209 protein-coding genes and 4 pseudogenes (2 of these 213 only partly in view) are annotated in these 230,686 nt (G+C 31.4%); 70 read left to right on the forward strand and 143 right to left on the reverse strand.

Going from position 1 to position 230,686, the window contains the following annotated elements; genetic code table 11:
- The 5 genes from GVY01_RS08940 to GVY01_RS08960 all read right to left on the reverse strand — a co-directional run.
- A protein-coding gene (locus tag GVY01_RS08940) for a nitrate reductase subunit alpha (protein ID WP_017637735.1) crosses the window boundary here: on the reverse strand, positions 1-1,229 show its start. 2,455 nt of this gene lie to the left of the window's left edge; the window shows 1,229 of its 3,684 coding nt (coding positions 1-1,229); its start codon is at positions 1,227-1,229; its stop codon lies beyond the left edge, outside the window.
- 294 nt (positions 1,230-1,523) lie between these two features.
- Positions 1,524-2,456 carry a uroporphyrinogen-III C-methyltransferase gene (gene cobA / locus GVY01_RS08945; RefSeq protein ID WP_017637734.1) on the reverse strand — a complete coding sequence of 311 codons (933 nt, stop codon included), beginning with the start codon at positions 2,454-2,456 and terminating at the stop codon, positions 1,524-1,526.
- Entirely contained in the window at positions 2,447-2,761 is a 315-nt protein-coding gene (nirD, locus tag GVY01_RS08950; protein ID WP_017637733.1) for a nitrite reductase small subunit NirD, read from the reverse strand. The genes cobA and nirD overlap by 10 nt, the downstream gene beginning before the upstream one ends.
- A gap of 2 nt (positions 2,762-2,763) precedes the next feature.
- Positions 2,764-5,169 carry a nitrite reductase large subunit NirB gene (gene nirB, locus GVY01_RS08955; protein ID WP_017637732.1) on the reverse strand — a complete coding sequence of 802 codons (2,406 nt, stop codon included), beginning with the start codon at positions 5,167-5,169 and terminating at the stop codon, positions 2,764-2,766.
- A 70-nt stretch (positions 5,170-5,239) separates the two neighbouring features.
- Positions 5,240-5,959: a sirohydrochlorin chelatase gene (locus GVY01_RS08960; protein WP_017637731.1), complete on the reverse strand. Its 720-nt coding sequence runs from the start codon at positions 5,957-5,959 to the stop codon at positions 5,240-5,242.
- A gap of 309 nt (positions 5,960-6,268) precedes the next feature.
- Between GVY01_RS08960 and nikA the strand changes: the two genes are divergently transcribed.
- Both nikA and GVY01_RS08970 read left to right on the forward strand, forming a co-directional pair.
- Positions 6,269-7,741, forward strand: coding sequence for a nickel ABC transporter substrate-binding protein (nikA, locus tag GVY01_RS08965; RefSeq protein ID WP_017637730.1), 1,473 nt, complete (start codon positions 6,269-6,271; stop codon positions 7,739-7,741).
- Positions 7,742-8,023: 282 nt separating this feature from the next.
- A pseudogene (locus GVY01_RS08970) lies at positions 8,024-8,401 on the forward strand (transposase); the annotation flags it as partial.
- Positions 8,402-8,433: 32 nt separating this feature from the next.
- Here GVY01_RS08970 and GVY01_RS08975 read toward each other — a convergent pair.
- From GVY01_RS08975 to GVY01_RS09005, 7 genes and pseudogenes are all read right to left on the reverse strand, one after another.
- Complete coding sequence (locus tag GVY01_RS08975; RefSeq protein ID WP_159333728.1) at positions 8,434-8,970, reverse strand: GNAT family N-acetyltransferase; 537 nt, start codon at positions 8,968-8,970, stop codon at positions 8,434-8,436.
- Between the two features lie 152 nt (positions 8,971-9,122).
- Entirely contained in the window at positions 9,123-9,941 is an 819-nt protein-coding gene (locus tag GVY01_RS08980; RefSeq protein WP_017637727.1) for a formate/nitrite transporter family protein, read from the reverse strand.
- Positions 9,942-10,148: 207 nt separating this feature from the next.
- Positions 10,149-10,334 (reverse strand): hypothetical protein, encoded by a 186-nt coding sequence (locus GVY01_RS08985; protein ID WP_017637726.1) that lies wholly within the window; start codon positions 10,332-10,334, stop codon positions 10,149-10,151.
- A gap of 83 nt (positions 10,335-10,417) precedes the next feature.
- A complete protein-coding gene (locus GVY01_RS08990) occupies positions 10,418-10,888 on the reverse strand; it encodes an SRPBCC family protein (protein WP_017637725.1) in 471 nt (156 codons plus the stop codon).
- 157 nt (positions 10,889-11,045) lie between these two features.
- Positions 11,046-12,035, reverse strand: a pseudogene (locus GVY01_RS08995) (metal ABC transporter solute-binding protein, Zn/Mn family); the annotation flags it as partial.
- Between the two features lie 196 nt (positions 12,036-12,231).
- Positions 12,232-12,831: a DsbA family protein gene (locus GVY01_RS09000; RefSeq protein WP_017637723.1), complete on the reverse strand. Its 600-nt coding sequence runs from the start codon at positions 12,829-12,831 to the stop codon at positions 12,232-12,234.
- Positions 12,832-12,853: 22 nt separating this feature from the next.
- On the reverse strand, positions 12,854-13,213 hold the full coding sequence (locus tag GVY01_RS09005) for a DUF4467 domain-containing protein (protein WP_017637722.1): 360 nt from the start codon (positions 13,211-13,213) through the stop codon (positions 12,854-12,856).
- Positions 13,214-13,503: 290 nt separating this feature from the next.
- On the opposite strand from GVY01_RS09005, the gene GVY01_RS09010 reads away from it, so the two are divergent.
- Complete coding sequence (locus tag GVY01_RS09010; RefSeq protein WP_017637721.1) at positions 13,504-14,751, forward strand: aminoacyltransferase; 1,248 nt, start codon at positions 13,504-13,506, stop codon at positions 14,749-14,751.
- Between the two features lie 73 nt (positions 14,752-14,824).
- On the opposite strand, the gene GVY01_RS09015 is transcribed toward GVY01_RS09010, so the two are convergent.
- From GVY01_RS09015 to GVY01_RS09030, 4 genes are all read right to left on the reverse strand, one after another.
- Positions 14,825-15,550, reverse strand: coding sequence for an amino acid ABC transporter ATP-binding protein (locus tag GVY01_RS09015; RefSeq protein ID WP_017637720.1), 726 nt, complete (start codon positions 15,548-15,550; stop codon positions 14,825-14,827).
- Complete coding sequence (locus GVY01_RS09020) at positions 15,547-16,266, reverse strand: amino acid ABC transporter permease (RefSeq protein WP_017637719.1); 720 nt, start codon at positions 16,264-16,266, stop codon at positions 15,547-15,549. The genes GVY01_RS09015 and GVY01_RS09020 overlap by 4 nt, the downstream gene beginning before the upstream one ends.
- The gene (locus GVY01_RS09025) at positions 16,247-17,029 is read right to left on the reverse strand and encodes a transporter substrate-binding domain-containing protein (protein ID WP_017637718.1); all 783 of its coding nucleotides are present in this window, start codon (positions 17,027-17,029) and stop codon (positions 16,247-16,249) included. The genes GVY01_RS09020 and GVY01_RS09025 overlap by 20 nt, the downstream gene beginning before the upstream one ends.
- Before the next feature lie 118 nt (positions 17,030-17,147).
- Positions 17,148-18,584: an MDR family MFS transporter gene (locus tag GVY01_RS09030; RefSeq protein ID WP_017637717.1), complete on the reverse strand. Its 1,437-nt coding sequence runs from the start codon at positions 18,582-18,584 to the stop codon at positions 17,148-17,150.
- A 169-nt stretch (positions 18,585-18,753) separates the two neighbouring features.
- On the opposite strand from GVY01_RS09030, the gene GVY01_RS09035 reads away from it, so the two are divergent.
- Positions 18,754-18,858 carry a putative metal homeostasis protein gene (locus GVY01_RS09035; protein ID WP_017637716.1) on the forward strand — a complete coding sequence of 35 codons (105 nt, stop codon included), beginning with the start codon at positions 18,754-18,756 and terminating at the stop codon, positions 18,856-18,858.
- 160 nt (positions 18,859-19,018) lie between these two features.
- Here the strand turns inward: GVY01_RS09035 and GVY01_RS09040 are convergent, their stop codons facing one another.
- Positions 19,019-19,705, reverse strand: a complete 687-nt coding sequence (locus GVY01_RS09040) for a 2,3-diphosphoglycerate-dependent phosphoglycerate mutase (RefSeq protein WP_017637715.1) — start codon at positions 19,703-19,705, stop codon at positions 19,019-19,021.
- Between the two features lie 407 nt (positions 19,706-20,112).
- On the opposite strand from GVY01_RS09040, the gene GVY01_RS09045 reads away from it, so the two are divergent.
- Complete coding sequence (locus GVY01_RS09045; RefSeq protein WP_017637714.1) at positions 20,113-20,622, forward strand: hypothetical protein; 510 nt, start codon at positions 20,113-20,115, stop codon at positions 20,620-20,622.
- Positions 20,623-20,708: 86 nt separating this feature from the next.
- On the opposite strand, the gene GVY01_RS09050 is transcribed toward GVY01_RS09045, so the two are convergent.
- The 3 genes from GVY01_RS09050 to GVY01_RS09060 all read right to left on the reverse strand — a co-directional run bounded on the left by GVY01_RS09050 (position 20,709) and on the right by GVY01_RS09060 (position 24,097).
- Positions 20,709-21,602 carry a cation diffusion facilitator family transporter gene (locus GVY01_RS09050; RefSeq protein WP_017637713.1) on the reverse strand — a complete coding sequence of 298 codons (894 nt, stop codon included), beginning with the start codon at positions 21,600-21,602 and terminating at the stop codon, positions 20,709-20,711.
- 597 nt (positions 21,603-22,199) lie between these two features.
- A complete protein-coding gene (locus GVY01_RS09055) occupies positions 22,200-22,580 on the reverse strand; it encodes a GtrA family protein (RefSeq protein ID WP_017637712.1) in 381 nt (126 codons plus the stop codon).
- A gap of 2 nt (positions 22,581-22,582) precedes the next feature.
- Positions 22,583-24,097 carry a hypothetical protein gene (locus GVY01_RS09060; RefSeq protein ID WP_108017157.1) on the reverse strand — a complete coding sequence of 505 codons (1,515 nt, stop codon included), beginning with the start codon at positions 24,095-24,097 and terminating at the stop codon, positions 22,583-22,585.
- Positions 24,098-24,287: 190 nt separating this feature from the next.
- Here GVY01_RS09060 and GVY01_RS09065 point away from each other — a divergent pair, with 190 nt between their 5' ends.
- From GVY01_RS09065 to GVY01_RS09075, 3 genes are all read left to right on the forward strand, one after another.
- Positions 24,288-25,433 carry a glycerate kinase gene (locus GVY01_RS09065; RefSeq protein ID WP_017637588.1) on the forward strand — a complete coding sequence of 382 codons (1,146 nt, stop codon included), beginning with the start codon at positions 24,288-24,290 and terminating at the stop codon, positions 25,431-25,433.
- Positions 25,434-25,469: 36 nt separating this feature from the next.
- The gene (locus GVY01_RS09070) at positions 25,470-26,153 is read left to right on the forward strand and encodes a hypothetical protein (RefSeq protein ID WP_017637587.1); all 684 of its coding nucleotides are present in this window, start codon (positions 25,470-25,472) and stop codon (positions 26,151-26,153) included.
- Positions 26,154-26,376: 223 nt separating this feature from the next.
- Positions 26,377-27,582 (forward strand): multidrug effflux MFS transporter, encoded by a 1,206-nt coding sequence (locus tag GVY01_RS09075; RefSeq protein WP_017637586.1) that lies wholly within the window; start codon positions 26,377-26,379, stop codon positions 27,580-27,582.
- A 70-nt stretch (positions 27,583-27,652) separates the two neighbouring features.
- Here GVY01_RS09075 and GVY01_RS09080 read toward each other — a convergent pair whose 3' ends face one another.
- On the reverse strand, positions 27,653-28,129 hold the full coding sequence (locus GVY01_RS09080; RefSeq protein WP_017637585.1) for a GyrI-like domain-containing protein: 477 nt from the start codon (positions 28,127-28,129) through the stop codon (positions 27,653-27,655).
- A 165-nt stretch (positions 28,130-28,294) separates the two neighbouring features.
- On the opposite strand from GVY01_RS09080, the gene GVY01_RS09085 reads away from it, so the two are divergent.
- Complete coding sequence (locus tag GVY01_RS09085; protein ID WP_017637584.1) at positions 28,295-28,912, forward strand: C39 family peptidase; 618 nt, start codon at positions 28,295-28,297, stop codon at positions 28,910-28,912.
- Positions 28,913-28,966: 54 nt separating this feature from the next.
- Here GVY01_RS09085 and GVY01_RS09090 read toward each other — a convergent pair whose 3' ends face one another.
- Entirely contained in the window at positions 28,967-29,776 is an 810-nt protein-coding gene (locus GVY01_RS09090) for a metallophosphoesterase (RefSeq protein WP_026083501.1), read from the reverse strand.
- 349 nt (positions 29,777-30,125) lie between these two features.
- Here GVY01_RS09090 and GVY01_RS09095 point away from each other — a divergent pair, with 349 nt between their 5' ends.
- Positions 30,126-31,529: an amino acid permease gene (locus GVY01_RS09095; protein ID WP_017637582.1), complete on the forward strand. Its 1,404-nt coding sequence runs from the start codon at positions 30,126-30,128 to the stop codon at positions 31,527-31,529.
- A gap of 133 nt (positions 31,530-31,662) precedes the next feature.
- A complete protein-coding gene (locus tag GVY01_RS09100; RefSeq protein ID WP_017637581.1) occupies positions 31,663-33,861 on the forward strand; it encodes a cation:proton antiporter in 2,199 nt (732 codons plus the stop codon).
- Between the two features lie 61 nt (positions 33,862-33,922).
- Here GVY01_RS09100 and GVY01_RS09105 read toward each other — a convergent pair whose 3' ends face one another.
- Positions 33,923-35,752: an APC family permease gene (locus GVY01_RS09105; protein WP_017637580.1), complete on the reverse strand. Its 1,830-nt coding sequence runs from the start codon at positions 35,750-35,752 to the stop codon at positions 33,923-33,925.
- 253 nt (positions 35,753-36,005) lie between these two features.
- Here GVY01_RS09105 and GVY01_RS09110 point away from each other — a divergent pair, with 253 nt between their 5' ends.
- A complete protein-coding gene (locus GVY01_RS09110) occupies positions 36,006-37,505 on the forward strand; it encodes a serine hydrolase domain-containing protein (RefSeq protein WP_017637579.1) in 1,500 nt (499 codons plus the stop codon).
- A gap of 151 nt (positions 37,506-37,656) precedes the next feature.
- Complete coding sequence (gene yidC / locus GVY01_RS09115) at positions 37,657-38,469, forward strand: membrane protein insertase YidC (RefSeq protein ID WP_017637578.1); 813 nt, start codon at positions 37,657-37,659, stop codon at positions 38,467-38,469.
- 75 nt (positions 38,470-38,544) lie between these two features.
- Here the strand turns inward: yidC and GVY01_RS09120 are convergent, their stop codons facing one another.
- The 4 genes from GVY01_RS09120 to GVY01_RS09135 all read right to left on the reverse strand — a co-directional run bounded on the left by GVY01_RS09120 (position 38,545) and on the right by GVY01_RS09135 (position 42,582).
- The gene (locus GVY01_RS09120) at positions 38,545-39,396 is read right to left on the reverse strand and encodes an NAD-dependent epimerase/dehydratase family protein (RefSeq protein WP_159333730.1); all 852 of its coding nucleotides are present in this window, start codon (positions 39,394-39,396) and stop codon (positions 38,545-38,547) included.
- Positions 39,397-39,437: 41 nt separating this feature from the next.
- Positions 39,438-39,911, reverse strand: a complete 474-nt coding sequence (locus GVY01_RS09125; RefSeq protein ID WP_017637577.1) for a DUF1440 domain-containing protein — start codon at positions 39,909-39,911, stop codon at positions 39,438-39,440.
- Positions 39,912-40,082: 171 nt separating this feature from the next.
- The gene (locus GVY01_RS09130) at positions 40,083-41,015 is read right to left on the reverse strand and encodes a 2-dehydropantoate 2-reductase (protein ID WP_017637576.1); all 933 of its coding nucleotides are present in this window, start codon (positions 41,013-41,015) and stop codon (positions 40,083-40,085) included.
- A gap of 163 nt (positions 41,016-41,178) precedes the next feature.
- Positions 41,179-42,582, reverse strand: a complete 1,404-nt coding sequence (locus GVY01_RS09135) for an MFS transporter (RefSeq protein ID WP_108017218.1) — start codon at positions 42,580-42,582, stop codon at positions 41,179-41,181.
- 590 nt (positions 42,583-43,172) lie between these two features.
- Between GVY01_RS09135 and lrgA the strand changes: the two genes are divergently transcribed.
- Both lrgA and lrgB read left to right on the forward strand, forming a co-directional pair.
- On the forward strand, positions 43,173-43,619 hold the full coding sequence (gene lrgA, locus GVY01_RS09140; protein ID WP_017637574.1) for an antiholin-like murein hydrolase modulator LrgA: 447 nt from the start codon (positions 43,173-43,175) through the stop codon (positions 43,617-43,619).
- 2 nt (positions 43,620-43,621) lie between these two features.
- Positions 43,622-44,323, forward strand: a complete 702-nt coding sequence (gene lrgB / locus GVY01_RS09145) for an antiholin-like protein LrgB (RefSeq protein ID WP_017637573.1) — start codon at positions 43,622-43,624, stop codon at positions 44,321-44,323.
- A 75-nt stretch (positions 44,324-44,398) separates the two neighbouring features.
- Here the strand turns inward: lrgB and GVY01_RS09150 are convergent, their stop codons facing one another.
- Genes GVY01_RS09150 through GVY01_RS09165 form a run of 4 tightly spaced genes read right to left on the reverse strand, consistent with a single transcriptional unit; the run spans position 44,399 to position 47,975 of the window.
- Positions 44,399-45,088 (reverse strand): ABC transporter permease, encoded by a 690-nt coding sequence (locus GVY01_RS09150; protein ID WP_017637572.1) that lies wholly within the window; start codon positions 45,086-45,088, stop codon positions 44,399-44,401.
- A gap of 2 nt (positions 45,089-45,090) precedes the next feature.
- Positions 45,091-46,044, reverse strand: a complete 954-nt coding sequence (locus tag GVY01_RS09155; protein ID WP_017637571.1) for an osmoprotectant ABC transporter substrate-binding protein — start codon at positions 46,042-46,044, stop codon at positions 45,091-45,093.
- Between the two features lie 21 nt (positions 46,045-46,065).
- Positions 46,066-46,701, reverse strand: a complete 636-nt coding sequence (locus GVY01_RS09160; protein ID WP_017637570.1) for an ABC transporter permease — start codon at positions 46,699-46,701, stop codon at positions 46,066-46,068.
- Positions 46,701-47,975 carry a betaine/proline/choline family ABC transporter ATP-binding protein gene (locus GVY01_RS09165; protein WP_017637569.1) on the reverse strand — a complete coding sequence of 425 codons (1,275 nt, stop codon included), beginning with the start codon at positions 47,973-47,975 and terminating at the stop codon, positions 46,701-46,703. Before GVY01_RS09165 ends, GVY01_RS09160 begins: the two co-directional genes overlap by 1 nt.
- Positions 47,976-48,469: 494 nt before the next feature.
- On the opposite strand from GVY01_RS09165, the gene GVY01_RS09170 reads away from it, so the two are divergent.
- Positions 48,470-49,249, forward strand: coding sequence for a (S)-acetoin forming diacetyl reductase (locus GVY01_RS09170; protein WP_017637568.1), 780 nt, complete (start codon positions 48,470-48,472; stop codon positions 49,247-49,249).
- A gap of 87 nt (positions 49,250-49,336) precedes the next feature.
- On the opposite strand, the gene GVY01_RS09175 is transcribed toward GVY01_RS09170, so the two are convergent.
- Positions 49,337-49,939, reverse strand: a complete 603-nt coding sequence (locus GVY01_RS09175; RefSeq protein WP_017637567.1) for a YdeI/OmpD-associated family protein — start codon at positions 49,937-49,939, stop codon at positions 49,337-49,339.
- A gap of 178 nt (positions 49,940-50,117) precedes the next feature.
- Here GVY01_RS09175 and GVY01_RS09180 point away from each other — a divergent pair, with 178 nt between their 5' ends.
- Together GVY01_RS09180 and GVY01_RS09185 are read left to right on the forward strand one after the other, a co-directional pair.
- On the forward strand, positions 50,118-51,818 hold the full coding sequence (locus GVY01_RS09180) for an APC family permease (protein WP_017637566.1): 1,701 nt from the start codon (positions 50,118-50,120) through the stop codon (positions 51,816-51,818).
- 122 nt (positions 51,819-51,940) lie between these two features.
- Complete coding sequence (locus tag GVY01_RS09185; protein WP_017637565.1) at positions 51,941-53,296, forward strand: carboxylesterase family protein; 1,356 nt, start codon at positions 51,941-51,943, stop codon at positions 53,294-53,296.
- Positions 53,297-53,339: 43 nt separating this feature from the next.
- Here GVY01_RS09185 and GVY01_RS09190 read toward each other — a convergent pair whose 3' ends face one another.
- Together GVY01_RS09190 and GVY01_RS09195 are read right to left on the reverse strand one after the other, a co-directional pair.
- Positions 53,340-54,509, reverse strand: a complete 1,170-nt coding sequence (locus GVY01_RS09190; RefSeq protein ID WP_017637564.1) for an MFS transporter — start codon at positions 54,507-54,509, stop codon at positions 53,340-53,342.
- A gap of 135 nt (positions 54,510-54,644) precedes the next feature.
- Positions 54,645-54,869: a hypothetical protein gene (locus GVY01_RS09195; protein WP_046467039.1), complete on the reverse strand. Its 225-nt coding sequence runs from the start codon at positions 54,867-54,869 to the stop codon at positions 54,645-54,647.
- A 369-nt stretch (positions 54,870-55,238) separates the two neighbouring features.
- Here GVY01_RS09195 and GVY01_RS09200 point away from each other — a divergent pair, with 369 nt between their 5' ends.
- Both GVY01_RS09200 and GVY01_RS09205 read left to right on the forward strand, forming a co-directional pair.
- Complete coding sequence (locus GVY01_RS09200; RefSeq protein ID WP_046467038.1) at positions 55,239-55,916, forward strand: response regulator transcription factor; 678 nt, start codon at positions 55,239-55,241, stop codon at positions 55,914-55,916.
- A gap of 97 nt (positions 55,917-56,013) precedes the next feature.
- Positions 56,014-57,378, forward strand: coding sequence for a HAMP domain-containing sensor histidine kinase (locus GVY01_RS09205; protein WP_236549870.1), 1,365 nt, complete (start codon positions 56,014-56,016; stop codon positions 57,376-57,378).
- Positions 57,379-57,466: 88 nt separating this feature from the next.
- On the opposite strand, the gene GVY01_RS09210 is transcribed toward GVY01_RS09205, so the two are convergent.
- Together GVY01_RS09210 and lnsB are read right to left on the reverse strand one after the other, a co-directional pair.
- Positions 57,467-58,255: a CPBP family intramembrane glutamic endopeptidase gene (locus GVY01_RS09210; protein ID WP_037555644.1), complete on the reverse strand. Its 789-nt coding sequence runs from the start codon at positions 58,253-58,255 to the stop codon at positions 57,467-57,469.
- Positions 58,256-58,289: 34 nt separating this feature from the next.
- Positions 58,290-59,045: a CPBP family lipoprotein N-acylation protein LnsB gene (lnsB, locus tag GVY01_RS09215; RefSeq protein ID WP_108017105.1), complete on the reverse strand. Its 756-nt coding sequence runs from the start codon at positions 59,043-59,045 to the stop codon at positions 58,290-58,292.
- 207 nt (positions 59,046-59,252) lie between these two features.
- Between lnsB and GVY01_RS09220 the strand changes: the two genes are divergently transcribed.
- From GVY01_RS09220 to arsB, 3 genes are all read left to right on the forward strand, one after another.
- Positions 59,253-60,830: an FMN-binding glutamate synthase family protein gene (locus tag GVY01_RS09220; RefSeq protein WP_017636422.1), complete on the forward strand. Its 1,578-nt coding sequence runs from the start codon at positions 59,253-59,255 to the stop codon at positions 60,828-60,830.
- A gap of 121 nt (positions 60,831-60,951) precedes the next feature.
- On the forward strand, positions 60,952-61,269 hold the full coding sequence (locus GVY01_RS09225; RefSeq protein WP_017636423.1) for an ArsR/SmtB family transcription factor: 318 nt from the start codon (positions 60,952-60,954) through the stop codon (positions 61,267-61,269).
- Positions 61,269-62,558, forward strand: coding sequence for an arsenite efflux transporter membrane subunit ArsB (arsB, locus tag GVY01_RS09230; protein ID WP_026083433.1), 1,290 nt, complete (start codon positions 61,269-61,271; stop codon positions 62,556-62,558). Before GVY01_RS09225 ends, arsB begins: the two co-directional genes overlap by 1 nt.
- Positions 62,559-62,607: 49 nt before the next feature.
- Here the strand turns inward: arsB and GVY01_RS09235 are convergent, their stop codons facing one another.
- A complete protein-coding gene (locus GVY01_RS09235) occupies positions 62,608-63,075 on the reverse strand; it encodes a YehR family lipoprotein (protein WP_108017103.1) in 468 nt (155 codons plus the stop codon).
- 159 nt (positions 63,076-63,234) lie between these two features.
- Here GVY01_RS09235 and GVY01_RS09240 point away from each other — a divergent pair, with 159 nt between their 5' ends.
- Both GVY01_RS09240 and GVY01_RS12550 read left to right on the forward strand, forming a co-directional pair.
- The gene (locus GVY01_RS09240; RefSeq protein ID WP_108017102.1) at positions 63,235-64,311 is read left to right on the forward strand and encodes a M42 family metallopeptidase; all 1,077 of its coding nucleotides are present in this window, start codon (positions 63,235-63,237) and stop codon (positions 64,309-64,311) included.
- Between the two features lie 24 nt (positions 64,312-64,335).
- Positions 64,336-64,506: a hypothetical protein gene (locus GVY01_RS12550; RefSeq protein WP_017636427.1), complete on the forward strand. Its 171-nt coding sequence runs from the start codon at positions 64,336-64,338 to the stop codon at positions 64,504-64,506.
- A 72-nt stretch (positions 64,507-64,578) separates the two neighbouring features.
- Here the strand turns inward: GVY01_RS12550 and GVY01_RS09245 are convergent, their stop codons facing one another.
- Complete coding sequence (locus GVY01_RS09245) at positions 64,579-65,397, reverse strand: SDR family oxidoreductase (protein WP_108017101.1); 819 nt, start codon at positions 65,395-65,397, stop codon at positions 64,579-64,581.
- A 247-nt stretch (positions 65,398-65,644) separates the two neighbouring features.
- Between GVY01_RS09245 and GVY01_RS09250 the strand changes: the two genes are divergently transcribed.
- The 3 genes from GVY01_RS09250 (at position 65,645) to GVY01_RS09260 (ending at position 71,183) form a co-directional block, all read left to right on the forward strand.
- Positions 65,645-67,183, forward strand: coding sequence for an AbgT family transporter (locus GVY01_RS09250; protein WP_017636429.1), 1,539 nt, complete (start codon positions 65,645-65,647; stop codon positions 67,181-67,183).
- A gap of 243 nt (positions 67,184-67,426) precedes the next feature.
- Complete coding sequence (ppx, locus tag GVY01_RS09255; protein WP_017636430.1) at positions 67,427-68,959, forward strand: exopolyphosphatase; 1,533 nt, start codon at positions 67,427-67,429, stop codon at positions 68,957-68,959.
- A 58-nt stretch (positions 68,960-69,017) separates the two neighbouring features.
- The gene (locus tag GVY01_RS09260; protein WP_017636431.1) at positions 69,018-71,183 is read left to right on the forward strand and encodes an RNA degradosome polyphosphate kinase; all 2,166 of its coding nucleotides are present in this window, start codon (positions 69,018-69,020) and stop codon (positions 71,181-71,183) included.
- Between the two features lie 83 nt (positions 71,184-71,266).
- On the opposite strand, the gene GVY01_RS09265 is transcribed toward GVY01_RS09260, so the two are convergent.
- The gene (locus tag GVY01_RS09265; protein WP_017636432.1) at positions 71,267-71,962 is read right to left on the reverse strand and encodes an SDR family oxidoreductase; all 696 of its coding nucleotides are present in this window, start codon (positions 71,960-71,962) and stop codon (positions 71,267-71,269) included.
- 193 nt (positions 71,963-72,155) lie between these two features.
- On the opposite strand from GVY01_RS09265, the gene GVY01_RS09270 reads away from it, so the two are divergent.
- Positions 72,156-72,443 carry a DUF1413 domain-containing protein gene (locus GVY01_RS09270; RefSeq protein ID WP_017636433.1) on the forward strand — a complete coding sequence of 96 codons (288 nt, stop codon included), beginning with the start codon at positions 72,156-72,158 and terminating at the stop codon, positions 72,441-72,443.
- 152 nt (positions 72,444-72,595) lie between these two features.
- Here GVY01_RS09270 and GVY01_RS09275 read toward each other — a convergent pair whose 3' ends face one another.
- The 11 genes and pseudogenes from GVY01_RS09275 to GVY01_RS09325 all read right to left on the reverse strand — a co-directional run bounded on the left by GVY01_RS09275 (position 72,596) and on the right by GVY01_RS09325 (position 84,812).
- Positions 72,596-72,787, reverse strand: coding sequence for a hypothetical protein (locus GVY01_RS09275; protein WP_002450408.1), 192 nt, complete (start codon positions 72,785-72,787; stop codon positions 72,596-72,598).
- A 204-nt stretch (positions 72,788-72,991) separates the two neighbouring features.
- Positions 72,992-74,074, reverse strand: a complete 1,083-nt coding sequence (locus tag GVY01_RS09280; RefSeq protein WP_017636434.1) for an FAD-dependent oxidoreductase — start codon at positions 74,072-74,074, stop codon at positions 72,992-72,994.
- 300 nt (positions 74,075-74,374) lie between these two features.
- A complete protein-coding gene (locus GVY01_RS09285; protein ID WP_159333732.1) occupies positions 74,375-75,232 on the reverse strand; it encodes a patatin-like phospholipase family protein in 858 nt (285 codons plus the stop codon).
- A 93-nt stretch (positions 75,233-75,325) separates the two neighbouring features.
- Entirely contained in the window at positions 75,326-76,261 is a 936-nt protein-coding gene (locus GVY01_RS09290) for an alpha/beta hydrolase family protein (RefSeq protein ID WP_017636436.1), read from the reverse strand.
- Between the two features lie 208 nt (positions 76,262-76,469).
- A pseudogene (locus GVY01_RS09295) lies at positions 76,470-76,742 on the reverse strand (2-oxo acid dehydrogenase subunit E2); the annotation flags it as partial.
- A gap of 62 nt (positions 76,743-76,804) precedes the next feature.
- Positions 76,805-78,025: an LlaJI family restriction endonuclease gene (locus GVY01_RS09300; protein WP_108017098.1), complete on the reverse strand. Its 1,221-nt coding sequence runs from the start codon at positions 78,023-78,025 to the stop codon at positions 76,805-76,807.
- A complete protein-coding gene (locus tag GVY01_RS09305) occupies positions 78,018-79,259 on the reverse strand; it encodes an AAA family ATPase (RefSeq protein ID WP_159333733.1) in 1,242 nt (413 codons plus the stop codon). Before GVY01_RS09305 ends, GVY01_RS09300 begins: the two co-directional genes overlap by 8 nt.
- Positions 79,252-80,097 (reverse strand): hypothetical protein, encoded by an 846-nt coding sequence (locus GVY01_RS09310; RefSeq protein ID WP_119483350.1) that lies wholly within the window; start codon positions 80,095-80,097, stop codon positions 79,252-79,254. The genes GVY01_RS09305 and GVY01_RS09310 overlap by 8 nt, the downstream gene beginning before the upstream one ends.
- Before the next feature lie 2 nt (positions 80,098-80,099).
- Positions 80,100-81,260: a DNA cytosine methyltransferase gene (locus GVY01_RS09315; protein WP_108168426.1), complete on the reverse strand. Its 1,161-nt coding sequence runs from the start codon at positions 81,258-81,260 to the stop codon at positions 80,100-80,102.
- Positions 81,261-83,147 carry an Eco57I restriction-modification methylase domain-containing protein gene (locus GVY01_RS09320; protein ID WP_159333734.1) on the reverse strand — a complete coding sequence of 629 codons (1,887 nt, stop codon included), beginning with the start codon at positions 83,145-83,147 and terminating at the stop codon, positions 81,261-81,263.
- A 174-nt stretch (positions 83,148-83,321) separates the two neighbouring features.
- Positions 83,322-84,812 (reverse strand): glycosyltransferase, encoded by a 1,491-nt coding sequence (locus GVY01_RS09325; protein WP_029056110.1) that lies wholly within the window; start codon positions 84,810-84,812, stop codon positions 83,322-83,324.
- Between the two features lie 304 nt (positions 84,813-85,116).
- Between GVY01_RS09325 and GVY01_RS09330 the strand changes: the two genes are divergently transcribed.
- Both GVY01_RS09330 and GVY01_RS09335 read left to right on the forward strand, forming a co-directional pair.
- On the forward strand, positions 85,117-86,757 hold the full coding sequence (locus GVY01_RS09330; protein WP_017636530.1) for a phospho-sugar mutase: 1,641 nt from the start codon (positions 85,117-85,119) through the stop codon (positions 86,755-86,757).
- 186 nt (positions 86,758-86,943) lie between these two features.
- Complete coding sequence (locus tag GVY01_RS09335; RefSeq protein WP_108017001.1) at positions 86,944-88,800, forward strand: glycosyltransferase family 2 protein; 1,857 nt, start codon at positions 86,944-86,946, stop codon at positions 88,798-88,800.
- A 49-nt stretch (positions 88,801-88,849) separates the two neighbouring features.
- On the opposite strand, the gene galU is transcribed toward GVY01_RS09335, so the two are convergent.
- The 9 genes from galU to GVY01_RS09380 form a co-directional block, all read right to left on the reverse strand.
- The gene (gene galU / locus GVY01_RS09340; protein WP_017636531.1) at positions 88,850-89,716 is read right to left on the reverse strand and encodes a UTP--glucose-1-phosphate uridylyltransferase GalU; all 867 of its coding nucleotides are present in this window, start codon (positions 89,714-89,716) and stop codon (positions 88,850-88,852) included.
- Positions 89,717-90,442: 726 nt separating this feature from the next.
- Positions 90,443-91,801 carry a gluconate:H+ symporter gene (locus GVY01_RS09345; RefSeq protein ID WP_017636532.1) on the reverse strand — a complete coding sequence of 453 codons (1,359 nt, stop codon included), beginning with the start codon at positions 91,799-91,801 and terminating at the stop codon, positions 90,443-90,445.
- 116 nt (positions 91,802-91,917) lie between these two features.
- Positions 91,918-93,456: a gluconokinase gene (gene gntK, locus GVY01_RS09350; protein ID WP_017636533.1), complete on the reverse strand. Its 1,539-nt coding sequence runs from the start codon at positions 93,454-93,456 to the stop codon at positions 91,918-91,920.
- A 25-nt stretch (positions 93,457-93,481) separates the two neighbouring features.
- The gene (locus GVY01_RS09355) at positions 93,482-94,162 is read right to left on the reverse strand and encodes a GntR family transcriptional regulator (protein ID WP_017636534.1); all 681 of its coding nucleotides are present in this window, start codon (positions 94,160-94,162) and stop codon (positions 93,482-93,484) included.
- Between the two features lie 251 nt (positions 94,163-94,413).
- The gene (locus GVY01_RS09360; RefSeq protein ID WP_017636535.1) at positions 94,414-95,109 is read right to left on the reverse strand and encodes a GTP pyrophosphokinase; all 696 of its coding nucleotides are present in this window, start codon (positions 95,107-95,109) and stop codon (positions 94,414-94,416) included.
- Positions 95,110-95,249: 140 nt separating this feature from the next.
- Positions 95,250-95,663: a DUF2188 domain-containing protein gene (locus GVY01_RS09365; protein ID WP_017636536.1), complete on the reverse strand. Its 414-nt coding sequence runs from the start codon at positions 95,661-95,663 to the stop codon at positions 95,250-95,252.
- A gap of 105 nt (positions 95,664-95,768) precedes the next feature.
- Positions 95,769-97,670: an FUSC family protein gene (locus tag GVY01_RS09370; protein WP_017636537.1), complete on the reverse strand. Its 1,902-nt coding sequence runs from the start codon at positions 97,668-97,670 to the stop codon at positions 95,769-95,771.
- A 232-nt stretch (positions 97,671-97,902) separates the two neighbouring features.
- On the reverse strand, positions 97,903-98,190 hold the full coding sequence (locus GVY01_RS09375) for a putative quinol monooxygenase (RefSeq protein WP_017636538.1): 288 nt from the start codon (positions 98,188-98,190) through the stop codon (positions 97,903-97,905).
- 124 nt (positions 98,191-98,314) lie between these two features.
- Positions 98,315-99,589: an MFS transporter gene (locus tag GVY01_RS09380; RefSeq protein WP_017636539.1), complete on the reverse strand. Its 1,275-nt coding sequence runs from the start codon at positions 99,587-99,589 to the stop codon at positions 98,315-98,317.
- 432 nt (positions 99,590-100,021) lie between these two features.
- Between GVY01_RS09380 and GVY01_RS09385 the strand changes: the two genes are divergently transcribed.
- The 3 genes from GVY01_RS09385 to GVY01_RS09395 all read left to right on the forward strand — a co-directional run bounded on the left by GVY01_RS09385 (position 100,022) and on the right by GVY01_RS09395 (position 103,125).
- Positions 100,022-100,633, forward strand: a complete 612-nt coding sequence (locus GVY01_RS09385) for a DedA family protein (RefSeq protein WP_017636540.1) — start codon at positions 100,022-100,024, stop codon at positions 100,631-100,633.
- 262 nt (positions 100,634-100,895) lie between these two features.
- On the forward strand, positions 100,896-102,860 hold the full coding sequence (locus GVY01_RS09390) for a fructose-bisphosphatase class III (protein ID WP_017636541.1): 1,965 nt from the start codon (positions 100,896-100,898) through the stop codon (positions 102,858-102,860).
- 154 nt (positions 102,861-103,014) lie between these two features.
- Positions 103,015-103,125 carry a type I toxin-antitoxin system Fst family toxin gene (locus GVY01_RS09395; RefSeq protein WP_108016997.1) on the forward strand — a complete coding sequence of 37 codons (111 nt, stop codon included), beginning with the start codon at positions 103,015-103,017 and terminating at the stop codon, positions 103,123-103,125.
- 108 nt (positions 103,126-103,233) lie between these two features.
- Here GVY01_RS09395 and GVY01_RS09400 read toward each other — a convergent pair whose 3' ends face one another.
- On the reverse strand, positions 103,234-105,021 hold the full coding sequence (locus GVY01_RS09400) for a cation:proton antiporter (RefSeq protein WP_017636542.1): 1,788 nt from the start codon (positions 105,019-105,021) through the stop codon (positions 103,234-103,236).
- A 312-nt stretch (positions 105,022-105,333) separates the two neighbouring features.
- Between GVY01_RS09400 and GVY01_RS09405 the strand changes: the two genes are divergently transcribed.
- The 4 genes from GVY01_RS09405 to GVY01_RS09420 all read left to right on the forward strand — a co-directional run bounded on the left by GVY01_RS09405 (position 105,334) and on the right by GVY01_RS09420 (position 109,256).
- Entirely contained in the window at positions 105,334-106,383 is a 1,050-nt protein-coding gene (locus GVY01_RS09405) for a YkvI family membrane protein (protein ID WP_026083443.1), read from the forward strand.
- 92 nt (positions 106,384-106,475) lie between these two features.
- Positions 106,476-107,903 carry an aldehyde dehydrogenase gene (gene aldA / locus GVY01_RS09410; RefSeq protein ID WP_017636544.1) on the forward strand — a complete coding sequence of 476 codons (1,428 nt, stop codon included), beginning with the start codon at positions 106,476-106,478 and terminating at the stop codon, positions 107,901-107,903.
- Between the two features lie 127 nt (positions 107,904-108,030).
- A complete protein-coding gene (locus GVY01_RS09415) occupies positions 108,031-108,312 on the forward strand; it encodes a GNAT family N-acetyltransferase (protein ID WP_017636545.1) in 282 nt (93 codons plus the stop codon).
- 137 nt (positions 108,313-108,449) lie between these two features.
- Positions 108,450-109,256 (forward strand): VOC family protein, encoded by an 807-nt coding sequence (locus tag GVY01_RS09420; protein WP_017636546.1) that lies wholly within the window; start codon positions 108,450-108,452, stop codon positions 109,254-109,256.
- A gap of 95 nt (positions 109,257-109,351) precedes the next feature.
- On the opposite strand, the gene GVY01_RS09425 is transcribed toward GVY01_RS09420, so the two are convergent.
- Positions 109,352-110,845 (reverse strand): aldehyde dehydrogenase family protein, encoded by a 1,494-nt coding sequence (locus GVY01_RS09425; protein ID WP_017636547.1) that lies wholly within the window; start codon positions 110,843-110,845, stop codon positions 109,352-109,354.
- A 274-nt stretch (positions 110,846-111,119) separates the two neighbouring features.
- A complete protein-coding gene (locus GVY01_RS09430) occupies positions 111,120-111,782 on the reverse strand; it encodes an NAD(P)H-dependent oxidoreductase (RefSeq protein ID WP_017636548.1) in 663 nt (220 codons plus the stop codon).
- A gap of 276 nt (positions 111,783-112,058) precedes the next feature.
- Between GVY01_RS09430 and GVY01_RS09435 the strand changes: the two genes are divergently transcribed.
- Positions 112,059-113,051: a D-lactate dehydrogenase gene (locus GVY01_RS09435; protein ID WP_017636549.1), complete on the forward strand. Its 993-nt coding sequence runs from the start codon at positions 112,059-112,061 to the stop codon at positions 113,049-113,051.
- A 57-nt stretch (positions 113,052-113,108) separates the two neighbouring features.
- Here the strand turns inward: GVY01_RS09435 and GVY01_RS09440 are convergent, their stop codons facing one another.
- Both GVY01_RS09440 and srtA read right to left on the reverse strand, forming a co-directional pair.
- Positions 113,109-113,915, reverse strand: coding sequence for a Cof-type HAD-IIB family hydrolase (locus GVY01_RS09440; protein ID WP_017636550.1), 807 nt, complete (start codon positions 113,913-113,915; stop codon positions 113,109-113,111).
- A 182-nt stretch (positions 113,916-114,097) separates the two neighbouring features.
- Positions 114,098-114,712, reverse strand: a complete 615-nt coding sequence (srtA, locus tag GVY01_RS09445; RefSeq protein ID WP_017636551.1) for a class A sortase SrtA — start codon at positions 114,710-114,712, stop codon at positions 114,098-114,100.
- 204 nt (positions 114,713-114,916) lie between these two features.
- Between srtA and GVY01_RS09450 the strand changes: the two genes are divergently transcribed.
- Positions 114,917-115,414, forward strand: a complete 498-nt coding sequence (locus tag GVY01_RS09450; protein WP_017636552.1) for a GNAT family N-acetyltransferase — start codon at positions 114,917-114,919, stop codon at positions 115,412-115,414.
- Positions 115,415-115,450: 36 nt separating this feature from the next.
- Here GVY01_RS09450 and GVY01_RS09455 read toward each other — a convergent pair whose 3' ends face one another.
- The 5 genes from GVY01_RS09455 to xylB form a co-directional block, all read right to left on the reverse strand.
- Positions 115,451-115,624 carry a hypothetical protein gene (locus tag GVY01_RS09455; protein WP_096807728.1) on the reverse strand — a complete coding sequence of 58 codons (174 nt, stop codon included), beginning with the start codon at positions 115,622-115,624 and terminating at the stop codon, positions 115,451-115,453.
- A 173-nt stretch (positions 115,625-115,797) separates the two neighbouring features.
- Positions 115,798-116,697 (reverse strand): L-serine ammonia-lyase, iron-sulfur-dependent, subunit alpha, encoded by a 900-nt coding sequence (gene sdaAA, locus GVY01_RS09460; protein WP_017636553.1) that lies wholly within the window; start codon positions 116,695-116,697, stop codon positions 115,798-115,800.
- A gap of 12 nt (positions 116,698-116,709) precedes the next feature.
- Positions 116,710-117,390, reverse strand: coding sequence for an L-serine ammonia-lyase, iron-sulfur-dependent subunit beta (gene sdaAB, locus GVY01_RS09465; RefSeq protein WP_017636554.1), 681 nt, complete (start codon positions 117,388-117,390; stop codon positions 116,710-116,712).
- A 2-nt stretch (positions 117,391-117,392) separates the two neighbouring features.
- Positions 117,393-118,436 carry a PTS sugar transporter subunit IIC gene (locus GVY01_RS09470; protein ID WP_017636555.1) on the reverse strand — a complete coding sequence of 348 codons (1,044 nt, stop codon included), beginning with the start codon at positions 118,434-118,436 and terminating at the stop codon, positions 117,393-117,395.
- 488 nt (positions 118,437-118,924) lie between these two features.
- Positions 118,925-120,403 carry a xylulokinase gene (gene xylB / locus GVY01_RS09475; RefSeq protein ID WP_017636556.1) on the reverse strand — a complete coding sequence of 493 codons (1,479 nt, stop codon included), beginning with the start codon at positions 120,401-120,403 and terminating at the stop codon, positions 118,925-118,927.
- A 233-nt stretch (positions 120,404-120,636) separates the two neighbouring features.
- On the opposite strand from xylB, the gene GVY01_RS09480 reads away from it, so the two are divergent.
- Positions 120,637-121,302, forward strand: a complete 666-nt coding sequence (locus GVY01_RS09480; RefSeq protein ID WP_017636557.1) for an MBL fold metallo-hydrolase — start codon at positions 120,637-120,639, stop codon at positions 121,300-121,302.
- A gap of 7 nt (positions 121,303-121,309) precedes the next feature.
- Here GVY01_RS09480 and GVY01_RS09485 read toward each other — a convergent pair.
- From GVY01_RS09485 to pgsB, 6 genes and pseudogenes are all read right to left on the reverse strand, one after another.
- Positions 121,310-121,486: pseudogene (locus tag GVY01_RS09485) on the reverse strand (IS5/IS1182 family transposase); the annotation flags it as partial.
- Between the two features lie 378 nt (positions 121,487-121,864).
- Positions 121,865-123,466: a gamma-glutamyltransferase gene (locus GVY01_RS09490; RefSeq protein ID WP_017636559.1), complete on the reverse strand. Its 1,602-nt coding sequence runs from the start codon at positions 123,464-123,466 to the stop codon at positions 121,865-121,867.
- A 2-nt stretch (positions 123,467-123,468) separates the two neighbouring features.
- Complete coding sequence (locus tag GVY01_RS09495; RefSeq protein ID WP_017636560.1) at positions 123,469-123,630, reverse strand: hypothetical protein; 162 nt, start codon at positions 123,628-123,630, stop codon at positions 123,469-123,471.
- Complete coding sequence (locus GVY01_RS09500) at positions 123,620-124,693, reverse strand: CapA family protein (protein WP_017636561.1); 1,074 nt, start codon at positions 124,691-124,693, stop codon at positions 123,620-123,622. The genes GVY01_RS09495 and GVY01_RS09500 overlap by 11 nt, the downstream gene beginning before the upstream one ends.
- A gap of 26 nt (positions 124,694-124,719) precedes the next feature.
- The gene (gene pgsC / locus GVY01_RS09505; RefSeq protein WP_002450119.1) at positions 124,720-125,172 is read right to left on the reverse strand and encodes a poly-gamma-glutamate biosynthesis protein PgsC; all 453 of its coding nucleotides are present in this window, start codon (positions 125,170-125,172) and stop codon (positions 124,720-124,722) included.
- A 1-nt stretch (position 125,173) separates the two neighbouring features.
- On the reverse strand, positions 125,174-126,331 hold the full coding sequence (gene pgsB, locus GVY01_RS09510) for a poly-gamma-glutamate synthase PgsB (RefSeq protein WP_026083444.1): 1,158 nt from the start codon (positions 126,329-126,331) through the stop codon (positions 125,174-125,176).
- A 453-nt stretch (positions 126,332-126,784) separates the two neighbouring features.
- On the opposite strand from pgsB, the gene GVY01_RS09515 reads away from it, so the two are divergent.
- On the forward strand, positions 126,785-127,114 hold the full coding sequence (locus tag GVY01_RS09515; protein ID WP_017636563.1) for a hypothetical protein: 330 nt from the start codon (positions 126,785-126,787) through the stop codon (positions 127,112-127,114).
- A gap of 56 nt (positions 127,115-127,170) precedes the next feature.
- Here GVY01_RS09515 and GVY01_RS09520 read toward each other — a convergent pair whose 3' ends face one another.
- The 4 genes from GVY01_RS09520 to GVY01_RS09535 form a co-directional block, all read right to left on the reverse strand.
- Positions 127,171-128,145, reverse strand: coding sequence for an alpha/beta hydrolase fold domain-containing protein (locus tag GVY01_RS09520; RefSeq protein ID WP_017636564.1), 975 nt, complete (start codon positions 128,143-128,145; stop codon positions 127,171-127,173).
- Positions 128,146-128,223: 78 nt separating this feature from the next.
- Positions 128,224-129,072 (reverse strand): YitT family protein, encoded by an 849-nt coding sequence (locus GVY01_RS09525; protein WP_017636565.1) that lies wholly within the window; start codon positions 129,070-129,072, stop codon positions 128,224-128,226.
- 190 nt (positions 129,073-129,262) lie between these two features.
- Positions 129,263-129,604, reverse strand: coding sequence for a thioredoxin family protein (locus tag GVY01_RS09530; protein ID WP_017636566.1), 342 nt, complete (start codon positions 129,602-129,604; stop codon positions 129,263-129,265).
- Positions 129,605-129,670: 66 nt separating this feature from the next.
- Positions 129,671-130,078 carry an acyl-CoA thioesterase gene (locus tag GVY01_RS09535; protein ID WP_017636567.1) on the reverse strand — a complete coding sequence of 136 codons (408 nt, stop codon included), beginning with the start codon at positions 130,076-130,078 and terminating at the stop codon, positions 129,671-129,673.
- Between the two features lie 214 nt (positions 130,079-130,292).
- Here GVY01_RS09535 and GVY01_RS09540 point away from each other — a divergent pair, with 214 nt between their 5' ends.
- Positions 130,293-131,348 carry a zinc-dependent alcohol dehydrogenase family protein gene (locus tag GVY01_RS09540; protein ID WP_159333735.1) on the forward strand — a complete coding sequence of 352 codons (1,056 nt, stop codon included), beginning with the start codon at positions 130,293-130,295 and terminating at the stop codon, positions 131,346-131,348.
- 358 nt (positions 131,349-131,706) lie between these two features.
- Here the strand turns inward: GVY01_RS09540 and ptsG are convergent, their stop codons facing one another.
- From ptsG to cidR (GVY01_RS09565), 5 genes are all read right to left on the reverse strand, one after another.
- Entirely contained in the window at positions 131,707-133,773 is a 2,067-nt protein-coding gene (gene ptsG, locus GVY01_RS09545) for a glucose-specific PTS transporter subunit IIBC (RefSeq protein ID WP_029055995.1), read from the reverse strand.
- Positions 133,774-134,002: 229 nt separating this feature from the next.
- Entirely contained in the window at positions 134,003-135,742 is a 1,740-nt protein-coding gene (locus tag GVY01_RS09550) for a pyruvate oxidase (protein WP_029055994.1), read from the reverse strand.
- Positions 135,743-135,786: 44 nt separating this feature from the next.
- Positions 135,787-136,476: an LrgB family protein gene (locus GVY01_RS09555; protein ID WP_017636570.1), complete on the reverse strand. Its 690-nt coding sequence runs from the start codon at positions 136,474-136,476 to the stop codon at positions 135,787-135,789.
- Positions 136,473-136,865 carry a CidA/LrgA family protein gene (locus GVY01_RS09560; RefSeq protein ID WP_017636571.1) on the reverse strand — a complete coding sequence of 131 codons (393 nt, stop codon included), beginning with the start codon at positions 136,863-136,865 and terminating at the stop codon, positions 136,473-136,475. The genes GVY01_RS09555 and GVY01_RS09560 overlap by 4 nt, the downstream gene beginning before the upstream one ends.
- 214 nt (positions 136,866-137,079) lie before the next feature.
- Entirely contained in the window at positions 137,080-137,958 is an 879-nt protein-coding gene (cidR, locus tag GVY01_RS09565; RefSeq protein WP_017636572.1) for a cidABC operon transcriptional activator CidR, read from the reverse strand.
- 189 nt (positions 137,959-138,147) lie between these two features.
- Here cidR (GVY01_RS09565) and GVY01_RS09570 point away from each other — a divergent pair, with 189 nt between their 5' ends.
- Both GVY01_RS09570 and GVY01_RS09575 read left to right on the forward strand, forming a co-directional pair.
- On the forward strand, positions 138,148-138,363 hold the full coding sequence (locus GVY01_RS09570) for a sterile alpha motif-like domain-containing protein (RefSeq protein ID WP_002450133.1): 216 nt from the start codon (positions 138,148-138,150) through the stop codon (positions 138,361-138,363).
- Between the two features lie 452 nt (positions 138,364-138,815).
- A complete protein-coding gene (locus GVY01_RS09575) occupies positions 138,816-139,253 on the forward strand; it encodes a CHAP domain-containing protein (protein ID WP_017636574.1) in 438 nt (145 codons plus the stop codon).
- 56 nt (positions 139,254-139,309) lie between these two features.
- On the opposite strand, the gene GVY01_RS09580 is transcribed toward GVY01_RS09575, so the two are convergent.
- Positions 139,310-140,617 carry a hydroxymethylglutaryl-CoA reductase, degradative gene (locus tag GVY01_RS09580; RefSeq protein ID WP_258221329.1) on the reverse strand — a complete coding sequence of 436 codons (1,308 nt, stop codon included), beginning with the start codon at positions 140,615-140,617 and terminating at the stop codon, positions 139,310-139,312.
- 250 nt (positions 140,618-140,867) lie between these two features.
- On the opposite strand from GVY01_RS09580, the gene GVY01_RS09585 reads away from it, so the two are divergent.
- Positions 140,868-142,034 carry a hydroxymethylglutaryl-CoA synthase gene (locus GVY01_RS09585; RefSeq protein ID WP_108016993.1) on the forward strand — a complete coding sequence of 389 codons (1,167 nt, stop codon included), beginning with the start codon at positions 140,868-140,870 and terminating at the stop codon, positions 142,032-142,034.
- 112 nt (positions 142,035-142,146) lie between these two features.
- On the opposite strand, the gene GVY01_RS09590 is transcribed toward GVY01_RS09585, so the two are convergent.
- Positions 142,147-142,668: a methylated-DNA--[protein]-cysteine S-methyltransferase gene (locus tag GVY01_RS09590; RefSeq protein ID WP_017636577.1), complete on the reverse strand. Its 522-nt coding sequence runs from the start codon at positions 142,666-142,668 to the stop codon at positions 142,147-142,149.
- An 89-nt stretch (positions 142,669-142,757) separates the two neighbouring features.
- Here GVY01_RS09590 and GVY01_RS09595 point away from each other — a divergent pair, with 89 nt between their 5' ends.
- A complete protein-coding gene (locus GVY01_RS09595) occupies positions 142,758-143,090 on the forward strand; it encodes a YrhK family protein (RefSeq protein ID WP_159333736.1) in 333 nt (110 codons plus the stop codon).
- A gap of 57 nt (positions 143,091-143,147) precedes the next feature.
- Here the strand turns inward: GVY01_RS09595 and GVY01_RS09600 are convergent, their stop codons facing one another.
- From GVY01_RS09600 to GVY01_RS09615, 4 genes are all read right to left on the reverse strand, one after another.
- Positions 143,148-143,612, reverse strand: coding sequence for a hypothetical protein (locus GVY01_RS09600; RefSeq protein ID WP_017636579.1), 465 nt, complete (start codon positions 143,610-143,612; stop codon positions 143,148-143,150).
- Positions 143,613-143,823: 211 nt separating this feature from the next.
- A complete protein-coding gene (pruA, locus tag GVY01_RS09605; protein ID WP_017636580.1) occupies positions 143,824-145,368 on the reverse strand; it encodes an L-glutamate gamma-semialdehyde dehydrogenase in 1,545 nt (514 codons plus the stop codon).
- Between the two features lie 334 nt (positions 145,369-145,702).
- Positions 145,703-146,266: a sugar O-acetyltransferase gene (locus GVY01_RS09610; RefSeq protein ID WP_017636581.1), complete on the reverse strand. Its 564-nt coding sequence runs from the start codon at positions 146,264-146,266 to the stop codon at positions 145,703-145,705.
- Between the two features lie 42 nt (positions 146,267-146,308).
- Positions 146,309-147,178 (reverse strand): SDR family oxidoreductase, encoded by an 870-nt coding sequence (locus GVY01_RS09615; protein ID WP_017636582.1) that lies wholly within the window; start codon positions 147,176-147,178, stop codon positions 146,309-146,311.
- A gap of 192 nt (positions 147,179-147,370) precedes the next feature.
- Between GVY01_RS09615 and GVY01_RS09620 the strand changes: the two genes are divergently transcribed.
- The 3 genes from GVY01_RS09620 to copZ all read left to right on the forward strand — a co-directional run bounded on the left by GVY01_RS09620 (position 147,371) and on the right by copZ (position 150,475).
- Positions 147,371-147,577: a hypothetical protein gene (locus GVY01_RS09620; protein WP_017636583.1), complete on the forward strand. Its 207-nt coding sequence runs from the start codon at positions 147,371-147,373 to the stop codon at positions 147,575-147,577.
- A 215-nt stretch (positions 147,578-147,792) separates the two neighbouring features.
- Complete coding sequence (locus GVY01_RS09625) at positions 147,793-150,177, forward strand: heavy metal translocating P-type ATPase (protein WP_108016820.1); 2,385 nt, start codon at positions 147,793-147,795, stop codon at positions 150,175-150,177.
- 91 nt (positions 150,178-150,268) lie between these two features.
- Complete coding sequence (copZ, locus tag GVY01_RS09630) at positions 150,269-150,475, forward strand: copper chaperone CopZ (protein ID WP_017636585.1); 207 nt, start codon at positions 150,269-150,271, stop codon at positions 150,473-150,475.
- Positions 150,476-150,574: 99 nt separating this feature from the next.
- On the opposite strand, the gene GVY01_RS09635 is transcribed toward copZ, so the two are convergent.
- The 10 genes from GVY01_RS09635 to GVY01_RS09680 all read right to left on the reverse strand — a co-directional run bounded on the left by GVY01_RS09635 (position 150,575) and on the right by GVY01_RS09680 (position 162,503).
- Positions 150,575-151,573, reverse strand: a complete 999-nt coding sequence (locus GVY01_RS09635; RefSeq protein ID WP_017636586.1) for a D-lactate dehydrogenase — start codon at positions 151,571-151,573, stop codon at positions 150,575-150,577.
- An 18-nt stretch (positions 151,574-151,591) separates the two neighbouring features.
- The gene (locus tag GVY01_RS09640) at positions 151,592-152,746 is read right to left on the reverse strand and encodes an aminotransferase class I/II-fold pyridoxal phosphate-dependent enzyme (protein WP_181299850.1); all 1,155 of its coding nucleotides are present in this window, start codon (positions 152,744-152,746) and stop codon (positions 151,592-151,594) included.
- 163 nt (positions 152,747-152,909) lie between these two features.
- Positions 152,910-154,415 (reverse strand): phytoene desaturase family protein, encoded by a 1,506-nt coding sequence (locus tag GVY01_RS09645; protein ID WP_017636588.1) that lies wholly within the window; start codon positions 154,413-154,415, stop codon positions 152,910-152,912.
- Between the two features lie 12 nt (positions 154,416-154,427).
- Entirely contained in the window at positions 154,428-155,291 is an 864-nt protein-coding gene (locus GVY01_RS09650) for a phytoene/squalene synthase family protein (protein ID WP_017636589.1), read from the reverse strand.
- A gap of 34 nt (positions 155,292-155,325) precedes the next feature.
- Positions 155,326-156,471: a glycosyltransferase family 2 protein gene (locus GVY01_RS09655; protein WP_017636590.1), complete on the reverse strand. Its 1,146-nt coding sequence runs from the start codon at positions 156,469-156,471 to the stop codon at positions 155,326-155,328.
- Entirely contained in the window at positions 156,471-157,973 is a 1,503-nt protein-coding gene (locus GVY01_RS09660) for a phytoene desaturase family protein (RefSeq protein ID WP_017636591.1), read from the reverse strand. Before GVY01_RS09660 ends, GVY01_RS09655 begins: the two co-directional genes overlap by 1 nt.
- A 4-nt stretch (positions 157,974-157,977) precedes the next feature.
- On the reverse strand, positions 157,978-158,463 hold the full coding sequence (locus tag GVY01_RS09665) for a hypothetical protein (RefSeq protein WP_017636592.1): 486 nt from the start codon (positions 158,461-158,463) through the stop codon (positions 157,978-157,980).
- 226 nt (positions 158,464-158,689) lie between these two features.
- Positions 158,690-159,466, reverse strand: a complete 777-nt coding sequence (locus GVY01_RS09670; RefSeq protein WP_159333737.1) for a transglycosylase — start codon at positions 159,464-159,466, stop codon at positions 158,690-158,692.
- A 459-nt stretch (positions 159,467-159,925) separates the two neighbouring features.
- Positions 159,926-161,350 carry a polyphosphate--AMP phosphotransferase gene (locus tag GVY01_RS09675; RefSeq protein WP_017636594.1) on the reverse strand — a complete coding sequence of 475 codons (1,425 nt, stop codon included), beginning with the start codon at positions 161,348-161,350 and terminating at the stop codon, positions 159,926-159,928.
- A gap of 97 nt (positions 161,351-161,447) precedes the next feature.
- Positions 161,448-162,503, reverse strand: coding sequence for a PTS transporter subunit IIC (locus tag GVY01_RS09680; RefSeq protein ID WP_017636595.1), 1,056 nt, complete (start codon positions 162,501-162,503; stop codon positions 161,448-161,450).
- Positions 162,504-162,772: 269 nt separating this feature from the next.
- On the opposite strand from GVY01_RS09680, the gene GVY01_RS09685 reads away from it, so the two are divergent.
- Positions 162,773-163,132 (forward strand): DUF488 domain-containing protein, encoded by a 360-nt coding sequence (locus tag GVY01_RS09685; RefSeq protein ID WP_017636596.1) that lies wholly within the window; start codon positions 162,773-162,775, stop codon positions 163,130-163,132.
- 61 nt (positions 163,133-163,193) lie between these two features.
- On the opposite strand, the gene GVY01_RS09690 is transcribed toward GVY01_RS09685, so the two are convergent.
- Positions 163,194-164,567 carry an amino acid permease gene (locus GVY01_RS09690; protein WP_017636597.1) on the reverse strand — a complete coding sequence of 458 codons (1,374 nt, stop codon included), beginning with the start codon at positions 164,565-164,567 and terminating at the stop codon, positions 163,194-163,196.
- Positions 164,568-164,769: 202 nt separating this feature from the next.
- Between GVY01_RS09690 and GVY01_RS09695 the strand changes: the two genes are divergently transcribed.
- The 3 genes from GVY01_RS09695 (at position 164,770) to GVY01_RS09705 (ending at position 166,761) form a co-directional block, all read left to right on the forward strand.
- A complete protein-coding gene (locus GVY01_RS09695) occupies positions 164,770-165,336 on the forward strand; it encodes a TetR/AcrR family transcriptional regulator (protein WP_017636598.1) in 567 nt (188 codons plus the stop codon).
- Positions 165,337-165,567: 231 nt separating this feature from the next.
- Positions 165,568-166,512, forward strand: a complete 945-nt coding sequence (locus GVY01_RS09700; RefSeq protein ID WP_017636599.1) for an LLM class oxidoreductase — start codon at positions 165,568-165,570, stop codon at positions 166,510-166,512.
- Between the two features lie 12 nt (positions 166,513-166,524).
- Complete coding sequence (locus tag GVY01_RS09705; protein WP_017636600.1) at positions 166,525-166,761, forward strand: DUF896 domain-containing protein; 237 nt, start codon at positions 166,525-166,527, stop codon at positions 166,759-166,761.
- 53 nt (positions 166,762-166,814) lie between these two features.
- Here GVY01_RS09705 and GVY01_RS09710 read toward each other — a convergent pair whose 3' ends face one another.
- The 3 genes from GVY01_RS09710 to GVY01_RS09720 are packed head-to-tail and all read right to left on the reverse strand — an operon-like array spanning position 166,815 to position 168,377.
- Entirely contained in the window at positions 166,815-167,192 is a 378-nt protein-coding gene (locus GVY01_RS09710; RefSeq protein ID WP_017636601.1) for a VOC family protein, read from the reverse strand.
- A gap of 49 nt (positions 167,193-167,241) precedes the next feature.
- Positions 167,242-168,057 carry an NmrA/HSCARG family protein gene (locus tag GVY01_RS09715; protein ID WP_017636602.1) on the reverse strand — a complete coding sequence of 272 codons (816 nt, stop codon included), beginning with the start codon at positions 168,055-168,057 and terminating at the stop codon, positions 167,242-167,244.
- Positions 168,058-168,074: 17 nt separating this feature from the next.
- Complete coding sequence (locus GVY01_RS09720) at positions 168,075-168,377, reverse strand: DUF2316 family protein (protein WP_017636603.1); 303 nt, start codon at positions 168,375-168,377, stop codon at positions 168,075-168,077.
- Between the two features lie 126 nt (positions 168,378-168,503).
- Between GVY01_RS09720 and GVY01_RS09725 the strand changes: the two genes are divergently transcribed.
- The 4 genes from GVY01_RS09725 to GVY01_RS09740 all read left to right on the forward strand — a co-directional run bounded on the left by GVY01_RS09725 (position 168,504) and on the right by GVY01_RS09740 (position 171,716).
- The gene (locus tag GVY01_RS09725) at positions 168,504-169,067 is read left to right on the forward strand and encodes a TetR/AcrR family transcriptional regulator (protein WP_017636604.1); all 564 of its coding nucleotides are present in this window, start codon (positions 168,504-168,506) and stop codon (positions 169,065-169,067) included.
- On the forward strand, positions 169,060-169,764 hold the full coding sequence (locus GVY01_RS09730; protein WP_017636605.1) for an SDR family NAD(P)-dependent oxidoreductase: 705 nt from the start codon (positions 169,060-169,062) through the stop codon (positions 169,762-169,764). Before GVY01_RS09725 ends, GVY01_RS09730 begins: the two co-directional genes overlap by 8 nt.
- A 74-nt stretch (positions 169,765-169,838) precedes the next feature.
- Positions 169,839-170,840 carry an amidohydrolase family protein gene (locus tag GVY01_RS09735; RefSeq protein ID WP_017636606.1) on the forward strand — a complete coding sequence of 334 codons (1,002 nt, stop codon included), beginning with the start codon at positions 169,839-169,841 and terminating at the stop codon, positions 170,838-170,840.
- A 42-nt stretch (positions 170,841-170,882) separates the two neighbouring features.
- Positions 170,883-171,716: an alpha/beta hydrolase gene (locus GVY01_RS09740; RefSeq protein ID WP_017636607.1), complete on the forward strand. Its 834-nt coding sequence runs from the start codon at positions 170,883-170,885 to the stop codon at positions 171,714-171,716.
- A 116-nt stretch (positions 171,717-171,832) separates the two neighbouring features.
- Here GVY01_RS09740 and GVY01_RS09745 read toward each other — a convergent pair whose 3' ends face one another.
- On the reverse strand, positions 171,833-172,690 hold the full coding sequence (locus GVY01_RS09745; RefSeq protein WP_017636608.1) for a fructosamine kinase family protein: 858 nt from the start codon (positions 172,688-172,690) through the stop codon (positions 171,833-171,835).
- 237 nt (positions 172,691-172,927) lie between these two features.
- Here GVY01_RS09745 and GVY01_RS09750 point away from each other — a divergent pair, with 237 nt between their 5' ends.
- The gene (locus GVY01_RS09750) at positions 172,928-173,995 is read left to right on the forward strand and encodes a quinone-dependent dihydroorotate dehydrogenase (RefSeq protein ID WP_017636609.1); all 1,068 of its coding nucleotides are present in this window, start codon (positions 172,928-172,930) and stop codon (positions 173,993-173,995) included.
- 143 nt (positions 173,996-174,138) lie between these two features.
- Positions 174,139-174,423: a hypothetical protein gene (locus tag GVY01_RS09755; RefSeq protein ID WP_017636610.1), complete on the forward strand. Its 285-nt coding sequence runs from the start codon at positions 174,139-174,141 to the stop codon at positions 174,421-174,423.
- A 52-nt stretch (positions 174,424-174,475) separates the two neighbouring features.
- Here GVY01_RS09755 and GVY01_RS09760 read toward each other — a convergent pair whose 3' ends face one another.
- Together GVY01_RS09760 and GVY01_RS09765 are read right to left on the reverse strand one after the other, a co-directional pair.
- A complete protein-coding gene (locus tag GVY01_RS09760; protein WP_414075558.1) occupies positions 174,476-175,162 on the reverse strand; it encodes an epoxyqueuosine reductase QueH in 687 nt (228 codons plus the stop codon).
- Positions 175,163-175,308: 146 nt separating this feature from the next.
- Positions 175,309-175,809 (reverse strand): DUF3278 domain-containing protein, encoded by a 501-nt coding sequence (locus tag GVY01_RS09765; protein WP_017636612.1) that lies wholly within the window; start codon positions 175,807-175,809, stop codon positions 175,309-175,311.
- Between the two features lie 163 nt (positions 175,810-175,972).
- Here GVY01_RS09765 and GVY01_RS09770 point away from each other — a divergent pair, with 163 nt between their 5' ends.
- Complete coding sequence (locus GVY01_RS09770; protein WP_017636613.1) at positions 175,973-176,422, forward strand: VOC family protein; 450 nt, start codon at positions 175,973-175,975, stop codon at positions 176,420-176,422.
- 503 nt (positions 176,423-176,925) lie between these two features.
- Here GVY01_RS09770 and GVY01_RS09780 read toward each other — a convergent pair.
- Positions 176,926-177,513 carry a TetR/AcrR family transcriptional regulator gene (locus GVY01_RS09780; protein WP_017636614.1) on the reverse strand — a complete coding sequence of 196 codons (588 nt, stop codon included), beginning with the start codon at positions 177,511-177,513 and terminating at the stop codon, positions 176,926-176,928.
- A 146-nt stretch (positions 177,514-177,659) separates the two neighbouring features.
- On the opposite strand from GVY01_RS09780, the gene GVY01_RS09785 reads away from it, so the two are divergent.
- Positions 177,660-179,342 (forward strand): CocE/NonD family hydrolase, encoded by a 1,683-nt coding sequence (locus tag GVY01_RS09785; RefSeq protein WP_017636615.1) that lies wholly within the window; start codon positions 177,660-177,662, stop codon positions 179,340-179,342.
- A 74-nt stretch (positions 179,343-179,416) separates the two neighbouring features.
- Here GVY01_RS09785 and GVY01_RS09790 read toward each other — a convergent pair whose 3' ends face one another.
- The 7 genes from GVY01_RS09790 to panB form a co-directional block, all read right to left on the reverse strand.
- Positions 179,417-180,772 (reverse strand): zinc ribbon domain-containing protein, encoded by a 1,356-nt coding sequence (locus tag GVY01_RS09790; protein WP_159333738.1) that lies wholly within the window; start codon positions 180,770-180,772, stop codon positions 179,417-179,419.
- Positions 180,772-181,875 (reverse strand): zinc-ribbon domain-containing protein, encoded by a 1,104-nt coding sequence (locus tag GVY01_RS09795; RefSeq protein WP_017636617.1) that lies wholly within the window; start codon positions 181,873-181,875, stop codon positions 180,772-180,774. The genes GVY01_RS09790 and GVY01_RS09795 overlap by 1 nt, the downstream gene beginning before the upstream one ends.
- Before the next feature lie 345 nt (positions 181,876-182,220).
- Positions 182,221-183,108, reverse strand: a complete 888-nt coding sequence (locus GVY01_RS09800) for a TcaA second domain-containing protein (RefSeq protein ID WP_017636618.1) — start codon at positions 183,106-183,108, stop codon at positions 182,221-182,223.
- Positions 183,109-183,292: 184 nt separating this feature from the next.
- On the reverse strand, positions 183,293-184,234 hold the full coding sequence (locus tag GVY01_RS09805; RefSeq protein WP_017636619.1) for a zinc ribbon domain-containing protein: 942 nt from the start codon (positions 184,232-184,234) through the stop codon (positions 183,293-183,295).
- 160 nt (positions 184,235-184,394) lie between these two features.
- Positions 184,395-184,778, reverse strand: a complete 384-nt coding sequence (gene panD / locus GVY01_RS09810) for an aspartate 1-decarboxylase (protein WP_017636620.1) — start codon at positions 184,776-184,778, stop codon at positions 184,395-184,397.
- A gap of 1 nt (position 184,779) precedes the next feature.
- Positions 184,780-185,631 (reverse strand): pantoate--beta-alanine ligase, encoded by an 852-nt coding sequence (gene panC, locus GVY01_RS09815; RefSeq protein WP_017636621.1) that lies wholly within the window; start codon positions 185,629-185,631, stop codon positions 184,780-184,782.
- Positions 185,624-186,442, reverse strand: a complete 819-nt coding sequence (panB, locus tag GVY01_RS09820; protein ID WP_017636622.1) for a 3-methyl-2-oxobutanoate hydroxymethyltransferase — start codon at positions 186,440-186,442, stop codon at positions 185,624-185,626. Before panB ends, panC begins: the two co-directional genes overlap by 8 nt.
- Positions 186,443-186,518: 76 nt before the next feature.
- Here panB and GVY01_RS09825 point away from each other — a divergent pair, with 76 nt between their 5' ends.
- Complete coding sequence (locus GVY01_RS09825; protein ID WP_017636623.1) at positions 186,519-187,397, forward strand: oxidoreductase; 879 nt, start codon at positions 186,519-186,521, stop codon at positions 187,395-187,397.
- Positions 187,398-187,460: 63 nt separating this feature from the next.
- Here GVY01_RS09825 and budA read toward each other — a convergent pair whose 3' ends face one another.
- The 5 genes from budA to GVY01_RS09850 form a co-directional block, all read right to left on the reverse strand.
- Positions 187,461-188,165 carry an acetolactate decarboxylase gene (gene budA, locus GVY01_RS09830; RefSeq protein WP_017636624.1) on the reverse strand — a complete coding sequence of 235 codons (705 nt, stop codon included), beginning with the start codon at positions 188,163-188,165 and terminating at the stop codon, positions 187,461-187,463.
- Positions 188,166-188,199: 34 nt separating this feature from the next.
- Positions 188,200-189,864, reverse strand: coding sequence for an acetolactate synthase AlsS (gene alsS, locus GVY01_RS09835; RefSeq protein WP_017636625.1), 1,665 nt, complete (start codon positions 189,862-189,864; stop codon positions 188,200-188,202).
- Positions 189,865-189,974: 110 nt separating this feature from the next.
- Positions 189,975-190,928 carry an L-lactate dehydrogenase gene (locus GVY01_RS09840; RefSeq protein ID WP_017636626.1) on the reverse strand — a complete coding sequence of 318 codons (954 nt, stop codon included), beginning with the start codon at positions 190,926-190,928 and terminating at the stop codon, positions 189,975-189,977.
- Between the two features lie 346 nt (positions 190,929-191,274).
- Positions 191,275-192,156 (reverse strand): cidABC operon transcriptional activator CidR, encoded by an 882-nt coding sequence (gene cidR, locus GVY01_RS09845; protein WP_017636627.1) that lies wholly within the window; start codon positions 192,154-192,156, stop codon positions 191,275-191,277.
- 31 nt (positions 192,157-192,187) lie between these two features.
- Positions 192,188-192,874, reverse strand: coding sequence for a YoaK family protein (locus GVY01_RS09850; RefSeq protein ID WP_017636628.1), 687 nt, complete (start codon positions 192,872-192,874; stop codon positions 192,188-192,190).
- 331 nt (positions 192,875-193,205) lie between these two features.
- Between GVY01_RS09850 and GVY01_RS09855 the strand changes: the two genes are divergently transcribed.
- Positions 193,206-194,660 (forward strand): APC family permease, encoded by a 1,455-nt coding sequence (locus tag GVY01_RS09855; protein ID WP_159333739.1) that lies wholly within the window; start codon positions 193,206-193,208, stop codon positions 194,658-194,660.
- Between the two features lie 74 nt (positions 194,661-194,734).
- Here GVY01_RS09855 and GVY01_RS09860 read toward each other — a convergent pair whose 3' ends face one another.
- Positions 194,735-196,072 carry an aspartate aminotransferase family protein gene (locus tag GVY01_RS09860; RefSeq protein WP_017636630.1) on the reverse strand — a complete coding sequence of 446 codons (1,338 nt, stop codon included), beginning with the start codon at positions 196,070-196,072 and terminating at the stop codon, positions 194,735-194,737.
- A gap of 263 nt (positions 196,073-196,335) precedes the next feature.
- Between GVY01_RS09860 and GVY01_RS12640 the strand changes: the two genes are divergently transcribed.
- Positions 196,336-196,767 (forward strand): hypothetical protein, encoded by a 432-nt coding sequence (locus GVY01_RS12640; RefSeq protein WP_072291833.1) that lies wholly within the window; start codon positions 196,336-196,338, stop codon positions 196,765-196,767.
- A 57-nt stretch (positions 196,768-196,824) separates the two neighbouring features.
- Here the strand turns inward: GVY01_RS12640 and GVY01_RS09865 are convergent, their stop codons facing one another.
- Positions 196,825-197,757, reverse strand: a complete 933-nt coding sequence (locus GVY01_RS09865) for a hypothetical protein (protein WP_017636631.1) — start codon at positions 197,755-197,757, stop codon at positions 196,825-196,827.
- 304 nt (positions 197,758-198,061) lie between these two features.
- Here GVY01_RS09865 and GVY01_RS09870 point away from each other — a divergent pair, with 304 nt between their 5' ends.
- A complete protein-coding gene (locus GVY01_RS09870) occupies positions 198,062-198,619 on the forward strand; it encodes a hypothetical protein (protein WP_017636632.1) in 558 nt (185 codons plus the stop codon).
- Positions 198,620-198,833: 214 nt separating this feature from the next.
- On the forward strand, positions 198,834-200,195 hold the full coding sequence (locus tag GVY01_RS09875) for an FAD-dependent oxidoreductase (protein ID WP_017636633.1): 1,362 nt from the start codon (positions 198,834-198,836) through the stop codon (positions 200,193-200,195).
- 64 nt (positions 200,196-200,259) lie between these two features.
- Here GVY01_RS09875 and GVY01_RS09880 read toward each other — a convergent pair whose 3' ends face one another.
- Both GVY01_RS09880 and GVY01_RS09885 read right to left on the reverse strand, forming a co-directional pair.
- Entirely contained in the window at positions 200,260-201,477 is a 1,218-nt protein-coding gene (locus tag GVY01_RS09880; RefSeq protein WP_017636634.1) for a putative glycoside hydrolase, read from the reverse strand.
- A 157-nt stretch (positions 201,478-201,634) separates the two neighbouring features.
- A complete protein-coding gene (locus GVY01_RS09885) occupies positions 201,635-202,093 on the reverse strand; it encodes a hypothetical protein (RefSeq protein ID WP_017636635.1) in 459 nt (152 codons plus the stop codon).
- A gap of 155 nt (positions 202,094-202,248) precedes the next feature.
- On the opposite strand from GVY01_RS09885, the gene GVY01_RS09890 reads away from it, so the two are divergent.
- A complete protein-coding gene (locus GVY01_RS09890; RefSeq protein WP_017636636.1) occupies positions 202,249-203,139 on the forward strand; it encodes a fructose bisphosphate aldolase in 891 nt (296 codons plus the stop codon).
- Between the two features lie 58 nt (positions 203,140-203,197).
- Here the strand turns inward: GVY01_RS09890 and GVY01_RS09895 are convergent, their stop codons facing one another.
- The 6 genes from GVY01_RS09895 to GVY01_RS09920 all read right to left on the reverse strand — a co-directional run bounded on the left by GVY01_RS09895 (position 203,198) and on the right by GVY01_RS09920 (position 210,639).
- Positions 203,198-203,776, reverse strand: a complete 579-nt coding sequence (locus GVY01_RS09895) for a PadR family transcriptional regulator (RefSeq protein ID WP_017636637.1) — start codon at positions 203,774-203,776, stop codon at positions 203,198-203,200.
- Between the two features lie 135 nt (positions 203,777-203,911).
- Positions 203,912-205,756: a subtype A tannase gene (locus GVY01_RS09900; RefSeq protein WP_159333740.1), complete on the reverse strand. Its 1,845-nt coding sequence runs from the start codon at positions 205,754-205,756 to the stop codon at positions 203,912-203,914.
- 133 nt (positions 205,757-205,889) lie between these two features.
- Positions 205,890-206,771: a LysR family transcriptional regulator gene (locus GVY01_RS09905; RefSeq protein WP_017636639.1), complete on the reverse strand. Its 882-nt coding sequence runs from the start codon at positions 206,769-206,771 to the stop codon at positions 205,890-205,892.
- A 163-nt stretch (positions 206,772-206,934) separates the two neighbouring features.
- Complete coding sequence (locus GVY01_RS09910; RefSeq protein ID WP_017636640.1) at positions 206,935-207,258, reverse strand: YciI family protein; 324 nt, start codon at positions 207,256-207,258, stop codon at positions 206,935-206,937.
- Between the two features lie 31 nt (positions 207,259-207,289).
- Positions 207,290-208,729: a 6-phospho-beta-glucosidase gene (locus GVY01_RS09915; RefSeq protein ID WP_108016814.1), complete on the reverse strand. Its 1,440-nt coding sequence runs from the start codon at positions 208,727-208,729 to the stop codon at positions 207,290-207,292.
- Positions 208,730-208,743: 14 nt separating this feature from the next.
- Entirely contained in the window at positions 208,744-210,639 is a 1,896-nt protein-coding gene (locus GVY01_RS09920; protein ID WP_017636642.1) for a beta-glucoside-specific PTS transporter subunit IIABC, read from the reverse strand.
- Between the two features lie 156 nt (positions 210,640-210,795).
- Here GVY01_RS09920 and GVY01_RS09925 point away from each other — a divergent pair, with 156 nt between their 5' ends.
- Positions 210,796-211,497: a GntR family transcriptional regulator gene (locus GVY01_RS09925; protein WP_017636643.1), complete on the forward strand. Its 702-nt coding sequence runs from the start codon at positions 210,796-210,798 to the stop codon at positions 211,495-211,497.
- A gap of 78 nt (positions 211,498-211,575) precedes the next feature.
- Here the strand turns inward: GVY01_RS09925 and lqo are convergent, their stop codons facing one another.
- The 9 genes from lqo to betB form a co-directional block, all read right to left on the reverse strand.
- Positions 211,576-213,069: an L-lactate dehydrogenase (quinone) gene (gene lqo / locus GVY01_RS09930; RefSeq protein WP_159333741.1), complete on the reverse strand. Its 1,494-nt coding sequence runs from the start codon at positions 213,067-213,069 to the stop codon at positions 211,576-211,578.
- A gap of 256 nt (positions 213,070-213,325) precedes the next feature.
- On the reverse strand, positions 213,326-214,150 hold the full coding sequence (locus GVY01_RS09935; protein WP_108000426.1) for a pyruvate, water dikinase regulatory protein: 825 nt from the start codon (positions 214,148-214,150) through the stop codon (positions 213,326-213,328).
- 1 nt (position 214,151) lies between these two features.
- Positions 214,152-216,782, reverse strand: a complete 2,631-nt coding sequence (ppdK, locus tag GVY01_RS09940) for a pyruvate, phosphate dikinase (protein ID WP_159333742.1) — start codon at positions 216,780-216,782, stop codon at positions 214,152-214,154.
- Positions 216,783-217,022: 240 nt separating this feature from the next.
- Complete coding sequence (mbcS, locus tag GVY01_RS09945; protein ID WP_017636647.1) at positions 217,023-218,612, reverse strand: acyl-CoA synthetase MbcS; 1,590 nt, start codon at positions 218,610-218,612, stop codon at positions 217,023-217,025.
- Between the two features lie 173 nt (positions 218,613-218,785).
- A complete protein-coding gene (locus GVY01_RS09950; protein ID WP_017636648.1) occupies positions 218,786-219,259 on the reverse strand; it encodes an antibiotic biosynthesis monooxygenase family protein in 474 nt (157 codons plus the stop codon).
- 31 nt (positions 219,260-219,290) lie between these two features.
- Positions 219,291-219,500 carry a YozE family protein gene (locus GVY01_RS09955; RefSeq protein ID WP_017636649.1) on the reverse strand — a complete coding sequence of 70 codons (210 nt, stop codon included), beginning with the start codon at positions 219,498-219,500 and terminating at the stop codon, positions 219,291-219,293.
- 388 nt (positions 219,501-219,888) lie between these two features.
- Positions 219,889-221,064 carry an amidohydrolase gene (locus GVY01_RS09960; RefSeq protein WP_017636650.1) on the reverse strand — a complete coding sequence of 392 codons (1,176 nt, stop codon included), beginning with the start codon at positions 221,062-221,064 and terminating at the stop codon, positions 219,889-219,891.
- Between the two features lie 156 nt (positions 221,065-221,220).
- The gene (gene betA / locus GVY01_RS09965; RefSeq protein ID WP_017636651.1) at positions 221,221-222,930 is read right to left on the reverse strand and encodes a choline dehydrogenase; all 1,710 of its coding nucleotides are present in this window, start codon (positions 222,928-222,930) and stop codon (positions 221,221-221,223) included.
- 144 nt (positions 222,931-223,074) lie between these two features.
- Positions 223,075-224,565: a betaine-aldehyde dehydrogenase gene (gene betB / locus GVY01_RS09970; protein WP_017636652.1), complete on the reverse strand. Its 1,491-nt coding sequence runs from the start codon at positions 224,563-224,565 to the stop codon at positions 223,075-223,077.
- 383 nt (positions 224,566-224,948) lie between these two features.
- Between betB and cudC the strand changes: the two genes are divergently transcribed.
- Positions 224,949-225,506 (forward strand): choline uptake/conversion transcriptional regulator CudC, encoded by a 558-nt coding sequence (gene cudC, locus GVY01_RS09975; RefSeq protein WP_017636653.1) that lies wholly within the window; start codon positions 224,949-224,951, stop codon positions 225,504-225,506.
- 401 nt (positions 225,507-225,907) lie between these two features.
- Here the strand turns inward: cudC and GVY01_RS09980 are convergent, their stop codons facing one another.
- The 4 genes from GVY01_RS09980 to nrdD form a co-directional block, all read right to left on the reverse strand.
- The gene (locus GVY01_RS09980; protein WP_017636654.1) at positions 225,908-227,530 is read right to left on the reverse strand and encodes a BCCT family transporter; all 1,623 of its coding nucleotides are present in this window, start codon (positions 227,528-227,530) and stop codon (positions 225,908-225,910) included.
- A 349-nt stretch (positions 227,531-227,879) separates the two neighbouring features.
- Positions 227,880-229,172, reverse strand: a complete 1,293-nt coding sequence (locus tag GVY01_RS09985; protein ID WP_017636655.1) for an anaerobic C4-dicarboxylate transporter family protein — start codon at positions 229,170-229,172, stop codon at positions 227,880-227,882.
- A 736-nt stretch (positions 229,173-229,908) separates the two neighbouring features.
- Positions 229,909-230,472: an anaerobic ribonucleoside-triphosphate reductase activating protein gene (gene nrdG / locus GVY01_RS09990; RefSeq protein WP_046466954.1), complete on the reverse strand. Its 564-nt coding sequence runs from the start codon at positions 230,470-230,472 to the stop codon at positions 229,909-229,911.
- On the reverse strand, positions 230,469-230,686 hold the end of the coding sequence (gene nrdD / locus GVY01_RS09995) for an anaerobic ribonucleoside-triphosphate reductase (RefSeq protein ID WP_017636658.1). 1,633 nt of this gene lie beyond the right edge of the window; 218 of the gene's 1,851 nt are visible here — the last part of the coding sequence; its start codon lies off the right edge, out of view — the gene reads right to left on this strand; it ends in the stop codon at positions 230,469-230,471. The genes nrdG and nrdD overlap by 4 nt, the downstream gene beginning before the upstream one ends.

Here is a 230,686-nt window from a genome sequence, read left to right on the forward strand (position 1 = left end):
TCTATTTTGTTTCCTTCATCATCTTCTAATTTAAGATTCCATTGTTTGCCTTCTTCCCATCTTTGTCCCATTGTGCCGTTAGGTACTGTTAACTCATTTGAAATTTCATCAAAAATTAATGGTTTCCATTCCCCATTTTCAGTTTGTTGACCTAAATCAGTAGCTCTTAAAAATCTGCCTGCTTTAAATCCATTTTCATCTTTATCTAACATCAATACGAAAGGCATATCAGTGTATTGTTTAGCGTAATCGATGAAACGTTGGTTTGGTTTGTTTATATAATATTCTTGTAAAATGACGTGTGTCATTGCTTGCGCCACTGCTGCATCTGTACCAGGATTAGGCGCTAACCAATTGTCCGCAAATTTAACGTTCTCTGCATAATCTGGTGCTACAGAAATAACTTTAGTACCTTTATATCTAACTTCTGTCATAAAGTGAGCGTCCGGTGTACGTGTTAAAGGTACATTTGAGCCCCACATAATAATATATGATGCGTTATACCAATCACTTGATTCAGGTACATCAGTTTGTTCTCCCCAAATCTGTGGAGAGGCAGGTGGTAAATCTGCATACCAATCATAAAAGCTAAGCATTTCGCCGCCGAGTAAATTAATAAAACGTGCACCTGCAGCGTAACTCACCATTGACATTGCAGGTATAGGCGTAAATCCTGCAATTCTGTCAGGTCCATCTTTTTTTATTGTGTATAATAATTGAGCTGCTATGATATCAGTAACATCTTTCCAATTAGATCTTACATGGCCACCCATACCTCTTGCAGATTTATACTGTTTAGCTTTTTCTTCATCTTCAACAATAGATGCCCATGCCGCAATTTTATTACCTTGATTTTCTTCTAATGCTTCTTGCCAGAGTTCTAATAATTTTCCTCTTATATATGGATACTTAACTCTTAAAGGACTATATTCGTACCATGAGAATGATGCTCCTCTTGGGCAACCTCTAGGTTCGTATTCTGGCATATCAGGACCACAGCTTGGATAGTCTGTTTGTTGGTTTTCCCATGTAATAACACCATTTTTAACAAATACTTTCCATGAACATGATCCAGTACAGTTAACACCATGTGTAGTTCTAACTTCTTTATCATGACTCCAACGTTCTCGATACATTTTCTCCCATTCTCTGCTTTTACTTTCTAATACTGACCAGTTCCCGTTAAATTTTTCTGTTGGTTTAAAAAAATTCAATCCAAATTTCCCCATATATATCCTCCTACACTAGCAAAGTGATTATCTATGTCCGTTAATTAATTTCGCTACTTTTTCTTATATTCAAATTGTATATTTTTTCACAAACTTTTTATATTAGGGAAAGTCCTAATTGAAGGTATAAATCCCCTATGATTTTTTATAATCTTTCAATATTCTTTTTAATAAAAAAAAGACCACCTCTTATAGGTGGCCATACTGAAGTCTAAGACAAAGATATAATGTACTCTCTTTTTATTATTGAGTTAGTCATATTTAGGGCTAGCTCCCAAAGGAACAATATAGAATCTAGACTTTAATAAATTGATGATAATATTGATTTTTGATTTTTTCATATAATTGTTGTTGTGAAATATGGTATTTGTCTTTATTTTTTACTTCAATTATGCAACCATATCCTTCATCACTTAATATTTCGCATTTTTCCATTGCTCTTCCTTTTTCCCCTTGGACAATGTAAAAAGGTTGGTCTGGTTTACTATCAATTTTAGATTCCACATAGTTAACGATATCTCCAATAATACAAACGCCTGGCATACCTTCAAGTTGATGAGATTTTATCTTTTGTTGAATATCGCTTAATGTTCCAATAATTACTTTTTCATCAAATAAGGAAGCTCGGAAAATAATAGCGATTGGAAAATTGATATCACTGAATTGTTGTATCTGATTTATTATTTTTGGAAGTCGTTTCACTCCCATATATATTGCTAATGTACCTTTATTAAGGAGCGGAGTAATATCCAACTGATTTTCTTGATTATCTTTAAAATGACCAGTTGAAAAAGTTACGTTTTTAGCTATACTTCTCATCGTCAACCCAATATTCATGGATTGTGCAGCAGCACTTGCAGAAGTTACTCCTGGAACTATTTCAAAATTGATATCTAAATCACTTAGTGTCTCAACTTCTTCATGTAAACGTCCAAATATCGCTGGATCTCCGCCCTTAAGTCTCACAACATGGTTGTGTTCTGAAGCTGCTTTAACCATGAGTTGATTAATATTATCTTGTTGAATATGTTTGGTATAAGGTTTCTTTCCTACATCTACAATTTCTATTTCAGGTTTAGCATACTGTAAAATTAATGGATTTACTAATCTGTCATATAGAATAATATCTGCATTTTCTATAAGACGCTGCGCTTTCTTAGTTAGAAAATTAGGATTACCTGGTCCAGCACCTACTAAATATACTTGACCATAGTTACTTACAGACATATGAATATATCTCCATCGATAATTTCCACAGGATAAGTTTCTACACAACCGGTATCTGGTTCTTGCACATTACCAGTAGTTAAGTCTATTTTTTGGTCATGTAATGGACAATAAACAAAGTCTCCACTTACTGTGCCTTCTGATAATGGTCCTTGTTTATGTGGACATACATTATTCACTGCAAAAATTTTGCCTTCATTCGTTAAAAATAAACCAATTTCTTTATCTTTTACAATTACTTTTTTTCCAATGAGTGGTGTTAATTCATTCAAATTAGAAACTTTAATCTTTTCCATACTTTTCATAACTATACCCTCTCAACTTCAAAGATTTTTTGTGATGCTTTGTCATTGGCTATTGCTTGCCATGGTTCTTCTTTAATTGCTTGTTTAGCATCCATCACTCTATCGAATAAAGCTTGTTGGCGTTCAGGGTCCAATAAAACTTCTTTTACATTTTCAAATCCAAGACGTTCTAACCAAGGCGCTGTTCTTTCAGCATATATACCAGTTTCACGATAATATTGCATTAACGCACCGCACATACGTATTACGTCATCTTCGGTTTCTACCGTAGTTAAGAACTGTCCTTTTGTTACTTCAGTTCCTCCATTGCCACCAATATATAATTGGTATCCATTTTCAACAGAAATGACACCAAAGTCTTTCACACCAGATTCTACACAACTTCTAGGACATCCTGATACGCCCATTTTAAATTTATGAGGTGTATCAATATATTCAAAGGTTTTCTCTAATCTGATACCTAATCGTGTTGTATATTGCGTTCCAAAGCGACAAAATTCTTTACCAACACAACTTTTAACGGATCTTGTTTTTTTACCATATGCTGAAGCAGAACGCATACCTAAATCTTTCCATACTTGTGGGAGTTCATCTTTTTTCAATCCATATAACCCAACACGTTGTGATCCTGTTACTTTTACAAGAGGTACATCATATTTTTTAGCAACTTCACCAAGTCTAATTAATTGATCTGCGTCTGTCACACCGCCACGCATTTGAGGTATTACAGAGAAAGTACCATCATTTTGAATATTTGCATGATATCTTTCATTTGCAAAACGTGATTCTTTTTCATCTTTATGTTCATATGGATATACCATATTCAAATAGTAATTAATAGCTGGACGACATTTAGGACATCCATTTTTATCTTTGAAATCAAGGACATGTCTAACTTCTTTTGATGTTTTTAAACCTTTTGCTCTAATTTGAGTTACAATTTGATCACGTGTTAAATCTGTACATGCACATATTCCTGAAGGTTTAGCGGCAACAAAATCATCACCTAAAGCATATTGTAAGATTTCACCTATTTGACCTTTACATTTACCACATGAATTACCTGCTTTTGTTGCTTTAGTTACTTCATCTACAGAAGTTAGTCCGTTCTCTTTAATAGCTTTGACAATAGTGCCTTTGTCTACACCATTACATCCACATATTGTTTCATCATCAGCCATATCTTCTATAGAGTTACTAGCTTCCTCTCCACCTTTAGTTAGTAATGAAACTAATGTATAATCTTCAATTGATTCATGTTTTTTCATCATATTGTAAAATCGTGAACCATCATCTGTATTTCCATATAGTACTGCACCAACGACTTCGCCATCTTTTAGAAATACTTTTTTATAGTTATTATCTACACTATTAAAAATTTCAATGCCTTTAATTTCAGGTGATTCAACTATTTGACCGGCGCTGTATAAATCACAACCAGATACTTTTAATGACGTAAATGTTGTTGAACCTTTGTAACCTTCTGTGTCATTATCAGTTAAATAGTCAGCAAGTACTTTACCTTGTTCATATAATGGTGCAACTAATCCATAAACTTTACCTTGGTGTTCAGCACATTCTCCTACAGCATATATATTAGGGTCGCTCGTTTGCATCATATCATTAACTACAATACCTCTATTTACTTCTAAATCACTTTGTTTAGCTAATTCAGTATATGGTCTTATTCCAACAGCCATAACGACTAAATCCGCTTCTAAAACACGTCCATCAGCTAAACGTACAGCTTCAACATCTTCTTCACCTAAAATTTCTTTTGTATTAGCTTGTAGTTCAAAATTCATTCCTTGCTTTTCTAAGTCAGCTTTTAACATTTGTCCAGCTTTCGCGTCTAGTTGCATTTCCATAAGCCATTCAGCTAAATGAATTACCGTTACTTCCATACCTTGGTCCAGTAAACCTCTCGCACATTCTAAACCTAAAAGGCCCCCACCAATAACAATTGCATGTTTTTTAGATTTAGCAATTTCCATCATGCGTTTAGTATCATCAATCGTTCTCCATCCAATGACACTTGGAAAATCAGAACCTTGGATTGGTAAAACAAATGCTTTAGATCCAGTTGCAAATATACATTGATCATAATCAACTTCGATGCCACTCTCTGTCATAACTTTTTGATTATTACGATCTATTTTAATAGCTGGGTCATTATTAATAAGTTGGATATTATGCTCATCATACCAATCATATGAATTCATTATCGTCTCTTCTACTGACATTTTATTTTGTAAAATATTGGATAACATTATTCGGTTGTAATTTGGATATGGTTCCTTACCGATAATAGTAATATCAAAACGTTCATCGTCTCTTTCAAGAATCTCTTCAATCGTTCTCAAACCTGCCATACCATTTCCTATCATCACTAATTTCTTTTTAGCCATAAATATGCCCCTTTATCACTTGTGAATAGTTTTTATTAAAGGATTGGATAATTAGGCACATAGATTTTTCTTATACATATAATGCTTCGAATCGTTCTCTAATAATTAATTTAAGTGAATCATCAAAGTTAATTGAAGGTGTGATGTGTAGATTGCAGTGAATAGGCATCTCATCAATCACTCCTTTCACTTTGTTGACTAATCTGCCATCAAAAAAGAACAAAGGCACTATAATAAGTTCATCATATTGTTTTGATATTTCTTCTAAGTCATTTCTAAATGTTAATGCACCGTACAATGTGCGTGCATACACAGGTTGTTTCGAATCAACTGCTTTTACAAAGTCTTTAAGTTCGTCATGAGCCTTTGTAAATCGACCGCTACCATTACCATGTGCGATAATAACAACCGCTGCGTTGGAAACATCGGATAATTTCACATCATCAATTCTTCTTTCAACTAATGCTTTCATATATGGATGTGTTCCTAACGGTTCACTAATATGACTAGAGATATTCGGATACTTATTTTGCATTTTCATTAAAATATCTGGAATATCACTCATATAGTGCATTGCACTAAAAATAAGTAATGGTACAATTCTAAATTCTTTAATACCTTGATGAATCATTCTTTCCATCGTTAATTCTAAACTTTGTGTATCACTCTCTAAAAATGCTAATTCATAATGGTAGTCTTCGTCTTTCAATAAAGTTGCAATAAATTCTGCTAAGGCCTTATTCTGTTTTCCTTTTCTCATACCATGTGCCACTAAAATATTGCCTACCATAAAAACCAATCCTTTCACCTTGAATTGTAAACTAATTCTATGTATTTTTGTGATTATTTTCACATTTTAAGGAAAAATCAGGGAATCCCCTTATATAACAAGTATTATTTATATAGGTTTTTTGGTCTTATAAAAAGCTATGAATAAAGATTTATTTTACATGAAATAAGATATATAATTGAATAGTTGGTTGTTAATATATTACACAAGTAATCACTATTCTAAATGAATAGTCATATACATAATGATTCGCACCTAATTATTAATTAACAACTTAATCTATTTTCATATTAGAGAGGAGATATGTTCATGAAAAGATTTACCTTTTTAATTATTATTGTATCTTTTATTTTAGCGAGCTGTAGTAATAATAACGCTTCTAAAAAGGATACTTTAAATGTTGAGATACCCTTAAAAACAACATCTATTGCGCCTTATGAAACTGACGTACCTGTCAAAGTTGGAGCATTAGAATCTTTATTTAAAATGTCTAAAGACGGTAAAGTGAAACCTTTGTTAGTGAAATCATACAAACAAAAATCTAATGACACATTAACACTTACACTTAAAGACAACATCAAATTCCAAAATGGTCATAAATTAACTGGTGATGCAGTGAAACGAAGTCTTGAACAAGGTATAGAAAAGAGTGATTTATTAAGAGGTTCATTACCAATAGATAACATTACTGCTAAAGGTCAAAAAGTGACTATCAAAACAAAAGAACCTTATCCTGAATTAAAATCAGAACTTGCTAGTCCATTTGCTGCTATTTATGATACGAAAGCAAAAGAAAAAGTCGCTGATCAACCTGTTGGTACAGGTCCTTATAAAATTGACAATTATAAACGTTCACAAAAAATTGAACTATCAAAATTCAAAGATTATTGGCAAGGTAACCCTAGATTAAGTAAAATTAACGTCACTTATCATGAAGATGGTAACACTCGTGTTAGTCACTTACTATCTGGCAAATCTGACTTAACAACAGACGTACCAATCGATCAAGTCAATGATGTAAAGAAATCTAATAAAGCAAATATCCAAAGTACTTCAGGTTTCCGAACTCATTTATTACTTTATAACCATGACAGTAAAAAAATGAATAAAAATGTTCGTGAGGCCTTTGATTCAGTCATCAATCGTAAAGAAATAGCGAAAACTATTTCAAAAAATTATGCTAAACCGGCATCTGGACCTTTCAATAGTAGATTGAAAAATATTGATGAAGGTAAAGTTCAACCTCAAGATATTAACAAAGCTAAAAAATTATTGGCTAAAGAAGGATACTCTAAATCTCATCCATTAAAAATAAATATGGTAACTTATGATGGTCGACCAGAATTACCTAAAATTGGACAAGTCATTCAGTCTGAAGCTAAAAAAGCTAATATTGATGTAAAACTTCGAAATGTGGATGATATTGAAGGTTACTTGAAAGATAAAAATGCTTGGGATGCATCGATGTATAGTTATTTAACTGTCCCTAGAGGCGATACTGGTTACTTCTTTAACACTGCATATTTACCAAAAGGTGCTAATAATAAAGGAAACTATGATAATAAAGAAGTCACTCAACAAATCAAACAACTTAATCAAACATTTGGTCAATCTCAACGTGAACAAATGACTAATAACATTTTGAGAACATCTAACAAAGATATTCCAAATAGTTATATTACTTATAATGATCAAATTGATGGCGTAAGTAAAAATGTTAAAAACTTTAATGTTACACCAGAATCAATCTATTTAATTGATTATAAAGTAGATAAGAAATAAATATTAAAAGAAACTAGGACATAAATCCTAGAAAAATAGCCAGTAAATGAGTTTATCCAAAAAACTCATTTACTGGCTTCTTTATTTATAATACTTCGTATTATCGGCTCGCTTTCTTAGGGGACAGCTTCAGCCTGTAGTCTTCAGCTTGTCCTGTTCCCTCAAGAGTCTCGCCAAAATACATCGTATTTATATGTAATTTTACATCAAAACAATTTTAAAAAATAAGGCCCCTTCGTACAATTTAATAAACATCACTAAACAAACTTAACGAGATACCTTATGTATAAAAATCATAACATGACTCAACTTACACTACTAATGGAAACTTCAGTTCTTATCCCCACAAATTATATGTCACGACATGTTAATAAAATCGTTGAAACTATTCCACATAATGAATTCGATGAATTCAAACATCATCGTGAAATCATATCATATCATCCTAAAATAATGTTGAAAGTCATTTTATATGACTATACACAATTTGTATTTTCTGGTAGTAAAATAGAAAAATTACTTAACGATAGTATACGAATGATGTGGCTTTCACAAAATCAAACGTCTTATACATTTGTATGGAAAAAGAGTTTTCAAAATTATGAATCCAAAATGAATAAAGATTCTAAAGCACTTTATCATGAACTAGTGACAAATCAGTTCGGAACTTATTAGTTCCGAGCTTTTGAATTTTAAAATGGCGGTTGTCCTAATATTTTTTCTTCAAAGCGTTCTGGAATTAAAATTTTTCTCATGATAACACCTAAATCGCCATCGTCATTTTCATGCTTTGCATAAATTTCATAGCCTCTTTTTTCATAAATGCTTAATAGCCACGGATGCAAACGTGCTGACGTACCTAACGTCACCGCTGCTGCTTTTAATGTATCTCTTAAAAAATCTTCTTCTACATATTTCAACAACTGACTTCCATAGCCTAGTCCATCAAATTCTGGTTTAGTTGCAAACCACCATACAAATGGATAACCAGAAATACTTCTAACACTTCCCCACGGATAACGAACCGTAATTGTTGAAATAATTGTATTATCTAATTCTAATACGAAAGTTGTATTATTCTTGATATTATCTTTGACCATTTCAATGCTAGCATTGACTGATGGCCAATCTATACCTAATTCTCTTAAAGGTGTAAAAGACTCATACATTAATTGGTGAATTTCTTTAGTGTCTTTCTCGTTTGCAATTCTTATAATGACATTACTCATCTTATTCACGTCCCCATTTTTCTCATTTCATGATTTTAAGCGTAAAAAGAAATGAGTATATAGTCAATTAACTTGATTCAGCTTACATTAATTTCTAAAAAAAGCATAAGTCGTTCAATGTTTATTATGAACGCTTACGCTTTATTATCAATTTATTTTAATTGATTTCTTTGGCCATTTAGATACGCATAGACTAATCCTACAAAAATACCGCCACCAATGTAGTTACCAATTAAAGCAAATACGATATTTTTCAAAACACCTAAACCTGATAAGGCATCTATATTAAAAAATAACATCCCTGAAAATAGTCCTGCATTGAAAACAACGTGTTCATATCCCATGAATACAAAAACAACAACGCCACATGCAATAAAGAACGCTTTAGCCAATCCTTCTTTAAATTGCATAGAAACAAATATTCCAATATTAATGAAGAAATTACAGAAAATACCTTTAACTAGAATAGTTAACCATGTGGACGCTTCTGTTTTCTTATGTACTGTTTCAGTTAATGCACTTGTCATTTCTGGAGTCATAATATGTGCATATTTCATTAAGAAAAATAAAATGATGCCCCCAATTATGTTGCCAATAAAACAAAATGTAAATATCCAAATCATCTTATTTAAGCGAATCGCTTTATAATACCAACCTACAGTTAAATACATAAAGTTACTAGTAAGTAATTCTGAATTGGTCAATACGATTAATACTAAGGCTAAACTAAATGCAATAGCACCTAATAAATTAATCAACCCATCAATATGTGTAGATGCAAATTGTGTTTTAATGGCAAGCATAAACACAGTAACAATGGCTAACAAAAAACCAGCCATCATTGATTTTAAAGCATATCTCATAGGTGTTTTATCAGCCATCACTTCTTTCATTTGTGTTTGGCCGACAATTGTTTCTATAATCTCTTTCGTCACATATGTATCCTTAGTGCTTTTACGATTTTCTATCATTTCTATCCTCCATAAATATCTCACTCTTTATTCTAACCACACTTATTATATGTGGAATTAAAGATAAAAAATAGAGGCAAATCTACTAAAAATTAAAGTTTCACTATTATTAAACTACTTTTCACTTTAATAAATATCAAAAAATACTACCTACATCAACAACTATGACGTAGGTAGCTAATATTCTTATATTTAGTAATTAATACATTATTTTGCTTTTCTTTTTAATTTAGCAAAGTAATGTAATCCTGTAGCAAAAATACCATATCCTAATAATGTTCTTAATACAAAGCGTAAATAACGATTAGATATACATTTTGAACTAACAGTTATAGCTGAGACTAAATGTGTTAATGAGTATAATACTAATACAATAAGATATCTTTTCTTCATTTAAAATCTACCTCTTCTTTGATTTGTTTATACCTATATTATACATCACTCATCCAACACTAAATGGTACAATTCGTTAACAATTATGATTCTAATAATTTTTCTAGTTGATCTAATGTTGAATTCATACCTTGTTCAACACCCATATCAAGCGCTTGTTGAGCAGCATCTTCTGTTGGGAAGACTGACGTCGATGTTACTGTTGTTTGATTGGGTTTTTCTTCGTTAAATTCGATAACAATATGCATACCTGGCATACTTGTATCCTTTTCCCCATCAGGTGTAGCAAAGAAGTCTAAATACTCTATATAATTCGGTTTCTCAACTTTTTTATACTCTGACAAAGTGTAACTTGTTACGCTAGGTGTATGAATTGCGAAAAACGCGTGCCCACCTTCTTCGACATTAAATTCAAATACTTCAGTTGAAGCGCCTGCAGGGTGAAACCATTGCTTAAATAAATCCTCTTGAGTATAGGCATTGAACACTTCATGTATTGTACCTTTAAATGTTCTTGAAAAAATGATTTTATTTTTATCAATGTTAATAGTCATAGTCCATCTCCTAATTCATTATGTTTTAACCAGTTTAATCATAGCAAAATATAGAAATAGTTACTAAAGAATTTATTTATTAAAAAAGCACTTCAAAAGTTAAATGCTTGGCTAACTTTTAAAGTGCTTAATATAGGTTTAGGGGGTAAATCTATTAGTGATGATGCTCGTGCTCATCTTCTTTGACTTTAATCTTACTATCTAATGCTTTTTTAATATTTTTAATATTTTCTTTCATTAGGGATTGATAAGATAGTCCTTTTTCATTTTGTTGTTCTTTTGTTACTGATTCCATATTATTAAATTTCAATGGTTTAGCATCAGTTTCTTTTCGAATCGTTTCAGTGATTTTATTTGATACATTTTCTTCATATAAAATATATTCCACTTTATTCTTTTTAATTTCTTTTACTATGTTAGTTAAATCTTTTTGAGATGGATCTTCAGCACTCATATTTTGTACACCTACTTGTTTAAATCCATATCTATTAGATAAGTAACCTAAAGATTCATGTGATATAAATACTGCATTACCTTTTTTACCTTTAGTAGCATTTTTCATATTTTTATCAATATTCTCTAAATCTTTATTTAATTTATTATAGTTCTTTTCATAATATTCTTTATGATCTGGATCTTTTTTCACAAGTTGGTCTTTAATTTCTTTAGCAAATGTTTGGTCCATTTTTGGATCTAACCAAATATGTGGATCATATTTACCATGATGGTGTTCTTCTTCTCCATGATGTTCCTCTTCACCCTCGTGATGATGGTGATCTGCTAATAAATCGTTCTTGCTAATTTTATCTTGTAAAGATAATTTTTTATTATCATTTTTGATTGTTGAAGCTACTTTTTTTGCGACTGGATCTAAATCATCGCCTGTATAGATGAATAAATCTGATTTAGCTGCATTCAACATGTCTTTTTGTGTTGGTTCATAACTATGTAAATCAGTACCTGCTGGATAAATTGATTTTACATCAACATGCTTTCCACCAATTTGTTCTGTAAACGACTTAAGTGGATATACCGTCGTGCTAACTTTGAGCTTATCTCCTTTGTTGTTAACACTATCGTTGCTGCAGGCTGCTAGTGCAAATATCATTAGAGGAATAAGAATTAATAAACTTAGATTTTTTTTCATATCGCTTCTCCTAAATAGTAATTATTACGATTAATGATTATATACCTTCTTTCTTTAAAAAACAAGTCCCTGAAAATACTTTTATATACTTATTATGTCTTTATGTATATTTAAATTTATTTATTCGAATACTCAATTTATTTTTGATATATAAAAAACTGCTAGCAAAGCAGGACGCTTTGTTAGCAGTTCAATATTAATTCTCTTTTAAGACTTTATCATATTCTTTGAAATGATATGGATCTTCAATTTTCTTTCCTTTTATAAATACTGTAGGTGCTGTAGAAATATGATGTTCTTTGGTATCTTTTTTATCTTTTAAAGCTGCTTTCCATGATTGACTATTCTTGGTTTTATATTCCTCTTTGATTTTCTCTTTTTGATCTGAGGTAATATTAAGATGATTAATTTGTTGGTCAACCACCTTTTCAGTAATCCACTGTTTCTTTTCATCTTTTTGGTGTTCGAACATTAATTTTTGAAATTCTAAATAAGATTTAGGGGCAATTTGTTGGACAGCATGCCCTGCTCGGGATCCTATAATTGAGTCTTTACCTAAAAATGCCATATTTACATATTTAATTTTAGCTTTATTTTTGTCTAAATAATGGTCTTTAAGTTTAGGCATGACATTTTTCTCTACTTTTTTACAGTAAGGGCATTTAAAGTCACCATAAATGACGATAAGTGGTTTGCCATCTTTTGTTGCCTCGGGTGCTTTTTCTTGTTCTTTACCGCAACCACTAATTAACACAACAATTAAACATGCGCTTATTATTCCTATTAACTTTTTCATTGTTGCTCCTTATAACTAATAGCTAATGCATATTTTCTTCTTTGTAATCAGGATCATGTTGTTGATAATAACCTTTTGAATTGAAATTTTCTTTATATTTAGCTTTCTTGCCTTTAAATTCATAAGTGTAGTAATGTACTTCTTCATCATCGTTTAAAGGTTTATAAGCCAAAATGACATATTTTCCTTTATCGTACACATAAATGTTAGCATCCTTTTTATCAAAGTGTTTAACTTCGTCGCCAGCATCTCTTTTAGCTATTTTTGATTGTTTCTTTTCTTGTAATTTAACTGCTTTATCAATTTTGTCAGTGTACTTACCGCTACTACATCCAACTAATACAAGCGTCAAAACAGCAATAACTGCCACTATCTTCTTCAATATATTCACTCCCGATAATATGAATCACTTTATATGAAATCTTGTTTTAAATCCGTGTCATCTTTCACTTTAAATTTTATCACAGAATTCATAGCATCACAGTAATAATTAACGTAAAAATAACGTTTTTAAAGGATTTTTTTAATTTAATTAAATACTTAGTATTTGTTATATCATACAAAAGTATGACGCTATTTTTTATGTTATGATGTGTAATGATTGCAGGAATTTGATAATATGAATATTAACGATTCATTTAATAGTTCTATTTCTAGAGGGGAAGATATATATTGAAATTTGTTAACTTAACATCAGAGGAGTTCGGTAAATTTACAGCCGAACATTTCTCACATTATACACAATCAAGTATCCATTACGATAATCGTAGTGAGATGAAAGGAGACGTCCATCTTGTCGGCGTAAAAGACGATCGAGATGAAGTTATCGCTGCTTGTCTTTTAACAGAAGCACGTACGTTAAAATTCTTTAAATATTTTTATACACACCGAGGACCAGTGATGGACTTCAAAAATTTATCACTTGTTCGTTTCTTCTTTAAATCTTTAACATCATATTTAAAAAAACACAATTGTTTATATGTACTTGTTGACCCATATATTCTTGAAAATGTTAGAAATGCTGACGGTGAAATTTTAACATCTTACGATAACCGTGCATTTGTTAAAACAATGGAAGACCTAGGTTATAAACATCAAGGTTATACTGTTGGATATGATTCAATGAGTCAAATCCGTTGGCTTTCTGTATTAGATTTAAAAGATAAAACTGAAGATCAATTGATGAAAGAAATGGATTATCAAACACGTCGTAATATTAAAAAGACTTACGAAATGGGTGTTAAAGTCAGAACGTTACCTATTGAAGAAACAGATACGTTCTTTGATTTGTTCAGAATGGCAGAAGAAAAACACGGTTTCAAATTCCGTGAAAAACCTTATTTCGAAGACCTACAAAAGACATATGAAGATCAAGCTATGTTGAAACTTGCTTATATTGATTTGCAAGAATATCTGACTACTCTAGAAGATAAACATAAAGAATTATCAAAACAACTTCAAGAAGTAGAATCAGCATTACAAGAAAATCCTAATTCTAAGAAAAACAAAACGAAACATACTCAAGTTAAACAACAACATGATAGTAATGAAAGAAAAATCAATCAAACAAAAGATGAAATTGCTCAAGAAGGCCAAGTATTGAATTTAGCTGCTGCAATATATATTTATAATGACCATGAAGTGTATTATTTATCAAGTGGTTCTAATCCAAAATATAACCCTTATATGGGTGCATATCGTTTACAATGGGAAATGATTAAATTCGCTAAAGAACATAACATTGATCGCTATAATTTCTATGGTATCACTGGCGACTTTAGTGAAAATGCTGAAGATTTTGGTGTGCAACGCTTTAAAGAAGGCTTCAATGCTGATGTCTATGAATATATTGGTGACTTCATCAAACCTATTAAACCAGTATTCTATCAAGTAAAAGAACTTCTTGAAAAAAGAAAATAGCACGTTTATTTCCAACTTAATAACATATAAAAACCCAGTGAAATTAAATTCACTGGGTTTTCTATATCGTCATTTATTGTATTACATTTAAAAAGCGTTTAAGTTCGTCCGTTTTCGGATGATTGAAGATATCTTCTGGGGAACCTTGTTCACCAATTTTACCTTCATGAATAAACACTATTTGATTTGAAACTTCTTTCGCAAATCGCATTTCGTGAGTGACAATAACCATTGTCATACCTTCTTGTGCTAAATCTTTAATAACTTTCAACACGTCATTAACAAGTTCAGGGTCTAATGCTGATGTTGGTTCGTCAAACAACATCACTTTAGGATTCATAGCTAATGCTCTTGCTATCGCTACACGTTGTTGTTGTCCACCAGACAATGCATGTGGTCGTTGATCTTTAACGTGGGTTAAACCAACTTTTTCAAGTAAATCTAACGCTTTATTTTTAGCTTCTGATTTACTTTGCTTTTTAACTGTGACTAAACCTTCCATCACATTTTCTAATGCTGTTTTGTGCGGAAATAGATTATAACTTTGAAATACCATTCCAGATTGTTTTCTAACTTCTATTTGTGACTTTTTATCCTTTTCAGTGTATGTCTTGCCATTTACATAAACTGTTCCTTCAGTAGGAATTTCAAGTGCATTCATCATACGTAAAAGAGTCGTTTTACCTGAACCGGAACGTCCAACTAATGTCACAACTTCGCCCTGATCTACTTTTAAATCAATACCTTTAATCACTTCTGTTTGATTAAATGATTTATGAATATTCGATAATTCAATCATGAGCGATACCCTCTTTCAATGTATGATTCATAAAAACTTTGGATTACAGATATAATGAAACAAATTACCCAATACATTAATGCAACAAGAATATAAATTGTTAAATATTCATAAGTTGTTGAAGCTACTTCTTGAGCTTTACGGAACATTTCAGCCACTAAGATAAATCCTAATAGAGATGTATCTTTAATTAGGCTTAAGAACGTATTACCTAGTGCAGGGATGGAAACTCTTATCGCTTGCGGTAAAATAATACGTTGCACAGTTTGGCGGTAATTCATTCCGATTGAATATGCCGCTTCTGTTTGACCTTTTGGTATAGAAATAATTCCGCCACGAATGATTTCTGATGCATATGCACCTACATTGAGTGACAAACCAATAATTGCTGCTACAACAGGAGCTAATGTCCATTGATTATCAGCATCATTGGTTATTAATCTGCCTAATTCTGGAATACCATAAAATATAATAAATAATTGAACAATCATCGGTGTACCACGAATAATCGATACATAAACTCTTGCTACACCTTTTAAAAATTTACTTGTAGAGATACGCATTAATGCTGTAAATAAGGCAATTATTAAACCTAATACGAATGTAACAAGTGTAATCGGGATAGAATATTTAACTAACCCTTCTAACATTGGTCCAAATGCTTGCTTTGCAGCGTCTAATGCATGAAGTTGCTCACTATTCAGGTTTAGAGACATCTTGACCAAACCATTTCTTACCTATTTTTTTAAGTTCGCCACTCTCTTCGATTTTTTTCAATCCATCGTTGAATTTTTGAACTGTTTTATCATCAACTTTTTTAGAGAAGGCAAATGCTGATTTATTTTTCTCTGCGTCACCTTTGATTGCTTTGATTTTAGCATTAGACTTTTGTTTTTTATAATCTAAATAAGATAGGCTATCATTAAATGTAGCATCTACACGTTTAGATAATAATAAATCCATAGATTGGTTAAAACCATCTACTTTAGTAATTTTAGCACCTTTATCTTTTGCTAATTGACCGTAATTAGAAGTAAATGTTTGTGCTAATTTTTTACCTTTAACATCATTAAAAGATTTAATATTCTTTTCGTTATCACGAACTACTAACACTGCGCTTGAATAAGTATATGGATTAGAGAATTTATATTTTTTCTCTCTATCTTTATTAATACCTACTTGGTTAGCTATAACATCAAAACGACCTGCGTCTAATCCAGCAAACATAGAATCCCATGATGTTTCATTAAATTTTAATTTAAGTCCTTCTTCTTTAGCTACTGCTTTAATAACGTCGATATCATAACCAGTTAATTTGTCTTGTTTATTGTGGAACGAGAATGGTGCATATGTACCTTCTGTACCCACTTTAATCGTATTATCATCTTTACTGCTTGATTTACTGTCTTTACTAGAATTATTACCACATGCTGCTAGTACGAATACTAATGCAACGACACAAAATAATAGTCTTTTCATTAAACATTTCTCCCTTATCCTTATTATTCTAATCGGAATAAAAATATTTTAATCCTTAATGGGTGTGAAGTCAATAACTTGTTTCGTGATTCTTACTGTCATTTCAACTTTCAACCACTTATTTATCATTTGGAGTTTGAGCATTTCTTTTTAACATAAACGAACATAAGAAACTTACTATTGTAATAATAACTGCAAATAAGAATCCAGCATGATAACCATGTAACATTGTATCTATTTTAATTTGACCTAACATTTCACTGCGTTTCATACCATCATAATCACTCATATTAGGCGTATAGTTTTTACTAGCTTGGCTTAAGATTGTAATTAAGACTGCTGTCCCTATTGAGCCGGCAATTTGTTGAGCTGTATTCGTCATAGATGAACCATGTGCATTCATTTCATATGGCAATTGATTCATTGTATGTGTCATGACAGGCATTAAACCAAGCGCAATACCAATCATGCGTATACCATATACCGTTGCCAACATTGTCGAACTTGTATTTTCATCCATCACAACAAAGTAAGTAGTTGTGATGACTACAATTAACATACCTATTAATGCTAAAGGTTTAGCACCAAATTTTTCGTAAAGTGATCCTGAAGCAAATGACATAATTGCCATTACAATTGCACCAGGTAATAAAATTAAACCAGAATCTAGAGGCGTACGATTTAGTAAGTTTTGGACAAACATAGGTAAAACAGTTTCTGAACCAATCATTGAAATCATCGTTACTGCCATAATTAAAATACCAATTGCGAATTGTGAATTTTTGAAAACATCAAAGTTTAACAATGGGACCTCGAGTTTTGATTGTCTCCAAATAAATAACACAACTAAAATAACGCCACCAATAATAGTGGTTAATACAATTGGATCGTTCCAGCCATCGTGTGATATAGAACTAGTACCATACAGTAAGCCTCCAAATCCTAAGACAGACAATATGATAGACAATACATCAATTGGGGCCTTAACAATTTGTCCTACATTTTTAACTGTAAATATTGCGATAATAAATACGAGTGCCGCGATAGGCGCAACAACATGGAATAATGATCTCCAGTTAAAATATTCAACTAAATATCCTGATAAAGTGGGACCAATTGCCGGTGCCAAACCAATCACTAAACCAAACATCCCCATATACTTACCGCGTTCATGTGGTTCAAATATATTTAAAATACTAGTCATCATGAGGGGCATCATGATACCTGAACCTAACGCTTGAATAATTCTTGCAATTAATAAAATAGTGAAATTAGGACTAAATCCACCTAATATTGTTCCAATAAAGAATACTAAAATAGCTATTAAGAAGACCTGTCTAGTGGTATATCTTTGAATAAATAAAGCTGATAGTGGAATGACTATGCCGTTCGTTAATAAAAAGGCGGTTGTTAGCCATTGCACTTGTGAATATTGGATATCAAAATCTTTCATAATACTAGGTAGAGCTGTTGTTAATAATGTTTCATTTAGTAAACCAAAAAAGCCACCTAGTAACATCGTAATAATCATTACCAATTTTGCTTTAAGTGTCACGTTAATTCCTCCTTACTTTCCTTTTCAATTATCACAACATTATACATAAGTTATATGCAATATGCATTTTATTAGTTTAGAATTAATATTTTCTTACAAATCGTAATAATTACTATTTACATTTTCGAAACTTTAATTCATAATATTACTACATAAAGGAGGTCATTTTATGAAAACTGATTTACAAACTGCACGCCGTAATTTGAACAGCCCAAATATTAAAACGAGAAAACGTGCTTTAAAAATTATTAAACAACATAAAAAAATAAAATAATTAGACATATCTGTTTTTGCAATGCTCATATATTTAATTTCTAATCATACTAAGCATAAATTTAGATAATAAAATGCTTAAATTCTTATTTAAATTACTCCACAAAAAAGGTCACTTATTGATGCTTTTCAACATCAGTAAGTGACCTAATTTTTTTATTTTATAAATAATATTTATCTTTAACTTCTAAATCATCAGTCAATTCATAAACAAGTGGTGCACCTGTTTTAATTTCATAACCAATAATATCCTCATCAGAAACATTTTCTAAATATTTGATTAATGCTCTAATGGAATTACCATGAGCTGAGACAAGTACAGTATTACCATCTAATAAATGTTGAGATATTTGATCTGTCCAAATAGGCACCACACGTTCTAAAGTATCTTTTAAACTTTCAGAATATGGCATCATACGATGATCTAAATGACGATATCTTCTATTTTTTAGGTATTCATTACGTTGTTCTTCACTTTCTGCTGGTGGCTGTACATCATAAGAACGTCTCCATTGATGAACTTGTTCTTCACCGAATTGCTCTTTAGCATCGTCTTTATTTAACCCTTGTAACGCGCCGTAATGACGTTCATTCAAACGCCAGCTTTTATTAACAGGAATCCATTGTTGTTCAGATTGAGCTAAAATATGTTGTGTTGTTTCAAGTGCTCTTGTTAATAATGAAGTATATGCAACATCTATTTCTAATTGGTTTTCTAATACTTTTTTACCTGCTGTAGTCGCTTCTTCAATTCCTTGTTCAGATAATTTCACATCTGCCCAACCAGTAAATAAATTTTTCGCATTCCATTCACTTTGACCGTGACGACATAATATAAGTTTTGGCATAATTTAACACCTTCCTATTTATATAACGAACTAACTTGGATGTTAGTTGATACAATTAATGATTTAAATATAAAATAGATGACATTCATTACTAAATGATGACATGATTCTATTTATATTTTTACTGTATATCTTTATTATAGAACGCACTTGTAGATTTTCAATCAATAACGTTTGCTTTAGCTTTTGTAACTTTTGAAATATTCCTTTTTAAATTTGAAATGCTTGTATTCTAACTAAAATGTGTGTCATTACCTTTTTATATTCATGTAACCTATGCAATACCTATAGATGATATAGTATGAACACACCTTAAGAAATAAACACAATTAAATAAGCTCAGACTGATATCCTTGGGATTATTTTTTTAGTCTGATTGAAATCACATACTAAAGGAGTTAACTATTATGAAAAAATCAATATTAGCAATTATCGCTACAGTTTCTATAGGGGCAACAGGTTTAGAAGCACATCAAGCACATGCAGCTGAAAATAATCAACCAACACAATGCCCACCTCAACAAAATCAATCGTTTGGTAACCAACAACAAGATAAGTCTTCATCAGTTTCTTCAAATTACCAAACAACTCAAACGTCTACACAAAGCACTAGTTCGGAGAGTAAATCATCATCTAGTGAAGATTCATCATCAAGCAGTGAATCATCAAGTGATGTCTATAAAGAATTTATAGAAGCAGGTGGCACAAAAGAATTATGGGATAGCGTAGTAATGCCAGAATCTGGCGGTGATCCAGATGCTTCAAACGGACAATATCATGGTTTAGGTCAAACGAACCAATCATGGGGCTATGGTTCTGTAGCTACTCAAACTAAAGGTATGATTAACTACGCAAAAGAACGTTATGGTTCAATTGATGCAGCTATTTCTTTCCGTGAATCAAACGGTTATTGGTAAGATTGCTTTATATAAATAACAACAAGCGCCAAACAGAAATCGACGTTGATTTCTGCTTGGCGCTTATTTTGTTTAAATTTCTATACTTAATTATGTATCTCATTACTTAAATTATCGTTCATATTAGGTTCGGGATGTACATATACAGAAGAAATTCCCTTTTCATGTAGATGATCTTCAACTTTATCGCAAATTAAATGTGCTTGACTAATGGATAAATTGGGCTCTACCACTATCGTAACGTCTAAGAAAATACTACTTCCATGATAACGTCCCTTAATACTTCTAACATCTAACACATCGTCCACTTCTAATATATCATTTCTGTATTCTTCCAAATCTTTTTCATTAAATCCATCACTCAATGTAAAAATAGACTCTCTAAAAATTCCAAATCCTGTATAAATGATAAGCAAACCTAGTAAGGTTGCTAAAATAATATCCACGATAGGAAACCCAATCTGAGTGAAAACCAAACCAATTGCTGTACCTATACTAACTAAACTGTCAGATAAATTATCTTTAGCGGCTGATTTTAGTGAACTACTTTTAGTTTTTTTTGCTAATTTTTGATTCACTAAAAATACACCTAGCATGATTAAACCACTTATAATACTTACTAAAATAGTAATTGGACTCGGTACATTTTTATCTTGTGTTAGAAGTCTTGGCGCATTTTCAATAACAACTTGTATACCTACAAACATGATAATAAATGAAACCAACAATGTAGATATATTTTCTGATTTTAAATGGCCATATGGATGGTTTCTATCAGCTGGTTTAATTGATATTTTTAATCCAATAATCACAGCAATAGAGACAACTATATCTGTCATATTATTTAATGCATCGGCTCTCACGGCAGCTGAATTAAAAACGAATCCTGTAACATATTTTGCTATAGATAATATGATATAAACGACTAAACTTAAATATGCACCTCGTTGTGCAATCTTTAAATTTTCATTTTGAGACATGACCTTTGACCACCTTGAATTCCTTTAGTAATCATAGTATGAATCATAAAAAATATTTTTACAACGTTTTTTAATTTCTATATTTTTTATATAATTAAGCTAATTATTTTTTTAGACTTCCCTAAAAAATTAACACTTTTCTATAGAATAAACACCATAGGGTAACATCAAGATCCAGTTAAGAAAAAGTATCCGAAACATTAAGTTTTTGGACAAGTGGAAAAGAGTGATTTTTATTGAAATAATATAGAAATTGTCTTTTTCATTATTTTTTAGTCTTTTAATATAAAATTACATATAAATACGTAGTATTTATGGCAAGACTCCCGAGGGAACAGTACTAGTTGAAGACCTTAGAAATTCTCACAGATTTATCTGTGTAGTATTTCTGGCTAAAACTGTACCATGGAAGGGACCCAACACAGAGAAACTGATTAAATCAGTTTCTACAAGCAAAGCAAGTTGGGCATAGCGTAGCCATACAATACGAAGTATTGACAAAAAGAAAGCACTAAGATGATGAAAATAGGTCATCTTAGTGCTTTTTATTTCGGGATTTATGTCCGTCTATTTTAATTATGTATTTCATTTTTAGCATTAATCTTTTAATATCCATTTAGATAAAATAAAGGTTATAGGTATCGTAATGATTAATCCCGCAAATGGTGCAATTTCTGACGGGAAATGAAACCACTGTACAAAAACATATAATAGTAACGTTTGCATTCCCATATTCACAATTTGTGTCAGTGGAAAACTTATAAATTTACGTAATGTTGGTTTCACTTTATACACAAAATAACAATTTAAATAGTAAGAAATGATGAAACTAACTAAAAATCCAGTAATATGACTAATTAAATAATTCACATCTAGTAATTTTAATAATAGTAAATAAACGATGTAGTAATTTAATGTGTTCAAGCCACCGACTATTATAAATTTAATAATCTCAATATGCGTTTGAGTTAATTTCATACTTAATCTCCTTCAAGTCTCGCCAAGCTTGAACCATAAGGTACTATTTTCAGCTTAACATTCTGAGGTATATCATAATACATTTTAAATGATTTGTGTTGCATATTAGAAGTTGGTGTGACCTTATTTAAGATATTTTCAAATGGTAACCTCTCTAACACGACAACATGTTTGTATCGATGTGTATCAAGTTGTTTGTTTATCATATCAATGCGTTGAATATTATTAAAATATATCACACTCATTGTAACAATAAAAATAAATGCCAATGCTATAGAAAATCCTTTTAAACCAATCCATATTGACTGACACTGTATTTTATATTGAGAAATTAATAATAATAAGTACAAACACCACAATACATAAATAGTATAAAAATTACCTGCCCCTAATGGAGATACTAATAATAACGGCAATGTTACCAGTGGTATCGATCCAAGTGCATAATAACCTAGATTCCTTATAACTTGTTCTTTAAAAATAAAACGAACTGAAATTACTAATGCTATAAAAAACCATCCACATATGAATGTGTTTAGCAACGCAACCGCTAATGAACCTTTTAATAGATTAAATTGAAGAAAATCATAAACAAAAAGTTTATAAAAAGGCAATATCGCTATACTTAATATTAGAAGTATCTTCCAATATAATTTCGCATGAGCAAACAACTGATTTTTAATAAGAAAACCAATTGTGATAAATCCAATCATACTTACAATTAAAAATTGATCGATAAATATATATTCTGGTATTTGCTTTAACAATGTATAACCTATTTTATGTTTTAACCCGAGTTTATCTGAGAAACGAAAATAACTATCTCCTCCTCGATAAATACTAATGTAAATAGGATTGATAAACATTAACATGGCACCAATTAAACTCAACATAAAACCTATAATTAAATAATAATTAAAATTACGATTTCTTATCATAAATACAATATTACCAATAAGTAATATCAATATATTGTAAAGGGTTATATTTTCTACAAAAAATTGCCCTAGCAATGTACAAATCAAGAATAAGACTATCCATTTTGTTGATAGCATTTCTAATTTATATATCGTTAATACGACAATAAATAATATAAATACAGAGATTAAAGTACTTGGCACATATCTAAAAAACCCATCAAAGCCCCCGTATGTTTCTCTGTAAATCACTCTTGGCATTATTAATAGTAATATAAATGATACTACGATATAAAAATTGAAGTGTTGCTGTTGTTGCTGTATTAGTGCTAGTAAATAGACAAGTCCAAATGAAATAATCGCATATAATATGTAGCGTAAAATATTAATCTTCATAGCTGTCATTGCTAATAAATGACATAAATACCTTCCATCCGTATATTCAATCATTTCTCTATAATTAGATGCTTTATTTACAACAGACCATTTAAAATCATCTGCTGACAAAGGCGTTAATATACTGATTAATAAATAAAATAAAAAAATGAAAATACATCCAACGTATAATTCATTCATTCTAAACTTTATCATGTTGTACATTTCTGGTTGTTCTCCCTACTCCTAATAATTACTAAGTTATTTTATTATACTATTATATAATAAAATTTTCATATAGACGTTTCCATAGTAGCAACGTTATCTCATATATAAATACTTATATTTTGTCTTTTGTTTTAACCTGACCTCTTATAAAATAAAGATAAATAAAACGATGAGAAAGTGTTGATTCATGAAAATAGTCATCGCACCAGATTCTTTTAAAGAAAGTATGTCTGCAAGACAGGCAGCCGAAGCTATACATCAAGGCTTTTCAAAAGTATTACCATCTTCAACGGTTTATGATCTGATTCCCATGGCCGATGGTGGTGAAGGTACTACTGAAGTTTTAATGGAAGCATTAAAGGCAAGTACTATTGAAGTTGATGTTAAAGATCCACTCCTTAGAGATATACGTGCACGGTACGCTTATGCACAACACAATCAAACTGCGATCATTGAAATGGCAGCCGCTTCAGGGTTAGATTTATTATCTACGAATGAGAAAAATCCAATGACAACTAGTTCTTATGGTACTGGACAACTTATCAATCATGCTTTAGAACAAGGCGCTAAAAAAATTATACTTGGCATTGGTGGCAGTGCTACAAATGATGGGGGTGTCGGCATGTTACAAGCATTAGGCGTAAAATTTTCAGATTCAAATCATAGTAGTATTGCACCAGGAGGCATTCATTTACTTGATATAGACAATATAGATATTTCACAGTTAAATCCAAAACTTAAAGACGTTGAAATTAAAGTTGCTTGTGACGTTACTAACCCTTTACTAGGAGACAATGGTGCTACTGCCATTTATGGCCCTCAAAAAGGCGCAACTGCAAAGATGATACCAAAGTTGGATACCGCATTAAGTCATTATCATGATAAGATAAAATTACAACTAGAAAAAGATGTCAAAGATGTACCTGGTGCAGGTGCAGCTGGCGGTATGGGGACTGCATTACTGGCTTTCCTAGATGTAGATTTAACTAAAGGCATTGATGTTGTCTTAGAAGAAACCCGTTTTACATCTAGAATTGAAAATGCCGATCTTGTAGTAACTGGTGAAGGAAAAATTGATAATCAAACAATATTAGGTAAAACGCCTATTGGTGTTGCTCGAGCGTCAAAACAAATCAATATTCCAGTTATAGCCATTGGAGGAAGTTTAGGAGAAAACTACGAAGCTGTTTATGATTATGGTATTGATAGTGCCTTTAGTATTATTAATCAACCCAGCGACCTTAAAAATGCTTTAGATAACGGATATGAACTTTTAACTAAAACAGCCCACAATATAGCCCGTACACTAGTGTTAAATTTGCCATTAAATTAATAATCCAGAAATGCCATTAAAAATGAGGTGGACAGTATGAAAAGAACTGATAAGTATAAAGATTCTTATCGATATGATGATCAATATCAAAATCATCGTAGACAAAGTGAAGAACGAGATTATAGAAACCAAAGCCAATATGATGATCGACGTGAATACAATGAAAACGAATATGAACAAAATCCAGAACGCTATTACAACGGTAGAGATTATAGAAGAGAACAAGAGCTACAGGAAGAAAACCAAAAAACACGTAAATCTAAAAAATGGTTGATAGCCATTATCGTTATTCTGTTAATTATTGTAGCTATCTTCGTAACCAGAGCTGTATTAAATCATAATAATGATAAAGTAAGTAATGATCCTGACGTATCACAAAACTATAAAAAAGAAGTCGAAAGTCAAAACGATGATATTAATAATAAAGTTGACTCAGCTAAAAATGATATTAAACAAAATAAAGATAGCCAATCACAAATCAACCAATTACAACAAGACATCAATAATTTAAAACAAAAAGAAGAAACAAACGCAGATTCTAAACTGACTAAATTTTATCAAGATCAAATTGATAAACTGAAAAATGCTAACACTGCTCAACAAAATAATGAAAATCAAAGTAAAGTAAACAGTATGTTACAAGATATTAATACAAAGTTTGATAGCATTAAATCTAAAATTGAAGAATTAATAAATGGCTCTAGCTCAAACGGTCAATAAATAATGTTGTAATAATTTAAAACCAAAATAACAGGCTTGTATTCCCTAATTTGATAGGTATATACAAGCCTGTTAGTTATTACATTTATATTCACTGCACGCTTTAAAAGCAAATTTTCCCCTTATAAATAATATTGATGATATAAAAAGTGAAATAACTACATACAAATATGTGTAAAACGTATATAATTTGTTCTATAAATTCTTAAAAAGGAGAACGCTTATGCAAAATTCAAGTGCCAAGCACTTTCCATTCATATTAATTATCATTTTTGGGGTGATGACGACTTTTGGTCCCTTATCAATTGATATGTATTCACCATCATTGCCAAACGTTCAACATGACTTTGGCTCAACAACTTCAGAAATTCAATTAACTACATCGTTTGCGATGATCGGCTTAGCACTTGGGCAATTCTTCTTTGGCCCGTTATCAGATGCTTTTGGTCGCAAGAAAGTCGCATTAACCATTTTAGTTATATATTTACTTGCATCTTTAATTGCTGTTTTTACAACTAGTCTATATTTCTTTTTATTCTTAAGATTAATTCAAGGATTAATGGCAGGCGGTTCTATAGTTATAGCCAAAGCTTCAGTTGGAGATAAGTTTAGTGGTGACGAGATGGCTAAAATGTTAACTTCACTTATGGTAGTTAATGGAATTATTACAATTATAGCGCCATTACTTGGCGGTTTTGCTTTAACGATATCTACTTGGAGAAGTATCTTTATCATCTTAACTATTATTACACTTATCGTCATTATTGGTGTATTCATGAAGATGCCACCATCAACTAAAGCTGAACAGACTACACTAAACTATTCACGAATATTTAAAGACTTTGGTACATTATTAAAAAAACCATCCTTTGTTATTCCAATGTTGTTACAAGGTTTAACTTATGTCATGTTATTTAGTTATGCATCTGCATCACCATTTATTACGCAAAAAGTTTATAATTTAACACCTCAACAATTTAGTGTTATTTTAGCCGTTAACGGTATAGGTTTAATTTTAGTAAGTCAAATCGTAGCATTATTAGTAGAAAAATTAAGCCGATATACTTTACTTATTTACTTAACTGTCATTCAAATTATAGGTGTAATACTGATTATTATTACATTATCTATGCACTTACCTATTTGGTTACTTATCATAGCATTTTTCTTAAATATAAGCCCTGTAACGTCTATAGGACCTTTAGGCTTTGCATTAGCTATGGAAGAAAGAACTGGAGGTAGCGGTAACGCTTCAAGTTTGTTAGGATTATTCCAATTTATTCTTGGTGGTGTTATTTCTCCTTTAGTTGGACTAAATGGCGAATTTGATCCGACACCGTATTTAGTTATTATTTCAATCACAGCAATCTTGTTAGTGTTATTACAATTCATTTATTTCAAACTTAATCCAACAAAATACCGTTCTTAAACTAAAAACGCAAATGTAAGGCATTAGTCAGGTTTAATATCTATTCTATGCCAAACACTTGCGTTTTTTATTATTTATTTTGCTCTATTGGTAACCAAAGTTCAGTTACATAGTTATCGTCTTGAGTATCGCCATTAGGATACAATTCGAAAAATGGCGCCTGTTTTAACTGAATATGTTCCTTAGGCAATAACTCATTATGAATGTGACGCATCGCATGTCTAATAGAATAAGGCACTTTACCTACTGCATTAACAACAAGATAGTCATTATCCTCTAACTGGTACGTTTCTAATCCATCATTAGGTGTTTTGTCACTAGGAACACCAATCATATAATTCATTTTTCCATCCTGTTGTGGTATACATAGACCAACTAAGCCTTCAAATGATTCATCACTTTTCTCTGACAATCTACAATCTAAACCTATTGTCGTCACATCTTCCCAAAAGTCCGGGATATTACTTTGTGCATGTCCCCCACTCTTAAATTGGCGTTTTACACCAATAAGATTAATAGCTTCCATACTTTTTATTTGATAATTCATTTTTGACTCCCCTTAAAAAATTCTGCTTTCTACTATTTATAACCTTTCTGATTCTGAAATAACATTAAAATGAACATTTCCAAACAAATAATTATCCAAAATATAAAGACTCAGTATATAATATTGAATACTATATAAACGTATATCAGCTTAAGGAGATTACCGATGAACAAAACGATTCTACCTGTTAAACCCATTAGCCAATTGTTTCCTATCCCTATGGTCATGGGATGTGAAGGCGTATCTGCTTCAATGATGTTTCAATTTAATCAACAGCCTATTAAAGCAACTGACATAATGAAAAATTGGCCAACACACCCAAATAACCCTTATAAAGGTTATGTAGGCAATCATTTGCTAGTTAAATTTGGCTACCATCAAACCATTTTTCCAGAGGCTTTTGTTCCATTTTTACAAAAATATAATTCAAATGTCATTAACGGTACAGGTACAAGTTTAGCCGAATTGGAAAAAATTATTGACCAACAACAACCAGTAGTTATGTATCATACAAGTTTAGGCGCTAAACCAATGCGTCGTAGTTTTAAATTTGACGGCTATAAAATTCGACTTGTATCAAATATTCATGTCACACTTCTTATTGGCTATGATAAAGACTACTATTACTACATCGATCCACTTTGGAGTCATATCAGTAAAGGAATTGTATTCCCTGCAATTATTCCAAATAGTAAACAAATCATTAAAATCAAAAAATCAAAAATGGAACGAAGTTTTAATTCGCCAGGCCGTATGTGTCTATATATTAAACCTAATAACTAAATCTCCTTAATTTATACCGTCATCATATTTTCATATAAATAGATTGACGGTATTTTAAATAATAAAGTCAACTAAAGTATGATTTATTTCCTGAGAAATATCATCTGTACGCCATTGACGCGGATAACCTAAACAAGGACAAATATATTGTATGTTATTTTCAATTAAATTTTTTCTAAAATGAACATGCCCCATAATACTATACTGAATATTGTTTTGTTGATAAATATGGTTAAAATCACTTGTTCCAATATATGCATTAAAGAAATCAAAAATGCGATGAGGTGTTGGCACGACAAAGGCTGGATGCGTAACGATATGAGTAACTAGAATAACTTGTCGATCGCCTATTGCTGCTATATCCTGTTCAACTTGATTAGCAGCTTGTAATGAACGCTCTCTATCTGATAGATTACAATCTATTCTTACTTTATCTTGCCAAGTTGCACCATAATGTTTTCCCTTTTGTAATTTTTCCTTTGAAAATTTTGTATCGGCAAAGGAATAATCGTACCATCCTGTATGACCAACAATTGCCCAATTTTCATTAATCATATATGGGCGCTCGATTAAACAATCTTCTTGTTGTTTAAATATTTCAAAAATCTCTTTAGAACTTTTATCTGTACTATCCGACCATAAATCATGATTACCTGGTACAAATAACACAGGCATTTCAAGTTTATTTTTCAAATCTTTAATAAATTGGATAGATTGACGATAATCATTTGAAATATCACCTGCAATAATAAGCAATTCGATTTCTCTCTTCATTATTACATTTACTAATGTTTCAAAATAATATTGTGAATTTAATTTTGGGTTTCGATCAACATGTAAATCAGAAATAGCCCCTATTTTCATTTTAGATTCCTTCTTCATATATTTTTCATTGCTATTCATTATTACACATCCTCATTTATATTTAAAATGACATTGTTTGGAACTTAATTTCACAAATCATTTCAAAAATGATTGACTTATCATTATAATAGTTATGTTTTCCGTAATTAATAACTAATGGTACTACCCCTGATTTACAGAATAATGTGATTTTTCAAAAAATATAAGTAATAATTATCATACAAAGCTTAATAAATGTATTTACTTATATTTTAAAAATTAATTGCTTTATTCCAAATAGTTCTATAGTATTAATTTTAAGAAAACGCTTTCATAAATTGTTTATTTTGCTTTCCTGAGGAGGAAAATTATGGCAAGACAACTGCATAGAGAGTTGAATAATAGACATATCCAATTAATTGCAATTGGGGGAGCAATTGGTACTGGACTATTCTTAGGTTCCGGACAAACGATTGCATTGACCGGACCTTCATTATTATTCACATATATGATTATTGGAATGATACTTTTTGCATTTATGCGTGCTTTAGGGGAATTATTATTAAGTGGTACACACTTTAATTCTTTTGTAGATATAGCTAATGAATATATCGGACCTTTTGGTGGTTTCGTCATTGGTTGGACCTACTGGATTTGTTGGATTGTTTCAAGTATGTCTGACCTAACAGCAATGGGACAGTATTTTGCTTTTTGGTATCCACAAGTACCCCATTGGTTAACCGTGTTATTCATAGTTTTAATCTTGATTTCATTTAATTTATTAGGTGCTAGATTATTTGGTGAACTAGAATTTTGGTTCTCTATTATCAAAGTTGTAACTATTGTAGCTATGGTAATTGTAGGTTTAGTATTAATCTTCTTTTCTTTCAAGACACACTACGGGCATGCGTCTTTTACTAACCTAGTTAAACATGGTGGTATGTTCCCGCATGGTATATTTGGGTTCTTAATGTCATTCCAAATTGCTGTCTATTCATTTATTGGTATTGAGTTGATTGGGGTTACGGCTGGGGAAACTAAAGATCCTCAAAAAACGATTCCAAAAGCAATCAATAATGTACCTATTCGAATTTTACTATTCTATATTGGCGGTCTACTTGTCATTATGTCTGTCATTCCGTGGAATGGTATTGATCCAGATAGCAGTCCATTCGTGAAGTTATTTACATTGATTGGTATCCCATTTGCTGCCGGTATTGTTAACTTTGTAGTTTTAACTGCAGCAGCTTCTGCAACGAATAGTGGTATTTATTCAAATAGTCGTATTCTATTTGGTTTATCTAAACAAGGCTTAGGACCGAAAGTGCTAAGTAAAACAAATTCAAATGGTGTTCCATATTTATCTATGTTCGTATCATCATTTACTTTATTAGTTGCAGCATTACTTAACTTCATCTTTCCAGATGCCATTCAATTATTTATATATGTCACTACACTATCAACAGTATTATTCTTAGTAGTTTGGGCAATGATTATTGTTTCTTATATTATTTACGTTAAAAAGAATCCTCAAGAACATAAAAATAATAAATTTAAATTGTTCGGTGGACAAGCAACTGCCTATGTCGTATTAGCATTCTTTGCATTCGTATTTATATTATTATTCTTTAGTGATGATACTAGAGCGGCTATCTTTATTTCACCATTCTGGTTTATCTTCTTATACTTTTATTATAAAAAGTACAAAAATAATGCTAAAGAATTAGCTGAGAAACAAAAATTAGCTGATAAAAAACATACTGAAAACCTATAATCTTAAGATTAATATAGAGTTTGCAAAGTTGATTTTGCTAACTCTATTTTTTTATATAACTTTGAAATTTACAAAATTTAAATGGTATATTTCATGTTAAAATAATACTTATTATTGATATAAGGAGATTAAGATGGAATTACTTGAAGCATTTTTAATATTTATATTTGCTGTTATATTAAGTGCAATCATTAATAATCGTTTTCCTAAAATTCCCACAGCGTTTATTCAGATTGCACTGGGTGCAGCCATTTTCACCTTACCTATTCCTATTCATTTTGACTTTGATTCTGAAGTGTTTATGATGGCTGTCATTGCACCATTATTATTTGTAGAAGGTACTCATATTAAAAGATCAAAATTAATGGAATATAGAACACCTATCATATTGATGGCAATGGCATTAGTATTCACAACAGTTATCGGTGTCGGCTACTTTATACATTGGATTTGGCCCGAGCTACCAATGCCTGCCGCATTTGCAATTGCAGCAATACTTTGCCCAACTGATGCTGTAGCCGTATCTGCTATAACTAAAGGAAAGATTTTACCAAAGGGAGCAATGTCTATTTTAGAAGGAGAATCTTTACTTAACGATGCTGCTGGTATCATTTCTTTTAAAATTGCTGTTACTGCCCTTGTTACGGGTATGTTCTCGGCAGTCAGTGCAATTGAACAATTTATAGTATCAACAATTATAGGGATATTAGTTGGTGTCATTCTTGGTATTTTAGTAGTGCAGTTACGCGTCTTTTTAACTGCAAATAAAGGTTTTAAAGATAATAATACTCTCACTTTTATCCAGTTACTTACACCATTCGTTATATACTTTATTGCCGAAGAATTACATGCCTCTGGTATTATTGCAGTTGTGTTTGCCGGATTAGTACATGGTTTAGAACGAGATAGATTACTTCGTGCTCAAACAGAATTACAAATTAACTATTCCCAGATTTGGAATACATTGAGCTATGCATTAAACGGTTTTGTATTCGTCGTTTTAGGGTTTATAGTACCTGAAGTAGTTATAGAAATTGTGAAAGTTGAACCAGATAATCTTAAATTTTTAATCGGTATTACATTGCTTATTTCATTAGCTATTTATAGCTTCCGTTTCATATGGGTCTTCTTATGGTATAAAGATTTTTATTATCCTAAAAATATACAACGTTATATTGAAGATGAAGAATTAGCAGAAGAAAAGCCACCAAACCGAATACTTTATTCATTTATCATGACTATGTGTGGTATTCATGGGACAATTTCTGTATCAATGGCTTTAACCTTACCTACAATGATGAGTCACCATCAAAACTTTGTATATAGAAATGATTTATTATTTATCGCATCATTAATGGTTTTAATTAGCCTTATACTAGCTCAAATCGTCTTACCTCTTATTACAAAATCGGAAAACAAAGATACTAAACAAGGTATGACATATCAAGCGGCTAAAATACTTATCATTCAATCTGTCATACAACAACTGAAAAAGAATGCTAAAGAAAATGAAAACATTGATTATAGACCTTTATTCAATCAATATTTCACTGAGCTTTCGTTCTTAATTAATGTAGAACCAGATAACAAAGATACTAAAGAACTACACAGATTAACCAAAATTGCTGAAGAAGAAGAAACAGCAACCTTAGAACGTCTTATTAATAAAGGGAAAATTACATCTCAAGAATTATCTAATTACCGAAATATTGTAGAGTTGAGTAAATCCTATAAAGAAGCATCGTTTATCACAAAATTCTCACGTTTCTTTAACATGATTTATTTAAGATTCAAAGCGAGAAAGAACTATAGAAAACACGCTGCCCATACCCTTTCTTCAGAAGTGCAAAATAAAAATAAAGATAAAGTTAACTCAACTCATCATGAGAAAATATCAGTTGAACAAAATAATGAAAGACACAAACCTTCAAGAGATCAAATTGAAGAAAGACGTACTGAAATGTTGAAGTCCTATAAAAATGAACTAAAAAGTGTACAAAAAATTATGCGCGTGGTGAATCATCAAATCACACTTAGATTACACAAAGAACAAAACAGTTCAAATGTGCTTGAAACATCACTTGTTGTGAACCAATATTATAATTTGATACGTACATTACGTAAAAGACAAAGTACCATTCAAAGTAGAAACAATAATGCAATAACTAATTTTTCTTCAGAAACACAATTGTCTTTACGTTTACACGCAATTTATACCGAAAGAAAATTTTTAGATGAATTAATTAAGCAACAAAAAGTCACATCAGAAATTGCTAAACAACTAAGAGAAAATATTAACTACAATGAAATTATTATTGCTGAAGAATCATAAATAAAAAAACCACAATGACTATTTATTCACTTATCTGAATATCAGTCATTGTGGTTTTTAATTATTTTTTAAGTTTAAATGGAATTGTACAGAGGATGACGTTTTTCTGATAAATCAAATGCATTTTTAAGCGTAAGCTTGTTTGGTTGTGTAATAGATGATGCCATGGTTTCTTAGGTATAAATTCTGGCACAACAACCGTGATTAAATAATTTTGATTTTTTGCTTTACGGTGAATTTTATCGATAAATCTAGAAATCGGTCGTATAATACTTCTGTATTCGGAGTGTAAAATAATAAGCCGTACATCTGGATAATGTTGTTTCCATTTTTCTTGAAATGCTTTTTCATCCTCATCACCAAATGATACATGCACTGCAATCACATCATTATTAGCTAACATTTGAGCGTAATAAATAGATTTGTCTACTACAGTCGTAATACTCATAATAGGTACAATGGCTAAACTACGATCTACAACTGGTACATCGTATACATCTTTATCTGATCGCAATTGTTCAGCGACATTACGATAATGCATTTTAATTCTTACAAAGATTGATACAAAGAATGGTAAGAACAATAATATTGGCCAGACATGTGTAAATTTAGTAATTAAAAATATCATAAATACAACAAATGTAATTGTTCCACCTAGTGTATTGACTGCTAGTTTCGCTTGCCAACCCTTTGGTCTCTCTCTAAACCATTTTAATACCATACCAAATTGAGCCAGTGTGAATGGAATAAATACACCTACTGCATATAATGGAATAAGATTTTCAGTTTTACCTTTGAATAAAATAATTAATATAATAGCAAAAATTCCTAATACTAAAATTGAATTAGAATAACCTAATCGGTCACCTCTGACTGTAAACATTCTAGGCATATACTTATCTTTTGACATAGACGCAGCTAACATTGGAAATGCAGTAAAACCTGTATTAGCAGCCAATACTAAAATCATTACAGTAGTTGCTTGTACAAAATAAAAGGCCACATTATCACCAAAAATTTGTGATGCTAATTGTGATAATACTGTCGTTTCAGTTTGCGGCATGACACCATAAACATAAGCTAATCCTACGATACCAACTAAAAGGAATGCTAAAATACTTCCCATTGTTACTAATGTTTTGACTGCGTTTTTAGCAGCTGGATCTTTAAAATTTGTAACAGCATTTGAAATAGCCTCTACCCCTGTTAAAGAAGAAGCCCCTGAAGAAAATGCTTTTAATAGTAAAAAGAGTGTTACACCATGTACTGATGTTCCAATTGACGATTGCATATGTGGTTGTATATCACCAGTAGCAACACGCCATGTACCTATCACTATTAACACAACTAATCCTATGATAAATAAATATACTGGGTAGGATAATAAAGTCGCTGATTCAGTTAACCCTCTTAAGTTCAATATCAAAATAAACAAAACTAATAGACAAGCTATTAATACTTTATGATGATATAAACCTGGAAATGCAGCTACAAATGCATCGGCTCCAGAAGAAATACTTACAGCTACGGTTAAAATGTAGTCAACCAGTAAGGAACCTCCAGCAAGTAATCCCCACTTCTCGCCTAAATTCGTTTTTGACACCATATATGCTCCGCCACCTTTAGGGTATGCATATATAATTTGTCTATACGATAATATAAGTGCTGCTAATAAAATCAATACACCTGCAGCAATCGGTAATGTATACCATGAAGCGACTGCCCCAACGACTGATAACGTAATTAGTATTTGCTCAGGCCCGTATGCAACAGAAGATAAGGCATCTGATGATAATATCGCTAGTGCTTTGAATTTAGTAATCTTTTCATTTTTTAAGTCCCTATTCTTTTTAGGACGCCCAATTAAAAGTCTTTTAATTTGATTAAACATAACTCCAATACCTCTTTGTATGTTGATGGATAAACTATACTCCCAACACAGTCAGTTGTATAGATTCTCCCTTAATATTTTTAAGGTCTATATACAACTTAATTGTTATATTACACTTTTATTTATGTGTATTCTAATGATTAACCATTTTTATTGCAAGCACTTTAACTCGCTAAAATATTTCTAAACCTGCTATAATAAATTACACTTAATAAAACTTTATGCAACATATTTTAAAAAGGGAACTCTAACTATGAAAAAAAGGCCATTTATCATCACTCTCATTTTTACGATAGTTATACTTATAATCGTTATTATTACGAAACATTTTTTAGCTTATAATAAAAGCGAAACATTACTAACGAAATCATCACAAAACTTTATTGATACAATTGTACAATCAGACATGAAAGCTGGAGATATTCCAGGTGCTTCAATTTTAATAGTGAAAGATAATAAAGTCTTTTTAAATAAAGGATATGGCTATGCAAATGTTGAAAAGAAAATAAAAGCAAAACCAACAACAAAATATGAAATTGCTTCTAATACAAAAGCTTTTACAGGATATGCCATATTAGATTTAGCACATAAAGGAAAGCTTCATCTCAACGATAAAGTATCCAAATATATACCTGGATTCTATATGACATATAATGATAAAAAATATGATATCACTATCAAGCAACTTCTGGGGCAAAAGAGTGGCATTCCTTCGAACATTACTAGTGAGGATCAAACCGAGCAATATGGTGATTCAATCAACAATTTAGTTAATAGTATCAAAGGAAAAGAATTAAATCATAAACCTGGAGATACATTTGAATATTCAAATATGAATTACGATGTATTGGGGTTAGTTATACAAAATGTTTCTAAGGAATCTTATCAAACCTATATTACAGAGAATATTTTAAAACCGCTTCATATGAATCAAACATCATTTAAAACTACAAATACAAAGCATAAAAATGAAGCAGTTGGCTATGAACAAGCCAGTGGAGTTATTAAACAAAGTGCTCCATCGTTCAATATTGGAGACACACCTTCAGCTTATTTAATGTCGAATACTAGAGATTTAGAACATTGGGTTAAAATGCAATTATCACCTTCTAACAAAACAAAACGTATTGTTAATCAATCACATCAAACTATCAATGAATCAAGAGGTGAAGATAATGCAAATGGTTATGCTGCAGGTTGGTTTACCAATTCAAATAATAATTATGTATATCATATTGGAACGCTAGATAACTATTCCTCAATTATATTACTCAATCCTAAGAAGTCGTACGGTATCGTTATTTTAGCAAATTTAAAATCTACCAAAGTATCACAACTAGCAGATCACTTGAATGCACAAGTCATGAACCATAAACATTATACGACTATCGAAACTAAGATAGAACAAGCGTATGACATAAATATTGTTATTACTATTTTATCGGCATTAGGTATTTTAATTAGCTTATATTTTATTTTTAAACGTTTATTTGCTATCAAAAATGGCTTATATAAAGTTCAAAGAAGTAAAGCTTCTCTCTATGCCTTTATAGCATTAATGTTGGTATTCGTATTAATCAGTGTAGCTATTTATTTAATTCCTTATTTTGTATTAGGAAATAATAGTTGGTCATTTGTGATGACATGGTTACCTACCCACGCCAAATTTGCACTGTTTAGCTTTTACGGTTGTGTTATTTCAATAACTATTTTACTCATTATTATTATTTTAAGTAAAAAATCCTATAAATAAGTGATACACTTACGTTCAAATAGTTAACAGTTACGAATAATTTGATAAAACGCCCTCTTATTTCTGTTATATTAAACATAAAATATTTGTGTTATTGCAAAAAGTTCATACCTTTACACGAAAGCTATATTTTATAAAGAGGAAGTCATTTATGGCCAAACGTATATCAATATTATTAGTTGTAGTTTTATTTTTAACAGGTTGCGATTATTCAAAATCTGACAATCGTGCTGGTGTTTTTTATAATACATTCGTCCAACCTATGGATAAGTTACTGCATTTATTAGGTAGATTATTTAACGAGAACTATGGGCTAGCTATCATAACAATAGTACTCATTGTACGTTTTATTCTATTACCATTTATGCTTATTCAAGTTAAAAATATGCATATCATGCGAGAAAAAACGAAAGTAGTTCAACCACAAATAGATAAAATTAGAGAAAAAATTAAAAATGCATCTTCTCAAGAAGAGCGTAATGCAGCTAATCAATTATTAATGAAAAAGTATAAACAATACGGTATTAATCCATTTAAAAATGTCGTTGGTTGTTTACCAATCGTGATACAAATTCCTATATTAATGGGACTATATATGAGTTTGAAATATCCCAGTAGTGATGGTATTACTAAATATCCACATTTTTTATGGTTTAATTTAACAGAGCCGAATATTGTGATGACTTTGATTGCTGCTTTAATGTATTTTATTCAGCCATTAGTCAATTCTATTCATTATCCTAAAAAAGAACGCAAAACCTATTATGTCATGATGGTGTTATCTCCTATATTTATTACTTATGCATCTTTAACATCTGCATCTGCTTTAGGCCTATATTGGTCTATAAGTGCTGCATTTTTAATTATTCAAATGCATTTTGCCCATCGTCATTATTCAAAAGTAGGACAATTAGAAGCTGAACAACTTAGAAAGTCATTAAACACTAAAAATGATAACCATTAAATAACTAATCAAAAAATAAAAGCGACTTAATGTCACCTATATAAAAGGTAACATTAAGTCGCTTATTTTAAATTACTATTTGATAGGATTCATACCATCTTTCCAAGTTGAATAAATTAATTTACCACCTTGGGCTTTGAATTTATCATTTGTGATACCACGTTCAAATGGTTGTGCTGGTTGAATATCAATTTCAGGATCAACATTTAATTGTTGTTTATACCATTCAGCAAAGTCAGAACCTTTAACTGGTTCGTCATCAGCAACGTTATAAATACCATTATCAAAGTTTAACGCTTGAATTGATGTTTCAACTGCATCATCAAGATGAACAAATGAAGTAACGCCATCTGACAATGTTACTTTACCATCGATAAATTGATTATAAATCATTCCGTCTTTTCCATACCAAGTACCTGGTCCGTATAACCAACCAAATCTTAATACGACATATTCGTCCATGCGAGATGTTTCTTCTTCAAGACCAATAACACCATCAACTGTAATTTTACGATCACCTGTTGAATCTAAATCTAATGATGTTTCTTCAGTTGCAAGACCTTCACCTGCTTCATAAACGAAACCAATACTTTGTGCAATGACTTTTTTCACATCATATTTTTGAGCAGCATCAATTAAATTTTTTGATCCTTCAACACGTACTTTAGTATTAGCAGACATATCAACATTTTTTAAATCTGTGATTTGATTGATAATGATTTCTGAACGGAAATCTGCAATAGCACTATCAATAGTATCGTATTTTAGAATATCTCCAATATATGCTTTTACATTAGATGATTCTAATTTTTCTTTACCATTTTCAGATGTAGTAAATCCAGCTACATCATGTCCTTCTTCGATTAATCTTTTAGTTAATTTTGTTCCGATTAAACCTGTCGCTCCAGTTACAAAAATTTTACTCATATTCTCACCTTTTCTTTATTTTTTCTATTAGGGGGATATTTTTACTTGTTAGATGAGTGTACAAAATCTATCGTATTCATCCAAATAATATGCCCAAGTAATTCAGATAATCTTTCTTCTTTAGGTAAATCTTCCACTTTTGGTGTTAATGATAATTTAGGTAATAAGTATTCATGGAATGCTATATTAACTATTATGCCAAAAATAGAACCGTTTAAAGCTTTCACTTGTGGACACTTCTCAGCAATCAATGCATAGCTTATTGCATTTACAATGGAAAAGCCATAATGCACACCCATAATTGTTAAAGGTATGTCATTTCCGTTGTAGTGATAAGTAGCATTTTTAATGTTTTCGGGTAAGCCAAGTTGATTCAATAATGTCATTGGTGGCGGTTCTTCATCACGTTCAGGTGTTCTAGGTGGCATTAATGCTTCCCAGCCCATTTTGACAGCTCCACCTAAGAAACCACCAACAATACCAGTTATTAATACATTTTTATATGAAATATTCATATATGCATCTCCTTAATTCAACATTTTAATTTATTTACCCTATCATGATATTTTAAGTCATTCATCATCAATTATTTCAATAATTGATATATTTACTATTGATTCAAATCCTAAAAAATAAGCTTATAAGCAAAAATTTCTATACGCTTATAAGCTTAAAATATACTTCATCTATTGTGCGTCTAATTTATTTTCTTTAGCATGAATAAGATTAGCAACAAATTGATTTACTGGTGCATCAATACCGTTCTCAACACCTAATTTAGCTACAGCACCATTAATATAATCTATTTCTGTTTTGCGATGATTATTAATTAAATCTTGATACATCGAAGGGAAATGAGGGCCGACTTTGTCATTGAGATCGATTAGATATTCAAATATTTCATCTAGATTTAAATGAACATTATCAATGGTTGCTACATGTACAATTTCCTGGGTAATTTTATAAATAAGATTTTTCGCATCGTTACTTTCATTTAATGAAGACATTTTGCATTCTAAAATCGTGCATAATGCATTCGCTGTTCCATTAACACAAATTTTCTTCCAGATTGACTGGTGCAAATCTTCACTTAAAGTGCCATTTAAGCCGGCTTGATTTAATATTTCAACAATGGTTTGAGCATTATCCATCCCTTCTGGCACAAGTCCACCTACTTCAACTGGTCCGCTTCCCATCAAGTGGGTACAACCTGGACTTTCTATTCCTGCTGTCCAAGTTGTTACACCTCTTACAATTTGCGATGTTTTAACATATTGTTCAATTAAACGTTCATGTTTCAAACCATTCATAGTACAAACAACAATAGACGTTTCACTTAAATGCGGTTTGATATAATCTAGGACATCTTTTAGTTGCATCGATTTTGGAAATAAAAATACTATATCATAAACATCATTATTAGGTATGTCTTCATGACTATACATTGGTATGTCTAAATGACAACGTTCTCCATTTATATCAATATGCAAGCCATTGGTTTGAATCGCTTTAACATGAGTCATCCAACTATCAATTAATGTCACATCAAAACCTTGTTGAAATAGTTTAGCACCAAATCCACATCCTAAAGCACCTGAACCTGCAATAGCAATCTTCATTCAAATCCCTCATTCCATGATAAAGTTAAACTTAAAATACTATTTAATTGCTATAACGTCAACGTGAATAGCAAAATCTTCATAATTTTCTAACATTAATGAGTATAAATAAAGATCGAGACATGCTTTTGTCTCGACCTTAATAATAACGTTTATTCTATTCTTATAAATTTGTTTGTTTCTTAGGTACTAATAATAAAATGGCAAAGAATGCAATTAGTGCGATGACTGCATTTAAGACAACGCCCATAAAGCCACCTAATGCCATATTCATTTGCGAAGCAAAAGAACCATATATTGTTCCCGAAATAGCTACGCCAAATGCATTACCTAAAGAAGAAGCCATTTTATAAACCCCTGAAGCAACACCTACTTTATCATCAGGGGCTTGTGCAACAGCTGTATCAGTTGATGGTGTCGCATAAATACCAAGTCCTGTACCAAATAATAAATATCCGATAACACTTGAAGTAATGTACCAAGGTTCTGGTAAGAAAGTTAAAGATAGTAAGACTAATCCGATAGTTGTTATACCACTACCCATTAATAATGGTCGTTTCGGACCTAGCGCTTGAAGAATCTTCTCACCTACACGAATCATAATTAATACAGCGATTAAGTATGTAAGAGAAATTACACCTGTTTGAGATTCATTAAAATCAAGTTGCTGCTGGTAATAAGTGTTTACTACAATTAGCGTACCACCTGCAACACCATTTAACATAAAGTTAGAAACAGTAGCTCCACTGTACCCTTTATTAGCAAATAAGCTAAAGTCAACTAAAGGATATTTAATTTTATTTTCGTACATAATAAATCCTATTAGTGAAACAAAAAATACTACGATTAAACTTATAATAATTGGTGAAAATAATCCTAATTTAGAAGATTGTGTAATAATAACGTTAATACTTAACATACAAATAATTAGTATCATTAAGCCAACAATATCAAATTTCTTTGCTTCACCATTTTTAGTGATTACTGGTTCTGCTTTCGTTTCTGGAGTGTGTTTAATTAAATACATAGACAATAATGTCAAAATAATTGATACAATAAAGATGGTTCTCCAACCAAAGTGTGTGGACATTAGACCGCCAAATAGCGTACAAATACCACTACCACCCCAAGATCCAATTGACCAATAACTTAATGCTCTTTGTCTTGCAGTTCCAATATAATATTCGTTAATAATAGCTAAGGTTGCAGGCATAATACATGCTGCTGATAAACCTTGAAATATTCTACCAGCAATTAAAAAAGGTATTAACGGTGTAATAATAATTAATAAAGACCCAATAATATTTAAAATTAAACCAATGTATGTAACTTTTACGCGGCCAAACTTATCTGCAAAGTCACCAGCACCTACAATGAATAGTCCTGACATTAAGGCTGTCAAACTAACAGCTATGTTAATTGTTCCAATATCACTTTTAAATGATGTTTGTAATGGCACAACTAAATTGACTAATGATTGTGCAAATAACCAGAAAGTAATAACACCTAAAATAATACCTAGAAGAAGCCTATTGTCTCCTTCAAACTCCTTTGAAGTTTTGTTCATAAAATATTAATTCCTCCTACAAAACACTTTCCATATTTTACTTACTCACTTTAAATCGATTCATGTAAAAGTTTTTACTTAAAAACAACTGCTTTCCCTTTTCTATTTCTCTATTTGCTTGATTACTTTTAAATCGATTTTATCAGTTTTTTACAATACCCTTTAATTTCTTTTAATATTTAGAATATTTGTATATATGAATACATATTTTACACCAATTACTTTTATTTTTCCATTACATCTTGAAGTATATATTTTTTAGTATTATCTTTAAAATAGGTAAGCGCTTACTATATAATAATAAATGAATTTGTCGAAACTTACTAAAAAATAAAAGGATAATTTTTTTGAAAATTGTCACGAAAACGACGAATTCAATGTACAAATTAATATGAATTATATTGTATAATTGCTCGTGAATTACTTCACAAAAGATTCGTTTGAACTTTGCAATTGATTTTTTTATTTTTTAAAACTAAATAACTTTATCTTTTAGTTTACGTTTTAAATTAGTAAGTGAATCCTATTTTTGACAAATCCAAACGTTCTTACCGAATCCATATACAAATAGAACAGGAGGAATGTATGTTATGGCTAACTCATCTTCTACAAAAGAAAGAGTTCAACATACATCTGGAAGAGTGTACAATTTCTTCCAACAAGCTTTAACAATTGCAGTTATTTTGTTTATCTCTAAGATTATTGAAGCATTCATGCCTATCCCAATGCCCGCTTCAGTAATTGGTTTAGTTTTATTATTTATCGCTTTATGTACTGGAATTGTTAAATTAGAACAAGTCGAAACAGTAGGAACTACTTTAACTAATAATATTAGTTTTTTATTCGTTCCAGCCGGCGTTTCAGTAATCAATTCATTACCTGTATTAAGTCAAAGTCCAATATTGATTATTTTATTAATCATTTTATCTACAATCTTTTTATTAATTTGTACTGGTTTCGCTTCTCAATTATTAGTGACAAAATCATTGTTCCCTAGTAAAGAGAAAAATGAAGAAACTAGTCGTATAGGAGGTTAATCATGGTAGAACATTTAGGTATTAATACTCCATATTTTGGTATTTTAGTTTCCCTTATTCCATTTGTAATTGCTACATATTTTTATAAAAAAACGAATGGATTTTTCTTACTTGCACCTTTATTCGTTAGTATGGTTGTAGGTATTGCTTTCTTAAAATTGACAGGAATTAGTTATGCAAACTATAAAATAGGTGGAGATATTATTAATTTCTTCTTAGAACCAGCTACGATTAGTTTTGCAATTCCTTTATATAAAAAGCGTGACGTATTAAAAAAATATTGGTTACAAATATTTGGTGGTATTGCTTTAGGTACTATCGTTGCACTTATTTTAATCTATCTAGTTGCAACTTTATTCCAATTCAGTAATCAAATTGTTGCTTCAATGTTACCTCAAGCTGCAACAACAGCAATCGCTTTACCTGTATCAGAAGGTATCGGTGGTATGAAAGAACTTACATCATTAGCAGTTATTTTAAATGCTGTAGTTATTTCTGCATTAGGTACTAAAATTGTAAGATGGTTCAAAATTTCAAACCCAATTGCACGTGGTCTTGCTTTAGGTACTAGTGGTCACACATTAGGTGTAGCTGCTGCTAAAGAATTGGGAGAAACTGAAGAATCTATGGGTAGTATTGCAGTTGTTATTGTAGGTGTTATTGTAGTAGCAATCGTACCTATTTTAGCGCCAATATTATTATAGGTTAAACGTAGTGGTAATTTAAAATTAATAGAACAAGGTCAGGGCTATGAAAGTAGTCCTGACCTTGTTTTATATTTATTTAATTTGTTGTGGTTGATGTTCAAATTTCTTTTTGTTTTTACGTGTTGGATCTAGTCGTTTTTCTAAGAAACGTAATCCTAAATCAATTAAAATAGCTATTAAAGCAATTGGTATCGCTCCTGCTAAAATGAATGTTGTTCCGTCTGTTGAGTTAGTTCCACGAATAATAATATCACCAAGTGTTGGTGCACCAATGAATGACCCAATAGCAACAATACCGATTGCAACTACTAGTGCAATACGAATGCCACCTATAATCACTGATAAAGATAATGGTAACTCAATCATTCGTAATACTTGGTTTCTAGTCATTCCCATACCCTTACCAGCATCTTTAATATTTTCATCTACATCTACAATACCTGTATAAGTATTTTTAATAATTGGGAGTAGCGAATATAAGAAAACTGTTACAACAACAGTTGTTGGACCTAGTCCCATAGCTAACATCAAAATCGCAAGCATTGCTATGGCTGGTACTGTTTGAATAATATTAGCAATTGTAATAATAGGCCAAGCTAGTTTCTTATATCGAGCTATGACAATGCCTAATGGAATACCTATAATACAAGCAAACAGTACACCGTAAACTGACATTAATAAATGTTTAAAGAATAATTCCATAAGGTAGCCAAAGTTCAATGAATAATATTCAATAATAGATTGGAATAAATTACCTTTCATAATTATTGACCACCTTTCTTACTATTTTTGTCATCATCAAAATAGTTATGTTTTTTCAAGTATTCTTCTGCAATAATTGCAGGTTCTTTCCCTTTACCGTCAGCTTCATAATTTAACTTTTGCATTTCTTTAGTTGAAACTTTACCTTCTAACTTTTTCAAAGCTGTATCAATTTTTGGATTATCTTTAATCACTTTTTCTGTAGCCAATGGACTACCATCATATGGTGGGAAAAATTTACGATCATCTTTTAAAATTTTCAAATCGTAAGCTGCAATACGTCCATCAGTAGAATATCCCACAGCTACATCCAATTTTTTATTTTTTAGTGCATCATATACTAAACCTATTTGCATTGGTCGTGCACTTGCAAATTTAAATCCGTAATCTTTAACGAAGGCTGGATATCCATCTCCTGCTCTATTCATCCATTGTGTATCCATACCTAATTTCAAGTCGTTTTTATGTTTTTCTAAGTCTGAAACTTTTTCTAAATGGTATTTTTTAGCTGTTTCTTTTGTCACCATAAATGCGTACGTGTTCGCAAATCCTAATGAATTATAATATTTTTGATCATATTTTTTCTTGAATAGCTTTTGTGATTCAGACATCGCTTTTTTAGGATCTTTTGTTGGTTTTGCGTTTAACACACTAGTTAATTCTGTACCTGTGTATCTTACAGCTGACATATTAACGTCGCCGCGTTGCAATGCGTTATGTTGAATAATACTTGATCCTAAGTTCCCAATGATTGTCGGCTTGATTTTGCCTTTAGTTTCATGTTCAATCATTAGTTTCTCCATATTTGCAATAATCTTTGTTTCACTTGTTTCAGTAGTCGTGATTTTAACATCATTTTTTGAATTGCCGTCACCTAAACCTGGTAAACTACATCCAGATAATACTAAGAGGGACAAGGCAATAAGAATCACTGTATATTTAATATGTTTCTTCATATTGTTACATCCTCCCTTTTCTTATCTAGATACTTTTAATCCTTTAGGTACCGCCCATTTTTCAACTAATGATAATAGCATGTCGACAATTAATGCTAACAATGTAACTAAAATAGCTGCACTAACAATCATAGGTGGTTGATATAAATTTAATCCATTGAATACTAAGTCTCCTAGTCCACCAGCACCAACATAACTCGCTAAAGTAGCCCAGCTGATGACATAAACACTTGAAAGTCTAATGCCACTAATAATTAATGGTAAAGCTAGAGGCAATTGGACATCTTTCATTAATTGAAATTGTGTCATACCCATACTTTGTCCAGCTTGTATAACATTTTTGTCTATATTTTTGACACCTAATACAGTATTATTCAATATCGGTAATAATACATAAATAAATAATGCAACAATGGCAGGTGTCTTACCTACTCCGAAAATAGGTATCATAATGGCCAATACAGCTAAAGTTGGTATCGTTTGAAGGACGCCAGCTATCGTTAATACAACGTTAGCAGTTTTAGTCGTTTTAGATAATAAGATGCCAACAGGAACAGCTACGACGATTGCAATTAATAAAGCAATGATAGAAATATAGAAATGTTCAATCGTCTTTGATACGAGCTGGCTTCCATATTCATTCAAAAATGCTTTCATTATCGTTCATCTCCCGCTTCATCTTTATTCATCTCGTTTATAGAAGATGTATTCACATGTTGATGAGTGTCGTCTTGATTGTGAAGATTATTTAAAGATTCATTCCCATTTGAAATGTTTGTCTCATTTGGCTCTACAGATTCTGACATTTCAGTATCACCGTCGCCCCAAATGGAGTCATATACGATATCAACTAAGTTTGCACGTGTGATAAGACCTATTAATTTATTGTCATCATCAACAACAGGTATGTTTCTCACATTACGTTTTAAAATAGTTCTAACTGAATCTTGTAATTTGGAATCAATATGTACTTTATAAATATCACGTTGCATTGTATCAATCAGTTCTTTTTTAGCTCTTAAACCCTGGTTAATATCTTCTATATCTAAGAAACCAAGTAGTTTGTCATGGCTATTCACCACAAATATGGTATCTACACGTCTCTCACGCATGATATTAACTGCATCATTCAATGAATCATCTGCATGAACAGTAACAGGTTTAATCATGGCACCTTCAACTGTTTTCATATTTGGTCTATCTTGGATCAATCTGTTTTGACCAATAAAGTCTTTAACGAAATCATTGGCTGGGTTTCTTAATATATTATCTGGCGTATCAAATTGCACAACTTTACCTTGTGACATGATGCAAATTTTATCTGCGAGTTTAATTGCTTCATCCATGTCATGTGTTACGAAAATAAATGTTTTACCTAATTTTCGTTGTAATTCTTTAACTAAATCTTGTAATGTATCTCGAGTTATCGGATCAAGCGCACCAAAAGGTTCATCCATTAAAATGATATCTTGTTCAGCAGCGAGTGCTCTCACTACACCAATACGTTGTTGTTGTCCACCAGATAATTCAGCTGGATAGCGATCTAAATATTCAACTGGTAAATCAACAAGTTGAATTAACTCTTTTGCTTTTGCATCTTTCTTTTCTTTAGACCACTTTAATAATTTAGGTACTAATACAATATTTTCTCTAATTGTCATATGCGGCATTAAACCAATTTGTTGAATAACATAACCGATACTTCTTCTTAATTCCACGGGATTCATATGACGAACATCTTTGCCATTCATCTGGATTTCTCCATCAGTGGCCTCAATCATTCGGTTAATCATTCTTAATGCAGTTGTCTTACCACTACCACTCGTCCCAATAAATGCGATAAACTCTCCTGATTCAATATCAAGTGATAAATTATCAACTGCCTTTTTATTCCCAGAGTAAATCTTGGTTAAATTCTTAATACTTAACATGATTATTTTCCCCTTCCATTAAGTAAAAAATGGCGAATATCACTATACAATTTAAAAGACCAGCAGAACAGTTGTTAACTAATAAATAATATTGGTTGAACAAGCGTACGATGGTCTTTACCTTCAATGTTTAATTTTAAAAAGATGTCATTATGTTACTGCTATGTGTATAACATTGGCTTTAGGTTTCTATGTATGCATATTCGACAACGATATAAATATATACCCTATATAATTTTAATAAACATATTGCGTTTTTACAAAATTCATTTATTTAAACTTAACAAATTTATAAAGATATTCATAATTTTAATTTGAATTACAAAACGATAAACATTGTATTTCTAGCTTAAAATTATGAATTGTGAAAGTTATTTTGATAATTAATGACAATAAATCGAAAAGTATTTTTATGTTACACATTTATGAATACCTAATGTTCTTTTGTGATATTTTGAACTTGTATTAAAAAATAATAAAAAGAAGGGTTAAAAATGAATGAACAAAATAAAGTAGCAGTTGTAACTGGTGGCGCACAAGGTATTGGTTATCAAATTGCTAAACGTTTATTCTCAGATGGTTTTAAATTGGCTATTGTAGATTTCAATGGAGAAGGTGCAAATCAAGCAGCACATGCTCTATCACAAGATGATTCAAAAGTAATCGCAATCAAAGCTGATGTTTCAAATCGAGACGATGTATTCAATGCGATGAATCAAACAGTAGAACACTTTGGAGACTTACACGTACTAGTAAGTAATGCAGGTTTAGGTCCTATGACACCTATTGATTCTATTACCCCTGAAGACTTTGACAAAGTATATGGTGTCAATGTGAAAGGTGTACTATGGGGTATTCAAGCAGCACATGCTCAATTTAAACAGTTAGGTCATGGTGGTAAAATTATTAACGCCACATCACAAGCTGGCGTTGAAGGAAATGCAGGTTTATCACTTTATAGTAGTAGTAAATTTGCAGTGAGAGGTTTAACACAAGTTGCTGCGCGTGATTTGGCAAATGAATCTATCACAGTAAATGCGTATGCGCCAGGTATTGTCCATACACCAATGATGGAAGGCATAGCTAAAAAAACAGCTGAAGAAGCTGGCCAACCTGAATCTTGGGGATGGAAACAATTTACTGATCAAATTGCTTTAGGAAAACTATCCCAACCAGAAGATATATCCAATGTTGTTAGCTTTTTAGCTGGTAAAGATTCAGACTATATTACTGGCCAAACAATCATCGTTGATGGTGGCATGAGATTCCATTAATAATCATTGGCATTGTTTAAACTCTTACTATATAAAAAGACTAAGCGAAGTTAGCAGTATATGATTACTGTTAGCTTCGCTTAGTTATTACTTATCATGCATACCTTTACCTTCAAGGATATGATTAATATATTTATCCACACGCTTTTGTCTAGTATCTGCGCGTTTTGCTTCTCCGATATGATGTAAATATTGTCGTTGTCTCCCAGGTGTTAATTGTTTAAATGCTTCTTTTAACTCTGGCATTTTATCAAATTGTTGTTGTAGTTCATCTGGAACTTCATAGTCCTCTGTTTTCTTTAATTTTACTTCTTTACCTGCTTTTTCAATGTCTATCGCTTGTTTCACATAATCAATAATTTCTTCTTTTCGTGATTGAATATCTTCTAATTTTTCAAATCGTAACTGTCTTGCAGATTGTACGTTTTTCGTTTGTTGAATTAGCGTGTTGTAACTGTCTTCTATTAATGCACCTTTGAAAAACATAACCGCAACATATTCTTTAAACCCGTGTATTAAAACAACGTTTTTATTATTAATTGTGTAACAAGGGTGCATCCATTTCATTGTTTCTTCTAAATCATCAAAATTTACAATGGTCTCTCTTAAATAATTGAATTCATCTTTCCATTGACTATCCTTTTTTAAAAATGCTTCCACATCAGCATTGATATTTTTTTGACTACTCATTTGTTTGCCCTACTTTCTACTTTTTCCAGTGATTTATTCACTATTATATACCAAAATATTTAAAACACTATTTTTATACATTTATACAAAAATTACAATATATGCATTTGACTAATATTTTAACTAGCGTATAATAATGGCGTAGTATTTTCAGAATATAAAAGAATGAGGAGTCAATATGGCAAATAAAAATGAAACAGAATCGAATAACAGCAAGATTAATCTGCCCCAATTAGTGTTACTCGGACTAGGATCATTAATTGGTTCAGGTTGGTTATTCGGTGCATGGGAAGCATCTTCTGTTGCAGGCCCAGCAGCTATCATTTCTTGGATTATTGGATTCGTAGTTATAGGAACAATTGCTTATAACTACATAGAAATTGGAACTATGTTCCCACAATCGGGTGGTATGAGTAACTATGCTCAATATACACATGGTTCACTACTTGGTTTCATAGCCGCTTGGGCAAACTGGGTATCACTAGTAACGATTATCCCTATTGAAGCAGTATCTGCTGTTCAATATATGAGTTCTTGGCCTTGGGATTGGGCTAAGCCAATGAGTGCCTTAATGAAAGACGGTTCGATAAGTACTTCTGGTTTATTCGCCGTTTATGCTATTATTATCATCTTTTCATTATTAAACTATTGGTCAGTAAAATTACTAACTTCATTTACTAGCTTAATTTCATTCTTTAAATTAGGTGTACCATTATTAACAATTATCATGTTAATGGTATCTGGATTTGACACTGGTAATTATGGTCATTCTGTAGGTACATTCATGCCATACGGAAGTGCACCAATATTTGCTGCGACTACAATGTCTGGTATTATCTTCTCATTTAATGCATTCCAAACAATCATTAATATGGGATCAGAAATCAAGAGTCCTGAAAAAAATATCGCACGTGGTATTGCAATTTCATTAACTATTAGTGCTGTACTATATGTTATTTTACAAAGTACATTTATCACTTCAATGCCACAATCAATGATTCATGAACATGGTTGGAGCGGTATTAACTTTAACTCTCCATTCGCTGATATGGCTATTTTATTAGGATTAAATTGGTTAGCTATTTTACTTTATATTGAAGCTGTAGTATCACCATTTGGTACTGGTGTATCATTTGTTGCTGTAACAGGTCGTGTGTTACGTGCAATGGAAAAAAATGGTCACATTCCTAAATTCTTAGGAAAAATGAATGAAAAATATAAAATCCCACGTGTTGCAATTGTCTTTAATGCTATTATCAGTATGGTAATGGTGACATTATTCCGCGATTGGGGTACACTAGCAGCCGTTATTTCAACTGCAACATTAGTTGCTTATTTAACAGGTCCAACAACAGTTATCGCATTACGTAAAATGGGACCTAAGATGACGCGTCCATTCAGAGCTAGAATTTTAAAATTCATGGCACCACTGTCATTCGTACTTGCTTCATTAGCTATTTATTGGGCTATGTGGCCAACGACTGCAGAAGTTATTTTAATCATTATTTTAGGTTTACCAATTTATTTCTTCTATGAATATAAAATGAATTGGAAAAACACTAAAAAACAAATCGGCGGAAGTTTATGGATTATCATTTACCTAATTGTACTTTCTTTCCTATCATTTATCGGTAGTAAAGAGTTCAAAGGTTTAAACTGGATTCACTATCCATGGGATTTCTTAGTTATCATTATTGTTGCCCTTATTTTCTATCAATTAGGTGCAATTAGTTCATTCGAAAGTGTCTATTTCAGACGCGCTAAGAAAATGAACAGCAATATGGGTGATAAACTTAAGAAACGTAAACGTCGTGAAAGACGCGAAAAAATCGCCGAAAAACGTCAAGAACAACAAGAAGAGCAAGAACAAAATAAATAATATATTGAAAACTGCTAATGACTAAAAATAGTCTTTAGCAGTTTTTTGTATGTTGTTAGAAGTTATCAATCATTTATTATATAGTGAATATATAGTACGAATTGAGAGGACGAGTGGTGTGTATGGTGAACGTGAAAACAAGCAATGGAGAAATTAATGGTATTCATAAAGATGGTATAGATACATTTCTTGGTATTCCGTATGCCACCTTGTCTAATGGACGTTTTAATCATTCTAAAGTTTATAAACAATGGTCTGAAGCTATACATGCAACACATGTTCAAAGTATTCCTCCTCAACCTTATAATCAACTTGAAGACTTTTTCTCAAGTGATGATGACTACCATTTTAATCAATTTTCTCAACATGAAGAGTGTCTATATTTGAATATATGGCGACAGCATCACCATTCTGAATCACGACCAGTTATAATTTATTTTTACGGTGGAGGCTTTATCAATGGTCATGCTAATGCCGAATTATACTCTCCTAAAAATGTTGTAAAACAAGAAGATGTCATTGTCGTCACTTTTAACTATCGTTTAGGTGCATGGGGATTTTTAGATTGGTCTTATATCAATTCTAATTATGATTTAAATAATGGATTATCTGACCAACTAAATGTTTTAAAATGGGTTCACCAAAACATTGAAGATTTCGGCGGTGATCCTAACAATGTCACATTAATGGGACAATCAGCAGGAAGTATGAGCATCATGGCTTTAATGCAATTACCTCATACTTATCCATACTTTCATAAAGTAATGTTGCTAAGTGGCATCTTAAACTTAGATAGCCCAATAATAGGGTATGATAAATCTCAAAGATTTAGTAACTTAATCTCAAAACAATATCCTAATGTCTCAATAGATGCGTTATCGACTGACGATATATTAAATATCATGATGTTAGATCAAACATCTAGAGGTAATTCAAAAGGATTGGAATTAATATATGCACCCATTCAAACAGCTGATATGGACTTTAATAATGCTAACTTTTCAAAACCCATCTTCGTTTCATATACGAAAAATGAAGGTGATATTTATATAAAAAATGAATCACGCAAACTATCTCCCGAACGATTTGTTGAAGCCATGTCATTTAATAAAGTTAATATCGATTCGACGGAAGCGATATCTGCCAAACAGCAATCAGATTGTATTACCAAGTATATTTTTCAACAGCCAGTACATCGTTTCTTAAATGACATGAAGCATAACCCACATATATGGTTAGCTTGTTTCAAGTGGCATCGTACTGATAGTAAGTACTATAAAAGTGCATATCATATTTTAGATATGATTTTTTGGTTTGGTAACTTGAATATTTTAAAAGCGCATCAATTATCTGTTACACAGCATGAAACAAAGTTAAGCTCGAAAATGATACATGATTTATGTTACTTTGCTACACACAGTAAAATGCCTTGGCCCCCTTATAATGAAGACAATAAAAGACCATTTAAATACAAATAAAAGCGTCTCCTCTTTTGGGAGACGCTTTTGTTTACTTAAAAATTTAATTTTTAGCAAAATGATTATTTTTTAATGCTATAGTAACAATTAAACCTAAAAATCCAATGAATGCGCTCGTATAAGTCACAAAGTGAACTGACATATTTGATACAACGAGTCCACCTATAATGCCACCCATTCCTATTCCGGCATTCAAACTAGACATGTTCCAACTCATCACTTGACTTGTGTCGCCTTCAACTTGTTCGATAAGACCACTTTGTACGGCAGGATTAGTACTCCATTGCATAATATTCCATACAAATAAACCAATTAATAACATAATAGTACCTGATAATATGAAGTTCAAAATAAGCATCATTACAATAAATATCGTAATTGAAATAATCAACCAACGCTTACTTGTCCATTTATCAGCAAAAATACCACCTAATGATGTACCAATGACACCAGCAACACCATTAATTAATAATGCGAGTGATACAAATGACATTTCGTGACCATTTGATAATATAAGTGGATTAATATATACAAATGTGACTGAGTTTGCAACTAAAATCAAGAATGTAATTGTTATAAATTTAGCAACTTCACCAGGACGTAATACTTTTGATATGACTTGATTGCTATGATTAGTGTTTGAGTTATTAGAATGACTTAATTCATGTTCTTTAGGTAGGAAAAACATCATTAATATTCCAACGATAACACTGATAACAACTATAAATACAAATGTAAATCGCCAACCTACCATATCACCTATTAATGTTCCTACAGGTACTCCAAACACATTTGCTCCGCTAAAACCTGAATAAACGATTCCTATCATTTTCCCTCGATTTTTAGCTGGCGTTAACATTGCAGTGAGCGCTAGTACTTTAACAATAATTAATGAGGCCGCTGCAGATGAAAGAATTCGACCTATAACTAATATCGTGAAATTAGGTGCGACTGCTATAATTAAATTCCCTATAATAAAAGCAATTAAGGTCCATAACAGGACTGATTTAGCTTTAAAACGTTGTGTTACTTTAACAAGTATTGGCCCACAAATCGCAAAGGTTAAAGCATATAAAGTCACTAGTTGACCTATTACGGCTTCTGATACATGTAAGTCCTGACTCATTAAATTCATAATTCCAGCTACCATCATCTCAACCATTCCAACGATAAATACACTGAATATGAAGGTGATGATACGCATCAACGACATAATATATCCCCCTTCCCTATAAAAATACAATATTTGTAGCATCAAAAAAACAGCTACAAACCCATTTAATTAGATTAGTAACTGTTACATTATATAATATAAATTAATACTTTTGTTTGTCAGGAATTTAAAATTTTAAAATTTGTCTTCACCAATGGCATGATTAATGATTTCCAAAGCTACAATCAAAATCAGTGTGCATATTAAACTACCATTAACTATATATGAATTGTGTAATAACATTTCCATTCCAAAATCTTTATGCAACCCATTTTCAATAAACACTAAAACAAATCTTAAAATATTGTATGTTACTATAATCATTAACAAAAAAGACATTAGATAACCTAGGACTTTCATTTTATATTATCCCCCATCTTTAGTTTATTATCGTATTTCTCTTTAATTTCACCAAAATAGATTAATAAAGTATTAATAAAAGAAATACCACAAATGACGTATGGTCCCTCTAAGAAGTTAAAGAAAGTTAAATTGAAATACTCTCCCAATTCTCTCACGAATAATAGTGTTAAGACTGAAATTATAAAAACACAAGAAGTCACTAGAACTTTTTTCATTGCTAACATCTCCTAAACTTATTATTTAATTTCATGTTATGACATATAAATAAAGCTTCATTTATTTTAAGTTTAAATTTTCCTTAAATATCGAAAGTTTCATAGTTTAATTATTTAATAACGCGTAAACTATATCAGTGAGGTGGATAAAATGAATTCTCAAATATTAATCATTGAAGACGATAAAGATATTCAAGAATTAATCAAACTTTCTTTAACAACTAAAGGAATTTCATCTATAGATACGGCTGATGATATAGAAGAAGGCTTAAACTTTATAAATCAATATACATACAATGTCATATTATTAGATTTAAATTTAAAATCAGAAGATGGATATGAATTAATGAAGTATATTGATTTATCATCTACCTCAGTAATAGTCGTTACCGCTAAGGAAGAAAATATAGAATTATATAGAGGGTTTGAAAAAGGTGTTGTCGATTATATTAAAAAGCCCTTTGATCCAATGGAATTATATTATAGAGTGTCTCTTCATTTAAAAGAAACACCAAATGATACGTATAAACATGAACATTTAACAGTTAATTTTAAAAGTGGTTTAGTTCAAATTAACGAACAACCTGTTACACTCACAGCTCGGGAACTAGACTTACTTTTCTATTTTATTAATAATAAAAATCAAATTTTATCTAAGGATCAAATTTACGCAAAAGTTTGGGGATATGAAACATCAGTTGATGACAATACATTGATGGTACATATTAGAATGTTACGACGAAAAATTGAAAAAGATCCTAATCATCCACAATTCATAAAAACATTACGTGGAAAAGGATACATATTTAAGGATAATCATTATGAATAAACGATTTATATTAAAGTTTTTTAAATACTTAACAACATTTTTGACACTATCTTTCGTCATAATTATTATCACTATAGTATTAATGATTAACTTATTAATGAGCGCATCATATTCTGACATTAAAAGTATCGATCCTGATTATTTTTTATCCAATAAGATTAAAGACATTCCTTATACACATTTAAATAATTTGGCCAAAAAGGAAAATGCTGAATTATATGTTACTAATCATAAGGGAGATATTCTCTACCCTAAAAATTTTAATAAGAAAAATGTTAAATCTTTAATTTTGAATAATATTAATTATGCCAATGCGATTCCAACTTCTAAAGAAGAAAAGAATTATATTGTTTATATATACAAAAATAATCATCAGTCCTCTGTAAAAAATGCTAAGCATATTAAAACACATCAATTACTTCAAAGTATTACGACACATGACTATAATAAATACAACTATAACTATCAAAACAACAAAATTGGATTCTACAAAAATTCTAATCAAAACCCAATTTCAAGTAAATCATTTAGTCAAAATGATATAGCGAATAAACTTATTGATATTCCTAAAATTTTGATAATTGCCTTAATCATCAATGTAGTATTAGCGTTAATCACTTCCTATTTAGTTTCAAGAAGGCTAACTAAACCTTTAGGTTATTATATTGATTGGATTGGTAATCTATCTAAGGAAAAACTGCATCAACCAAACACTAAAGGTAATATTAAGAAGTATAGTAAAACTTATCCTGAATTACACACTTCACTAACATTATTAAATCAACAATTACTTCAAGATAAAATGTATCAAAATCAAATTAATTATTATAAATCAAAATGGATTTCTCAAATTTCACATGATTTAAAATCACCCTTAACCTCTATTTACGGTTATTCAAAAATAATTGAAGTTGATGATTCGAATAAAAAATATTTAAATCTCATTTCAGAAAAAGCTAAATATATGGAGGATTTGATACAAAGTTTAAATAAAGATTTTAATAAAGAAACAAATCAAATGAAACATGATAAAGAAAGTTTTCCAATTCAATATACAGTAGAAAAATTCGTTTCCTCTATTGGTTATGACAATATAGAACTCTCTTTTCTATTTGACCAAGAAGAAACTTTTTATGGTAATAAATTATATTTTGAAAGATGTCTTATCAACTTAATAGAAAATAGCATTGAGCATAATAATCTGAATCCAAAAATTAATATATTGTTTGATAAAATTGAAAATACTCTTTTAATTGATTACAAAGATAATGGTCAAGGATTACCAAGTAATAAAAATGATATTTTCAAACCTGGTTATAGTACTAAAGCGACCAACAAAGTTAATCATGGTTTAGGTTTAACCATTATCAAAGAAGCCATTGATTATCATAATGGCAGTATTCATATTATTCCTACAACGAACGGCGTACATTTCAAAATCAAATTAATTTCACAGATATAAAAAAGCCAACTAATGATTTCAATTAAGTTAATCATTAGTTGGCTACTTGATTATTTAAAGCTCTAAATCATATTAAACAATCGCCTAACTATAAAGTAAATAACATTGCTACAAAGGCGACACTATTATTAATTACATGTAATGTTATGGTCGCTGCTAAGTTACGATTAGTAAAGTGATACGCTGCAACAAAACAACTTGCCATAATTATATATGGCCCTATTTCAAATGGTGACTGTGCATCTGTTACGTGCACACTTGCAAATATTAAAATCGACAACACATACATAACAACATAAGTTAATTTTTTACCCAGTTCATGAATTAATAAATGTCTAAACAGTAATTCTTCTACGATAGGTGTAACAATCACAATGTCTAAAAACAAGATTGGCCACATCCAACCTGATGTAAACATTTGTGCTAACATTTTATTATTTTCGGTATCATCAAATTGATATTTTTCAGGTAAAAATTCAACCATAGCTCCATACAAAATATTTAATACATACATAACAACAATAATAATCGCAATTGTTGCGAAATGTTTTTTCAAATCTTTAAAACGTTGTTTAGCTAAGGGAATTAATGTTTTTCTGTGCATTAAATAAAATAATAACAATACTAATGCCATACCAATCAAGCCAAATACAGTAGCAAAATTGGTTATAAGATTATTGATTTTATGATCTGACTTCATATGAAGTGAATTCGATATAATAAAAGCAATTAACATACCAATCATTGGTAATAAGAATTGCGCTAATATAATATAGGCAGGAATAAGCCAAAAATCTCTTTTAACTACCTTCTTTGATGCAAATTCATTCTGTAATTTATCAGAATCTAATAGTTGTTGAGTAGTTTCATTTTCCATAAAATTCTCCTTTAAATCTTCTTTAATTTTATTACTACATTAATAAGAATTTCACTGTAAAAACGATAAAAATAATGAGTTGGATACCTGCTTGAAATAAATAAGCTACTGCTAAATTCATTCCAGATTTAAGATACACAAATGTTGAACCTATAGCAATAATCAAATAAGGCAACATTTCCATTATATTTATCATATCATACACATGGACAAGCACTTCTATGAATATAGAAAGTATAATCACTATAACAATATGCCACTTTTTCCTTAATTCATGAATTAATACGTGTTTATAAATAAGCACCTCAATCATAGGTCTTAAAACAACCATTGATATAAAGGTAAAGAATAATGCAGATGGATAGTTAAACAAACCCTCTACTCTACGTTCATATTGTGTTGGTCCAAAGTTTAATATACCTAGTAACCATGTTGCCATTAACAGACCTAATAATACAACGACGATAGAAATCATAATATGTATAGTGTATTGTTTTGCATAATGAAATTGTCTTTTCATTACTTGTGCTATATCAAATTTATGCATTACAAAAAAGGCAAATAATGTTAAAAACTGAGCTAACACGAATCCCACGCTTAAACTAAGATTATATAAAAATTGTGCCGGTGGTCTTTGCGTTACCATTGCTGTTAATCCTAATGTCCCAAATACTGTACCAATAGGAATTAACATTTGAAATAATATGTATATAGGTATGATTAAAAAATCTTTTTTCATCATTTGGTTTTGATTCCATACGTCACGTTGTAATTGGTTATATTGGCTCATGTGTCACCTCCTAAATCGCATTTTATCACAATTACTTTATCATTTTATAATTCAGTTGAATACACTAATTAAAATAAATTGTCTCACATAAATATTTCATAAACTAAAATAATTTAAATTCTACAATATAATTTTAACCGGTTTCATTGTAAAACATTAAGAATGGTGTATCATAGTGTTGGAGTAATGATTAAGGGGGGCATATTAATGAGTGTACTAACGACGATGCAGTTCATTGTCAACATCATTATTATGATTTTTTTATTGGGTGCATTATTATTAGGTATCATTTGGCTAATCAAGGATAAACGACAAACACAACACAGTGTATTAAGAAATTATCCGTTACTTGCACGCATTAGATATCTTTCAGAAAAAATGGGGCCTGAATTAAGACAATATCTATTTTCTGGTGATAATGAAGGTAAACCCTTCTCTCGTACAGATTATAAAAATATCGTATTAGCTGGAAAATATAATTCAAGAATGACTAGTTTTGGTACTATGGAAGATTATAAAGATGGATTTTACATACAGAACACAATGTTTCCACTTCAGGCAAATGAATTAAAAGTGGATAATACCACACTACTTTCAACATTTATTTATCAAATTGAGAATGAACGTTTATTTAGTAGAGATGAACATCGTAAAAGTAAGGAAGTGGATCCTTATTATTTAACTGATGAACACGCTGTCATTCTCGGAGAACATCTTGCGCATCCTTATAAAATCAAACGATTAGTTGGTCAATCAGGAATGAGTTATGGTGCATTAGGTAAAAATGCTATTTCTACTTTATCTAAGGGATTATCTAAGGCTGGCACATGGATGAATACAGGTGAAGGCGGTTTATCAGAATACCATCTTAAAGGCGATGGAGATATCATTTTCCAAATTGGACCAGGCCTTTTTGGTGTAAGAGATAAAGAAGGTAATTTCAGTAAAAAAGAATTTAAAACACTTGCTGAACGTAAAAATGTACGTGCTTTCGAATTAAAATTAGCTCAAGGTGCCAAAACTCGTGGCGGTCATATGGAAGGTGCAAAAGTAAACGAAGAAATTGCTAAAATTCGTAATGTTGAACCGTTCAAGACAATCAATTCACCAAACCGCTTCGACTTTATTCATAATGCTACTGATTTATTAAATTGGGTAGATGAAATCCAACAATTAGGCCAAAAGCCAGTTGGTTTTAAAATAGTAGTGAGTCGTGTTGAGGAAATTGAAAACTTAGTCAAAACAATGGTTGAACTTGATAAATATCCAAGTTTTATCACAGTTGATGGTGGTGAAGGTGGTACTGGTGCCACTTTCCAAGAATTACAAGATGGTGTAGGCCTTCCATTATTAACTGCTCTACCTATTGTTTCTGGTATGTTAGAAAAATACGGTGTTCGTAATAAGGTGAAAATCTTTGCATCTGGTAAATTAATTACACCTGATAAAATTGCAATCGCTTTAGGATTAGGTGCTGACTTAGTTAATATTGCACGCGGCATGATGATAAGTGTAGGATGTATTATGAGTCAACAATGTCATATGAATACATGCCCTGTAGGTGTTGCGACAACAGATCCTAAAAAAGAAAGAGGATTAATTGTTGATGAAAAACAATATCGTGTAACCAATTATGTAACAAGTTTGCACGAAGGATTATTTAATATTGCAGCAGCTGTTGGCGTATCAAATCCTACCGAAATTACTGCTGAACACATTATTTACCGTAAAATGGATGGTGGCACACAGACTATTCATGATTACAAATTAAAGTTAATATCTTAAATAAGTTCAATATATCGCGATCACTTCAATGTGGTCGCTTTTTTAATGTCATTTTCTAATATAAACCTTCATAGACAGATATCTATATAGATGATAATCTATATTTAATTTGGAGGTTATCATGACTTATCAACAATTAGCAATTTCATTAAAAGTGTTATCAGATGAAAATAGATTAGAAATTTTAGATATTTTATCTTGTGGTGAATTGTGTGCGTATGACTTATTATCATACTTTCAATTTTCTCAACCAACGTTAAGTCATCATATGAAAATCTTAGTCACACATCAATTTGTTACCACTCGAAAAGAAGGAAATAAACGTTTTTACCAATTAAATGATGCGTTTTACACTCAAATACTTAATCATTTAAACCTCATTAAAAATAATAATGAACAATGTAAATGTCATTCAATGAAATTAGGTGATAGTCAATGATGAGTATCCTTGCTATTGCTATATTTCTAATAACCCTCTTATTTGTTATTTGGCAACCTAAAGGATTAGATATCGGAATAACCGCTTTAATAGGTGCTGTCATCGCAATTATTACAGGCGTTGTTAGTTTATTAGATGTCGTTGAAGTCACTCAAATTGTTTGGAATGCAACACTTACTTTCGTGGCTATTATATTAATCTCCTTAATATTAGACCAAATCGGCTTTTTCGAATGGGCAGCCGTTCACATGGTACGTGCATCAAATGGAAATGGTCTTATGATGTTTATTTTAATTATGGTTCTGGGTGCTATAGTTGCAGCATTTTTTGCCAATGATGGTGCAGCATTAATACTAACGCCCATCGTACTTGCTATGGTGCGTCATTTAGGTTTTAATAAAAAGATTATCTTTCCTTTTATTATTGCCTGTGGATTTATCGCTGATACGACGTCTTTACCCTTTATAATTAGTAACTTAGTCAATATCGTTTCTGCTGATTACTTTGGTATTGGTTTTACTGAATATATGGGGCACATGATTATCCCAAATATATTCTCATTAGTCGCAAGTATAGTTGTTTTATGGACTTATTTTAGACATTCTATACCTAAACGTGTAGATATCTCACATATCAATAAACCAAAAGATGTTATTAAAGACCATCGTTTATTTAATATTTCTTGGATCGTTATTGTTATTTTAATGATTGGCTATTTTGTTAGTGAGTGGATGCAAATTCCAGTTTCAATTATTGCTGGTGTTATTGCGATAATATTCCTAATACTTGCTAGCCGATCCTCAGTAGTAAATACGAAACAAGTCCTTATAGGTGCTCCGTGGAATATAGTCATCTTTTCAATAGGCATGTATTTAGTCGTATTCGGTTTGAAGAATGCCGGCATTACTACTTTATTGGCACATGTTTTATCAATGATTTCGAACCACGGATTATTTGCTAGTATTATGAGTATGGGATTCATATCTGCAATTCTCTCTTCTATTATGAATAACTTACCTACAGTATTAATTGATGCTATAGCAATTGGACAATCAGGTGTTTCTAGCACAATTAAAGAAGGAATGGTTTATAGTAATGTTATCGGCTCTGATTTAGGTCCTAAAATAACACCTATTGGTTCGCTAGCAACATTGTTATGGTTACATGTACTGGCACAAAAAGGCATGAAAATTTCTTGGGGAACATATTTTAAAACAGGCATTCTCATTACTCTACCTGTATTATTCTTTACATTACTAGGTCTCTATTTAACATATTTTATTTTTTAACATAAAAATGGCAACATTGAACACGTTTCGCTCAATGTTGCCATAAATTTTAGTCGTCATGATCAGTCATATTACTTTTTTTTTTTAATCCATTACGTTTCATCTGACTAACCGTTTTATCAAGACTCACTTTATCATTTTTACCTTTAACTGAAACAAATCCTAATTTTTTCTTCAATTGATCTATATCTGCTTTTTTATAATCAATATCAATATGTTCTACGGCTTTATCATTTTTATAATCTATTTTGAATGATACACCTTTATTACCTTTAAATGCTTTTTCATCTTTTTTTAATATATCTTTGGCTTGTGCTTTATCTATACCTAAATCTTCATATTTTAGTGTTCCTAATGTAGATTGTTTAAGTACTTCATCACCTTTATACGTTAAAGATGTAATAACTTGTTTACCATTAACGTCCCCTTCGAACGTTTTAGTCTGTTCTTTACTACACGCAGACAGTGTAATGATACTTAACGCAATGACTATCAAAACTGAAACTAATTTCTTCATATGGTCGCCTTCTCTCGCCTGTTTCTTAAATTAATTATACTATTATTTTTGTTATTGTTGGTATTACTATACTCTTATTTAACACAAAATTCTAATAATATATCACACCATTATCACTATGTTAAACTATACATAATACGTATTTGGGAGGATTGTAAAATGAGTGATTCAGTTCAATTACTTAAACAATTAACGTCAGCAAATGGCATTGCAGGTCGTGAAATGCAAGTTAAATCATTAATGAAAAATCATTTATCAACTGTTAGCGATGCTATTATTGAAGATAATTTAGGCGGTATTTTCGGAAAAAAATCAGCTACCAATGGTTCAAAATCTATTTTAGTTTCTGGACATATGGATGAAGTAGGATTTCTAGTGACAAAAATTGATAAAGATGGCTATTTATCTTTTAATCCAATCGGTGGTTGGTGGAATCAAGTCATGTTATCTCAAAAAGTGACTGTTACCACAGATGATGGTAAAACTCTAAGAGGTATCATAGGTTCGAAACCACCTCATGTGCTTACACCAGAAGAACGTAAAAAAACTGTAGATATTAAAAATATGTTTATTGATATCGGTGTAAGTAGTAAAGAAGAAGCTGAACAATTAGGTGTATCTGTAGGAAATATGGTAACGCCATATAGCGAATTCGAAACACTAGCTAATGAAAAATATATGACAGCTAAGGCTTTTGATAATCGTTACGGCTGTGCATTAGCCATCGATGTACTTAATGCGTTAAAAGACGAATCAATCGACATTAATTTATATTCAGGTGCTACTGTACAAGAAGAAGTTGGACTACGTGGCGCAAAAGTTGCAGCCCAAACGATTCAACCTGATTTAGCTATTGCAGTTGATGTAGCCGTTGCTTTTGATACTCCTGGAATGTCAGGCCAAACGAGTGATAGTCATCTAGGCGGTGGTCCAGTTGTTATTATGATGGATGCATCTAGCATTGCTCATGAAGGTTTACGTCAACATGTTAAAGATGTGGCACAACAACATAACATTGAAGTACAATGGGATACTACACCTGGGGGAGGAACGGATGCTGGAAGTATACATGTTGCAAATGAAGGCATTCCAACCATTACTATCGGTATCGCTTTACGTTATATGCACTCAAACGTTTCAGTTATCCATAAAGATGATTATGAAAATTCAGTTCGTCTCGTTACTGAAATCGTGCGTTCATTGAATGATGATACTTATAATAATATTAAATGGTAATATCTTAGGAGGCTTGATTAATGTATGAGGTTATTCGGAGAGTTAAAATGTTCCAACTGTCATCGTGAAATCAAAGATGATGAAAATATTTTCATAAAAGTACAAGCTAAAGATTTACATGGCTATACTAATTTAGATGGTTGGTCTAACGAACAATACAAATTATGCGAAACATGTGCTAAACAATTAAAGTAAAAAGTAAGCCAAGATTTCTCAGGAAATATGAGAAATCTTGGCTTTTCTATATTATATGATATTTTCAACTATTTATTTAATAGATTTTTTCCAACTATCATCACTTAACATTTCACCTGGCCAAGTGTATGCCATGACGCCACCATCAATACGAATTGTTTCTCCTGTAATAAATGAACTATCATCAGAAGCAAGGAAAGTTACTAATTTACCTACTTCGTCTGGTGTACCTAATCGACCTAATGGTGTAACCCATTTTTGATTTTCACGGAACGTTTGACCCGCTTCATCTTGCGCAGTTCCCGCTAAGTTATCTACTAACGGTGTCTCAATAGTACCTGGTGCAATTGCATTGGCACGAATATTTTCACGACCATATTCAATTGCGATTGATTTAGTGAAGTTAATCACTGCACCTTTTGCAGCGTTATATCCTGAGCGATATAAGTCGGCAGCTTGACCAGAGAATGATGCTGTATTAATAATTGAACCGCCTTGATCCATCATTAATGGCAATAAGAATTTAGTTACTAAGAACGTACCTCTCATATCTACGCCCATAATCTTATCAAATACTTCTACTGGATATTCATGAATTCGTCCAGCACCATTATCAACACCTGCATTGTTAAATATCACATCAATACGACCGTATTGTTGTTTCATATCATTCGCAAATTGTTCCACTTGTTGTTCATCTGAAATATCAACTTTATATGCAGTAGCTTGACCACCATTTTGTTTAATATCGTCAACAGTTTGATCTAATTCATCCGCAATATCTAATGCTAATACATGAGCACCTTCTTGAGCTAAAACTTTAGCAGATGCTTGACCTATACCAGTACTTGCTCCTGTCACAACGGCTATTTTATTTTCTAAACGTTTCATGTTGTTTCACTCTCCTAATATTTTTCATGAAAAATGAATCTTAATATTATATTTCCACTTCCTATAAAGGTCTAAACGCCGTTACGACAATGATAGCGCTTTATTCAGAAATTCTTTTGAACGAGTTTATCAAATCATCTTTTTATACTCAATAGTTTTATTATCAATTTCAATTTCAGAAAATTCTTATCATTACATGTAATGTTTGCTATACTTTTAGATAATTTAACTAAGGAGTGGTTCATGAATGACAACAAATGCAAAAGAAAAACCATCAATCGTTAGTAAATTTTTAAATGGTGTAGAATGGGTCGGTAACAAATTACCTGATCCAACTGTGTTATTTTTCTTAATGTGTGTAGGTCTCGCAATCATCACTTGGTTTGTTTCACTATTTAATGTTTCTGTTAAACATCCTGGTAACGGTGAAACCATACATATCAAAAGTATTTTAAGTCATGACGGTTTTGCGATGATTATGAATGATGCAATTAAGAACTTTTCAGAATTCCCGGCACTTGGTTTGGTATTAGGTGTCATGATTGGTATTGGTGCTGCTGAAAAATCTGGTTATTTTGATAAACTGATGATTTATGTAGTAAATAAAGCGCCAAAGAAGTTAATCGTGCCTACTATCATTTTAATAGGTATTCTTGGTAGTACGGCTGGTGATGCAGCAACTATTATTTTACCGCCTTTAGCTGCAATGTTATTTATTAAAATTGGTTACCATCCTATTGCTGGTCTAGCAATGGCTTATGCGTCAGCGGTTGGTGGGTTTGCGGCAAATTTAGTTGTTGGTATGCAAGATGCACTTGTGTATTCATTTACAGATCCTGCTACTAAAATAGTATCTAAAAGTATTCATACTAATGTCGCAATGAATTGGTACTTTATTGCTGCAAGTGTTGTCGTCTTATTACCTACGATTCATTTTGTAACTTCAAAGTTAATTATTCCGAGACTAGGTAAATATGATGATTCAGATGCCCATGAAGATATGGAAGAAACGTCTTCTCATATTACATCTGTCGAACGCAAAGCATTATTTTGGGCAAATATGAGTTTTATAGCTCTCATCATATTATTAATCATTTGTGCAATACCTGAGCATAGCTTTTTACGTAATGCTAAAACAGGTAGTCTTTTAGATGACGCACCATTAATTAATGGTGTTGGACTGATTATTTTAGTAGTATTCTTAGTTCCCGGCGTCATTTATGGTGTATTAAGTCGTGAAATTAAAAACACTAAAGATTTAGGACAAATGATTACAGATTCTATGGCCTCTATGGGTTCATTCATAGTAATCGTATTCTTTGCGGCACAACTTCTTGCGTTCCTTGAATGGAGTAACTTAGGTGTTATTACGGCTGTTAAGGGTGCTAAACTTTTACAACATCAAAATGGAGTCGTCTTAATACTCGGTGTCATTTTCTTAAGTGCTTTAGTCAACATGCTTATTGGTAGCGCCTCAGCTAAATGGGGTATCTTGGCACCTATCTTTGTTCCAATGTTAGTTTTAGTTGGTTTCCATCCAGCGTTTACTCAAGTTATTTATCGTGTGGGCGACTCTATTACTAATCCAATCACTCCTATGATGCCTTACCTACCTCTATTATTATCTTATGCACAAAAATATGATAAAAACATGAAACTCGGTACACTTTTATCTAGTCTTATGCCATACTCCATTGCTTTAACTATTGTATGGACATTATTTACACTCATTTGGTTCTTCCTTGGAATTCCTGTTGGACCTGGTGGACCTATTCATGTGAAATAATAAAAAGCGTTAAAATAATAACAAAAGTCACTTTCATTTATAAATGAGGGTGGCTTTTATTGTTGTAGAAAATAATGACTGCTCCTCGCTATACACTCTATTTGTAAACGCATTTTATAAGTTAATTAAAATCTTCAAAAATTCTATGGAAAATGTCTGAAAAATCTTTTCATTTTATATATCTCATGTAAAATAAAATTAAACAGGGGTATATTGTTTGGCCCATAAACATAGGAGGCAGTGATGGAAGAACGTATTGGATTAATAGATATTGGTTCAAATACTATTAGACTGGTTATTTTTGGATTTGATAAAGCAACAGGCTTGAATGAAATCTTAAATATTAAGACACCAGCACGTCTAAGTCAGTATTTAACTAAAGATAATGATATGAATGATGAAGGTATTCAAGTACTAACTGAGGCCCTAAGTAGCTTCAATAAAGTAGCAACTAAATTTAAAGTAGATGAATTACACCCTTTTGCAACAGCAGCCATTCGTCAATCAAATAATCAAAAAGATATTATTAAAAAAGTCAAAAAAGATACTGGTGTAGAAATTAAAATCGTACCGGAAGAAGACGAAGCATTTTACGGTTATTACGCTATTACTCACACTACTGACATTGAAGACGGTGTATCTGTAGATATAGGTGGTGGCTCTACTGAGGTCACTTTATTTAAAGACAAACAATTAAAAGAAGCACATAGTTTTCCTTTTGGTGTTGTTTCGCTAAAACGTCAATTTTTCGGGGATAAAGATCATAACGACAAATCAGCAATCAAAGGCATGGAAAAATTCTTATCAGAACAATTTGATCAATTAGACTGGCTTAAAGATCAGAAAGTTGCATTAGTCGGTGTTGGAGGATCTGCACGTAACGTTGCGCGAATACACCAATCAGAACATTCTTACCCTATCGGTGGCGTTCACAACTATACGATGTCAGATAAAGATATCGAAGAAGTCTTTGACCTTATTCGCAAAAGCTCTAGAGATGAACTTACTAATTTAGACGGCTTAAGTCGTGACCGAGTAGACATCATCTTACCTTCCGTGTCAGTGTTTAAAACACTTTATAAAAAAATTGATGCGACTCAATTTACATTTTCAAGAAAAGGTATTCGCGAAGGGTACATTATGAATGCGATACGTCAACGTTACCCAGAAGAATTTTCAAAAGAGAATGTTAGAAAAGATGCATTACGTCAACTAGCCAACGAATATCATATTGAAGAAGGTAGTGCTAACCGACGTCTTAAATTAGCAGAATCATTGCTTACACAATTACTTAATCATTCAGATCTTAAAGTTAATGACAATGACAAAGAATTATTTGTTGAAGGTGCTTATCTTTATTATCTAGGTAGTTTCATTGATTCAGATTCTAGTTCTCCACATACGTATTATCTTATCGCGAACTCAATGATTAATGGCTTTTCACATAAAGATCGTGTGAAATTAGCTCTATTAGCGAGTTTCAAAAATAAGTCATTACTTAAATTTTATTGTAAGGAAACTGAGTGGTTTAACAGTAAAGAAACGGATACCATTCAAGCTTTAGGCGGTATTATCAAATTTGTGAATGCTTTAAATATTTCTCACACGAGCTTTGTCGAAGAAGTTGAACTCAAACCTAAAAAAGACGATAAGTATGAACTATTTGTCTTCTATAAAGGCGAACCTATTGCTGAAGAATATCAAGCAAACCGTCAGAAAAAACATATCGAAAAGATTCTTGATGGTAAAGTAACGATTACCTTTACAAAATCTTAACAAACGTATGATACTTTTAGACTACGCAAATATATAAACAATGAGGTGTGTTGAGGTTATGCAAACTCAATTGGGAGAAAAGGATATTAATTTACCACAATACTATAACAACCGGGAACTAAGTTGGTTAGACTTTAACTACAGAGTCTTACAAGAAGCTTATGACAAGAACAACCCTCTACTTGAAAAATTAAATTTTGTATCTATTTTCAGTTCAAATTTAGATGAATTCTTTATGGTTCGAGTAGCTGGACTTAAAGATCAAGTTGAAATGGGATATGACAAACCTGAAAATAAAGCACAAATGACACCTCAAGAGCAGTTAAACGCGATAAAAGTTAAAAATACTGACTATGTAGCAATTCAGTATAAGCGTTATAATGAGTTGATTGAAGAATTACGTCAATATGATATTGAAATGGCAAAACCTGAAGATTTATCAGAAATGCTAAGCGAAAAATTAGAAAAAGAATTTAAAACAAGAATTCTACCTACTCTTACGCCTTTAGGTATTGATGCTTATCACCCATTTCCAAAGTTGAATAATAAAAGTTTGAATATTTTCGTAGATATAGATACAGAAGATGCGATTAATTCAGCAATTGTCCAAATTCCATCATTAATTCCTAGATTTATTACACTTAATGAAGGTCCAAAGCAATTTGTTCTAATGATTGAAGATGTTGTTACTTACTTCATTAACTACTTATTCTCTGGTTATGAAGTTTTAAATACATTTACCTTTAGAATAACTAGAAATGCTGATTTAACAATTCATGAAGACGGTGCAGAAGACTTACTTATTGAAATTGAACGTTTCTTAAAAGAACGTCGTAGTGGCGCTGCAGTAAGATTGGAAGTAGATGGACGAACTGCTGAACGCGAAGATATTAGCTGGATTATGGAACAATTAGAAGTAGAGGAAAATGACATCTATTTCGTAGACGGTCCGTTAGATTTAACATTCTTATTTGGTTTAGTAGATCATTTATCTAATAAACTTTATTACTTAACATATGAGAAATACACGCCACAAGTGCCTAGATCTTTAGGTTATAACAACGTGTATCAACTAGCATTAGAACGAGATATCTTCTTCCATCATCCTTACGAATCATTCGAACCAATTGTAGACTTTATTAGAGAAGCAGCAGATGATCCAAGTACTATAGCAATCAAACAAACATTATATAGAGTTAGTAAAGACTCACCTATTATTAAAAGTTTAAAAGAAGCTGCTGAAAAAGGTAAACAAGTAACAGTATTAGTAGAACTAAAAGCAAGATTTGATGAAGAAAATAATGTCCATTGGGCACGTATGCTTGAAGATGCAGGATGCCATGTGATTTATGGTATGACCCATTTAAAAACACATAGTAAAATCGCACTCGTGGTTAAAAAAATCGGTAACGAATTGACTTCATTTGTCCATTTAGGAACAGGTAACTATAACGATAAAACCGCTAAACTATATACAGATATGGGTATTATTACGACTAATAATGATATCGCAGAAGATGCTATTAACTTCTTTAATTATTTAAGCGGCTATTCAGTTAAACCAGATTATAAAAAATTAATTGTCGCACCTTTCGATATACGAGATGTTTTCATCGATAGAATTGATAAAGAAATTAGCAGCCATTTAGAACATGGTAACGGTAAAATCATGATGAAAATGAATTCATTAACGGATAAAGCCATCATTGAAAAATTATTTGAAGCGTCTCAAGCTGGAGTTAAAATCCAATTAATTATACGAGGTATTTGTTGTTTAAAACCGGGTATTCCAGGAATCAGTGAAAACATAGAAGTTGTAAGTATTGTTGGTAGACTACTTGAACATTCACGTATTTATTATTTCCATAATAATGGTGATGAACGTATCTACTTATCTTCTGCGGATGTAATGACACGTAACATGATTAAACGTGTTGAAATACTCTTCCCTGTTGAAGATAAAACCATTGCATCACGTTTACTAGACTTTATGAATTTACAATTGTCTGATAACCAAAAAGGACGCTATCAAGATGAACATGGCAATTACCACTATATAGAAAATAATTTGTCACCTTTAAATTCTCAAGTCTATTTAATGCAAAATGCAATTAAACATGGACAAGAATTAAAAAAACAAAGTACACATCCTACAGGTCAACCTGTACGTTCAAGACGAGGCGGTAACTGGATGAGCCGTCTAAGAGATACACTTAAACGCTAATATACAAAATTAAACAGTTTGTAGATATATCCAAATGATAATCTACAAACTCTTTTTTATTTATCCAAATTATTGAAATGATTTTATACTGGTCTAACCGTCACTTCATTTACGTTGACATGGCTAGGTTGAGTTAATGCATAAATCGCTGCATCTGCAATATTTTGTGCTTCTAATTTTTTACGTCCATTGAAATCGTAATGCTCAGTTAATGGTGTTTCAACCATACCTGGAGAAATACTAGTCACTTTAACTCCAGTCTTAGCTAGTTCTTTTTCTAAACCTTGTGTTATGGAATGCACAGCGGCTTTTGTCGCACTATAAATTGCACTCCCCTTCGTCACTTCAAAGCCAGAGATAGATGCGATATTAATAATATGTCCACTAGATTGCTCTAACAATGTAGGTAATGCTGATTGAATTGTATATAATGTGCCTTTAACATTTACATCAATCATTGAATCCCAGTCATCTACATTATAATCAGTAATTTTAGACGATTTCATTTGTCCCGCACTATTAACAACAATATCTAGTCTGCCAAATGTATCTTTAGCTGTGTCAATCAATTGTTGAACTTCTCTTTTATCTGTAACATCTGTCGCAACAACTTTGACATTTCCTTGCTCAAATTGAGTCGCTACAGCGTTTAATTTATCTGTATTTCTACCTGCTAATACGACTTTAACACCATTATTACCAAGTGCTGTTGCAATTGCTTCACCAATGCCACTACCTGCACCAGTTACGACTGCTACTTTATTGTTCAATTCATTCATATTTTAAAACTCCTTTTTATTAATCGCTATTTCTATAATTACCTACAAAGTTACACGATTAAACCTTTGTTCTTTTAATATCATCACATCTTCTCCTGTGATCTTGAAAAATCTTGTTTGTAAAAATCATATATAAGTTATAAAGTTAGTATGTAACTATCATACATGTTTTCAAATTATAGGGGGGAATACGATGACTTTTCACGATCGCATATTAAAATTAAGAGAACAAAATAACCGTACTGCATTTGAATTTCGCTTCGAAGAATTATTTAGTGACGAAGAATGGTTAGAAATGTCAGTTGCTGAGAGAAAATCAACTGAAAAACAATTCCAACATGAATTATCTAAAATGAGTGACGTAAGAATGCCTTACTCAAGTGTAGATAAAGCTAAAAATAAATTGTTCAATCAAGTCTATGCTTATAATGGAATTAAGAAGAACTTTAAACAAGTTGAAGAAAAAAGTAATGCTAGATAATAGGATAAAAATAACCTGGGACCTTTAAATTGGTCTCAGGTTATTTTGTAGCATTTTCCAGAATTATATGGGGGTATAATAATGTATTTGCCTTCAATTGCTCACCAACGAAGGCAATCAATTGCTTTTTGATTAGGAGTCAAAAATTATTGTTAGTTTGTTACTAATGTTTTACGTTCTAAGCCATAGTAGTATAATCTTTCTGCATCAATATAAGGGATTGAATCGATAGTTAAATAGCCATCTTTGATGTCACCAATTATACCTTGATTAACACCTGTATTGACATAAATTTCATAACTGCTTACATCAGAGAATACAAGTTCTTCAATTACTTTTCTCACTTTTATCACTCCAACATGTCTTATTCCTTACAATTCATATACTACACCATTTTTCAGAAAATAAAAGCATTTTGTGATTATTTTCACAAATTTATCACTTTTCAAAATCTGTAAAATTAATGTCTATATTCATGAAATAAGTTATGTTTTTAGAACTACATCAATAATAAATTACCATTCCAATTCAATATCTACGTTTATTGTTTATTCTATTACTGAATTGAAAAATGCTGCCATTTGTTCAGCGGCAGTATCACTGAACATCACTTCTAAATTATCTTGAGATTCTTGTGCACTTTCTTTAGAAACACCATACATTTCTTCTTCATATTGAGCTATAGCTGACTTAAGGTCTTGAGATGTTTTAATGGCACTCGCTAATAAATATGCATCGTACAATGCCATATTAACACCTTCACCAGCAAACGGACTCATTAAATGTGCTGCATCGCCCATTAAAGTGATGTTGCCATTACTTTCCCAAGTAAAACCGATTGGTAATTTGTAAATTCGTCTAAGTAGCATATCATCACTGGCATACTCGATATATTTTTTTAATTCTGGTGACCAGTCCGCAAAGTCTTTTAATAATTGCTGTTTAATTTCTCCTTTTGATAAAGCTTTGTAATCATCAAGTTTATCTACATCCATTAAATAAGACATATAGACTTTAATTCGTCCATCTCCATTAAGTTGTCCTAGAATTGCTTTGTTGTCACCTAATGCCATCATTTTACCGTTTTTATTGAATTGAGCTAAATCAGGATGGTCGTTTTTAACATTATTCACATTTAATTCGACCATTGAAATATCATTATATTCAACATCTACATCTGAAATAAATGAACGCACTTTTGAAAATGCACCATCAGCACCTATAACTAAATCAAATGTTTCTTTATTTCCTACTTTAAATGAAACTTCAACTTGGTCATTTTCCAATTGAGTTAATGTATTAAAAGTATAACCATATTGAATGGATGAAGGTTCTAACTGATTCATAATAATATCACACAACTCACCACGATCAATTTCAGGTCGAGAACCTTCGCCTTCTGCATCTTCTTCAAATAATACCGTTCCATCTTTAGCTACAACTTTAGTGTCTTCACCTTCGTATCGGGCTAATTGTTTAAACTGTTCATAAATATTTGCTTCTTTTAAAGCAAGTTGCCCACTATCGTCATGAATATCAAGTGAACCACCACGATCTCTATTCACATTCGAATCTGCTTTTTCAAAAATAGAAATGGTATGTCCTTGTTGTTGTAATAATAGACCAAGCATGAGTCATCCAGGTCCACCACCAATAATTCCAATACGTTTTACATTTTCCATCTTCAACACTCCTCAACTTATTATTTATAGCGTTATTAACTTATAATGTTATTATTTGTCATTTAATTAGATATCTAACTATTTATTTGATGTTGCTCATTCTATTCCTTTTATTTGTAATGTGCAAGTATAAAGTTAGTTTTTATAAAAAAATCGAGATAAAAAATTGAATTAGAGAAAGTGTCGTTGCACTTTTCTAACCTATTTTTATCTCGATAGATTATGATTCATTCATTTAAATACTAGATACTAGTTCCAGAAATTTTTAAGACTTTCTGAATCTGACTGACCTTGCTTTTCACCTAATTTAGCCATATCTGGTCTAATAGATGGATCTACAGTATTGCCACCAAGTTCATTTAATTTATCAAATACTTCTTTACTAGGAGTGATGAGTTTAACTTCTGCACCATTTTGTTCTAATTCATTTATCGCATCTTCCAATTTATACGGTGTGTTAATCGGTAAATTTGTTGATAAAATTAAAACTTTTTTAGCTCCTTTTGCTAAATCGGCATTTTCCATTGAGTGACAACCGCCATCAAAATGTTTACTATTATTAACTGTTGTTGCTGGCCAAACACCTGGAAGTGATCCACTTGCTGCCATCGCTCTATAAATATCTACATTGGATTCTGTAGTAAATGCTGCTCTTGATTTCGCTTGTGCATCAACAGCCGTAATCATCAAATTTTCAGGCCATTGGTTGAGTTTAATTCTATTTTTCAATCGATTAATATATTCATTTTCATCAAATTTGTCATACTCTAATGCATATTCACTATAGCCTTTTATCCACTCTTCTGGTGTTGATGAATTCTTTTCAATGTCTGCATATCTCGTGAAGATATGGGACATATCACTTTGTGGTGGTTCTTCGTTTGATTTCGGAGCAATTTGTTCTTCAAATATTTCATCCCAACTTTTACTAGACGTAATACCAGTAGCTACCTGAGCACCACCTGATGTACCTATAATTAAATCTGCATTACGAACATCAATACCTTCTTTAGAAAGTGCTGATAAGTATCCTAATTGCCATCCAATTGCTAGTGACCCTCCGCCACCTAGGACAATGGCATAATTCATGTTTTGTTTATTATTCATGTTTAATGCGCCTCTTTTTCTTTTAATTATATTATCTATGATATAGTTGTTCTTTTTCCAGTAAAAGACTAATATGATAGCTAATAATTTATGTTATTCATTTTTAGATTGAATATCTGCTTGGTCTGTATTGTTAGTAATTATTTGTTGAGCGATATTCCAACTATCTTGCTCGATATCTAAAACACTTCTTAAATAAGCCCATGTTGTATGTTGTAGTAAGTCAATTCTTTCAGGATTTTCGTCAGTCGTTTCTTTGGCTTCATATCCTGCTATACCACCTAATGAATGTTCCGCTTCATATAATTTTAATAAACTTTTTTCACCTGGACTTAAATAATACGGTTCTTCCATCCATTCAGGTCCTATACTAGTTAATGGATTTTGATCTTTATCTCCCACTACAACTAAAGCTGGTTTAGTCATATGTTCAAAGGTTGGATTTAAAAACGAAAAATTATCTTTCGCAAATTGTGTTAACTTGTCTCCACCTTCTCCAGCAGTTGCTAATAAAATGCCGCCTTTCACTCTATCATCAGAATAATCTGTTGTCGCTTTAGTTATCGGATCAATCACTTGAAGTCCTAATAAATTACCTGCTGTTTGACCACCGAATGAGTGACCAACTGTCGCAATCTTACTCGTGTCTAATCGTCCACTCAATCCTGGGACTTGAGCCTCAATATATCCCAAATGATCTAAAATTGTTTTAACATCTTCCACTCGCTGACGCCACAAGTTTGACTGTCTTGGATCATCTTGAGACATGCTAATCGTTCTTGAATCTAAAAATGTAGGTTGAATGACAACAAACCCATGCGATGCCCAAAAGTCCGTTAAAGGTTCATATGCGTGCATTGAAGATCCAAATCCATGTGCAAATAAAATGATAGGTAAATTGTTACCTTCAGACGGTATACTTACTTTCACTTGTAATTCATCACCACGTTCAGTTGGCGTTGGTAAAGAAATCGGTTTGATTGTCATACTAGGAATAGCTTCGTTTATATTAAAATTGAGTTGATTCATTTTAAAAGCCTCACTTTTTTATTAGTTAAATTTTGTGGATTTTGAGTATAAAAAGTATATTTATTAAGCAAGTTTAAAATGAGACACTCTGAAATTCAAATATATTGACTGTAATAGACCAATTTGTATTTATTTAATAAAAATATGCCTTGATAACATCTTTTAAGATGTACCAAGACATATAGCTATATCAATATTATTTTTCAATCTATAAAATAAGCAGGTATGGATTTTCGATATATTTTGCAAGCACTTTTAGGAAGTCCGCTGCTCCTGCACCATCTAATATCTGATGATCAAATGTAAGACTGAGTGGAATACGTGCTACTTGTTTAACATTACCACTTTCCATTATAACTTCATGTGATAAAGCTCCTACGCCAAGGATACCTGTTTCACCTAAATTTAATATTGGCGTAAAGTATTCAATATCACTTGCACCCATATTCGTGATGATAAATGTTGCACCTTGCATTTGTATATTATATTTTATAAATAAAACGGTTAAACAAACATAAAAAGGATTAGTTATGCTAATCCTTTTTATGTTGAAATATATTTCACTATATTGTTAAGTAAGTCATTTTGTTTTTTATTATTTATATAGCTACTAATCACTAAATTTAAATCAAGTGAAAAAGCATCCACATAACCAAATTGCTTCTCTTGTCCTTCAACAGAAGTTTTACCTATATATTTAAAATCTTCAAGCATAGATTCAGGCATACAAAATATATTTTTAATAATATCATATTCATCTTTTAATGATAAATTATAATATAGCTGTTTTACAATACTTTCCCATCCTGGATATTTGTTTACACTACCTGTATAAGTAGAATAATATTTAGCATCTATTATAATTAGTTCATTTTCTTTTTCAATTAATATATCGGGAATTTGATCTGTTGAATGTTTAATTTCATTAATAAGCCAATATGGTTTGGGCATTTTTCTTTGTAATTTATAATTATGATTAAACATTTGTTTCAACATTTCTTCCCAAATGTTGTAAAAATACGGAGTAACCATTTCAAATTTCAGATCGTTATTACTTTTCTTTTTCAAAAGTATTATCAAAGTTTTTAGTAACCTAATTTCCCTATCCTTAAATGTATTATGGAGTGTCATTTCTAATATTTTTATCATTTCCGAAAATTTTATGTTAATTTTAACTTCCTCTATGTTCATTTCAAATTGCTGAAGCCAACCAAAATTATCTATACAGTATTTTAAAACTTTTAAATGAATAGTACTAACTACATTTTCATTGTTAATTATATTTTTTTTTGTAATTAAATTTAAATAGATTAGTTTATCATCTTGTATAATTGGAAGTTGCTTTTTAATCGTTTTAGCCCAATCAATTTTTCCATTATTATTGATTGATTTTCTTTCTCTGTTTTCTGTATATATACCATTTCTCTGAAAGTCACTTATTAACCAAGAACATAGATTTATATTTTCAATATCACTAGAATTTTCACCAATCCAATCACTTTCTTCGTCAGTCAAAGTAATTTCTTTCCTATATTTATTGATTGATTTAAATAAATTTATTGCATCATTTTCTGTTCTATTGAAATTTTTATAACCCTTTGGAAAAAATATATAGTTTATATTTTCGTAATTTGATACACCTGTTACTTTACATTTATATTCATTACTTTTGGTTTTAACAAAATATTGCTTTTCAATAAAAACTTTTGGAACTTTGTCAAAGCTATAATTTGCTCCTTCAATAAAGTATGCAAATTTAGTCATAATAATTGTTTCCTTCGTTTTTGGCAACTTCTAGTTTTTTCTTTAAAGGATCAACGAAACAATCTATTCCAGATTCTTTAAAATGTTCAATTAAATTTGAAAAAACTTTGCTCTCTTTAAATAAACTTTGTCTATTATATCGTACGACATCGTCCCATAAATATATTAATAATTTAGATGCAATCAAATCTTTATCCTGCATATCATGCTTGTTAATAAATCTTTGACCTATTAGTTTATCTTCATCTACATCAACTTCTTCACTTGACAAATGTTCATTTAGGATCGCCCCAAAATCTTTCCAATACATGTCAAATCCAGCAATTTTAACATCTTTAAGATCTTCTGCATCAAATGAAATAGGCATATATTCAAACTGCCATCTTCTTTTAAAAGCACTGTCCATGACAAAAACACCTTGATCTGCACTGTTCATTGTTGCAACAATACTCATATTAGAAGGAATATATATACTTTCACATTTCTTCCCGGTTTTGTTTTCTATATAATCGCAAATATCTTTATTTTTTATTATATATTTACTTTGCCCATCATCATCTCTATCCAGTAATTGAAATAAATCTCCAAATACTGCTGCTGTGTTCGCTCTATTAATTTCTTCAATTATAATTCCAATATTCTTTGTTTTATTTTCTACAGCCTTAATTAAAATATCAGTGAAAATTCCTGGAACAAAGCTATAACTAACAGATTTATCTTCATTTTGAACAGGACGTAAACCTCCAACAAAATCAAAATAAGTATATTCTGGATGAAATGTAACTCTTTCAAAATTATTAAAAAGAGAATCAACTTTATACGATTTACCTGTACCTGGAGCACCATAAAATATTTTATTTATAGCTCCAGTAACTCGTCCTTCATTATCATAAAATTCTTTAGCAGTTTTTATTATCTCGTTTTTATCATTATCAGATACCAAATAGTCATAATATAAATTTAATGATTGTAATATATTAAAATGCATATTTACTGTACCTTTTAAATTAGTATCATTTTCTAAAAAGGGTTGTAATTCATCTTGCAATTCTTTATTTACTTGATTTGTAATAATTTTTTCTTTGAATTTCTGAGATTCTTTTTCAAAATCAACAGTTTCTTCATGCGATGAATTAAACATATCATTACCCAGCGATACATTTTGGATTATTTCATCTATATTTTCAAAGTTGTTGTCATTCAACCATTTTCTAAAATTTTCAAATTTAGTCATTATTAACCTCTCCATTAAAATAATCTAAAATATTCAAATTGCTCTCTAAACAATTTTGAACATTCGTTATTGATATATTAGATTTTACTTTTTCCTCGTAAGAGGTCACTTTGTCTTTTACAACATCTATAAACTCCTTATTTAGTTCTATTTTATTTTTTGAAAAATTTAGAGTTTCAAGTTGTGTAAAAAGTCTTTGAATTCTTAATTCTTGCATATTTTTAGCAGCCATACTGACTTTTTCATAGCAAATTAATCTACTATGTAATATATAGTAAATATTTTTATAGATTTCATTATAATTATAAATAAAACAGACAAACACTTTAAATTCGTAGTTAGTTATCGCATATTCTCCACTATTTTCACCAACCATTATTAATATTTTGTATAATATAAACAGTGGATGTACAATTTCTTCATCATTATTCTCTTCTTTTTGTAAATACAATTTTTCAACTTGCATTTCAAATAAATTATAATATTTTTTATAATCGTCAAAATCCCCTTTACACAATTTCTTTGCTTCAAAATACGGGGGAAATATCTCCTTCTGTTCATATCTTTTTACTCCACTTACTAATCCTAAAATTACAGCATTACTTAAAATCCTAAAATTGGGAGTCTTATAATCTGGATTGGTTTGCTTTAACTCTTGAATTTTCCTCTCATAATAATCAACATAACTTAAATCAGTATTCGCTTCTTTATATTCTTCTAAAAACTTCACTGACCAAAATACATTTTTTATATTCCACTCATGTTTCCCTACATACCAATACTTTTTTTTAATTTTTTCTTTGTCCATTCTCAAATCTAAAATTTTATCTATAATCATGCTTAATACCTCTTTAATTCATGAATTATTTCAGAAATTGCTTTAGCTACTAGGGGAGGGACTGCGTTGCCAATTTGCTTACCGATAGATGACTTATTACCAATGAAAATAAAATCATCACTAAAGGACTGAATTCTAGCAGCCTCTCTTGCAGTTAGAGTCCTATTTAAATCTGGATGGATAACTCTACCTGCTGATGGTGTATCAAATCTAGTAGTAATAGTATATGCCGGTTTCCCCCATTCTAGTCTTCCGTAGGCACCACTATGAACTGATTTAATAGAATCAGCATCTTTTAAGTCTTTGAAATTCTTTCCTGGCAGAACTTCTTCAATTCTCTTAAGTGTTTTATTATCATGTTTAGGTACAATATGATTAAACAATTTATAACTTTTGTTTCTCATTTTTTCTTGATAAACAGATTGTGCGTTTAATTCATATGAAGATTCAAACTTTCCCTCTCCCGAATTTAAATAATTCAAATCACTAATTGCGTCTTTCAAATTAACTTTATCTATTTCATTATATTTAATATATTCATTCAATCTTTCTCTTAGATTTATTTCACTGTTTTTAGATCCAATTATAAATAGTCTTTTTCTTTTTTGTGGTACTCCTAATAATGAGGAGTCAATAATGTGATAATCAACATTATACCCTGGAAAACCATCATTAGATTTTTCACTAAATATCTTTAGTATTTCTTCTAATATAAGACCTTTTTCCATTGTTAATAAACCTTGTACATTTTCAAAAACAAAAAAATCAGGATTAAAATATTTTAATATTTTATAATAGTATTTAAAAAGATAATTTCTTGGATCTTCTATAAATTCTTTTTTCTTCCTAATTCTATTCCCTGACATACTAAATCCTTGGCAAGGAGGACCTCCTATAATTACATCAACATTTTTTAATTTATCACTAATTTCTTTACGACGATTTTCATTTTTGATTTTTTTTAATTCACAGTTGATTGCTTTATTTATATCTTTGGCAAAATCTTCAATACTTTCATTTATCATTAGAGTATCGGGATGATTATGTAAATATGATTTTGCAATCTCACAATCTATTTCATTAGCTAGTATTACATCATCGTTTGTCTGTATAAAACCATTACTAAACCCACCAACTCCAGAAAAAAGATCTATTATGTTCATTTAACTCATCCTTTTATAAACTTCATATTCATCATTCAATCTAACTTTTATATTATAATGCTTAATATATTCTATCTCAGTTACATCTAAATTAAATATTGGTGCTAAAAAATAATTTATTTTTTCAATTATTCTCTTTGATTTTTTATGCTTATAAACGTAATCTACTTGTTTAGAGCCTATAAATTCTTTGTTATTTTCTATATCGGTTTGTAATAAATCTACTAAGTAAGAAACCTTATCCTCTGACAGTGCCTCAAACTCTTCATAATTAAATTGTAAATCAATTAACTCTTTTTTTGTAATATGCCATCCGTCCGAAACCATTTCCCAAAAAAAGAAAAATATATCAGAATTTACTATTAGATAAAATACATCTCTTTGCTTTTTCGAAACAAAATCGAATGTTTTATACTCTGATTTTCTAACATTACCTATAAATGCTTTGACCCAAAAAGTAAGTCTTGTGCTTAACGAAAGACTATACTCAGAATTTGGAAATGTTAAGTCTACTAATGAAGCTGTATTATTCCTTAATTTATTATAAATTTCACTTTCTATTGAATTTCCAATTTTAGGTATATAACTATTTTCGATAAATGTATTTTTTATAAATTGTAAATTATGAAATAATTCTTTTCTTTCTTCCTCGTACCAATGTTTATAAGAAGTTGTATAAATACTGGTATATTTTGAATCCTTTCTTCTTCCTATAATAATAGAAAGCTTTTGATGAACTCCATTAAATAATGTTCCGGGTCTATCTGAAAAACTTGAAATAAAAATATTATTACATTTTATTTCTAAAAAATTTCTTATTGATTCCATCCTTCTTGTAGAGATTATTGAAATAGGAACTATTAATCCAAGCACACCCTCTTGTTTTAAAAGATCTATGGTTTTCTCAGTCATAAAAGCATAGATATTCCCGGATTTTAAAGATTTAAAATTAGTTAATTCATAATTTTTTATTTTTGAATATTCTACATAAGGGGGATTTCCAATTATTAAATCAAAACCTTCTATCTCATTGTTTTCAAAAAGTTCATTTAGCTCTGTTATTAACAAACTGTTTTTTTTAAATAAATTCAGTTTATTTTTCTCGTAAATTTCCAATCCTAAATTATAATTTATTTGGAAAACTTTTAAATTCATCCTTAACTTTGCTAAGTTTAGAGCTTCACTCATTATATCTATACCATAAAGATTTTTATTGAAAATTCTATAAATAATTTCATTATAAGGTGGATCTATATTTAATAATTCATATATTTTAATAGTAATATTAAAAAGAACTTCTCCAATATTAACTAAAAAACCACCTGTACCGACTGAGATATCTGCGATTTTAATATTTTGTATTTTTTTTAAAAGTTTTTGAAGTTCTATAGAATTTTGTTTATAAAGAAAATATTCAAATTTATGATCTAAATTATTATCATTTTTTATTATAAAGTCTTTTAAATTAGTTAAATAATAGTAAAGAGAGCTTTTATTGATGTAATCTATAGTATCGATTGGAGTATAATATGCACCATTATCTTTTTGATTAATAAACTTCTCAAATACATTCCCTAATTCATCTATTAAATAATTTTGATCATGCTTTGAATTTATGCTCCAATCATATTTGGCTAACTGTTCATAAATTTTTTCAAATAATTCCTTGTTTTTATTTAAAACTGCTTGTTCTGGAATATTCATAATATCTTCAAAATACCATGAATAAATTTCTAAATTATTAGTTCTTATAAAATTAGTTATAATTAGAAAGTTTAAAATTTTTATACTTTCAGTCCCTTTAACATCTGTCTCATCTTCAATTTCTTTCTTCATTTTTTTGTAGTCTCTATAAAAATTGCTTGTTATTTTTTTGTTATGTTTCATTTTCTACCTCTACATTATATTACTCTTTTTCTATATGCTCCTTCTTAGTATAAAGGTCTACGTCTTCATCATCAATATAATAGAGTCTAACTACTTATTTAATTAATAAGTGAATTTTTTATGCCAAAATAAAAAACTGACGTACAATTTAACTATACGTCAGCTCTTTACTTATTATTTAATTTTATCAAACAACTTTTTAAAGTTGGCTGCGGCGTTTTCTTGTTTGAGTGTTGCTTTTGTAGCAACATGTGTTAGTGGTTCTCTAACTACTTTATCCATGTATTTTGCAAATTCTTCAATATTATCTGGTTCTACTAAATAACCATTAACGCCATCATCAATAATTTCACTTGGACCATATCTAACGTCATATGAAATAACTGGACAGCCTACTTCTATACTTTCCATTACTGTTAAGCCAAAGCCCTCATACTTACTAGTTAATAATGAAGCTTTAGACTTTCTAAATTCATCCAATGGATTATTAGTATAGTTATATACTTTTACTTTATCGCCTAAGTTATATTCTTTAATAAGGTCTAGCATTAATTTTTTTTGATTGGCTTCATCTGGGCCAAACACTGTTAATTCAGTATCATGACCATAAGATAGAAATTGTTTATATGCTTTAATCAAGTGGTCGATTTGTTTTTGTAAACCTAATCTACCGATAAATACAAATCGGTCTAATTTTTCAACTTGATCTGACTCAGGATATGGTTCAATAAAATGCGGAATAACAGATATTTTATTATCATCGATATCATACAAGTTTTGAATATCATCTTTTTGCATTTGAGTAAGTAATAAATATTGAGCTACTTTATCAGCATTACCTAGCGCTGTTTTGTATGAGCCTTTTACATTTTCTCCATCTAAATGACTATTGTGGAATACAAGAACATTTTTAGTTTTAGGTATTTGATTAAGCATTGGTTTATCTAATACTCTAGCATCATTAAAGATGATATCTCCATCTTTAAAACGATGATTGAAATAATACTCAAATAAATCTTTTTCAGTTTTAAATGAGCGTAAATATTTATTGTCTTTAAATATTTGAATAAAATCGATACGTTTATCTACACTAGCATCATAAAATTTCTTACAATAAATTTGTCCTTCTGTATCGTAATATTCTTCTAATATTTTAAAGTATGTTTTACTAGAGAAATAATTAATTTTATGAAGTTGACCATACACATTGTACTCATGACGTTCAATTCTTTTCTTAGATACAGGAGACATAACATCTTCGAATTCTACAATATTAGTACCTTCATAATATCTTCTATAAAGAACGTACGTATCTCCATCATAATAACGAACGACATTACCATCTTTAAATTCTTTCTTTTGTAGTCCTTCAATTTCTTTATCTTTTTCTTTATAAATTGGTTTTTTCTTAAATTTTGTCGTTGGTATAGATAATAATTTAAAATCTGAAAGCCAATCATATAAATTTTCGTATTCTGTATTTTTAGTTACAAAACCTTTTTTTAAAAATTCATCATATACTTCTTTATAATTAGCATTATAATTTGTAGTATATATCTTATTAACGATATTCATTTCCTCATCTAAAAACTTGATTCGTTTTAATAACGCTTTAGTTCTTCCCCCATGGACTGGTGGCAATGTGCTTGTAATTGTATTAATCATATTTAATCCCCATTTATATTTGATATGCTAATTATATGAGACAATATTTAAAAAGTATAGACTTTTGATATTAAAAAATAATTGATAAACACTTATTTTTTAATATTGTCATAAATACTTAAATTTCAACTTTGAATTTTTCTCATCATTTTTTATATCTTTTTAATGTAACTTACAATAAATGTACTATATAATAAGATTAACTTACATGCGTACATCTGTATTCAATATACCCGTTTGATAATGATTTAAAATAATTAATTTAGATGTAACGCGATTATTTTTTAAAGGGGAATTTTATATTATGAAAGATAATTGGACTAAAGTAGCTGATGAAAGTTTAGTTAAAGACTTTTATGAGAACCAATCAACTGAAGCTCAACAAGAAGGCTTTAAAACTACACTTGCTTTTGGTACGGCTGGAATAAGAGGCAAATTAGGACTTGGAGAAGGACGTTTAAACCGATTTACTGTATCTAAAGTCGCTTTAGGCTTAGCCAAGTTTTTACAATCCAAACACACATCACCTGTAGCAGTGATTCATTATGATACAAGACATTTGTCACCAGAGTTCGCTCAAATTATCGCAACGATTTTAGCTAGTAATGATATCAAGGTTTACTTATCTGATACATACCGTACAACACCTGATTTATCTTATGCTGTTAGATTTTTAGAAACAGATGCGGGTGTCATGATTACTGCAAGTCATAATCCTAAAGACTATAACGGTATCAAAGTTTACGGTGAAGACGGTGCACAACTGTCTACAGAACCATCTGCCGAGCTAAGTGATTATATTAACGAATTAGGTGATCCACTTAACATTGAACTACCTGAATTAAATGAACAACAACAATCAAACATTTTAACAGTACCAACTGACGTAAGAACATCGTACTTTGAACACATTAAGGAATTAGTCGGTGACATTCCTAAATCAGATTTACAAGTGGTGTTTACAAGTTTGCATGGAACAAGTGTACCTGTTGTACCTGACATTTTGACAACGTTAAATTTCAATCAATTTAATTTAGTTGAAGCGCAATGTAAACCTGATCCTAATTTCAGTTCTGTTGCAAGTGCGAATCCAGAAGATCATAAAGCTTTTGATCAATCCATTGAACTTGCAAATCAAATTAAAGCTGATTTATTAATTAGTACTGATCCAGATGCTGACCGTTTAGGTATAGCAGAGCGTGGTGCAGACGGTAATATTCATTACTTTAACGGTAACCAAATTGGTGCCCTATTATTAAATTATCGTATTAAAGAAACAGCACACTTAAACAATAGAATTATGATTCAATCTATTGTAAGTAGTGAACTAGCTAAGTCATTAGCGCGTTATCATAATGTAGAATACAAAGAAGTGTTAACTGGCTTTAAATATATTGCTGAAGAAATTAGAAATATGTCTGATGATCAAAATTACTTACTTGGTTATGAAGAAAGTTATGGTTTCCTAGCTGGTCCATTTGTAAGAGATAAGGATGCGATTCAGATCGTACCGCTTATTATTAAATATGCTTCTGAACTTAAAAATGAAGGACGTATGTTAAAAGATGAGTTGGAAGATATCTACCAACAAGTAGGACACCACAATGACAAATTATTCTCTCATACATTTGAAGGTGCAAAAGGCAAAGCAATTATCGATGATATTATGACAACATATAGAAATAACCCACCACGTTCTATTAATGGATTAGATGTCATTGCTATTGAAGATTATGAAACAGGAGAAAAAGTTGATTTCCAAACAAATCAAACCTCTTCTATTACGTTACCTAAAGCAAATGTACTTAAAATTTACTTCAAAGAAGGGTTTATTGCATTAAGACCTTCTGGTACTGAACCTAAGATCAAATTGTATGTATCATTAACACATGACGATTTTGATAATATTGCAAACAAAATAAATTCATTTATTTTTGATAAATAATAAGAAGCTTCTCCAATCAATGGAGAAACTTTTTATTATACCGCACATTTAATTATTTAATATTTTGATATTTTAATTGATAGTGCTATACTTTTAGTGATTTTCAAATATATTATTCAGTCATAAAAATAACAATTTCAAAACACTAATTAGGGAGAGAGTATTATTCAAAAGCTTATTTCAATTATTGTACCTGTATATAATAAAGAAGCATATTTAGAAACATGTATTCAATCTTTGATAGACTTAAAAATAGATAAAACGCTTATTGAAGCAATATTCATAGATGATGTATCCACAGATAAATCATATGAATTACTAAAACAATATAACGAAAAATATGACTTTATTCAGACGTACCAACTAGATGAAAATTCTGGTGGTCCTGCGATTCCAAGAAATTTAGGTATTAAAAAAGCACAAGGTGATTATGTTACTTTCTTAGATGCTGATGATTGGTTAGATACTGAAGGTTTCCCTAAATTTGTTGAACAAGTAAACAGTCATCAATCAGATATTGGATTTGGTCAATGTTATAAACATACTAATGAAAACATTAAAAAAATTGCTCGTTTTGCGTCATATAAACAAGATGATAATTTAGTTCCAAGTGATATTTTCAAAATATTTCGTGCTGTAGGACCACCAGGTAAAATTTACAAACGTTCTATTTTGTTAGATCATCATATTACCTTTAAACATATGAAATATGGGGAAGATAAATTATTCTTTTTTGAAACTTTACCTTTATGCCATTCAGCATCAATGACCATTGAACCTGTATATCATGTAAACCGTTACGAACTAAATGACTCTCTAGTTAATGACACTAACATGTTAGAGAAATCACAATTAAATTTAAATATACTTGAGCATGTCTTAAAGATGGATATAGAAAATGGAATTATGATTAAAATTTTAAGTAGAATAGTGGAAATTGATTTTATTTCTAGATTTTTATTAACTAAGACATTTAATAAATCAAAAGATAAATCATTCTTTTATAAGCAGTTTGATAAAGTAGAGTCTTTAATTACTAATGCAGGTTACAATATGAATGATTTAATTATTACTGATAAATTCAAACGTATTTATGACGCTTATCAACAAAATAAAAATATTTTAGAATCATTAATCAACTTTTTATTGAATGATGCAAAAGTTAGTAAGTATATTAAAGAAAATACTATGTACTACATGTATCCTGAAGATTTAAAACATTTACCTGAATTAGCACTAGATTGTGTGCCTATATTTAGAGGTACATATTATATTAAAGATGAATTATACGATGAAATTGAGATTTTTAAATTAGCAGAAACAGAAATAAATTCCGTCGAACTAATTAAAATTCACGACGAACGATACATTAAACCCGTCAAATATGAGTGGACAAATCAATCACTTTATATTAAACATAAAGATATCTTCTTTAAAAATACTGACTTTAATATTTCAATCACTTATAATGATTTTGAGAAGTGTTTAGTAAAAGCTACACCACCTCATTATAGCGATTATAATTATTTAAAACGTCAGAACTTATCATTAGCATTTCACTCATACAAAGATGGAGATGAAGACATAAACATGAAACAATATCTAACTGATACACCAAAGCATGTTGTCGCATTGCAAAAGTTTAAGAAGTATGAAGAAGCAAACTTTATAAACGAAATAAGTGATATTAATAAAGGCCAATGTATTCGTATTATCCATATGGATAAAAGTGATAAAGGCACTCCTAGATTGGTTACAGAGGATGGAAGTTATATAACTGCTAATCAAGATTTTGTTACACCAATCAATCTTGATAGTATTGAAGGCTATATTACAAACACTCCGAAATCTGTTGAAGTAATTAAGAAATGTAAGCTATATGAGGATGTAGGTTTTAAGAAAGATCCAGTTAAGACTTTAGAAAAAGGCACAAAAATAGATATTATTGATATCGAATTTACTAGTAAGTTAACACCTAGATTAAAAACAACAGATGGTTATTATTTAACTGCTAATCAAGGTTTTATCAAAGTTTTAAAATAATATTGAAAAAGCATCAATCACTTTACATTGTGATTGATGCCTTTTTGCTTTATAAATCTAATTGCTTAATGAATTCTTTTAAATCATCTTTCATGTCTTTATCTTTTAATGCATACTCAATCGTTGTTTTAACGAATCCTAATTTTTCACCAACATCATATCGATCTCCTTCGAAGTCATATGCGTACACTTGGCTTTCTGTGTTCATACGTTCGATTGCGTCAGTTAATTGAATTTCATTTCCTGCGCCTTCTTCTTGTGTTTCAAGATAGTCGAAGATTTCTGGTGTTAATACATAACGTCCCATTATAGCTAAGTTTGATGGTGCTGTACCTTGTTTAGGTTTTTCTACGAATTTTTTAACTTCATAACGTAATCCAGATTGTTCTAATGGATCAATGATACCGTAACGGTGTGTATCTTCTGGTGCTACTTCTTGCACACCAATGACAGATTTACCAGTTTCATCATAGACATCCATTAATTGTTTAATCGCAGGTGTTTCAGATTCAACAATGTCATCGCCTAATAACACTGCAAATGGTTCATCGCCAATAAATTGACGTGCTGTGTGGATGGCATGACCTAAACCTTTTTGTTCTTTTTGTCTAACGTAAAAGATATTAGCTAAATCGGTTGAATATTGAACACGTTCTAATAAATCATTTTTACCTTTTTCTTCTAATACCATTTCTAGTTCTTTTTGGTTATCAAAGTGGTCTTCAATCGCACGTTTATGTTTACCTGTAACGATAATAATGTCTTCAATACCTGCTCTAGATGCTTCTTCAACGATGTATTGAATAGTTGGTTTATCTAGAATTGGAAGCATTTCTTTCGGCATTGCTTTTGTTGCTGGTAAAAATCTAGTACCCAAACCAGCTGCTGGAATAATTGCTTTTTTTATTTGTTTCAAAGTCTCTACTACCCCTTTTTTAAAAGAATAACTGCTAATGTATAACATCATTTTATCATTAATACCACAATGTGCATAGTTTACATCATTTTAATATTTTATCTTAAATTAATGTGAGAATTTTTTATATTTAAAACAATATATTGCTCATTAAGATTTTGGGATTTCTATTACTATATCTCCTACTATTTGAAGTCAACTAGTAGTATTTTACACTCAAACTTATTGCCTTAATCTTCATATCATAGTATAATTTAAGCATAAAAATACACCTAGCAACTTTTAGAGTGTTTACTAGGTGGAAAAACTAAGCAACATATTTTGAGGGTTAACTCAATTCATATGTTCTACACAAACAGCTTTTAGACTCGTCTTATTGCAGTAAGACGGGTTTATTTTTTTGCTCGAATGTGCTTGATAAACCACATAACAATAAACGTAATAGTTACCATAACCGGTAAATATACAATGATATGTATAGTAATATCTATTGTCATCAATATCACCCCTGCACATTAGACCTTCTTAATAATTGATTACTTAGAAGGTTTTATGCATGAACTTTAGTTCATGTATACCATTAAGTTTTCAAATCTTTTATATCAATGCTTCACAGTTATTCAAAAATGGTTTAAACAGACAAGAAATATATCAGTTTTTGTTGCGACCCTTTATAAATCCATACAAAAATACCGACTGTCTCCAGCCGGTATAATTATAAATATTTTATACGAATAAACTAATAAATAAGATGAAGATAATGCCTGATACCGAAATAACTGTCTCTAGTAATGACCAAGTTAAGAAAGTTTCTTTAACTGTTAATCCAAAATACTCTCTGAACATCCAGAAACCAGCGTCATTGACATGAGATAAGATAACACTACCTGCACCAATAGCTAGTACGACTAAAGCGACATTGGTATCTGACGCTTGAAGTAATGGCATGACTATACCTGTAGTAGAGATAGCCGCAACAGTAGCAGATCCTAATGCGATTCTAAGTACTGCAGCAACAATCCATGCGAGTAAAATTGGGGACATATGTGTACCTTCAAACATTTTTGCGATTGTGTCACCAACACCGCCATCTATTAGAACTTGTTTGAATGTACCGCCACCACCAATGATTAACAACATCATACCAATTGGATATATAGCTTGTGTGACTGATTCCATAATATCTTCCATTTTTCTTTTTCGAAGTATTCCCATAGTAAATATTGCAAAGATAACTGCTATAAGCATTGCAGTACCCGCATTACCAATTAGATAAATGATCGACTCAACACTATTTTTAGGTGTATCATGTCCAGTAACCAATTGAACAATTGTTGAAATCAGCATCAATATAACTGGTAATATTGCAGTTAAAATACTAATACCAAATCCTGGCATCTCATCATTAGTAAATTCCTTTTGTGCGCCTAATGCTGAAATATCTCCTTCACGTGAGTATGCTGAAGGAATGATTTTTTGCGCAAATTTATTAAATAATGGACCTGCGATTAATGTGACTGGAATTGCAATAATAATTCCGTACATTAATACATGACCGATATTGGCTTTTAATTCTTTTGCAATAACAACCGGTCCAGGATGTGGAGGTAAGAATCCATGTGTCACAGATAAAGCAGTTACCATTGGTAGTCCTAGTTTTAAAATAGAAACGTTTGCACGTTTAGCTACTGTGAATACAAGTGGGATTAATAAGACTAGTCCTACTTCAAAGAACAATGCTATACCAACGATGAATGCTGCAATAAGCATCGCCCACTGTACATGTTTCTGTCCAAATTTTGCGATTAATGTATCAGCGATTCTTGTCGCGCCTCCACCATCAGAAAGTAACTTTCCTAAAATAGCACCTAATCCAAAAATTAAAGCGATATGACCTAATGTGCTACCCATTCCGTTTTCAACAGTTTCCATAATTTTATTGAGTGGCATTCCTAATAGTAATGCCGTGATTATCGATGTAATAATTAAAGCAATAAAGGTATTCAATTTTAAAAATATAATTAAACTTAATAAAATGATAATTCCTAAAACAACGCTAATTAGTGGCCAAATTTCTCCAAACATGGCAGTCCCTTCTTCCTTTTCTGTGTTATTCTCAATAAAGTTGCTCGAATTCAAAAGTGACATGGCTACATTGCAATTAAATACTGTCTATGTGCTAAGATATTTTATGAAATCAATTAATCCATATGTTGACGTTGAAAATCTGCAATTTCACTATAAGATTCTGTTAATGAACGACTAATCTTAATGAATATTTTGACTAACTGTTGATAAATGTCTACTGTATTGGGATCAGGTTGATGTTCATGAGTTGTTCCAACCATTTGTTCAATTATTGAAAAATCATCTATTTCTCCTAGTGCCTTCATACCTAGAACGCAAGCACCAAGACATGAGCTTTCATAGCTTTCAGGTACACTTAATTGTGTATCAAAAATATCTGCCATCATTTGACGCCATATTTCACTTTTCGCAAATCCACCTGTTGCTTTAATTTCATTTGGTGTTTCGTTCATCACTTCAATCAATGCAAGATATACAGTATATAAGTTATATAAAACACCTTCTAAAGCAGCACGAATCATATGTTCTTTTTTATGTGATAATGTAAGCCCGAAGAAAGATCCCCTTGCATCGGCATTCCACAACGGTGCTCGTTCACCTGCTAAATATGGATGGAAGATTAAACCATCTGATCCAGGCTTAACTCGACTTGCAATTTGTGTTAGTACATCATATGGATCAACACCAAGTCTTTTAGCCGTTTCAACTTCACTAGCTAATATTTCATCTCGAAGCCATCTTAAAATAACGCCACCATTATTTACTGGCCCACCAATAACATAGTGTTCATCAGTTAACACATAACAAAATATACGTCCTTTTTCGTCTGTTCTCGGTTTATCAATAACAGTTCTTATCGCTCCAGACGTTCCGATAGTGACTGCTACTTCACCTTGCTGATAACTATTAACACCGAGATTTGATAAAACGCCATCACTTGCCCCTATGACGACTGGTGTATTTTCATCAATGCCCATTAAAGTTGCATATCGTTTTTTCATTCCAGTTAAAATATGTGTTGTTGGTACCAACTCTGGTAATTGAGATCGTGAAATACCTAATAAATTGAGTACATCATCATCCCAATCTAATTGTTCAAGGTTAAACATACCTGTTGCTGAAGCCATTGAATGATCAATCACATATTGCTCAAATAATTGATATAAAATATATGTCTTAATATCAGCAAACATGGCAGTATTATCGAAAGTAGATTGTTGTTCGTGTTTCATCCAGAAAATTTTTGATAACGGTGACATTGGATGGATTGGCGTGCCTGTTCTTCTATAAATATCTAATCCATTATATTGATTATTGATTAATGTTGCGTATTTGCTTGCTCTATTATCTGCCCAAGTAATGTTTTCAGTTAATCTATGATGATTTTCATCCATAGCTACAAGACTATGCATTTGTGCACTAAAAGAAATCAATTTAATATCTTCTTTTGCTATGTTTGCTTCCCTTACCACATATTTCACTGTCATTAAGACTGCATCAAATAGTTCGTCTGGATTTTCTTCAGAGACATCAACATTAGGTGTATGTAATTCATATCCAATGTTATGCTTCATTATAAATTGTCCATTTTCGTCATATAGCACTGACTTAGTACTCGTTGTCCCTATATCGACTCCAATCATATATTTCATCATTTTCCCTACTTTCTCAATAAAATTATCGTAACCAAAATCCTTCTATATCTTTTCCAACATCATCAAAGTTTAAATGAAATGCTTCTCTTAATTTGTCTGAATCTTTATTATCAACCGCTTCCACAAAAACGTTATGATTCCGATGGATACGTTCAAAATCATCCGGATTTTGTAACATTCTACGTCTCATAGACAATAAAATGAGTGATTCCATGACAGGTTTAAGATGGTACCAAAAGGTTTTTAGATATTGATGATTAGAAGCTAAAATCATTGCTTCATGAAACTCAAAATCATGTTTTGTAAATGATTCTGCATCTTCGAATTGTACGGCTACTTTCATCATTTCTAATTGCTTTTTCATTTCCTTTGCGATGGGTTGAGTATCCTGTGTTCTTAACCTTGAAAAGGCAAACGATTCTAACATCAAACGTAAGTCATATAGCTCTCTTTTTTCTTGCTCACCAAAAGTGAGAACCTGTGCACCCATTCGTTCTAAATGAATCAATTGGTCTGTTTGTAATAGCTTAAAAGCATCTCTAACAGGTGATCGACTCACATTAAATAGTTTAGCAATTTGATTTTCTGTTAACCAAGTTTCAGATTCAATATCACCATTAATAATGCCTAATCTTATTTCAGCCGCGATTGATTCACCTGTAGTTAAATGTCTTTTCCAACTTTCTGGATAGTCATATGTCATATCTTACACCTCAATTTCCAGTTACCTTTATACTTGTATACAAGTATATTAATATATGTATCCTTGTTTTGCAAACGCTTACTAATTATTATAAGTCTCTCCATTTAATCGAAACTTTTAAGTTACCTATGTTATTTTCACTAACCAGTTATTTTGATGTAGTGGTTATTATTTTCGATAATCTTATACAAAAAAGTAGTATATTTTAATCATTAACTTTGAATAAAATATACTACGCTTCATTACTCTGTTTAGTTTTCCGAGATTTCTGAGTGAATTTGCTGCATTTTTCTTTCAACATCTGTTATTTCTGTTGCACATTGTTCTAATAGTCCTTTATATTTTTCAGTATCTGTATTATTTTTGTATCGGATTTTATGTTCTAAACTTGCCCACATATCCATACCAATTGTTCTTATCTGGATTTCTACTGGTGTTACTTCTACAGAATCAGCTAAAAATACAGGAATCGTTACAACAATATGTAAACTTCGATAACCATTTTCTTTAGGATGTTCAATGTAATCTTTACGTTTGATTAATTTGACATCTTCTTGTTTTAATAACATTTTTTCAATTACATAAATATCATCTAAGTAATTACATATAACTCTTATACCAGCGATATCCATAATATTTTCTTTGGCACTTTCAGCACTTACTTCCAAATCTTTGCGTTTTAGCTTTCCAACTAAACTTCCCATTTCTTTCACACGACGTTCCATATGATGAATAGGGTTATGTTTATACATATGATTAAAGTTATCATCTAATATACTTAGTTTAGTACTAATTTCTTTAAGTGCTGATGAATAAATATGATCTAACTCAACAAAGCCTACTAAAATATCAAAAGCTTCATCGCTATTTTTAAATGTATTCAAACTATTTTTAAATTCTGTTCTTAAGTCTTCTAGATATAATGAGGGTTTTCTCTCTACATACATATTATTTCCTCCAACTTCTTTATCAATTTTATTATAACTAAGTTCATAAAGAAGAAGAAATAATTGCACTCCCTACTTTAGTCGCATCCAATATAAAAAGACTACCCTCATTTTGAGGATAGCCTTTCTAGACTTTTTCTCTATTCATCTTTTTGATGTTCTATTACTTTCGTATTTTTATTTTCTGCAATTTCTTGTGCTCGCTTAACTGCATCTTTTTTATATTGAAAAGTATCAGAAGCTTGTTTAGCCTTTTCTGTTTTTACTTTCCACTCATTGTCTTCAAAGTAAACGTGTATAGGTTTTTCATTTAATTCTGGGTTTGCAGACTGATCTGTTTGATGTTGTGTAATGTGTTTATTTTTCAATTCATTTAATTCATCTTTAGAAGCATCTTTGTACCATTTTTCAGCCTGTTTCGTAGCAATTGGGATAATATCTGATTCTTTATAACCATCTTTCAACATGGCATTAGCTATATCAATTGCTTTTTTACGTTCTAATTCATCTAGATTTTTTAAACTTTGTGGGTAATCATCCATTGTCCAAGGCATAGTATTCATCTCCAGTTTAATTTGCTTATATATTAGTATTACCACCAATACTAACTATTTAACCACTATGACGTCATACTACGGTTAGACAACCCTCAGACTACTCTACTTACCTAATATGCCTGCTTCAATGGCATCTTCACGTGCTTTTTGACTGTTTTTCTGTATTTTCATTAAACCAGACTTAATATAATTATACTGTGGTAAATCAGTTAATTCTTTTACTTCGAGATGTGATTGTAATTCGAAATGTTTAGCAATGTTTTCAAATGTAGCTAAATATTCACCCATTAATTGATCATCTATTCTTGAACGATGATTATCGCTAAGCGCCCTACTAAGCATAAAACTAATTTCTTCAAGCGCAAATATACTTGGATAATAGTATTGGATTACTTTTTTATTACTGAACAACTCACCATTTGCTGCATTATACATTTGAGTCATATTGTTCAATCTAACTGATAATCCTAGATTAAGATTTTTTTCTTCTTCTTTATTATGATACTTGTTTACTGAGAATAAGTAATGGAAGAACGATGCTTCTTTTCTCACAACTTCTGCAATTGTATTTGGTAACAATATTGATGACGTTCTTTGTCCCAATATAAATAGGCCGATAGTAGAAATAGCTACACCAATAATTACGTCTACAATTCTTGGATATGCAATACTAATAGATAGGTTTTGTGAAGCAAGACCATTTAGTAAGATAACTTGAATTGTAATAAATATGACCGCAAACGTGTAATTTGCACCAACAAACATTTCTGTAATTCCAGCGCCTAATCCCATTAATATAATTGCTAATGGTGTTGGAATAGAAAATGCTAATATTCCTGTAAGCACTATAACACCTAATATAGTACCAAAACTTCTTGCAGTACCTCTTTCTAATGAATGAATTGTTGATGTTCCTACCAATAAGGTATGTGCAGATAATGGAATCCAGTATGCTTTATCAAATCCAAAGAATAAAGCTATGAATATTGCTGCTGACATGATGACTGTATATCTTAATGTGTTTCTAAATACAATAGAATCTAATGTTAGATTTTGTAAAATACGCTTACTATATAAAGGCGTTCTAATTTTTGCTTCATGTTCGATATGATTAGAATCAGCATGTGCAATTTCATCTATTTTTAGTATATGATTTAATAAATTTTCAAATTCAGAACTTACATTGATTTCTTTTTTCCATGTTTGATGATTAGTTTTTGGATGTTTTACTTTATTGATAATGAAATTCAACATTTCAATTAAATCATTAGGTAATGGTCGTATATTTTTTTCATTAAGCTCTAATAATTCTGAATAAATACCTTGAACTGAAGTATGAATTAATAATAATTTTTGAAATCGTGAACTCATTTTATCATTATTCGCAGATGACGTTATGAGTAGTTTATCTGACGCTTTAAATGCAGATACTGCTGAATTTGCAACTTTTTTAAATGCTTCTGGGTCATTGTAATTTTCCATCATATCTTGAATTACTTTGAAATCTGCATTAATTGCACTATCTTCAGCTTTTTCTTTTTTAATATAAATCGTTAATAGCACCATTAATGTCGCTAATATTCCACCTATTAATATAGCTAACCCTCTAATTAATGCTTGGTCAGGTGCAATAGGTAAATTCATCGGTAAACAGAACGTTACGATGAAGAACGTAGATGAAGGGCCTGCTATTTTGAGAGAAGTGAATATATAAAATGGTACTACCGTAACAATTAATAACAAGATACCAAATATAATTGGTTGTGCTGTTGTCAATGTTCCAAGCATCATACATACTACAAATGCTAAAGAACAAAGTATTACAATTCTAATTTGTGATTTTGGTGCTCCTTTAAAGACATATATATGCGCTAATGTACCTGTGGCAATTAATATACCAAAAGAGAAAAAGCCAAAATAATATCCTAAAAGAGCCGGAATAATCATTAATAATCCTTGTCTTAACCCTTTATATGGATCAACTTTTGATTTATTAAATGTCATGACTAGCTGTATAAAACTCTTCAATATGTCCTCTCCTTTCCTTTTTATTGATTTTAAACAAAATAAAAGAACGGAATGTTTCTCATTTCATTGATTTGAAATCAGCGTTATTCCGCTCTCAATAGCGTTAACTTATTAGATGTATTGTTCACAATCTATCAATGATACATACTATTATATCACTTTCACTAATATTTGATTACTATTTCCCATTATATTTTATCTACCAAATTTATTTAATTTGTTGGGCAATTTCTATAACTGGTTCTTCTGCAACATACTCTTTAACTTTATTATTAAAGTTTTGGAAATGTGGAGACTCCATGTGTGAGTTGATTGCTGCTTCATCAATATAATTTTCAACTACCACAAATGTATTACGTTCTTGTACATCTTCAAAATGGCTATAGTATAAGACTCCATCTTCTTTTCTTGTTTCTTCAACTAAACTTTCCATTAATTTTAAATATTCGTCTCGTTTTTCTTCTAATATTTTAATTTTTGCGTTAATGATCATCATTTAAAACACACCTTTCTTATTAAGATATTATGTACTTAACAAAATATAAAAAGCAATAAATGAGATTTAATATAGTACATTACTATATTTATACGATCTCACTTATTGCTCTTTTTAATATCTACTATTCTATTGTTTTATGTTCATCAATAACTAATGGTTTATCAGGTTTAACAAAGAACCACATTATAATTGCTACTACTGCAGGAATTGCTAACAATTCAAATGTTAAAGTCCATCCTAGACTTTCAACAAATATTCCTGCTAACAATGGGCTTGTTAATGCCCCAATATTCCCCCATAAGTTCATCCATCCTGATACTGTACCTGAGAAGTTACGGCCTAAGTCAGTAGCTGCTGCCCAGCTCATACCCATAGACATACCAACGCCACCAAGTCCTAATGATAACCAGAAAATAGTAACATAAAGGCTATCTGTATGTACTGCAAGGAACATTGACGCTGAAAATACAATAAATCCTATAATAGCAATAACACCACGAGCGACAAAGCGTGATTTGCCAGTGTTTAAAATTCTATCTGAAATTGCTCCCCCGCTAAGTATTAAGAAGAACATTAATAACCATGGAAGAGAACTAATTGACATATCTTTAAAATCAACATGATATACTTCTGTTAAATATGTAGGTAACCAAATTAAAAACAGAGTGATAACGAATTGAACAACAAAGTATTGAATAGCAATTGCATAGAAACTAAAGTGAGTTAAGAATCGTTTCCAAGGTGGTAACGATTTGTCTGTATCTACAATATCTCTATGTTGCATAATAAATTGTTTTTCAGCCTCATTGACCATTTTATGTTGTTCAGGTAAATCTTTTGCAATAATTGCCCAAAGTATTGCCATTACAATTCCTATTGCACCAAAAATATAAAATACCGCTTCCCAGTTAAATGCATTTACGATAGCTATAGTTACAATTGGCGCTAATACAGGGCCAAAGTACGAACCTGCTAATAAAGCACTTGAAGCTCGTCCCTTTTCATTTTTTGCGAACCAAAATGAATTGAATACTGCATTAGAAGGATACATTGGCGCTTCACCTACACCAAATAAAAATCTAACAAAATATAATAAACCATGATGCTTAATCATACCTGTAAATATAGTAAAAGCACTCCACCATACCAATGCAATTGTAATCATTTTACGTGGTCCAAATTTTTCAGCTAACATCCCAGAAGGTACTTGCATTAATGCATAACCTAGTGAGAAAAATGAAGCCAATAAACCAAATTGAGCTTTTGACAAATGCAAATCTTCCATCATTGGAACAGCAATATAAGAAATATTAGACCTGTCCATGTATGCAATAACTCCGATCAAGAAGAATGCAATTGCGAAGCCCCAACGAACGTTACTTCTTTTCTTATTCATTTCTTTTCCTACTTCCCTTATTAAATATGTTGTCTCTAAGTGTTGTCGTTCAGTTTCAGAAATCCTTCAAGATGACTATGATTAAACTACTAAGAAACAACTTAAAAATTTCTTGTAGCGCTACAATTTTTAATAATAATAGCACGAAATGGAAACGGTTACAATATAAATTTAATAAAATATTCACTTTTTATTCAATAAATATTAACAATACATTCAATATACTGTCACAAGTGTAATACTCAATTTAGAGTTAAAACTATAACTACAATAAATAAACAATTTTAATGTTTTAAAAAACTAAAAATACTAATAAAATTTTAAATTGACTCCCCTTTCACAAGCATTTATGACTATTTTTTATTATAATGACGTTACCGTACTTTTAATTAAGTAGATTGTTTAGATGAATAAAGGAGTCTATTTATATAAATGGAACAAATTATAACGAATTTTATTAGCCAATGGGGCTATACAGCTATTTTTATTTTAATTTTATTAGAAAATGTCTTACCTGTTGTCCCTTCAGAAATTATTTTAACTTTTGCAGGATTATTATCAGTTAAATCTCATTTATCAGTTTGGACATTGTTAATTATTGCAACGATTGCATCATTTATTGGATTATTAATTTTATACTATATTTGTCGTCTTATTTCAGAAGAAAAACTTTACCGTTTTGTCGATCGACATGGTAAATGGATGAAATTGAAAAGTAGTGATTTAAAACGTGCCAATGATTGGTTTAAAAGATATGGCGCATGGGCAGTATTTCTATGTCGATTCATACCAGTATTACGTGTATTAATTACCATCCCTGCAGGTATTAATCGTATGAATATTATTGTTTTCACATCTTTATCATTATTGGGTACAACTATATGGAACTTTGCGCTTATTATACTAGGTCGTTTGCTTAGCGATAGTTTTGGCGCATTAATGAATGGTATTCATACATATTCTAGAATTATGTATGTTATTATCATCATTGCCATTATTTACTTTGTTATTAGATATTTCGTAAAACGTAAACGTGTCAAATAATATATTATTACTTAACGCTAACATAGTGACTACTTTGTTGGCGTTTTTTAGTATGACCCCCTATTTGTTCCATGCCATAATCAATTAGCTCCCTCTAAAAAATTGTCATTTTCAAACTTGAAGCACTCTGAATATAAAAATATATTTTCAAATAAAGCTTTGCTATTGAAAATTAATCACTTTTTCTTGATAATCAAATGTAAGCGCATTAATTATTACAAAGACTGACTATATTGGAACTTATAAACAGGAGTGACAAATCATGACACATATTACTGAAAGTGAATTGAAACAAAAATATTTAGACTTACTATCACAACGTTTTGATAGTGCTGAAAAATTAGCTACAGAAATTATCAATTTAGAATCAATATTAGAACTTCCAAAAGGCACTGAACATTTCGTAAGTGATTTACATGGTGAATATGAATCTTTCCAACATGTTTTAAGAAATGGTTCAGGTAATGTCAGAGCAAAAATAAATGATATATTCGGAAATACGCTTAACGAAAAAGAAATTAATGATTTAGCAGCACTTGTATATTATCCTGAAGACAAATTAAAGTTAGTTAAAAATCAATTCAATGCGAAAGGTCAGCTCAATGTTTGGTATATTACAACTATCGAACGTTTAATAGAATTAACAAAATACTGTTCTTCAAAATATACTCGTTCTAAATTACGCAAAGCGTTACCAAAACAATTTGTATACATTATTGAAGAGTTGCTTTATAAAAATAATGAATATCAAAACAAAAAAACATATTACGAAACATTGATTAACCAAGTTATTGAATTAGAACAATCTGATGATTTAATTATCGGTCTTTCATATACTGTACAACGATTAGTCGTTGACCATTTACATGTAGTTGGAGACATTTATGACCGTGGACCTAAACCAGATAAAATTATGGATACGCTTATTAATTATCATTCTGTAGATATTCAATGGGGAAATCATGACGTATTATGGATTGGTGCTTATGCCGGTTCCAAAGTGTGTCTAGCTAATTTACTTAGAATCTGTGCACGTTATGATAATTTAGATATTATTGAAGATGCATATGGCATTAACTTAAGACCTTTACTTACTTTAGCTGAAAAATATTATAGTGGAGATAATCCAGCTTTCAAACCGAAAAAACGTCCTGACAAGGAAGTAAGTCTTACTCAACGTGAAGAACATCAGATTACGAAGATTCATCAAGCAATTGCAATGATACAGTTTAAGCTTGAAATGCCAATTATCAAACGTCGCCCATCATTTGAAATGGAAGAACGCTTAGTTTTAGAAAAAATTGATTACGACAAGAATGAAATTACTGTTTACGGTAAAACATACCCATTAAAAGATACATGTTTCCAAACTGTTGATCCAGAACATCCTGAAACATTATTGAAAGAAGAGGAAGATGTTATTGAGAAGTTACTCCTTTCTTTCCAACAATCTGAAAAACTTCGTCGCCACATGTCCTTCTTAATGAGAGAAGGAAAATTATATCTGCCTTATAACGGAAATTTACTTATTCATGGATGCATTCCAGTAGATGAAAATGGCGAAATGGAATCATTTGAAATCGATGGTGAATCACATAGTGGACGTGAACTATTAGATGTTTTTGAATATCATGTAAGAAAAGCATTTGACGACAAAGAAATCACAGATGATCTTTCTACTGATTTAGTTTGGTATTTATGGACTGGTAAATACTCTTCATTATTTGGTAAACGTGCCATGACAACATTTGAACGTTATTTTATTGAAGATAAAGCCTCACATAAAGAAGAAAAGAATCCTTATTATTACTTACGAGAAGATGTTGATATGATTCGTAAGATGTTAAAAGACTTTGATTTAAATCCTGATGAAGGCCGTATCATTAACGGGCATACACCAGTAAAAGAAATTGACGGTGAAGATCCAATTAAAGCAGATGGTAAAATGTTAGTTATTGATGGCGGTTTCTCAAAAGCTTATCAATCTACTACAGGAATAGCTGGTTATACGTTACTTTATAATTCATTTGGTATGCAATTGGTTGCTCACCAAGAATTTAATACTAAGGAAAAAGTATTATCAGATGGTGCGGATGAGTTATCAGTTAAACGTGTTGTTGATGAAGAACTAACACGTAAAAAAATTAAAGACACTAATGTAGGACATGAACTACAATCTCAAATAGATATTCTTAAAATTTTAATGCATGATAGATACTTAAAATAATATAAAAACAGAGCGATAATTGAGTAGAATTCCAATTATCGCTCTGTTTTTATATTTTATAATATTTTTTTCTTTTAAATTAATTATCCCTTGCTATAATAATACTATCGTCTATGCTTTAGACGTCCTAATGACGTGTAAAGGAGGTGTTATGATGCGGGATATTCTGATAAATATTCTGGCAACCATAACAAGCGGTTGCATCATTGCTTGGTATACTAATTGGTTACGCTGCCGCAATGATAAAAACAATAGACGTAAGTAACCACACCTATAAGAATCCCCTCACTATCACCAGTAGTGAGGGGATTGGTGTTATATGCGAGATATTTCTGATGTTATATTAACATTATTTTTTTATAAAAGCAATATTTTATACGTTATAAACATTTTTTAATATACCATATGTCCCATGTTCTTCTTTAGGTAGTGAATGATTATTCCTTTTAAAAGTGACATTTTTATTTTCATTAATATAATAAATTAACATATCTTTATCAGTAATTTCATGATATCTTTCGGCAGGCACTTCTATAATATTATGTTGTGTTATATAGTTATCAAACCATCTTGGTGTATGATTTTCATCAAATAAAATATGATTTCGAATAGGACCATTTAAATTATTACGTGATTGTTCATCATTAAATGATACCGGCATCATATGGACATTATTCAAACCAAATTCAGGTACTAGTTCATTAAATGCTAAACTATTAAAAATAAATGATTTCGTCATCAATATACACTTATTATATCTTAGTAAATCTGAATATATACGGTCGTTACTAGATAATAAATTCCCTTTAAATACTTCAAAACCCTGTTGATGTGCTTTATCAGAAGTGTTTTCAAATAAATTGAACATCATAATTGGTATACCATGATCTTTAAGCATACTTCCTAAATGAAACGAGAATTCACTCTCTCCAACAATAATAACACCCGGTGGCTCATTACTTGCTACACCTAACATCTTACTTAATGGCGTAAAGCTAAATCCATAGATGACAACTGTAATAAATACAAGTCCAAATGTAACTGGTGTTATGTATTGAGCCATTTTGACACCGTCATCCATAAACAAACTTGAAAAGAATTGTGCAACGGTAAGTACAACAATACCTCTAGGCGCCATTAAGGCTACACTAACACGTTCTCTTTTAGTTATTTCTGTTCTAAATGTAGAAATGATAACCGATAAAGGTCTTACAAGTAAAATCATTACAACACTAAATACAAGTAATTGCCATGATAGTACATTTAGTAATACATCTTTAGTAAGTGATGAAGTAATTAAAATAAATACTGTTGAAACCATTATTGTTGATGCATTTTCGATAAAATGATCAGATTCCTTAAACATTAAGTCATGACGTTTATTTCGTGCCATTATAAGTCCAAATATGGTTACAGATAATAATCCAGATTCTGCTAAAATTTCGTCACAGATACTAAATATTAAAAGTATAAATACCAGTTGTATTGGCGGCATTAAACTTTGTGGTATCATGTCACGTTTAATTAACCAATTAAATAAGAATGATGCACCAAAACCTATTAAAACAACGCTTAAAATTTTTAAGATAAATAGTAAGATTACTAAAAAACTTATACCTTCATCAACAATTTGGTATACATAGAATGCTGATAGTGCCAACATAGGACCAATAGGATCTAATATGATACTTTCCCAACGTAATATTGAATCGACATTTTTCTTTACCTTTGCTTGTTTTAACAATGGTTGGATTACTGTAGGGCCAGTGATTAAAAATAATCCACCCATAACTAATGATACTGAAATTGGAAAATCTAATACAAAATGTAATGCAATTGCACCTAAAATCCATGCAATCGTTGCACCTACAGTAATAATTCTGATGACCGCTTTCGATATCCCTTTTAACTCTCTGAAATCTAAATTACTACTACCTTCAAATAATATAACGGCTACTGCTAATGAAACTATAGGACTAAATACTTCCGATCCCATTGCTTCTTTAGGATTCGCTATGCCTAATATTGGTCCAATTAACAGACCTACAATGGCCATTACTACTATGGATGGCCATTTTATTTTATTTGCTAACCATTGACTGAATATACCTAATGCTAAAAATACAACAATCATTAGCATTAAAGGTAAATCAAATATCATAACAACACCTTCTTCAACTTTTACACTTTTTCCAATCAATATTTGCTAATACTATCAAAGTATCATCATTAATGCATTAATATTTCTCATATTTTTTATATTTACTATTTTACACTAATCATTTTGTCTTTCATTATTTTTTTATATTTCGCAGCTACAGTACGTCTTATTCACACAATAGTCCACATACAATGTACTCAGGTATTTATTTTTAGTATTATTTCGTCTAAAATAGAAAGATATGAATTTTTAAGATAATTATAATTAAAATTGAAATCTCATTAATTTTGACATGAAGGGATAAGAACATAAATGAATATAGCTAAAGAGTCCATTATAGTGGCTTTCGCATTTGTAGGCGTTGTCGTAGGTGCAGGATTTGCGACTGGTCAAGAAATATTCCAATTTTTCACTAGCCATGGTGTTTATAGTTTAGGTGGCATCATTGTAACAGGAACTATTATTACTCTAGGCGGAATCTTTGTTTTAAAGACAGGTTATCGACTAAAATCAGGTAACCATTCAGAATCAGTACATTATTATTTACATCCAATGATTGCTAAAGTCTTTGATTTAATATTAACTGTTTTTTTATTTTCATTAGCTATTATAATGACAGCTGGCGGAGCCTCTACTATTCATGAGAGCTTCAACGTGCCATACTGGTTGAGTTCATTATTACTAGTCATTCTTATATTATCAACATTATTTTTAAAATTTGATCGTCTCATTGCAGTACTAGGAGGAGTGACACCGTTTCTAGTAGCAGTTGTAACAATGATAGCTATTTATTATTTTGCATCAGGTCATCTTAACTTTAATGCAGCTAACCAATACTCAAATCATCATAAATCTATTTCACCTGGATGGTGGTTTGATGGTATCAATTATGCTAGTTTACAAATTGCGGCTGCGTTCAGTTTCTTCTCAGTTATGGGTGGCAAATTAAAATATCGTCAGTCAGCAACGTATGGCGGACTAATAGGCGGTGTCATCATCACATTTTTAATATTAATGATTAATTTAGGTCTTGTAACTCAATTTAATCAAATTAAAGATGTTGCGTTACCTTCCCTATTATTAGCTAAAAATATTTCACCATCCATTGGACTAATTATGTCAGTCATTATGATTTTAGTAATTTATAATACAGTAGTAGGACTTATGTATGCTTTTGCTGCTAGATTTAGTAAACCCTTCTCGAAACGTTATTATATATTGATTATCACAATGGCATTCATTACGTTTATATGCACTTTCGTTGGATTTATATCACTTATTGGAAAAGTATTCCCTATTATGGGGTTATTTGGATTTATACTTCTCATACCTATATTCTATAAAGGGTTCACAAAAAGTTAGAGCATTGTTGCTCTAACTTTTTTTATGTCTAAATTTAATTTTAATATTTAATCACTGACTTTTAGGGAATATTTCAAGTGGAGGTATGTTATATGACTAATCAATTATTTATAAACAATGAATTTATAGAAAGTAATTCAAACGAAACAATGGATGTAATTAATCCAGCAACTGGTGAAAAGATAGATACGATTACATTTGCGACGACTGAGGAAGTTAATGAAGCTATCGAGAAATCTAAACATGCACAATTAGAATGGGAAAAAGTTCCACAACCAACTCGTGCCGAACATGTTAAATTATTAATCCCATTACTTGAACAAAATAAAGAAGAACTTGCACAACTTTACGTCAAAGAACAAGGTAAAACATTAGCCGAAGCTCAAGGTGAAATTGATAAATCTGTTCAATTTATTGATTATATGACTAGTTTAAGCATGAGTAATAAAGGCGAAGTTTTACAAAATAGTGTAGAAAATGAAACTATTCAACTCACTAAAAAACCTATCGGCGTAACAGCTGGTATTGTACCTTGGAATGCTCCTATTTTAGTATTATTACGTAAAGTCATTCCTGCTATTGTAACAGGTTGTTCTGTTGTCATTAAACCTAGTGAAGAAACAACATTACTTACCCTACGTTTAGCTGAAATTTTTAAAGCTTCAACGATTCCTGCAGGTTTAATCCAAATCGTCCCAGGTACTGGTGAAACTGTTGGTACACAATTAGCACAACATAAAGATATCAAATTAATATCTTTAACTGGTAGCATGCGTGCCGGTAAAGCCGTATTTGAAAATGCAGCAAACACAGTTAAAAAGGTAAACTTAGAATTAGGTGGAAACGCCCCTGTCCTCGTAACGCCAAATGCAAATATTGATAAAGCTGTGGATTATATTGTAACTGCTCGTATTAAAAATGCAGGCCAAGTATGTACATGTCCTGAGAGAATATTTGTACATGAAGACGTTCATGATAAATTTGTTGAAAAAGTAAAATCTAAAATGGAAGCTTTAACTGTAGGAGATCCTCTTGATGAAAAAACAGATTTCGGTGCTATTATTAATGAAACTCAATTAAATAGCATAGACGAAAAAGTACAAGATGCTGTTAATAATGGAGCTAAACTTGTATTAGGTGGTCACAAATTAGACCGCCCTGGTTATTTCTATGCTCCTACTGTTTTAGATAACGTTAAACAAACAGATAGTGCATTTAAAGAAGAAATATTTGGTCCTGTATTAGCAATCACAACATATAATGACTTTAATCAAGTTATTGAAGACGCTAATGATACAAACGCTGGCCTTTCTTCTTATATATTCTCAAATGATTTATCAGAAGTCATGACGGCAACTGAACGTTTAAAATTTGGTGAAGTATATGCCAATTGTGAAGCTGAAGAAGTTGTTAACGGCTACCATGCTGGTTGGAGAGAATCTGGTCTAGGTGGCGCAGATGGTATTCATGGTTTCGAGGAATACTATAATACTACCGTTTCTTATATTAGATATAGTTAAATTGTTTAAATGCTCTGCTGTAATTTTATCTAGCACTTCAATTTAATCTCTATTCTTATATAGCAAATGTTTTAAATTTTTATTTAGTGATAAATATACTATATACACAATAAAGGAGCGATGAATTATGGCTGAAGAAATTAAACAAGGTACAAATAAATTTTATGTTGGCGAAGATGAAAACGATCCTAAAGCAGTAATCACATTTAAAACTGCAGATAATAATGAAATTGATATTGATCATACTGGTGTTTCTGATGAACTTGGTGGACAAGGACTTGGAAAAAAATTAGTATATCAAGTTGTAGACTATGCTCGTAAAAACAATTTAAAAATTATTGCTTCTTGTCCATTCGCAAAAGATGTTCTTGAAAAAGATGATAGCGTACAAGACGTATATTTAGGTTAAATTGATAAAGTAGAAGTAATAAGAGGGATAAATGTTTATTTCAATTTATCCCTCTTTTTTAAACTTTTATCTTGAATATACTTTTTATATCAGTTATAATAAATATATTCAAAAGAGAGAAAAGCGGGGAATTAACTATGACATTTCATGATAAAACTGCAACACAAATTACAAATATTAATTTAAACGTCAAAGATTTAAACACAATGATTGATTACTATACAAACATTTTAGGATTTAATGTATTATCACAAAGCGACGAACAAGCTATTCTGGCAATTGGTAAAAGTGGACACACTTTAACTTTAAATGTACTTAAAGATGGCAGACAACCTAGTGCATCAGAAGCCGGACTATTCCATATTGCTTACTTACTTCCTACTGATACTGACTTAGCAAACTTCTTATATTACGTAGCTAATAAAGGTATGAGAATTGGTGCTGGAGATCATCTTGTAAGCCAAGCACTTTATTTCGCTGATCCAGAAGGAAATGGCATTGAAATTTATAGTGACCGTCCAAAAGATGGTTGGATTTGGAATGACGGATTCGTCAAAATGGATACTTTAGAAGTTGATGGACCTACATTATTATTAGAAAGAACTGAAGATGGCTGGGATGGTATGCCTGATGGTGCTAAAATCGGACATTTACATTTAAAAACTAATAGTTTAGAAGATGCTAAATCATTCTATATAGATCAAATTGGTTTTGAACATATTTCTAAATTCCCACAAGCACTATTTATGTCTACTAATAAATATCATCATCATTTAGCTGCTAACACTTGGCAATCAAGTAAAAAACGTGAAGATAATGATAATAGCTATGGATTATCTGGATTTGATATTTATAAACCTAATCAATCAAGCGAAATTTTAACTTCACCTGAAGGACTTACTGTACAATTACATTCAGATGAATCAAAAGTACCACAACAATAACTTCAATATAAACATAAAGCCAGTCCAAGACATTGTTTAAGTCTTGGACTGGCTCTTATTATATATTCACAAACCTCAGAAAGTATTAATATATATTAATATAATCCATTAGTTTCATTTGAAGTATCGATATAAATATTTTTTACTTGTTGATAGTTTTTAATTGCGTCTTTGTAAACTTCACGACCGATACCTGATTTTTTATATCCGCCGAATGGTGCGCCAGCTGGAATTTGGTTATACGTATTGATCCAGATACGACCTGTACGCATTGCTTTAGCTACATTTAATGCACGGTTTAAATTAGTTGTAAAGATACCACCAGCTAGTCCATATTCTGAATCATTAGCAATATCAATTGCTTCTTGTTCATCGTCAAATTTTTCTACTACTAGTACAGGACCAAAAATTTCTTCTTGTGCTAATCGATGACTATTATCTTTTAGTTCTATAATTGTTGGTTCAAAGAAGAAACCTTTATCTCGTCCATTATCAGTAAGGCGATGACCACCTGTTACAATGTTAGCACTTGAATCTTCTTCAGCTAGTTTGACATAGTTTTGGATTTTTTCTAGTTGTTCTTCACCAGTTTGACTTCCCATTTTAACATCATCTGCAAATGGGTCACCTACTTTAATATTTTCAAATGCTTCTTTTAATTTTGGTAATAATTTATCATAAACTGATGATTGGACAAGTAATCTAGATCCAGCACTACATACCTCACCTTGGTTGAATAGAATACCTAATTGAACACCTTCAATAACTTGATCAATATTAGCGTCATCAAAGATGATATTAGCACTTTTACCACCAAGTTCTAATGTAGTTGGTACAATACGTTCAGCACCTGCTTTAGCTACGCCATAACCAACGTCTGTAGAACCAGTGAATGATAATTTATCAACACCTTCATGATTGAATATAGCATCACCAGATTCAGAACCTTTACCAGTTAATACGTTAACAACACCTTTAGGTAATACTTCTTGGAATATTTTAGCTAATTCAATTAATGTTAAAGGTGTAGATGATGAAGGTTGAATAACAACAGTATTACCTGCAGCAAGTGCTGGTCCTAATTTCCATGATGCAAGTAAAATTGGGAAGTTCCATGCCACAACTGCACCTACAACACCAACTTGTTCATTTACTACTAAACTCATAGTATTTTGATCAATTTCATTGACTGAACCTTCATCAGTAGTTAAAACACTTGCGAAATATTTAAATTGGTTAGCCGCCATAGGTACATCTATAGTAGATGTTTCACGATAAGGTTTACCATTTTGTAATGATTCGATAGTTGCTAATCGTTCAGCATTTTCATGAATTTTACGGCTAATTTCTAATAAATAATCAGCACGTTCTTCTTTAGAAATTTTACTCCAAGCATCAAAAGCTTCAGTAGCCGCTGTTACTGCTTTATCAACGTCACCTTTACCTGCTTTAGCTACTTGAGCTAATTCTTCTCCATTTGCTGGATTAGAAACTGTTAATATTTCTCCACTTTCACTTTTATGAAACTCGTTATTTATAAATAAGCCATAGCTTTCATCTATATAATCTCTTACATTAATATTTGCCATCGTATCCCGTCCTTTTATAATTTTTGAAATACTGTAGGAAATGTATTAAACAATATATAAAGTTATATCGAAAATGTAAACGTTTACTTTTCCTTAGTTATCATTCTACATCCATACGCTATGATTAAAAAATAATGTGCTCACAAGGATGTACACTTTAAGTTTACCCTGCAACATATGATTCTATTCATCAACCCAAAATAAGAGCGATGATTGAAATAATAATTAAATCGAATTATTTCTCACCGCTCTTTCTTCACTTAAAAATATTTATTTACTCAAACCACTCAATGACATCGTTATAATTTTGACGAACTTTACCGTGTGGTGGTTCATCAGCACGATAACCAAATGCTGCCATTACAGAAATACCAAAATGATCTGTATCTAAAATACCTTCATCTTTTAAAAGGGATGTCACTTCATCTAAATCAAAGCCTTCCATTGGACAAGAATCAATGCCTAAAAGCGCTGCACTTGTCATCATATTTGCTAAAGCAATGTATGTTTGTTTACTTGCCCAATCAAACAATGTTCTTTCGCTATCATTAATATGGAAATTAGTTTGGAAATTATCAAATTTTTCATAAACTGCTGGTAATGTACTTTCCTTATAACCTTTAACACCTTTTACTAAATCTTGAACGAATTGAGATTGAGACGTTACATTTTTACGCGCAAGTACGATTACAAAATGGCTTGCTGAATCAAGTTGTTTTTGAGCGCCCCAACTGTAAGGTTTCAATTTGTCTCTCAATACTTTATTTTGCACAACTACAAACTTCCATGGTTCTAAACCTAATGAACTTGGTGACAATCTTCCCGCTTCCAAAATTGTTTCAAAATCTTCTTTTGGAATGATTTTTTCAGGATCAAATTGTTTTGTTGCATGTCTAAAATTAAACGCATCTATAATTGTTTGATTCATATTACTCATAAAGGTACCTCCATATTATTATTATGGATATTATATCTTAAAAGATGCCCTCTCTAAAATAATTGAACTAATTCATATTTTAATGCTTGTTAACATACATTTGTAATTAAACATATAAAACTATTTCTATTCAGATTTCAAAAAAACTAATTTTTAACTTGATTTGTGAAAATATTCACAATATAATGTGGATGTAGGTTATAGTTTTACTTATTTTTTATATCATACTATTTGTTAAACAACTTTTTATAATTTTTGAAATGGGGTAATTTCATTATGACAAGAATAATGTTTTTCGGTACTAGAGAATATGAGAAAGAAATGGCGTTAAACTGGGGTAAAAAGAATAATATAGAAGTCACTACTTCACCTGAATTACTTAGCAAAGACACTGTTGATCAACTTAAAGATTATGATGGTGTTACGACAATGCAATTCGGTAAACTTGAAGACGAAGTTTATCCTAAATTAGAATCTTATGGCATTAAACAAATTGCACAGCGAACTGCTGGATTCGATATGTACGATTTAGAATTAGCTAAAAAGCACGGTATCATTATTTCAAATGTACCTAGTTATTCACCTGAAACTATTGCTGAATACTCTGTATCAATAGCATTACAATTAGTACGTAAATTCCCTGCTATTGAAAAACGTGTACAAAATCACGATTTCACTTGGGCAGCACCTATTATGTCACGTCCTGTTAAAAACATGACTGTAGCTATTATCGGTACTGGACGTATTGGTGCAGCAACTGCGAAAATCTATGCTGGTTTCGGTGCAAAAATCATTGGTTATGATGCTTATCCAAATGAGTCACTCGATTTCTTAGAGTACAAAGATTCAGTAGAAGAAGCTATTAAAGATGCTGATATTATTTCTTTACATGTACCAGCAAATAAAGATAGCTATCACTTATTTGATAAAGATATGTTTGCCAAAGTAAAAGAAGGTGCCGTGCTAGTTAATGCTGCTCGTGGTGCCGTATTAGATACAAAAGCTTTAATTGACGCTGTTAATAATGGTCCTTTATATGGAGCAGCTGTTGATACTTATGAATTTGAATCACCTTACTTCACATTTGATTGGACTAATAAAAAAGTTGAAGATGAAACGTTATTAGAACTCATTGAAAATGAAAATATTTTATTAACACCTCACATCGCTTTCTTCTCTGATGAAGCCGTTCAAAATCTTGTAGAAGGTGGATTAAATGCTTCATTATCAGTTATCAATACAGGTACTTGTGATACACGTTTAAATTAAGTGTATAAATAAAATGCGACGTAGTGATTCAATTAGAGTCACTTCGTCGCATTTTTATTATTTGTGATTATCAAGTACCATTGTTTCAATTGTTGTTAACACGCCTTGCTCATCATTACTTGGTGCAACGTCATACGCTATATCAAACAATGAGGCGTCTTGACTATTTTTCATTACATAACTATATTGCGCTAGTTCTAGCATGTCCTTATCATTATTTGCATCACCAAAAGCCATCAATTCAGAAGGTTCTAATCCCCATAATTCAAGCAATCTATGTAAAGCTTGTCCCTTTGTCATATTTGGCATAATAATATCAATACTATCATGACCACTTGATACTAATTTAATAGTTTCTGGGAAACGTTCTTGTAAATCTTTATCTAATTGTGGATGTGTTTCTCTATTAATGTTTAAAGCTATTTTGACATATTCATCTTCTGGTAAATTTTGTAATTGGGATATTTCACTTAATTGATGGTAATAAAATTTTGTATCCTCTTTAAAATCTTCTGGTGTGTCTTCTAAAATATAGGCACTTTCTAAACCACATACAACTAATTGATCAATTTGTCTTTCTAAATTTAAATAATCAATGACGTCTTGATAATCTTGATGATTAAAACTTCGATATTGATATAATTCGTTACCTTTATATATCACTGCGCCATTTTCTGCAATAAAAAACATGTCTCTCTCACCAAAAATAGACTTTAACTTTGCATATTGATTTCCACTAGCAGCTATAAATTCTATGCCTTTACTTTTTAATGCTTTAAAAATTCGTTCGAAACGTTCTTTATCGAATTGTTTTTTTGAATCTAAAAATGTCCCATCCATATCAACGGCAATTGCTTTAATCACATGTAGTCCCCCTATCTCATCTTTATCCTAATTATAGACAACATTTCAAAGACAATGAAGATGACCTATTCAGACTGAAACTATATTCACAATTTGAAATTACTTTCATTATTGAAAAATAAAAATGATGAACACCTTCACCATTGATTCATAAGAAGTTGTTCATCATCTAAATATCTTTTCTATTTAATTTCTTTCGCGACAAATATTTTACGTTTTTCCCAAACTCCAGTTTCTTTATTATAATTATCACAAGTAATCAATGTTAATTGATTTTTTTCACCTTTATGTTCATCTAGTACTTTCACATCAGATGGATCAACATCTCTAATACTTGTCATTTTATATTTTCGTGTCTCATTACCTACTTTAAAGTAAACTTTACTTCCCTTTTTAGCAGCTTTCAAATTAGTAAATTGATAATGTGGTCTGTCAGTAAATGTATGACCTGCAATAGAAATATTTTGATCGCTTAGAGATTCGTTACCTTCTGCAAAGCTAACACCACGATTTAATTGTTCTGGTGTAGCTGGGCCAGGGTAAACTGGCTCTTCAATTTCAGCATCTGGTATTTTAATATATCCAGCCATTTTAGATTTATCCTTAGGAATTTCTGGTGTTTTATCTTTGGAATGTTCACTTTGTTTACTTTCTGTTTTATCATATTTTTCGATTTTATCGCTATTATCTTTTTCATGGAAATAATTATCAATATGAGGTTTAGCAAATAAATATATTGCTACTAATATTAAAATGACACCGACTATAGTCATTAATCGATTTGTCCATTTTTTCATAAATGTTTCTCCTTTAACTAAAAACGATATCATTGAGACCAAATTTAGCTATACTTTTATTTTGCTTTTAGTATATCATTAAACATTGTTCACTACATCATCTTTGAATAAAATTTTGTTTTCATTTAATGATACAAAATTCAAAATATATAAATCTTGCAATCTTTATTTAAATAGTTTCTAATTGATTGAGAGGTGATTAAGATGATTAGAGAAGCGCAAAAATCAGATTTAGAGGCTATATTAACGATATATAATGATGCGATTATTAATACTACTGCAGTATATACGTATGAGACCACAACTATAGAAGAACGTATTCAATGGCTTGAAAATAAAAAACAGAAAAATGAACCTGTTTTTGTATTTGAGGAAGATAATATCGTTCAAGGATTTGCAACTTATGGTTCTTTCAGAGATTGGCCTGCATATCTATATAGTATTGAACATTCAATTTATGTTCACCCTGACTATAGAAATAGTGGTATTGCGTCACAATTATTATCAAAATTAATTGAGGAAGCACAACAAAGTGGCTATCGTACAATTGTTGCAGGTATAGATGCTTCAAATATAGGTAGCATAAAATTACATGAGAAATTTAATTTCAATCATGCTGGCACTATTAAGCAAGTAGGTTATAAATTTGAACAATGGCTTGACCTTACTTTTTATCAACTTGATTTATATAACATAAAATGAGATTAAGTCAGATTGAATATCCATTACTTAACCTCACTAGCTTTCCCTATTTTCAATAACAAAACGAATGTAATAAAACATGAACACAATGATCATACTTAGCGATAATGATTTGAATAATAAATTCACCCAAGTTCCCTCTGATGTCCACAAATACGTTATCGTTGTGTTAATGATGAATGCTATAAAAATTAAAGTTAAACGTAGCATTGCACCAGCCCCTTTAAAATTATTTTATTTATTGGGATGTGCAATTGCAATAAGTTTTTTTAATCTTCAGAAAAATAAATGATTATATTTCCATATATTAATAAAAACATATGAAAAAAGCACTTAAGTACCAGAGTTATCCGGCACTTAAGTGCTAAATTATGATTAATGAATTAGTTGTTTTTTACCATATCTTCAGCTTCACCAAAGATTTTACGTTTAATTTCTTCACCAGTTGGTGTTCCTGCTAAACCACCTAAACCAGTTTCACGTAATGATGCTGGTAAATTTCTACCAATTTTATCCATAGCGCTAATCACTTCGTCAACAGGTATTCTACTTTCAACACCTGCTAATGCAAGGTCAGCTGAAATTAACCCATTACCTGAACCAATTGCATTTCTCATAACACAAGGAATTTCTACTAGTCCAGCAACTGGGTCACAAACTAGACCTAACAAGTTACTGATAGCTAATGCCATTGCATGACCTGATGCTTCTGGAGAACCACCAAAAATTGCTACTGCTGCTGCAGCTGCCATTGCTGATGCAGAACCTACTTCTGCTTGGCAACCACCTGTTGCACCTGCAACACTAGCATTATTAGCAACTACTCTTCCGAATAATGCTGCTGTAAATAAGAAATCTACCATTTGATCTTCAGTAATATTATGCGTTTTTTCTAATTTAAATAGTACGCCTGGGATTGTACCCGACGATCCAGCTGTAGGTGTTGCACAAATGATACCCATTGCTGCATTGACTTCATTAGTTGCTACCGCACCTTTAACTGCTTCAATCATTTCATGACCTGATAGCGCATGATTATTTTCGTTATAATCACGTAGTTTTGCTGCGTCATGTCCAGTATAGCCTGTAACACTTTCTACACCTTCGCCCGTAGTACCTTTAACTACAGCATCTCTCATTACTTCTAAGTTTTGTCTCATGTTTTCACGTACTTCATCACGTGAAAGTCCTTTAAGTTCCATTTCTTCTTGGATCATGATTTCTGCAAAGGACATATCTTTTTCAACTGCATAATCTATAGTTTCTCTAATTGAATCAAACATTTTGAATCCCCCTTAATTAATATAGGAAACGGTAAAATCACTGTATTTGTCTCTTAATGTGTCTAATGCTGATTCTTTGATTGCTTTATTTAATGGTAACACTACTAAGCTTTTATCATCATTAATTTGAGTTAATTCATCTTTGTATTCAATTGACATATCGTTTAAATCGTTAATCAAATGATTGATTTGCGCTTTATCTGCCGGTCCATCTACAGTTAAAATCGGTAAACCATGATTCATTTTCGTTTCTAAACCATTAACATGGATACCTTTTATCTTGATAGTTCCGCCACCAATTGAAATACCGATAACTTCTATATAGCGTCCGTTTGCATCTTTAGCTTTGATGAAAGCACAGTTTGGATGTTCTCCAATACTTTCTCCTTCATCTTCAATAATTTCTACTTCAATGCCTTCTTCTTCTGCGATGTCCAATGCTTTTTTAATTCTATTATCAAATGTACTATAACCCATTGCACCACCGACAACTGCAACATCTGTGCCATGCCCTTGATGTGTTTTGGCAAATGATTCATAATAACGAATTTCTAAACTTTTAGGTACATCACCTAAAACCGCTCTTGCTGAGTTTCCGATTTTTACTGCTCCGGCTGTGTGAGAGCTTGATGGACCCATCATAACTGGTCCAATAATGTCAAACGCACTTTGATAATCATAGCTTTTAGCCATCACTAAACACTCTCCTTAAGTTTGTTCTTTTTGCTCGGTACATTTAAACTTAAATTCATTAAATTGAATTTTTTAATAATCATACTCATGATGAACGCTAGTATTATACTTACAATAGCTACAATTACAATTGTAATAATCGCTCTAACTGGTTGGTTGAAACCGAATAATACGATCGCACCAGCAATTGGTGTTGCCATACCTTTAACGCCGATGACTACGCCCATAAATGTCACGATACAAGCGTTAACCATACCTATTATTGCATTTGAACCGTAAAGCTGTACTGGATATTGTGCGATTAAATCAATTTGAGTTAATGGTTCAATACCAACTGCAAATGCTTTAGACTTACCACCAATGTGTAATCTACTGAATAATACGTAGTTTACAAATGAACTTCCCATACATGTCATTGCACCAATTGCCATCGGTACTCCTGTTAGTCCTAATAAGCTTGTTAATACCATTGAACTTAATGGTGTCATACCTGTTACTGGTATTACCAGTCCTAAGATAATTGCTAGTGCATATGGGTTATTGTCGCCAACTGAAGTTACCGCACTACCAATTTGTTTAAGTGTAGCCATTACTCCTGGTGTAATAACGCTTGCTAAACCAAATGTAATTGCTGGAGCCAATAAAATAACAACAATTAAATCTAGTCCTTCTGGAACTTTTTTCTCTATTAATTTAATTCCAAAAGCCACAATATACGCTGCAATAAATGCTGGTAATAATTTGAAATCATGTAATACTAAACCAACAATAACTGCAAACACTGGAGATACGCCTAAATTTAAACAAGTTAGTATACCTACTGCTATACCACTTAAGCTTCCTGCTAAATCACCAATTTCTTGCAAAAATTTAATGTGGAATACGCCACCAATTGCATAACTTAAAAACGCTTGAGGTAAAAACGTTGCACAAGCAGCTCCTGATAAAGCTTGCAACCCCTGTTTACCATATGGCGCGAATTTTAAGAATAGCGTCATAATTACAAGTACTAATACTAAAGTACCCACTCCTAAGATAATATTCATTTCCCCAAAACCTCACTTTTATATTTTTAAGCCATAGTTATCGTACACCCTTAAGAAAGCGATTTCAACAACTAAAAAGGTTTAATTAAGACTAAAATGTGAAATCATTCACGAATTAATTGTAAAATGCACATTATATAAACTTAATACGTTTATATAGTAATTCTATTAGTGGTTTGTATTTTACATGAAAATAACTCTAATTGTAAAATCACTCTATTTCGTGTAACATTTTTACAACCATAATGGCGACTTAACTATTCTAACGCTTATACACTAAATTTGTAACAAATTGCTCACAATTTTTTAGAGATTTTTATCACAAATTTGTGTAATAAATAATTATAAAGTGAATTATTACATTATACTAAGGTTTTACACTTAATCAAAACGTTTCATACCTTCTCATTCCATTAATAATTACCATAATTAAATAAAACGGCGTGGTTACAAATTTCATTTTGCACCACACCACTTCATAATTTATATTATCGAATTAACTTTGCTGTTATGTCTTTAGTTTGTTTATAGATATCTTTATATATATTGAAATAATATTGATATTGATGATGTCTGTCTATATTAGGTTCGAACGTTGTATCTGTTTGAATAAATTGCTCAACACATTCTTCAATAGAGTTATACCAACCTAATCCATATGCTGCAAGTATAGCAGCTCCCATGCTTGGTCCTTCTTCGTGTTTTAATTTTTTAACTGATGCATTGAAAACATCAGCTTGTAATTGTAACCAAAAATCACTTTTTGATCCGCCACCGATAGAAACTACGGTATTTATGTCTTTACCTTCTTGTCGAATCAATTGTATAGATTCATACAGTGAATACGTAATGCCTTCAATCGTTGCTCTAACAAAATCTGAATGTTGATGCTGATCACTGATACCAATAAAACTTCCTCTAATTAGTGCATCACCATGTGGTGTACGTTCTCCAGCTATATATGGGGTAAATAGCAATCCATTGGCACCTATCCTAGATTGTGATGCTAGTTTTATAAGGTTGTCGAAGCTTTCATTTTCAAAGAACGTATCTTTTAACCAATTTAAACTATGACCTGCTGCTAAAGTTACGCCCATCGCATAATAAGTGTTAGGAATCGCATGATTAAAGAAATGAAGATTATTTCCATATTCTGTTACACTTTGATGTTCTACATTTAATATCACACCTGACGTACCAATACTACACAACGTTTCTCTATCATGAATAATACCTGCCCCTAAGGCACCACATGCATTGTCTGCACCACCAGCAAAAACAGCTACGTCTTCATTTAAACCTAGCTCACTAGCAATTGAAGGTAATAAATAGCCTACACTCTCATGTGAATTAATAAGTGGCGGATATATATCACCAATTTCAAACTTATCGCCAATATCTTTATTCCATTGATTAGTCTTAGGATCTAATAACAATGTTCCAGCAGCGTCACTATATTCCATATGAATTTGACCAGTAAGTCGATAACGCAAATAATCCTTAGGTAACATAAAGCGATCAACCTGTTCCCAAATATCTGGCTCATGTTGTTGCACCCATAACATCTTCGGTAATGTGAACCCTTCTAAAACAGGGTTACCATTTACTCTATTACCTAATTTGTTGATAATTTGCTTACATTGCTCTGAATTTCTTGTATCATTCCACAATATTGCGTTTCGTAATACGTTACTTTGTTGGTCAATCATGACTAAACCATGCATTTGTCCTGAAAATGACATACCTTTGACTACGGTATCTTTCATTTTAGAAGATGCTAGTAAACTAGAGATGGCATCTTTTGTTGATTGAAACCATTCTTCAGGATCTTGTTCGCTGTAACCATTATGTTCTTGTATTAATGATAACGATGAATTGGTCACATCAAGAACATTACCTTGTCGATTTACTGCTATCACTTTAACAGAACTTGTGCCTAAATCTACTCCGAGAACTATTTCATCCATTTATCTCACACCTTTTATTTTATAACATTAAACAATCTAGTTACTGGTGTTGCCTTAGATAATCAATACAACTCTATCTAATTGATATTTCATACTGTTTCATCTTAATATACACACTAAAAACTGTCTATTTAATGTTAATTAGACTTGTTATTCATTAATAAGAATCATTCCAAATAAAAAGGGTAAAAATAATAGAACAAATTAAATCTACTCACAAAGGATGAATGTATATGAATCATAATCAATTTGAACATTTAAAATATATTGATGAGGGACTTTATGCAACACCAACAACTGAATTACCTTTCGACTCTAGATTTGAATTTAAATCATTAGTTTTACAACGAGATTCTGAAAATGTCATCATTTATCATTCTTCTCATTTAAAAGAATCAGAAAAGGATATTAACGCTTTAGGCGGTGCAGATAAAGTGTTAATGAATCACGATCATGAATCTTTAGGTGGTAGCAAAAGCATTGATGTACCTTATTTTATAAATGAAAATGATGCTTCAGCTTTAAAACCTAGTATTCCTGTCGAAGGTTATCTAAATCAACGCGAAATGTTATATGATGATTTAGAAGTGATTCCAGCCCCTGGCCATACACCTGGAACAACATTATATTTATGGGATAATGGTAAACATCGCTATTTATTCACTGGTGATTTCCTATGCTTTGAAGGTGATCAATGGCGTACAGTTATTCTAGGTTCAAGTGACAGAGAACAATCAATACAGAGCCTTGAAATGATTAAAGAATTAGACTTCGATGTACTTGTTCCTTGGGTCACAATCAAAGAAGGACCACTTGCCTACTATGTAAAAAATGATGAAGAAAAGCGCCAACAAGTCCAAAATATTATTGATCGAGTACGTAATGGTGAAAATGTTTAATAAAGTATAAAAGAAATTTAGGGTGATATGACGTAGCATCACGATAATGTTTGAATTCATCGAATTCATTAAGTTGAATTGTTTCAACGATTTCATTAACATGTCGCGACATATCATTTGTGGGAATATGGACTGAAGTTTCCATAGGTAGCGTATGTTGAATCATGTTATAATCTTTATACATAAGTCACTTCGTTTATTTAGTTTAGTGATGTTTATTAAATTATACGAAAGTGCCTTATTTTCCCAAAGTGTTTTAATGTAAAATTACATATAAATACGTAGTATTTATGGCAAGACTCCTGAGGGAACAGTACTAGTTGAAGACCTTAGAAATTCTCACAGATTTATCTGTGTAGAATTTCTGGCTGAAACTGTACCATCGGAAGGGACCCAACACAGAGAAACTGATTAAATCAGTTTCTACAAGCAAAGCAAGTTGGGCATAGTGTAGCCATACAATACGAAGTATTGGGTATAAAGTAAGCACTAAGATGATTAAAATAAATCATCTTAGTGCTATTATTTTAGTATTTATTTCACAGCCTGTTGTAGATATATCTTATCTGTTACCAACGTCTGAACCGACGTCTACTTTCTTACTTTTCTTGTCGTATACTGCTCCTTGTACACTACCAAAGTTTGGATCATTTCGTTTTTCCTTCACACCATATCCAAGATTTTTGAAAATCTCTAAGTCTTCGTCACTCGTAGCATTTTCATAATAAATGGTACCACCATCATTGTAGAATCTTGGTTTGTCGACCGCTTCTTGTAAGGTACCGTCACCTCTTAAATAATCGACAATGACTTCATTTAACATTGTTGGAATTTTGTTACCACCAGGAGTACCAATACCCATATAGAAGTCTGTACCTACTATAATTGATGGCGAAATAAATGAACGTGGTGCTTTATGTTTTTCACCATAGTTAGGACTTGCTTGAGATTTAGAGAAGTCTCCTAATGAGTTGTTCATATAAAAGCCTTCCTTCATAAAGTCACCTGAACCAAAGTAACTTGATAATGTATTGGTAGTACTCGCAACTTTACCTTGCTTATCAATAACAACAAAGTGTGTTGTACTAGTATTATCTGTTTGAATTGGATTAAAATCACTTCCACCTTCAGCTGTTGTACCTACATTTACTTTGTTCAATTCACCTAGTAAATAATCATCTGATAAATGTTCTTCGCTACTAGGTTCCGCACCATTTACAATGTCACGATTGCTATACATAACATCACGAGATTCTAATATACCTTTAATGTAGCTATTACGATCAGCAGTACCTTGATTTTCTTGTTCATCTATTTTTAATCCTTGTAGTGTCAATGTTCCTCCTAGAGGATTTGAAGCTGAATAAACTTTGTTTCCTAAGTACTCTGTACTTACTGGTTCTTTCTTTTCAGTTTTAAATGTATTGAAATCTTTCTCTGTTAATTGATTATCCAATTGTTTAGAGATACTTTTACCTACATCTTTATAGAAATAATCTGGACCTTTATCACGAATTTTCTTTAATGTATCCGCTAGTTTATCTTGTTTAACAACATCGCCTTCACGGACCGTTTTCTTACCTTTAAAGAATGGTGAATTACGATCAATTTTAGAACCATATATTTTCAAACTACGTTCTAATTCTGAATCTACTTCAAATCCATCTTCAGCAAGTGGAATAATATAACCAAAGAGTTTCTTCTCATCCATCTTACCTTCTTTTTCATGCATATCATGCATACCTCTTACGAAACCAGGCGTACCAATTTTATCTCCTTGTTTATAGTTATAAGAAGAATATGTTTTATATTCATATAAATTTGGTACTTGGCCTTCTGTACCATCATAAGTTAATGTGGCGCCACCACCACCTAGACCAGATGAATGAGGTTCAGTAACCGCTAATGCATATGATACTGCGAAAGCAGCGTCTGTTGCATTTCCACCATCTTCAATAACTTTATTACCTATTTTAGTGGCAATCGCATTGTTAGATGCCACACCATAGTTTTTATTTCCAGCCTTTTTATGATTTGTTATTTTGTTCTCGTATAGTTTATCTTTATCAATCTTTTCATCTTTCGTAAAATAGTAAAATACAAACGAAATAATGATGGTCAAGATTAATATGACAGTCAAGGTTGCTTTATTATATATGTTCATTCCTAACTTGCCCCTTTTGAAAGATATTGCTGTTCTCCATTTTTCAATTCTTGCTGTTCATAACTATCTAAACCTTCATTTGCTCTTGCGAATATGACGAGTAGGAAAATAATTACTACAATAACGATTACAGTGATCGGCAGCCAATGTTTTTTAATATTCAAATGTATAACCTCCATCGTCAGCTTTTTTTAAATCAATTGATTGGTCTTTAATATTATTGTAAAAGCGTCTTTGGTCCATTTTGTTCATATCATCTTCAGAAATTTTACCGTCTTTCGATTGAATTGGTGTGAGATGGAACTTATGTTTTTTATCTTTCCAATCATCTTGTACAACCATACCTTTTTGATTTTTCGATAAGAAATCATCTGATGTTGTATTTCCCAGGCTATAAAAAATAGGAGTGTTCTTGTATTTTTCGACTTTTTGAATAACTGAATTATGTCCAATAATCACATCTGCTCCTGCTTTGGATAAAGCATGCGCATATTCTTTTTGACGATCTGTAACATTTCTTTCGTTTGGAATTCCCCAGTCAACATTAACTACTACATAATCATTATTTTGTTTTAATTTTTTAATTAATGGATAAAAAATGTCTGGATCCAAACTGATAGATGTCGTATTTTTAAGTGGTTCTGCATAATTTGATTCTACATCTGTAAATGATACATTAGCTATTTTCTTACCTTTAACATCTTGTTGCACGGTTTTACTATTAATAGGGTTAGAACCATTCCCCGTTAGGAAATTATACCCAGCTTGCGATTCTACCTTTTCCATCAAGTCTCTTGCAGTAACATTATCCGCAGTCTGATTAATTAAATTTACACTTTTAATGTTCTGTTTTTTCAAGAACATGATGTTTTCTAAATTTTTCTCAATCTCTTTCTTAGAATCTTTAGCAAAGTCATTCACTAACAATGAGGCCGTTGAAAAGTCACTATTCTTCAGTGGCTCTTGTAACCCTGAAAATACACTATTGAGATTATTTTGACGTATATGTTTATTTAATGTGATATTACCCAAATAGGTCATGCGAACGCTGTTTGGATCTTTTGCATCACTTTTCACAGGTACCACTTTAACTGCGCGAATAGCGAAGACTATTAATACTAAAGCGATAAGAAGAACTATGGCTGTGTATAAAGTGTTTCTACGTTTATGACGTTTAGATTGTTTGAGCAACCATTCGCTTGGTGTTAATCGTTTTTTCTTTTTCATTGTAATTACGCGCTCCTTGTTCTTGATTAATTAATAAAACTGTATAAGAACAAGATGACATATGTAATACATGTTAATAACATAGTAGATGATAATGTTATTACAACACCTTGTTTTTGAATTGTGTTCGCGATGATACCAGGAATAACTACCCCAATACCAGACACTTCGACCATTTCAAATGGGGTTAATGGATATATCAAATCAAATATAAATTTTAATACCATACCTGTTAAAATCATGGCAGCGAATTTTCTTCTACCATATAAAATAACCCATTTACTAATACCGTTGTTTACAATAAAGAATGTTAAACAACTGATAATTAATACTGATAAAAGCATGATGGGTTGATCAAAAATTAATGCTAAATAACCAGGTACTACCAGTCCTGCTGGATTAATACCAAATTTCTCAGCGAATATAAGACTGAGAACAACACCTACAAATAAGGAGAAATATAATTCTGAACCTATCATTTTATTCTATCCCTTCTATGAATTCCGCTATTCTTCCACCTGGTCCGTGTATGTTACCTACACAAAAGACAAGTGCATTGTCCGCTTCTTTCATAATAGCTTTTTCTATTTCTGTAAAATCTTGTCCTTCAAAATTTAAATATTTCTTATCAGGTAATCGATGCATCAAATCTGATACCATTTGTGTACTTTTTCCGGTACAGATAAGCGTATCGTATTCCACATCTTCTAAGAAATCTTCAACAAACAATTTAGTTCTATCAATTCTATCTGAACGACAATTTAATATGACGATTTTCTTACTATAAGGATAATTGTATGATTCTACTTTATTTAATATCGCTTTCGTAGATTTTGGCTCATTAGCAGCGAAAGCATTAACAAAAACATTTTTCGTGTTATTTGCATGGAAATATTTAATTCTAACTGCACCTGGATCTGCAGGCGCATTTAACATTCCTTCTAACGCTGTTTCACTATCAACGCCTACTGCTTGGGCAATGCCTAATACAATAGCCACATTGTCTGGAAAGACTAAATAATCAAATTTTCTTAAGTATGATTCAGGTATTTTATCTTTATCAACAACAATTAATTCTGTTTTACGTTTTTTAGCTTCTTTAGCAAAAAAGTCTGTAAACTCATCTTTCATAACAACCAATTTCCCTTTATAAGGAATGGTTGCGGTAAACGCTTGTGCTACATCTTTTAGTGTCGGTCCTAATACATCCATATGGTCTTCCATTACATTAACGATAACGCCCACGTTAGCTTTTACTAAGTCCTTCTGGAATGTAATTTGATAGTCAGGATTGACAGCCATACATTCATTTACAAGTGCATTGGCTTTTTGTTTAACAACTTTACGAATGATATCTCTTTGTTCACCTATATTGGCACCTTGAGGTTTTCTTATTACTGGATACTCTTTTTGAGTAAACCAATACATCATTCGTGCGTCTGTTCCTGTTGTTTTCCCTATGACTCTATAGTGATCTTCTCTCAATACACTATATGCCATTCGAGTAATAGTCGATTTACCTCGAATACCATTAATATTAATTCGTATAGGGATTTTCTTAAGTCGATTCGCATGGCGCCTTTTTTCTTTAATACCTAGCCATAGAATCAACACAACACATATTGTTATGAGAATCACGCTACAATCCCTCTCTTTTCTATGTATATTGAATTGTTAATGGAATGGAAATTTATTTTTCTCTATAAAGTATGAAAAAAATCTATCCAATTATTAAAACGCTTCCATTAATATAAATCTTATAAAAACAATTAATCAAAAGTCAATATATATTAAATATTCACTTAAAACTTAAAATAAAAAATTACTTATCTATAACTTATAGTAGTAGACTATCATTTGGTTATTGATTCAGTTTTAACTCTTTTAATTAACCATTAAAATAATGTAAATAAATGTAAAGGCTTACTTGAAGAATAGGACATATTGTTAATCATTTAGACTGTATTTGGTTACTAGCCTTGACATACCTTGTATTGAGAAAGACATATATTTTTTACTAGGAATTTACATTAAATTAAAAAACAAATGTTAAATTAAGAGTGTAGTTACTCAGACCTTAGGAGGAGAAGAATGGAAAAGTCAGTTAAATTTGCTATTGGAATTTATTTAGCAGCTATTTTAATAGTGACAACACTTTACTTATCATTCATTCTAGTTGGAAGTTTACAAGGAAAGGACATGAGCAATTCTGTATTAGATACAGATCACACTAAAATAAATAATAAAACACGTAATAGCGATGAAGCCGTAGACTCTAGTTTAAAAAATGAAGATGTTTCATCAAAAGAACATTCATATACATCTACAAATTATAAAAATGTTGATTCTAAAGACTCAAATCAGCATCAATCAAAACAAATAGATAACAAAACAGCGAATTCAAATTATCAAACATATTGATAAATGAATTCGCTGTTATACTCAATGTAAACCCACTCATTTTATAAGGAGTAGGGTTATTTTTTTATAATAATTTGTTTAAGTTGATTCAAGACGTCTTCTCTTTCCGGAAGAGGAAATATAGGATAAATATGAAACAAATTGTCACCTTGTATAAATTCATGTTCAATCCCTTTTTGATCAAGCATTTGGGATAATTTAAGCGCGTCAGGATATAATGTTTCTTTAGTACCTATGACAATAGTCAAGTGACCGAGATGGTTTATATCACCATTAATAGGTGAAATTCTATAGTCATCTAAAGGCGTATCCCCTGCCCATAAACCTGCTAAGTATTTACTTCCATCAATACCTAACATTGGGTCTATTTGTTCATATTTTTTCGTTTCTGGATTACTAAATGTAGCATCTAACACAGGTGATAATAATACAATATGTCCTGGTTGTGGTAATGATCTATCATTTAATGATTGTGCAAATGATAAGGCAATTTGACCACCTGCTGAATCACCCATAACAATAAGTTGATCCGGATTATCTACTTTATTAAGTAAATTTTGATAAATTTTATGGAGGAGTACCTCTGTCGTTATATAATCTCTATGTGGCACTTTAGGATATATAGGCATTACTATTTTAGCGTCTAACGTTTCTGCAAGTAAGTCTATAAATTCAAAGTGATAATCTAAAGGATCTTGAAACCAAGCGCCACCATGAATATATAATACTGTCCTTTGTTGTCGGTCACCTTGATTGTTAACAACATAAACTAATGAACCAAAGTAATCTTGGATACTAACGTCATGGTTAAATTCATATTCAGTACCTGCATACTTACCCGCAGTTTCATCTTTGGTCTTTTCAAGTGCTTTTTTAGCGCCTTCAACACTATCGAACGTGCTTTTCATTCCATTTAATCGCATCATTTTTTCTTGAACGAAACTACGATAACTTCTCTGTTCTTTGACTTTAGCGAATAATATACTACCTACTAAAGTAGAACTTATCACAGCTAGAACTTTCTTGAACATTGAAATCCACCTCCTTTATCCTTTACTTCTATAATATAATAATTTCGAATTTTTCGCGTTATAAAAGTCTTTTTAAGTTTATTTAATATTCATAAATCCGTTACCTAAAACGTCTCTTACATCATGAATAACAAGAAATGCATTGTCATCATAACGGTTAATAATTTTCTTTACTGTAGCAATCTGACTTTGAGATACTACTGCATATAATATATCTGTATTATCTAATTGATAAGCACCTTTACCATCTAACAATGTTGATCCTCTTCCAGTAGCTTGGTATATTTCAGAACTAATATCTTTATTGTGATCTGAAATAACTGTTACTGCTTTTTTAGGATTAAATCCTTCTACTACAAATGCCATCGTTTTTTCGACAATAAATAGCATAACGATTGTATATAGTACATTAGTGATAGGCAACACTAGTAAAAATGATAGTACTACCAATGCGTCTAATATAAATAACGCTTGGGATGTTTTGACTTCTGAATATTTACTTATAATACGTGCAATGACTGATGTACCACCTAATGTACTTCGTGATGCAATTACTAGGCCTGAACCTATACCGATTAATACACCAGCAAAGACTGCATTAATAAAATTTTCATTAATTCCTAAACTAAAACTTTTAGTTAAATCTAAGAAAATGGAACTGGCTGTAATCGTAATCACTGTATAAATTGCCGTCGTTTTACTCAAATATTTCCAGCCAATGATAATTAAAATAGCATTAATGAGAAAAGATGTAAGCGCCGGTGATAAACCTAGTGTATATTTTAATACAAGGGACATACCAATAGCGCCGCCCTCACCAAGGTTACCAGGTATCACAAAGCTATTTACACCGAGCGCAATTAATAGTGTTCCTACAAGACAGAAAACTGTATTTTTAATATGATAAGTACGAGAATGTTTTGCCATTTTAGCCTCCTTCTGTAACACTGCTTAAATCGTTACTATCGTATTTTCACATAAAAATTTCACACGTTTTCTATCATAACACTTAATTATTACACGTCCCACCAACTCGGGTTAAATCGTATAATGAGAATTTAATATATTAAAAAACACTCGAACATTAATTTCATTCGAGTGTCTGTAAACCTATTTATCATTTTGAACTTTCGTATATTTTTTCATACATCGGTGTTAACTGGCGTTCAAATTTTTGTAAATCAATAAACCTACCTTGTCTATGCATTTCTTTACCATTCATAAATATTAAATCTACAGGTACTGTAAAAATAGATAATTCTCCTGCAATATCTGTTACTTCATTTTGATTAATAATAGCTAATTTCACTTGAGGAAACGTTTCTTGTAATAAGTCTTTCACTTGAGGTAACACGGCATGACAAACACTACAGTGATCTCTCATCACATGAACTACAACTAATGGATGTTGATTAATGAAAGTTTTAAATTGTGCTACATCTCGAATTGTTTCAGTCATACCATTCACCCTCTCGAGTTAAAATTAGTACGTATCATCATTAATATATAAGTACGAATTTTCACCTTATTTCATTATATCTTGAAAAACTTGAGGCAACTTCGTTATTTTTTGCTTTTCTAAATCATAAAAACCACCTGTTTGGTAACCTATACAATGTACTTTATCTTCAGATGAGATTTCAAATTTGAATATCCATTTCATTTTACTTGCTTTAATCATCCAACAACGTGCTCTCGGTCTATCGTGTATCGTTACTGGTACTTTATAATCCGCTTCCGTTTTCATTAAAATTGGTGAAATACCTTTAGATATCATTTCTGAATAATTCATATATTGATTAATAAAAATGGTACGTAAATCTTCAAACCATCTTATAAACACGATATTACTTACAATCCCCATTGCATCAATATCATATCCATTTACTTCTATCTCTGTATCAACAATTAATTTGCCTTCTTCAGTATCCATTATTAATTTCTCCCTTATATCTATATTCATGTCTATTTTAAGCTATTTAAACATTATTTTCATCTTTGTGGACTTTACCATGTTTACCGGGTCTCTTTTTATAACTATATTATTCTATTATTTATAATCATTATTTTAATAGAAAACAATTCAAAAATTTTAAATTATGGTATAATAGATGTGAAATCATTCACATTAAAATGGAGGGATTCCTATGAAAGCCTATAATTACTCAAAACCTGGTGTAGCAAAGTTAATTGATAAGGAAAAGCCAGTCATTACAGAAAGTACTGACGCTATTATTAGAATGGTCAAAACGACTATTTGTGGTACAGACTTACACATTATCAAAGGTGATACTCCAGAAGTACCTGAAAATACAACACTTGGTCACGAAGGTATCGGTATTGTTGAATCAGTTGGATCTAATGTGAACAACTTTAAAGTTGGAGATAAAGTCATTGTCTCTGCAGTATCTTCTTGTGGTAAATGCTATTACTGTAAAAAAGGCATTTATGCACACTGTGAAAATGACGGTGGATGGATTTTAGGACATTTAATTAATGGTACACAGGCAGAATATGTTAAAGTTCCTTTTGCAGATAACTCGTTATATCATGCACCTGACTCATTACCAGATGAAGCTTTAGTTATGCTTTCAGATATTTTACCAACTGGTTATGAGATTGGTGTATTAAAAGGAAAGGTTAAACCCGGTAGTACTGTAGCTATTGTTGGTGCTGGACCAGTCGGTTTAGCTACATTATTAACTGCACAATTCTATTCTCCATCAAAAATTATTATGATTGATTTAGATGATAACCGTTTGGAAACTGCTAAATCACTTGGCGCGACACATACTATCAATTCTAGTAATGTTGAACAAGCTATTAAAGAAGTCTATGAGCTCAATCATCGCGGCGTCGATGTCGCTATTGAAGCTGTAGGTATTCCTCAAACGTTTGATTTATGTCAAAAATTAATTGGTGTCGACGGTACAATTGCTAATGTCGGTGTTCACGGTTTACCAGTTCAATTTAATATCGACAAATTATGGATTAAAAATATCAATGTCTCTACTAGTTTAGTTTCTGGTAATACTACAGAAGAACTATTAGAAGCATTAAAAAGTAAAATCATTCAACCTGAACAACTCGTTACTCACTATAGTAAGTTAAGCGAGATTGAAAACGCATATGATTTATTTAGAAATGCTACTGACCATAAAGCGATTAAATTATTAATTGAAAATGATATTACAGAAGCATAATCTTTTAGATATAAAATAGACTGTGACATGAATCCTAAAATAATAGCACTAAGATGATTTATTTTAATCATCTTAGTGCTTTCTTTATACCCAATACTTCGTATTGTATGGCTTCGCTTTCCAAGGGTACAGTTTCAGCCAGAAATACTACACAGATAAATCTGTGAGAATTTCTAAGGTCTTCAACTAGTACTGTTCCCTCAGGAGTCTTGCCATAAATACTATGTATTTATATGCAATTTCATACTAAATTACTTAAAAAAATAATAAAATAGACAATTTCTATATTATTCCAATAGAAATTGTCTATTTTCACTTGTCCAAGAACTTTATATCCCTGATACTTTATCTCTATTAATTATTTAACTTTCATAATACGTTTACTTGGCTCAACATCTTTAATATCGTCCACTGTTAACGTTTTGTTATCCAAGTTTGTGATAACTAATGGTGTCACAATGCTTGGTGCATTTTCTTTAAGATATGCTAAGTTTACTTTCATTAATGGTTGACCTTGAGTCACTGGTTCATCCGCATTGACTAAACTTTCAAAACCTTCTCCATTTAACTTAACTGTATCTATACCAATATGAATTAATAATTCAATTCCTGTATCAGATTCTAATCCAATCGCATGTTTTGTTGGGAATATTGTCTTCACTGTACCGTCAAATGGCGCAACGATTTCACCTTTTTCAGGGATAAATCCAATACCGTCTCCCATCATTTTTTCAGAGAATACTTTATCAGGTACTTCAGATAATGGAATAATTTGTCCAACACCTGGCGCATAGATTTCAGTTTCAGCAATATTTTCTACGTGTACTGGTTCTTCTGAATCTTCTTCAGTGACAGTTGTTTCACTTGGTTTAGTAATTTCACCACTCATGATTTTTGCCATATCATGTTTAATTTGATCTGATTTTGGACCAAAAATAGCTTGCATGTTATTACCAACTTCAAGTACACCAGAAGCACCTAATGCTTTTAGTCCTGGTACGTCTACTTTTGCTTTATCATTAACTTCAACACGTAAACGAGTGATACAAGCATCTAAATGTTTAATATTCTCTTTACCACCCATTGCATCTAATACATCAAATGGTAATTTAGCCACACTTGAATTTCTGACTTCTTGTTCTTTATCTTCTCTACCAGGCGTTTTTAAATTGAACTTTCTGATAGCAAAATCGAATAAGAAATAATAAACCAGTGCATATACGATACCTACTGGAATAACTAATAACGCATTTGTTCTATGCCAGTTTAATAATCCGAATAATACATAGTCTATGAATCCACCAGAGAATGTCATACCAATTTTTACACCTAATAAATGCATAATTAAGAATGAAGAACCTGCTAATACAACGTGGATTGCATATAACAATGGCGCTACAAATAAGAATGAGAACTCAAGTGGTTCTGTAATACCTGTTAAGAATGATGTTAATCCTGCTGATAGCATCAAACCACCAACAATTTTTTTACGTTCTGGACGAGCATTTTTATAAATAGCAAATGCTGCAGCTGGTAAACCAAACATCATAAATGGATATTTACCAGTAGTAAATGTACCAGCAGTAAATGGTACACCGTCTTTTAATTGAGCCATCCAAATACGTTGGTCACCACGAACCAATTCACCAGCATGGTTTGTATAATGTCCGAACTCGAACCAGAATGGTGCATAGAAAATATGATGCAAACCAAATGGAATTAGTGAACGTTCAATAACACCAAAAATAAATGTTGTTAATACTAAGTTTTTCGTTAATAAGAAGTTTGATAAATCATTTAAACCTGTTTGAATAGGTGGCCATACCCAACTTAATACAATACCAACAATAATTGCGGCCACAGATGTTGCTATAGGGACGAAACGTTTACCTGCAAAGAATCCTAAAAATGCTGGTAACGTAATATTATAGTATTTGTTATAACACCATGCGGCTACGGCTCCCATGATAATACCGCCAAACACACCAGTTTGTAGTGTAGGGATACCTAACACTAACGCAAATTCAGGTTGTTTAGCAGCTTGACTTAATTCTTTAGCACCTTTTGCATAAGAGAAGATATCATCAATTGTAATATTTAAATATTTACCCATAGTGGCATTCATAATTAAATAACCAACTAGTGCTGCTAATGCTGCTACACCATCTCCTCCTGCTAATCCAAGTGCTGTACCGACTGCGAATAATAGTGGTAAGTTGTCAAAAATGACTTGTCCTGCTGCTTCCATAATAGAAGAAATCATAACAAAGACATTATTTGTTAACCAAGGCGCAATTTTGACTAACTGTTCATTGTGCATTGCATTCCCAAATGCAAGTAAAATCCCAGCTGCTGGTAAAATTGCCACAGGTAACATTAACGCTTTACCTATACGTTGCAATTGCCCAAAGAGCTTTTTAAACATATAAAAACATTCCTCTCATATTGTAGTCATTTACATGTACATAAAAAAAGACATGAACAAACAAGACCATAATAAATGGCCAAATGTTTGCTCATGCCTGCATCACCAGTAACACGCAAATGTTATTTTTAATTTAAATATAGTATACACATTAGCTGAAGCGTTTACAATAGTTTATTTTAAAAAAATCTCAACCAAAACGAGTTGGTTGAGATTTATAGAATCTATATTATAAGAAACGTTTTGTTGCTACTGAGATTGGTGGGATTTGATCAAAGTCTAAATGTTTATCTTCAGTAATTGATCTGTATGCCCATTTACCATAACCAAGTGCTTCTGAGTTAACAATTTTACCTGGTAATGGTGCAGCATTAGGGTCAACATGTACATCAACGATAGTTGGAACGTTTTGTGACATTGCTTCTTCAACAATATCATCTAAACGACTAGCGTCTTTAACTGTATAACCTTTACCGCCAGCAGCTTCAGCGAATTTAGCATGATCCATATCAGAGAAATCAATGGCATATTCTAATTCACCAGCAGCTTGTTGTTCATATTTAATGAACGCTAATTGTTTGTTGTTTAATACAAAAATTGTTAATGGTAAGTCGTATTGAACTGCAGTTGCAAAGTCTTGCATTACCATTTGGAATGCGCCGTCCCCTGCAATTGCTACTGATTGACGGTCTGGGTAAGCAACTTTAGCTGCCATAGCACCTGGAAGTGCACAACCCATAGTACCTAACCAACTTGAGATCATAAATTTGTTATTTACACCTAAGTTTAAATAACGAGTTGACCATACTGTTGAAGTACCAACGTCTGCTGAAACAATAGCATCGTCTTTTAAGTTGTCATTGATAGCTTTCATTAAACGTTCTGGACGTAATGGTGAATTATTATTATTTAAATCTTGTTCCATCCATTTATCCCATACTGCTTTACGTTCTAAAGTTTTGTCTAAGAATGGACGTTTAGCAACGTGTTTAATGTTTTCGCTTAATTGTTCTAATGCAATTTTAGCGTCTCCTAAGATACCAACGTTGATATCGAAACGGTGACTAATATGTGCTTCATTAGTATCAATTTGGATTGCTTTAATATTTTTCTTAGGTAAATATTTAACGAATGGGAAGTTAGTACCAATCATAATTAAAAGATCTGCATCTTGAATTGTTTGATATGATACTTTAGTACCGATTTGTCCTAAGTTACCTAAATTGTAAGGATGATCATCAGCAAGGATTGCTTTTGCTGGTAATGAATGAATAGCTGGGATTTTAGCCATTTCTATAAATTCACGTAATTCATCTTTTGCATGTTGTGCACCAACACCGAAAAGAACAACTGGTTTTTTACTTTTATTGATTAATTTAGCAGCTTTTTTGATGTTTTTGAATTTAGGTGCAATTGCTTTAGGTTTAGTTGTATTTACTGGTTTGTTAGTAGTGTCTTTGATTTGTTGAGTTAATAAGTCATTAGGACAGATGATTACTGCTACACCTTTTTGCTCATAAGCTGTACGAATCGCTTCATTAACGATTTCAAATACGTTGTCGCCTTTTTGAATTTGGTGGTTATAAACAGCTACATCTTCACATAATTTAGATAAATTAGTTTCTTGGAAAGCACCAGTACCTAATTTATCACTATTTGTTTGACCAGAAATAACTAATTGAGGAACGCTATCCATTTTAGCGTCATACATACCATTTAATAAGTGGATTAAACCAGGTCCACCAATACTTAATGCTACTCCGATTTTACCTGTAATTCTTGTATAACTACCAGCAGCTAAACTTGCTACTTCTTCGTGACGTACGTGGTAGAATTTAAATGAGTCTCTTACTGTACGTAATGAGTCAACTACTGCGTCGATTGAGTCTCCTGGTATACCATATAAGTGATCGATGTCCCATGCTTCTAATGCTTTAACTAATGCTTCATTTGCTTTGATTTTTGCCATTTTTCCAAATAGCCTCCCTTTCTATTTATATGAGTTTCTTCCCTTTAATAGAACAATAAAATAAGTATTGGTATTAAAATCGAACTGATTACTGCAGTTAATATCATACCAATCGAACTAAATGCGCCTGATTCTATATCTAATTCTAGTGCTTTTGCTGTACCGAAAGCGTGAGAAGCGTTACCATATGTTAAGCCTCTCGCGATTGAAGATTTAAAGCCTCCCATACGCAATAGCATTGAACCTAGAATACTACCTATTAACCCTGTAGCTATTATAAAAAGTACAGTCATTGTATCTGTGCCGCCAAGTTCGTTAGAAACTTCTATCCCAACAGCTGCTGTGATAGACCTTGGCAACATAGTAACAATCGTTTCTTTTGAATAGCCGAAGATTTTCAACGTTACGTATACTAACATAAAATTAAGTATTACACCAGTTAACACGCTCGTGAAAATCACAAAAAGGTATTTCTTTATCTTATGTCTGTTTTGATAGAGTGGATAAGCCAAACAAACGACCGTTGCGTTTAATATATGATTTATCCATTCTCCACCTTTCATGTATCCTTTATAACTAATATCAAACATAAGAAGTATCGCTATAATGATAATTGATGCAATTAATGCTGGATTAAGAAATGGATTTTTATATTTGTCTTGCAGTTTTTTAGAAATAACATATACCACAATCGTTATAATTATCATAACTGCTGCTTGTAATATGTTATTCATAACTCATCCATCCCTTTTCCTATATCTTTTCTGTTCACCAATTTTTCAGCGATATAGCCTGAGGATAATGCTACTAAACATGTTCCTAAAATAATAATTAAAAAGAACAATAGATAGTTAAGCGTAATGTCTGATACTACATCCATAACGCCGACAACAGATGGAATAAAGAAAAACACCATCGTTTTTAATAGGAAGTCTGCACCTTCATTCACCCACGATACAGGAATTATTTTGAACTGTAATAATAGGTAAAAAATGATGAGACCTACAATACTACCTGCTAAAGGGATGTGTAATAAGCGCTGCACTTCGGTACCGATGAATGAAATAATTAAAATAAGTACGAGTTGTACAATAAGATGTATGAAATCTCTCACCTTATGCATGCTATCTTTCCCTTCTAAAAAATTTGTCTAAATTGTTACAACAATTTTTTAGTGATATTTATAATTATAGACTTCCTTTTTCTATTATTAAAATACATTTTTCGAATACTAAACATTCCTTAAATTTATGAAAGCGATTTCTTCCGCTGAGACTAATTCTATTATTATAAATGTTAAAATTTTAAGTCATATGAATGTTTTAAGGAAATTTATGTTAGGTTAATCTATCTCTTAAATATTCTATCCATTTATTAGTCGCATAACTAAGACGTTTATCCTTTTTCCATACCAATCCTAGTTCCCACTCAACATTTGCATCTTCAATATTAATGGCACATACATTTTTGTTCATCAATTGAGTAATAGAAAGTGGCAAAATACTTATCCCTAATCTATTACTGATAAGATTTTCAATCACATTCCATTGAGATATTTGAGAAACCATATTGGGTATAAAACCGGCATTTTTAGTTATTTCTATAATTTTATCATTTAAGTAAAAGTCATCATTAAATAAGATAAAGTCTTCGTTAGCTAAATCTTTAATTTTAATAGTTTGATACTTGGCTAATGGATGATTTTGATTTAATACGACACATAACGATTCCTTATTAAATGACAAAGCTTCAAAATATTGATGATCGACAGGAAGTGTCGTTATTCCTAAATCTAATTCATCATTTAAAATTTGTTGTTCAATTGATTTTCCACCGTGTTCAACAAAGTTAAATGTCACATTAGGGAATTGATGATGAAAGTCTCCTATCATACCTATTATAGTCTCCATATTCATCACTGCTGATAGACCAATGTTAATATGACCGGTTTCTAAACCATATAAACTACTGATTTCTGACGGTAAATTTTCATATAAGGAGATAATCTCTTTGCTTTTATTGAAAAAGATTTTGCCAGCATCAGTTAAAACAAGTTGCCTCTTTCCTCTATCGAACAATGGTACTGCCATTTCGTCTTCAATATCTTTAATAGCTTTACTAATCGTAGGTTGAGCAATATATAAAAACTTTGAAGCATTTGTCATACCACCTTGTTTCACAACCTCTACAAAATATTTCATATGTTTAATATCCACTAATGTCACCTACTCAAAAAGTTTGTTCCTATTATTATACATTATCGCTTTTGTTTTAATGTGGTTTAAGTATTTCAGCTCTTATATTGGCTTTTATATTGGCTTTTATATTGGTTTTTTCACATTAATATTAATAGATAATTGTGTTATAATATGCTTTGGCTCAAAATGATTATTCGAGGTGAGGAATTGAGCTTTTACGAATTTATGCAAAATTTTCTTGGTGATGACACACCATTAGGCGAATTGGTTGATTGGATTAATCAAGATAACAATTTTCCTAGACAAGTGAAGAGCCAAAGTGAAATATTGTCATATTTTCGAACTAATCCGTGTCCTGAAGACTTATCAATGACTATTGTTAAAAGAGCATTGTCAGTCTTCAACCAATTCACTAATGTATGATCTATGTTAATTGTTATTTAGCATTTATCTAACATAAGAATACATGGAAGTCTATCATCTCGAGGTGAGCGGGACAGAAATTTTTTCGTAGTCCCGCCCCAGTAAAGATGACTAGAATTGAAAAAGCTTTTAATAAGTACATTTCAATTCAGTCATCTACTGCCAATTTATGCTTTTATTTAGAAATGTTAAATTTATTCATATACTGTTAATGCTGTCGACAAAGTTTCGTGCTTTGTTGATGGCTTTTTTATTTGAACTTATATACTTTCTATTCATAAGAGTAAAACATGAAACTTACATGAAAGTATAAAATATTATTACAAATACCCTATTTATATTTCAGTAACATTACAGTTCCTTGTATAATTCGTTTCTAATATTGTATTCTACCTTTTTTGCATCTATTATGAATACGGTTACTAAATAAAAAACGATTTTTGGGAGAAAAAATGAAACTTAAAAAATTATTATCTCGTGTCATAATCGCTACTGGAATCTTGTTAACAGGGACTATAACTTATCAAACAGCTGAACAGACACATGTGTCAGAAGCAGCTTCATATAAAAATTATTATAATAAAGGTCAATGCACTTGGTGGGCTTATCAAAGACGCGCACAATTAGGTAAACCTGTATCTAATCGTTGGGGCAATGCGAAGAACTGGTATTCAAATGCAAGACGTTCAGGCTATGCTACTGGTCATACTCCTAGACGTTATGCGGTAATGCAATCTACTGCAGGTTACTACGGTCATGTTGCTGTTGTTGAGAAAATTTATAGCAATGGAAATATAAAAATATCAGAATATAACTATAATCGTCCATATAATTATGGAACGAGAATTATAGGAAAATCATCTGCACGACATTATAATTACATCTATTAAATAAAAAACGACATGGCATATGCAACTTTAAATGCATACCATGTCGTTTTTTTAGTTTAAGAATTTTGACGTAATTGTTCTAAAATCTCTTTTGCTTTTTTTGAATTGGCTTGTTCTTCTTGTTTAAGTGCATCAGCTACTTGTGCAATTTCATCGCCTTTAGCACCTACGATAATTGCTAATGATTTATATTGTAAGCTCATATGACCTTGTTGAATTCCTTCAGACACTAATGCACGACACGCAGAAAAGTTTTGTGCTAATCCAACCGCTGCAACAACATGACCTAGCTCTTGCGCTGTTTTGACATTTAGTAAATCAAGTGAAGCTTTAGCAATTGGTAATACTTTTGTACCACCACCAACAATAGCTAAGGTCATTGGCACTTCTATTGTTCCTATTAATCGTTGGCGATCTGAATCATACTCCCACGTTGCTATACCACGATATTGACCATCACGGCTAGCGTATGCATGCGCACTCGCTTCTGCACCACGCGTATCGTTACCAGTTGCTAAAACAACTGCATGAATACCATTCATAACACCTTTATTGTGTGTAGCAGCTCTGTGTATATCTACTTGTGCTAATACAGACGCACGTTCCATTCTTTGTGCTACTTCCGCACCTTCTCTACCACCTTTAGTTAAATCGTTAACGTCTATTTCTCCTTGTACTTTGACAACAGATGCAGTGGCATGATTAGATAATATGCTCATTAATACGTCTTTATCTGGAAATTCATTTTTTAAATGTGCTGTAATGGCCTCTAATATTGTATTTAACATGTTAGCACCCATCGCATCTTTTGTATCTACAAATACTTTCAATGATAACAGTTGCTGTTCTGGAAACGTATCTACGTCAATCTTTTGATAACCGCCACCTCTTGCTTTAATAGATGGATAGGCTTCATCTGCAATTTGGTGTATTTGTTCTTCTTTATTTTGAATCGCCTGTGCCAAAGCTTCAGTATCTTCAACACCATCAAATACAATTTGTCCGATCATTAAACGTTGGCTTGACACTGTTTTAAATCCACCAGTTTGATTTACTAGCTTTGCACCATAACTTGCAGCAGCAACTACTGATGGTTCTTCCACCATCATTGGCACAACGTAAGGTTGTTCATCAACGATAATTTCAGGTAATAATCCAACGGGCAATGTACCTTGGCCAATCACATTTTCAATTAAACTATTAGCAATATCTTCATCTATTAGTGGATGATTTAACAAAATGTCATGATTTTCGCTAGATAACCAACCATATTCTTCTAATTGTTTTAATTTATCTTCTCTCGATAAATGACGAAATCCTTTATCCAAATTTTGCATATTTTTTCTCCTTTTTTCACTATGAATTATCTATTTTAATTCTATATATTCAAATAAAACAAAACTTATTACCATTATAAAAATCTCTCTATTTGTAACAATATCTTTTGCTATTTTTTAAATTTATATATTAATAACAGGCTATTTAACGCAATTATTAAAACGCTTACATAACTGTTATACATTCATATCAAAATCTGTTATATTCATTGTATATCATTAAATTATTTTGGTATGATACTAATGCTACTTTTAAAATTGAAAGGATGTAACCCTTATGAACATAGGTATAGATAAAATAAACTTTTATGTACCAAAATTTTATGTAGACATGGCTAAGCTTGCTGAAGCACGCCAAGTTGATCCAAATAAATTTTTAATTGGAATTGGCCAAACTAAAATGGCCGTAAGTCCTGTAAACCAAGATATCGTATCTATGGCCGCTAATGCCGCTAAAGATATTATAACAGACGAAGATAAAAAGAAAATCGGTATGGTTATTGTAGCGACTGAATCTGCAATTGACTCTGCAAAGGCTGCAGCTGTTCAAGTCCACAATTTACTAGGCATTCAACCTTTTGCACGTTGTTTTGAAATGAAAGAAGCGTGTTATGCTGCTACACCTGCAATTCAATTAGCTAAAGATTATCTAGCAAATCGTCCAGAAGAAAAAGTATTAGTTATCGCAAGTGATACTGCACGTTACGGTTTACAATCTGGTGGTGAGCCTACTCAAGGTGCCGGTGCCGTAGCAATGATGATTTCTCATAATCCTAGCCTCTTACAATTAAATGATGATGCTGTAGCATATACTGAAGATGTCTATGATTTCTGGAGACCATCTGGACATGCATATCCACTTGTTGATGGTGCATTATCAAAAGATGCATATATCCGTTCATTCCAACATAGCTGGGATGAATATTCAAAACGTGAAAATAAATCGCTAGCTGATTTCGAATCACTATGTTTCCATGTTCCATTTACAAAAATGGGTAAAAAAGCTTTAGAATCAATTATCGATGAAGCAGATGAAACAACACAAGAACGTTTAAGAACAGGTTATGAAGATGCCGTTTATTATAACCGTTATGTAGGTAATATTTACACAGGTTCTTTATATTTAAGTCTTATATCATTATTAGAAAATCATGACCTTTCTAGCGGACAAACAATCGGATTATTTAGTTATGGTTCAGGTTCTGTTGGTGAGTTCTTTAGTGCTACTGTCGTTGATGGCTATCAAAATCAATTAGATACTAAAGGTCATCAATCTGCTCTAGAAAAACGACAAGAAGTTTCAGTAGAAGAATATGAAAACTTCTTCAATCGCTTTGATAATTTAGAATTTGACGCACAACAAGATGCAGTAGACAATGATCAATCTATCTTTTATTTAGAAGCTATTAATGACAATATTCGTGAATACCACGTTCCAAAATAATAAACTATAAACAATACTGGAATACAAATTCCAAAATAATAGCACTAAGATGATTAGGAAGAAAATCATCTTAGTGCTATCTTTATATTCAATGCCCAAAAACTACATATTTTTATGGTTTAGTACTATGTTTTGGTACGAATAAAGGACTCATGTCTACTTTTTCAGTTTCTAATAATTTTACTTTGTTTTTGATTGTTCCACCATATCCTGTAAGACTTCCATTTTTAGCGACAACTCTATGACATGGAATAATAATAGATATCGGGTTACTCCCAACTGCGCCACCAACTGCCTGAGCTGACATTTTGTCTTTATTCATTCGTGTTGCTACTTTTTGAGCTATATCTCCGTAAGTTGTTAATTCCCCGTATTCAATTTTTTCGAGTTCTTGCCATACAAATTGTTGAAACTCAGTACCCTGAGGTTTAGTAGGAATATTTAAGTTTGGAACATCCCCTTTAAAATAAGCATCAAGCCATTCTTTAGTTAATTGAAATACTTTTATATCATCTTTTTCAACTCGACCATCTTCTAATTGTTGGTTTTGATAAAGTACATGTGTAAGATATTCGCCATCGCTAACAAGTTCTAATAACCCGACTGGTGAATCATAATAAGTTTTATATTCCATTAGACTCATTCCTTTCTTTATAGTAACTCATGCGTTTTATTAATTATTATAAGGGTATTTGATGTTATGAATTTAAAGGAGGTTTACCTATGTTTACCCACCACAACAATAAAAACAGTGTCGACTTACATTTAAACACTAATAATCAAAAATATGATCTAGCTACACAAAATCATGCTAATCAAATTACCAATTTTTATAAAGCAATATATCAAATTAATGATATTATTTTGGGATTAGTATTTTTGGTAGGAAGCTTTTTCTTTTTTAGTGATGCAACTATGACTTTGGGTACGATATTATTTGTAATTGGTAGTATTCAAATGACAGCAAGACCTGTTATTTCATTTATACATGATGTGAAATTATCTAGATATTATCATAAACGATATATTAAAGAAAAAAATAATTCACATACTTAAAGTAATTTAAAAGTAAAATGACAGCGCCTAAATTAATAAGACGCTGTCATTGTTTAATTAAGCAAAGTTATAAAGTTTAATTTCCTTTTCTTTAGCATATTCTAAAGCAAGAATTTCTAAAATATTAATAAAAGCGGGTTCCCCTTTAACTTTAATATATTGGAATGTTAAACCATAATTTTCAGCAGTCATTTCTTTTAGTTCTGAAGTATCTGCATTTTTATTTTTAGCAAGTTCTTTTCTGAATTTAGTTGTACCACTATCAGATTTAGAATTATATTGAGCTAATTTTGTATTTAAATCTTTTTGAATTGGTTTATAACCTGTCGCATAACCACCTGTTTGACCAACAAATATAGGTTTCTTACCATCGAAAATGACATAAACTCCATATTGATCTTCAACTTTTTCTCTATCTTCTTTTGTAAACGACAAAGATTCTTTCTTATCGTATTTAAAAAGCTTTTTTAATTTCTTTTCATTATCTTCTAATAATTGATTTAGTTTCTTACTACCCTTCATGATTAAATCCTCCCAATAGCCTTATATTTAAAAGTTCTTATTGAGTATATATCACTATTTAAATGTTTTAATCATTTTTCTGTAAAATTAATATTTCATCAATCTTTTCTTAATATTTATAAAATTAATTTTGCACTTGAATTCATAAAAAAACGTTGCATAAATCTGAGATAGACTTACACAACGTCTTTGACTATTACTTTATTTTGTATTAGAACATTTCAGATACAACTTTTTGTTCTAAGAAGTTTAATAAGTAGTCTGGGCTACCTGTTTTAGCGTCAGTACCTGACATTTTGAATCCACCAAATGGATGATATCCAACAACTGCTGCTGTACATCCACGATTTAAGTATAAGTTACCTACATCGTATTCATTTACAGCTTTAATCCAGTGTTCACGATTATTAGTAATTACTGCACCAGTTAAACCATAATCAGTATCATTAGCAACATCAATCGCTTCATCAAAATCTTTTACTTTAACAAATCCAACAACTGGGCCGAAGATTTCTTCTTGCATAATTCGGTCTGAAGATTTCAAGCCAGAGAAAATAGTTGGCTCAATGAAATATCCAGTAGAATCATCAGTGCCTCCGCCTTGTTCTAATTTACCTTCTTCTTTACCAATTTCGATATAATTTTTGATTTTATCAAATTGTTTTTGATTAATTACTGGTCCTACAAATGTATTGCCTGTTGTGTCTCCTAAAGATAATTCTTTAGTTAATTTAACAGCTTTTTCTAATACTTCATCATAAACATTTTGATGCACAATTGCTCTTGAACATGCAGAACATTTTTGACCTGCAAATCCAAATGCTGATGTTACAATTGATTCTGCTGCTAAATCTGTATCAACATTTTCATCGACAACGATAGCATCTTTACCGCCCATTTCAGCGATAACGCGTTTTAAGAATGTTTGTCCTTCTTGAACGACTGCACTTCTTTCATAAATACGTGTACCTGTTGCTCTTGAACCAGTAAATGTGACAAAGTGTGTGTCTTTATGATCTACTAAGTAGTCACCAATTTCTTTAGGATCTCCTGGTACAAAGTTAACTACACCTTTTGGTAAACCTGCTTCTTCTAGGATTTCTATTAATTTATAAGCAGTTAACGGCGTATCTTCTGCTGGTTTTAATAAAACAGTATTACCTGCTACAACTGGTGCTAATGTTGTTCCAGCCATAATTGCAAATGGGAAGTTCCAAGGTGGAATTGTAACACCTGTTCCTATAGATTTATAGAAGTATTTGTTATGTTCTCCTTCTCTATCTAAAACCGGTTTACCATCAGCTAAATCCATCATTGAACGTGCATAGTATTCAATAAAATCAATACCCTCAGCCGCATCGCCTACTGCTTCATCCCATGGTTTACCCGCTTCATAAACCATAACAGCAGAAATTTCTTCTTTGCGACGACGAATAATTGCAGCAACACGTAACATTAATTCAGCACGATCTTTATGAGACCATTTTTTCCATGTCTGGTATGCTTCGTTAGCAGATTGAAATGCTTTTTCAACATCTTCTTTTGTTGCTTTTGAAACTTTAGCAATAGTTTGAGAAGTATTAGCTGGATTTATAGATTCAAATTGATCTTTTTTATCTATCTTTTCTCCATTAATGACTAATGGAATACTTTGACCTAATTGACCTTCTACTGCTTTTAAAGTCTCTTTAAATTTATCTACATTCGTTTGAACAGAAAAATCAATTCCTGGTTCATTTTTAAAATCTACTACCATTATTGCGTACCCCCTATGAAATATTAAAATGAGTTGTTGAACCCTTTGTTTAATTACATACAGGTCTAGATAAGTGCGCTATTTTACTCATGTTACTGTCACGCTAATGCAACTTTATCTCAACCTTTCTTTCATTCTACTATGTATCATTGTAATTTTGCAATCGCTTTCATTTAAAAATCTTAATATTTCAAAAATTAACTAAAATATTAAAGAAATGAAAATTAGTCTCAACTTATAAAGGCTTATATTTTACTTTTTATAAAAAACAAGTCCATAAGAAATCATATTCAGGAATAACCTAAATTAATCTTATGGACTATATCTCATTTATTTATTCATTGTCTATTTGACGTATCACTTTACAAGGGTTACCTACTGCTAAACTATTTGGTGGTATATCTTTAGACACTACACTACCCGCACCTATTACACTGCCTTCACCTATAGTAACTCCAGGTAAAACTGCTACATTACCCCCAAACCATGTATTACTTCCTACTATAATTTCTTCAGCTAATTCTAAACCTTTATTTCTGTCTTTAAACTTTAATGGATGTGTTGCTGTATAGAATCCACAATTGGGACCAACAAATACATTATCTCCAAAAGTGATACCTCCGCCATCCATTAGATAGCAATTAGTATTTAAAAATACATTTTTTCCAAAGGTAATATTCCAACCATAATCTGTATCAAAAGGAATCGCTATACTTATATTTTCAAGTTTTGCATTAAATAAAGTCGATAATATCTCATGTCTTTTTGTTTCATTACTAGGTCTCGTATGATTATATTCAAAACATAAGTCTTTAGCTTTCTTTCTATCTTCAATTAATTCATTATCAAAATTAGCATCATACCACTGATGAGCTAACATTTTTTCCTTTTCAGTCATTAATCTTTTCACCCTAACAATTACTCTTTTCTATATTAACTCCTATGTTGTCATGTAGTCTCCACCGTTAACATGAATTACTTGTCCAGTAATATAAGAACTATCAGCAGATGTAGCTAAAAATACATAGGAAGGTGCTAGCTCTGCTGGTTGACCTCTACGTCCCATAGGAGTGCCACCGCCTTGATTTTCAACTTTATCTTCATCAAATGTAGAAGGAATTAAAGGTGTATAAATCGGTCCAGGTGCAACTGCATTTACACGAATATTTTTCTCCATAAGTGTTGTAGCTAATGAACGCGTAAATGATACAATGGCGCCTTTTGTTGCTGAATAATCAATCAAGTGTCCTGAACCTCTATAAGCTGTCACACTTGTTGTATTAATAATCGTATCTCCATCATTTAAATATGGTACGGCAGCTTGTGATAAAAACATCATGCCGAAAATATTAGTCTGGAATGTTTCTTTAACTTGTTCTGGCGTAATTTCTTCAAAATGGTCTCTTGGAAATTGTACGCCACCATTATTAACTAATATATTAAGTCCTCCGAAATCCTCTACAACATCTTTGATAAGTTGTTGTGATTGCTTTTCGTCTTTTAAATCATGCGCATATGCTTTAGCCTCGACACCTAGTTCTTTTAATCGATTAACGGTATCTTCTGCATCTTGATGTTCATTATAATATCCGATAGCTACATTAGCACCTTCTTTAGCAAATAGAATTGCTACAGAGCGTCCAATACCAGAATCTCCGCCAGTAATAAGTGCTACTTTTCCTTTTAATTTTCCAGCTGCTTTATATTCGTCTAATTCAGCAATTGGTTTAGGATTCATGTCAGCTTCAATACCTGGTTGTTGTGGTTGCGTATATCCTTTAATTTGTTGATGAAATTCTAATAAGTTCATAGTTTTGCCCCTTTCCTAATCTTTATTCACCTTCCCTATAAACTTACATATAAAACTACCTATACACCTTTATAGGGCTATTCTTTAAGAATCATACTAAAGTACGAGTTCACATCAATACTATAGCCTCATGTTTTTTATCAACATATTTTTTATAATAGACTCTACCAACACATTAAAGGAGCCAATATCATGAAACGTATTTTAAAATCAGCAATCACAGTTCTTATACTTTTAGGCGTGGTCAAAACTTTCCAAACTCATGACGTTATTAATGAAGCCGATCGTTATTATCAACAAGCAAAAGATGGTCAAATCTTAGAAAATATTTCTAATTATGACATCAATCAAGTTAAAGATATTAATCTTAAACAATTTTCCCCTTCAGACTTTTTCTAACTCGTTAACCAAAAATCCATTCTATTTATAAGAGCTACAATTCCAGCATATTAGCTGTTAATATAGATGATAAAATCCCACACAAATGTTTCTTAAAATATTTGTGTGGGATTTTTTTATTATCTAGTCTTACTTTCTTCTTTTGGCAAACAATGTGTTTGACTTATATACCTATAGGGGGTACATTAATGATGAGAAGAAACGGAGGCTTTCACATGGATAATAACAAAAAAACAACTATAGATATCACAGGAATGACATGTGCTGCGTGTTCAAATAGAATAGAAAAGAAACTCAATAAACTTGATGATGTTACTGCTCAAGTTAACATTACAACTGAGCAAGCAACAATTGATGATCATCAAGGACAATATCATACTGAGGATTACGTTAACGAAATTCAACATTTAGGCTATGATGTCGTTAAAGAAAGTGTAGAATTAACGATTTCTGGCATGACATGTGCAGCATGTTCTAATCGTATTGAAAAAGTACTTAATAAAATTGATGGTGTTATCAATGCCAACGTCAATTTAACTACCGAACAAGCTACTGTTGAATATTATCGTGGAGTGGTTAATAGCGATGATTTCATTTCTAAAATACAAAATTTAGGCTATGATGCAAAAGTAAAAGAAGGACAAAATCAATATTCTAATAAAGATAAACGACTTAAAAAGCAACTTACTAAATTAGTCATAGCTGCTATATTATCAATACCATTACTAGCAACGATGTTAGTTCATTTGTTTCATATGCCATTACCTTCAATATTTATGAATCCATGGTTCCAATTCATATTAGCCACACCGGTACAATTCATTATAGGTTGGCAATTCTATAAAGGCGCCTATAAAAATCTTAAAAATGGTTCCGCAAATATGGATGTATTAGTGGCATTAGGCACGAGTGCTGCCTATTTCTATAGTATCTATGAAATGTTTAAATGGCTCATTCACACAACTCAAATGCCTCATCTTTATTTTGAAACGAGTGCAGTGTTAATTACTTTAATTTTATTTGGTAAATATTTAGAAACGAAAGCTAAAACACAAACTACTAATGCATTAGGTGAACTATTAAGCCTTCAAGCTAAAGAAGCACGTGTTATTAAAGACAATAAAGAAATGATGATACCTGTAAAAGATGTTCAAGTAAATGATAATATTTTAATTAAACCAGGTGAAAAGATTCCAGTTGATGGCATTATTCTAAAAGGTACAACGTCAATAGATGAATCTATGCTTACAGGTGAATCTATACCTGTAGATAAACAAATCAACGATAAAGTTATTGGTGCGACAATTAATCAAAATGGCGCCATTGTTATTCAAGCTACTCAAGTAGGTAATGATACCGCACTAGCTAATATCATTAAAGTCGTTGAACAAGCTCAAGGATCTAAAGCACCTATCCAACGTTTAGCAGATCAAATTTCTGGATATTTTGTACCTACTGTTATAGGTATTGCTTTACTCACATTTATTATTTGGATTACGTTAGTACATTTCGGACAATTTGAACCAGCACTTGTAGCCGCTATTTCAGTGCTAGTGATCGCTTGTCCATGTTCATTAGGATTGGCAACTCCAACATCTATTATGGTAGGTACTGGTCGTGCTGCTGAAAAAGGCATCTTATTTAAAGGTGGTCAATACGTTGAACAAGCACAAAATATTGATACTATCGTATTAGATAAAACAGGTACTATTACAAATGGTAAGCCTGTTGTAACTGATTTTGAGGGTGATAACGAAACGTTACAATTACTTGCAAGTGCAGAATATGCTTCTGAACACCCTCTTGCAAAAGCAATTGTTGATTATGCTCAAACAAATAATATCAACTTAATAAATACAGATACATTTAATGCACTGCCTGGTCATGGAATAGAAGCATCTGTTAGTCAAAAACAAGTTCTAGTAGGTAATCGCCAGTTAATGACATCAAATAATGTTGAACTCTCAAATCATATTGAATCTAAAATGACAGATTGGGAGAGCAATGGTAAAACTGCCATGCTTATCGCTATTAACGGCGTTTATCAAGGTCTGATAGCAGTAGCAGATACTATTAAAGACAATGCAATTGAATCAATTCGTCGATTACACGATATGAATATTAATGTTGTTATGCTAACAGGTGACAATGATAATACTGCTCAAGCTATTGCAAAACAAGTGGGTATTGATCGTGTTATAGCAAATGTACTTCCTGACGAAAAATCTGCACATATAACACAATTACAAAAGGAAGGCAAACAAGTTGCCATGGTTGGAGATGGCGTTAACGATGCGCCTGCGCTTGTAACAGCAAATATTGGTATAGCGATGGGTACTGGAACTGAAGTTGCTATTGAAGCTGCCGACATTACAATTTTAGGTGGTGATTTATCCTTACTGCCTAAAACATTAAACATTAGCCAATTAACAATGCGTAACATACGACAAAATTTAATTTGGGCATTTGGTTATAATATAGCCGGCATCCCTATTGCAGCATTAGGCCTACTCGCCCCTTGGATTGCTGGTGCTGCAATGGCACTTAGTTCTGTCAGTGTAGTCACAAATGCCCTAAGATTAAAACGTATTATAAAATAATTTCAACACTAACTGATATGTAATTTCCTTTCAAGTTATGCAATATAGTAATAAAATAGAAGTAAGTCATTAATTTATAGAGGTGAATAAAATGGAACAAAAAATTATAAATGTAGAAGGTATGAGTTGCGATCATTGCAAAAATGCAGTTGAATCTGCACTAGCAAAAATCAATGGTGTTTCTGCAGCAGAAGTTAATTTAGACAATGGTCAAGTACGTGTCGATTATGATGAAGATAAAGTACAATTATCAGACATGAAAGATGCTATTGAAGATCAAGGTTACGATGTTAAATAATTCAAATAAAGCATTGAGTATAGATAAAGCACTAAGATGATTTATTTTTAATCACCTTAGTGCTTTTATTTTGGGGTTTATGTCTCAATCCCCCCATTTTTAATTTACTCGTAAGTGTGTTGTTCCAGTTTGTAGTACTTCTAATGTTGCATCTAATGCATCAACGATTAAATTTTTTACTGCAGCATCTGTATAAAATGCAATATGCGGCGTAATAATGATATCTTCTCTATCAATTAATTGTTGCAATAATTGATCATTAAACTGTTGTTCACGTTGATCACTAGGGAATAATCCACGTTCAAATTCATACGTATCTAAAGCAGCTCCTTTGATTTGTCCACTATCTATACTAGATAATAATGCATTGGTATCTACTAATGAGCCTCTAGCACAGTTTACAAATACAGCTCCTTTTTTAAAATGAGAAAATATGTGTTTATCAAATAAATGGTGGTTGTATTTTGTAGCAGGCACATGCAATGTCACTATATCTGCACCTTCAATTGCTTCTTGTAATGTAGGTTGATACGTTACATATTTTTCATTTTGTTCATTTGGATATGGATCATATGCTACAACTTCACAACCATATCCTTGTGCGAAAATCTTAGCAGCAATACTGCCTATTCTACCTGTTCCAATAACTGCTACTTTTAATTCACTTATTGATTTTGACAATATTGAAGGTTCCCATCTAAAATCATGAACGTTCATTTTATTTTGGATTGCGTTAAAGTTTCTTACTACATTAATTGCTTGCGTCACTGCAAATTCAGCAATTGAACTAGGTGAATATGACGGTACATTGGAAACAATGATGTCATATTTTGATGCCAATTCTAAATCATACGTATCGAATCCCGCACTTCTTTGAGCGATTTGCTTAATACCAAATGATTTTAACTTCACAAATACTTCTTCAGAGATAGGTATTTGTTGTGAAAGTGATAGTCCATCAAATCCTTCTACTTCATCTATATTATCGTCTGTTAAAGGATGACGTGATAGTTCATATTCAACGTTATTCTTCTTAGCCCAATCTTCAATATAGACAATATCCTCATCACGTACACTCATTATTTTTATTTTAGTCATACTAACATCCCCTACACATTATTTTTCATATAAATTGGTTAATGTTGATAATCGTTTTGCTGCTGTTTCAAGTTGTTCTTCAGATAATGCTAATGAAAGTCTGACATAATACTTTCCATTGTCACCAAATGGTATACCAGGTGCGACTAAAATTGATTGTTCTTTTAATAACATCTGTTCAAACGCTTCACTATCGTATTGAGGTGGGGTCTTCAACCAGCAATAAATGCCTCCTGTTGAATGAACAAATGGTATTCCCGCTTCCTCTAATTTATTCTCAAAGATATCTCGTCTTCGTTTAAATGTGGCATTTTGTTCTTCTAAAAAGTCATCATAATAATTTAATGCATAAGTAGCTGCATCTTGTAACGCCCCAAACATACCAGCATTTGTATGTGTTTGATATTTTTTCAAAGCTTGAATCATGTCACGATTACCTACTGCGAAACCTACTCTAAATCCTGACATGTTGTATCCTTTAGATAATGAGAAGATTTCTACTGCTACATCCTTTCCATTTTCTGAAGATAAAATACTTGGATTTTTAGCATCAAAACCAAATGCGCTGTATGCAAAATCATGAATGATTTTGGTATCAGTATATTTAAATTTTTGTATTGCTTCATCAAACACTGATTTCGTAGCAGTTGAACCTGTAGGATTATTAGGATAGGTTAAATAAACTAACTTTGCTTTTTCTAATATTTCCGCATCCACTGCATCCCAATTTGGTAAATAATACGGCGGTTCTAAATTTAATGGAACTGGGTTAGCGTTAGCTAGCATCACACCTGCCAAATAATCCGTATATCCTGGATCTGGTAATAAGACGTTGTCACCTGGATTTGCTAGACATGTTGGTAATGCAACTAACCCATTTTTTGTACCATATAGTATACATACTTCTTCATCTTTATCTAATTTGACCCCGTAGTGTCTTAGATAAAAATCTACAATAGCTTGTTTAAAAGTATCTTTACCGTGAAAGGCACCATATTTTTGATTTTCAGGTATTTTTAATGCTTCAGCAAAGTGGTTAATAATACCTTGTGGTGTTTCTCCATCTGGAATACCAACAGCCATGTTGATTAATGGTAATGGTCCATGTTCAATTTTACGTCCCATCGTTTTTCCAAAATAACTCTCAGGGATAGCCGCTAATCGATTCGACATTTTCAACTTAAAACGCCCCCTTTATACATTATTCAACTATTTTTATAATCATCTATTAGTACATTCATTTTATCAACCGTTAAAATATTGTCAATATTCTTAATTTTTAGATGATTTAATCAAAAAAAGCTAACAGAGTTATTACACTCCGCTAACTTTTAATTTAAATCTGATTATCTATATCTTTAAGTATTTCATCAACTGTAATTTTAGCACTAGTTAATACGATAGGTACGCCTGCTCCCGGATGGGTACTTGCACCTGCAAAGTATAAATCTTGATAGTCTTTAGAAACATTAGGTGGTCTAAAGTAATTACTCTGTGATAATGTCGGCATTAAACCGAATGCAGTACCGAATTTAGCATTAAATTTACTTTCAAAATCTTCTGGAGTAAAAATCGTTTCTGATATGACGTGTTCCTTAATACTTTCTAATGTAGGAATCGTTTCCAGTTTACGATAAATAATATCTTTAACTTCATTTATAAAATTTTCGTTATCCCACTCTAATTGTCCTGTTTTAAGTTCTGGCGTTGGCATAAGAACGTATAGCCCTGTTTGACCTTCTGGTGCTAATGATTGATCTCCTATTTTTGGTACATATAAATATAATGAAGGATCTTTTGATATATCACCGCCAAAAATCTCTTCAATATTTTGTCTGAAATGATTAGAAAATATGACATTATGCAATAACACATCTTCTGTAATATCTTTATCTATTCCAATATACATTAGAAAAGCAGAGCAAGAGTAATCCAATTTGTCTATCTTTTGAGGTGGATATTTTTTAATAGGTGCATGTTTAGGCATTAATTCTTGTGCTGCATAAGGAAAGTCAGCTGTACATAATACTTTGTCAAAACGCTGGACCAAACCATTTACTTTGACACCATCTGCTGTCTTATATTTAGGATCTATAATAATTTCTTCAATATCTGCATTACATTGAATATCGACACCTAAGTCTTCGTTTAACTTTTGTAATCCTTTAACCATGCCGTACATTCCACCTTTAATGAAATGAACACCAAACATCATTTCAATCATCGGTATGATAGAGTATAATGATGGACCTCGTTTAGGATCTATTCCTATATATAACATTTGAAAGGCTAGTAATTTTTGAATTTTTTCATTATCTACATATTGACCAATTAGGTTGTCAGCATGATTCAATGTTTTTAATTTATATCCTTGAATCAATGATGTCATATTATAAAAGTCAGATGGTTTTCTGTATGTACGTTCTAAAAAGTATTTTCTCGCAACCTCATATCGTTTATAAATATCAGTTAAGAATTTCATAAATCCGTGTGTTGTTCCTGGTTCAATCTGTTCTAACGTATCATGTAATTCAGCTAAATCAGTAGGTACACGTACTTTGTCATCTTTATCAAAGTAGACGTCATAAATGTATCGTAATTGTTCCATTTCAACGTAATCTTCAAAACGCTGTCCGCAATCCTCAAACACTGCTTTGTATACTTCAGGCACCATTACAATAGTGGGACCCATATCAAAGGTAAAACCATCTTTCGTAAATTGATTCATTCGTCCACCAATTTTATTATTCTTTTCAAATAGTGTGACTTGATGTCCTTTTGCGGCTAGTCGAGCTGCCGAGGCTAATCCAGTTACACCTGCACCTATTACAGCAATATTCAATTCGCATTCATCCTATTCTTGATATTTATTTTTAATCTGTCTATATATCTTTAATTTTTTAATTCTAGAAACATAAACTCGACGATGTAATGGATAATCGTGTTGTCGTGCTTCATCAATAATTCCTTTATAAATGAGTGCTGCTAATTCTATAATTGGTCTTGCTTCAGGTTTATATACTTCCAAATGATCTAAAGTATATTGATAATCTTTTTCTGCAATTTGAGCGTAATGTTCCCATAATTGAATATAATTTTGTGTAGGTTGATTATGGAAGGCATGTTTTATATCTACATCAAATTGATTAATCATTGATTGACTAAAGTAAATTCTACCTTTTTCAAAATCTTCACCAACGTCACGTAAAATATTAGTTAATTGTAAAGCTTCTCCTAATTGTCTCGATACTTCATAAGTTTCTTCATCGGGATGTTCAGTCAAAATAGGTGTCAATATTTCACCTACTGTGCCAGCTACACCATAACAATATCCCATCAAATCTTTATCTTCTTTAAACATTTCAAAATCTTCATCTTCTGATACAGCATGAATAAGATTATATAATGATTGATATTCCATTTTGTATTGTTTTGACGCATCTAAAAAAGCTAACATAATAAGCTCATCACTTTTGAATTGATCAATTGACTGAACTTCTTGTGCCTCAATTAATTGAATATCTTCTTTAATAGCTTGTAACTTTTCAGGGTCTTGTTCTTCATCAATACTATCATCTATAATTCGGCATACTGCATATACTGCCCATATCGCACGCCTCTCATGTTCAGGTAATAAATCAAACGCATAAGAAAAACTTTTAGAATACTTTTTCATAATTTGATGGCAATATTTATAACTTTCATTAATCGTTGTCATTATTTGACCTCCTGTTGCTTTAATACTATTCACTTTAATGAATGTCAAAGTGTCTACCTTTCCATTCAACCTTTTTCAAAATATATGTATGCCATAATGATTTCCCAAAAATACTACAGAAAAATAAAAATAGTAATGGATGTAAACATAACAATATCCTAGAAAAATTACCAACACGTCGATGCAATTGAATAAACTGAATTGTATAGATAAAGTATAGCGTTAACATTTTAAATTTTGAAATAGGTTTATAAATACAACTAAATATTATTCCTAAACTAGTCATTATAGAACCAAATAGCCAAATCATTATAGCAAACATTATGCGTGACTCTGTCTGATTAGCACCTACAGATAAATGCTTGGTCCAACCTTTAACTAATGCATTCAACCCCTCTTCGTACATTCTAAAATGAATATTGCCTTTTCCTTCATAAAGTGTGACAGGTAAATTGAGTTGTTGATAAGCTTGGCCAATTGCAAAGCCTTCAATAATACTGTGTTCTGCATTCAGATGCCCATTAGTAGCTAAATAGTCATCTATGTTAGTTAACAATATTGGCCCAAATGCTATATTATTGTCCTTCTGTTTCTTTAAAGACGAGAAGTGATTCATACCTACTACAGTCATTAAATTAAAAATTGCTGATAAACTTTCATATGTGTTTCGTGTTTTATGATAAGGTTGAACACTTAGTAACCCTTTATCGTCTTGATGATGATAAGTATGAATAAGTTTCTCAATGACTTCGTTATTTTCAAATACTACATCTGCATCCACAAACATTACTAATTTACTATTACAATACTTGATTCCTTCATAACATACGCGTGATTTACCACGCCATTTATCTTCAATGGAATATTGAACTTGATGAACCTCAACTTGATATGCTTTTGCAACGTTGACTGTGTCATCTGTAGAACCATCATCCATGACAATCACTTTAAAATTTCCAGTTTGCGTTAATAAGGATTCCAGTAATTGTGGTAATCTATGAGCTTCGTTTCTAGCAGGAATAATAATAGTTATGATTGGATTACTCCCATTTATTTCTTTCAAATCATGGCTATTATTTGTTTTCTGATGGTTCAATCTATATCTATGATTATATATAAAATGACCACACACTATTGATACCGTTGTAAAAACAGTAATAATATATTGAATAATTCTCACTATTTTTCTCCTTTAGTTCCTTCGCGCAGATTAATCATATCTGCTACTTGTTGTCCGCTTAAAGTAACCATAGGCATACCGCCTCCTGGGTTGACGGAACCACCAACAAAGTACAAATTATTAAAATATTGGCTACATTTAGGGAATTTGAAACCTTTATTTTTCTTTTTATCTGCTACAACACCATATATTGCTCCTCTATTAGAACGGTAATGTTGCTCAATATCTTCAGGTAACCAATAATCTTCATATATAATATGCTGTCTTAAATCAGTTAGTCCCATACGTTCTAATTTATCTAATACGATGTTTCTAAATATTTGATACTCTTCTTTTTTAAAAGGTTTATCTTGAATATATGGGATATGTGGTAAAACTTTTATATTTTCATAACCATTAGGTGCTTGAGTTGAGTCAGTTTTATTCGTATTTACTAAATAAATCGTTGGGTCTTGAGGTAATATTTTTTGATCAAATACTTCTTCATAATTTCTTTTTGAATTACTGGAAAAGAAAAAATTATGATGTCGTAGCTGAGGATAAGATTTACTGACACCCAAATGCATTACAAATCCAGAACTAGCCGGTTCGTATACGCCTTCTAATTTATCAATACGTTTTTGATTAAAATGTAATAATTCTCTATATGTAGGAATAACTTCCATATTAGAGATAATATAGTCAGCTTCAAAAAATCTACCATCTGCTAATCTAACTCCTACTACGTCGTCATGATAGGTTTTTATATTTTTAACAGATACACTAGTGTGAATTTGAACCCCTTCTTCTATAGCAAGTTGTTCCAATGCTTGAGCGAGTCGATGTATACCGCCCTGAACATACCATAGACCTTGTTCTTGTTGCATATTAAATAGCATTGATAATACTGCTGGTGCATGATAAGAAGATGAACCTACATATTTGATAAAGTAACCTAACATATCTCTTAATTTAGGATTACTAACACGTTGATTTATTGCTTGTTGCATAGTAGAAAAATAATCAAACTCTTTTAAAGAACGTAAAGGCCCATGATATTTTATAATATCTTTTAATTTGTCTAACCCTTTATTAAAATAGCCTTTTTCTGTAATTCGCTGTATACGTCGTGTATACTCTAAATAATTTTGTAACTCTTCTTTATCAGTCAAAGATAGTTGGTCATTATTTGAAAATGTTTGTTCTATTCCTTCATATAAATCTATATATGTACCATCTGTAAAGAAGCTTCGCCATTGTAATGGTAATCTTTCAATTGTTACATAATCTTCCATATGTTTATTACTATATTCGAATAAACGTTCAAAAATTTGAGGCATAGTTAATATAGAAGGTCCTAAATCAAAACCAAACCCTTTCGTTTCAAGGCGATTGACTTTACCTCCTATATGTTCATTTTGTTCGAATAATGATACTTCATAGCCACTTTGTGCCATTCTAATTGCAGCAGATATACCACCTAATCCACCACCAATAACAACCACTTTAGTATTTTCAGTCATGTATTTAACCTCTTTTATAAATTAAACGAATTAACTTTTCTAATCTTGGACGATTATATCTTTGTACTAAGATCACAGGAATATGACTAAATAATACATAGATTAAATTGATTATTTGTATGTATCTAGAAGATTTCACAAATATAATAACTGGTATTATAGACAACCAATGAATCAATTCTGCTCTTTTCATTTCAATATCAAGTTGTTTTAATGTTTCAATATTTAAATCTTCTATTGAATTCTTATTATATATATGAGAATTTAATTTACTTCCTTCAGGTATCAAGTACTTCCATTGGTTTACTTTTAAAATTCTATTCCAAAATTTACCATTATTTTCCCAAGAGTATATACGAAATATATGCCCATTTTTTTCAAAAAATGAATTAGGTATTTTAGTTCCAAAGTGTGCTAATGTCATTTGAATCGAAAACCAATACAAACTATGTAAAACAGTTAATTTCAAGGTCTTTTTAATAATTTTCAAACACATAACAACACCTTCACTGTTTTATCACCTATTAACATACGTTTTAGAACATGTTCCCTCATTATCATTATTTAAACTCTAAACACCAAATGAATTAAAATTTTTAATTAAACTTTGTAAAAAATTAATAAGCTAAATAAAAAAAGACATAAAAAAAGAGGATGACATAGTCATCCTCTCAATCATTTATAACTCGAAGTTCTTTCCAGTTATAAACTGAATCCTACCACCATCCGTGGCTTTGACGGAAAGCAATTGCACTGCTTAATGAACCGTAACGGCTATTAGCATAGTTAAGCATACCTTTAGTTTGGCTAGCTACTGATCCTGAACCCCAAGATTCTTTAGTTTGACCTAAACCTCTGTATCCAGCTGGGTTAACTGCGTTAGGGTTACCACCTGATTCAGGCATAACGATAGCGTTCCATGCAGCTTCAGTACCACCATTAGCTAAGAATTGAGCTTTAGTTGATCCACCAGTTGAAGCACTTGAAGTTGAAGCACTTGAAGTTGATGGTGCTGAGTATGAAGTTGTTTTAGTGCTGTAGTTATGGCTTGAACTACTGTTTGAAGAAGTAGTTGGAGCTGAAACAGCTTCTACGTTAGTGTTGCTTGATTGTTGGTTAGAGCTTACTGATTGAGTACTAGCTTCTTGGTTATAATAAGTTGTGTAGTCAGCTGATTGAGCTGCAGTATTTGATGTTTGAGCTGATGCTTGAGTTGTTGAAGCGTTTGAACCAACTTCTTGGTAGTTCCAAGAGAAGTTTGTACCGTCTGAAGTGAAGTTATATTCGAATCCACCACTTACAAAGTGAATGTCGTAAGCGCCAGCTTGAACTGGTTGAGCGTTTAATTGTTCTGGGTGGTTATGAGCTAAGTCGATTAAATGTGCTTGATCTACGTTAGTAGTTTCTGAAGCGTGTGCTTCGTGACCTGATACTGCGTAACCTGCTGCTCCTAAAGTTAATGCTAATGTTGATGCGATAAATGTCTTCTTCATAATTGAAAAATCCTCCAAAAAGTTTTTTGTTTTTATATGTTTTCTTGTATTAAATTCGTTGTGCAATATTGAAAATGTTTTTGTTTAACTTTCGACGGTATTCACTATACCATAAAAATCGGCTTTGTATATTACACGTTCCTTACAAAAAATTACAAACTAAACCTCGTTTTGTAACTTTGAAATATAAATGTCGTCCTTGTAATATAAAGACTTAAACTTTTTAGTTTAAAATTTCATCACAAACCCTTATATTACATTAGATTTTTAAGAGTTTTGCTCAACTTTTACATTTGTCGTAATATTACAGATTGCATTTTAGTTACATAACTGTAATAGTTCTAAAAATTTAAAATGGTTAGTTTTAACATAAAAATAGATGAAATATCCAAACTTTTTCATTAATTTGAATCATTTCATCTAAACACAAACTATATTTATTTTGTAATCCGAATTAGTTTAATAGTCTTTAACGCCCCATAATACTTTTTCACATTGTCTAATAATATATTTCAACACTTCAACTCTTGCAGTCTTCTTATGATCAGCAGGCACAATGAACCAAGGTGCGTAATTAGTATCAGTATATTTAATCATGTCATGACTTGCTTCTAAATATAAATCCCATTTATCACGATTACGCCAATCTTCATCCGTTATTTTCCATTGTTTATTTGGATCTTGCTCTCTATCCTTAAATCGCTTAAGTTGTTCATCTTTATCTAAACACAAGAAAAATTTTAAAAGAATCGCACCTTCATCTGTCCACATTTTTTCAAATTCATTAATTTCATGATAAGCTCGTTTCCATTCTTCTTTATCGGCAAACCCCTCTACTCTTTCTACCAACACTCTGCCGTACCAACTGCGATCGAATATTTCAAGGTGACCTGTTTTAGGCATTTCTTTAGCAAAGCGCCATAAGTAATGATGAGCTAATTCAACATCGGTTGGTGCACTTATACCGTTTACTTCATAGCCTGTAGGATCTAACTTTTCTCTAATTCGCTTAATATTGCCACCTTTACCAGCTGCATCCATTCCTTCGAAAGTTAAAATAAGTGGAATCTTTCTTTCATATAATGCAAATTGAATTTCTCTCATACGTTTTTGTAAAGGTTCAATCATTTCTTTATATTCTTTTTTAGAAATTTTCTCGAATTTAACATCAAACATATTAGTCGAAAAATCTTTGCTAAATGCACCATCTTTATTAGCTTGTTGTCGTTTTGATTTCTTAATCGCGTTTTCTAATCTTTCTATTATATGTTTGTACATTTTTTCAAATGCGACTTCACGTTGTGTATAATCAATGACTTCCCATTGGTTATCTTTATGTGTGAACTTTCTCATTTCTGCTAAATACGTTTCATTAGGGATGACCTGTTCATATTCTTGAACTTTCCATTTCATTAATGGATTGTCTTTAGTTTGTTGAATATGTTCTTGTCGTTTTTCTTCGCTCACTTCAATATAAAACTTAATTAATTCATAATTGTCATTTTGTAGCATTGTTTCAAAACTTTTGATTTGATTAACTAGTTTCTCACTTTTTTTATAATATGCTTGTTTAATACCGTTTTCTTTATAATCTAAGAAATGAGAATACCAACTTCTAAAATATATGTTAATGTGTCCTTTTTGAGGTAATGTGTTCCAATATTTTTGTAAAAATTGATATCTTAAATCTTCATATTGTGGTGACTTAGTAGAGATGAATTGTGTGTATTTTGCATCAAAAGTCAGTAATAGTTCATTGGATAAGCGTGTCTTCCCTGACGCCGGCATACCTTCAAATAAAATCATAATTGGAATACCTAATTCATGAGTTTGGCGAGTCAGACTTGCTGCTTTTAACTTTAATTCTTCTATTTTTTTATTCATAATACCCACCCTTTGATTAAAAATGAAATTTTATAAAGTATAGCATAATAAAAACAGGTCCTTTACTATTAAATGAAAGAAACCTGTTTTTTACTTATTATGCTAAAAATTTAAATATGTCATTACTATAAATTTTAAATACCTTTCTAAATAGAATATCTAAAATCCATGCTACAAGGAAAGGAACGATAAAGTATGCAATCATTATAAGCAATAAACTCAACCAAGCAGAATCAAGTCCCATAAATTTAAATGCATTAATTGGACCTACCATACCTATAAAACCAAATCCTGCTGATTCTTTTGTACCTGCTATACCTACAATTCCTGAAGTAATCCCTGAAACTGCGGCTGTAATTAATATTGGTAGCATAATAATCGGATAACGCACCATGTTAGGCATCATCATTTTCACACCGCCAAAGAAAATAGACATTGGCACACCCGCTCGATTGACTTGGCTAGTTCCAATTAGTAATACCGCTTCTGTAGCTGCTATACCAATAGATGCGGAACCAGCCGCTATACCCGAAATACCAATCGCTATGGCAATCGCTACTGTTGATAGCGGCGATATGATAATGAAACTAAATACCATTGAAATTAACATACTCATTAATACAGGCTGTAATTCTGTAAAACTGTTTACCATATTTCCTATACCAGTTGTAATCATATGTACATAAGGTAGGATTAATACACCGATTGTTGCTGCAATGCCCCCTATAAATGTTGGATATACAATTAAAGCCATACTACCTACACGGTGTTCTATTAACAAAATCAACAATACCGCAATAGATGCAGTAATCATTGTATTAATTAAATCTCCTATTCCAGCAATCACCCATGTACCATTCTTAAATTGGGCAGCACCACTTCCAACATAAGAAGCACTTGCTACTACTGCCATAGCTAATGGTGTCAAATTAAATTTTAAAGCGATTAACGCTCCTACTAGTGCTGGTACTGTAAATTGAATTGCTTGAACAACACCTAGTAACGTTTTAAAAATAGGATGATATTGCATCAAATATTTAAATATTTCTCCCAATATCGCATTAGGCACTAAACCTGCTACAATACCTACTGCTACCCCAGATAGCACTCTAAATATAAAATCTTTTGGTCTTATTTTACTCAATGTTGTCATTTCTAGCGCCTCCAATAATCTATTACAATAAAAAAAGACAAATAGCCTTAATTGAACTAACTATACACATGATGAAATCTAAGGTGTGTTGGTATTCGTTGATGCAATCATTTGTTGTGTAAAGTTGGGCCAATTAAGACTATAGCTAGTATTATACCATATTTTTTGTAATTTTCAGATAATTATTTTAAATTTTCATCATTTTTTAACATCTTTATGCCATTATGATTGTTATGCTAAAGATACAAATAAAAGAGGAGATGTATACGATGACTGTTAAATGTCAACGCATCTATGATAAACAAATTGCTAAAGGTAAGCGTGTGTTAGTTGATCGTGTTTGGCCAAGAGGTATTTCTAAAGAAGATGCACAATTAGACGAATGGTTAAAAAAAGTAGCCCCTACTACTGAATTAAGAAAATGGTTTAATCATGAACCTAAATTATATGCTGCGTTTTCAGAAAAGTATGCTAAAGAATTACGTGAAAATAGCGAACAACAAGAAGCTTTTGAATATCTTAAAGACTTTGTGGCATCAAGTAAGGAAGATGTTATTTTATTATATGCCGCAAAGGATACTCAATATAATCACGCTAAAGTATTAATGAAACTTCTAAAAAATAACTAAATCAATAAAAAGCATTTAATGAGTTTACCTTTCATTAACTCATTAAATGCTTTTGTTTTAATTATTCATCTACAATTTCTGCTTTTCTAGATTCTTTCTTATATCTCAAATACATTAAACCTAATATTCCCATCCAAAATGGGGCAATAATAACTGCTATTCTTGTACTATTGTTAATTAATAAAATAATAAATATAAATGCAAAGAATGTAACAATACCATAAGCCATCCACTTACCGCCTGGTAATTTGTATTGACTTTGTTTATGTAACTCTGGATTTTGTTTTAAATAACCGATATAAGCAATCATAATAATAGACCAAATTACGATATTTAATACTGTAGAAACTGTTGTAATATATACAAATACTTTCGTTGCATCTTTAAAGATGGCATTAAGTACAACAGAAATACTTAACAATCCACATGTTACTAAAATCGCATAATAAGGCACACCATTTCTATTTGTTTTTCCTAATATAGGAGGTGCTTGTTTACGTTGAGATAATCCAAACATTGTTCTACTATTGGCAAACACGCCACTATTACAAGCTGAAGCTGCTGCAGTTAATACTACAAAGTTGATAAGTCCTGCCGCAAAAGGAATACCAACTAACCCAAATAATTTAACATACGGACTATCTGACGGACTAAGTTGATTCCAAGGTACCGCAGCCATAATAACTGCTAAAGAACCAATATAAAAAATCAAAATTCGATAAGGTACATTATTGATTGCTTGAGGAATTGTTTTATGAGGATTCTTAGTTTCACCTGCTGTGATTCCTATTAATTCAATACCTATAAATGAAAAGATTGCCATTTGAAATGACATGAAAAAGCCAGATGCACCATGAGGGAATATACCACCATGACTCCAAATATTAGATACACTAGCTGTTCCGTATGGCGTCTTCATTGCAAAAATGACCATAACAATTCCTACTATTATTAATGCTAAAATTGTTAAAACTTTAATAATAGCAAACCAAAATTCCAATTCTCCAAATAATTTAGCGCTGAATAAATTTAAAGACATGAGAACTAGTAATGTAAATAACGCCGTTAACCAGTTCGGCATAGCCGGGTACCAGTAATCTACGTATTTAGCTACAGCTGTAATTTCGGCCATACCAGAAATAATCCATGTTAACCAATATGTCCAACCTACAATAAATCCTGCCAATGGACCTATATGTTTATGGGCGATATCCGCAAATGATTTAAAACCAAGATTAGATAATAACATTTCTCCCATTGCACGCATAAACATAAATAATACAAAACCTACTATAATATATGTAAGTAAAATTGAAGGACCAGCCAAATGAATAGATTCACCTGCTCCTAAAAATAAACCTGTTCCAATTGCACCACCAATAGCAATCAATTGAATATGTCTATTACTTAACTCACGTTGCAATTTATCCGCCATTATTGTCTCCCCATTCCGGTCATTGCTTAACTATAATTTTTTGTTTAATATAAACTTTCATTTCTACTATAAAGTTACACATACCCTCATTTTCAAATTACAATCAACTATTTAATATGATTTAGATTAATACTTTGACATCTCAATAGTTAAGCAAGATAATTTAATAAAGATTGACAACACATGTTAGGTAGGTAAAAAGATGAATACGACTAAAATAGATCCACGAGTTTTACGTACTAAAAAACTATTAGTTGAAGCATTTCAAACCGTATCCCGAAAAAAACAATTCTCACAATTAACCGTGAAAAATATTACTGACGAAGCAACAGTGAATAGAGCTACTTTCTATGCCCATTTCACTGATAAATATGATATTTTGGATTATTCACTATCAGTAACCATTCTTAAAGATTTAAACGATACATTGAAGGTTTCAGATTTTATAAATGAACAAGTGCTTTCACAATTATTTATGACTATCTGTGATTATATGGTAGATGTTCAAAATTTTTGCAAGTTAAATCAAGACGTATTTTGTAACCAAGCACATCAACGTATTAATGAAGAATTAGAAGATATATTCACGATTATGTTAGAAAATAGTTACCCTAATCATGAACGAGACATCCTCGTCAACAGTGCTAGTTTCTTATCGGCTGGTCTATGTGGCTTATGTAAACACTGGCTTAATACAAGTCAACAAACTGCTAAAGTATTTATAGAGAAAAATCTTCCATTTCTTATTCACCATGTTGCGCATTTATAATTTTCTTATTCAAAATTCACTTATATATCTATTCATAAAAATCGTTCTAAAACGTTAATTTATGAATAGATTTTTTATTTTTAGCAACACATTTTAAAATATGTTAGTTAAACGACAATCTTATAAACATGTTGTTTGCACTTTTTTAGATTAAGGTATATATTATATTTAAACAACAGATGTTGTATAGATAATATGTGTTGTTAAACTGAAAAGATTGGAGGGTATGATATGACAACAATAGAGGATCACGAGGGATTTAAGCGGACATTCAAAGATAAGCATTTAACTTTAGGATTATCTATTCCGTTCGATCAGCCAAAACAGAAACAAATTAATATCGATGAACAAGTTGAATTAGCTCAATTAGCTGAAGAGTTGGATTACTCAAGCCTATTTGTAAGGGACAATCCGTTATATAGCAAATATTTAGGTAACGTAACCGAGAATTACGACCCATTTGTATTTTTAACTTACTTAGCTGCCCATACTTCCAAAATATCTCTTGGCACAGCAAGTATTGTTGCTACATTACGTCATCCCCTCCATTTAGCTAAGGCAGCTACATCTCTCGATATTTTATCCCACGAAAGACTATTATTAGGTATGGCTACAGGTGATCGATCGTTTGAATTTCCAGCTTTTAAAGTGAATGAAGATGAACTAGCAGAACGATATCGTACATCTATTAAATCACTACGACAGTTATGGCAATCAAATGCGCCTGACATTTCAAATGCTATGTTTGAACTAATTGAAGATTCTGGTTTACAGGTTTTACCTAAACATAAAGCTATTCCAATGTTTGGTACTGGATACTCAAAACAATCTATAGAATGGCTTAAACAAAATATGGATGGTTGGATATTTTATGCTCAACATTTTCAAGATCAAAAGCAACTGGTAGAACAATGGCATAAAGATAATGAAATTTTTAAACCTTTCATAAATATATTGTTCGTCGATTTATCTAGTAATCCTAATGAGACAGTCAAACCTATTAAAGGCGGCTATCGAACAGGTAGAAAAATGTTAATTGAAATTTTAAAAGCATACGAAACAATAGGTACAAACCATATAATATTACGATTTATCAATAAAGACAGACAACTAAAAGATATCATCAATGAAGTTGGAACGTATATAGTACCCTACTTTCCAACTCACCAAATTTAGGAGGAATTAATAATGGAAATTTTAAACAGAATAAATGAATTAGCAAATAAAGAAAAAGTACAAACATTGAGTGTAGAAGAAAAACAAGAACAACAAGCGCTTAGACAAGATTATTTAAAAATGATCAGAGGACAAGTGTTAAATACATTTTCAACTATGAAAGTCGTTGATCCACTTGGTCAAGATGTAACACCAGACAAAGTTTATGATTTGCGAAAAGAATATGGCAACATTCAAGAAAATGAATAACTAAATTTAAAAAGGCACTCAGTCTCCAAATGGAAACTAAGTGCCTTTGTTATTTAACAAACTAAAAAATTGAATTTATGGCCATCTGGATCAGCAAACATTGCACCATAATAACCTTGCTTAACACAAGGTTTTTCTAAAATAGTACCTCCTGCTGATTCGACGCTTTCGATAAGTTGGTCTACTTCTTCATTCGTATTAACACCTAACGAAATAATTGTTTCATTCGCATTAGAAGTTACCGTATCTTTAGTAACCGCTTCAAAGTGATTATTTTCAATTAAAATAACAATCGTATTGCCTATTTTAATCCCTACCATTTTATCTAACATCTCTGGGTTATGATTAATTTCAAAACCTAAAGCTCGGTAAAATGCTTCACTTCTATTCAAATCTTTCACATGCAAATTAAACCACATTGATTTAATCATAAATTCGGCTCCTTTAATTGGTTAATTTAAATCGCAACAATATTTCTACTTAAAATTGTACATGTTCAATCCACTGTGCTAGAGATAGTTTATCAGGGTTAATTTGATTCATTAATTCAAAATCAACCACATATCCTTTATCTTCTAACCAACTTCTTTCAGCTGTACCACTCACAAATTCACCTTTAATTTCTGTAGGTAGACCAGTGACAGTTGCAAATGTTTTAACCACTTCATTTAAAGTTAATTCATCTGACGCAATTTCGATGGCTTGATGATTATATTGTTCTGTTTTTTTAAATAAATTAGCAGCAACTTTCGCAATATCAATTGAAGAAATCATTGCGAATTTAACTTCAGGATTGATAAACTCAGGTATTGTTATTTGTTGGTCTTCTTTCTTAGCAATTCTAAGGAAGTTATCCATAAAGAATGATGGTTTAATAATTGAGAAGTTTAATGATGATGCTTTCAGTTCATTTTCTATTTCAGCTAACGCTTCAAAATGGGGTCCTGTTCTATCTCTATTTACACCGCCTGCTGTACTATACACAACATACTCAATATGTTGTTTTTCAGCTAATTTAATAATCATTTTTCCTTGTCTTAATTCTTCCTCAATATCATCTTTAATGATTGGTTGAACACTATATAATCCATATTGTCCTTCCATTGCTTCTTCTAAGCTTTGTTGATTACTCAAATCACCTTCAAAAATTTCAAGTTGATCACTTTCAATAGAAGTTAATTTATCATTATGTTTATTACGAGTTAAAGCACGTACATGCCAACCATCAGTTAATAATTGTCTTACAACTGCATTACCTTGTTTACCTGTAGCTCCAATAACTAGAATACTTTTCATTTATTTTCTCTCCTTTATTACTGTTGTAAAAACCAATAATCTTCCTTCTCACCTTTTAAATAAGTGTATTCTTTAGGTGATTTACCCATATGCCATATATTTTCATTCATTAAATCTCTTATATCCCATACTAAATGAATAAATTGATGTAAATGATTTCCAAACAATTTGTTTGGTGCTTTCATCTGTAATACATGAGATACCTCATTAATTGAAATATTCATTTCATCTGCTATATTTTTCAAACTCAAAGTCGTTTCATCAAAATGCTCTTGTAATTCTCTAGCTGTAATTTGTCTTTGTTCTTTATTTAATGACATCTACATCACTCTTCCCTTTTATTAAAACATCTACATCTCTTTTATTTGTCTTTTTATATGATAGGCTTTATAATAAACGGATAGTTGTCCGTTTGTCAACAAACTTATTTTAAGAAGGTGATGTATTTGCGTAAAGACGCCCTAGAAAATCGACAGCGTATTGAGAAAAAAGCAATTGAACTCTTTAACCAACATGGCGTTCAAGAAGTAAGTATGAATCGTATCGCAAAAGACTTAAATATTGGAATGGGAACATTGTATCGTCATTTCAAAGATAAAAGTGCATTATGTGCAACTATCATTGCACATGACTTTACTGACATTATCAACGAAATGTATGAAGTTAAAAACAAGAACAGTGATAAACAACTGATTTTTAGTGATTCACTAGACATCTTTTTAACATTTAAATCTAATAATAGTGAGTTATTACATTGTATTGAAGACACAACAGATAAAAATGACTTTTACAATAGCGACATTTATTTACAATTATTTAAGTTTTATTATGAAGTTCTTGGCAATAATACAAGTACACCATGGACAACATTTAAAGTAGATATGTTACTTAAATCTTTATCTACCAATTCTTTTGAATTACAAAAAGAAAAGCGCGGTCTTTCAAACGAATCAATTAGAGACTATTTAATCAAACTATATATTACAGACGAGGTGGCAACAAATGGCTAAAATTACATTAATTACAGGTGGAAATAAAGGACTAGGCTTTGAAACAGCTAAATCACTTATCGACCAAGGTCATAAAGTATATATCGGTTCACGTGATGAATCCCGTGGACAAGAAGCAGCACAACAAATTGGTGCTCAACTTGTTCAATTAGATGTCACTGATGATACATCAGTTAAAAAAGCATTTGATTATATCAAAGAACAGGAAGGCCGTTTAGATGTATTAGTAAATAATGCAGGTATCTCTGGTCAATTTGCTAAACCTGCTGATATTACAGTTGAAGATATGAACAAAGTTTATCAAACGAATGTTTTTGGCATTGTAAGAATGATGAACACATTTGTTCCATTATTAGAACAATCTGAACAACCAGTTGTCGTTAATGTCACAAGTGGTCTGGGTTCATTTGGTATGGTCACTGATCCAAATACTCAAGAATATCATGTTAATTCATTAGCATATTGTTCATCTAAATCTGCAGTAACTATGTTAACTGTTCAATATGCCAAAGGTTTACCAAATATGCAAATCAATGCTGCAGATCCTGGTTCTACTAATACTGACTTAGTTGGCGATTTTAGTAACAATGCTAAACCAGCAACTGAAGGTATTAAACCAATTGTAGAGTTAGCAACAATTGATGCGGACGGACCAACTGGTACATTTATTAATGCTGATGGCAAAATGCCTTGGTAAACTTTTGAAAGTTAGAACTAAAAACTTTATAACAAATGATGTAAATAACATACATTCTATTGGAGGATTTTATAATGAAAAGTATTACTTTTGAAGAACACTATGTCATCGATGAGATTCAAAAAGAAACAATGAAAGCAGCATCTGCTGATCCTAATGGCGTACCAATGAAAACAATGCTTGAAGGTTTAGAACAAAAGTCTGGTTTCACTGATGCTGATGAAATTAAATACCATGATAAACGTATCAAATTTATGGATGAACAAAATGTTCAAATGCAAGTACTATCATATGGTAATGGTGCACCTTCTAACTTAGAAGGACAACAAGCAATTGACCTTTGTAAACAAGCAAATGACACATTAGCTGACTATATTAAAGAACATCCAGATCGTTTCGTAGGATTTGCTACATTACCTATTAACGAACCTGAAGCAGCTGTTGAAGAATTTAAACGTTGTATCAATGAATTAGGTTTCAAAGGTGCGCTTATTATGGGACGCCCTAAAGACGGCTTCTTAGATCAAGACAAATATGATGGCATTTTTGCAACAGCTGAAGCTTTAAATGTACCAATTTACTTACATCCAGCACCCGTTAATAGCGATGTATATCAAGCATATTATAAAGGTAATTATCCAGAAGTAACTGCTGCAACATTTGCTTGTTTCGGTTATGGTTGGCATATTGATGTAGGTATCCATGCTATTCATCTTGTACTTTCTGGTGTCTTCGATCGTCACCCTAATTTAAATATGATTATTGGACATTGGGGAGAATTCGTTCCATTCTTCTTAGAACGTATGGATGACACTTTATTTGCAGATCATTTACAACATCCAGTTAGTCATTATTTCAAAAATAATTTCTATGTAACACCAAGTGGTATGTTAACTAAACCTCAATTTGATTTAGTTAAAAAAGAAATGGGCATCGACCGTATTCTATATGCTGCTGACTACCCATACATCGAACCTGAACGTTTAGGCGTATTTTTAGATGAATTAGGTTTAACTGACGAAGAAAAAGAGAAAGTAAGTTATACAAATGGAGCTAAGTTATTAGGATTAGAATAATATTCCAACAATCATTGTTAATTATAAATGGAGGTATTTTATATGAATACTATAGAACTAAAAGGCGCTAAATTACGCTATCATCAAATCGGACAAGGACCTGTATTAATCTTTATTCCTGGTGCTAATGGTACTGGTGATATCTTTATGCCACTTGCACAACAACTTAAAGATCATTTTACAGTTGTAGCAGTCGATCGTCGTGATTATGGTGAAAGTGAATTAACAGAGCCACTACCTGAATCAGCTGCCAACCCAGATGATGATTATCGTGTAAAACGTGATGCTAAAGATATTGCAGAACTTGCACAATCATTAAGTGATGAGCCAGTATATGTATTAGGTTCAAGCTCTGGTTCAATCGTTGCTATGCACGTATTAAAAGATTATCCAGAAATCGTTAAACAAATTGCTTTCCATGAACCACCTATCAACACATTCTTACCTGATAGTAAATATTGGAAAGACAAAAATGATGATATCGTAAACAAAGTATTAACTGAAGGTTTAGAAGGTGGTATGAAAGACTTTGCTGAATCATTAAAAATTGCACCTATTGATGCTAAAATGATGACTGCTCAACCTGAATCAGAAGAAGCTAAAAAAGAGCAATATCAACGTTCAATGTTCTGGGTAGAATATGAAATCCGTCAATATACACATTCTGATATTACTTTAGACGATTTCAAAAAACATGAAGATAAAATTACTTTATTAAATGGTACTGACTCTAAAGGTTCATTCCCACAAGATGTGAACTTCTATATCAATGAACAAATTGGTTTACCAATTGTTGCTATTCCAGGCGGTCACTTAGGTTACGTTCAAAAACCTGAAGGCTTTGCAGAAGTATTATTAAAAATGTGGAATAACTAAAATTATTCTTAAACTAAAGACAATATCTAGTTATAAAATGTTATGTATTTATACGTAGCGTCGAATATATAGAGAAACACGCGTTGAGATTTACCTTCTCAACGCGTGTTTTTTCTTTATCCTAATATTGTTTCCATGGAGCGATTAACACTACCTTCATACATACCGCCAAATTTTAATAAATGAATCATAAGTAAATATAATCTATAAAACTCTAAACGCTCATATGCGCCTTTAGCTAATGGATAATGCTTTTCATATTCATCATAAAATTCTTGTGTAAACCCACCAAATACTGTCGTAATACCTAAATCAAATTCACGATCGCCATAAAATGGTGCTGGGTCAAATAAAGCTGGTTGACCATCCGTTAAGAACATATAATTGCCACCCCATAAATCACCGTGCAATAATGATGGCTTGCTTTGGTGATTGTCTAAGGCGTTGACCATTACTTCTCTGACCTGTTCATATACTTTATTATCTTCTTTATTCCATAATCCTTTGCGCAATAATTCATCTCTAATGTGATCCATACGTTGTTCTATAAATAATTCTTTCCATGAATTTGTCCATGTATTTTCAAATGAAATATCGCTACCTTCATGAGGTAATCGAAAACCAAATTGACCGTCTTCTTGTTGTTGGCTATGCATTTTAGCAACTAATTGACCTAATTCTCTTTGGCTTCCACTAGTACCTTCTTCTAAATAGCTTAATAATAAATAAGCATCGTCATTAATTTCCCCACTTGCGATAACTTTTGGTGCAGTAATGCCAGCATTTTCAAATTCATTAAGACCTGCAATCTCCGCAGCATAAAAAGATTCATTTCTATTTCGTTGGACTAATAAGAAAAAAGTGTCGTCTTGCTGTGTAGTAACTTTAAATGCTTCGTTAACATCCCCACCACTTACAGGTATTATATCTTTAATATAATCTAGAGGTAATTGTTCTTTCCAATCTATTTTCATTATCTCACCTTCCATTTATCTGTAATACTTATTATATTTCCTAAATATATCACTTTTAATCTTTAAGTATGTCACCTATGTGAATGAATCATTATTTAGAAGTTCGACTATTTTTTAAATTTTTATAATTTAACTAGGAAATTTAATATGAAAGTGCTAGTCTATTAAAAGGAAAAGTTTCAAATATATTAAATTGAGGATAGTAAGCCTCAAATATAATGAACTAGGAGCGTTAATATGTATAAACTAATCAAACCATTATTATTCAAAATCGAACCTGAAAAAGCACATGGATTAACAATTGATGCACTAAAAATCACACAAAAACAGTCATATGTATTACCTATTATGAAAAAATTATTCGATTATCAAAACCCAATTCTTTCACAAAATATCCATGGTATCACATTTGAAAATCCTATTGGACTTGCCGCTGGTTATGATAAATCTTGTGAAGTACCTAAAGCTTTAGAAAACCTTGGATTTGGTGCATTAGAATTAGGTGGTATCACGCCAAAACCACAACCTGGTAATCCTCAACCTCGTATGTATAGATTATTAGAAGACGATGCTTTAATTAACCGTATGGGCTTTAATAATATTGGAATGAATAAAGCACTTAGTAACTTACGACGTCATGCTTATCATACGCCAATCGGTCTTAACGTTGGTGTAAATAAAATGACTTCTTATGATAACCGTTACCAAGATTACATTAAAGTTATAGATACATTTAAAAATGACGTGGATTTCTTCACTGTGAATATTAGTTCTCCAAATACTGAGAACTTACAAAATTTTCATGACAAAGATGAATTTTCAATGTTATGTAGTGCTTTAGAAACATTCAAAGCACAAAATGAAATTAATGTACCTATATTCTTAAAACTTACTTCTGACATGGATGAAAATGGATTAAAATCACTCTTACCAACTATTAAAGAACATTTTGACGGTGTTATTCTTGCGAATACGACACGTCAACGTGATGGTTTAACATCAGCCAATCGTGTTGAAGATGGTGGGTTAAGTGGTCGTCCATTATTTGAACGTAATTTAAAATTAGTTAAATTAGCATACCAAGAAACTAATGGAGAATTACTAATTATTGGTACTGGTGGCATCTTTAGTTCTGAAGACGCAATTAAAATGATACGTAATGGAGCTTCATTACTACAAATTTATTCATCTCTTGTAATAGAAGGTCCAGGTCTAACTAAGAAAATAAATAAAGAAATCGCTCAGTATTTAAAACAAAATGATTATCAAAATATTAGTGATATTATTGGATTAGATGCAAAGTAGCGTACTAATAATTCAGTTAATAGTATAATATCTTTACTTTGTATAGGTCTTTTATATAGGATATAAATTAAAGTAATCATAGATAGTTATAAATTAAAACTTACTCAATGTTATGTGTCATGAATATGGGGGGCATTCTTAAAATGCGAGAAGAAACAAAAGAAAAAGATATGAATCATTCAACGCAACAAGATAATATCGATAACAATAGCAAGGCTGAAAGTAACGAAGAAGATGAACGTAAAGGGCTACATGGTTATCGCAAAACAGATCTTGATTTAGAAATTGAACGCGAATTACAAGAAATGATGGAAAATGATGACAAAGCAGTAAAGAAAGAAAATAAACGCTTTAAACTATTCTCTTTCCTTGCTATGTTAGTTATCGCCATTATGGCAATTATACGTTTCATTCATAAAATGATTTAACTTTATTAGAATACCCAGAGTTAAGGCTCTCGCCTTTTAACTCTGGGTATTTTTAAAATTGTTGTAAAAATGCACTTGCATCTTTATTGATTTGTTTAAAGTCAATACCTTGTTTCATTGCTGCAAAGACACATCCACAATAACATTGTCTAAATATATTATAGTCATTACACATTTCTATAGAACGTTCATAGCCTTTGTTTTTCTTGAAATCACTAGGTAGATATTTAACGTTATATACATTTTGCACATCCATCCCTAATTGATTAATTAATTGTGCATTCTTTTTAGGAGATAATGTAATCGCACTACCAAAATAATCATAACCATATTTAATAGCTGCTTCTGCTACTAATTCAAGTCTCATTTCAAAACAAGCAATACATCTTAGACCACCTTCAGGCTCCTCAGTTAACCCTTTAGCCTTAGCCATTTTCATAAATTCATGTGGTTTATATTCAGCTTCAATATACTTCACATTTGAACCTGTCTTTTCATTGAAATCTTGAACAAACATTTCTTGTACTTTGGCACGTCTTAAGTATTCATTCTTAGGGTGAATATTAGGATTGGCAAAATAAATAGCGATATCAGCATATTGTGTTAAAAATTCTAAAGTATATGTGCTACATGGCGCACAACAGCTATGTAATAAAATTTTAGGACGCTCGTTTTCCCTTTCCCATTGTTGAATCATTTTCCTTAACACTTTGTCATAGTTTACCTTTTGATTTTTCATTTTTTTCAAAATGTCGCCCGCTTCAATCAAAAGAAAACACTCCCTTCATTATTTATTATATAATTTATGAATATTATACAATAAATCGATAATGAAAGAGTGTTCTCAGAGGAATTACTTTTATTTTATTTAATTCAATATTAAGTTTAATATTCTTTCATGATTTTATTTACTTGATAAACATACATAAATCCACCAAATACAATACCCGCAATAATGGCAGTAATAATTTCCATACCCCATTGAATACTTGTATGCTGTAAATATTTTATGATTAAACCTAAGAGAAACATAGCACTTCCGAAGTAAAGCATCAAAATCACACTTTTAATTCGATATTTATTCACTAATTTTTTATATTCTTCTGGTGAATAAACTTTATCTTTATTTAGTTCATCAGATTTTGTTTTATATAACAATACGCCATTAATTATAAAAAAGAAAATGAATAGTAATATTGTATTTAATGAAATTGTTTGGTGATACGCATCAATGATTAGGTTAGACAGTAACAAAATAGGCATACCAATATAAGTAATTATAAATGTAGTAGCCAATTTTTGATTTAAAAGTGTTCTCTCCCTTTCATCTTTTTCAGTTGATGTATTAGTAATCCAATTTAATAACTTTTCATTCAACTGACTCATATGAATACCCCTTTCAACTAGTAATTTTAGTATATGTCTAATATATATGACACATGTACTAATGTCAAATATAAATGACATTAGTACTTAATTGTATTCATTTAACATAGAACATTGTATGATGTTATTAGCAATATAATATAAAAGACTAAGGAGCAGTTTTATGACTCAATTATCACCTTATTTAGCATTTCCAAACACTAAAGAAGCTTTAAAATATTACGAAGAAGTATTTGGTGCGACGAATATTAAACGTTTAGAAGTCGGAGAAGATCAAGCGGAACATTTTGGAATGACAAAAGAACAAGCTAAAGAAGCAACTATGCATGCAGAATTTGAAATTGTTGGTGTGAAAATTTTAGGTGCAGATTCATTCGAACGTATTCAACCAATCAATAACGGCATTTCATTATTAATTGATTTTGACGTTAATGATAAAGAAGAAACTGAAAAAGTAGAAGCTTTCTACGATAAAATTAAAGACCATGAGACTATCAATATTGAACTACCATTATCAGAACAATTTTGGGGCGGTAAAATGGGCGTCTTCAATGATAAATATGGCGTAAGATGGATGTTACATGGTCAAGATTATAATGCAACGAATCAGTAAATAGGTAATAATAAACAGGCTGGAACATAAATCCCAAAATAATAGCACTAAGGTGATTTATTTTAATCATCTTAGTGCTTTCTTTATACCCAATACTTCGTATTGTATGGCTCTCTTTCCCAGGGTACAGTTTCAGCCAGAAATACAGCACAGATAAATCTGTGAGTATTTCTAAGGTCTTCAACTAGCACTGTTCCCTCGGGAGTCTCGCCATAAATACTACGTATTTATATGTAATTTTACTTTAAAATATTTAAAAAATAAGGCACTTTCGTATAATTTAATAAGCATCACTAAACTAAATTAATGGAATCCTTATGTATAAAGATTAATCGATTTAGAGTAAACTCCAAAGTAGATGCTTTATCAAAATCTTTATTTGTACAATTTCATAATCAGTGTTTAAAAGAAAATCTCATAGATAAAAAGGTAATTTCTATATTATTTCAATAGAAGTTACCTTTTTTCTCTTGTTCAAGAACTTTATGTCTCTGCCTCATTTATTATTTCTCTCGTTGTATTATTGTAGCTGGGCCGTTATTGACAATATCATAAAAATATTGAATCAATTCTTCTTTCGATATACGGTTAGGATCCTCTACCCAATGACGTATAAATGAAAGCCCCGCTCCAGATACATAACTCATAAAATAAGAAAATGGTATGTTACCAATTTTATTATTGTCGTTTTTAAAATGATTTAAATGTCCTGTGATAAGTTCATATAGCTTCTCATGCAAATTGGAATCCTTACCAATATTAAACATAAGTTGATAAAACGACATATTCTCTTCTATATTACCAATTAAAAACTCCATAATCGTACGTATATTATCAGCTGATATTGCTTTATTACTATATACATCATTTTCTTCAATAAATACTTTAATTTCATTAACCTGCTCATCTTCCATTTGTTCTAATAAATCATATTTATCTATGTAATGCGTATAAAATGTACTACGATTGACGTCTGCTAAATCAGAAATTTGTTGAACTGTAATTTGTTCTAATTCCTGTTTATGCAATAAATCGATAAATGCTTGTCTGATTGCTTGCTGTGATTTTCTAACGCGTCGATCTTGCGGCATAATGTCACATCCTTTATCTCTATACAACAAGTATACGTTGTTTGTTGGTTATTACACAAATTAAGGACATTGATGATTGGAATTCTGATTATTACCTCTTATCATGAAGGTGTAAAGAAAAAGAAATCATGTAAAGGATGATTCATATGACAAGCAATTTATTAGGAAATCCAAAATTAACTGTTACAGATGTTAGCGATGTTAAAGAAGGTTTAAATCATATTGTTCTAGATAGTGTACAATTTGGTAATCAAGAAATGATTATGGAAAAAGATGTTACTGTTGAAATGAAAGATGGCGAAAATTTATATGTGAATATTTTCCGTCCTAACAAAGAAGGTCAATTCCCAGTAGTGATGTCTGCAGATACGTATGGTAAAGATAACAAACCAAAAATAACTAATATGGGTGCTAATTGGCCAACATTAGGCGCTATACCTACTTCAAGCTTCACGCCTGAAGAATCACCAGATCCAGGTTTCTGGGTCCCTCAAGATTATGTTGTTATCAAAGTTGCATTGCGAGGTAGTTCAAAATCAAATGGTGTCTTATCTCCATGGTCAAAACGTGAAGCAGAAGATTACTATGAAGTGATTGAATGGGCTGCACAACAAGAATGGAGTAATGGTAATATCGGAACTAATGGTGTTTCATATCTTGCAGTTACACAATGGTGGGTTGCGTCATTAAATCCTCCTCATTTAAAAGCTATGATTCCATGGGAAGGTTTAAACGATATGTATCGTGAAGTTGCTTTCCACGGTGGTATTCCAGATACAGGATTCTATCGTTTCTGGATTCAAGGAATCTTTGCGAGATGGACAGATAATCCAAATATTGAAGATTTAATTCAAGCTCAAAAAGACCATCCATTATTTGATGATTTCTGGAAACAACGCCAAGCACCACTTCATCAAATCAAAACACCTATCTTAGCTTGTGCAAGTTGGTCAACTCAAGGTTTACACAATCGTGGTTCATTTGAAGGATTTAAACAAGCAAGCTCAGAAGACAAATGGCTATATATCCATGGTCGTAAAGAGTGGGAAAGTTATTATGCTAGAGAAAATCTTGAACGTCAAAAAGCGTTCTTCGATTATTACCTAAAAGAAGAAGATAATGATTGGAAAGACACACCAACTGTCACTTATGAAGTAAGAGACCAATTCTATAGAGGTGAATTCAAAACAGCAACATCATTCCCATTACCAAATACTGAATATACTCCTCTATATTTAAATGGTAAAGAATTAACATTAAATCAAAATGCTGTCTCTGAAGAAAATACAACTAGTTATGATTCTGAAAATGAACAAGACGAAGTACGCTTCAGTTATACATTTGATAAAGATACAGAATTAGTAGGTAATATGAACTTAAAATTATGGGTAAGTACAGATGATACAGACGATATGGATTTATTTGCAGGTATTAAAAAATTAGATCGTCGTGGTAATGAAGTGCACTTCCCTGACTTTAACCATATTGAAGATGGTCAAGTTGCAACTGGTTGGTTACGTGCTTCACATCGCGAATTAGATCAAGAAAAATCAACCATTGCTCAACCTTGGCATACACATGAACAAGAATTAAAACTTAATAATGGTGAAGTCGTTCCTGTAGAAATTGAACTTCTACCTTCAGGTACATTATTTAAACAAGGCGAAACACTAGAAGTTGTCGTCAAAGGAAGCGAAGTAGTAAAAGGTAATAGTACACCAGGTATGAGTACACGTTATGAACATAACGAAACAGTAAATAAAGGACATCATCATATTCACACTGGCGGACAATACGATTCTCAACTAATCATTCCCATAACAAAATAAATATATTAAAATGACCACTCAAAAGGATTGCTCCTTTTGGGTGGTCATTTATTATTAATTATTTTCTGGAACTTTTAGTATCCAGAACCTACTTTTTCTCCGTCTTCATCATATTCAGTTACATAACCGTCATCTGAATCTACAGTATATGAACCTGCTAAATCACCATCTTTATCTTCAAATGAGAATCCCCATTTGCCATCATCTGTTTTTTCAGGTTCTTTGTACGTATATTCATCTGTATCTAATGTATGTCCTTCATATGACTCAACTTTGTCGATAACGTTATCACGAGTTACTTCTTCTGAATCACTGTCGCTGTCATCATCATCGTCTGATTCCATTTTCTTATCGTAATAATCATCTATAGCGTCTTCATCAAATTTGACTGTTACGTCTGATACGCCATTATCTTCTTCACTAGCACTTGAAACATTTACAGAACTTGATTTAAATGTTTCACCTTCTAAAGTACCTTGTGCATATACGATGACATCTTCGTCAGGATCATAAGGACCAAATGTATCAGATTCATCGCCTTCATTTTTATCGTTCACATAGATGTTAATATCATCTAACATTGAACCACCTTCAGTAGTTACGTTGAATCGCTTTTGTCTAAATGATTCTTTCGCAATACCGTCTTCCTCACTCATAGTAATGTTAATCGCACCATCGAATGTTTTACCTTCCATTTTCTTAGAGGCCTTTAAATTATAATCTCCAATTGGGAACGTGCCCATTGGTTTATTTTCAGCTTCATCAACAGAAAGATGATGTTTTTCCCCATTAAATTTATAAGTAATATCACCGGTATCAGTAGGTTCAATATATACCTTTTTTTGTGGAATATTGAATTTATAGTTATTAAAGAATAAATATTTTTTGCCGTCTTTTTCAATATTTAATACATTATCATCGTCTGTATTAACAGATAAACTATGATATTTACCGTGCTCAACTTCTTTCGTATTACTTTCAATTTGGTTTGCTACGTTAGTTAAGTCGCCTTCAGCCTTGAGGTAATTTAAATAAGCACGTGCTTCTTGTTCACTCAATTTATTATCTGCTGAAGTCACTTGTTTAGCTAGACCTTTTGCATCATCTTTCTTAACTGCATGTGCGATTTGGTCTGCTTGTTTTTCAGGTGAAAATTGATGTTTTAAAATCGCAAAGATAGCAATTAACATTGCTAAAACAACTGCAACTATAACAATGATTAATATTGTTTTTTTCTTACTTTTCTTCGGTTGTGGTTCATATTGTTGATACATAGGTGCATTATTATAACCTTGGTTATGTTGTTGTGAATGAGTATGATTGTGAGAATTTTGTTGTGAATACTGAGATGCGTTAACTGGTGCCCCACAATTAGTACAAATTTTAACGTCTTGGCGTAAGGGTTTACCGCAATTACTACAATATTTCATTAATAACCACTACCTCCACCGAATAAGTTATTAAAGAATGAATCTCTTGTTTCATCAAATGATTCTAAAATACTTGAAAGTGTTACTTCTCCGAAAATTCTCATCAAGATAAAAATAACAATTAAGTAAATAACAATACCATAAAAACTTGAAAATCTAGTGAAGTTAATACCACTATATTTCGCAATTAAATATACACCAGAAGCTACAAGTATAACGAAAGATAACATTAAGACAACCATGCCAAATGTGTATGCTTCCATAACTAATAGAATGATAGATACAAGTAACATTGCAACTGTGACACTATTAATTAATATGAAATCAGAAAATACCTTTTTAAATGATATCGCTTGAACTACAACTAATCTTGTCATTCCGAATATTGTACCTACAATTGCAGCTAAAAGAATAATTAAGCTAATAATAATAGAGAACACGATTTTGGATTCTGAAGTAAATAAAGATACTTCTTCTGGAATAGCTAAGAAAAGAATGATTGCAAGTACGATTAATCCAATTGCTAATAGTGAACCTAATAATTTAAAACTGAATGTATGAGTACTTTTAATCTCTCTATCAGGATCTACAAAAGCACTTTTGAAGAAACCTTTACTTTCTTGAGTCACTTCTTTAGCTTGTTCACTAAACTGATTTGTTTGTTGTTGATACTGATGTGGTTGTTGTTGGTACTGTTGATTTTGATTATAGTTTTGATATTGATTCTGGTATTGGTTCTGATTTGGATTTGGATTTGGATTTGGATTTTGATTTTGATTCTGGTTTGGGTTTTGATTTTGGTATTGCTGTTGTGTGTTGTTAGGTTGTGAGTGTTGGTATTGATTGTGATTTGCGTGAGTTTCTGCAGATGCATTACTTTGATTCATTGATTGTGATTGTTCATGTGAGGCATTGCTAGTAGAATTCATTGTGCTATTATGAGTTGATTGAGTGGCCTGTTGTTTATTTGAGTGAGAATCAGCTTGTTTAATATCGTCCTCTGCTGATGTAACTGCATTAGATTGACGATTAACTTTTGTGCCGCATTCTCCACAAAATACATCATCTTGTTCGATTTGATGACCACAATTAGGGCATTTCATAATGGTACCTCCAGTATTTTATTGTTTATCTTTGCAAATTATAACATTTTATTTATGTTGTTTTCTATGAAATTTCAAATATTTTTAAAAACCTTTAATAAAGTTTGTTATATTTTTAGATATATCAAATACCTTAATAGATATTTTTACTAAAAAAATATTTTTTAATAGATAGTAAGTAGTTGGTAACACAATTAGTCCTAATATAAAAAGCGTTTTATTTTTTAATTTAAAGTCACACAAAAATACGATGTATTGTAAATAAGAAAGCTAGTAAACGAGTTTTTGATAAACTCATTTACTAGCCATTTTTCTAAAAGATATGTCCCAAGTTCTTAATTGTTATTATTTATTTTTATGTATTTTCTTATTTAGTTGAGGATCAGATTTACTAAACACTTCTGCTTCATTAAATGTAAGAACAACATTAACAGGACTTTCATCACTATTAATAGATGGTACATTCACTTCATTTGATTTAAATGCTTGGTTCCCTACATAACCTACACCATACACAAGCAAGTCATCTTCTCCACTAAAAGGTCCATAAGTAATATAGTCTTTTAATCTACCAACATTTTTATCATTAATTACTAAATCCATTTTATTAAACATATAACTATTTTTAGTTGTTACTTTAAATCGTTTTTCACTAAAATCTTCTTTAGCTAAAGTACCATATTTTTTCAAACTAAAAATAATATTACCGTCATATGTACGATTTCCGATTTTTTTAGTCGCGTCTAATTTATATTCACCTAAAGGTACAGCATTTAAACTAACGATATGACCTTTTACTAAACGTACATCATACTTTTTGTTATTTAAACGATATGTCAATTTACCATTATCTTTAGCATCTAATGTAAAGTTAAATCGTGGTATTTCAAATTGAAAGTTTTTAAACAAACCGAATAAATGAATCTGTTGATGTATCGTTAAGATTGTTACTCCTTCTAATTCAACATCTTGTGTTTTACCTTTATTTTGTTTTAAATGATATGCTGCCGATGTTAATTGATGTAAGAATTTTTTATTACCACCAAATGAATTGATCAAAGATACATATGCCTTAGCTTCTTCATTTGTTAATTGTTGATTATTGGATATTACTAATTCAATCAATTGGTCCGTATTTTTATGATCGATTGCATCTGAAAATAATTGAACCTTTTTATCTAGTGCGTTTTCTAATCTATAGAAAGATAAAATACTAATTAATATGATCGTCATCAAACAAAGTACCAGTATTATAAGTGACAATGGTTTTTTAGGTTTGCGAAATCGACACCTTTTAGACGCATGAGAAGCATGAATTTGATGCGAATATCTTTCTGTATATTTTTTTGTAGCTAACATAGAATGATAACATCTTGTGCAGTAATCATTATTAATATACATAGGTTTCTTGCATTGTTTACAGTAAGCCATTAAAACCACTATCCCATAATTTCATAAGATAATCGTTGATTAATTGTTCTATAATCATATGACCTAATAAATAAACTAAAATTGTCATTACCAATTGATAGATAATGATACTATATATGCTTGCGATTTTTGTACTATACATAACACTATATTTAGCCAAAATATATGACGGTGAAATGATATATAACATAACACAAGCAACAACTAAGATAATGATAGCTAATTTTGTTACGCCTAGTATAGCTAATATCAATCCTATTAATAATGTTATGACTGAAAACGTATTAACGACAATGAAATCAGACACGACCTTGTGAAGTTGGACTTTCGTATTTAAACTTATTTTCAAAACACTATACAACACGCCAATTGATAAAGTTGTACTACCTAACATTATCATCAATATATAGAAAGTTATCTTTAAAGGTGAGCTGCTTGCCATAAATAAAAATAAATCTGAAGATAAAATGATTATTAGTAAAGTACTCAACAACGTTCCTATACATACTAATGATAATAAAAAACGATAATTAAATGTGACTTGATTCTCAAAAATATCATCCACAGATTTAAATACATGGGTGAAGAATTTTTTACCTTCAATTTGTAAATCTTTAAAGAAATTTTCCATCGATGACATATTATCATCTGTTATTTCTTCAACAAATGAGTCATTTTCTTCAAGTGTAGATCGCTTTCTCGTTGTTTGATGAACCGATGTCGTCTTTTTATATAATTGACGTTCATTATTATCATCATCTTCTTTCTGAGATTGCTTTGAAGTACTTTGAAGTTGTTGGTCCTCTGTCATTGTAGATGCTGTTGGAACGTTTTGTGTCGCTTCATCTGGTTTAATTATTTCTGCACCACATTGAACACAAAATCGATCTTCTGGTTGATGATTCTGACCACAATTAAGACATTTCATGAATTTTTAATTCCTCCACTATAACTATTTAGATAGATTATATTACATTTCAACACCCTATTCTATATTATTTTTATTTTATTTATTAATATTTAAAAAGTCCTAACAATAAATTATACTAATTTGTTAGGACTTGCATTTATATATTTAATTATCACTGTTATAAAACAATTGTGTTTTCTTTTTCATGTATCATTTCAATGATGTCATTATGTTCATTCAATACAGCTACTTTTGGTGCATGATGCTTAATTTCTTCTTCATTTAATTGAGCATAAGTCATAATTATAACTACATCATCTATTTCAACTAAACGAGCTGCAGCACCATTCAAGCAAATCTTACCAGTACCTCTTTCACCAGCAATGACATAAGTTTCAAAGCGCGCACCGTTATTATTATTTACGATTGCAACCTTTTCATTTGGTAATATATCAACCGCATCTAAAATATCTGAGTCAATCGTGATACTGCCAACATAGTTTAAGTTAGCTTCTGTCACCCTTGCTCTATGAATTTTAGAATTCATCATTGTTCTTATCAACTTATTCAGCTCCAATTATTATATTATCTATCAAACGTGCTTTTGAAAATTTAACGGCTAATGAAATAAAGATTTGACCTTCAATTTTAGTTTGTTCTTCTAACTCTGGATAACTATAGATAGCCACTTCATCTACTTGACCACTTGTGTAATCAAGTAAATATTGAGTAATTTCATCTATAATAACCGAACTATTGCGTTCTCCATTATTATATAATTCACGTGCTAATTTCAAACTCTTACTTAAATGAACCGCTTCTTGTCTTTCCTCTACTGTTAAGTAAACATTTCTTGAACTTTTTGCTAATCCATCTTTTTCTCGAACAATATCCACACCTATAATTTCAATTGGCTGATTAAAATCTTTGACCATTTTTTCTACGATTGCCAGTTGTTGCGCATCCTTTTTACCAAAGTAAGCATAATCTGGACTTACAATATTAAACAATTTATTAACTACAGTTACAACACCTTCGAAATGTCCCGGACGTTGTGCACCTTCAAGTACATGTGCTAATTTACCAATTTTAAGTGTTACACCTAGTTCATCAGGATACATTTCTTCTACACTTGGATAAAACACATAATCCACATCAATTTGTTCTATCATTTCAACATCTTTATCAATTTGGCGAGGATATGCATCAAAATCTTCATTAGGTCCAAATTGTAGCGGATTAACAAAAATACTCACTACAGTTACATCATTAAATTCTGATGATAATTCCATCATTTTCAAATGACCTTCGTGTAAAGCACCCATAGTAGGTACAAAACCTATCGTTTGTCCGTGTGTCTTATATTCTTTAGCAATATTTTGCATTTCACTTACCGTTGTTATCACTTTAGTCATTGTTATTTACCTCACTCATAATTTTTTTCTTATACGTGTGTGTTTCAGTGGGAAATGCGCCTGATTTAACTTCTTCATTGTACTGTTTTAAACCATTAATACCAATTGAAAAGTCACTATATTGCTTAACAAATTTTGCATGACGTTCAACACCATAGTTGAGCATGTCATGATAAACCAATACTTGCCCATCAGTGTCTTTTCCTGCACCGATACCTATGACTGGAATCGACAATTTTTCACTAATTACTTGGGCAAGATCACTTGGTATTGCTTCAAGAACTAATGCAACTGCACCCGATTCTTCCATAAGGCGAGCATCTTCAATTAATTGTAAAGCTGCTTCTTTAGTACTACCTTGTAATTTGTATCCTGTTACGCCTACACTTTGTGGTGTTAAACCTAAATGAGCTACAACGGGAATACCCATTCTAGTCGCTTTTTTTATAAACGTTGCTAAATGTGCACCTTCCGCTTTAATCGCATTTGCGTTCGTTTGTTGGTATAAATCTAAAGCATGTTGTAAATCCAACTCATCACTGATACCAACCGTACCAATTGGCATATCTACGACTACAAACGTGTCTGGCGCTCCACGACGTACGGCTTTTGCGTGGTGTATCATATCATCTATTGTAACTTGAACTGTACTTTCGTAACCTAACACAGTCATCCCTAAGGAATCTCCCACTAGTATCATATCTATATTTGCTTCTTGTGCTTGTTTTGCACTAGGAAAATCATAAGCAGTAACCATTGAAATTTTGTTACCTATTTGTTTCATTTCAATTAACTGAGCTAAAGTTTTCAATTCAATTCATCCTCAATTTCCTATATTATTAGCAATAGTATAATGAATCTAATCAAGAAAGGAAAGCATAAATATTATGACAATTGGTGTTATTGGTCCTGGAGCTGTTGGAACGACTATAGCTATTGAATTACAAAAGAAATATCCTGACACTTTATTAATTGGTAAAAAAAGACAAGAATTACATTATTTCCCAGAAAATGAAAAAGAAGCAATCACAATGTCTGTTACACCTTATCAAAATATAATTCAACCTCTTGATGTACTATTCATTGCCGTTAAAACATACCAACTAGATTCTGTACTTTCAAAATTATCTTCAATCATACATGAAAATACATTAATTATCCTTGCTCAAAATGGATATGGATATCTAGAGAAAATTCCTTATGAACATGCATATCAAGCTGTAGTCTATATCAGTGGTCAGAAAAACAATAATAATATCGTGCATTATAGAGACTATTGTCTTCATTTGAAAGATACAACAAGAACAAGACAATTACAAAAGTTAACTAACAAAACTAAAATTGAAATAATACTTGAAGATAATATTGAACAAAAAATATGGTATAAACTATTAGTCAATTTAGGAATTAATTCAATAACAGCAGTAGGTCGTGATACAGCTAAAATTTTGCATTCAGCTCATATTAAACATATTTGTAGAGAAATTATTTCAGAGGGTATTACAGTAGCAAATGCTGAGGGAATCACTTTTGATGAAAGCACGCTAAACTCTATTATGACAATATATGAAGGTTATCCTGATCAAATGGGAACAAGTATGTATTACGATATCATGTCAGATCGGCCTTTAGAAATGGAAGCAATACAGGGCTATATATACAATAAGGCACGACAACATCAATTACACACGCCTTATTTAGATACTATTTATTCATTTTTATCTAGCTATCAACAACGTATTATTCAAAATTCAAGTTCACAATAATTTATTTTTATAGACAAACAAAAAAACTGAGACGTGATCTATCACGCCTCAGTTTTACTATAATTATTCAGCTTCTCTTATTTCATCTGCAATATCTTTATAATCAATATCAGCATTTGTAAATGTTTCATCATATGATGGGAAATGTTGTTCAAATGTTTCGAAGTTTTGTATTTCAACTTTAACGTCTTCGACTTCAAAGTCTAATACGTGACCACCAAAGTTACGATCATCGTTAGCGAAATGAACATGGAAACCTGCTGAACCTACACCATGGAATAATTCTGGTGTAAAGAAACCAACTACAGAACCTTTGATATTCGTTTCAGTTTGTTCAGGTTGTCTACGTGCTGAATCAATTAAACGAGTATACGGTGGTTCTTGACCTGGCATCATACGTACATGCATTTTTTTGAAAACTCCAGAAATTTTTACTGCTGAGAATAAATTTTCACTAAGCATTTTTTCTTTCACTTCATTAAAGACCGCTTCAGATGATTTATCTTTAGTTTGATAAGTCGTATCTGCTGTGAATTTTGCTACTGTAGCATAAGGTGTTAATTCATCGCCTTTTAATTCAACAAATTCTTTATGTTCATTAGCATGATAAGCTTTACCATCAATAAATATTACTTCCCCATTAGAACCAGTAAGTGTTGCTATTCCTAAATCACCATGTTCTAATAGTTCATTAATTGATGCAGTCCCTTTTAGTAATCCTGCCATCAATGTTCCTAATGTACCGTGTTGGTATAAGACATTAGTCATAAACAATTTCACTCCTAATTCGTGTTCATCTTTATTAGTTAAATGCGTCAGGTAACATGTTTGTAGAAAGCTTCATGTTATCTTTATAGTTAACTGGAATATCAATCAATACTGGACCATCAGTGTCATATCCTTCTTTGATAGCTGCTTCTAGTTCTTCTTGGTTAGTGACACGTATTCCTTTAGCACCAAATGCTTCGGCATATTTTACATAGTCAACTGAACCAAAATCTACACCTGATGAACGTTCATATTTCATTTCTTCTTGGAATTCGACCATATTATATTTACCATCATTCCAAATTAATTGAATGATATTTAAATTTTTACGCACGGCTGTTTCTAAATCTTGTGCTGAGAATAAGAAACCACCATCTCCAGCAACTGAAACAACTTGTGTATTTGGTCTTACAAGTGCAGCTGAAATAGCCCAAGGTAAAGCAACACCTAATGTTTGCATACCATTACTGAATAGTAAATGTCTTGGATTATAGCTTCTGAACTTACGAGCCATCCATATATAGTGACTACCTACGTCCACTGTCACAGTTGTATCATCAGTCAGCATTTTTTGCATTGATTCGATAATTTCGATTGGATGTAACACACCGTCTTCATGTGTTGCTTTAATACCAGTTTCTTCAATAATATGCGCTCTTAATTTTTCTAATTCATCTAAATGTTGTTGATTAATAAATGGTTCATCAACTTTGTTAGAAATGATTTCAATTGTTCCTGCAATATTACCAATTAATTCTTTCATTGGTTGCATATAATTAGTAATTTCTGCTGGAATTTCATCAATATTGATAATTTTAGTATCTAATTCTTTATTCCAGTTACTTGCTTCATATTCAATTGGATCATAACCTATTGTAACTACTAAATCACTTTTGCGAAGTAATTCATCACCAACTTGGTTACGGAACAATCCTACACGACCAAAGAAATGATTTTCTAATTCACGACTAATCACGCCAGCACCTTGGAACGTTTCTACAACTGGTAAATTGGTTTTTTCAACTAATTTACGAATTGCGTTCGTTTCGTTAGCACTTGAACTTCTCATACCAGCAAGTAAAACAGGGAATTCAGCATTTTTAATCTTTTCAATCACATCATTAATATCTTGTTCACTTGGAATACCTAGACTAGGTTTTTCACAATGTGCGATTGCTTTAGATTGAACTGGTGCTGAAATGACATCTTGCGGAATACTAATAAAGCTTGCACCATTTTTACCTGATGTCGCTGTTCTCATTGCATTTGTCATAACTTCTGATAAAGATTCAGGATCTTGAACTTCTTCACTATATTTTGTTGAATATTTTAATAAAGCAGCATTGTCGATACTTTGATGTGTTAAACGAAGTAAGTCATTACGTTTAACTTGTCCTCCTAATGCTAATACGGGATCTCCTTCAGATGTTGCTGTTAATAATCCAGTAGTCAAGTTACTCACTCCTGGACCACTTGTAACAAGTGCGACACCTGGTTTACCAGTTAATCGTCCTATACCTTGTGCCATCATTGCCGCGTTTTGCTCGTGACGCGTTACAATAAGTTCTGGTCCGTCGTCTTCCAATGCATTGAATAAATAATCAATTTTTGCACCTGGAATACCAAATACGTACTCAATACCATTATTTTTAAAAGTATCAATTACCATATCGGCTGCAGTATATTGTTTGTCTGCCATGCTATTCATTTCCTTCCATTTTTCACATATTTATTTTATCGTGACGATAACATCAGTGTGAAAATGATTCCCCATTACTTGATAAAATATTTAAAGTATATTCTGATAGATTAATCTAAAAGATGTTTCACTGAATCATAAGTTGTTTCTAATGCTTCAACAGATTGTTTGAATAATTCTTTTTCATGATCGCTTAAAGGTGTTTCATAAACCTTGCTTGCACCATTTTCATTGATTAAAGTTGGTACACCAACATATACACCATTAAATCCATATTCACCATTCAATTGTGAAGATACAGTTAATACATTGTTTTCATTATTTAATAATGCTTTTGAAATTCTTAATAATGCTAGTGCAATACCATAATAAGTTGAACCTTTAGCTTGAATGATTTCATAAGCAGCATCTCTTGTTTGTTCATAAATTTCTTGTGCTTTAGCTTCGCTACCAGTTTGTTCTTTAAGTGTGTCATAAACTGAAATACCAGCAATGTTGGCTTTTGACCATACAGCTAATTCAGAATCACCGTGTTCACCAATAATTGAAGCGTGGACACTTGCAGGTGCTACATTCAATTCTTTACTAATTAAATATCTAAGTCTTGAAGAGTCTAATACTGTACCTGAACCGATAACGCGTTCAGCTGGTAATCCAGTTAACTCTTTAACATAACGAGTTAAGATATCTACTGGATTTGCAGCGATTAAGAAGTAACCATCAAAACCACTATCCATAATACTAGTTACAATATCTTTCATGATTTTTGTGTTTTTCTCTACTAATTGTAAACGTGTTTCACCTGGTTTTTGTGGTGCTCCAGCTGTAATTACAACTAAATCTGCATCATTACAATCACTATATTCTCCAGCTTTAACGACAACTGGTGAATCACTATGAAGTGCGCCGTGGTTTAAGTCTTGAACGTCAGCATTAACTTTATCTTTAGCAATATCGATAATTACGAATTCATCTGCAACACCTTGAGTTACCATTGCAAATGCATAACTAGATCCTACTGAGCCATCTCCAACTAAAACAACTTTTTTACCAAATTTTTTCATATCGAAAAACTCCTTCATTTTTGATGAGACTGAATACAAAGCATATGTTATCGCCTCATACATATATTTAATTACATATAATCCACTTTCATTTTAAATATACTTTATTAATATTTGTGTGTAAACATACAAGGGTTCAAATGATGTTAACGTCACTAATTTGTTGGTTTTAAGTTCCCTACGCACTTAATTATAGTAGTTTGTGAAGTATTAATAAAATACATAATTTCGATTAATAACATTCCAAAAAGGAATAGGTTTGATATAGAAAAAAGTAATAGAAAAAATACTTCAATGTACATGTCCATTAAAGTATTTTTTACTGTTCTGATATTAAATTAAATGTCTATTTCGTTCTTAAGTCTTTTATAAATTGAATCCATTCACGTGTTACAAAATTAAGATATGCATCTCTTCTCCAAATTAAACCTAGATGCCATGATAAATCTGCATTTTCTAATTGTAATGCTTTTACATTATCTCCCATTAAACGAACTAAACTCTCTGGTACCACGCTAATTCCGATACCTTGACTAATCATATTCGCTATAAAACTAATTTGAGATATATTAGCTACAGTCTTAGGATAAAATCCTAGTCGCTTACAGTTTTCAATAATTTGATCTTTAAGATAATAATCATCATGGAACAATACAAATTCTTCCTCTTTAAGTTCAGCTAAATCGACTTTTTCTTGTTGTGCTAGTGAATGATTTTTACTAACCACTAACAATAACTCTTCATTATATAGTGAAACTGAATGAAATAATGATGCATCGACAGGTAACGTCGTAATTCCAATATCTACTTCATCTGTTTCTGTGAGGTTCTCAACTATTTTACCTCCACCTTCCATGACTTCATAAGTCACTTTCGGATATAACTGGTGAAATTGATTCAAACTATCAGTAAATAATTGAACATTCATCATTGGTGACAAGGCTATTCTAATATGTCCTTTTTGCACATTCATGACATCATTCATCTCTAATGATAGTTTTTCAAATAACGCTAAAAATTCTAAACTGTTATCATAAAATGTCTGACCAATATCTGTCAGTTTGATTTGCTTTTGAGAACGATCGAATAATGTTATATCGTATTCATTTTCTATACTTTTGATTGCTTTACTTATCGTTGACTGTGCGATATATAGATGTTCTGATGCTTGCGTCATACCACCACGTCTGACTGTTTCAACAAAGTATTTGATTTGTTTTATTTCCATAGCTTTTACCTCTTAAATTAAAGTTTAGTAGTTATTCAGCTGTATGTTCTCTTCTATAAATTAATGAACTGTAAAATATAAAAATGACTATCAATATTGTTGCCGCAACTAATATGGCATAAGTTCCTAAAAATAGTTGAACTTCTGCTGAGACGATGGCACCAATAATAAAGCTTAATACTATTCTAATGTAAAGTTGAGCCTTTCTCAATTGAGCCTTATCCCTATTTAACATATACTCACTCAATGCAATGACACCATTCTTAATGTTTCCTGTAGAGAAGGTATTATTATATCCTTCACCCTCAATTTTACTAAAAGATGTTGTAAGCATTGCCATACCAAATGCTAGTGGAGGGAGAATATATAAATTTGAAACAGAAGTAGGTAAAAACCCGACAATAATACAACTTAATGTGATAGGCACTAAAGATACTAATCTCCAATATCGTGTTGCCATTTGATGATGGATTAAAGAGACGAACATGACACCAACCATAAATGAAATGACTGACGAAATTTTTAACATTCCTCCATTTAAATCACTATGTGATAACTCTGACGCAAGAAATATAATATTTCCTGTTTGTCCGGCTGCCAGTGTGCCACCCCTAGTTAAGAAGGTATATGCATCAATATATCCGCCTACAAAGGTAAGAAGTACGGCAATTTCTTTACTTTGATATATGTTCTCTCTAATAAATTTTTCTAAAGCCACATTTATCGCCTCTATTTTTTACTTTTAAAATATTAAAACGTGATAATCTTTATTTTATTGATAAGTTCAATATAACTCTATTGTAAAGAATAAATTGTAAAAAGCTAAAATATAGTTCACATTTATTAAAAAAATACTTTTTATAGGGTTATTTTCTGTTATAATCAAGTTTATCCTTTTATATTTGAATATTTTGTCAACAATATCCTCCAATTAAAACGGAAAGTTTTAATTTTTCAGAATTTTTAGACAAAATATAAACGATTTATGCTATTATATAAATTATTAAAATGACAGTTAAATATAACTCATTTATTTACGGAGGTTTAGTATGTCTAGTTTTTTAAAACGTTTAACACAAAAAGAAGATCCATCCATCTATCAAAGTAAAGATGGTCATTTAAAAAGAACTTTACGTGTTCGTGATTTTCTTGCATTAGGTGTGGGTACTATCGTTTCCACATCAATATTTACATTACCTGGGGTAGTAGCTGCGGAACATGCAGGTCCAGCAGTAGCTCTATCATTTTTATTAGCAGCTATTGTAGCCGGATTAGTTGCATTTACATATGCAGAGATGGCCTCTACAATGCCCTTTGCTGGTTCTGCTTATTCATGGATCAATGTCTTATTTGGTGAATTCTTTGGTTGGGTTGCAGGATGGGCCTTATTAGCAGAATACTTCATTGCCGTTGCATTCGTTGCATCTGGTTTCTCGGCCAATTTAAGGGGTCTAATTAAGCCTCTTGGTATAGAATTACCTAAAGCATTATCGAATCCATTAGGTAGTAATGGTGGTGTCATTGATATTGTCTCTGCCATTGTTATTATTTTAACTGCATTACTTTTATCAAGAGGTATGAGTGAAGCTGCTCGTATGGAAAATATTTTAGTAATTTTAAAAGTATTAGCTATCATATTATTTGTAATTGTAGGTTTAACTGCCCTTAACTTTAGCAATTATGTTCCATTTATTCCTGAACATAAAGTAACTGATGCAGGTGATTTCGGTGGTTGGCAAGGTATTTATGCTGGCGTATCTATGATTTTCTTAGCATATATTGGATTTGATTCAATCGCTGCTAACTCTGCAGAAGCGGTTAACCCTTCTAAAACAATGCCTAGAGGTATTTTAGGGTCTTTAGTCATTGCTGTTGTATTATTTGTAGCGGTAGCATTAGTATTAGTAGGTATGTTCCATTACAGTCAGTACGCTGATAATGCTGAGCCTGTAGGTTGGGCATTACGTGAAAGTGGTCATGGTATTATTGCAGCTATAGTACAAGCTATCTCAGTTATTGGTATGTTTACTGCTTTAATTGGAATGATGTTAGCAGGTTCAAGATTGCTATATTCATTTGGACGTGATGGTTTGTTACCTGCTTGGTTAGGAAAACTTAACAACAAACATTTACCAAATAGATCCTTAGTTATTTTAACAATCGTCGCCGTTATTATTGGATCAATGTTCCCATTTGCTTTCTTAGCACAATTAATTTCAGCTGGAACATTAATAGCATTTATGTTTGTTTCGTTAGCAATGTATCAACTTAGAAAACGTGAAGGTAAAGACTTACCTGTTCCATCGTTTAAGTTACCATTGTATCCAGTATTACCAGCAGTAACTTTTATCCTTGTTCTATTAGTATTCTGGGGATTAAGTTTTGAAGCTAAATTATATACATTAATTTGGTTTATTGTTGGTATAGTCATTTATCTATTTTATGGAATGAGACATTCTAAAAAAGACCGTGACGATGCATATCACTCACCTAAAAAATCTTAAAAACATAAAAAGAGAGTTCCACGAAGTTTAATTCACTTTGTGGAACTCTCTTTTTTAGATATTTTCACTATAGATTACCAACCTTGGCCCTCTATTTCATATTGATTTAATTCTCCATTATTTAATGCTTTTATCGCATTTTCAATTGTAGTTAAAGCATAATCTAACTGTTCATATGTGATAACCAATGGAGGTTGGAACCTTAATACGTTACCTGCAACTGCGATAATAACTATGCCTTTATCAAAGCAATAGTTACAAATCTTTAATGCAGCTTCTGGATCACGTGTCTTTTCTATAGAATTAGATACGACATCAATACCTATTGATAATCCTATACCTCTTACATCTCCGATACAGTCGTAATCTTTTACCCATCGATCCATTGTTTGACGCACATATTTACCCTTTTCAGTGCTTGCTTCAAGTAAATGTTCTTCCTCTATCATTTCAAGGGTCGCCAATGCCGCTTCGCAACTAACAGGATTAGCACCCGTAGTAAATAAATGAGCCGGAGCTTCTAGTGTCTCCATAATTTCCTTACGGCCAACAATAGCTGACATAGGTAATCCACCAGCTAATGATTTGCCAAATGTAATTAAATCAGGTGTAAAATCAAAGTGTTCAACTGAACTCCATGTACCTGTGCGACCTAATCCCTGTTGAATATCATCTACAGCAATGAGTATGCCATGTTCTCTACAAATACTTTCTAAAGCTTTGAAATAACCTGGCACTGGCTCTAATAAACCTCCATCGCCTTGAATCGTTTCTAAAACAATACAAGCGACTTCTTCAGCTGGGACATACTTATCAAACATTTCTCGAAGTGGTGCTAAATATTCATCTACAGTATTTGAAGCGGGTTGTTCAAATAAACCTCTATAATTATCAGGAAATGGAATATGGTAAAAACCATTCAATAACGGTCCATAACTTTTTCTCATATTCAAACTAATCGCTGACATGGATAAAGCCCCAAACGTCGAGCCATGATAGGCATTAGTAAAACTAATAATATATGGTCGACCAGTATATGCTCGGGCAAATTTGATAATGCCATCATTAGCATCTGATCCTGTTAAACCGAATGTCACTCTTTTTTCGTAGTCACCTGGTGTAATATCACATAATTTTTTAGACAAACGAATCAATGGTTCATGATACATATAAGCAGGTGTGTAATGTACGAATTTGTCGACTTGTTTTTTAATTGCATCTGTTACTTTTTTTGGTGCATGCCCTACATTTTGTGAACTTGCACTAGCTAATAAATCAATGTATTCTTTGCCATCAACATCAACTAATGTTGCACCATAGCCATGATCAATGGCTAAAGGATAATATTTGATTCTTCCAGATTTAGCAAAATATTGCTCATCTTCTTTTATTAAGTCGTGCGCTTTACTCATAATCAAATCATCCTTCCATGATTGAACTTCACTTCATTACTGTTAATTAATTAGATAAAATAATATTCATTATTCCTCAGTTATAAAATGATTTCGATTTGATGATAGTACTCAATATACTAATATTTTTCAGATTTGTAAATATTTTCCGAAAATTCTAACTAAAAATAATCATAACTGCTATTTATACTGAAATATTTGTGTATAAATAGTAGTAAATAGGGAAATCATTACTATCAAATAACTGTTAGGATGTGTTATTTATTTTAAAAATTTTATACCATTTTTTAAGTGCTATAATCATTTCCTTTATCTTATTAATAAGTAATGTCGTTATAGACTTATTTTTACAACATACGCACTTAACTCAATTGTTACTTAATATAGATTTTTTAACTAATCCTCAAAATGTACCAACTTGGATGGAGATAATTATTCACCTATTTATTGGTATTAGCATTTATATTGTTTTTGTGATTTTGTATTATATTTCTAAACATTTTTATCATTTAGCTTATCTACCATTAATGATTATATTTGTAATTATGTACCCTTTACTTATTAGTATTGCTCAAAGATCATTTTTCACATTTAGTTGGTTAGAATACATGTGGTGGATGATTGCACATATTATTTTCACTTTATTAATGTATATCAGTATCAGTTTCATTAGTAGGAACAATAAATATAGATAAAGCAAAAAGGTCGACGCAAATTCATGCACCGACCTTTTTTAGCTTATTTAACTTTTTCTATTCTTCGTCACCATTTTCATCATATTTAGTGACATTACCATCTTCGTCAACAATATATGATCCTGCTAGGTCACCGTCTTTATCAGTGAATGAGAAGCCCCACTCTCCATCACTATTCTTTTCTGGTTCTTTATATGTGTATGTGTCAGTATCTAATTTGTGACCTTCATAATCTTCAACTTTATCTATCACGTTATCACGCGTTACAGTTGTGTCTTCAGAATCTGAAGAACTATCACTATCATCAGAATCGTCTGATTCACTAAAATCTTGATTTTCATCAATAGGTTCTCCAAAACCTTTAACTTCTTCAGATGACATGTATTTTAACATTTTATCAATTTCGGATTGACTCGCATCATATAATTTAACTGTTTTCGCTTCATCTATAATTCTTTGTGTTTCTCTATCGGAATAACTAGGTGTAACCCATTCTTTTCCTTGGAAATGTGATGGAACATTATAAAGTGTGATTGTGCCATCATTGTTATTTTTATATACAACCTGACCTGCTGCATTAACACTCGGTAATAATACTTGAGTACCTTCTGGTAAACGAGCAGAATTTTTAGGCATGTATGGATTAACGAGCCCATTTGACGCATCTCCATGTTGGATTTCTAAATCTTCAAATTGGCTTTCTTTAGAACCTCTATAACTATCTAGCGCAGTTAACCAAACTTTAGCATAATATTCTTCAGAGTTTGTATCTTCTTGTTGTGATTTTGAATGATTTGAAGATGAATTATTTGAACTACTACTAGATTGTGAAGATTGATTGTTATTCGATTTATTATCACTGTTACTATTACTCTCACTAGTTGAGTCATCAGATACTTTAGAACTTCCTTTGTCATTGTCATTATTTCCAAAACTGCACCCTGCTAAAAGTAAAGATGCTGTTAATAAAGCCCCTGCTACCTTTTTCATTAAACAATCCCCTTTGTTATTTTTGTATATACATTACATTATAATTTTATTATAAACTACATTATTTCAAAAACATATATCCATTTACACAATAGTTGTAATTTACATAACTTTAACAATAGTATTGTTTTCAATATCAATTTAAATCGTTATAGTCCCATCTGTATGAATTATTAAGTTCTTTAACATAACTTAAAGTTTAAGTGTCGATTACTTTAAATTAGCCTATTTATAAAAAATGGGTGGTACACTATTGATGTAAGAAATATTAAATCATTCACTAATTGGAAATGGGGTTTTCATTATGAAGAAACGCTCTATACTAGTAACAACTGTTTTAGCAACTGCTGTTCTCTTTTCAACATCATTTGCTAGTGAAGCTAAAGCTGAGGAAGTCACAACAAACAATGCCGTCCAAGTGGCAAAACAGGCTATGACAAATAGTGGTGGTAATCCCGACTTGCAAAACTTTAATCAAGTTAAAGATAAAGGACAATATTTCATCATTGGTATAAACAATAAATCTGGTGTTGGCGTTGGAACATATAAAGTATATAAAAATGGTGAAGTTGAATATAAAAGTGGTAACTTTGGAGAATATAGTACTTTAAATTCAAAAGATAATTATACTGCACAAGGTATTAGTTCAAAATCCTATAACGAAAAAGAAGATGCTAAACAAGAAAATACATCTGTAGACAGTACAAAAGAGTTAAATGCTTACTATGTTGGTCATGTAAAATCAGATGAACTACCTGAATCTGGCCAAAAAGATATACTACCTAATGAAGCATTAGCTGGTCTGTCACTTGTTGCAGGTACAATACTTATCAGCCAAAGACAATTAAGAAAAACCTCATAAATTCAATATATATATGTAGAGAGTTATCGTTTTTAAAATGATAGCTCTCTATTTTTTATATAATTTCTCATTTAAATAGTGACGAATTTTTGAAAAATGCCTACTATTTTAGAACAACCTGAATAAAAAAACTATGTCGTGGTATATATTATCTGTAGACAAATTCAATATATAAACGCTTATATATATAAATACATTAGGAGGTAATGTAATAATGAAATATGTAATTGTAGGTACATCCCATGCAGGTTACGAAGTTATTCAAACTATTTTAAAAGAAGATAAAAATGCAGAAATAGAAGTATTCGAAAGTGGTGACAAACCTTCATTCCTTTCTTGTGGTATTCAAAGCTATTTAGAAGATGTATCACCTTCTTTAGATTCTTTACACTATGCAAACGAACAATCATACAAAGACCAAGGTGTTAATATTCATGTTAATAGTACTGTAACGGATTTAGATACAGATAATAAAACAGTTACAGTTGAAAAAGATAGCAATAGTTCAGAAGTATCTTATGATAAATTATTCTTAAGTCCCGGTGGTAAAGCCGTTGCACCACCTTTTGATGGTATAGATAAATATAACAACGTACTATTTATGCGTGGTCGCGAATGGGCAGATCAAATTAAAAAACGCATGCCTAATGCTAAAAAAGCTGTTGTAGTTGGTGGCGGCTATATCGGTATTGAAGCAGCAGAGGCATTTGCTAAAGCAGGTATTGAAACAAAAGTTATCGATGTTGCTGAACGTATTTTAAATACCTATTTAGATTCTGAGTTCACTGATATTTTAGAACAAAATAGTAAAGAACATAACTTAGAATTTATTGGCGGCGAATCAGTAAAAGCTTTAGAAGGCGACAATGAAGGTAATGTAAATAAAGTAGTAACTGATAAAAATGAATATGAAGCGGATACAGTATTAATAGCTGTAGGTGTTGCACCTGCTACTGAATGGTTAGACGGCAAAATTAAACTAGGTAATAAAGGTATTATCGAAATTAATCATAAACAAGAAACTTCAGCTAAAGATGTTTATGCTGGTGGCGACGCTACGTTAGTTCCATTCGCACCTATTGAAGAAGACCGTTATATTGCATTAGCTACTAATTCAAGACGTCAAGGTGTGACTGCTGCTAAAAATATGTTAGGTCATGACGTAGAAATGCCACGTGTCTCTGGTACTTCAGGATTACAATTATTTGATTATAAATTTGGTCAAACTGGTGTTCACGGAACTGAAAAAGATAGCTATGATGGTAATTTAGGTGAAAAATATGTCAAAGAACTTATTAGACCTAAATTCATGCAAGATGAAACAGACATTCATATGAAAGTGATATTTGATGAAGATAGTCATAGAATTCTAGGTGCTCAATTAATGTCTAAAGAAGACGTTACAGAAGCAATTAATACTATTTCTATTGCAATCTCTGCTGGTTATACTTTAGAACAATTAGCAGTACAAGACTTCTTCTTCCAACCAGATTATGACCGTCCTTGGAACTATTTAAACGTATTAGCTCAACAAGCATTAAATGATACGTTCGGTAGCGATCAAATGTTATTCTAATTCAATATTATTGATTGTAAAATACCTCTTGTGGTTAATTGGCCACAAGAGGTGTTTTTAATTTCTACTTATTTTGTTTATCCTTTTGATAATCTTTATCTTGGTTTTCACCTTTTTTAGGATTAAAGTTAGCGCCTTCAGTATAGTCATTACCTGCATTCCATAATAAGAATTCATTCACACCATTGTCTTTTAAAGCTTGGACTTGATCAGATAATGCTTGAGCATCATATTCTTTATAATTTCCCTCTCCTAAATAAGAAGCAGTAAAGTCTTGAATCCAAGGTCTTGAAATTGGCTTTTTCTTACCTAATTCATCTAAAATACTATTTTCCTTTTGAATATATCTATTTACTGTTTTATATGGTTCTGTATCTGGCGCTTCTAATCCGAAATCACCCGGACTCCAATGAGACGGATAAATCATTGAAGAAATAGTGTCAACATTTTTAGAGATTTTAGGGAAACTTTGTCCAATTCCTGGCGCATTTTTTACTAGTGCAGAATAACCAAAAACATCTGCAGATATTTTAACTTTATACGGTTTTAATTCTTTATGTGCATATTCTAAGTAATTTGTGACCGTATCTACACGTTGGTCACCTTTACTTAATTTACTGTTTTTATAATCGCCTTTATCATAATCTAATTGATCTGCTTCATTTTCAAAACCTTCAGGGAATCTAACATAATCATATTGAATATCTTGGAATCCGGCTTTTGCGGCTGCTTTTGAAATGTTTACATTATATTTCCAAACATCTTTGACAAATGGGTTAACAAAACTTTCTCCTTTGCCATTTTGCCAAACTGAGCCGTCCTTTTCTTTAAATGACCACTCTGGGTGTTCTTTAGCTAATTTAGTATCTTTAAATGTGACTATACGAGCAATGGGATAAATATCATTATCTTTCAATTTTTTCAATAATGGTTTTGCTTCTGCAATATCCATCGTATTTTTATCTATCAATTTATTACCTGTATTAAATTTCATAGTGACATTACCTTCGTCATCTTTAACATCGATAACCATTGCATTTAATTTTGCATCTTTTACATATTTAATCAATTGATCTATTTTCTCACCTTGTGTTGAATTACTCGTAACATAAATACCTTTAACACCATCTTTAGGGTAAGCTACTTTATTCTTTTGGTTTGCTGTTTGTTCTGCTTTATTAGTGTCTTTATGATCATTGTTGCCATTATTGCTACCATTACTACAACCTGCGATAATTATTGAACTTGCTGCTAATGTCACCCATAATTTTTTATGATTCATCCCTAAACCCCTTATGTGTATTAAAAAAGATTTCTTAACTTTTTTATGTTTTCAAACAATATATTAAATTAAAGAAAACTTTTCTTAATTATATATTAGCACATTGCATCATTTAATTTGTATTTTACATACATAAATTATCGGAAATAATTGTTGGTTATTTAATAATCCATAATTTCTCTGGATATTGACGTTTAATCGCTTTTATTTTTTCGTGATTTTCTTTAGGAAAGTCCCATATGTACTTTAGAAATTCTATACTCATTGTTTTAGGATTCGCACCGACATTTTTATTGGTTACAACATGTTTAATATATCTTTTAACTACTCTCAACATACACTTTAATCTTGTTTCTTGTAACCAAATTATTGTATCAGCCTTACACACTCTCATTTCTAAAGTATCTGTATAGTTTCCATCAATAATCCATTTATTTAACATTATTATTTTCTGAATTTCACTAATAAATTGTTGTTGGCTTATAGTTGAAATTGAATTTTTCCAAAATATGTCATCTAAATGATAAAGTGGTAAATTCATTTGATGGCTAAGTAGATTGCTTAAAGTTGATTTACCAGTTCCTGGACTACCAATGATTAGTATTCTTCTACACATCATCCCCACCACCTTTACGAACATTATTATAAGTCGATTTTTTGACTTTATACTATTATAGTGTAATTTTCTTGAAATTTATAAGTTGAATCGCTTGAGAATCAGATTAATTTTTATCATACTGTAGATGAAAGTTAAGTTAAGGAGTGGAAAGTATGAATAAAGAACAATTAGAAAAAATGAAGAACGGTAAAGGCTTTATTGCAGCATTAGACCAAAGTGGTGGTAGTACACCTAAAGCTTTAAAAGAATATGGTATTAATGAAGATGAATATAGCAATGATGATGAAATGTTCAAACTTGTTCATGATATGCGTACACGCGTTGTAACTTCACCATCATTCTCAGCTGATAAAATTTTAGGTGCGATTCTTTTCGAACAAACTATGGATCGTGAAGTTGAAGGTAAATATACTGGAGACTATTTAGCTGATAAAGGTGTCGTTCCTTTCTTAAAAGTAGATAAAGGTTTAGCTGAAGAACAAAACGGTGTTCAATTAATGAAACCAATTGACGATTTAGACGACACTTTAGATCGTGCTAATGAACGTCATATTTTCGGTACTAAAATGCGTTCAAACATTTTAGAATTAAATGAACAAGGTATCAAAGATGTTGTTGAACAACAATTTGAATTCGCTAAAAAAATTATCGCTAAAGGTTTAGTTCCAATTATTGAACCTGAAGTAAATATCAACGCTAAAGATAAAGCAGAAATTGAAAATGTCTTAAAAGATGAACTTAAAAAAGGTTTAGACAATTTAGACAGCGATCAATTAGTTATGCTTAAATTAACTATCCCAACTCAACCTAACTTATATAAAGAATTAGCTCAACATCCAAATGTTGTACGTGTTGTAGTATTATCAGGCGGTTACAGCAGAGATGAAGCTAATAAATTATTAAAAGACAACGAAGATCTTATCGCAAGCTTCTCTCGTGCATTAGCTAGTGACTTAAGAGCTAGTCAATCACAAGAAGAATTCGATAAAGCATTAGGTGACGCAGTAGATTCAATCTATGATGCTTCAGTTAATAAAAACTAATATATTAATATAGAAAAGACACGTGATTAAATCACGTGTCTTTTTTTATTCTTATCTATTATTTAGTTAGTTGTTCTAATTTTTCTTTAGTTTCTTTAATAATCGCATCAAATTTTTCTTTTTTCTCGTTATCATTCATTGCTTGTTGTGATGCTTCCATAAATAATTTAAACACTTCATGTAGTTGTTCACGTGCTGCTTTCATTCCTTCAAAATCAGCATTTTTAAATTGTTCCATTCGTTTCTTAAAGTCTTCATTTTCAGGATTTTCTTCTAAAAATTGAGTACCTTCATCAGTAATAGAATATACTTTTTTATTTCCTTCTTTATGAATAGATACAAAATCTCTATCTTCTAACATTTGTAATATTGGATATACTGAACCTGGGCTAGGTGCATAGAATCCATTGAATCTTCCTTCTAAATCTTTAATAATTTGATACCCGTGTCTTGGTTCTTCTTGTAACATTTGTAAAATGACATATTGAAGATTTCCTTTTTTAAAAAATCTATCTTTGCCATTCATTTGTCTAAAGCCACCAAACTGTCCTGGTCCTCTACCAGGTCCTCCATTCATACCAAATCCTTCAAATCTTCTCATATGACCGTTCATTCTATTTTCATTTCTATTAAACATATTAATCACCTTTCTCTATTTCGATATATCAGTATCATAAACGATATATCGAAATAAGTCAACGATATATCGTTATTTTTTAGTATAAATTAAAACCTGAAACATCTATTTGACGTTTCAGGTTCAATTGTCACTTTATTTTTTATTATTTTTTTCTACCCATTTGATAAAATTAGTATCGCTATTTCCTGAAGTTTCTGCCATTGTATGGCCTTGATCCCATACAGTTTTGAAATCAACATTTTTATTTCCAACATACTGTTTTAAAGCTAATGACAGATTTGTTTCAGTATTTAATGCTGTATCGCCTTGTTGAATTCCCGTTCTGATTCTCCAATGTTTCGCAACATTTGATTTTCCATATCCTTTATAATAATTAGATAAATAGTACATCGGATTATACATATTCATACGTGTTTCTACAGATTGGTTAAGTTTATCTTTTTGTTTTAAGTCATCATTATAATTATCTACATATTTATTTTTCCAGCCACTCATTTTTGAATATTTACTTTGATTTTGTTTTAACAATTTAGCCGTTGTTTTATCAAAATGTAGTTTTGTATGATTACCATTTGTGCCAAATACATTATTTTCTGCTTGACTACGTTTTAAATCATCAAATGCTGGTACTGATTTAGATGGTGTTTTATAATATTTGGCAAAGTCTTTAAGACTAGTGATATGCGCTTTCTTAGTTTTCTTATTATAAGTGATCCATTTATCTTTTTTATTCAGATCTTTAAGATAAGCATCCATAGTTTTATATGTTTTGTTATTTGATTGAGAGCCCATTTTTGGCATAGCACCTTTACCTTTTGGCTTTTGACCATTAGATGGTGCCTTACTTTGACCCATTCCAGCTTGTTGATTATCTGTTTTCTTATAAGGAAACTTAGTATTATTTAAAAAGTCAGTAGCTGATTCTTCAACTTCTTTTTTTAGATATTTTGCATATGAACCTTCAGTATAATAACCTTGTTTAGATTTATTAAGTGATAATTTTTGTCCATTAGTAGTTAAATTTAATTTGTTGATATATGATCCATATGATTGAGCTAAATCATTAGATAATTCTTTTTGGAATGTTTTGTTTTTTCTACTATTGCTGTTTGTATATTGCCCCATTTGCCATTCATATGCTGCATCTGCTTCATCTAAATTTGTAATAGGACACCAAGACATTTCACCGTCAATTTTATCGCTGATATATTTCCCTTTTTTATCAGTCATTGCTGCGCCAATTTTTTTCAAATATTTATAATATGTTTTACTATCTCCAGATGCTCCTGCAATAGCACTTTGTGCGCCACCACCACTGTGACCAAATGTGTAGACTTTTTCACTATTACCAGGTAATTCATTAGAATTAAATCTATAATAACGAATAGCCGCTTTCAAATCAGTAACTCCCCATGGAGCTCCATACTCATATGATTTATTAGATGAACTACTGGAACTATTTCCGATATTCATACTACGTCCTCTTAATCCAGCCTCTACATATATAAATCCGGCTTTCATATATTTTGAAATATTACTATATTTATATGAAGTTGGTGCACTTTGTTCAGCATAACCCGGTGTATTAACCGGATACACTAATGGTGCATTTTTAGCTGAATAACCATTTACTTTGTTTTCATTATTTACAGTAACAGTATATGTACCATCTTTATTTTTCTTACCTTTAAAATAGGCAGCAGGAACATATATACCTAATTTTTCAACATTTTTAGCTTGAGGATGACTTACATAGCTTATATTTAATTGATAATACACTTTATTTTTACTATCATATTTCCATTTTTTATTATCAATCTTTAGTTTAGATGATGCTTGTTTATAGTCTTTAACCTTTGTCTTTGAAACATTCACACCTTTTGTATGAGTTTTACTTTGATTATTATCGTGATGACCTGACTCACATCCAGTTAGCAATAAACTAGCTGTTAACATTAGGGCTAGGGCTTTTTTCATATAAGTTTCCTCCTTTAATTAATATAATTTTAATCATAGCGAGGAAACTAAGCACTATCAATTCGATTTTAGAGGTGTTTGTATTCTGAATTAGAAACGTATATTAAGTCGTTGGTCTCTTGACTTACCTTCTTTAATTTTTTGAATATTGACGGGCAATAGACATAAAGTTCTCTAATTCTTTTGAATCTGGGCAGTCATGATGTAACTTACAATTAATATAAGAATCAATTTCCGGCTTCAATGGAATTAACTTGTAAGATTCATTTAAATAAAAACGGGCTTGATGCTCCATTATCAATGCAATACCTTCATTAATATTAACCATTTCTAATAAATTCTCCATTCGAGGAGCAGTAAATGAAATAATTGGATAAAATTGTTCTTTCTCACAACATTTGAGGAAGGCTTGGTGTTCTACTGTAAAATCAGGTGGCAAATAAAGTTGTTCATCTTTTAACATTTCTAATGATATTTCATCTTGGTTAGCTAAAGGATGTGTATTCTTAACAATTGCACAAAGTTGTTCTTTCATATATACAAAACTATTATTACTTTTGGCCGGAGAAAGTTCTCTAATAAAACTAATATCAAGTTTTTGTTGATCAATAGCTTGTTTTAATTCTATCTCCGAGCCTTCTGTAATTTTAAATCTAACCTTAGGATATAATTTCACACATTGAGATACCAATTCCGTAATACCATATTCAATCATCAAACGAGAAGCGCCCATATTTATTGTTACTATATCATCTACATCTTTTAATGAAAGATGTTTCTTTAATTCCTCTTCATTTTGACAAATTTGTTTAGCATAATGAAGAAATAGACTACCGGATTCAGTTAATTCTATCTTCTTATTAGTTCTATCAATTAAACGATGTCCTATATCATTTTCCAAAGCAGTCATATGTTTCGATAATGTTGACTGTGCTATAAACAATTCTTGTGAAGCCTTAAGATAATTCTCATATTTTGCAAGAAGTATAAATTCTCTTAAATGATTTATATCCATGAATAACAACTCCTTCAATTAGATATCTTTCAATAAATCATAACGATATAATTGTGGTTTAATAATTATGAAAATTATATACCTCATCAAAAAAAGATGGAACTAAAATAATTACAAATTCTAATTATTGTATAGTTCCATCTTCTGTAATGTTATATATTATTTAGTTGTCTTGAGTTGTTGGAGGCGTTATGTCGATATTTCCAGGATTTCCAAACATTGGTGTCCATTTTTCGATAGTATAATCTGATACTAATCCTTGTTTCCAAAATGGATCAGCTTTTAACAATGCCATTAATTGTGCTTCATTGTCTGCTTTGAGAACTAGATAAGCTTCTTTTTGATGATCATCATTATTTTCAATAGGCCCTGAAAGTAATAAATCTCCCGATTCAACAAGTTGATATAGATATATTGCATGATCTCTCACATGTTGTTTCCAATGTTCTATATCGGTGTGCACAAATTTTACTAAATAATAGGCCATCTTGCATCTCCTTTAATTTGCCATTATATTTCTATAAATCCTCACCATTGGTTTCAATCACGTGTTTATACCAATCAAATGAAGCTTTCTTAGTACGATCAAGTGTACCGTTACCTTCATTATCTCGATCAACATGTATTAAACCATAACGTTTTTTCATTTCTCCTGTTGTAAATGAAATGATATCAATAATACCCCAAGGTGTATAACCCATTAAATCTACGCCATCTTGATCAACCGCTTCAATTGAGGCTTGAATATGTTCTTTTAAATAATTGATTCGATAATCATCATGTATTTCTCCATTTTCATCAAACTCATCTACAGCACCAAAACCATTTTCTACAATGAATAATGGAATTTGATAACGATTGTATAATACATTTAATGTAAATCTAAGTCCTACTGGATCAATTGCCCAACCCCAATCACTTGTTTGAATGTAAGGATTTTCAACTGAATTAGGTAGTCCTCCATTAACGATATTATCTTCAACACTTGTTTCACTATCAGATTTAACAACAGTAGACATATAATAGCTAAATCCAATATAATCTACAGTACCTTCACGTAAAATTTGATCATCACCTTCTACCCAACCAATATCCATATTCTCTCGTTCGAACATTTTTGTAGCATAACCTGGGTAATAACCTCTTACTTGAACATCTGGGAAGAAGAATCTTAATCTACCAGCAATTTCTGCTTCCATCATATCTTTAGGGTTGCAACTATATGGATAAATTGGAACATGAGAAATCATAGCGCCAATTTCAAAATCAGGGTTAATTTCTTTACCAATTTTAACAGCTTTAGCGCTAGCAATAAGTTCATTATGTGCAACTTGATATAGCACTTCTTCTTTATTATCATCTTCTGAAAGTAATACTCCAGAATTCGTCCATAGGAAAATCGGATTATTTAAATCCATTTGGTTATTAATTTCATTAAAAGTCATCCAATATTTAACTTTATCTTTATAACGTTTAAATACAGTTTCTGCAAAATGAGCAAAGAAATCTGCTACTTTTCTATTTTTAAAACCACCATATTCTCTAGCTAAATGAAGTGGCATTTCAAAATGAGATAATGTAATAATTGGTTGAATATCGTATTTTAGTAATTCATCAAATAAATCATCATAGAATTTCAAACCTTCTTCATTCGGTTCTACTTCATCGCCATTAGGGAATATTCTTGTCCATGCAATAGAAGTACGAAGACATTTCAGTCCCATTTCACTAAATAATTTCACATCTTCTTTATAGCGATGATAAAAATCGATACCTTCATGATTTGGATAATATTTATTAGGATCAACATCTTGTGTAATTTCACGTGCTTTACCATGTTCACCAGCTGTCATGACATCAATAACACTAAGACCTTTTCCACCTTGATCATATCCACCTTCAAATTGGTTGGCTGCTAACGCGCCACCCCATAGAAAATCTTTTGGTAATTTAGTCATGCTATATCTCTCCTTTATTTTTTAATTATTGTCATAATAGTATCTTTTTCATTAACGTTTCTTGATTCATTCTCTATGACATCATTAAATTCATTACTGTTAGTTACTATGATAGGAATGATTGTGTCATATCCTTGTTCTTCTATAAACGCTTTATTGAAACCTAAAATAGGCTGTCCTAATTTTACTTTGTCATTTTCTTTAACTAAAAGGTCAAATCCTTCTCCATCTAACTTCACTGTGTCTAATCCAACATGAATGAGTAATTCAACACCATTATTTGATGTTATGCCAATAGCATGTTTACTTGGTGCAACCATACTAATAATACCTTCTATTGGTGCTTTGATTTCTTCACTTGTAGGTTGAATAGCAACACCTTTACCCATCATGCCCTCTGCAAAAATAGGGTCATCCACTTCAGAAAGAGATACCTTAAAACCTTCTACTGGAGATTGTACACTTTCTTCCAACACTTCATTTGAATTTACTGCATCTTGATTTTGAGTAGCATTAATATCTGCGTCTTCCACTTCTTCAGTCACATCTTCACCATATCCAAATATTTGAATTAAAATAATTGGAAGTAAAATCGCAATAATTGAACCAATTACAATACCCCAAATTGAAGTAGGATTATCTCCACTGTAACCATTAACAATAGTTATTGGACCAGGTAATCCTGCGTATGCATAATATTTTGGATTAAAGAAGCTTGCAACCAATCCACCGATACCACCACTAATACAAGCTATAATAAATGGTTTTTTAAATCTTAAGTTAATACCATACATCGCTGGTTCGGTAATACCAAATATACCTGTAATACCTGCAGATAATGAAACTTTCTTAATTTCTGATTTTTTAGATTTGAAAAATACTCCCAACACAGCACCAAATTGAGCAATAACAGCAATAGTTTGAAATGCTTGGAATGCATCACTTTTATATTCTTCAAAATTAGCAAGAACCATTGGTGTAATTCCCCAATGAACACCAAATATGACAAATACTTGCCAAAATGTACCTATCAATATACCTGCTAACCATGGTGCTACATCCACCAATGTATTAAAGCCACTTGCTATGCCATGAGCGGCACCAGATGCGAGTGGTCCTATAATAATTAACGTTAACGGTACCATAATTACAATACTAAAAAATGGAACGAATAATTGACGTACCACTTCTGGAATATATTTATTCAAATATTTCTCAACATATGATAAAGCCCATACTAATAACAATGGAGGCAATACTGATGATGTATAACTTGTCTCAGATAAAGGTAATCCTAAGAAATTAAAACTTTCTCCTTTACCTATTCTTTCTAATATTCCAGCTAAATCTGGACTAACTAAAGCAGCACAACATGCTACCGCAATATAAGTATTAACATTAAAGTGCTTTGAAGCTGTTAACGCAATAAATATAGGCAAGAAAGTAAACGGTGCCCATGATATAAAGTTAAATACTTCAAAAGTACCTGTATTTTTAAAACTAGGTGCTATCAAATTAATAATAATCAATAAACCTTGTAAAATACCTGCTGCTGCCAACACATAAATGAATGGTGCAAACACTGCAGACATTGTTGCAATAATTCTATTTAGTATAGAACCTTTATTTTCTTGTTCTTCCGACTTACTATCGTCATTTTTCCCAATTAATTTTTCTATTTCCTTGTAAACAGATGCCACTGCGTTACCTATAACAACTTGGAATTGACCATTATTTTCAACTACAGTTACAACACCGTCTAATTTTGATACCTTTTGTTTTGACTCGGGTTTTGATCTTTTTAATACGAATCTTAATCTTGTAGCACAATGTGATACTTTGACTATATTTTCTTTACCACCAACTTCCCCTAAAATATCCTCAGCTAATTCTTTATATTTAGCACTCAATGTCATTACCTCCCAATGACAAACATATTTGTAAGCCTTTACATACATTATTATAATTATACCGGTATAATTTGTAAATACGCTTTTTGATATTATACCGGTGTAATTTTATTTTTGTTATAATATTAATGAATTGATAGATTGGAGAAATAATAGATGTTGAAATATGAACGTATCGCTAATGATATAGAACAGTTTATTAATGAAGGACACTATCTAGCTGGAGATAAATTACCAAGTGTAGAAGAATTAAAAATTAAATATGACGTTAGTAAAAGTACAATTATTAAAGCTCTTGCTATGCTTGAAAAAGAAGGAACTATTTTTCAAGCGCGTGGAAGTGGTATTTATGTTAGGAATAAAAGAATTGATGGCTATATCAACTTATTAAAAACAAAAGGTTTCTCTGATAATTTACATGGACATAATGTTAGTAGTATCGTCATTGATTTCGAAGAGCTTGTACCTAATGATTACATAAGAAGTCATCTTAAATTAAATAAAGATGATTCTGCATATTATGTTAAAAGGTTACGATTTTTAGATAAGCAATTGCTATGCATTGAAACTTCCTATTTCAATCAAAATGTAGTCAGTAAACTTGATAGAGATGTATCTGAAGGCTCGATTTTTGATTATATCCAAAGCAAGTTAAAAGTGAACATTGGTTTTTCTGATATTTATTTTTATGTAGATTTTTTAACTCAAGATGAATCACAATTATTAGAATTAAATGAAGGTGACCCTTGTATGAGACATGAACTAATCTTTCATACTAATAAAGGCACACCCTTTGATTATTCAAATATTGTTTATCATTATCAAAATGCGAAATTTTTTGTACCAATACAAAGTTAAAAACAATTTCATACTCCTTAAAACAAAAAACTCAACCAAAGTATTCGTTCAACTTTGGTTGAGTTATTCTATCTATTACTATTCGTAATAACCTAATTTTAGATCTTTTGAAGTTTGTTTACGGATTTTTCTCATTAATTGTTCATCTTCAATTAATGATTCACCGTATGAAGGAATCATTTTTTTGATTAATGGTTTCCATTCATCAGCATATTCAGCGAAGTTCTTTTCAAGTACTTCTAATGCTACTGATACTGAAGTTGATGCCCCTGGTGATTCACCTAATAATGCAATTACTGAGTGATCTTCAGAGTTTACTACTTCTGTACCAAATTGGATATAACCTTTACCGTGTTCTTTAGTATCTTTGATTACTTGAACACGTTTACCTGCTGTATAAACTTGCCAATCTTCATCACGTGCTTCTGGATAGAACGTACGTAAGTGGTTCATACAACCTTCTTTAGTCATAATCACTTGGTCGAATGAATATTTAATTAATGGTAAGTTTTTAACAGCAGATGCTAATAATGTTGTAATGTTATATGGTTTAACTGATTTGAATAAATCTAAATTTGAACCGTTTTTAAGGAATTTAGGACCTACATTCGCAAATGGTCCAAATAGCAATGTTCTTTCACCATCAATATAACGTGTATCTAAGTGAGGTACAGTCATTGGTGGTGTGCCTGGTGGTTCTTTACCATAAACTTTGGCATCGTGTTGTTTAATCACTTCTGGATTTGTACAAGCGATAAATTGTCCACTAATTGGGAACCCACCTAAATGTTTACTTTCAGGGATACCAGTTTTTTGTAATAGTGGAATTGCTCCGCCACCGGCACCAATAAATACATAGTCAGTTTCTTGTTCAAAAACTTCACCAGTGTTACGGTTTTTAATTTTAACTGACCATTTACCATTAGATAAACGTTCAAAATCAATGATTTCATGATTATAATGAACATCTACATTGTCAGTTTCTTGAAGGTGTTGAGCCATTTTACGAGTTAATTCACCGTAGTTAACATCTGTACCTTCATTAATTTTACTTGCTGACATGTAGCTACCATCATCTTGACGGCCTTTCATCATTAATGGAATCCACTTTCTCATTACATCAATATCTTCTGTGTATTCGATATTATCGAACATTGGGAAAGCTTTCATTTTTTCATAACGGTCTTTTAAGAACTTAACGTTATTTTTACCTCTTACAAAGCTAATATGAGGTAATGGGTTAATGAATGCACGTGGATCTTCAATGTTTCCAGTTTTAACTAAATGACCCCAAAATTGTTTAGAAATCTCAAATTGTTCGTTGATTTCTTTTGCTTTTTCAATATCAATTGAACCATCAGGTTGTTGAACAGTATAGTTCAATTCACAAAGTGCGGCGTGACCTGTACCAGCATTATTACGTTCATTAGAACTTTCAATACCAGGACGGTCTAAACGTTCATATAAATGAATATTCCAGTCTGGCGCAATTTCTTTTAGCATTGAACCGAATGTTGTACTAAGTACACCGGCACCAATTAAAATTACGTCTTTTTTGTCAGACTTTGCCATTTTGTTCACCTCTCCAATATAATAAATACTTACACCAGTCCACTAAAACTGTATTTTCAATCAAAGTTTAATACAATTTTTCTAACAATCCATCTCGCAAACTAGTCTTCTATTATTATGTTAAATCAAGCTATCGGAAAAGTAAATTATTATTCTTTATAATAATAGAAATTGGTTTTGTTTATGATTATATTTTATTCACAAAAGCATGCAAATCTATATATGACTTTACTTCACTTCACAATAGTTTTAACTTTTAGTCTTTTTGTTGTAAAAACCTTTCAATATAAAATGCCGATTCTTCTATAGATTTATATTCTGTATTAATCACAATAGCATTTAATTTATTAAATATTTCTTCAGCGTAGGACAGTTCCTTCTTAATTCTTTCTAAACTATTGTAAGTTGATGTTTTAGAAATACCTAAAGCTTCTGCACGATTTTTTCTAATATTGGCAATATAATTAGGGCTTGCTGTTAATCCAAATACTTTTAAATTTTTATGTTGAAATACACTTTCAGGAATTGTAACTTCAGGTACTAATGGTATATTAGCAATTTTGTAACCTTTATTAGCTAAATACATACTTAACGGTGTTTTAGACGTTCTGGAAACACCGACAATTAATGCGTCCGCTTCTCCAATATCAGTAAAATGTTTACCGTCATCGTACTTCACAGAATACTCTATAGCTTCTATTCTATTAAAGTATTCTGTATTCATCTTACGTAACGCGCCACTTTCCATTAAAGGCGTAGATGTCGTATGTTTTTCAATCATCGTAATTAATTCTGACATATAGTCTATATATGATAATTGATGTTCGTTCGCGTATTGATGTCCTAATGCATTAAATGATTCATTAACTAATGTTGTAACAACAATGGCATTTTTTTCACGTGCCAATTCTAATACGTTAAGAAACTCCATCTCATCTTTAATATAAGGAAATTTCTTAATTTCTATTTGTGTTAAATCTGGAAATTGAGTTAGCGTTGCATGAATCATTCGCTGAGCTGTTTCCCCTATTGAATCAGAAACAATATAAATCGTTAATTCTTGTTCATTATGTTCTTTCACCTTATCTCTCACTTTCTTCAGCTTGACTCTGAGCTGTAGCTAAGATTGCCCCAGGCACACGGAATGGAGAACATGAAACATAATCAATAGATAACTGATTAAAACGATGAATTGATTTAGCATCGCCACCTAATTCTCCACAAACTCCAATTTTAATAGACGGATTGACTTGTTTAGCATTTGTTACGGCTAAGTTAATCAATTGACCTACACCATCATTATCTAATGTTTGGAATGGATCAAGCTGTAATATGTTATTTTCAGTATACACGTTTATAAATTTACCTGCATCATCTCTTGAGAAACCATATGTCAATTGTGTTAAATCGTTAGTTCCAAAGCTAAAGAAATCACAATGTTGTGCTAATTGGCCAGCAATCAGGCATGCTCTTGGTGTTTCAATCATTGTGCCAATTAAATATGGTACTTTGCTATTCGTTTCATTCTCTAAATCATTGATTGTTGTAATTAATTGTTTTTTTAGTGTCGTAAATTCCTCTACTGTAGAAACTAGTGGAATCATAATCTCAGGTTGGGATTCTATTCCTTGTTGTTGAAGGTTAAATACACTACTCATAATTGCTTCTACTTGCATCTCATATAATTCAGGATAAGTGACTGCCAAACGACATCCTCTATGACCTAACATAGGATTGACTTCATTCAAATCATTGATTCTTCTTTTTAAGTAATCAGTTGAGACATCTAATTGTTTGGCTACAATTTGAATATCTTCTTCTGAAGCTGGTAAAAATTCATGTAATGGTGGATCGAGTAAACGTACAATTGTTGGACGGCCATCCGATAATTTAAAAATAGATTCAAAATCTTCTATTTGATATGTTTTAATTTTGTTTAATGCTTCAACACGTTCTTCATAATTTGACGCTAAAATAAATCTTCGCATTTCTACTAGTCGTTCAGCTCCAAAGAACATGTGCTCTGTTCTTACTAAACCAATACCTTTAGCATTAAATTCATACCCAGATTTAATATCTTGAGGAGTTTCAGCATTCATGCGTACTTGTAATCTAGCCGTTTCTTCAGACCACTGCATAAACTGTTCAAATTCATCACTATGTTCTGCACTTACTGTTTCAATTTCCCCTAGATATAAATCACCTGCACTACCATCTACGGATACAATATCTCCTTCACGTAAAACATCTCCATTAGGATAATTTACAGTTTTATTCACTGTATCTATCTCTACATTAGAACATCCAGTAACACAACATTTTCCCATACCTCTTGCAACGACTGCTGCATGAGATGTCATTCCACCATGAGTTGTTACTATAGCTTCACTAGCTACCATTCCTTCTATATCCTCTGGAGATGTTTCAGGTCTCATTAAAATCACCTTATTACCACTTTCTGCTTGTTCTTTAGCTTCCTCCGCAGAAAATACGAGTTGACCAGTAGCAGCCCCTGGACTGGCTGGAAGTCCCATTTTAGAAATTACAGTTGCCTGCTTTAATGATTCTTCTTTAAAGTTTGGATGTAAAAGTGTTTCAATTGATTTAACATCTACTTGAGTTACAGCTTCTTCTTTAGATATAAGACCTTCATTAACTAAATCAACTGCAACTTTTATTGCTGCTCGTGCTGTACGTTTACCATTACGTGTTTGAAGTAAGTATAGTTGTCCATTTTCAATAGTAAATTCAATATCTTGTAAGTCTTTATAATGTGTTTCTAATTGCTTTGTTACTTCGACAAAATTTTTATGTACATCAGGCATTTGGTCTTTTAATGTATTAATATCTTGTGGCGTACGTATACCTGCCACTACATCTTCACCTTGTGCGTTTAATAAGTACTCACCGAACAATTTATTTTCTCCAGTAACTGGATTCCTAGTAAACGCCACACCAGTACCGCTTTGTTCTCCACTATTACCAAACACCATTTCCTGTATATTTACAGCTGTACCTATGTCATGAGGAATATCATTCAAATCTCTATAGACACGTGCACGATCATTGTCCCAAGATTTAAATACTGCTTCAATTGCTTCTTTTAATTGCTTATAAGGATCTTGAGGAAATGGTTTACTACCATACTCCATATAAATATCTTTATACTTTTCACATATATGTTTTAATCCATCGGCAGTAATATCTGCATCTGACTCAAATTGATGTTCCTTCTTATAGTTATCAAAATATGTATCAAATCGATTCATCGGTACGCCGTATACAACGTCACCAAACATTTGTAGTAAACGACGATAACAATCATATGCAAATCTGGCGTCATTAGTTTTATTTGCAAGTTTTTCAACGTTTTCGTCATTTAATCCTAAATTTAAAATCGTATCCATCATCCCAGGCATCGATATTTTTGCACCACTACGCACTGATACAAGTAATAAGTCTTCTTGTGATGAAAATGACTTACCTGTTCGATTTGAAAATGCGTTTAAATGTTCTTGTAATTGTGATGTCACATTATCAGATAATTGACCACCTTGTTTCAAATAGTCAATACAAGCTGCAGTTGTAATTGTAAAACCATCTGGAACTGGTAATCCTAACCGTTTCATTTCAGATAAATTCGCACCTTTACCTCCAAGTAAATCTTTCATAGTCTTATTACCTTCATCAAATGCATAAATTAATTTTTCCATAAATAAGCACCTCTCTTAATATGTCATACTAATCATTTTAGAGTATGTCATATTAAGCTAAAAAAGACAAGATTTATATGTAAACGTTTTCTATTAGTTAATAATATTGTCATAATTTGGTTATAAAACATTCTTAAATTAGAACTGTTTAAATATTAATATTATTTTGGTTAAATGTGTCATACTAATATCTATTAAAAAAGACACCACTTTAATTAAAGCGGTGTCTAATGTACTTATTTATTCATGTTGTTGATTATATTTTTCAATTTCTGCATCTCTTAATTCTACACGTCTGATTTTACCTGAATTAGTTTTAGGTAAATCTTCTACAAATTCAATAGAACGCGGATACTTGTATGGTGCAACTTCATTTTTCGTAAATGTTTGAAGTTCTTTAATTAATTCTTCAGTTCCTTCATATCCATTTTGAAGAATAATAAATGCTTTTACAATATTACCTCTCAATTCATGAGGGCTTGCAACGACAGCACATTCTTTGACAGCTGGATGATTTGTTAAAGCATCTTCAACTTCAAATGGTCCAATCGTATAGCCAGAGCTAATGATAATGTCATCTTTACGACCTTCAAACCAGAAATAACCATCTTCATCTTGGTGTGCTAAATCTCCAGTAACATAGTAATCGCCTAATCTTGCTGAAGCAGTTCGTTCTGGTTCTTTATAGTAACCTTTAAACAGTGCAGGTAAGTCTAATGGGACTGCAATATTACCTTTAACATTGGCTTCTACTTCATTACCATCGTCATCAATAATTGTTGTATAACTTCCTGGTATAGATTTACCCATTGCTCCAGGTCGAGGTGCTGTATCTTTCAGGAATCCAATTAATAATGTACTTTCTGTTTGACCATATCCATCTCTAACAATAATATCAAAATATTTTTTAAACTGTTCTACAACTTCTCTATTTAATGGTTCACCTGCAGAAACTGCACTATGCAAATGTTCTAAATTATATTCATCAAGATTTTGTAGTTTAGCCATCATACGATACTCTGTAGGTGTACAGCATAGGACGTTAATTTGATAATCTTGTAATAATTCTAGATATGTTTCTGGTTTAAAACGACCATTATAAACAAATGCTGTTGCTCCAGAACCTAAAGTTGATAAGAAAGGACTCCATACCCATTTTTGCCATCCAGGTGCAGCAGTTGCCCAAACTAAATCATCTTCTTTAATACATAACCAATGTTTAGGTGCCATTTGTAGGTGGGCATAACCCCAACCATGTGAATGAGTAACTGCTTTTGGGTTTCCTGTAGTGCCTGATGTATAAGATAATATAGCAACATCTTCACGAGATGTGTCTGCTGCTTCAAGTTCATCACTAACATTTGCTTTTTCTTCCTCAATCGAAATCCAATCTTCGTGTGTATCACCAACGATAAATTTAGTAAGGCTTTGATATTCTTTTAATCCTTCAAATTCCTTAATAAATTTTCCAAATGAAATAACCGCATCAATTTCTCCATGACTTACACGATATTGTAAGTCTTTTGTACGTAACATTTCAGAACTTGGAATAATGGCAATACCTAATTTTAAAGCTGCAATGTATAATTCATAGGTAGCAATAGCTCTTGGCATCATAATTAAAACTTTGTCACCATATTTCAAACCATGCTTTTTAAATATATTACCTACTTTATTAGCATTTTTTATTAATTCCTGATAAGTCACTTCTATATGATCATGTTCTGAATCACGATAAATGATTGCTTTTTTAGATGCGTCTGAAGCATATTGTTCGATTGCAGATGTAATATTGTATTTTTCTGGTGCTAGTAAATCAGTTTTTTTCATTATATTACTCCCTTTCCTTAACATTCACTATTATATTATCAAATGTATAATCTCATTGATATATTTTACTCTTTAGTATCTATCTACTAAACTAAAATGATCTTTTATAATAAAAAAAGGACGGATCCGAAATAGCATTTACATAAAATGATTTCTGTCCGCCCTTCTATGATTTAAAATATATCTTCATAATCTAGCATTTGTTTTTTCAAATCTTCTAATTCTATTCTAATGTTATATGACAAATCACGATTCACAATTTGATTATCAACGCCTTGTTTAGTACCTCGTTTACGATGTGTTTGTGCGTATTCTGATGAATTTTGCCAGTCATAAAACGCTTGTCTCGATTCCCATAATGTAACAATAATATAATGTCTATGATTTGTTCGAGGTTTAAGGAAGCGCAATGCTTTAAACCCTGGTACATCTTGAAGGTGTTTTTGACGTGATAAGAATTTATCTTCAAATTGGTCTTCTTTATCTTCATTTACAAATAAATGATTGAGCACACAAAATGTATCATTTGATAATTGATTAATTGATTCTAAAATATCATAATATTGTGCATCATTATTTTTCTCAATCATAAATTCATCATTAGATTCATTCATTTTATACGTTTTATAATAATCATTTAGTAACATATTAGTTCCTTCATTCTAATTCATTTTACGTTTAAATATTTTGTTCATATATTGAAAGTGATCTTTTAACTATTTCTAGTATTTCATCATCTAAATTTGTTATTTGTTTAAAATAATTTAAAATATTCTTCGCTAATTTTTCTTCTTTTGGAAATTGTACATCTTTATCAACCCAAGCGGCTAGTTCTCCTAGAGGTGTTTGGTCTCCAGTAAATCCTTGTATAAACTCATAAAACGTCACTAAATCACCTCTTCTTACTTAATATATTAATGATATCACGAATTAGTAAATAAAACACCAATCAAAATTAAATAGTCTAATATATTTTTCTATTTGCAAAATAATGACGAAATTAATTAGTTCATTTTTATATCATAAATTTCTCTTTAATACATTAGTTATTGATGTCTCGTTCATCAGTTTGCTTAATGATTTAAACAACGTTAAATACAAGTTTAAACATGGATTTGATAAGTTAAAATATTAAAACTTATAAGCGCAATAGTCATATGTATGAGTAGCCCGCCAGTACTAATAGCAACATAGCACATAAGAGTGCTGTTAGACTGACGGGCATACTTATTATTTTAATTTACATATTTTAATCTGTAATTTATAGTCATCTATCTTAATTTAAATAGTCTAATACAACAGTACCTACTGCTTCAGCAGCAACTAACATAGATGATTCACTAATATTAAATTTAGGGTGATGGTGTGGATATACTTCGCCATCTTCTGGTGCTGCTCCTGAATAAATAAATGTACTTGGTAGTTCTACTGCATAAAATGCAAAGTCTTCAGAAGGTGGTTGTGCTTCACATTCTTCAACACCTTGAATGTCTGTTCCTTCTGCATTTTTAATTGTTTCAGCTACATAAGATGTGAATTCTGGATTGTTATATAATGCAGGGTAATCTTTGTTAAATTCGAAATCACATTTTACGCCAAATGAAGCTTCTAATCCTTCAACAAGATGTGTTAATTCTTTTTGAATTGTATCTCTTGTATCATCGGTAAGCGCACGCACGTCACCTTCAATTTCGATAGTGTCTTTAATCACATTGAATTGACCTTTACCATCGAAAGAACCAATTGTAACGACACCAGTTTCAAATGGACTTAAACGTCTAGATACAACTGTTTGTGCAGTTGTTACAAAGTTAGATCCTGCCACAATTGCGTCATTTGCCATGTGAGGTGATGAACCGTGACCGCCTCTACCATGAACTGTTAATCTAAAGTAAGCACGACCTGTTTGTACAAATTCTGGTTTGTAAAAAATTTTCCCAGCTTCCATCGTACTCATAACGTGAACACCTAATACATGGTCAACACCATCAAGCACACCATCTTTAATCATACCTTGCGCGCCACCTGGAGGCATTTCTTCAGCTGGTTGATGAATGACAATTACTTTACCGCTAAATTGATCTTTCATTTCAATTAATGTTTCGGCTAAAATAAGCATGTAAGCTGTATGTGCATCATGTCCACACGCATGCATAACACCATCATTTTTAGATGCAAATGATAATCCTGTTTCTTCTTTAATAGGTAGGGCATCAAAATCTGCACGAATTGCTAATGTTTTGCCAGGTTTACCACTATCGATAGTTACTTTGACACCATTTGGTCTCACATTTGTTTCCAATTTACAATCTTTATCTTTATAAAAGTCAGCAATATATTTTGGTGTTTCTTCTTCATGGAAGGATAATTCTGGATGTTGGTGAAGATGTCTTCTAATTTCTATCATTCGATCTTCTTTTTCGCGTAATTTTTCAACTAAAGTATTACTCATAAAATCCTCTCCTTTATCTATACATCTACATTATAATATGTTATTCCCGTTTATTGTTGTGTCACACTTTTATTGACTAAAAATGACATAAATTTAGAAAAAAATCACTCCAATATGAGCATTGTCATATTGAAGTGATTGAAATCATATAATTAATTAGTGCTTATAAAATGGATCGTTTTCTTTAGCGCCTGCCATTTCATCATGTACACCATGTTTATAATAATCTACATATTGAGGTTCTAAAGGTTTTCTACCTCGAATAATATCTGCAGCTTTTTCAGCTAACATAAGTACTGGTGCATGGATATTACCGTTAGTTGTTCTAGGCATAGCAGAAGCATCTACGACACGTAAATTTTCCATACCATGTACTTTCATAGTAAGTGGATCAACAACTGCCATTGGATCTGATGCTGGTCCCATTTTAGCACTACATGATGGATGTAATGCAGTTTCTCCGTCTTTACGCACCCAATCTAAAATTTCTTCATCTGTTTGTACAGAAGGTCCAGGTGAAATTTCTCCTGCATTAAATGGATCCATCGCTTTTTGAGATAAGATATTTCTTGCAACTCGAATAGCTTCTACCCATTCACGTTCGTCTTCTTTAGTTGAAAGATAATTAAATACTATACTTGGCTTTTCAAATGGATCTTTAGATTTAATTTTTAAGCTACCGCGTGAATTAGAGTACATAGGTCCAACGTGTACTTGATAACCGTGCGCTACTGGTGCTTTTTGACCATCATAGCGAACTGCGATTGGCAAGAAGTGGAACATTAAGTTAGGATAGTCTACTTCGTTATTTGAACGTACAAATCCTCCACCTTCAAAGTGGTTAGAAGCTGCTGCACCTTTTCGAGCAAAAATCCATTGCAATCCAATAAATGGCATACGTTTTACATCTAAACTAGGTTGTAAAGATACCGGTTCTTTACATTCATGTTGGATATACACTTCTAAATGGTCTTCGAAGTTCTCTCCAACGCCAGGTAAATGAACTCTAGGTTCAATACCTTTAGATTTTAAGAATTCTGAATCACCAATTCCAGATAATTGTAGCAATTGTGGTGTATTAAATGCGCCACCTGATAAAATAACTTCTTTGGCATTGATTGTTCTTTCTTTGCCGTTTTTCTTATAAGTCACACCTGTAGCTCTTCTACCATCAAAGTTAATTTTTGTTACGAATGCTCTTGTTTCTACATCTAAATTTTTACGTCTCATTGCAGGTCGTAAATATGCTCTTGATGCAGACATACGGCGTCCGTGATGAACTTGGCTATCAAATGGTCCGAAACCTTCTTGTCGGAATCCGTTTACGTCTGGTGTTTTATGATATCCTGCTTCAACCCCAGCATCAAAGAATGATTTGAATAATGGATTCGTTGCAGGACCTCGTTTTAATTTAATTGGTCCATCATGACCTCTGTATTTATCATAAGGCGCTGATCCATATGCTGTTTCTAACTTTTTAAAGTATGGTAAGCAATGTGCGAAATCCCAAGTTTCCATACCTTCTGGTTCCGCCCAACCTTCATAATCCATTGGGTTACCTCTTTGGAAGATCATTCCATTAATTGAACTTGAACCACCTAACACTTTACCTCGTGCATGGTCAACTTTGCGTCCCATGTGTGGTTCTTCTTCAGTTTGATAAATCCAATCATATAAAGGATTTCCTGAAGGGAACATTAATGCTGCTGGCATTTGAATAAATAAATCCCAGAAATAGTCACTGCGTCCCGCTTCTAATACTAATACATTTTTATCTTTATCTTCACTTAATCGTGCACCTAAAACTGAACCTGCACTACCTCCGCCAATGATAATGTAATCATATGAATCATGTTTTCTACTCATCACAAATAACCTCCGAAATTAATTTTTTTAGTTTTTATATTCATCTCTTTCATAGTTATCTTGAATCGTTCTTACATATGTAAGAGGCCGAATGACCTATTAAGTAATAGCGTATCATTCAAACCTCTGAATAACTGTTATGTTTTATTTACTAAAGAAGTTAACCGGTTCTGGGTTTGTATTAGTTAAGATATGTTTAGTAGATAAATACTCTTCTAAGCCTTCTTTGCCAAGTTCTCTACCAATACCTGATTGTTTATATCCACCCCATGGTGCTTGTGCAAAGTAAGGATGGAAATCGTTAATCCAAACTGTACCTAATTTCAATTTATTAGCTACACGTTGTGCTTTACCAATATCTTTACTAAATACAGCACCTGCTAATCCATATATTGAATCGTTAGCTAAACGAATTGCTTCTGCTTCATCTTCAAATCCTTCAACAGTAACAACTGGTCCAAATACTTCTTCTTGCACTATACGCATAGATGTATCGCAATCTGTAATTACCGTAGGCTCGAAGAATAATCCATCTTGTAAATCTTCTCTTTCAGGACGTTTGCCACCTATAGCAATTGTTGCACCTTCATCTTTTGCAATTTGCATATAATTTTCAATTTTATCTCTATGTTCTTGAGAAATAACTGGTCCCATTTCAGTATCATCATCAAAGCCATTACCTAGTTTAATTTTACTAACGCGATCTATAAGTGCTTTTTCAAATTTTTCTTTGATATCGTTGTGAACTAAAATTCTAGAACCCGCTGAGCATACTTGACCAGCGTGGAAGTAACCACCATTTAATGCTTGGTCTACTGCTAATTCAAAGTCAGCATCATCAAAAATAACATTAGGGTTCTTACCACCAAGTTCTAAAGCTACATTAGTTACGTGGTCTGCAGCCTGTTTCATGATATGTTTACCTGTTTTAATGCCACCTGTAAATGACACTAAATCTACTTCTTCGTGACCTGACATGACGTCACCAATTTCAGCACCTGAACCTAATACTAAGTTAATTGTACCTTTAGGAAATCCTACTTCTTCCATTAGTTCAAAGACACGAATTGTTGTTAAAGGCGTAATTTCACTTGGTTTCATTACTAATGAACAACCTGTTGCTAAGGCCGGTGCGATTTTCCAAGATGCTTGTAATAAAGGATAATTCCATGGTGTGATTTGAGTCACTACGCCTACTGGTTCTTTAACAACTTTACTTTCTGAATTTGGAATTGGCGTATTGATGATTTCTCCGCCATCTTTATCTGCTAAACCAGCAAAATACATAAATACATTATGGATGTCATCCATATCTGCGTATGACTCTTCCAATGTTTTACCAGTATCTAATGTTTCTAATTTAGCTAATTCGTCACGATGTTCTTTAATTTTATCTGCAATCGCTCTGACTTTTTGACCTCTGACTTCACCTGTTTCTGAAGATAACTCGCCATCTTCAAATGATCTTCTTGCAGCTAAAATTGCTCGTTCTACATCTTCTTTTGTACCTTCAGCTACTGTAAAAATAACTTCTTGATTATATGGATTAATAATCTCTCTCGTATTTTTATTTGAGCTGTCTACCCATTCACCATCAATATATTGGCGATTAGACAAGTCCTTTACAAGTTCCATCAAATGACCTCCGTTAAGTTTGTTAAATTTTTATTTAACGAATTTTACAGAATTATGTTAGCATAGAAATTGAAAATATGTCAATTTATAAAAAAGGTCTGGAGAATAAAGTATCACTCCTATTCTTAATAGGTTAGTGATACTTACGCATTAGCTTTAGCTAAGGTGTTCCTTTTTAATCTCAGCAGATTCGAATTGATGAGAAACAAAGAAATGGTAAAGAACTTCTTTTCATATATTCATCAATAAATAATGATAATATATAGTCGTTTTTCATCTCTTTAAAATAAAATATATAAAATGTTGGCATATAAAAAATGAAATCATGTTAAATTTGTTGTGATACGTGGTAAAATAAAATAATTATTATTGGAGGTACAGTCATGACACAATCGAATAACTACTCATCTCAAGTCGAGCAAGCCAAAGACTTGGTCATTAATTCCATCGGAGAAACTATGGATTTATATGGAATTAATCGTAGTGTCGGCAACCTTTACGGTATCATGGTGTTTGAAGGAAGTATGACACTGGATGAAATGCGACAACAACTACAAATGAGTAAACCTAGCATGAGTGCAGGGGTTAAAAAATTACAAGAATATGATATCGTCAAACAACAATTTACAAGAGGTAGTAGAAAACAACACTTTATCGCTGAAAAAGATTTCTTCACTTTCTTCCGTAATTTCTTCACTAAAAAATGGGAAAGAGAAATTGACACTAATATGGAAGCTGTTAAAGATGCGGAAACACTTCTAAAACCGCTACTGGATAACAACGATTTAACTGATGAAGAACGTCAAGACATTAATAAAGTCAAAGCACAACTCGACCATTCAAAGGTTTATTACGAGTGGTTAGCTCAGCTTAGCGAAGCCTTAGAAATCGGTGAAATATTTAAATACTTCCCTATTCTAGAACATAATGATGATAAATAAAAATCAGCCTGGGACATAAATCAATGTCTCAGGCTACAATTATATATAGGCAGTAGTTGACTGATAAAGTAATTCTTTTTCTTTAGAAATTAGAATTACTTATGCATGAGTGTTAACTCATGTAATCCTTAGTGGAACACCTTAGCTAAAGCTAATGTGTAAGTATCACTAAACTATTAAAATAGTAGTGACACTTTATTTTTCAACTCTAGTCAACCTTGCCGGGGTGGGACAACGATAAAGAAATACTTTTTCTTTAGAAATTAGTATTTCTTACGCATGAGTTCAACTCATGTGTTCCATTAATGTACACCTTAGCTAAAGCTAATGTGTAAGTACTACTAACCTAATAAAATTAGGAGTAGTGCTTTATATTTCTGTCCCGCTCCCATTTTCTTATTCTATAAATTATCGTCTTGTTCTTCTTCTCTAACTTGAACAATCCTCAATGAGCGTCTTTCTATTTCTTTATGTTTTTCAGCACGCGTTTGTAACTTGATACGATCGTTACCTAGAGTAATCAAGAATGAAATCATCATAAATATAAATATAACTATCAGCGGTACACTGGCTAATATGGAAGCTGTTTTTAGAACTTCTAATGCTCGCTCCCCGCCTACTAACATTAATGAGAATGGTAATAGACATAATGCAAATGCCCAAAATAAACGATTGGCTCTTAATGGTTCGCCGATTACTTTTTTCTGAGATGCAGCAGCTAAAATATATGATCCTGAATCAAATGTTGTTGCTAAGAATAAGAATGCTGATACTAGGAATAGAACAATAATCAGCGATGGGAATGGTAGTTGATGCATCACTTCAATAATTGTCGACTCTGTACTGTGATGATTTAAAAAATCTACTACGTTAAATTGTCCTGAAATTTGTAAATAAACAGCATAATTACCAAAAATACCGAAGAATAGAACACAACCTAAGGTACCATATAACATTGTACCTAGTACTACTTCTTTTAATGTTCTACCTTTTGAAATTCGAGCAATAAATAACCCTATAAATGGTGCATAAACTAACCACCATGACCAATAGAAAATAGTCCAATCTTGTGGGAAATGAGACTCTTTACGGTGCCCTATTCCTCCAAATGGTTCAACCCAAGTTGCCATATGGAAAAAGTCATTAATCATATTCCCTAATCCAGTAACTGTTGTTTCCATAATAAATATTGTTGGTCCTACGATGAATACAAATGCTAATAGTAGGAACGATAACCAAACGTTGACGTCACTTAATTTTTGAATACCTTTTTTCAGTCCAGTATAAGAGCTAACTGCAAAGACAACAGTAATCGTCAAGAGAATGATTGAACGCATAATCATGTTATGACCATCAAGTCCTGTAAGTCTTTCAATACCTGCTGAAATCATAGGCACACCTAATGCTAAGGATGTTGCCGCGCCGCCTAATAATCCAAAGATAAATAGGATATCAACTACTTTACCGACAAATTTGTCAGTTTGGCCTTTTAAAATTGGACGGCATGCTTGGCTAATTTTATAAATTGGTTGTTTTTTTACAAATACTAAATAACCAATTGGTAATGCTGGTAGCACATAAATTGCCCACGCTATTGGTCCCCAATGGAACATGCCATATTGGGTTGCGTATTGGAGAGCCTCATCAGACATACCTTTAGCGCCGTTTGGTGGCACTTGATAATAGAATGCCCATTCAATGACACCCCAATATAAAATATCTGAACCTATTCCTGCACAGAATAACATTGCTGCCCAAGTGAAAGTATTAAATTCTGGTTTATCAGTTGCTTTACCCAAAGTAACATTACCGTACTTGCCAAATGCTATATATAATACGAAACAAAATATAACTAAACCTAAAAACAAATAAACAGAACCAATGGAATTTGAAATAGCACTATTGATATCTGTAATAATTGTTTCACTTGCTTTCGGGAAAACCATCATAGGTATAACAGCTATAAGTAATACTACGACTACACCTATAAAGGTCGTCCAGTCCATAACTTTTTCCTTTTTCAATCGTGATCCCCCTAATACTAAATGATTTATGAATCTTGATGTTCTATAAGTTACACGCTCAAAATTATTCGATTCACAAAATTGACAATAACGAACATTTAATAATAATGCAAATTACATACAAACAATAATAGCAGTCAAATTGAATATTTATATAATTTTCGTCATATAATTCATCACTATTAATTGTCGTGACAACAGTGTTAAGTTTAGATTTAACGTATTGAACAAACTTTACTTTAGTTTAATATTGAATTTTTATACACAATAAAAGAATATTTATTTATTTTAAACAAAAAACTATCTTCCATACGAATGATGAAAGATAGTTGCTATATTTATATATTTGTTAATAACCTAATAAGAATTTTAATGCAAAACCAATGATGATAGATACGACAATGACAAAGAATCCTGGAATGATGAAACTAGTTGGTCTTGTTCTACCTGTCTCATCTAATTCAACTGCAAACAATAATGTTGGTTGTGCAGGAATTACAAAGTTAACATTAAGTGTTTGGATCATTGCGACAAAATAAATAGGCGGAATACCTAAACTCATAACGATAGGTACCATTATAGATGCAGTCGCAGTTTGAGAAATAACAATCATCGCAACAACTGAAACTAAAATAATAACTAACCAGGGTGTATTACTAATTGTTGCACCAATATCTTGTTTTAATATTTTCAAGTTATTCGGTGCATTAAATATAGTTGCACCTAACCAACCTGGTCCTAATACAGCAAATAAAGCACCAAATGCTGACTGTGTAATATGAGAAGTTAAAATGTCAGAAGTGTTAATTTTGGCTAGCAATAAGTTTGTTGCTGCACTTAAATACATAAAGAATTGAACAATATCAGTCATTTCAACATTAACGGTTTTACCGTTCACATTAAATGATGGCATCAAATTTGGAAAAATGCCGAATGTTAAAATACACAATACACACAATAAGAATGCTAGCACGCCAAATTTAACCTTTTTAGAAAATTGACTTTGCAACGTTTCTTCAGGTAACTCAACTAACTTATGTGATGGTATTGGTTCTTTTTTACCGACAAACGTACAAAATACACTTAATAAAAGCATACTCAATATAGCAGTAGGTAATACGATACTTAAATATTTACCCATTGAAATTTCATAACCTGCTAATACAGAAATGATGTATGCTGTAGCTGATGCAGCTGGACTACATAAAAGTGCTAAATTAGCTGTCAAAACTGATGCAGTTAAAGCCTTTTTAGGCTGTATATGGGCTTTTTGAGCGGTCTTTGCAATAATTGGTTCTAATGATAAAGCAATATTTGCAGTACCTATACCAAAAACAAAGATAAATACAATCATAGGTGCGATAAAAATGATTGATTTAGGAAATCTTTCGATAACTTTTGATGCAATATATACTAGATAATCAATCCCGCCAGTAGCTTGTAACGTACCTCCTGCTATACCTATTGAAAGTATAATTAATACTGCAGTTACTGGTGCTGAACCTGGTGGCAATTGAAATCCGAAGATCATAATAAGTTGGGCTACGATGGCAAAGATTCCACAGCCAAGCGCGCCAGCTGTTCTTAAACCGAGTAGCACTGCTAAAATCATAATGATGATTTCTATTATAAATAGTAGCAATTCATGAACCCCTAATCTTTATTGAAGTTAAATTTTGGAACATTAATATTTTATCACTTTAATATGTGATAAGTATATATTTTCATATTTGATTATAAAATCAAAATCATGTTTTTGTATGTATAAAATATCTATCAGAACTGTTGTATCAATGGTTTTAATACAGTCAAAAATTAGTAACAATTGAGAAAATACATAATTTTAGTGTCTAGGACATAAAATTTTTGGATAAGTGAAAAAGTTTTTTAATATAACATGACATATAAATGCGTAGTATTTATGGCAAGACTCATGAGGGAACAGTACTAATTGAAGACCTTAGAATTTCTCACAGATTTATCTGTGTAGTATTTCTGGCTGAAACTGTACCCTAGGAAGGGACCCAACACAGAGAAACTGATTAAATCAGTTTCTACAAGCAAAGCAAGTTGGGCATAGCGAAGCCATACAATACGAAGTATTGGATATAAAGAAAGCACTAAGATGATTAAAATAAATCATCTTAGTGTTATTATTTTAGGTTTTATGTCTCAGGTATGTCTCATTTCACTTATTCATTTATTCTGTTTCTTCGCTTGACGTCGCTTTTTATAAATAGTTTCTTCGATAATTGAACCTGCGATAAGACCGATGGCGATAATCCATTTACCAATTAGTAACCACATAATGTCTCACCTTCTCTACCATTGACTTACTATTATATTTCCCTATTCAACTATTTTAATTCATCACATGATTATACATACTCAAATGTTGATGGACCGCTATGAATATATTCAACTACATGATGGTTCTTTAAAGAAAGTGGCACATCAATGACTCTTTGATTTAATGATCCTTTATAAGGTAAGTTAGGACGATACAATTGTGTTATAAACATTCCATCCACTAAAACGTCTACATATTCTAATAATTGATGACGTTTACCTTTATTTTGCGCTAAATATTCATATTGAAACCCAGTCCATACCCATATAGACTTTTGTTGTCCAAAATGTTGTCGAAACGTTTGTACTAACTTCAAGGTTACGTCTAAATTACAAAATGGTTCTCCACCTAAAATACTTATGCCACTTATAAAATTAGGTTCACAATATGTGATAATTTCTTCTAATATATCATCTGTAAAAGGTTCTCCATATCTAAAATTTTGTGCAGCTTCGTTATAACAATTAAGACATTGAAATGGACAACCAGAAACGTAGACACTACAACGTACGCCTTCTCCATCTACAAAACTATGCGTCTCTATTTTAGCGATATATCCACGCCCATTTTCAATTTTCAAATAAGATTTCATGCTTTAGATTCCTTCATATGTTTAACACGGGCGCACATTTCTTTATGTCTACCTTCAATGACAGGACGTTGTACTGGATTACCTAAATAGCCACATGTACGTTTAACTACATCTACTGTTTCTGGGTTATCATTGCCGCATTGTGGACATTTATAACCTTTCTTAGTAGACTCAAAATCTCCATCAAAGCCACATTCATAACAATGGTCAATAG

It is taken from the genome of Staphylococcus sp. 8AQ (assembly GCF_902506595.1).
In the GTDB taxonomy this organism is placed as follows: domain Bacteria; phylum Bacillota; class Bacilli; order Staphylococcales; family Staphylococcaceae; genus Staphylococcus; species Staphylococcus pasteuri.

Coding starts and splice junctions, on each gene's coding strand:
- GVY01_RS09490 (WP_017636559.1), bottom strand. CDS start 123,466: ATGAACATATATAATAAAGCAACCTTGACTGTCATATTAATCTTGACC.
- GVY01_RS09600 (WP_017636579.1), bottom strand. CDS start 143,612: ATGAAGGGTAGTAAGAAACTAAATCAATTATTAGAAGATAATGAAAAG.
- GVY01_RS09415 (WP_017636545.1), top strand. CDS start 108,031: ATGGCTGAAGAAATTAAACAAGGTACAAATAAATTTTATGTTGGCGAA.
- copZ (WP_017636585.1), top strand. CDS start 150,269: ATGGAACAAAAAATTATAAATGTAGAAGGTATGAGTTGCGATCATTGC.
- GVY01_RS09680 (WP_017636595.1), bottom strand. CDS start 162,503: ATGACAACATTGAGTAAAATAAGACCAAAAGATTTTATATTTAGAGTG.
- GVY01_RS09805 (WP_017636619.1), bottom strand. CDS start 184,234: ATGAAATGTCTTAATTGTGGTCAGAATCATCAACCAGAAGATCGATTT.
- GVY01_RS09355 (WP_017636534.1), bottom strand. CDS start 94,162: ATGACATATGACTATCCAGAAAGTTGGAAAAGACATTTAACTACAGGT.
- GVY01_RS09280 (WP_017636434.1), bottom strand. CDS start 74,074: ATGCTTGGTCTATTATTACAACAACAAGGACATACCATTTCTATTTTT.
- GVY01_RS09430 (WP_017636548.1), bottom strand. CDS start 111,782: ATGAGTAATATGAATCAAACAATTATAGATGCGTTTAATTTTAGACAT.
- GVY01_RS09925 (WP_017636643.1), top strand. CDS start 210,796: ATGTTGAAATATGAACGTATCGCTAATGATATAGAACAGTTTATTAAT.
- budA (WP_017636624.1), bottom strand. CDS start 188,165: ATGACTAATGTCTTATACCAACACGGTACATTAGGAACATTGATGGCA.
- GVY01_RS09155 (WP_017637571.1), bottom strand. CDS start 46,044: ATGAAGAAACATATTAAATATACAGTGATTCTTATTGCCTTGTCCCTC.
- GVY01_RS09225 (WP_017636423.1), top strand. CDS start 60,952: ATGACTTATCAACAATTAGCAATTTCATTAAAAGTGTTATCAGATGAA.
- GVY01_RS09715 (WP_017636602.1), bottom strand. CDS start 168,057: ATGAAAAGTATTCTAGTTATTGGAGCTACAGGTAAACAAGGTAATGCA.
- cidR (WP_017636627.1), bottom strand. CDS start 192,156: ATGGAAATAAAACAAATCAAATACTTTGTTGAAACAGTCAGACGTGGT.
- GVY01_RS09310 (WP_119483350.1), bottom strand. CDS start 80,097: ATGATTATAGATAAAATTTTAGATTTGAGAATGGACAAAGAAAAAATT.
- GVY01_RS09400 (WP_017636542.1), bottom strand. CDS start 105,021: ATGATATTTGATTTACCTTTAATGCTAATGATTGTTGTATTTTTAGCA.
- GVY01_RS09120 (WP_159333730.1), bottom strand. CDS start 39,396: ATGAGTAAAATTTTTGTAACTGGAGCGACAGGTTTAATCGGAACAAAA.
- GVY01_RS09855 (WP_159333739.1), top strand. CDS start 193,206: ATGTCTAGTTTTTTAAAACGTTTAACACAAAAAGAAGATCCATCCATC.
- GVY01_RS09070 (WP_017637587.1), top strand. CDS start 25,470: ATGAAAAGAACTGATAAGTATAAAGATTCTTATCGATATGATGATCAA.
- GVY01_RS09320 (WP_159333734.1), bottom strand. CDS start 83,147: ATGAAACATAACAAAAAAATAACAAGCAATTTTTATAGAGACTACAAA.
- GVY01_RS09755 (WP_017636610.1), top strand. CDS start 174,139: ATGCGAGAAGAAACAAAAGAAAAAGATATGAATCATTCAACGCAACAA.
- GVY01_RS09770 (WP_017636613.1), top strand. CDS start 175,973: ATGACTCAATTATCACCTTATTTAGCATTTCCAAACACTAAAGAAGCT.
- GVY01_RS09875 (WP_017636633.1), top strand. CDS start 198,834: ATGAAATATGTAATTGTAGGTACATCCCATGCAGGTTACGAAGTTATT.
- GVY01_RS09055 (WP_017637712.1), bottom strand. CDS start 22,580: ATGAAATTAACTCAAACGCATATTGAGATTATTAAATTTATAATAGTC.
- GVY01_RS09795 (WP_017636617.1), bottom strand. CDS start 181,875: ATGAAATGCCCTAATTGTGGTCATCAAATCGAACAAGATGATGTATTT.
- GVY01_RS09575 (WP_017636574.1), top strand. CDS start 138,816: ATGAAACTTAAAAAATTATTATCTCGTGTCATAATCGCTACTGGAATC.
- GVY01_RS09470 (WP_017636555.1), bottom strand. CDS start 118,436: ATGAATATTATCTTAGGAGTGGGTACTTTAGTATTAGTACTTGTAATT.
- GVY01_RS09650 (WP_017636589.1), bottom strand. CDS start 155,291: ATGACAACGATTAATGAAAGTTATAAATATTGCCATCAAATTATGAAA.
- GVY01_RS09160 (WP_017637570.1), bottom strand. CDS start 46,701: ATGAAAGCATTTTTGAATGAATATGGAAGCCAGCTCGTATCAAAGACG.
- GVY01_RS09670 (WP_159333737.1), bottom strand. CDS start 159,466: ATGAAGAAGACATTTATCGCATCAACATTAGCATTAACTTTAGGAGCA.
- GVY01_RS09220 (WP_017636422.1), top strand. CDS start 59,253: ATGAGTGTACTAACGACGATGCAGTTCATTGTCAACATCATTATTATG.
- ppdK (WP_159333742.1), bottom strand. CDS start 216,782: ATGGAAAAATTAATTTATGCATTTGATGAAGGTAATAAGACTATGAAA.
- betB (WP_017636652.1), bottom strand. CDS start 224,565: ATGGAACTTGTAAAGGACTTGTCTAATCGCCAATATATTGATGGTGAA.
- GVY01_RS09205 (WP_236549870.1), top strand. CDS start 56,014: ATGAGCGCATCATATTCTGACATTAAAAGTATCGATCCTGATTATTTT.
- gntK (WP_017636533.1), bottom strand. CDS start 93,456: ATGAAATATATGATTGGAGTCGATATAGGGACAACGAGTACTAAGTCA.
- GVY01_RS09780 (WP_017636614.1), bottom strand. CDS start 177,513: ATGCCGCAAGATCGACGCGTTAGAAAATCACAGCAAGCAATCAGACAA.
- GVY01_RS09040 (WP_017637715.1), bottom strand. CDS start 19,705: ATGCCAAAACTTATATTATGTCGTCACGGTCAAAGTGAATGGAATGCG.
- GVY01_RS09785 (WP_017636615.1), top strand. CDS start 177,660: ATGACAAGCAATTTATTAGGAAATCCAAAATTAACTGTTACAGATGTT.
- GVY01_RS09480 (WP_017636557.1), top strand. CDS start 120,637: ATGAATCATAATCAATTTGAACATTTAAAATATATTGATGAGGGACTT.
- lnsB (WP_108017105.1), bottom strand. CDS start 59,045: ATGAGCCAATATAACCAATTACAACGTGACGTATGGAATCAAAACCAA.
- GVY01_RS09895 (WP_017636637.1), bottom strand. CDS start 203,776: ATGTTTAATAGAAATGAAAATAGAATGAACGGTCATATGAGAAGATTT.
- GVY01_RS09595 (WP_159333736.1), top strand. CDS start 142,758: ATGTTTACCCACCACAACAATAAAAACAGTGTCGACTTACATTTAAAC.
- GVY01_RS09870 (WP_017636632.1), top strand. CDS start 198,062: ATGAAGAAACGCTCTATACTAGTAACAACTGTTTTAGCAACTGCTGTT.
- GVY01_RS09285 (WP_159333732.1), bottom strand. CDS start 75,232: ATGAATAATAAACAAAACATGAATTATGCCATTGTCCTAGGTGGCGGA.
- betA (WP_017636651.1), bottom strand. CDS start 222,930: ATGAGTAGAAAACATGATTCATATGATTACATTATCATTGGCGGAGGT.
- GVY01_RS09000 (WP_017637723.1), bottom strand. CDS start 12,831: ATGAAAAAGTTAATAGGAATAATAAGCGCATGTTTAATTGTTGTGTTA.
- GVY01_RS09260 (WP_017636431.1), top strand. CDS start 69,018: ATGCAAACTCAATTGGGAGAAAAGGATATTAATTTACCACAATACTAT.
- GVY01_RS09420 (WP_017636546.1), top strand. CDS start 108,450: ATGACATTTCATGATAAAACTGCAACACAAATTACAAATATTAATTTA.
- GVY01_RS09035 (WP_017637716.1), top strand. CDS start 18,754: ATGAAAACTGATTTACAAACTGCACGCCGTAATTTGAACAGCCCAAAT.
- GVY01_RS09745 (WP_017636608.1), bottom strand. CDS start 172,690: ATGAAAATAGATTGGAAAGAACAATTACCTCTAGATTATATTAAAGAT.
- GVY01_RS09200 (WP_046467038.1), top strand. CDS start 55,239: ATGAATTCTCAAATATTAATCATTGAAGACGATAAAGATATTCAAGAA.
- GVY01_RS09360 (WP_017636535.1), bottom strand. CDS start 95,109: ATGTATGTAGAGAGAAAACCCTCATTATATCTAGAAGACTTAAGAACA.
- GVY01_RS09515 (WP_017636563.1), top strand. CDS start 126,785: ATGGAAAAGTCAGTTAAATTTGCTATTGGAATTTATTTAGCAGCTATT.
- lrgB (WP_017637573.1), top strand. CDS start 43,622: ATGGTAGAACATTTAGGTATTAATACTCCATATTTTGGTATTTTAGTT.
- GVY01_RS09685 (WP_017636596.1), top strand. CDS start 162,773: ATGACTGTTAAATGTCAACGCATCTATGATAAACAAATTGCTAAAGGT.
- nikA (WP_017637730.1), top strand. CDS start 6,269: ATGAAAAGATTTACCTTTTTAATTATTATTGTATCTTTTATTTTAGCG.
- GVY01_RS08985 (WP_017637726.1), bottom strand. CDS start 10,334: ATGAAGAAAAGATATCTTATTGTATTAGTATTATACTCATTAACACAT.
- GVY01_RS09910 (WP_017636640.1), bottom strand. CDS start 207,258: ATGGCCTATTATTTAGTAAAATTTGTGCACACCGATATAGAACATTGG.
- GVY01_RS09325 (WP_029056110.1), bottom strand. CDS start 84,812: ATGATTAATACAATTACAAGCACATTGCCACCAGTCCATGGGGGAAGA.
- GVY01_RS09305 (WP_159333733.1), bottom strand. CDS start 79,259: ATGACTAAATTTGAAAATTTTAGAAAATGGTTGAATGACAACAACTTT.
- GVY01_RS09300 (WP_108017098.1), bottom strand. CDS start 78,025: ATGACTAAATTTGCATACTTTATTGAAGGAGCAAATTATAGCTTTGAC.
- GVY01_RS09135 (WP_108017218.1), bottom strand. CDS start 42,582: ATGAACAAAACTTCAAAGGAGTTTGAAGGAGACAATAGGCTTCTTCTA.
- GVY01_RS09180 (WP_017637566.1), top strand. CDS start 50,118: ATGGCAAATAAAAATGAAACAGAATCGAATAACAGCAAGATTAATCTG.
- GVY01_RS09555 (WP_017636570.1), bottom strand. CDS start 136,476: ATGAATAACATATTACAAGCAGCAGTTATGATAATTATAACGATTGTG.
- GVY01_RS09535 (WP_017636567.1), bottom strand. CDS start 130,078: ATGGATACTGAAGAAGGCAAATTAATTGTTGATACAGAGATAGAAGTA.
- GVY01_RS09620 (WP_017636583.1), top strand. CDS start 147,371: ATGAAACGTATTTTAAAATCAGCAATCACAGTTCTTATACTTTTAGGC.
- GVY01_RS09455 (WP_096807728.1), bottom strand. CDS start 115,624: ATGCTACGTTTAACTTTAATTTTTATAGCATTCATCATTAACACAACG.
- GVY01_RS09635 (WP_017636586.1), bottom strand. CDS start 151,573: ATGACTAAAATAAAAATAATGAGTGTACGTGATGAGGATATTGTCTAT.
- GVY01_RS09150 (WP_017637572.1), bottom strand. CDS start 45,088: ATGAAAGGTAATTTATTCCAATCTATTATTGAATATTATTCATTGAAC.
- GVY01_RS09380 (WP_017636539.1), bottom strand. CDS start 99,589: ATGAATAAGAAAAGAAGTAACGTTCGTTGGGGCTTCGCAATTGCATTC.
- GVY01_RS09790 (WP_159333738.1), bottom strand. CDS start 180,772: ATGAAATATTGTAGTAATTGCGGTAAACCCTTACGCCAAGACGTTAAA.
- GVY01_RS09370 (WP_017636537.1), bottom strand. CDS start 97,670: ATGACATTTAATAAATCAAAAGTTGATCCATATAAAGGGTTAAGACAA.
- GVY01_RS09025 (WP_017637718.1), bottom strand. CDS start 17,029: ATGAAAAGACTATTATTTTGTGTCGTTGCATTAGTATTCGTACTAGCA.
- GVY01_RS09265 (WP_017636432.1), bottom strand. CDS start 71,962: ATGAATGAATTGAACAATAAAGTAGCAGTCGTAACTGGTGCAGGTAGT.
- cobA (WP_017637734.1), bottom strand. CDS start 2,456: ATGTCTGTAAGTAACTATGGTCAAGTATATTTAGTAGGTGCTGGACCA.
- nirD (WP_017637733.1), bottom strand. CDS start 2,761: ATGAAAAGTATGGAAAAGATTAAAGTTTCTAATTTGAATGAATTAACA.
- GVY01_RS09210 (WP_037555644.1), bottom strand. CDS start 58,255: ATGGAAAATGAAACTACTCAACAACTATTAGATTCTGATAAATTACAG.
- GVY01_RS09950 (WP_017636648.1), bottom strand. CDS start 219,259: ATGTTACTAAATGATTATTATAAAACGTATAAAATGAATGAATCTAAT.
- GVY01_RS09175 (WP_017637567.1), bottom strand. CDS start 49,939: ATGAGTAGTCAAAAAAATATCAATGCTGATGTGGAAGCATTTTTAAAA.
- GVY01_RS09625 (WP_108016820.1), top strand. CDS start 147,793: ATGGATAATAACAAAAAAACAACTATAGATATCACAGGAATGACATGT.
- nrdG (WP_046466954.1), bottom strand. CDS start 230,472: ATGAAATCTTATTTGAAAATTGAAAATGGGCGTGGATATATCGCTAAA.
- GVY01_RS09080 (WP_017637585.1), bottom strand. CDS start 28,129: ATGAATTATCAAATAAAAAGTATGGAAGCTATTAATCTTATTGGTGTA.
- GVY01_RS09235 (WP_108017103.1), bottom strand. CDS start 63,075: ATGAAGAAATTAGTTTCAGTTTTGATAGTCATTGCGTTAAGTATCATT.
- GVY01_RS09435 (WP_017636549.1), top strand. CDS start 112,059: ATGACAAGAATAATGTTTTTCGGTACTAGAGAATATGAGAAAGAAATG.
- GVY01_RS09960 (WP_017636650.1), bottom strand. CDS start 221,064: ATGAGTAATACTTTAGTTGAAAAATTACGCGAAAAAGAAGATCGAATG.
- yidC (WP_017637578.1), top strand. CDS start 37,657: ATGGCCAAACGTATATCAATATTATTAGTTGTAGTTTTATTTTTAACA.
- aldA (WP_017636544.1), top strand. CDS start 106,476: ATGACTAATCAATTATTTATAAACAATGAATTTATAGAAAGTAATTCA.
- GVY01_RS09615 (WP_017636582.1), bottom strand. CDS start 147,178: ATGAACTTATTAGAATTTCATCAACAAATTAAAGGATATACGCAACCA.
- pruA (WP_017636580.1), bottom strand. CDS start 145,368: ATGGTAGTAGATTTTAAAAATGAACCAGGAATTGATTTTTCTGTTCAA.
- xylB (WP_017636556.1), bottom strand. CDS start 120,403: ATGGATGAAATAGTTCTCGGAGTAGATTTAGGCACAAGTTCTGTTAAA.
- GVY01_RS09425 (WP_017636547.1), bottom strand. CDS start 110,845: ATGGCAAATATTAATGTAAGAGATTATATAGATGAAAGCTATGGCTTA.
- GVY01_RS09520 (WP_017636564.1), bottom strand. CDS start 128,145: ATGTTCAAGAAAGTTCTAGCTGTGATAAGTTCTACTTTAGTAGGTAGT.
- lrgA (WP_017637574.1), top strand. CDS start 43,173: ATGGCTAACTCATCTTCTACAAAAGAAAGAGTTCAACATACATCTGGA.
- GVY01_RS09075 (WP_017637586.1), top strand. CDS start 26,377: ATGCAAAATTCAAGTGCCAAGCACTTTCCATTCATATTAATTATCATT.
- GVY01_RS09840 (WP_017636626.1), bottom strand. CDS start 190,928: ATGAAAAAATTTGGTAAAAAAGTTGTTTTAGTTGGAGATGGCTCAGTA.
- GVY01_RS09705 (WP_017636600.1), top strand. CDS start 166,525: ATGGAAATTTTAAACAGAATAAATGAATTAGCAAATAAAGAAAAAGTA.
- sdaAA (WP_017636553.1), bottom strand. CDS start 116,697: ATGTTTGATTCAATTAGAGAAACTATAGATTATGCAGTTGAAAAAGAT.
- GVY01_RS09100 (WP_017637581.1), top strand. CDS start 31,663: ATGGAATTACTTGAAGCATTTTTAATATTTATATTTGCTGTTATATTA.
- GVY01_RS09915 (WP_108016814.1), bottom strand. CDS start 208,729: ATGACTAAATTACCAAAAGATTTTCTATGGGGTGGCGCGTTAGCAGCC.
- GVY01_RS09250 (WP_017636429.1), top strand. CDS start 65,645: ATGACAACAAATGCAAAAGAAAAACCATCAATCGTTAGTAAATTTTTA.
- GVY01_RS09560 (WP_017636571.1), bottom strand. CDS start 136,865: ATGCATAAGGTGAGAGATTTCATACATCTTATTGTACAACTCGTACTT.
- GVY01_RS09170 (WP_017637568.1), top strand. CDS start 48,470: ATGAATGAACAAAATAAAGTAGCAGTTGTAACTGGTGGCGCACAAGGT.
- nirB (WP_017637732.1), bottom strand. CDS start 5,169: ATGGCTAAAAAGAAATTAGTGATGATAGGAAATGGTATGGCAGGTTTG.
- GVY01_RS09525 (WP_017636565.1), bottom strand. CDS start 129,072: ATGGCAAAACATTCTCGTACTTATCATATTAAAAATACAGTTTTCTGT.
- GVY01_RS09710 (WP_017636601.1), bottom strand. CDS start 167,192: ATGATTAAATCAATGTGGTTTAATTTGCATGTGAAAGATTTGAATAGA.
- GVY01_RS09050 (WP_017637713.1), bottom strand. CDS start 21,602: ATGTCTCAAAATGAAAATTTAAAGATTGCACAACGAGGTGCATATTTA.
- GVY01_RS09450 (WP_017636552.1), top strand. CDS start 114,917: ATGATTAGAGAAGCGCAAAAATCAGATTTAGAGGCTATATTAACGATA.
- cudC (WP_017636653.1), top strand. CDS start 224,949: ATGACACAATCGAATAACTACTCATCTCAAGTCGAGCAAGCCAAAGAC.
- GVY01_RS09640 (WP_181299850.1), bottom strand. CDS start 152,746: ATGTCGAATCGATTAGCGGCTATCCCTGAGAGTTATTTTGGAAAAACG.
- GVY01_RS09530 (WP_017636566.1), bottom strand. CDS start 129,604: ATGACTGAAACAATTCGAGATGTAGCACAATTTAAAACTTTCATTAAT.
- alsS (WP_017636625.1), bottom strand. CDS start 189,864: ATGGCAGACAAACAATATACTGCAGCCGATATGGTAATTGATACTTTT.
- GVY01_RS09585 (WP_108016993.1), top strand. CDS start 140,868: ATGAACATAGGTATAGATAAAATAAACTTTTATGTACCAAAATTTTAT.
- GVY01_RS09610 (WP_017636581.1), bottom strand. CDS start 146,266: ATGACTGAAAAGGAAAAAATGTTAGCTCATCAGTGGTATGATGCTAAT.
- GVY01_RS09110 (WP_017637579.1), top strand. CDS start 36,006: ATGAAAAAAAGGCCATTTATCATCACTCTCATTTTTACGATAGTTATA.
- GVY01_RS09880 (WP_017636634.1), bottom strand. CDS start 201,477: ATGAATCATAAAAAATTATGGGTGACATTAGCAGCAAGTTCAATAATT.
- GVY01_RS09085 (WP_017637584.1), top strand. CDS start 28,295: ATGAACAAAACGATTCTACCTGTTAAACCCATTAGCCAATTGTTTCCT.
- GVY01_RS09270 (WP_017636433.1), top strand. CDS start 72,156: ATGACTTTTCACGATCGCATATTAAAATTAAGAGAACAAAATAACCGT.
- GVY01_RS09125 (WP_017637577.1), bottom strand. CDS start 39,911: ATGAATATTTCATATAAAAATGTATTAATAACTGGTATTGTTGGTGGT.
- GVY01_RS09765 (WP_017636612.1), bottom strand. CDS start 175,809: ATGAGTCAGTTGAATGAAAAGTTATTAAATTGGATTACTAATACATCA.
- GVY01_RS09015 (WP_017637720.1), bottom strand. CDS start 15,550: ATGATTGAATTATCGAATATTCATAAATCATTTAATCAAACAGAAGTG.
- GVY01_RS09020 (WP_017637719.1), bottom strand. CDS start 16,266: ATGTCTCTAAACCTGAATAGTGAGCAACTTCATGCATTAGACGCTGCA.
- GVY01_RS09090 (WP_026083501.1), bottom strand. CDS start 29,776: ATGAAAATAGGGGCTATTTCTGATTTACATGTTGATCGAAACCCAAAA.
- arsB (WP_026083433.1), top strand. CDS start 61,269: ATGAGTATCCTTGCTATTGCTATATTTCTAATAACCCTCTTATTTGTT.
- panC (WP_017636621.1), bottom strand. CDS start 185,631: ATGACTAAAGTGATAACAACGGTAAGTGAAATGCAAAATATTGCTAAA.
- GVY01_RS09245 (WP_108017101.1), bottom strand. CDS start 65,397: ATGAAACGTTTAGAAAATAAAATAGCCGTTGTGACAGGAGCAAGTACT.
- GVY01_RS09540 (WP_159333735.1), top strand. CDS start 130,293: ATGAAAGCCTATAATTACTCAAAACCTGGTGTAGCAAAGTTAATTGAT.
- GVY01_RS09800 (WP_017636618.1), bottom strand. CDS start 183,108: ATGACGATCATATTAATTAGTATTTTATCTTTCTATAGATTAGAAAAC.
- GVY01_RS09865 (WP_017636631.1), bottom strand. CDS start 197,757: ATGAAAAAGGTAGCAGGGGCTTTATTAACAGCATCTTTACTTTTAGCA.
- GVY01_RS09060 (WP_108017157.1), bottom strand. CDS start 24,097: ATGTACAACATGATAAAGTTTAGAATGAATGAATTATACGTTGGATGT.
- GVY01_RS08980 (WP_017637727.1), bottom strand. CDS start 9,941: ATGATAGAAAATCGTAAAAGCACTAAGGATACATATGTGACGAAAGAG.
- sdaAB (WP_017636554.1), bottom strand. CDS start 117,390: ATGGCTAAAAGCTATGATTATCAAAGTGCGTTTGACATTATTGGACCA.
- GVY01_RS09045 (WP_017637714.1), top strand. CDS start 20,113: ATGAAAAAATCAATATTAGCAATTATCGCTACAGTTTCTATAGGGGCA.
- GVY01_RS08960 (WP_017637731.1), bottom strand. CDS start 5,959: ATGGTAGGCAATATTTTAGTGGCACATGGTATGAGAAAAGGAAAACAG.
- GVY01_RS09735 (WP_017636606.1), top strand. CDS start 169,839: ATGAAAAGTATTACTTTTGAAGAACACTATGTCATCGATGAGATTCAA.
- GVY01_RS09390 (WP_017636541.1), top strand. CDS start 100,896: ATGACACATATTACTGAAAGTGAATTGAAACAAAAATATTTAGACTTA.
- GVY01_RS09550 (WP_029055994.1), bottom strand. CDS start 135,742: ATGGCAAAAATCAAAGCAAATGAAGCATTAGTTAAAGCATTAGAAGCA.
- GVY01_RS09885 (WP_017636635.1), bottom strand. CDS start 202,093: ATGTGTAGAAGAATACTAATCATTGGTAGTCCAGGAACTGGTAAATCA.
- GVY01_RS12550 (WP_017636427.1), top strand. CDS start 64,336: ATGAGGTTATTCGGAGAGTTAAAATGTTCCAACTGTCATCGTGAAATC.
- GVY01_RS09900 (WP_159333740.1), bottom strand. CDS start 205,756: ATGAAAAAAGCCCTAGCCCTAATGTTAACAGCTAGTTTATTGCTAACT.
- GVY01_RS09105 (WP_017637580.1), bottom strand. CDS start 35,752: ATGTTTAATCAAATTAAAAGACTTTTAATTGGGCGTCCTAAAAAGAAT.
- GVY01_RS09690 (WP_017636597.1), bottom strand. CDS start 164,567: ATGGCGGATAAATTGCAACGTGAGTTAAGTAATAGACATATTCAATTG.
- GVY01_RS08975 (WP_159333728.1), bottom strand. CDS start 8,970: ATGAGTAATGTCATTATAAGAATTGCAAACGAGAAAGACACTAAAGAA.
- GVY01_RS09675 (WP_017636594.1), bottom strand. CDS start 161,350: ATGAATAAAAAAATAGAAGAATTAAAGTTAAAAGCAGCAAGTCTGACT.
- GVY01_RS09365 (WP_017636536.1), bottom strand. CDS start 95,663: ATGCCTTGGACAATGGATGATTACCCACAAAGTTTAAAAAATCTAGAT.
- srtA (WP_017636551.1), bottom strand. CDS start 114,712: ATGAAAAAATGGACAAATCGATTAATGACTATAGTCGGTGTCATTTTA.
- GVY01_RS09750 (WP_017636609.1), top strand. CDS start 172,928: ATGTATAAACTAATCAAACCATTATTATTCAAAATCGAACCTGAAAAA.
- GVY01_RS09905 (WP_017636639.1), bottom strand. CDS start 206,771: ATGGATATAAATCATTTAAGAGAATTTATACTTCTTGCAAAATATGAG.
- GVY01_RS09290 (WP_017636436.1), bottom strand. CDS start 76,261: ATGAATCAACTCAATTTTAATATAAACGAAGCTATTCCTAGTATGACA.
- GVY01_RS09825 (WP_017636623.1), top strand. CDS start 186,519: ATGACAATTGGTGTTATTGGTCCTGGAGCTGTTGGAACGACTATAGCT.
- GVY01_RS09405 (WP_026083443.1), top strand. CDS start 105,334: ATGAATATAGCTAAAGAGTCCATTATAGTGGCTTTCGCATTTGTAGGC.
- GVY01_RS09345 (WP_017636532.1), bottom strand. CDS start 91,801: ATGTTTGGAGAAATTTGGCCACTAATTAGCGTTGTTTTAGGAATTATC.
- lqo (WP_159333741.1), bottom strand. CDS start 213,069: ATGGCAAAGTCTGACAAAAAAGACGTAATTTTAATTGGTGCCGGTGTA.
- GVY01_RS09720 (WP_017636603.1), bottom strand. CDS start 168,377: ATGTCATTAAATAAAGAACAAAGACAAATTACAGCTAGAGAATTACAA.
- GVY01_RS09385 (WP_017636540.1), top strand. CDS start 100,022: ATGGAACAAATTATAACGAATTTTATTAGCCAATGGGGCTATACAGCT.
- GVY01_RS09760 (WP_414075558.1), bottom strand. CDS start 175,162: ATGAAAAATCAAAAGGTAAACTATGACAAAGTGTTAAGGAAAATGATT.
- GVY01_RS09375 (WP_017636538.1), bottom strand. CDS start 98,190: ATGATGATCATTAACGCAAAAATTAAAATATTAGAAGAAAAACGAGAC.
- GVY01_RS09195 (WP_046467039.1), bottom strand. CDS start 54,869: ATGAAAGTCCTAGGTTATCTAATGTCTTTTTTGTTAATGATTATAGTA.
- GVY01_RS09890 (WP_017636636.1), top strand. CDS start 202,249: ATGAATAAAGAACAATTAGAAAAAATGAAGAACGGTAAAGGCTTTATT.
- GVY01_RS09730 (WP_017636605.1), top strand. CDS start 169,060: ATGGCTAAAATTACATTAATTACAGGTGGAAATAAAGGACTAGGCTTT.
- GVY01_RS09165 (WP_017637569.1), bottom strand. CDS start 47,975: ATGTTAAGTATTAAGAATTTAACCAAGATTTACTCTGGGAATAAAAAG.
- GVY01_RS09700 (WP_017636599.1), top strand. CDS start 165,568: ATGACAACAATAGAGGATCACGAGGGATTTAAGCGGACATTCAAAGAT.
- GVY01_RS09500 (WP_017636561.1), bottom strand. CDS start 124,693: ATGAAAAAGAAAAAACGATTAACACCAAGCGAATGGTTGCTCAAACAA.
- GVY01_RS09065 (WP_017637588.1), top strand. CDS start 24,288: ATGAAAATAGTCATCGCACCAGATTCTTTTAAAGAAAGTATGTCTGCA.
- ptsG (WP_029055995.1), bottom strand. CDS start 133,773: ATGTTTAAAAAGCTCTTTGGGCAATTGCAACGTATAGGTAAAGCGTTA.
- GVY01_RS09095 (WP_017637582.1), top strand. CDS start 30,126: ATGGCAAGACAACTGCATAGAGAGTTGAATAATAGACATATCCAATTA.
- GVY01_RS08990 (WP_017637725.1), bottom strand. CDS start 10,888: ATGACTATTAACATTGATAAAAATAAAATCATTTTTTCAAGAACATTT.
- GVY01_RS09315 (WP_108168426.1), bottom strand. CDS start 81,260: ATGAACATAATAGATCTTTTTTCTGGAGTTGGTGGGTTTAGTAATGGT.
- GVY01_RS09240 (WP_108017102.1), top strand. CDS start 63,235: ATGAGTGATTCAGTTCAATTACTTAAACAATTAACGTCAGCAAATGGC.
- GVY01_RS09190 (WP_017637564.1), bottom strand. CDS start 54,509: ATGTCGTTGATGCGTATCATCACCTTCATATTCAGTGTATTTATCGTT.
- GVY01_RS09860 (WP_017636630.1), bottom strand. CDS start 196,072: ATGAGTAAAGCGCACGACTTAATAAAAGAAGATGAGCAATATTTTGCT.
- GVY01_RS09130 (WP_017637576.1), bottom strand. CDS start 41,015: ATGAAGATTGCTATTGCAGGTTCAGGTGCTTTAGGATGTGGATTTGGT.
- ppx (WP_017636430.1), top strand. CDS start 67,427: ATGGAAGAACGTATTGGATTAATAGATATTGGTTCAAATACTATTAGA.
- pgsC (WP_002450119.1), bottom strand. CDS start 125,172: ATGATAGGTTCAGAATTATATTTCTCCTTATTTGTAGGTGTTGTTCTC.
- GVY01_RS09695 (WP_017636598.1), top strand. CDS start 164,770: ATGAATACGACTAAAATAGATCCACGAGTTTTACGTACTAAAAAACTA.
- GVY01_RS09330 (WP_017636530.1), top strand. CDS start 85,117: ATGAAAGATAATTGGACTAAAGTAGCTGATGAAAGTTTAGTTAAAGAC.
- GVY01_RS09660 (WP_017636591.1), bottom strand. CDS start 157,973: ATGACTGAAAATACTAAAGTGGTTGTTATTGGTGGTGGATTAGGTGGT.
- GVY01_RS09185 (WP_017637565.1), top strand. CDS start 51,941: ATGGTGAACGTGAAAACAAGCAATGGAGAAATTAATGGTATTCATAAA.
- GVY01_RS09590 (WP_017636577.1), bottom strand. CDS start 142,668: ATGGAATATAAAACTTATTATGATTCACCAGTCGGGTTATTAGAACTT.
- mbcS (WP_017636647.1), bottom strand. CDS start 218,612: ATGAAAAAAACTGATTTACTAGCACCAGAAAAATACAATATTACATCT.
- GVY01_RS09395 (WP_108016997.1), top strand. CDS start 103,015: ATGCGGGATATTCTGATAAATATTCTGGCAACCATAACAAGCGGTTGC.
- GVY01_RS09740 (WP_017636607.1), top strand. CDS start 170,883: ATGAATACTATAGAACTAAAAGGCGCTAAATTACGCTATCATCAAATC.